Here is a 227,347-nt window from a genome sequence, read left to right as displayed (position 1 = left end):
GCTCTGGCGCCGTCCCGGCCAGCGCACGGGCGAAGGCGGCGACCGGCCGGACCCGCAGCCCCGCACCGACCGCGCGGCCGAGGCCGGGAACGGCGTGCAGCAGACGCAGCAGCCGGGGCAGTCCGCCCAGCGCGTAGTGCGTGCGCGGACGCGCGCGTCGGCGGTAATGGCGGTGCAGGAACTCGGATTTGTACGTCGCCATGTCGACCTGGACCGGGCAGTCGCTGGCGCAGCCCTTGCAGGAGAGACAGAGATCCAACGCGCCCAGGACCTCGCGCGAGCGCCAGCCTGTGGTGACCGGTCCGTCCTTGGTCGTGAGACCGCGCAGCAGCTCGGCGAGGAGCCGGGCGCGGCCTCGCGTGGAGTGTCGCTCGTCGCGGGTGGCCGCGTAGCTCGGACACATCACCCCGGCCGGATCGTCCGCGACGCAGGCGCCGACGCCGACGCAGCGTCGCGCGCCGTCGGCCAGCGGCAGCTCGCGACGGAGAGCGGGCTGCCGCAGGTCGGCGTCGAGGGGACGGGGGTCGACGAGGTTGCCGGGGTTGAGCAGGCTCGTCGGGTCGAACAGCGCCTTGAAGCGCGCGAAGAGGTCGATCACCTCCGGCGGGTACATCCTGGGCAGCAGCTCGGCGCGGGCCTGGCCGTCGCCGTGCTCACCGGAGAGCGAGCCGCCGTGGCGGACGACCAGGTCGGCAGCGTCGGTGAGGAAGGCCCGGAACCGTCCCGGTCTCGCCTGCGTCGTCTGCTCGTCCAGCGGGAAGTCCAGGCGCAGGTGAACGCAGCCCTCGCCGAAGTGGCCGTAGGGCGTGCCGTGCAGGCCGTGCTGGGACATCAGCGCACGCAATTCGCGCAGGTAGCCGCCCAGCCGCTCCGGCGGCACTGCGGAATCCTCCCAGCCGGGCCACGCCTCCGTACCTCCTGGCGCGCGGGTCGCGGTCCCGGCGGCGGACTCGCGGACCCGCCACATCGCGCGTTGCTCGGCCAGGTCGGTGAGCACCACGACGCGGGCCCCCTGGCCGCGCGCAGCGCGGGCGAGCGCCTGGGCGTGGTCGCCCGCCTCGGCCTCCAGGAGCAGCCAGCCCGCTCCCCCGGGCAGCCGCTCCCGCGCGGCGGGGTCGCGGATCAGGTCCGCTCCCATCCCCTCCGCCGTCAGCGGGCGCAGCGGCAGCAGCTCGAGGACGGCGTCCGCAGCGGCGGTCTCGTCGGCGTAGCCCGCGACGACCAGCTCCCGCCGGCGCGGCAGCGGCGTTAGCGCGACGGTCGCGCCGAGCACCACGGCGCAAGTCCCCTCGGAGCCGGTGAGCACGCGGGCGAGGTCGAAGCCGCGCTCCGGGAGCAGCGCGTCCAGCGCGTAGCCGGAGCCTCGGCGCGGCAGTTGTGGGAACGCCTGGCGCAGCGTGGCCAGGTTCTCCTCGACGAGGGCGTGCAGCCCTCGGTAGAGCTCGCCCTCGCGCCCCGGCGCCCGTAGCAGCGCCGCGCGCTCCTCGGCGCTCCGTCGGCCTTCGGCGCTCGGTCGGCCCGCGACGGTGAGCTCGGTGCCGTCGGCGAGCAGCAGATCCAGGGAGCGCACGGCGTCGGATGTGCGCCCGAAGGCGACGGAGTGCGGCCCGCAGGAGTCGTTGCCGATCATCCCGCCGAGCGTGCAGCGGCTGTGCGTGGACGGATCGGGGCCGAAGACCAGCCCGTGCGGCGCGGCGGCGGCCTGCAACTCGTCCAGCACCGTCCCCGGGCGCACCCGCGCGGTCCGCGCGTCCGGGTCCATCGCGTCCGCCGCCAGTCCGCCGAGCCCGGCGCGGAAGTCCAGCACCAGCGCGCCCGGGCTGACGGCCTGTCCGCCGATGCTCGTCCCCGCGCCCCGCGCCAGTACCGGCACGCCGTACTCGCGCGCGATCGCGACGGCGGCCCGGACGTCGTCCAGCGAGGCGGGTTTGACGACCCCGAGCGGCACCTGACGGTAGTTCGACGCGTCGTAGGAGTAGACGGCGCGCTGGGCGGCGCCGAAGTCCACGTCGCCGCGCAGCGCGGTGCGCAGGGCGGCCTGCAGTGCGCGGTCGAGCGCTCGGGTGGTCACCCCGCCATTCTGGATCACCGGGAAGCGTCGGCTCGGACGCCGGGCCCGAATCACCCCGTGAAGGCCGCCGCCTGCCGAGCCGCGTCGACCGTGCACGGTGACAGCAGCGGTGCGGGCCAGGCGACCCGACTCCCGTCAGGGCTCCGAACGGCGAGAGCGCAGGCGCCCGGCACACCGAGGGCGAGGTACGGGTCGGGGGTCGGGCCGGAACGGTCGTCCGCGCCCGGCAGGCCGGCGCCTTCGGCGGTGAGCCCGGCGACCAGCTCCCCGGCAGTCAGCGCGTCCGCGGGGACGGCGGGCAGGGCCGGGCACGGAACCGCGACCGGGTCGCCGAGTTGCGGCGGCCGCCAGTCGAGCGTGTAGCAGCGGACGGCGCTGACCGTACTGCGGCCGTCGAACGCGCCCGTCGTCACCTGCCCGACCAGCCGGACCGTCAGCACCGCCTCGCCCGCGCCCGGATAGTCGGCCCGCAGCAGCATGCTGTCGACGACGTCCGCCGCCTCCGCGAAGCGTGCCTCCCCCGGCCTGCCGTCGGCGGGCAGCTGACGCAGCGCCATGGCCAGCAGCTGCGCCTTGCCGTCGGCGGCGCGCGCCGCGAGCGCCGGGGCGTTCGGCGCGGTCAGCCAGCCGAATGCCTGTCCGACGAGTGCGACGGCGGCGAAGCTGGCGAGGGTGATGGAGAGTCCGAGCAGCCGCCGCCACGTCACCCGGCGCAGGCCGAACCGCGGCGGCGCCACGGCCACCCCAGCGGTCGCTGCCCCCTCCATCGCCGTATCGCCGCCCCTGTCGCTCCCGGCACGCTTCTGTGTCGGTCCGGTGAAGAACCATTGTGGGGCCTGCGCACGAGGTTCGGGGCCGGGCAGGACGAAACTGTTGCAATGGTCCAGTCCTCTCTGAGCGGTCCGCAGCATGCGTCCGCGCGGACTGCGTTCGTCCGAATGAGCGAATTCCACGGGGCTGAACTTCACTCTTTCGCGTCGCCGGTCTGTCGTCACCGCCCCCGTGCGCACTCCTCGACTACGGTCGAGCAGGCCATGACCAGCCACGTTGCGCCCAGTCACGCCGCGCCCGCAAAGGCCGTGCCCGCCAGTCCGCTGACGATCAGTCCGACCCTCTCCCACCGGGTGCTCTCGCTCCTCGCCCTGCTCGGCCTGTTCCAGGGACTGCCCACCGCCCTGCGGAACGAGGCGGTCGCCCGCGTCTACCTCGCGGCAGGCTTCGGCGTGCTCTACGGCGCGCTGCTGGTGCTCGCCGTGCTGATCACCGTCGCCCGCGGTCCGGTGACGCTGCGACGCCTGGATCTCGCCGTGCTCGGGGCGGCCGTCTTCCGGCTCGGGCTGCTGCTCGCGTCCGGCACCAGCCGGGGCGCGCTGACGTACCACGACGACGAGGGTCCGCTGGTCACCATGGCCGCGCGCGCCTACGCCGCCGGCGGCCACGTCTACGGCGCGCACTTCACGAACACCGGCCACGTCTTCCACGTCAACATGACCCCCTTGATGGACGGCCGGATCGCCGACGTGCTCGGCTATCCGCCGCTCAGCGTGCTGCTGACCGCGCCGTTCACCCCCCACGGGCTGGTCCCGCTGCCGGCCTGGGTACCGGTGGCCGGGCTCTGGAGCCTGCTCGCGCTGGTCGTGGCGGCGGTGCTGATGTTCCGTCGGCTGCCGACGCCGCTGCGGCCCGCGGCGACGCTGCTCTTCTTCGGCATGGGCTGGATGTTCGACTACGCCCGCGACGGCTACCCGGTCTACCTGACCCTGCCCTTCCTCGTCGTCGTCCTCGCCGGCTGGAGCCGGATCGGGGCGGGTGGGCGACTCGGGCGCTCCGGCCTGATCTCGGCCTGCTGCCTCGGCGTCGCCGACTCCGCCCATCAGCTGGCTTGGTTCCTGACCGCCTTCCTGCTGCTCGGCGTGGTGCTGTTGCGCCGCGGCGAGCTCGGCGCCTGGCGTCCCGCCCTCACCGTGACCGCCCGCTACGCGGCCCTGGTCCTGGGCGTCTTCCTGCTGGTCGACCTGCCGCTGCTGGTGCGCGACGGCGGCGCCTGGCTGCCCGGCGTGCTGCGCGTGCTGACCCAGCACGCCTCGCCCCAGGGCCTCGGTCCGGTCGACATCAGCTACTACCTCACCCACGGCAGCGGTGCCCTCGGCCTCTACTCGGCGGCCGCGGGAGCCCTGTTCCTCGCCACGCTGGCGGCCTTCGCCCTCTACCCGGGCCGCCTCGCGCCGGCGATCGCGCTGCTGCCCTGGCCTGCTTTCTTCCTCTCGACGCGCTCGACCGAGACCTACTTCGTGCTGCTCGCGCCGCTCTGGCTGACCGCCCTGTGCTGCAACGACCGCGCCCTACTCGCCCAGGCCTGGCAGTGGCGTCCCGTCCTGCTGCGGAGCCGGCCGGTCCGGCTGGCTGCTCCGGCGCTGCTGGCCCTGCCCGCGCTGGTGCTGCTGCTGGTCGCGATCGCCACCCCGCCGCCGCTCCAGGTCGCCGCCCGGGCGAGCGCCCGGCACCCGGTCAGCGGCACGTCCGTCGCCGTCGGCGGAACCGCGAAGCCCGCCGACGGCGTGGACCGGATCACCGCTGTTCTGCGCAACACCACCGACCATGCGCTGACACCCGCCTTCGCGACGAGCAACAACGCCTGGCTGGACTTCAGCTGGCGGATCGCCTCGGGCCCGCGCGTCGTCCCCGCGCACGGAACGGCCGCGTACGTGCTGGTCCGCGTGGGCGCGCCGTTCGCACCGAACGGCTCGGGCCCGACCTACCTCCGCGTGCTGTCCGACGGCCCGATGACACTCACCAACGAACGCCTGACGATCCATTAGGACCGACCGGCTCAGCCGGCTCAGCTGTAGACCGACTGCCGTTCGGTGAGGGCCAGTTCGACGACCTCGACCAGCACCTCCTTGACGGAGTCCCGCTGCCGCGCGTCACAGAGCACGACAGGGACGTGCGCGCCGAGGTCCAGCGCGCTGCGCACCTGGTCCGCCGGGTAGCGGCGGGCGCCCTCGAAGCAGTTGACGGCGACCAGGAAGGGGATGCCGCGCCGCTCGAAGTAGTCGACCGAAGGGAAGCAGTCCTCCAGCCGCCGGGTGTCCGCCAGCACGACGGCCCCGAGCGCGCCCTGGGCCAGCTCGTCCCAGACGAACCAGAAGCGGTCCTGCCCCGGCGTGCCGAAGAGGTAGACGGCGAGGCCCGGACGGATGTCGATGCGGCCGAAGTCCATCGCCACCGTGGTCGTGCGCTTGGCCTCGACTCCGCCGGTGTCGTCGACCGGGCGGCCCGCCTCGCTCAGCCGCTCCTCGGTGCGGAGCGGCCGGATCTCACTCACCGTTCCGACGAGGGTGGTCTTGCCCGCGCCGAAGCCGCCCGCGACGAGGATCTTGATGGCGACGGGCGCGGCGTTGCCATGCGGCGCGGCAGGTTTCACGCGCCGCATCATAGGGCGCGCGGGCACGGCTCCATAAGGGCCGTCTCAGCAGCGTCACCGGCCGGCCGTGTCACCGGCCGGCTGTGTCACCCGGCCGCCGTCACGACCGTGCCGCCGTGCGCCGCCGCCAGCTGCTGGAAGCGGACCAGGCTCTGGGTGTAGGCGGCCGGAGTCACGTGCACCGGCCCCGTGTAGGGGTGCGTCATGTGCAGCACCATCCAGATGCCGAAGCCGACCACCGCCCCGACCAGCCCGAGCGCCACCGACTCGCGTTTGTGGAAGGTGAGCCCGGCGATCGGGGCGTAGAGCAGCACCAGCAGGCCGGTGCAGATCAGCGCCGGATACAGCGGCCACGGCATCGTCGCCGAGCTGTCGGCGAGCCGGATCTGCCGCGCGGTGTACACGCCGTTGATGTCGCTCAGCTCCTGCTCCCGCGCCGCCGATGCGGGTTCCGCCAGGACCTGCGCCCTGACGGTGTCCAGCCGCTGCCAGGAGACGGGGCTGGCCTGGCCCTTGGTCATGGTGGCCCACTCGGAGTCGATGACCGAGGTGACGTAGCCGCGCAGCAGTGGCCGGGTGTGCGCGTCGGCGTCCGTGTAGGCGGCGTTGAGCGCCCGCGACTCGTCGAGTGTGTGGCCGCGCGCGGTGTTGAGGTTGGCCCACGAGCCGGCGATCAGGAACGCGGCGATCAGCACGAAGGAGGAGAGCGAGGCGGAGCCGAGGAAACCCAGCGCGCCTCCCGAGAAGGTGCCCTCGCGCGAGCGGACCGTACGCCCGAACGAGGCGAGCACGAGCACCGCGAGCAGTGCGCCGACCACGGCGGCGGCGAGAAACCCCAGGCCCATCAACGTCCCCTTCCCAGCACGTGGTTGAAAGCGCCCGCCCCGGCGGCGACCAGAGCGGGAATCGTGATCGCGACGTAGACGAACGCCGCCTCGGGCGCGGCCGAGCCCGCCGGGACGGCGACCTCCGGCAGCGGCCGGGGCACGGCGGTGGCGGCATGGGTGTGGGCGACCGGGGTGGGCGTGGGCGGCACGACAACCACCTGCCGCATGACATGGTGCGGCGGCGGCGCGGGCGGCAGCGGCGGTCGCGGGTGGACGTGGGCGCAGCGCGGGGGCGCCGGGAAGTGCGGCGGCTGCGGCGGCGAGTGCGGCAGCCCCGGACGCGGCGGCGGTACGACGGGAACGGGCGGCGGCGGACAGATCCGTGGCTCCATGGGCCGAAGCTGCCCACCGGACACGGCTGGTACGGATCCCGGGCCTCGATTGACCCGACCGGGCTGCGGAACGCCGAACACCGGACCGGCGCTCGAATGCCCGTCAGGGGTCGGCGTGCCCGGCAGGGGTCGGCGTGCGCGTCAGAGCGCGCGCAGACCCAGGATGACCTCTCGGAGCACCGCCACGTCCGGCAGCTGCGCCGCCGGCACCGGGCGGGTGACGTGGATCAGTTCCGCCCCCAGCAGGTCGCCCAGCAGAATCCGGACGACCCCCAGCGGCAGATCCAGGTCCGCCGCCACCTCCGCCACGGACAGCGGACGGTGCCGCACCAGCTCCAGGATGGCCTCGTGCTCGGGGTCCTGGACGTCCTCGTCCACCATGGTCGGGTCCTGCGGCACGGCGCTGATCTGGGTGACCACGTCGAAGGGCTCGGGCCCGGTGTGCCGGGTGCGCCCACGGGTCAGCGTGTAAGGGCGCACCAGCTGCGCCAGTTCGGGGTCGTCGGCGTAGTCGTCCGCGCCGAAGTCCGCGTAGTCATCCGCAGCGTCGTCCGAGCTGTCCGTGCCGTCGAAGCCGCCGCTGCCCCCGTCCCCCCTCATCGGGCTCACCCCGCCGACGCCGACGCCCGCGGCTCGGTGCCGAGGTGCTCACCGACCCGCCGGACGAGCAACGCCATCTCGTAGGCGATCAGGCCCACGTCGGAGTCCGCCTCGCTGAGGACCGCCAGGCAGCTGCCGTCACCCGCGGCCGTGACGAAGAGGAAGGCCTGGTCGAGCTCGACCATGGTCTGCCGGACCTCGCCCACCTCGAAGTGGCGGCTGGCGCCCTTCGCCAGGCTGTGGAAACCCGAGGCGACGGCGGCCAGGTGCTCGGTGTCCTCGCGCGCCAGCTCCCCCGACGCGCCGGTGGCCAGCCCGTCCCCGGAGAGCACGACGGCGTGGCGGATGGCCGGCACGCGACGGACCATGTCGTCCAGGAGCCAGTTCAGGTCTCCGGAAGGCTTCGTCGTGGCTGTCATCGGGTGGTTCCCTCCGAAGTCGGATCATTTGTCGCCGCGTGCTGATCGTGCTGATCGTTCCGGTCGTGCCGGTGGTTCTGGTCGCGCTGTTCCTCGCGTCCGCGCGAGAGGCCGCGCTGGAACGAGGCGAAGGTGGCCCGCGCCTGCTCGGGCGTGCGCTCTGCGCGCTCCCCGCCGCCGGAGTCCGGCCCCGCCGACGCCGACGTGCCTTCCGCCGTCCGCCGCAGCTGCGGCGCCAGGTTCGCCTGCCGCACCCGCCTCGGCAACGCCGGAACCGCCACCTCGGAGGTGATCCCCCCGGGCAGCCGCTCGTCCGAGAACAGCGCGTCGGACAGCAGTTCCTCGGCCAGGACGTCGTCGTCCAGCACCTCCTGACGCGGAGACGGCGGCTGGGACACGGGCGACGACGCGGGCGCGGCCGGCAGTGCCCGCTGCGGGCGGCGGAGCGGGAGGCCGCCGCTGCTGAGGCCCTCGTCCGGCGTGTGCGGGCGCGGGCCGCCCTGCTGCGCGGCGTAGGCCGCCGCCTCGGCCGCGGCCTGCTCGGCGCGGTGCCGGCCGGTCGGGGGGCCGACCCGGACGACGTCCGTACGGCGGCGCTGCTGGAGGCCCGGGTCGCGCGGGATCCGGGTCAGCTGCGCGGGCGCGACATGCTCGCCGGACGCGTCCGCGTCGCCGGGTCGCGGCGGGGCGGGCGTGAGCAGCTCGCGCGGCAGCAGCACCACGGCCGTGGTGCCGCCGTAGGGCGAGCGGCGCAGCGAGACCCGGATCTGGTGGCGCGACGCCAGTCGGCTGACCACGAAGAGGCCGAGCCGGTCGGTGTCGCCGAGGTCGAAGTCGCCCCCGGTCGCGAGCCGGTCGTTGGCGGCGAAGAGCGCCTCGTCGCCCATGCCCAGGCCGCGGTCGTCGATCTCCAGCACGAAGCCGTTCGCGACCTCCTCGCCCTGGATCCTGACCTGCGTGTGCGGGGGCGAGAAGACCGTGGCGTTCTCGACGAGTTCGGCGAGCAGATGGACCAGGTCGGACACGGCCGCGCCGACCACGGCGACCGGCGGCATCCGGTGCACCCGGACCCGCGCGTAGTCCTCGATCTCGCCGACGCCCGCGCGGACCACGTCCAGGATCCGCACCGGCCGCCGCCAGGAACGGCCGGGCGCCGCGCCCGAGAGGATGATCAGGCCCTCTGCGTGGCGGCGCATGCGGGTGGTGAGGTGGTCGAGCTTGAAGAGGTCCTCCAGCTCGCCGGGCTCCTCCGCGCGGCGCTCCATCTCGTCGAGCAGCGAGAGCTGCCGGTGCAGCAGCGCCTGGCTGCGGCGGGCGAGGTTGACGAAGACCGCCGCGATGCCGCGACGCAGCTCCGCCTGCTCGACCGCGGCCTCGATGGCGGCCCGCTGCACGGCGTTGAACGCCCGGCCGAGCTGGGAGAGCTCGTCGTGCGTGGTTGCGTCACCGGATCCAGTGCCGCCGCCGGGCCAGATGAGCGGCGGGGCCTCCACCGCGACGTCGACCTTCTCGCCGTCGCGCAGCCTCTGCATCACGGTCGGCAGCCGTACCCCGGCGAGTTCGAAGGCGCCGTCCCGCAGGCCGACCAGCTCCCTGACCAGGCGCCGACCGATCCTGAGTGAGATGAAGACGGTGGCCAGGACCGCCAGCAGACCGCCGATGCCGGCGAAGGCGTCGTTCCGGATCACGCCGATCGCGTAGTCCTGGGCCTGCTGACCGGCCATGGTGGCGGCCTGCTGGTTGATCGAGCTGAGCTGGGCCAGCACCTGGTCCGCGGTCTCACGCCACTGCGGGTAGTCCATCCGGCCGGCCAGATCGGCCTCGCCGAGCCCGGAGGTGAGGCCCTCGAGCGTGTTCAGCTCGAAGTAGTAGGAGCCCTCGGTGAACGGGTGGTAGAGGGCGGCGATCGGCGCGGGCAGCTCGGAATAGTGGACCCGGAACAGCAGCTGCTCGGTCGCACCGGTCGCGAGCAGTTCCTGGAACTCGGCCTGGCTCAGCTTCCCCTGGTAGTGCGCGCCCTCCTGGAGCGCGTCCTCGCGTGAGATGTACTCGCGGGCCCGGACCAGTTCGATCAGGTTCTGCGCGTTGCGGGCCAGATCGCCGCCGGAGATGTCGCTGAGCTGCAGCCGGAAGGTGAAGAACGGGTCCTGGAGACTCGTGTACCAGATGTAGACGCTGTACCAGTCGGTGTAGCGCTGCTCGACGACGGCACGCTCGCCGTCGAGCCTGGTCAGCTGCCCCTGGACGTCCTGCAGCGTCGCCGTCTCGGCCGCATTCAGATCGCCGCGGTGCCCCGGATCCTTCGCACGCGCCTCGAACACCGCCGCTGCCGCGTCCGTCTTCGCCTCGACCGCGCGCAGCGGTGCGAGGTCCGCGGCGCTCGGCACGGTGCCGGGCTTCATCCTCGAGGCGGCGAAGGCCACGGCCACCCGGCGCTCGTCCTGCAGGGCCCGTGACAGAGTGTCGGCCGGCGTCCCGAACCAGCGGTACTCGGCACTGACCTGGACCAGGCCCCAGACCTGGCTGACCGACAGCGCGGACGTGTAGGCCCACAGGCCGGTCAGCGCGGTGAGCGGCACCAGGAGCAGCGCGGTGATCTTCGCGCGGATGGATCTGCGGCGGAAGCGCATGGATTCCTCTCAGGGCCCGGCAGAATCGCGGCGACTCTACTACTTGCAAGAGCGCCAGTTCGACTGTCGCCCGCACCATCACCCCCTCCTTTGCCCAGGGAGCTCGGACAAACCAGGCACATCAGCCAAATCACCTGTCACCACCAGCGGTTGGTGTACGGCGGGTGCGTCTGACGCGTGGAACTCCTGTGAAGGCGGCCGGGCGCTATGGCCGCGCAAGTTTCCGTCAGGTAACTTGCGATGTCCACGTGCCCCACCGCAGCGGCCGTGGTCTCCTCCGGCCCGGGGGGCGGAAGAGGGAGCCACGTGCGCGAATTCAGTGTTCCGGCCTTGGCCAGGTCTCCGCGTACCGAGGGGCTGGCCGAGTCCGTCTACCGCACCGCGGAATCCACGCCGGACCATCCGGTCCTGGCCCGGCGGACCGGCGGCGGGCTCGGCGGCGCGGGCACGTCCGAGTGGGTCGACGTATCGGCCGCGCGGTTCAGGGACGAGGTGCTGGCCCTCGCCAAGGGCCTGCTGCACCAGGGTGTCCGCTTCGGCGACCGGGTCGCGCTGATGTCGCGCACCCGCTACGAGTGGACCGTGCTGGACTACGCCCTCTGGTCCATCGGCGCGCAGCCCGTCCCCGTCTACCCGACCTCCTCCGCCGACCAGCTGCGCTGGATCCTCGCCGACTCGCAGGCCGTGGCCTGCGTCGTCGAGCACGAGGATCATGCGATGACCGTCGGATCCGTCTGCGACGGGCTGCCGCATCTGCGCATGATCTGGCAGCTCGACGCGGGCGCGCTCAAGCAACTCACCTACGCGGGCCGGTCCGTGGACGACGAGGTGATCCTGCGCCACCGCCAGGCCGTCGGCGCGGACACGGTGGCCACCCTCATCTACACCTCCGGCACCACCGGCCGCCCCAAGGGCTGCGTGCTCACGCACGGCAACTTCATGGCCGAGTCGGACAACCTGCTCGCCCGCTACGCATCCGTGTTCAGCAACAAGGCCGGCGAGCAGCCCTCCACCCTGCTCTTCCTGCCGCTCGCGCACGTCTTCGGCCGGATGATCCAGGTCGCCTCGCTGCGCGCCGGCGTCAGGCTCGGCCACGAACCGAGCCTGTCGCCCGGCGAACTGCTGCCCGCGCTCGCCTCCTTCCAGCCGACCTTTCTGCTCGCCGTCCCCTACATCTTCGAAAAGCTGGTGCAACGCGCCCGGCAGCGGGCCCAGGAGTCCGGCCGCGCAGCGGTGTTCGAGAAGGCCCACGCGGCCGCCGTCCGCTACGCGACCGCGCTGGAGCGGCACGCCTTCGACGAGGGTCCCGGCCCGTCGGCGGCGCTGCGGATGCAGCACCAGCTGTACGAGACCCTGGTCTACGGCAAGGTGCGCGCGGTGCTCGGCGGCCGCGTGCGCTACGCGATGTCGGGCGGTTCTGCGATGAGCCGCGAACAGGCGCTCTTCTTCCAGGGCGCTGGCGTCACCGTGATCGAGGGCTACGGGCTCACCGAGACCACCGCCGCCGCTACCGCCAACCCGCCGGACCGCCCCCGCTTCGGCACGGTCGGCCAGCCGATCCCGGGCACCAGCGTGCTGATCGCCGAGGACGGCGAGGTCTGGCTCTCCGGCGGCCAGGTCTTCCACGGCTACCACAACGACCATGAGGCGACGGCGAGTTCGCTGCGCGGCGGCTGGCTCGCCACCGGCGACCTCGGCCATCTGGACGCGCAGGGCTACCTGCGGATCACCGGCCGCAAGAAGGAGATCATCGTCACCAGCGGCGGCAAGAGCGTGGCACCCGTCCTCCTGGAGGACCGGGTCCGGATCCATCCGCTGGTGGCGCACTGCCTGCTCGTCGGGGACGACCGTCCGTTCATCGGCGCGCTGATCACCCTGGACGCGGAGGCCGTCGAGCACTGGCTCCGCCTCCACGGCCGCGCCCCGCTCACGGCGGAGGAGGCCGCGCGCGACCCGGAGATCCACACCGAACTGCAACGCGCGGTCCTCGGCGCCAACACCGCCGTCTCCCGCGCCGAGTCGATCCGCGCCTTCAGGATCCTGGCCACGGACTTCACCGAACAGGAGGGCCTGCTGACCCCCTCGCTCAAGCTCCGCCGCCGCGCGATCGCCCGCTACTGCGCAGCGGACATCGAGGCGCTCTACGCCACCGCGGACTCGTCCGTCTGACCGGAGACCTCTTCGTCGTAGACGACCTCGAGCTCGAAGCCCTGGCCGTCGAGGAGGTGGACGGCCGTGCCGGTGTCGACCCGCTGCCGCCAGCCCGCGGCGAGCGCGGCGCTGAGCACCGCCGGCTTCGGCCCGCGCAGCGCGAGGTGGTTGATGCCGGCCCGGAGCCGGTCGTGCCCTCCGGGCCGGAGTGCCGGCGACTGCTCGATCACCACATAGCTGCCGCCCCGCCGCCAGCTGCGGCCGTTCTCCCAGTGCTGGAACGGCTCGCAGCCGAGGGCGGTCAGCACCGGCCCCCACTCACGCTCGGCGAGGGCCAGGTCGTCCATCCACAGCTCGACGTGGTGGACGAGCGGCTCGTGCTGATCTGACGTCATGCACCCATTATCGGATCACTGACGGTCGCTGCCTTACGCGTTCGCGCTGAACACCGGGAGGTAGCCGCCGGACTGGCCGGAGGAGGTGGGGTGGTACGACTCGTATATCGGCCAGGTGGTGCTGTGGAGCCAGGAGTCGCCCGAGCAGATCTCGTGGCCGGAGAAGGCGTCGCGCACGTCGCCGAAGCTGTACCCGTACTTGGCGACCTCCTTGGCGGTCACCGTCGCCAGGTCGTCGGCCGCGCCGTTGATCGCCGTGCGGCTGGTGTCGCTTATGCCGAACCAGCAGCTGCCGGGCACCTCGTAGAGGTGCGGGTAGTCCAGCACCACGACGTGGGCGTTGGGTGCGTGCGACCGGATCGCCGAGTACACCGCGTCGAGCCGGGACGCCAGCTGGGTGTTGATGTAGTTCTCCGCCGTCGCGACGGCGCTCAGGCAGGCGCTGGTGCCCTGCAGCACGCAGGTCTGCATGGTCGGCGAGAAGCCCGCGTCGTTGCCGCCGATGGTGATGCTGACCTCGGTGGTGCCGCTGCTCAGCGCCGAGATCTGGTTGTTGAGCACGTCCGTCGTGGTCGCCCCGCTGCAGGCGACGAAGCCGAAGCTGGACGGCGCGTGCGCCTGCTGCCACAGGTAGGGGTAGGCGAGCGTGCTGCGGTAGCAGGACCCGCTGGAAGAGATGTAGCTGCCGCTGCCGACGCCGGAGGAGTAGGAGTCGCCCAGGGCGACGTACCCGCCGGAGGACGCCTGCGCGCCGGGGGCGACGGCGAGGGCGCCGGCGGCCAGCGCCGCGGTGGCGAAGGCGGTGGCGATGAGTCGTTTGAGCGCAGATCCGGGCATGCGCATGGAACCTCCACTGCTACGTGGTGGTGCACGACTGTGAGGTGGGGCACAGTTCGACGCGCGTCCACACTTGTGTACCAGCGAGTAACCCGACAGGGAAGTGTCCATGCCACCGATTGACACGAAAGACTGAAGATTCGTCAGATCGGCGGGCCCAGGCGTGGTGAGGGTGTGTCAGCCGAGGTAGGAGAAGCGGACGGTCCTGGTGGGGTTGTCCACGTTCGTGTCGATCAGCACGATCGACTGCCAGGTCCCGAGCGCCGGACGCCCGCCGACGACCGGCAGCGTCGCGTGCGGAGCCACCAACCCCGGCAGGACGTGGTCCCTGCCGTGACCGGGCGAGCCGTGGCGGTGCCGCCACCGGTCGTCCGCGGGCAGCAGCGTGCGCAGCGCGGCCAGCAGGTCGTCGTCGCTCCCCGCCCCCGTCTCGATCACAGCGACGCCGGCGGTGGCATGCGGCACGAACACGTTGAGCAGCCCGTCGGCGCCGGGCGCGACCTCGGCGAGGAAGCTCTCACAACGGTCCGTCAGATCGACGGCCGCCTCGCGGTGACCGGTGGTCAGCTGGATGGTGCGGGTGCTGAATGCCATGCGCCCATCATCGCCGACGCGTCAGCCGCGGCACGGCACGGCACACGCCCTACGAACCGAGCAGGCGACGCAGGTGTTCCTCGTCCTCGCCGCTGAGGCCGGAGACGAAGCGGGCCAGCACGGCCTCGCGGTCCTGCTCCTTCTCCAGCTCCGAACGCATCCGGCGGGCCGCCAGGCCCGGCGCGTCGCGCGCCTCGCGCGCGGGGGCGTAAGCGAAGGCCCGGCCGCTGCGCGTGCGCTCGACCATGCCCTTCTCGTGCAGACGGGACAGAATCGTGTTCACCGTCGTCCGCGCCAGGCCCCCACCGAGCGCACGCTGGATCTCCACCGGAGTCAGCGGCTCCGCCGCCCCCCACAGCACGGTCAGCACCCCGGACTCCAGCTCGCCCGGGTGGCGCCGATGCCCCGCCGCATCCATGCCGTCGCCGCCTCTCTCACCGACCACACGCTCTTACCGATCGCACGCGTCGTTGCCTTCGGAATCACAGGTTCCATCCACTACAGTGGCACGGAACGACTACACGTATGTAGACGATAACGAACCAGAGTCCACTATCGCAGGAGGATCAAGCCATGGCCCCGGACCCCTCGGCCGTGAACCAGCTCGCGGTGAACCTCCTCGATGCGAACTCACTGCTCGCCGCCTTCGGTGCGCTGGGCATCGCGGCCATCCTCTTCGCCGAGACCGGCCTGCTCGTCGGGTTCTTCCTACCCGGTGACTCGCTGCTCTTCACCGCCGGACTGCTCTGCACCACCAGCAAGAACGGCGTCCACCTGAATCTGGCCGCCGTCCTCGCCTGCGCCGTGGTCGGCGCCCTGGCCGGCGCACAGGTCGGCTACGTGATCGGCCAGAAGGGCGGAAAGACCCTCCTCGCCAAGAGCAAGAACAAGCACCTCCAGCAGGGCGCGGCCCGCGCGGAGGAGATCCTGGCGAAGTACGGCTACGCCAAGGCGATCGTGCTGGCCCGCTTCATCCCGGTCGTGCGCACCGTGCTGAACCCGATGGCGGGCGCGCTGAACGTGCCGGTCAAGGTCTTCACGCTGTGGCAGGTCGTCGGCGGACTGATCTGGTCCATCGGCGTGACGCTGGCCGGCTACGCGCTCGGCTCCAGCATCCCGAGCATCGACAAGTACCTGCTGCCGATCATCGCTCTCATCGTGGTCATCTCGGTCATCCCGATCGCCCTCGAACTGCTGCGCTCGCGTAAGCACAGCGCCTCCGCGGAGTAAGACACCTTGAACAACCTCGCGCAGAGCCAGTCGGCCCTCAGCCAACTGGCCATGAACGGCAAGTCGATCGACGGCGGCCTCTACACCTGGTTCACCCGCCAGGCACAGAGCGCCCCGCACTGGCTCGACAGCCTGATCTCGTTCTACGCCACCCTGGGCCTCGGCCTGGTCGCCCTGATGATGGTCTGGGGCTGGTGGCAGGCCCGTCAGGCGCGCAGTGCCACCGCGATGGCGACCGCCCTGGCGGTCCCGGTGGCGGTGGTCGTGGCCTATGTGGTCAACGACCTCTTCAAGACCATCTTCACCGAGGCCAGGCCCTGCCAGTCGATCGCGGGCACGGTGACCGTGGACCCCTGCCCCGGCGTGGGCGACTGGTCCTTCCCGAGCAACCACGCCACGATCGCCGCGGCTGCGGCGGCCGCGCTGTGGGTGGTCAACCGGACGATGGGGATCATCGCCGCGGCGCTGGCCCTGCTGATGGCCTTCGCCCGCGTCTGGGTCGGCGCCCACTACCCGCACGACGTGGTCGTCGGCCTGCTGGTCGGCGTGGCCGTGGCGCTGCCGGTGATGCTGCTGGCCCGCCGCTACGCGCCACCCCTGGTGGTCCGGCTCCAGAGCGGCGTACTGCGCCCGCTGCTGACGGCCGGCTGAGCAGAGTCCTGAGCAAGAGAGGGTCCGTACTCCCCGGGTGGGTGGGTACGGACCCTTTCGACATGCTTTCGACGTACTCAGAGGTTGACGGCCGCGCCGGGCGCGAGACGGGTGTAGGCGGTGTTCGGCGCGATCTCGCCCAGCGCGAAGCCGACGCTGCCGAGGCCGATCTCGCTGAGCCCGGCGTCGTGCAGCGCGTACGCCCGCTTCGCGCTCACGGCGTTGGTGTAGTCGACCACCTCGGCCAGCTTGGACCACGGCGCGTGGACGGGCAGCAGCAGCGTCTCGACCGGCTGGTCGGGGACCGTCAGCGCGTCGCCGGGGTGGAAGATCCCGTCGACCAGGAAGCCGACATTGGGGACCGCCGGCCAGTCCGGGTGGACCACGGCGTGCCATTCGCCGTGCGCCTGCACCTCAAAACCGGCGGCGGTGAACGCGTCACCCTCGCCGACGACCTGCACCCGGCCCGCGCCGAGCCCGTCGAGCTGGGCGGCGACCGCGCCGTTGGTCCAGATCCGCAGCCCCGGGTTGGCCTCGGCGGCGCCGCGGAGTGCGGCCTCGTCGAAGTGGTCCTGGTGCTCGTGGGTGATCAGTACGGCGTCCGCTCCGTCCATCGCGGTCGGGTCGCTGTAGCTGCCGGGGTCCAGGACGAGGATCTGCCCGTCCCGCTCCAGACGGACGCAGGCATGGTCGAACTTGGTCAGTCGCATGGCATTCCTTCTCTACTGCGCGCTCGCTCGTTCACTCAGTCGATCTTGCGAGCCTAGCGCGGAGCCCCTCACAGGGCGGCCTCACCCCGCTCCCGCGTCCGAATCCGGACGACCTGCTCGACCGGCGTGACCCAAACCCTGCCGACGACGCCCGCAACAGCAATCACCTGCACCACGTCCGCCGCGTCCCGGTCCGCGGTCACCACGTCGAGCCGCACGGCCGGGTGCAGCTCCACCCTGCGGCGCGCGCCCCGGTAGACCTCGTACCCGGCCCGCCGGAGACCCCGGGCGAACACCGAGGTGACGGTGACGCCCGGGATCCCCAGAGTGCGCAGCGCCTCGTGGACCTGCTCGAAGCCGGCCACCGGGAGCACGGCGCTGATCAGTTTCACGGCTCTGCTCCGCCTCAGGGCTCGGCTGCCGGCTCGGCCACCTGTTCCTTGGCGGGCGCGGCGGCCGACGCCGCCACCGACACCGCTCCGATCGCCGCCAGGCCCTCCTCGCTGGGGTACGCCTCCTCGTCGTGCACCGCGAGGTCGCCGATCTCCAGCACCTCGTCGGGTGCCCGGAGTTTGACGAAGAGCCCGATCGCCTTGAGGATCACGAAGGTCATCAGCGCGTCCCAGACGATGATGGTCCCGGCCGCGCCCAACTGCAGCAGCAACTGCTTGGCATGGCCGTTGAAGAGACCGGCGACGGACGAGACGCTGCCGTCCTTGTTGTAGTAGACGGCCATCGCCGGATCGGCGAAGAGCCCGACGAGCAGCCCGCCCACCAGTCCCGCCACGCCGTGCGTGTGCACGACGCCGAGGGCGTCGTCGACCTTGCGCATGAACTTCAGCTTGCTGAGCTTGTTCCAGGAGAGCCAGACGATCGCCGAGGCGATGAGACCGATCAGGATCGCACCGACGCCGGTGACGAAGCCGGCCGCCGGGGTGATCGCGACCAGACCGACGATCATGCCGTTCACCGAGCCCAGGAAGGTGGGCTTGCGCTGCGGGCCGAAGGACATGTCCAGCAGCAGCCAGGTGAGCAGCGCGACGGCGGTGGCCAGGTTGGTGTTCAGCACAGCGGCGGCGGCGTTCTGCCCGCCGAAGTACATGTCCCCGCCGTTGAACCCGTTCCACCCGAGCCAGAGGATCCCCGCGCCGCACGCCACCATCGGCAGATTGTTCGGCACCGCCTTAGCCCGGTCCCTCGCCAGCCTCGGCCCGATCACGGCCGCAGCGACGAACCCGGAGGTGCCGGCGGCGAGGTGGATGACGTAACCGCCGGAGTAGTCCAACGCTCCGGCCTGCGCCCACCAGCCGCCGCCCCAGAGCAGAAAGGCGTTGACCGAATAGACGATGCCGGACCAGAGCGGCACGAAGAGCAGCCATGCCTTGAAGTTGATCCGCCCGATCACACTGCCGAGGAAGAGCAGCGGCGTGATCGCGGCGAAGGCGAACTGGAAATAGGCGAGCGTCGACTGCGGGAACTTGAAGTCCGGCATGGCACCGGTCCCGCTGACGAGTGGGATGTTCGCCTTTCCGATCTCCGATCCGGCGCCGGTGATCGGTCCCGGCTTTCCGACGGCGGAGTGCAGAATGCCGGGGCCGAGATGGAGTGGCTCACCGAAACTCATCTTGAACTCGTAGAGCACCCAGGCCACCAGCACGATGGAGAACGCGCTGAACGCCATGAGCATGGTGTTCACAGCCCACTTGCGCTGCACCAGCCCCGCGTAAAGGATCGCAATACCGGGGATGCTCATCAGACCGACGAGCGTGGCGGCCACCAACTGCCACGTGTTGTCGCCCGGACTGAGCCAACTGGGATAGGGAATCACGTCGAGGTGCCTCCCATCGGGATCGACTGCACGCGGCAGTCCGCGCGCATCCAACCGGAAGGTGAGCCTGTGGCGTTGCCCTGACGTTTCGTCAGCATTTCGGCACGGAAAAAACTCATCCGCCCTGGTAGACGGGTTGGCTACCAGGGCCCGACTCCTCAGTGCCGGCCGGGGGCGCGGCGGGTCCTGTTGTGGTGGATCCACAGCCGGAAGGCCATGACGAGGAGCACAGTTATCGGCACGAACGCGACCGTGGCGAGCGTCAGCACGACGGCGGGCGACCGGTGCAGCAAACGCGGCATGTTGTCGAGGAGGAACGCGAGGCAGAACAGGCCCATGAAGGCGGCGACTCGCCGGGATCGAACACGATCAGATCGGCTCGGCCGACAGGCGAGCCAGCCGGCGATCCCCATCAGCGCGACGTAGAGCCAGACCAGAGCCCACTCCATCGTGTTCATGCTCATACGGTGCGGGCTCCCTTTGGTGGACGTTCCGGGCGAGTATGACAGCTCCTTCTCGCAGGTCATCGGTCCGATCAGTCGGCGTCTTCTTGCGGTCATACCGCCGCTTCCAAAGCCCCCGCACAGCCGGGCGACAGCTCAGAGCCGCAGTTCAGCGTTCGATCGGGGTCCACCATTGGACGCGGCGGCGGCCGACCCCCGTCCGTTCGGTGCGCTGGACGCGTTCGACGCGGCTGCGCTTTACCGTGCGGAAGCGTCGGGCGCGGCCGCGGGCCAGGTCCGCGGCGCCGATGAGGCCGGCGGTGTTGCCGAGGCGGGCGCCGACGACGACGGCCTCCGGGCGGAAGCCGCGGCCAGTGAGGTTGCGGCGGTAGGCCTCGCGGGCGGGGCCGAGCAGGAGTTCGCCTGCCGCGGATACCCCGCCGCCGATGACGAAGCGGCCAGGGTCCAGCGCGGCGGCGAGGTTGGCCAGGCCGTGGCCGAGCCACTGGCCGATCTCCTGGAGGAGTTCGATCGCGCAGGGGTCGCCGTCCTGGGCGGCCTCCGTCACCAACGGGCCCGTGATCGCGGAGACATCACCGTCCACGCGGTCCAACAGCGGCTGGGCGACCGGCGATTCGGCCGCCGCGAGCTCCCGTGCCTCTCGCACCAGCGCGTTCCCCGACGAGTACTGCTCCCAGCAGCCCCGGTTGCCGCACGGGCAGCGGTGTCCGCCCGGAACGACCGTCATGTGGCCGAACTCCCCCGCCATCCCGTACCGGCCCCGCTCCAGTCGCCCACCCCGCACGATCGCGCCGCCGATGCCGGTGCCGAGGTTCACCATCACCAGGTGCTCCTCCCCCGCGCCCGCGCCGAAGCGCCATTCCGCCCAGGCCGCCGCGTTGGCGTCGTTCTCGACGACGACCGGCAGCCGCAGCCGGTCGCTCAGAGCCTCCTGCAGCGGCTCGTTGCGCCAGCTCAGGTGCGGCGCGAAGAGCACGCGGGCGCGCTGGGCGTCCACGAAACCGGCCGCGCCGATGCCCACCGCGTGCACGTCGTGGCGGTCGGCGAGCGCGAGCACCAGCTCGGTGATGACGTCCTCGACGACCTTCGGGCTCTTGCTGCGGTCCGGCGTCTCCGTGCGGATCTGCTCCAGGATGCGGCCCTCGCCGTCCACCACGCCCGCCGCGATCTTCGTGCCGCCGATGTCGATACCGACGGTCGGCAGGCGCAGCGCCGTCCTGCGGACGTACTCGGCGTACTCGTTGCTCAACTGACGTCCATTCCTGTCGTGCCGGTCCCGTCGTTGTTGCCACGCGTCGCCGGGCGGTCCAGCTCGTGACGGAGCTCGGCCAGCTCCTCGCCGCCCGCCATCCTGCCCCGCTTGAGCAGCAGAAAGCGATTCCCGACGAGATACGCGTGGTGCGGGTTGTGCGTGATCAGCACGACGCCCAGCCCTGCGTCACGCGCGGCGACGACGTACGTGAGCACCACCCCGGACTGCTTGACGCCGAGCGCCGCCGTCGGCTCGTCCAGGACCAGCACCCGCGCGCCGAAGTGCACCGCCCGCGCGATGGCGACACACTGCCGCTGGCCACCCGAGAGCGTGCCGATGGGCTGGTCCACGCCGGCCGGCTCGATACCCATCCGGGCCGGCTCCTCACGCGCCGTCTCGCGCATCCCCGCGTGGGTGACCATCGCGAAGGTCCAGCGCGGCGTGGTGACCGCTGTCCCGCCCGCCCCCGACGCGTCGGCGGCGGCGCGCTGCTCGGCGCGCAGACCGCCGGTCGCGCTGCAGGCGGCGGCGCCGAACAGGAGCAGCACCGCGAGCAGCGTACGGAGTGGCATGGTCCCAGTCTGCGGGCGCGCCGGGCGCGGTGCCGCACCCGTTCACCCAGGTGGGTGGCGGCCCGTCAGGTCGAGATTCAGCTCAGGGTTCAGCTCAGTTCCAGCGCGAGGAAGAAGTCCACCCGGTCCTCGAGCTTGGACAGGTCACGGCCGGTCAGCTCCTCGATCCGGCCGATCCGGTAGCGCAAGGTGTTGACGTGCACGTGGAGCGCCGCGGCGCAGCGGGTCCAGGAGCCGTCGTAGCGCAGGAACGCCTCCAGCGTGCGGACCAGATCCGCCTGGTGCTCGAGGTCGTAGCCGATGACGCGGTCCAGCAGCCGCGAGCGGAACGCGCGGCGGACCTCGTCCGGCACGGCCGCCAGCAGCAGCACGTGCGACGCCAGCTCCTCCGGCCCGGCGACGCAGATGCGGCCCACGCGCGCCGCGGCGATCCTGCGTGCGTGCCGGGCCTCCTCCAGCGCGCCGCGCAGTCCGCCGACACCGACGGCGGGCGCGCTGACGCCGATCGTCAGCCGGCCCTCGGGACCGAGGCCCGCGTCGAGCGGCGCGAAGAGATCGACGAGCACGTCGGCGGCGGTACGGCCCTCGACGGGTTCCGGCAGCAGCACGACCGCGCCGAGCCCGCCGCCGCCGACCAGCGCGCGGTCGTCCAGGCCGGTCACCGCCTCCACCACGGCCTCGCGGGCGTTGCCCTCGGCCAGTCCGTGGCTCTCGACCGAGACGACGACCCAGCTGGTCGGGAGCGGATGGTCGGTCAGCGTGCCGTCGGTGAGCGTCATCGCGTGTGCGGCTTCGAGCGCGCGCAGCAGCTCGTCGGGCGCGGCGTCGCGCTGGAGCAGCGCGATCATCTCGTCGGCGAGGCGGGCCCGCAGTGTCCGACTCTCGTCGCGGCGCAGGCGCTCCGCGGAGACCAGGCGGGCGAGGTTCTCGGCGAGCTGCTGCCGCTTGGCGGTCCAGTCGGTGACGTCGCCCTCGATGGCGAGGATCCACTGCGCGAGCGCGGCGCCGCCCGCGACCGGCAGCAGCGAAAACTGGCGGTCCCCGACGCGCGCCCGGCTGGACGGCGTGCTGCGTCTGCGCTGGGCGTCGAGGTGCGCGCGGGCGAGCGCCTCGCGCTCGCCAGGGTCGAGCCGGGCGGCGGGCCCGGCGACGACGCGGCCGGTGGGCGTGAGCACCCAGCAGTCGAGGTCGACGTCCCCGCCGAGCAGTTCCAGCACGGCGTCCAGCCCGGCGCCGCCCGCGGCGGAGACGAGCATGCGGTGGCGGTCGACGAGCGCGGAGAGGTCGGCGGCGCGGTCTGCGGAGACCTGTCGGACGACGTACTCGGTGACGGACCCGAACGCGACGTCCTCACCGACGGCGAAGAGCGGCAGGCGGTGCCGTTCGCAGGCGTCGACGAGATCCTGCGGCACCGGCCCGACCTCGGCCTCCCCGGCGGCGAGCCCTGCGGCGCCGCCGGCGGCGAGGAAGCGGACGAACCGCTCGGAGTCCTCCGGCTCGTACCGCCAGAGCATGCCGGTGAGCACGAGCTCACCCCCGTGGAGGTACCGGCTCGGATCGCGCAGGTCCGTCGTCATCACGCCGGTGACCACGCGGTCCAGCTCGCCACGTCCGGCGAGGAGCCGCAGGGGCGGTGCGGTGGGAGCGAGCAGCGCGCCGATCCGCACGTCGGGTACCTCCGGAAAGTCGGCAAACGGGATGTTTTCCGCTGCACGGTACCCGACGGAGCGTGACGCGCGTCGAATCGACGTCTCCGCCGAGACAGCCAGTTGCACTACCCCAGGGGCGCGGGGAACTGCGCGACAAACCACCCAGGGCGCGGGGCCACCGAACGAGCAGGGCCATCCGCACAGGGTGGTTGCTCACGCAGTTCCCCGCGCCCGTAGGTAGTGCAACTAGCTCATCTGCCTAGCCCTGAAGTCCGCGGCGGGCCAGAAGGGGCTGAATCTCCGGGGCACGGCCGCGGAACGCGGCGAACGCGCCCATGGGGTCCACGCTGCCGCCCCGGCTCAACAGCTCGCGGCGGAAGATCTCACCGCTCTCGCGGATCGACTTGCCCTCCTTGAACCACTCCACAGTGTCCGCGTCCAGCACCTCGGACCAGATGTAGCCGTAGTACCCCGCCGCATAGCCGCCGGCGAAGACGTGCGCGAAGTAGCCCGTCCGGTAGCGCGGCGGGATCGCGTCGACCGCCAGCCCGAACCGGGCCAGCGCCGCCGCCTCGAACGCCTCCGCGTCGCCCGCGCCCTCGCCGTGCGGCGTGGTGTGCCAGGCCCAGTCCAGCAGCGCGGCGGCCAGATACTCGACCGTGCGGAAGCCCTCGCCGAAGTTCTGCGCCTCGCGCATCCGCGCGACCAGTTCGAGCGGCATCGGCTCGCCCGTCTCGACGTGGCGGGCGTAGTTGGCCAGCACCTCCGGCCAGTCCGCCCACATCTCGTTGACCTGGGAGGGGTACTCGACGAAGTCGCGCGGCACCTCCGTGCCCGCGAGCGAGGGGTACCGTACGTCCGAGAAGAGGCCGTGCAGCGCGTGACCGAACTCGTGGAAGAGCGTGTTCACCTCGTCCCAGGTCATCAGGGCCGGCTCGCCCGCCGGCGGCTTCGCGACGTTCAGGTTGTTGACCACCACCGGGCGGTGCCCGAGCAACCGCGACTGCTGGACCAGCTCGTTCATCCACGCGCCTCCGCGCTTGGACTCGCGGGCGAAGAAGTCCCCGACGAAGAGCCCGATCGGGCTGCCGTCGCCCTCGTTGACCTCGAAGACGCGCGCGTCCGGGTGGTAGGCCACCAGGTCCGCCCGCTCGGTGAAGGTGATCCCGTAAACCAGCTCGGCGGCGTGGAACACGCCCCGCTTCAGCACCGACTCCAGCTCCAGGTACGGGCGCATCGCCGAGCCGTCGATGTCGAAGCGCTCCTTGCGGACCCGCTCCGAGTAGAACTGCCAGTCCGACGCGGCGATCGCCGCCGCACCCGCCGACTCGGCCAGCGCCGCGCCCTCGCGCTCCGCATTCGCGACCGCCGGGGCGACCAGGCGGCCCAGCATGGACTCGACGGCCTCGGTGGTCTTCGCGGTCTGGTCGGCGACCTCCCAGGCCGCGTGCGAGTCGAAGCCCAGCAGCGCGGCCCGCTCCGCCCGCAGCGTGGCCATCTTCACCGCGAGCGGGCCGTTCGTGTCGATGCCCCGGGCCAGCGAGGCCTCCAGCAGCCGGGCGCGCAGCCCGGGGTCGGTGAGGGCGGCCAGCTCGGTCTGGTTGGAGAAGTTCTTCAGACTGAGCACGTACTTGCCGTCGTGCCCGAGCGCCTTGGCGTTCTCCGCCGCCGCGGCGATCTCGTCCTCGGGCAGCCCGGCCAGCTGCTCCGCCGAGTCCAGCACGAGGGCCGCCGCCCGGGTGTCGGCGAAGAGGTTCTGCTCGAAACTGGTACCGAGGACGGCGAGCTCGGAGTTGAGCTCCCGCAGCCGCGCCTTGCCGGGCTCGTCCAGCTGCGCGCCGCCGCGCACGAAGCGGGCGCGGTGGTGGTCGACCAGGCGCACGGCCTCCGCGTCGAGGCCGAGCTCACCCGCGCGTGCGTGGACGGCGTCGATCCTGGCGAAGAGGGCCGGGTCGAGCTGGATCGCGTCGGTGTGCGCGGCGAGGCGCGGGCTGATCTCGGCATCCAGCTCGCGCAGCGCCGCGCTGGAGTCGGAGGAGGTCTTGTTGAAGAACACCAGAGACACACGACGCAGCAGCGCACCACTGCACTCCAGCGCGACGAGCGTGTTCTCGAAGTCGGCAGGAGCCGGGTCGGCCGTGATCGCGGCGACCTCGGCGAGCTGCTCGGCCATGCCCGCCTCGAAAGCGGGCAGGTAGTGGGCCTCCTCGATCGCCGCGAAGGGCGGCAGCTCGTAAGGAAGCGTGCTGGGCTGCAGGAAGGGGTTCGGCGAGAGCTGAGTCACAGCGCAAGACACTACGCCCAGGGGTGTCAGCCCTGCCTACCCATTTCGCGGAACGCGGAGGAGCACAGCGCGGGTGGAGAACACCCCGGAAAAGTCAACCAGAGGTCCCGACCCGTTCGCCATCCGTTGGAGAAAAGTACAGCCCTATGGGTGGCGTCGCGTCCGCACCTTCATGTCATCAGTGACTGACGGCACAAGGCGTGGGACTTGTGTACTGCTCACACCTCTCCCACGAAGAACGACGACTGAAGGAGTCACCCGCATGGAGTTCCTGCGGCCCGCCAACTGGGACGAGGCACTCGCGGCGATGGCTGAGAACCCGTCCGCACTGCCGATCTCCGGTGGCACCGATGTGATGGTCGAGCTCAACTTCGACCGCCACCGCCCTGCCGCCCTCTTGGACCTGAACCGGATCAGCGAGCTGACCGAGTGGGAGTCCGGCACGTACGAGGGCCAGGAGGGCGAGGTGATCCGCCTGGGCGCCGCCGTGCCCTACACCCGGATCGGCAACGAGCTGAGCGTCCAGCTCCCGGGTCTCGCCATCGCCGGCAACACGGTGGGCTCCCCGCAGATCCGCAACCGCGGCAGCGTCGGCGGCAACCTCGGCGGCGCGTCGCCGGCCGGTGACGCCCACCCCGCGCTGCTCGCCGCCGGCCGTGACGTCTTCGTCGAGGCAGCGTCGGTGCGCGGCACCCGCCTGATCCCCATCGACGAGTTCTACGTCGGGGTCAAGCGCAACAGCCTGGAGCCCGACGAGCTGATCCGCGCCGTGCGGATCCCGGTGGCCGACGGCCCGCAGCAGTTCTCGAAGATCGGCACCCGCAACGCGATGGTCATCGCGGTCTGCGCCTTCGGCTTCGCACTGCACCCCAAGAACGGCACGGTCGGCACCGGCATCGGCTCCGCCGCGCCGACACCGCGCCGCGCCGCGGAAGCCGAAGAGTTCCTGGCCGGCGAGCTGGCCGAGCGCGGGCTGTGGCAGTCCGGTGGCCTGATCGGCCCCGCCGCCATCCAGCGCTTCGGTGAGCTGGTCTCCGCCGCCTCCTCCCCGATCGACGACGTCCGCGGGTCCGCCGCCTACCGCCGCCACGCGCTGGCGGTCATGGCACGCCGCACGCTGACCTGGGCCTGGAACGAGTACGCGCAGTCCCTGAGGAGCGCAGCATGAGGGTGACCTTCAACGCCAACGGCCGCGAGGTCGAGGCGGACGACGTCTGGGAGGGCGAGAGCCTCCTGTTCATGCTCCGCGAGCGTCTGGGCCTGCCGGGTTCCAAGAACGCCTGCGAGCAGGGCGAGTGCGGCAGCTGCACGGTCTACCTCGACGGCGCCCCGGTCTGTTCCTGTCTGGTCGCGGCCGGCCAGGTGCAGGGCCGTGAGGTCCGCACCGTCGAGGGTCTGGCCGACCCGGAGACCGGCCTGGACGACGTCCAGCAGGCCTTCGTCGACGCCGGCGCCGTCCAGTGCGGCTTCTGCACTCCGGGGCTGCTCGTGCAGACGCACGACCTGCTGGAGCGCAACGTGCAGCCGAGCGACAACGACATCCGCGAGGCCCTCTCGGGCAACCTGTGCCGCTGCACGGGCTACGAGACGATCATGGACGCGGTCCGCCTCGCCTCCGCCCGCAAGTGTTCGAGGTCGGAGGTGACCCAGTGACCACCCGCGCCCCCCGCGTCGAGAAGAACCTCCAGGGCATCACCACCGCCCACCCGGACGGCATCGGCGGCTCGCCGCTGCGCCCGGACGGCATCCTCAAGGTCCGCGGCGAGTTCGCCTACTCCTCGGACATGTGGCACGAGGACATGCTCTGGGGCATGGCGCTGCGCTCGCCGCACGCCCACGCGCGCATCCTCTCCGTGGACACCTCCCAGGCGATCAAGCACCCCGGCGTCTACGCGGTGATGACCCACGAGGACATCCCCGGCGCCAAGTTCTACGGCCTGGAGATCCAGGACCAGCCGGCGCTCGCCATGGACAAGATCCGCTACCACGGCGAGGCTGTCGCCATCGTGGCCGCGGACCACCCGGAGACCGCCCGCCGCGCCCTCGCCAAGATCAAGGTCGAGTACGAGGTGCTCCCGACGATCACCACCGAGGAGCAGTGCCTCGACCCGGAGACCTACGGGTACGTGCACGAGCCCTCTGAATACAAGGGCCACGCCTCCGGCAACGTCGTCCACTCGCAGAAGGTGATCTCCGGCCTCGGCGTCACCGACGAGGTGCGCGCGATGGCCGACGTCGTCGTCAAGGGCGACTACGTGGTCGGCATGCAGGACCAGGCCTTCCTCGGCCCGGAGTCCGGTCTGGCCGTGCCCGCCGAGGACGGCGGCATCGACCTCTACATCGCGACCCAGTGGCTGCACGTGGACCGTGAGCAGATCGCCCCGGTGCTCGGCCTGCCCGAGAACAAGGTGCGGCTCACCCTCGCGGGTGTCGGCGGCGCGTTCGGCGGCCGCGAGGACCTGTCGATGCAGCTGCACGCCTGCCTGCTGGCGCAGCGCACCGGCAAGCCTGTCAAGATCGTGTACTCCCGCGAGGAGTCCTTCTTCGGGCACGTGCACCGCCACCCGGCCAAGATGACCTACGAGCACGGCGCGACCCGCGACGGCAAGCTGGTCTACTGCGAGGCCAGGATCGTGCTGGACGGCGGCGCCTACGCCTCCGCCTCACCCGCCGTCGTCGGCAACGCGGCCTCGCTCGGAATCGGCCCCTACGAGGTGCCGAACGTCAACATGTTCGCGATAGCGCTCTACTCCAACAACCCGTCCTGCGGCGCGATGCGCGGCTTCGGCGCGGTCCAGGCCTGCTTCGCCTACGAGGCGCAGATGGACAAGCTGGCCGCCGAGCTGGGCATGGACCCGGTGGAGTTGCGTCAGCTCAACGCGGTCTCGCAGGGCTCGATCATGCCGACCGGCCAGGAGATCGACTCCCCGGCCCCGGTGGCGGACCTGCTGCGCCGCGTCAAGGCGTTGCCCCTTCCGCAGCCGCTGGACACCACGCACCTGGACATTCGCGAGATCCCGGGCGCGCTGTCCAACACCTCGCACGGCGAGGGCATCGTGCGCGGCGTCGGCTACGCGGTCGGCATCAAGAACGTCGGCTTCTCCGAGGGCTTCGACGACTACTCGACCGCCCGGGTCCGCCTGGAGGTCATCGGCGGCGAGGCGGTCGCGATGGTGCACACGGCCATGGCCGAGGTCGGCCAGGGCGGCGTCACCGTCCACGGCCAGATCGCCCGCACCGAGCTGGGCGTCGAGCGGGTCACCATCCACCCGGCCAACACCGAGGTGGGCTCGGCTGGTTCGACCTCCGCCTCGCGCCAGACCTACATGACCGGCGGCGCGGTGAAGCTGGCCGCCGAGGCGGTCCGCAACGAGCTGCTGGCGCTGGGCCGCAAGCGCTACGGCTGGACCAACACCGATCTCTCGCTCGTCGGCGGCAAGGTGGTCTCCGCCTCGGCCGGCGTGCTGGTCTCCCTCGTGGACCTGCTCGGCGACACCGTCATCGACTTGACCCGCGAGCACCACCACCGCCCGACCGTCCCCTTCGACAAGGAGACCGGGCAGGGCTTCGGCCACGTCCAGTACACCTTCTGCGCCCACCGCGCCGTGGTGGACGTGGACGTGGAGCTGGGCCTGGTCAAGGTGGTCGAGCTGGCAGCGGCGCAGGACGTCGGCAAGGCGCTGAACCCGCTCTCGGTGATCGGCCAGATCCAGGGCGGTTCGACGCAGGGCCTCGGCCTGGCCGTCATGGAGGAGATCGTCGTCAAGGACGGCAAGGTCAGGAACCCTTCCTTCACCGACTACCTGATCCCCACCATCCTGGACACTCCGCCGCAGCCGGTGGAGATCCTGGAACTCGCCGACGAGCACGCCCCGTACGGGCTGCGCGGCGTCGGCGAGGCCCCCACTCTCTCGTCCACCCCGGCGGTCGTGGCAGCGATCCGCCAGGCCACGGGGCTCGCGCTGAACCGGGTTCCGGTACGGCCCGAGCACCTGACCGGGACCGCCGAGAGCTGACGAGGGCTCACAGACCGCCCCGGGGTGAGGCACACCATGTCAGGTCTTCCCGCGCCCCACCCCGGGGCTGCACCAAACGCACCAACGCACCAACAGCACGACAAGTAAAGAAAGTTCACGATGTACCCCGCACCAGCCAGTACGCCGCCTTCGCCGAGGCGCGCGCACAACGGCAGCAGCACCCGCAAAGAAGCGCGCCGCACCGTCCCCAGTTTCCCCGCCTAGAGGGTCACCAAGGCCGGCCGCTCCACCCCAACCCCCTTCGAAACTTGGGAGTGGAACCGTGACCCAGATCTCCACGGAACCCAGTGTCACCCCTCCCGGCGGCCCCACCCTGCCGCCGGAGCTGAAGCCGAAGAACGCCCTCGACGGCTTCTTCAAGATCTCCGCCAGAGGGTCCACCCTCGCCGGCGAGGTCCGCGGTGGTCTGACCACCTTCATGGCCATGGCCTACATCCTGTTGCTGAACCCGATCATCCTGTCGGTCGCGGACGTCAACGGGAACCATCTCAGCCATGCCCAGGTCACCACCGCCACCGCGCTCGCCGCGGCCGTGACGACCATCCTCCTCGGCGTCGTCGGCAACGCGCCGCTCGCCGCGGCCGCCGGACTGAGCGTGTCCAACACGCTCGCCGCGGTGATGGTCCCGCATATCACCTGGCCACAGGCGATGGGCCTCTGCGTGATCTATGGGGTGGCCATCGTGCTGCTCGTCGTGACCGGTCTTCGTGAGAAGATCATGAACGGCATACCGATGGCCCTCAAGCACGCCATCACCATCGGTATCGGCCTCTTCATCGCACTCATCGGCCTGGTCAATGCGGGCTTCGTCTCGCGCTACCCGGACGCCGCGCACACCGACACCCCGCTCCAGCTCGGCATCAACAACAACCTTCAGGGCTGGCCGGTCCTGGTCTTCTCGATCACGCTGCTGACGATCTTCATCCTGCAGACCCGCAAGGTCCCCGGGGCGATCCTGATCGGCATCATCGTCGGCACCGTGCTGTCGATGATCCTCAACGCGGTCCTGACCATTCCGGCCGACGTCTGGGGCCTGTCCGCGCCCAAGTGGCCCGGTAACCCGGTCGCCTCACCGGACTTCGGTCTCTTCGGCCACGTGGACCTCTTCGGCGCCTTCGGCAGCCGCGGAATGGGCGCGCTGAGCGCCGGCTTCGCGGTCTTCGCGCTGGTGCTGGCGGGCTTCTTCGATGCGATGGCGACCATCATCGGCATCGGCACCGAGGCCGGCCTGGCCGACGAGCAGGGCCGGATGCCCGGTCTGTCCAAGGCGCTGTTCGTGGACGGCGCCGGCGGCGCGATCGGCGGCCTGACCGGCGCGTCCGGCCAGACCGTCTTCATCGAGTCGGCCACCGGCGTCGGCGAGGGCGCCCGCACCGGGTTCTCCTCGGTCGTCACCGGCCTGGTCTTTGTCGCGATGCTCTTCTTCACCCCGCTGGCCGGCATGGTGCCCGGCCAGGTCGCGGCGGCGGCACTGGTCGTCATCGGCTCGATGATGCTGGCCCAGGCCCGCCACATCGAGTGGGCGGACCGCGAGGTGGCCATCCCGGCCTTCCTCACCATCGCCCTGATGCCTTTCACCTACTCGATCACCGCCGGTGTCGGCGCGGGCGTCATCGCCTACTGTGCCATCAAGGCCGGACGTGGCCGCTGGCGTGAGCCGGGCGTGCTGATGTGGGGACTGACCGCGGTCTTCCTCGTCTACTTCGCCCTGCACCCGATCAAGGAATGGCTCGGCATCCACTGAGCCGTCCGGCCGGGGCGGCCGTCCTTCGCGACGGTCGCCCCGGCCCCACCGCTATGTGCGATTCGTAAGGAGCGCCCCGGTGCAGGACATCGCCGAGCAACTGAGCAGCTGGCACAGTGCGGGCCGTTCCTTTGCCGTGGCCACCGTCGTCTCGGTGTCCGGGAGCGCTCCGCGTGACCCGGGCGCCGCGTTGGCCGTGGACGCGGACGGCGAGGCCGTGGGCTCCGTCTCCGGCGGCTGCGTGGAGGGCGCGGTCTACGAGCTGTGCCAGGAAGCGCTCGAATCCGGCGAGCCGGTGCTGCAGCGCTTCGGCTACAGCGACGAGGACGCCTTCGCGGTCGGCCTGACCTGTGGCGGGATCATCGACGTCTTCGTGCAGCCGGTCACCCCCGGCGCCTGTGACGGGATGGACGCGGGCCTCGCCTACGTCCGGTCCGGGACGCCGGTGGCGCTGGTCCGCTGCATCAGCGGCCCGGCCCAACTGCTCGGCGCGACGCTCGCCGTCACCGCCGACGCCCACCATGGAACGCTGAACACCGCGGCGGGCCTCGAAGATTCGGTGGTGCTGCAGGCCCGCGCGATGCTGGACGCCGGCCGCACCGGGCAGCTGACGCTGGCGCTCGACGGCCATGCTTGCGACCCCAACTCGTCGAACGCCGCGGTCTTCTTCGTCGAGTCCTCGGTGCCGGCCCCGCGCATGATCGTCTTCGGGGCGATCGACTTCGCCGGCGCCGTGGCCAGGATCGGCAAGTTCCTCGGCTACGACGTCACCGTCTGCGACGCCCGCCCGGTCTTCGCGACCGAGCGCCGTTTCCCCGAGGCCGACCGGGTCGTCGTCGACTGGCCGCACCGCTACCTCGACGCCGAGGCCGAGGCAGGGCGGCTCGACTCGCGTACCGCGCTGTGCGTGCTGACGCACGACGCCAAGTTCGACGTGCCGCTGCTGGAGCGCGCGCTGCGGATGCCGCTGGGCTTCGTCGGCGCGATGGGCTCCAAGCTCACCCATCTGGAGCGGCTGGACCGGCTGCGCGAAATCGGCCTCACCGAGGTCGAGTTGCGTCGGCTCCGCTCCCCCATCGGCCTCGACCTCGGCGCGCGCACCCCGGAGGAGACCGCCGTGGCGGTCGCCGCCGAGATCGTCGCCCACCGCCGCGGCGGCGGCTGCCTGCCCCTCAGCGCCCACGACGGACCGATCCACCACGACGTGCACAGCGCGACGGCGGAGGAGCCGCGCCGAATTGCGTGAGCGCTCAGGCCCTCAGCCTGCCTGGCAGCTGTCCGGAGCCGGTCCGCTGCCGCCTCCCGCCCTGACGGCGCGAATCCAGGCGTGAATGTCCGGGCCCGCCGCCCTCTGCTGGTCGCCCGCATCGAGACACCGTCCCACCAGGCCATCTGTCACGCCCTCTTGTGCGGGCACCGACAACGGTGCAAGGTCCCACCCGTACCACCCAGTCAAGATCGACGGGAGGCGAGCGTATGCGCATCGCGGGCGTGCTCGGAACAGCGGCCCTGCTGTGTGCTGCCCTGCTCGGCACGGGAACAGCCCATGCCGACGGAGGGCAGATCGAGACCAGCTACCAGAACCCGGTCACCGCACTGCCGCCGGTGAGTCAACCGGCGACACCGCACTGCACGGTGACCGCCATGCAGAACGACTTCGGCAACACCATCTCCTCCCCCGCCTGGAACGGCACGGTGACGCCACCGGCCGACTGCCCGGGGCCGTGGAACAAGGTCGTGCTCAACTGGTCGGGCAGCGTGCAGGGCCGGCAGTACGACCGGCTGGCCGGCGTGTGGATCGGCGGAGCCGAGGTGCTGCGCACCAGCACGCCGGAGCCGACGCAGGCGGGGATCAGCTGGAGCCTGGAGAAGGACGTCAGCGCCTTCATCCCGCTGCTGCGCACGCCGCAACCGATCGCGGTCTCGCTCGGCAACGTCGTCAACAGCACCTACACCGGCGTCTACCACATGAAGCTGACGCTCACCTACTACCAGGCCGACCGCCACTACCCGGCGGCGCACACCGCCGACGCGGTCCTCCCGCTCTCCGCGTCGACCACGGACGCGGGTTGGACCTACCTCAACCCCGGCCAGTCCTCCTCGAAGACGGTCACCCTCCCGCGCAACCTCACCGGCGTGCAGATGGAGCTCTACGCCCGCGGCGGCGGCTGCGACGAGCAGTGGTTCACCTCGGTGCCGGACGACCTGGCCGCGAAGTATCCCAACTACCTCTGCGGCGGCGGCCCCTACCGCGAGGTGCAGGTCTCGGTGGACGGACGTCCGGCAGGGCTGGCGCAGCCGTATCCGGTCGTCTATTCGGGCGGCATCGTGCCGACCCTGTGGCGGCCGATCCCGGCGGTGGACCAGTTCGTCACGCAGGCCTACGGGATCGACCTGACGCCCTTCGCGGGCCTGCTCGTCGACGGCAAGCCGCATACCCTCACGGTGACCCCCTACGGCGCGGCGGACGGCTGGATCGTCGACAGCACCCTCTTCCTGACGACGGATCACCATGCCACCCAGACCAGTGGCGCACTGACGAAGGACACCCTCTCGCTCTCCCCGGCCGTCACCACGACGGAGACGGCGGGCGCGGGCGACACCACCGACGTCAGCGTCAGCGCGCAGCGCGACTGGACGACCTCCGGCTACCTGGACACCTCCGCCGGCCGCATCCGCACCACGGTCGAACAGCACGCCCGCTACCTCAACACGGACGCGGTCTCCGCGGCCGGGCAGCGCCAGGTCATGTCCCAGCAGGAATCGGGAGCAACGACGGTCACCACCGGCCGTGAGCACGGCCCCACGACGGCGACCAAGCACGAGTGGTCCTACCCGATCACCGTCGACTCGGACGTTCCCCTCTACACGGACGGCAACAACTACTCCCTGGCGGCCACCGTCCACCAGGTCCGTGTCCTGACGGACAGCGTCCGCCACGGCGACTCCCCCTGGCGGCAGACGGACTTCACCAACGACTCCGTCCACTCCACCGCCGTCCTCGCCCGGACCAACGGCGTCGTGACGGCCGCCGACGGCACCGCCTCCGAACACTGGCTCGGCACCACCGACACCGGCGCCTGCTACGACCACACGATCCACGCGGCGCACGGCTATGTGACGTCAGACCAGATCGGCTTCTGCGACTGACCCGTGGTGCGGCGCCCCGAACTCCCGGGCGCCGCACCCCTCTCACGCCTCGGAGTCCAGAGGCACCCATGCCTGGACGGCATCGAAGGACTCGAGGGAAGCCACCACACCCTCAAGTTTCATCGGCCCGGGCCCCAAACCGCTGGCGTTCTCCAACTGTGCGTACATCGCCCCAACGTTGATCATCGCGTCCGTGTCACCGCTCTCCGCGGCCTCGGTCCACAGAGCGGCGGCGATGTCGAATCGGCGTGCGGCGCGGGCCGTCATGAAGACCAGACCTCGACGTCTGTCGTCCGCGAGGGTCACGGCCTCGTTCCAGACGTGGTCAGGAATGGTCGAGAGGGGCAGCGGCTCAGACCGTGAGGGCCAGCAGCACCGGCGCCGCCTTCGCGGCGAGGGTCTCGGCCGCGTCCTTGAGGCGGTAGGCCTCCTCGACCGGGAGGGAGAGCGCCAGGCAGCCGACCGCGCTGCCCGCGGTGACCGGGACGGCCGCGCAGACCGTGCCGATGGCGTACTCCTGGAGATCCAGCATCGGGACGGTGGTCGGGTGGCGGTCGAGGCGCTGGAGGAGCATGCCGGTGTCGATGCTCGTGCGCGAGGTGAAGCGCGCCGCCGGGTGGCGGGAGAGATGGTCGCGGCGGCCGTCGTGGTCGAGCTGGGCGAGCAGGCACTTTCCGATCGCGCTCGCGTGGCCGGTGGCGCGGAAGTCGACCCATTCGTGGACGCTCGGCGTCATCGGGCCGTCCACCACGGCCTGGACCGCCACCTCGCCGTCGGTGTAGCGGCTGAAGTAGACCGCAGCGCCCAGCTCGTCGCGCAGCGAGGCCAGCTTGGCGACCAGTCGCGACTGCACCAGCTGCTCGCGGTTGCCCTGACCGAGCATCGCCAGCGCGCCGCCGAGGACATACGCGCCGTCGTCGAGGCGCTCCAGGTAGCCCTCGCGGACCAGCGAGCGCAGCAGGCGCCGCGCGTGCTCGACGGAGAGCTGTACTTCCTCGGCCAGCTCGTCGGCGCTCGCGCCGAAACCCCTGCGGTCGACGGCCTCGAGCAGCCGCAGGGCACGTTCCACCGAGCTCCGGTGAGTGGGGTTCTGCGCAGCCATGCTCACCAGACTAGCCGTCAGCGGGCCTGGTGAGCATGGGTTGTGCGGTGTTCGAAGACTGTTCAGCCAGAACCCCGCGGCGGAGCTACTCCGGCTGCACGGCCAGCTTGAGCATGCAGAACACCGCTCCCCACGGGTCCTGGACCGCCGCCATCCGGCCCGGCGGAATATCCATCGGCGGGACGACGACGGTTGCCCCGCGCTTGACGGCGGCGTCCACGGTGGAGTCGGTGTCGTCGACGCAGAACCAGGTCATCCAGTGCGGGGGGACCTCGGGCGGGAAGTTGCTTCCCATGTCCTGCAGGCCGCCGACCGTCTTGCCGCCGACTTCGAGGCCGAAGTAGCCGGCCATCTGCTCCATCGGCACGGCCTTGATGTCCATCGCGGCCTCGTAGAACGCAGCGGCGGCCGGCACGTCACGGGTGTTGCACTCGTTCCAGCACAGCGACCCGGGCTCGTTGACGGCCACGGCGCCGAAGAAGTCCTTGTGCCCCCAGACCCCGAAGACCGCGCCGGTCGGGTCGGCCGCGACCAGCATCCGGCCGAGCGTGCCGACGTCCATCGGGGGGAACATGAGCGTGCCGTGGGCGGCGGTGATCTTCGCAGCGGTCGCGTCGGCGTCGTCGCTGGCCAGATACGTCGTCCACACGTGTGGCGGTGCGGGCTGGCCCTCCATGGCCATGGCGGGGCCGATGCCGCAGACGGGGCGGCCGCCCAGCTCCATCACCGCGTAACCGCCGAACTCGGCGGGGCCGGGCTCGCCCGCCCAACCGAATACGTCCTTGTAGAAGTCGAGTGCGGCCTGCTGGTCCTTGGCCATCAGGTCGACCCAACAGGGTGTGCCAGGTGCATAGGGTGCGCTAGTCGTGGACATGCTTCTCCTCCGGAAGCGACAATCCCCCCTCCGCGCACACTCTTCTACCAACGCGGCCACGCCGCCACCGGAACGGTGACGGCGTGGGCGGAGGGTGACGGAGAAGCAGTACGGCTCAGCTCTCGTCGGCGTTACGGACGGCCTTGACCGCGGCCTCGAGCCGACGGCCGTAGTCGCTGTCCGCCGCGTGGAAGAACGGCAGGACGCGCTCGACGACGTCGTCGCGGGTGACCGAGCCGATGGAGCCGGCCAGGTTGGCGATGAGGCGGTCCTTCTCGCCGTCCGACATCAGTCGGTAGAGCTCGCCGGCCTGGAAGAAGTCGTCGTCCTTGGCGTGGGCGGGCGCGACGTGGTTGCCGGTCCAGCCGGAGACCGCGGTCGGCGCGGCCAGCGCGGCGTCCGTCTGACGCGGGCCGTCGTACGAGTTGGGCTCGTAGTTCTTGGCCCGGCCGGCCGGGTTGACGGCGCCGAGGCCGTCGCGGCCGTAGTTGTTCGCCACGGTGGCCTTCGGCGCGTTGATCGCCAGCTGGGTGTGGTTCACGCCCAGGCGGTAGCGGTGCGCGTCGGCGTAGGCGAAGAGGCGGCCCTGGAGCATCTTGTCCGGGGACGGGCCGATGCCGGGCACGAAGTTGTTCGGCGAGAACGCGGCCTGCTCGACCTCGGCGAAGACGCTCGTAGGGTTGCGGTTGAGCACCAGGCGGCCGACGCGCTGCAGCGGGTAGTCGCTGTGCGGCCAGACCTTGGTCAGGTCGAACGGGTTGAAGCGGTACTCCGACGCCTCGGCGACCGGCATCAGCTGGACGTAGACGGTCCAGGTCGGGAAGATCCCGCGCTCGATGGCCTGGTGCAGGTCACGCTGGTGGCTGTCCGGGTCCTGGCCCGCGACGGCGGCGGCCTGCTCGGCGTCCAGGCAGCGGATGCCCTGGTTCGTCTTGAAGTGGTACTTCACCCAGTAGGCGGCGCCGTCCTCGGCGACCCACTGGTAGGTGTGCGAGCCGTAGCCGTTCATGTGACGGTAGGAGGCCGGGATGCCGCGGTCGCCGAAGAGCCAGGTGATCTGGTGCAGCGACTCGGGCGAGTAGGACCAGTAGTCCCAGACGTTGTCCGCCTCGCCCATGCCCGTGTAGGGGTCACGCTTCTGCGAGTGGATGAAGTCGGGGAACTTGATCGGGTCCTTGATGAAGAACACCGGGGTGTTGTTGCCGACGAGGTCGTAGTTGCCCTCTTCGGTGTAGAACTTCAGCGCGAAGCCGCGCGGGTCACGCACCGCGTCGGCCGCGCCGAGGTTGCCCGCGACGGTGGAGAACCGCAGGAAGACGTCGGTGCGCTTGCCGACCGTGCCGAGGAAGGCCGCCCGGGTGAACGGGGTGACGTCGTCGGTGACCTCGAAGTAGCCGTGCGCGCCGGAGCCGCGGGCGTGCACGATGCGCTCCGGGAGGCGCTCGCGGTTGAAGCGGGCCAGCTTCTCGATCAGCTGCTGGTCCTGGATCAGCACGGGCCCGCCGATGCCGGCCTGGGCGGAGTTCTGGTTGTCGGCGACCGGGGCGCCGGACTCGGTGGTCAGGATTTTCGACATGGAGGTACTCCGGATCGGCTCAGACGTCTGTCTTCGCGGGTGAAGTGATGGAGAAGTAGGGGGTGGTTCGGCGGCTAAGGGGGGGCACCTCCCGGCCGGAGGCTAACGGGGGCACCTCCCGGCCGGAGGCTGGGGGCGGGCCGTCGTCAATGGTGGAGAGATGGTGGAGAGATGGTTCGGCGGCTGCTGGAAGGGCCGTCGTCAAACTCCCAGCAGCCGCCAGATCGCGGCCCGGCGGCGGGAGGTCTCCGCGCCGTCGGGGGTGTCGGCCGGCGTCAGCGCGGCCTCGGCGGAGCGCACGGCTCCGGCGTCGGCCAGCGGGCGCGCGGCGGTGAGGGCCTGCGCCTCGGGGGCGGTCAGACCGGACTCGGCGAGCGCTTGCTCGGCCTCGGCGGCCGGCAGCAGGTTCAGCCAGCGCAGCGCGTGCGCGGCGCGGCCGGCCTCGGTGAGGCGGCCGGTCAGGCGGAGCCTGGCGATGCCGCCGTCGGGGAAGACGTCCAGGCGGGCGGCGGTCACGGCCGCGCGCGGCTCGACGCGGACGCGGTGGCGGGTGTCGGGCTGGAGCCGCGTGCGCGGCAGCAGCTCGATCCACTCGCCGGTCGCGGCGTCGCGGCCGGAGACGGCGGCCCAGCCGGGGCAGTTGGCGACAAAGTGGGTGGTGTCGATCTCGACGCCCAGCACCTCGCCCTCGCCGACCAGGTCGAGCTCGACCCAGTCGTTGCCCTTGTCGCGACGGCGGCGGGTCTCCCAGCCCTCGCCCATGACGGCCGCGCGGCCGAGCGAGTTGAGGTTGTGCGGGGAGGAGAAGTAGCGGTCCGACGCGCCGGTGGCGACGCCGCCGAACTCCTGGGCGGCCAGGTCGAAGGTCAGCCCGGCCAGGTCGCGCGGGTCGGTGACGACCTCGCCGTGGACGCGCAGGCGGGCGACGCCGCCGTCGGGCCAGATGTTGAGGCGGACGTGCGTGAAGCGCTGCTCGGCGGCGACCTCGAACTCGTGCGCGGTGTCGCCCTTGAGCGCGGTGCGCGGCACGATCTCGGTCCACTCGGCGACGGCGACCTCTGCCGGGGAGGGCGTGCCCGGGATGGACGCGGCCTCGACGGAGCCGGACTCCGGGTAGTTGCCGGTGAAGTGCGCGGTGTCGACGATCACGCCGCGGATCACGCCGGGGACGCCCAGTCGGACGACGGCCCAGTCGTGGTCGTCGTCGGTCGGGTGCGGCTCGAACGCGTCCACGCCACGGCGGCGGCGGGTCTCCCAGCCGTCCATGATCTGGCCCTTGTGGCCGAAGGTGTGCGGGCGGAACTCGGCGGGCTTTGCGACGAGGAGGTTCTCCTTCTCCGCGAACAGCTCGTCGTTGGTGTCGATCACGCCTGCGCCCAGCGACCGGGCCGCGAGGTTGACCAACTCGGTGAAGGCGGCGGGCTTCTGTGCGTCGGTCATGCTTCTCCTCGGGTCAGCAGGCGGCCGTTCGGGACAGCGTTCGCGTTGGTCACGTCCACCGGCTCGCCACGGAGCCAGGTGGTGCGCACGACGCCGGTCAGCGAGCGGCCTGCGTAAGGGGTCACGGGGTTGCGGTGGTGCAGCCCGGCCGGGTCGACGGTGAAGTCGGCGTCCGGGTCGAAGGCCACCAGGTCGGCGTCCATGCCGGGCGCGATGGCGCCCTTCGTGGTGAGGCCGACGAGCGCGGCGGGGCCTGCGGACATCCAGCGGACGACGTCGGCGAGGCTGTGACCGCGGCGACGCGCCTCGGTCCAGATCGCCGGCAGGCCCAGCTGGAGCGAGGCGATGCCGCCCCAGGCGGCGGCGAAGTCGCCGTCGCCGCCGAGGCGCGGCAGGTGCTTGAGTTCGGGCGTGGAGGGCGAGTGGTCCGAGACGATCCCGGCGAACTCGCCTGCGGCGAGCGCCTCCCAGAGCAGGTCACGGTTGGACTCGCTGCGGATCGGCGGACAGCACTTGAAGGCGGTGTCGCCGGCCGGGATCTGCTCGGCGGCGAGAGTGAGGTAGTGCGGGCAGGTCTCCGCCGTGACCTGGACGCCGTCCGCGCGGGCGGCGCGCAGAAGCGGCAGGACGGCCGCGGAGGAGACGTGCAGGATGTGGACGCGGGCGCCGGTGCGCTTGGCTGCCTGCAGCAGCCCGGTCACGGCGACGGCCTCGGCGTCGTCGGGGCGGGAGGCGAGGAAGTCCGCGTAGGCCGGGCCCGGCGTGTGCGGGGCGGCGTCGAGGATCCGCGGGTCCTCGGCGTGGATGATCGCGAGCGCCCCGATCCGCGCCTGCTCGGCGAGCGCGAGCTCGAGCTGTTCGGCGTTCAGGTGCGGGAACTCATCGACCCCGGAGGGGGCGAGGAAGCTCTTGAACCCGAACACGCCGGCGGCGTGGACGCCGGCCAGGTCGGCGGTGTTGTCGGGGACGGCACCGCCCCACAGGCCGGTGTCGATGTAGAGCTGGCCTTCGGCGACCTTCCGCTTGGCCTCGAGGTTCGCGACCGTGGTCGTCGGCGGGATCGAGTTCAGCGGCATGTCGATGATCGTGGTCACCCCGCCGGCGGCGGCGGCGCGGGTCGCGGTGACGAAACCCTCCCACTCCGTGCGGCCGGGCTCGTTGACGTGCACGTGGCTGTCGACGAGACCCGGCAGGAGCGCGAGCTCACCGAGATCGACGATCTGGCCCTCGGTCGCCTCGCCGTAGCCCAGGACCTCCGTGATCCGCCCCTCGCTCACGACCACGTCGGCGGCGCGCTCACCGTCCGGAAGGACGGCGTTTCGGGAACGGAAAACCTTGGTCAACTTGGGCCTCCTGATTGGGTTAACGAGAGCCTAGGCGCGCCTTCAACAAAACGTCAACGGTTTGTTTCAACGAGTTGTTGAAGGCCTTCAGGGATGCACTCTCAGGTCAATCTACGATCCGGGGGCGCGGGGAACTGCGCGAGAAACCACCCTGTGCGGATGGCCCTGTTCGGTGAGGACCATCCGCATGCCGGTGGCTTGTCGCGCAGTTCCCCGCGCCCCTGGATAGTGCAACTTCCCCGTCTGCCCAACGGCAGTCTCAGCCCGCGCCGAAGAGCGAAGCGATGAGCCGCTCCCCAGCCAGCTCCGCCAGTTCCCCGGCGCGGGTGAGACTGTCTCCGCCGGGGCCGGCCAGCTCGGAGAGCGAGAGCGCGGCGACGAACCCTGCGGCACGCCACTGCGTCTCGGACAGCTCCAGCAGGCCGGCCACGGCTGCCACCGGGACTCCCGCCCCGGTCGCCGCCTCGGCGACCCCGGCGGGCGCCTTGCCGTGCAGGGTCTGCACGTCCAGGCAGCCTTCGCCGGTCACGACCAGGCGGGCTCCCCGCACCGCCTGGTCGAAGCCCAGCAGATCGAGCAGAAGCGCGATCCCGGGCCGTAGAGAGGCCCCCAAGAGGGCCAGCGCGCCGAAGCCGAGGCCGCCCGCCGCGCCCGCGCCGGGCGCGTCGCGGAGGTCGGTGCCGGTCAGCTTGGCGACATGGTCGGCCCAGTGGGCCAGTGCCGCGTCGAGCTCGGCGACGTCGTCCGGCGTCGCGCCCTTCTGCGGTCCGTAGACCGCGGGCGCGCCGCGCTCCCCCAGCAGGGGGTTGTCGACGTCGCTCGCGACGACGAACTCGACGCCGGACAGGGTGTCCGCGAGCGGACCTGGGTCCACCGCGTCGAGGCGGGCCAGCGCCGCTCCCCCGGGCGGCAACTCCTCGCCGTCGACGTCCAGCAGCCGCACGCCCAGCGCCTGGGCCAGGCCCGCGCCGCCGTCCGTGCAGGCGACGCCGCCGAGGCCGAGCACGATCCTCGTGCAGCCCAGGTCGAGCGCCCGGCGGATCAGCTGGCCGGTGCCGTAGCTGCCCGCCGTCAGCGGCGCCTTGACGCCGCCCGGCAGCAGTTGCAGGCCGCTGGCCTGGGCCGCCTCGATCACCGCGGTCTCCCCCCTGACCGCGAACACCGCCTCGACCTGCTCGCCGGTGGGCCCGTCCACGCGGGTCGGCACGGCGTCGAAGCCCGCCGCGACGGCCGCGAGCACCGTCCCCTCCCCGCCGTCGGCGACGGGAAGCGTCCGCACCTCGACACCTGGCAGCGCGCGGCGCACGCCGGCGGCGATCCGCTCGGCCGCCTCGGACGCGGTGAGGCTGCCCTTGAACTTGTCGGGCGCGATCACCACATGGCCCTGGTTCTGCAGCATCGACAGCCTCACCTTCGACTTCGTACTCATTGAAGAATGCCTCCCGACGGCGAGGGCACGACCGGATGTCCCCACATTTATGGGGGCGCCGCCGGGAGGAGACTATGCGCCCTGCGGGCGCGGTTGCGGGGGGCCAGGGAGGAGCAGCGGGCGCCTGCGGCCGACTCGCGGGCAGGCACCCGCCATGTTCACTCCGCCGGAACAGCTCCCCCGCGCGGAGCGCCTAGCCGCCGAGCACCGCAGTCGGCGCGTCGCCGGGAGCCGTGGCGAGCTCTTCGAACTCGTTGACCCCGTCGATCTGGACGCCCATGGAGACGTTGGTGATCCGCTCCAGGATGATCTCGACGATCACCGGGACCTTGAACTCGGCCGCGAGCTTCTTCGCCTGCTCCAGCGCGTTGCCGATCTCGCCGGGCTCGAAGACGCGGATCGCCTTGCAGCCCAGGCCCTCGGCGACCTTGACGTGGTCCACGCCGTAGCCGTTGAGCTCGGGGGCGTTGACGTTGTCGAAGGACAGCTGGACGCAGTAGTCCATGTCGAAGCCGCGCTGCGCCTGACGGATCAGGCCCAGGTACGCGTTGTTCACCACGACGTGGACGTAGGGGATGTTGAACTGCGCGCCGACGGCCAGCTCTTCGATCATGAACTGGAAGTCGTAGTCGCCCGAGAGCGCGACCACGGTCTCGTCCGGCACCGCGGTGGCGACACCGAGCGCAGCGGGGACGGTCCAGCCCAGCGGGCCCGCCTGGCCGGCGTTGATCCAGTGCCGGTCCTTGTAGACGTGCAGCAGCTGCGCGGCCTGGATCTGTGAGAGGCCGATGGTGGTGACGTAGCGGACGTCGCGCCCGAACGCCTTGTTCATCTCCTCGTACACGCGCTGCGGCTTGACCGGCACGTTGTCGAAGTGCGTCTTGCGCAGCATCGTCGCCTTGCGCTCCTGGCAGCTCGCGGCCCAGGCACTGTAGTCCTTGAGCAGCTGCGCGGCCTTGCGCTCGCGGGCGACCTCGACGAACAGCTCCAGCGCGGCCTTGGCGTCCGACACGATGCCGAAGTCGGGAGCGAAGACGCGACCGATCTGGGTCGGCTCGATGTCCACGTGGACGATCTTCTTGCCGGCCGTGTAGATCGAGGTGTCGTTGCCGGTGTGGCGGTTGGCCCACCGGTTGCCGATGCCGATGACGAAGTCGGACTCCAGCATCGTCGCGTTGCCGTAGCGGTGCGAGGTCTGCAGGCCGACCATGCCCGCGGTGAGCGGGTGGTCGTCCGGGATGGTGCCCCAGCCCATCAGGGTCGGGACCACCGGGACGCCGGTCAGCTCGGCGAACTCGACCAGCAGGTCGGCGGCGTCGGCGTTGATGATGCCGCCACCGGCGACGATCAGCGGACGCTCGCTCGCCTGGAGCAGGTCCAGCGCCTTCTCGACCTGACGACGGGTCGCGGCCGGCTTGTAGACCGGCAGGGGCTCGTAGGTGTCGATGTCGAACTCGATCTCGGCCATCTGGACGTCGATCGGCAGGTCGATCAGAACCGGGCCGGGACGACCGGAACGCATCAGGTGGAAGGCCTGCTGGAACACGCCGGGCACCTGGGCCGGCTCCAGCACGGTGACGGCCATCTTCGTCAGCGGCTTCGCGATGGACGCGATGTCGACCGCCTGGAAGTCCTCCTTGTGCAGCTTGGCCACGGGGGCCTGGCCGGTGATGCAGAGGATCGGGATCGAGTCGGCCTGGGCCGAGTAGAGACCGGTGATCATGTCGGTCCCGGCGGGGCCCGAGGTCCCGATGCAGACACCGATGTTGCCGGCCTTGGCCCGGGTGTAACCCTCGGCCATGTGGGACGCGCCCTCGACGTGGCGGGCCAGCGTGTGGTGCAGGCCGCCACGGCTGCGCATGGCCGCGTAGAACGGGTTGATCGCCGCACCGGGGAGTCCGAACATGTTCGTGACACCCTCGAGCTTGAGGATCTCGACGGCGGCTTCGGCGGCGGTCATGCGTGCCATGTCAGTTGACCTTTCCGGACAGGCGCTCCAGGTTGCGCAGCAGGGCGGAGTGGTCCAGCCCGCCGTCGCCGGCGTTGCGCATGGCGGTGATGAAGTCGGCGACGAGCGCCGCGGTGGGCAGCGGGACCTCGACGGCGCGGGCCGCGGAGAGCAGGTTGCCCATGTCCTTGTGGTGCAGGTCGAGGCGGAAGCCCGGCGCGAAGTCGCGCTTGAGGAAGTTGTTCTTCTTCCGGGTCAGCACCGTCGAGCCGGCCAGGCCGCCGTTGAGCACGTCGAGCGCGACCTCCAGGTCCACGCCGGACTTCTCGAGGAAGACGACGGCCTCGGCGCACGCCTGGATGTTCACGGCGACGATGAGCTGGTTGGCGACCTTGACGGTCTGGCCGGAGCCGGACGGGCCGACCAGCGCGACGGTGGTGCCGAGCGCCTTGAGGATCGGCTCGGCCTCGTCGAAGTCGGCGCGCTTGCCACCGACCATGATCGAGAGCACGCCCTCGATCGCGCCGGCCTCGCCACCGGAGACGGGGGCGTCCAGCGAACGCAGACCCTTCTCCTCGGCGGCGGCGGCGACACGCTGCGAGATCTGCGGGGTCACGCTGCTCATGTCGACGAGCAGGGCGCCGGCGGCGGCGTTCTCCAGAACACCGTCCTCACCGAAGTACACGGCCTCGACCTGCGGGTCGGCGGGGACCATCGTGATGACGATCTCGGCGTCCTTGACGGCCTCCGCGATCGAGCCGGCACCCTTGCCGCCGTCGGCGATGAGCCGGTCGATCGGCGCCTGCACCAGGTTGTAACCGGTGACGGTGTGGCCGGCCTTGACGAGGTTGGCGGCCATCGGGCTGCCCATGATGCCGAGGCCGATGAAGGCAATCCGGCGCGAAGTGGTGCTCATGGAGTTCTCCTCCGAGGGAACGTTTTGGGCAAAGGTGGGGTTGCACCCTCAGGGGCGCGAGGAACTGCGCGAGCAACCAGGCAGCACGGCTGGCGCCCAGCGAGCAGTCACCCCCGCCCCGGGTGGTGAATTAAAGGGCGCTGCTACGGAGCTCGCGCGGCAGCCACTCGAAGCTGTCGACGCTGGCAACCCCGGCCACGGCCTTGTACTCCAGACCGATGTAGCCTTCGTAGCCAACGGCATCCAGCTGCGCCAGAAGCGCAGGGAAGTCCAGCTCGCCGCTGCCGGGGAAGTTCCTGGCCGGCGCGTCCGCGATCTGCACGTGACCGATCCGGTCCGCGTACTCGGCGATCACCGCGGGCAGGTCCTCGCCATTGCGGGCCAGGTGGTAGAGGTCGCAGAGGAACTTCGTGTTCCCGAGGCCAGTGGCCGCGTTCACCGCGTCCACCACCGCCACCGCGTCCTTCGAGCTGAGCAGCCCGTACTGCGGCGCCTCCGGCGCGTTCAGTGCCTCGACCAGAAGCACCGCGCCGATCCCGTTGGCGGCCTGCGCGGCCAGCGCCAAGTTCTCAAGAGCGAGTTCGTCCTGCTCGGCCACCGGTACGTCGTCCACCCGATTGCCGTACAGCGCGTTCAGCGCCCTGCAGCCGAGGGAGTCGGCCAGGCCGACCGCCACCGCGATGTTGTCGCGGAACCGCTGCGAGTCAGCGGGACGCGAGAGAAGGCCCTTGTCGCCGCCTGCCATGTTGCCGGCGTCGAAGTTGAGGCCGGTCAGCTGGACGCCCGCGTCCACGAACGCCTGGCGCAGCGCGTCGAGCTCGGCCTGCGGCGGGGTGGGACCGTCCAGGGTCCACCACAGCTCGGCGGCGTCGAAGCCCGCCGCCTTCGCGGCAGCGGGGCGCTCCACCAGCGGCAGCTCGGTGAAGAGGATCGAGAGGTTGACGGTCCAGCGCTGGTTCAGCCAGCTCTGCTCAGCGGCGGTCATGCCATCACCAGTTCCACGAGTTCCGCTGATTCCACTATGCGGAAGATGTTTTCTGCTTGATGAAACTATGCCACGACGCTTCAACAGTTTGTCAAGGGGAGGGTTCCCAAGTCGCGTTTCACGGTTACGCTTCGGGCGTGCGATTGAAGGTGGAGTTCACGACCGAGCCGTTCGAACTGGACGGCTTCCCTGAACATGCGAAGACAGCCAGGCGTGTGGTCGACGAGGCTGGGCTCAGCGTCGACGTCGGGCCGTTCGGCACCAGCGCCGAGGGCACGGCCGAGCAGACGCTCGCAGCGATCGACCGCCTGGTGCGGGAGACCTTGGCCCACGGGGCCACCCGGATCTCCCTCCAGGTGAGCGTGGTGGGTGAGGACGGCGAGCCGATCGCCGATCGGGAGGGGGCGGGATGAGCGAGGAACAGCACCCGTTGGCGATAGCCATCAAGCCGCTGCTCGACGCCGTCGGCGCGAGCGCGGTCGGCCTGGGGCAGACCCGGCCGGACGACGTCGTGCTCGAATGGGAGGGCGCGCCGGCCGTGGCCGTGCGGCTGCCCGGCCTGGAGAGCGCGCTCGACCGGCTGCTGGCCGACGTGAAGCGTCAGTTCGGCGGCGGCGAGCTCACCGAGCTGGACCGGGCCGGCAAGCAGCGCGTCGTCGCCCTACTGGAGGAACGCGGCGCGTTCACCGTCCGGCACGGGGTCGAGACAGTGGCGGCGGCGCTCGGCGTCAGCCGGTTCACCGTGTACAACTACCTCAACCGCCAGCAGGCGGCCGGAAAGCAGGACCAACCGTCCTGACCGGGCCTTCGGGTACAGCCCCGAGCAACGCAGTGCCGATCAACGCAGTGCCGATCAACGACGCGAACAGGTTTTCTTCAACAAACTGTTGACGATCAGGGGTGGCGGCTCCTACGTTTCTCGTGGCAACCACTTTTGGAGGTCACGAGTGACCCAACCCGCCACCCCGGCAACCACCTCGCTCGACCGCGTCAACGCGGCCAAGGACGGGGAGCTGGACGCGCTCCTCCTGGAGATCTGCTCCAGCTCCACCTGGGCGAAGCTGGTCAGGCTCGCCCGCCCCTTCCGCGACGAGGCCGCCTTCCACAGCGCCAACACCAACGCGATGGCCGCCCTGGGCGCCTCCGATCTCCTCGACGCCATGGCCGGCCACGCCCGGATCGGCACGCCCAAGCCGGGCGACGCCACGTCCGAGCGCGAGCAGGCCGGTGTCGCGGGCGCCCAGCAGGAGCTGCTGGACGCGCTCGCCGCCGCGAACGCCTCCTACGAGGAGAAGTTCGGCCACGTCTTCCTGATCTGCGCCACCGGCCGCACCGCGGAGACCATGTTCGCCGCGATCGGCGAGCGCTACCCCAACGACGCCGCCACCGAGCGGGAGATCGTGCGGGGCGAGCTCGGCAAGATCAACGACATCCGCATCGACCGTCTGCTGAACGAGGGCTGACGGTCCCGCACGTCGCCGGTCCACAGGGGCCGGCACCGCTCCACACCGCGAGGACGACATGACCTCCATCTCCACCCACGTGCTGGACACCAGCCTCGGGAAGCCCGCCCAGGGCCTCCCGGTCGAGCTGGCCCAGCAGGTCGCCGGCGAGTGGAAGGCCCTCGGGGCCTCCACCACCGACGCCGACGGCCGCTGCAAGGACCTGCCGGTCCCGGACCTCGCCTCCGGCACCGTGCTGCGGCTCCGCTTCACCACCGGCGGAGCGTTCTTCCCCGAGGTCTCCATCGTCTTCGACGTCGACCCGGCCCAAGCCCACTACCACGTACCCCTGCTGCTCAACCCGTTCGGGTACTCCGTCTACCGAGGGAGCTAAGACCATGGCCCACGTGCTCGGCCAGAACCAGTACGGCAAGGCGGAGAACCGCGTCGTACGGATCACCCGCAACGGCAACCGCCACGAGATCCGGGACCTGAACGTCTCCGTCGCCCTCTCCGGCGACCTGGACGACGTCCACCTCACCGGCTCGAACGCGAACTGCCTGCCCACGGACACGACGAAGAACACCGTGTTCGCGTACGCCAAGAAGTTCGGCATCCAGTCGCCCGAGAACTTCGGCATACTCCTCGCCCGCCACTTCGTGGACGACAACGCGCCGATCCACCGCGCCCGGATCCGCGTCGAGGAGTACGTCTGGGACCGCATCGCGATCCCCGACAACAACGCCCGCTTCATCGGCAGCGAGCAGATCGGCCACTCCTTTGTGCGCCGCGGCACCGAGGTGCGCACGTCCGAGATCGTCTACGACGGCACCGGCTTCCAGATCATCTCGGGCCTGAAGGACCTGACCGTGATGAACTCCACCAACTCGGAGTTCTGGGGCTACATCAAGGACGAGTACACCACCCTCAAGGAGGCGTACGACCGGATCCTCGCCACCCAGGTCACCGCGCGCTGGAAGTTCGGCTTCACCGGCGTCGACAACGAGCCCGAGCCCAACTGGGACCGCTCTTACCAGCAGGTCCGCAAGAACCTGCTCGAGGCCTTCGCCGAGACCTACTCGTACTCCCTGCAGCAGACCCTCTACGCGATGGGCACCCGCGTGCTCAACAACCGCGCCGAGGTGGACGAGGTCCGCCTGGAGATGCCGAACAAGCACCACTTCCTGGTGGATCTGGAGCCGTTCGGTATGGAGAACAACAACGAGGTCTACTACGCTGCGGACAGGATGTACGGCCTGATCGAGGGAACCGTGCACCGCGAGGGTGTCACCCCCGTCATTCCGGTGGCCTGACGCATAACCTCGAGGCAGTACCCCAGGGATTCTCCCGCCGTCCCGCCCTGGGCAGCAGCACCCGACGGCGGTACCCCTGACAAGGGCGAGAGCGCAGCGGCAGCAACATCAGCAAGACGGCCACCGCTGCGCCTCCCGAACCGCCTTCGAGGAGAACGAGATGACCGACCCCAGCGACCGCGTGGTCGAAAGAATCGTCATCGAGAACGCCGCGATCGCCACCGTGGACGCGCTGGACACCGAGTACAAGCGCGGCCACGTCGTGATCGCCGGCAACGTCATCGAGTCCGTCGGCGAGGGCCCCGCCCCCGCGTGGCTCGACAACGTCGTACGCCGGATCAACGCCGAGGGCCACCTGATCACCCCCGGCCTGGTCAACACGCACCACCACTTCTACCAGTGGATCACCCGTGGCCTGGCCCAGAACAGCATCCTGTTCGACTGGCTGGTCGCGCTCTACCCGACCTGGGCGCGGATCGACGACCAGCTCGTCCACGCCGCCTCCCAGGGCAGCGCCGCCGCGCTGCTCAAGTCCGGGTGTACGACGGCGTCGGACCATCACTACGTCTTCCCGAAGGGCGGCGGCGACATCCTGGGCGCCTCCATCGAGGCCGTCTCCGAGCTCGGACTGCGCTTCACCGCGCTGCGCGGCTCGATGTCCCGGGGCCAGAGCGACGGCGGCCTGCCGCCGGACCACGCGGTGGAGAAGACCGAGGACATCCTGATCGCCTCCGAGGCGGCCGTGGACACGTGGCACGACGCCTCCTTCGGCTCCATGCTGCACGTCGCGATCGCGCCCTGTTCGCCGTTCTCGGTGACCACGGACCTGATGCGTGAGGCCGCCGAGCTGGCCCGCCGCAAAGGCGTCCGGCTGCACACCCACGGCTCGGAGACGGCCGAGGAGGAGCAGTTCTGCAAGGAGCTGTTCGGCATGGGCCCGACCGACTACTTCGAGTCGGTCGGCTGGCTCGGCGAGGACGTGTGGATGGCGCACTGCGTCCACATGAACGACTCCGACATCAGGAAGTTCGCGGAGACCGGAACCGGCGTCGCCCACTGCCCCTCCTCCAACGCCCGCCTCGCGGCCGGCATCGCCCGTGTGCCCGACATGCTCGCCGCCGGCGTCCCGGTCGGCCTCGGCGTGGACGGCACCGCCTCCAACGAGTCCGGCGAGCTCGGCACCGAGCTGCGCAACGCACTGCTCATCAACCGCCTGCACGGCCGCCCGGACGCCCTGACCGGCCGCCAGGCGCTGCGCCTCGGCACCATGGGCGGCGCGCGGGTGCTGGGCCGTCAGGCCGAGATCGGCTCGGTGGAGGTCGGCAAGCTGGCCGACCTGGCGCTGTGGAAGATCGACGGCATCATGCACTCGTCGATCGCCGACCCGGTCGCGGCCCTCACCATGGGCGCGCTGCCGCCGCTGTCGCTGCTGCTGGTCAACGGCCGCGCGGTGGTCGAGAACGGCACCCTCACCACGGTGAACGAGGACCGCATCGCCAAGGCCTGCGCCGACGCGGCCAAGGAGCTCGCCTCACGAGGCTGAGCCGACCACATAGACCAACCAAGTTGGTAAAGACTCCGGGCACGCGCTGGGACGGTGTGCTGCCCGGACTTCCCGGCGCGCCCGCGTGCCGGGAAGCCGAGCCCCGGACCCACGGCGAGGGTCCGGGGCTTCGGCATGCCCGCGTCCATGTCCGCGTTCATGCCATTCCTGTGTCGTTTCTGACGCCCGGCGCCGCGGGGCCGCCTGGACGCGCCTAACCTGCCGGTGCCAGAAGCCTGGCTGCTCGTGTCGATTCGGATTCGCCAACCGGAGGTTCCGTGAGGTCACGCCGCTTCGCCCTGCTCGCCGTCCCCGCCCTGCTCGCCTTCGCCCTGACCGCGCCACCGAGCGCCTCGGCCGCCGCGAACCCGCCTGATCCCGGCATCGGCATCGTCCCGCAGGGCCTGCAGAGCGACAGCGCGTTCTCGTCGTCGGGGAGCGCGCACCACGTCACCGACATCCTGGCCACCTCCGCCGCCGGCGCGGTCAGCTGCTACCGGCCGGAGGTCCCCTACGCCGCGAACTACGGGCCGAACGACGGCTACAGCGGCGAGTCCGCCTGCCCGGGCGCGACGACCGGCGAGGACACCGGCGCGGCCGGACCGTACGCCACCCAGCTGGGCAGCAACCCCGGATTCCCGGCCGTCTCGTCGATGCTGGTCAAGGACCACTCCGAGTCGGACATCCGGGTCGACCCGACCAACCCGAAGCATCTGATCGGTTCGTCGAAGTGGGTGGCCAGTCCCGAGGGCTACAACCACCTGCTCGGCTTCTACGAGTCCTTCGACGGCGGGAAGAGCTGGCCGGTCAGCGGCCACATCCCCGGCTACGAGGGCTGGACGGACAACACCGACCCGGTCGGCGCCTTCGACGGATACGGCAACTACTACGAGCTGATCCTGCCGTACCAGTTCACCTACAAGGCCGACGGCAGCCACGACTACTCCATCGGCACCTCGCAGGAGGCCAACCCGGCCGTGCCGGCCGAGGTGATCAGCGTGGCGGTACGCCCGCACGGCTCGACCACGGCCGCCCAGTGGATCAGCACGCGCAGCGGCCACCCCGACTACGTCGCCACCTACGACAGCATCGGCAACGGCCCGGACAAGCAGTGGATCACCATCGACGACAACCCGGCGAGCCCGCACTACAACCGCATCTACGCGATGTGGGTGGACTTCCACAACATCACCCCGGTGCCCTACGTCTCCTACGCCGACGCCCGCCCGGACGGCACCCACACCGGCTGGTCGGCGCCTGAGGCCCTGCCGGAGCCGCCGAGCACCCCGACCGGCGCCACCTACCTGCTGCCGCACGTGACACCGGACGGCTCGGTGTACACCACGGTCACCAACTTCGACCCGGCCCACCGGTACGCCAACGCCACCGTCTTCGTCGACGGCTCGACAAACGGCGGCGCGAGCTGGTCGACCACCGGCATCGCCGTGAACGGCATCACCCCGCCGCCCGGCACCTACGCCAACACGACCTTCCGCGACGGCATCGAGAACACCTTCACCACCGGACCGGTCGCGGTGAACGGCCACTACCCGCTCTACGTCGCCTACGAGGACTACAGCACGGGCTTCGGCAACGTGCTGCTCACCGCCTCCTACGACGGCGGCGCGAGCTGGTCCTCCCCGATCCAGGTCAACGACAACGCCACGCCCGTCGACGAGTTCCAGCCCAACCTCACCGCGGCGCCGAGTGGCACGGTCAGCGTCGCCTTCTACGACCGCCGTCTGAGCTGCGCTACCGCCGGCACCGCCGAGGCCGCCGCTGCCGGGCTGGCACTGGACCGGTCGAACCCCGCCTACGGCGGCGTCCTGCCCCCGTACGGCGCGGCCAACTACTGCGTGGACACCGCGATCCAGTTCTACAACCCGTCCCTCACCCCGATCGGCGGCAACATCCGGCTGTCCGCCCACGCCTTCGACCCCCAGCTCAACTCGCCGAGCGAGTCGGCGACCGGCAACCCGACGTTCCTCGGCGACTACTTCGGCAACACGGCCGCCGGGCAGGTCGACTACACGACCTCTGTCACCACCTACGACGACGGCAGCAACCCCGCCAACCGCCAGCAGCAGCTGGTGACGACCGTGGCCGTGCCGTAGCCAGCGGGCATACCGACGGGTATGTTGTGCACAAGATACCCGTCGGTAGGTTGTAGTCGTAGGCAGGGAGCAGCGCGGATGAGGGCGATCCAGATCACGGAGTTCGGCGGACCTGAGGTCCTGCAGCTGGCAGAGGTGCCCGAGCCGGTGGCGCAACCGGGCCAGCTGCTGATCGAGGTGGACGGCGCGGGCGTGAACTACGCCGACACCCACGCGGTCGAGGACTCCTACCTCTCGAGCAGCTCCCTGCCGATGATCCCGGGCGGTGAGGTCGTCGGCCGGGCCTCGGACGGGCGACGGGTCGTCGCACTGACGGCGACCGGCGGCTACGCCGAGCGCGCCTGCGCCTGGGCGCCGATGGCGACCGAGGTACCGGACGAGGTCTCCGACGCGGCGGCCCTGGCGCTGGTCATCCAGGGCCTCACGGCCTGGAACCTGCTGCGGACCTCGGCGCGCCTTGCGCCGGGCGAGTCGGTCGTCGTCCACGCGGCAGCGGGCGGGACGGGGTCATTGGCCGTGCAGTTGGCGCGCCGCTTCGGCGCGGGCCGGGTGATCGCGACGGCGTCGACGAAGGAGAAGCGCGAGCTGGCGCTCTCCCTCGGCGCGGACGAGGCCGTGGACGCGGACCCGGAGGGCCTCAAGGACCGCCTGGTCGAGGCGAACGGCGGCAAGAAGGTCGACATCGTCCTGGAGATGACCGGCGGCCCGGTCTTCGACGCCTCCCTCGCGGCGCTCGCCCCCTTCGGTCGCCTGGTCACTTACGGCCTCGCCTCCCGCGCGGAGCCGAAGCCGCTGACCGCCGGCGCGCTGATGGGCCACTCGCGCGCGGTCGTCGGCTTCTGGCTGATGCACGCCCTGGGCCGCCCCGAGCTGCACGCCCAGCCCATGGCCGAGCTGCTGAACCTGGTCGCGAGCGGGGACCTCGTGCCCCAGCTCGGCGGCACATATCCCTTGGCAGACGCGCGAGTTGTGCACGAGGCACTGCGCTCGCGGGCCACGACTGGGAAGCTGGTGCTCGACCCCCGGAGGTGAACCGTGTCCAAACGCACCCGTAAGCGTGCGTGGCGTAGGCGCAAGGCGAACCACGGCAAGCGACCCAACTGCAGGTAGGCGCGCGCCGCCCTCGGGCGGCGCGCGATCGCTTGCGCTTGTTACTCGGGCGACGTACTTTTTACTCATGCCAGTAAAAGGCGAAAGGCGCTCCGTCACCGCCAATGCGCGGCGGGCGCAGATTCTGAGCGCGACGATCGAGACGATCGCCGAGCTCGGCTACGGACAGGCGTCGTTCGCGCGGATCGCCGAGCGGGCGGGGCTGAGCAGTACGCGGCTGATCTCGTACCACTTCGCGGGCAAGGACGAGCTGATCCAGGCCTTGATCGCCGATGTGTACGCGGAGATGGCCGCGTTCATGGGCGAGCGGATGGCCGGCTGCACGGATGCGCGCAGCGCGCTGTCCACCTACATCCGCTCGGTCGTGGCCTTCATCGCCGCCCACCCGATGCAGATGCAGGCGCTGATGTCCGTCTTCCTCGACTACCGCAGCGAGGACGGCGGGCGCAGCTACGACGCAGGGTCGGAGCGTGACGTGCTGGGCCACGTGCAGGAGGTCCTGCGGGCCGGGCAGCGGAGTGGTGAGTTCCGTCGGTTCGACACCTTCGTGATGGCGGCGACGATCCAACGCTCGATCGACGGGCTGCCGTTCCTGCTGCGCACCGCGCCGGAGCTCGATCTCGAGGCCTACGCCGAGGAGTTGGCCGAGCTCTTCGACCGGGCGACCCGGAGCGAAGGATGAGCGCCCCCGAGACGACGCCACGCCGGACCCGCGTGCTGCGGTTGCTGCGCGTACTGGCCGAGTTCGTCGTGCCGACGGCCCTCTTCTACGGGCTGCGCGCCTTCGGCCTGAGCATCTACCTCACGCTGATCATCGCGTCCGTGCTGCCCGCGACGGTGGGCGTGCTGCGACTCGTGCGCTCGCGCAAGGTCGACGGGCTGGCGTTGTACCTGCTCGTCATCATGGTGCTGAGTACGGGCGTCTCGCTGATCGGCGGCAGTCCGCGGTTTCTGCTCAGTCGAGAGGCCTGGCTGACCGGGGTGACCGGGGCATGGTTCATCGGCTCGGTGTGGACGGCCCGCCCGCTGGCCTTCCACTACACCCGCCCGATGCTGGAGCACCGGACCGGATGGACCAGCATCCCCGGCGACTGGGACGCGCTGTGGGAGCGGCTGCCCAGGTTCCGTCGCATCTGGCGTGTCGGCAGCGTGCTGTGGGGCGTCGCGCTGCTGGCCGACTCGGCGGTGCGCGTGCTCATGGCCTACACGCTGCCCGTCGACGCCGTCCCGGCTCTCGGCAGTGCGCTGTATCTGGCGACCTCACTGGTGCTGATCGTGATCACCAACATCTACTACGCCGTCTCCGGCCTGTACGACGGCCGCTCCCGCCTGTACGCGCCGTTGGCAGCGGCAAGCGACTAAGCGGCGCCTCGCGAAGGACCTCCCCAGGTTTCGCGAGACGCCGCTGCTTCGGACCGGGTTACAACAGCACTACAGCAGCGCGTAACCCGGAAGCGTGAGGAAGTCGGCGAAGTCGTCCGCCAGCGCGACCTGCTCGAAGAGGCGCGCCGCGTCACTCCAGCGGCCGGCGTCGAACGCCGCCTCGCCCAGCTCGGCCCGGAGCTCCGCCAGCTCGGTGGAGACCAGCTCGCGGACCAGCTCGGCGGTGACCTTCTCGCCCGAGTCGGCCAGCACCACGCCGTTGTTGATCCACTGCCAGACCTGCGAGCGCGAGATCTCGGCCGTGGCGGCGTCCTCCATCATGTTGAAGATGGCGACGGCGCCGAGCCCGCGCAGCCACGCCTCGATGTAGCGGACGCCCACCTGGACCGCGTTGTGCAGGCCCACGCGGGTGCAGCTGCCACCGGCCGCCGCGATGTCGAGCAGCTGCGCCGCGGTGACCTCGCCGACCGGGACGACCTGCTTCTGGTTCGGCGCGTCCCCCAGAACCGCGTCGAACGCCGCCCGGCAGACCGGGACCAGGTCGGGGTGGGCGACCCAGGAGCCGTCGAAGCCGTTGGCGGCCTCGCGGTCCTTGTCGGTCTGCACCTTCTCCAGCGCGGCGGCGTTGACCGCGGCGTCGCGGCGGGAGGGGATGAAGGCGGCCATGCCGCCGATCGCGTGGGCACCGCGCCGGTGGCACGTCTGCACCAGAAGCTGGGTGTACGCGCGCATGAACGGCGAGGTCATGCCCACGCTGTTGCGGTCCGGCAGGATGAAGTGGTCGCCGGCGTCGCGGAAGTTCTTGACGATGGAGAAGAGGTAGTCCCAGCGGCCCGCGTTGAGGCCGGCGGCGTGCTCGCGCAGCTCGTAGAGGATCTCCTCCATCTCGAACGCGGCGGGGATCGTCTCGATCAGCACGGTCGCCCGGATGGTGCCGCGCGGGATGCCGAGGGCCTCCTGCGCGTGGACGAAGACCTCGTTCCAGAGGCGCGCCTCGAGGTGGCTCTCGGTCTTCGGCAGGTAGAAGTACGGGCCGGAGTTGGGGTCCTGCTCGCCGCGGGCCAGCAGGCGGGCGGCGTTGCGGAAGAAGTACAGGCCGAAGTCGAACAACGCGCCGGCGACCGGCTCGCGGTCGACGAGGAGGTGCGCCTCCTCCAGGTGCCAGCCGCGCGGGCGGACCACGATGGTGGCCAGTTCGGCGTCGGGCTTGAGGGCGTACGCCTTGCCCTCGGGGCTGGTGAAGTCGATCCTGCGCTCGAGCGCGTCGGTGAGGTTCAGCTGGCCGTCGACCGCGTTGTGCCAGGTGGGCGAGGTCGCGTCCTCGAAGTCCGCGAGCCAGATCTTGGCACCGGAGTTGAGCGCGTTGATCGCCATCTTGCGATCGGTCGGGCCGGTGATCTCGACGCGGCGGTCGTTCAGCGCGCGGGGCGCGGGGGCGACCTGCCAGTCGGCGGCGCGGACCTCGGCGGTCTCGGGGAGGAAGTCCAGCGTCCCGGTCTGTGCGATCCGGGCGCGACGCTCCTTGCGCAGCGCGAGCAGCTCGCGGCGGCGCGGGTTGAAACGGCGATGCAGGTCGGCCACGAAGGCCAGGGCGGCGGGGGTGAGCACCTCGTCGCCGCGTTCCACCTCCGGACCGACGACCTCGACCCCGGTAAGGGGAGGTTCGCTCACGGTTTCCTGTACTGCACCCATGTACCCGGGCTCCTCGTCAGACTCAGAAGATGTGGATGATCGAAAGCGCCCTGTGTGGTGCGCTTCGCTTCTGTAAGGTGGAGGCTAGTTTCCGCGATACAGAAATTCAACACTTTGTTGAGTTTGCTTGCCGCCCCCTGCCAGGAAGGCTGTTGTGGTGACCTCATCCATCCCGCTGGACACTGCGTCCGCGGGCACCGACCGCACCGGCGGTGTCCAGTCGGTCGAGCGCGCCTTCCAGTTGCTCGAGGTCCTCGCCGAGGCGGGCGGGGTCAGCACGCTGAGCGATCTGGCCACCGCGTCCGGCCTGCCCATGCCGACCATCCACCGCCTGGTCCGCACGCTGGTCCAGCAGGGTTATGTCCGTCAGGACACGGCTCGACGCTACACCTTGGGCCCCCGCCTGATCCGTCTCGGCGAGACGGCGGGTCGCCTGCTGGGCAGCTGGGCGCGGCCGTTCCTGGGCGAGCTGATGGAGACGACGGGCGAGACGGCGAACCTCGCCGTCCTGGAGGCCGGCGAGGTCGTCTACGTCGGGCAGGTGCCGTCACGCCACTCGATGCGGATGTTCACCGAGGTCGGACGCCGGGTGCAACCGCACTGCACGGCCGTGGGCAAGGTGCTGCTCGCCCAGCTGCCGCGGGCGGAGGCGCTCTCGGTGCTCGGCAACGGCCCGCTGCCGGCGCACACGGTCCACACGGTGACCTCGTCGGACGCGCTGCTCACGCAGTTCGAGGAGGCACGGGCGAGCGGTTACGCGGTGGACGACCAGGAGCAGGAGATCGGCGTCCGCTGCATCGCCGTCGTCGTCCCCGGCGCGCCGACGCCGACGGCGCTCTCCATCTCCGGGCCCGAGGCGCGGGTGCGAGCGCTGGAGTCGCGCGTGGGCGCGCGGGCGCTGATCCCGGAGATGCAGGAGATCGCTACGCGACTTGGTACGGCGCTGGCTTCCAGCGGCTGAGGGAAGTTGCACTCCGCTAGGGGCGCGAGGAACCGCGCGAGTAACCACCCTGTGCGGATGGCCCTGCGCGTTCGGTGTTCCACCTAGCCGGGTGGCTTGTCGCGCAGTTCCCCGCGCCCCTGATGGTGCAACTGGCTGAGCGCAGCGAACTGTTCGGGGGTGTCGACGTCGTTCGGGGTTGCCACGTCGCCGCACTCCACCAGGCGCAACTCCCCCGCGTGGGTGCGCAAGAGGGCTCGCGCGCCCGCGTCGCCGACCGCGCCCGCCCGTGCCTCGGCGAGGTACCGCGCGCCGATCCACACCGGGTGCCCCCGCTCCCCCGCGTAGCTCGCCGCAGCCAGGTCCGCGCCGGACTTGAGGACTCTGGCGACCGCCTCCGGCGTCACGCCGGGTGTGTCGACGAGCCCGACAAGCACCCCGTCCGCGTCCACGTCGGTCAGGCCCAGCCGGAGCGACGAGCCCATCCCCGACGCCCAGTCCTCGTTGACCAGGACCTCCGCGTCCCCCAGCTCCGCCGTGCGCAGAACCTCCGCCGCCGCAGCGCCCAGCACGACCCGCACCCGCGCGCAGCCGCCCGCCCGCAGGACGCCCAGCGCGTGCTCGATCATCGGCCGACCGCGATACGGCAGCAGCGCCTTCGGACGGTTGCCCAGGCGACGGCCGCCACCCGCCGCCAGAAGGAGTCCCAGGGGTTCCATGGCCCTAGCATGACGAAGAACCCGAGACCACCGCCCTGTAGGAACACACAAGGCGCCCACCGGACCGCCCTGCGTTCACCGGGCCTTCACCCGCTGGACCCGCGCCCCCTGGGCCAGTTCTACTGGCCCGATGCCGCGCACTGCCCACCCCGCCCCGCTGCTGGACCGCTTCGGCCGCGTCCACACCGATCTGCGGGTCTCCCTGACCGACCGCTGCAACCTGCGCTGCACCTACTGCATGCCGGCCGAGGGACTGGACTGGCTGCCCAAGCCCGACCTGCTCACCGACGAGGAACTGCTGCGCCTCGCCCGGATCGCGACCACCCGCCTCGGTATCCGTTCGCTTCGGCTGACCGGCGGCGAGCCGCTGCTGCGGCGCGGGCTGCCGGAGCTGATCGCCGGCTTCGGTGGGCTGCCGGACGCGCCCGAGCTGTCGCTGACCACCAACGGCATCGGCCTGGCCCGTCAGGCCGACGCCCTGCGCGCGGCGGGCCTGCACCGGGTCAACGTCAGCCTGGACACGCTGCGGCCGGAACGCTTCCGCGAGCTGACCCGCAGGGACCGGCTCGCGGACGTGCTGGACGGTCTCGCCGCCGCCAAGCGCGCCGGGCTCGCGCCGGTCAAGGTCAACGCCGTGCCGGTGCGCGGCGTCAACGACGACGAGCTGGTCGACCTCGCCGCCTGGGCGGTCGAGCACGGATACCTGCTGCGTTTCATCGAGTCGATGCCGCTCGATGCCCAGGGCGCCTGGGACCGCGAGCGGATGGTGACCGCCGACGAGATCCTCGCCGCGCTCGGCCGCGTCTTCACCCTGGAGCCGGTGCCGCGCGCCGACGCCGGGCGGGACGCCAACGCGCCGGCGGAGCAGTGGCGGATCGGGGGCACGGACGCCGTCGTCGGCGTCATCGCCAGCGTGACGCGGCCCTTCTGCGGCGGCTGCGACCGGGTCCGGCTCACCGCCGACGGGCAGCTGCGCAACTGCCTCTTCGCCACCCAGGAGTCAGACCTGCGCGCGCTGCTGCGCGGCGGCGCGGACGACGACGAGATCGAGGCCGCTTGGCGCTCCTGCATCGCCGGCAAGGGCCCCGGCCATGCGATCAACAGCGCGGACTTCCGCCGCCCTGAGCGGCCGATGTCCGCCATCGGCGGCTGATCGCCCCCTGACACGCGGCCGGGCGGCGTGGTCCAAAACTGGCGTTGATTCGCATTCCGCTTGTCGGAAGGATCAGGGACCATGGAACCCGGAGCGCGCCGCGTGCGTAGTCTCAGGAGACGGCACCCCGCGAGCCGGTTGCCGACGTTCGCGAACACCGGCGCCCCACCACACCGGAGCCCCCGAAAGAAGTGGACGGTCCCTCATGCCAGGTTCACCCAAGCCCGTCCGCTGCCCCTCCTGCCGCCGGGAGCACGCGTATGAGCCGCCGGTGTTCCCGTGCCCGTGCGGAGCGGCGCTGAAGATCCCGCTGCTGCAGGGCGGGGTCCCGGTGCAGGTGCGGTTCCGGTCCTGGGAGGACTCCTGGCTCAGCATGCGCTGCCCCTCCTGTGGGCGCTCCGAGCAGTGGCCGCAGCCCGAGTTCACCTGTGGCTGCGGCGCGACGGTGCGGCTGCCGGTGGACACGGCGCGACGGCCGCAGCCGGTCGGCGGGCAGCTGCCGCCGGTGGCACCGGTCCAGCCGGTGCGGCCCGCGCAGCCCGGCGTCTCGCCGGTGCAGTCCGGGCAGCCGGGTCAGCCTCCGCGCGCGCTCGCGCGCAAGCCCTTCCTGCCGCACCCCGTGCGGACATCGGAGGACGCGGTGCTGGCCGCCGCGCGCTATCTGGAGTGGCTCGGGTACGGCGAGTTGGAGGTCTCCGACTCGCAGGACCGCGAGGGCGTCTGCCTGCTGGGGCCGACGATCGTCGCGCAGGTCGACACCTGGACCGAGCTGGCCGACCTGCGGGCGGTGGAGTGCCTGTGGCTGAACACCCTCCACGGTGACGAACTGCTTCCGGCGATGTTCACTCTCGCGGGTTATTCGCTCGAAGCCCGCAACCGGGCCGATCAGTTGCTGGTGGCGCTCTTCGAGCTCGATCTGACGGGCATGCCGCAGGCGGTGAACACCGCCGCCAGGGAGCTGGTGCGCAACTCCTCGCGTCCATGATCTGGCGCGCCCCGCCGCCCGCGTGTTGAATGACCGTCACCGAGGGCGACCAATGGCGGCCGACGACGGTTGCAGTGAGGGGCGGTGGCGTGTCCTTGTCCGAGCGGACAGCGGAGCAGCCGGCGGCAGGGGGAAGGACGGGCTCCGGATGGGGCCCGGGGATGGACGAACAGGTCTGGCTGCTGCGTTCGCGCGGCTGCTGGCAACCGGCCGCCGCGCTCCTCGGCGCCGGACCGGACGCCGCCCTGGAGCGCGCCGAGCTCCTGATCGAGGCGGCGTTCTTCACCGGGCGCGGCTGGGACGAGGCGGAGTCCGCGCTGCGCGTGGCGGAGGCCCTGGCCGCGGGCAACCGGCAGCGTGCGGCCGCGTCCTGCGCCCGCGGCTATCTCGCCTACGGCGCAACGGTGATGAAGGTTCACGACCGCCTGGACGAGGCCCAGGCGGCACTCGGCCGCGCGTCCGCGCTGCTGCCGCCGGACGATCCGGCGCGGCCGCTGCTCGACTTCCGCCGCGGGCTGATCGCCCACGCGCTGATGGCCGACGCGACCGCCGCGCGCGCCGCCTACCGCCGCGCCCACGCGGGCGCGGAGCAGCAGCAGGACGCGCACCTGCTCTCCTACACGTGGCGGCACCTGGCGTCCATCGCCCAGGAGGACGGCAACCTGGCCGGCGCGCGGCACGGCTACGCCGAGTCCCTGCGGCTGCGCGAGCAGACCGGCTTCGCCATCGGCATCGCCCCGGCGCTGGTCGCGCTGGCGGAGGTCTCCCCGGCGGCGGAGGCCGCGCAGTTGCGCGCGGAGGCGCGACGGCTGGTGCGGGCGTTCCAGGGCACGCCGTTCTGGCTCGACCTCGATTGACGACTCGGCTGATTTTCACTCAATAGCATGAGCTGATACGGCAGTTGCCAATCATCACCCGTCCTGGTGTATCCGTCCCAAAACCACACGATCGTCTCTCCTGCTCCGCGAGGATGGTTCCGCCTCGGGCGCCTGCCGGGGTGAGAGCGGGAGGAGACGGGCGACGATGAGAATGAGCGACAGCACACTGGGGTGGGTCCTGGCCCTCACGGCGCTGGTGCTGGTGACGGCGGTCCTGCTGGTCGTGCTGCGCGCACGGCTGGGCCGCGTGCGGGCCGGCGACAGCTGGGAGCGCAGCGAGGAGCGCCGACGGCGCAAGGAGACCGTCTACGGCTCCGCCTCCTATCTGCTGCTCTTCTGCTGCGCGGCGGTGGCAGGCGCGCTGTCCTTCCACGGCCTCGTCGGCTTCGGCGTGCAGAACCTCGGGCTCTCCGGCGGCTGGGAGTTCCTGGTGCCCTTCGGGCTGGACGGCGCCGCGATGTTCTGTTCTGTCCTCGCCGTGCGCGAGGCCAGCCACGGCGACGCGGCGCTGGGCTCGCGCAGCCTGGTCTGGGCCTTCGCGGCGGCCTCGGCCTGGTTCAACTGGGTCCACGCCCCGCGTGGCATCGACCACCACGGCGCCCCGCAGTTCTTCGCGGGCATGTCGCTCTCGGCGGCGGTCCTCTTCGACCGCGCGCTCAAGCAGACCCGCAAGGCGGCGCTGCGCGAGCAGGGTCTCGTGCCGCGGCCGCTGCCGCAGATCCGTGTCGTGCGCTGGCTGCGCGCTCCGCGGGAGACGTATGCGGCGTGGTCGCTGATGCTGCTGGAGAACGTCCGCAGCCTGGACGAGGCGGTGGACGAGGTCCGCGAGGACAAACGCGCGCGCCTGCGCGAGCGGGACACCCACCCCCAACCCCTCCGCGCACTGAGCGGCACCCGCCGCGTCCCCCAACTCCCCCGCCCGACGGCCACCGCCAGGGACGCGAGCCCCGGGGAGCCTGCGATAGGGCCCGAAGCGGACCGCGTCTACGACCTCACGGCGGAGGACGACACGGTGAAACTCCCCCGCGCGAGCGCGTGGGACTCGCTTGAACAGAAACTGAAGGACCTCGAAAAGCTCTACGGCTGACCTCAGGGGGTGCGAGGCTCTTCTTGATCAACTGCGTGCGCGAGCAACTACCCTGAGCGGATGGCGCAGAGCGGCGAGTGTCTCGGCACGGGAGAACTGCGCACCCACGAGACGTCCTCCGCCGTCGTGGTCGACTTCCGCACCGACCCGCCGAGCCGGGACTCGGCGGCGGCGCCCAACTGACGGTCTGGTCGGTCCGGCTGGCGGCACCGCTCGGCGACCGCTCACTGCTCGACGCCGGCGACGGCGACGGCGACGGCGACGGCGACGGCGACGGCGACGGCACGAGCGTCGGCGGCGTCACGGTGCCATACTTCCGCGCCGCCGACCTGGGCTGCCGCGCGATGGGCAAGCACCCCGCCTGCCAGAGCATTCCCGATCTCCAAGACACCTTTCGTCAGCGATCACGACGTGGCGACCACCAAGGCTCCTGCAGCGCGCGAGCGCGTATGCCGCTCTGAGGCGGCTCTAAGGTCTGCCGATGGGTGTCCGAAGGCGAGGTTGGTCTGCTGGTCGTCGGTGCGGGGCCCATCCCGCACCGCTTCCGATTCGTGCTGGAACCCAAGGAGAACGATGCGTCGCAGAACCCGCATCGCGGCCGCCACCGCCGCGGTCGCCCTGCTCACCGGCGGCACTGTGGCCGCCGCGGAGGCAGCCACCTCGCCGAGCCCCTCCCCCACCGCCTCCAGCTCCGCGTCCGCGTCTGCCTCGGTGCCCGGTGACGCCGCGGCCAAGAAGGCCAAGGCGGCGCAGCAGGAGCTCAACTTCGACCAGTTGGCCGCCAAGCTGCGGGTGACCCCGGCCCAGCTCGACCGGGCGCTCGCCGACGCCAAGCAGTCCATGGGCACCCGCGGTCTGACCAAGCCGGACGCCGTCGTCTACGCCCTGGTGGCCAAGGACCTCGGCATCAGTGAGGGCCAGGCCCGCGCGCTGGTCGAGCACGTCTTCGGCGGCGACCAGGTCGGCAAGCAGGGCCCTGGGGGCAAGCTGCCCGGGGTCAAGCCCGGCGCGCCGGACCCGCAGATCGTCGCGGCACTGGCGAAGGTCCTCGGCGTCAGCGACGCGAAGGCCGCCGCGGTCCTGGACCAGCTCGATGCGGTCTGGCGCACCTCTGGCCGGGCGGAGTCGACCGACCCCGCGTTCCGCGCCATCGCCGCCTCCCTGGGGTTGACACCCGACCGCCTCGCGCAGGACCTGGTGCAGATGAAGGAGTCGCTGCGCGCCTCCATGCCGTCGCCGTCCGGCTCACTGTCCCCGTCGGACGCGCCGTCGGACGCGCCGTCCGGCGCTCCGTCCGGGAAGGGCTGAGCATGCCCGGACCCGGCCGGACGACCCGAGCGGACCGGCCGGGTCCGGTCACGCAGAATGGTCTGATGCAGATCCTGGTGGTGGACGACGACGAGGCCGTGCGCCGCTCACTCGGCCACGCGCTGCGCCGCGACGGCTTCGACGTCGCCGAGGCGGCCGACGGCGCGGCAGCCCTCGCCGGCGTGGCCGAGCAGCGCCCCGCCGCGATCGTGCTGGACGTGATGATGCCCGAGCCCAACGGTCTGGAGGTCTGCCGGATCCTGCGCGAACGCGGGGACGAGACCCCGATCCTGATGCTGACCGCCCGCGATCTGGTCACCGACCGGGTCGCCGGGCTGGACGCGGGTGCCGACGACTACCTGGTCAAGCCGTTCGCCCTGGACGAGCTGCGCGCCCGGCTCCGGGCGCTGCTGCGGCGCAGCGCGCAGGCGCGCGAGGTGCTGCGCTACGCCGATCTTGAGCTGGACGCGGCCCAGTGCCAGGTTCGACGCGCCGGCCGCCTCGTGTCGCTGACCCGCACCGAGTACGCGCTGCTGGAGCTCTTCCTGCGCAATCCGCGCCGGGTGCTGGGCCGCAGCGCGATCTTCGAGGCGGTCTGGGGCTACGACTTCGGCCCGGGCTCGAACGCGCTCTGGGTCTACATCAGCTACCTCCGCTCGAAGCTGGAGGCCGAGGGCGAGCCCCGGCTGATCCAGACCGTGCGCGGGCTCGGCTACGTGCTGCGCGAGGAGCCGTGAACCGGTGAGTCTGCGCAATCGCGTCGCGCTGGCCGGCGGACTGGTCGTCCTGGCCGCGCTGCTGCTGGCCTCGCTCGTCCTCTACCCCACCGCCGACCGTGACCTGCACGACCAGCTGGACAGTTCGCTGGTCTCCACGGCGAGCACCTCTCCGCAGTTCAGCAAGGCCCTGAAGCAGAAGATCGCGGATTCCGGCGGCAGCCTGCCCTTCACCAGCGTGCTGGACATCGGCGGCACGCTGGTGCAGTTCCTGCCTGCTCCCGTGGCGGCCGGCAAGGCCGAGCTGGCCGGTGTCAGCGACCGGGACGTCGAGGTCGCGGCCGGGAACTCACCGGCCTACTTCAGCACCGTCGACTACCAGGGGAGCAGCTACCGCCTCTACACCTCTCTCTTCGACGGCCATGGCGGCACCCTGGTCCGCGTGGCGCGGCCGCTCTCGGACACCACGGCCCCGCTGCGGCGGCTCCAACTCCTGCTGGTCGCCTTGGTGACCGGCGGCGCGCTGACGGCGGCCTTCGCGGCGCGACTGCTGGCCGGACGGCTGCTCCGCCCGGTCAGCCGGCTGACCGAGACCGTGGAACACGTCACCGTCACCCAGGACCTGACCGCCCGGATGGACGATGCGCTCACCGGCGCGGGCGGCCGGGACGAGATCGGTCGGCTGGCCCGGTCCTTCTCCGCGATGATGGGCTCGCTCAACGGTTCCGTCAGCGCCCAACGCCAGCTCGTCGCGGACGCGTCGCACGAGCTGCGCACACCGCTGACCTCGCTCACCACCAATCTGGAGCTCCTGGCCGAGCCCGACGGGCTCGCCGACCCGCAGGCTCCCGAGCTGGTCCGCGCCGCGCTCGAACAGAGCGGCGAACTGAAGCGGCTGGTCAACGACCTGGTCGACCTCGCCCGCTACGGCCAGACCGAGACGCACGCCGAGGAGGTCCGGCTGGACCTCCTCGCCCAGGAGGTCGTCGACCGGGCCGCGCGCCGCAACCCCGGCCTCCGCCTCGCCGCACGGCTCCCCGACGACCCCGAGTCATGCCTGGTCCTGGCCGACGCCGAGGCCCTGGCCCGGGCACTGTCCAACCTGGTCGACAACGCCGCCAAATGGAGCCCCGACGCCGGCGCGGTGCACGTCACCGTCGACCCGGCCCCCGAGGAACGACTGATCCGCTGCACCGTCACCGACGAGGGCCCCGGCATCGCCGACACGGACCAACCCTTCGTCTTCGACCGCTTCTACCGCGCGACAGCGGCCCGCTCCAAGCCCGGCTCGGGACTCGGACTGTCCATCGTGCGACAGATCGCGGAGACACACGGCGGGACGGTGATCGCACTCCCCTCCAAGCGAGGCGCCAGACTGGAGTTGACCTTGCCACTCCTTTTGCCAGGCAGCTGAATTGACGCGGCGCTGCGCGGGTCTGACCCAGTTACAACGGCGGCCGTCCACCGGATCCTGCTGGGCGGCTCGAAGTCGTGAACACTGCGTCGGCGCCGTGGGCAGCAACAGCACCACCTTTCAAGGGGACCCGCAGTGCCGACCAGCACGAGAGCCGCAGCTAGGCGGGCCTGAGGTCCTCGGGGCCCGGGCCTTCCGATACCAATTCCGCCCACATCCGCTTGCCGCTGCCGTTCGGGTCGACGCCCCACGCGTCGCTCAGCGCTTCGACCAGCATCAGGCCGCGGCCCGAGGACGCCTGCTCGCCAGGCGTCCTGCGCTTGGGCCACTGGTCGGACTCGTCCTCGACCTCGATGCGGAGCCGCGCCTGCCCCGACTCCGCGTCGCGGAACAGGCGGGCCGTCAGCATCGCGTCGCGGTCGGTGTGGACCAGCGCGTTCGTGACCAGCTCGGAGGCCAGCAGCTCCACCGTGTCCGTCAGGTCGCCCACGCCCCAGCGGCGCACCGCGTCGCGCAGCTCGGCGCGGACCTCGGCGATGCGCGCGAGGTCGGCCTGGCCGATCCTGCGGCGCAGTTGCTCCCGCGGGCGGGTGTCCGCCGGGCCTTCCCAGCGGAGCAGCAGCAGGGCGATGTCGTCGTCGCGTTCGTGGCCGTCCGCCCCCGCGCGCGCGACGCGGTCGGCGAGGGCGCCCAGATCCGCGCTCTGACCGGCCGCGAAGACCCGGCGGAGCCGTTCCATGCCCTCGTCGAGATCCACCCGGCGGGTCTCCACCAGGCCGTCCGTGCAGAGCAGCAGGATCTCACCGGGGTCGAGGCTGAACCGGCTGACCGGGTAGCCCTGATCCGGGTCGACGCCCAGCGGCAGGCCGCCGTCGATGTGCTGGACGGTCGCGCTGCCGTCCGCGCGGCGCACCAGCGGGTCCAGATGGCCGGCCCGGACGGCGTAGACCACCCCGTAGTCGGCGTTGACCTCGGCGTACAGGCAGGTCGCGAAGTGGCCGGTGTCCAGGTCCGCGAGGAAGCGGGACGCCCGGGTCATCACCGCGGCCGGTGGGTGACCCTCCGCCGCGTAGGCGCGCAGCGCGATTCTGAGCTGGCCCATGACGCCGGCCGCGTGGACGTCGTGGCCCTGGACGTCACCGATGACCACGCCGACGTGGCCGCTCGGCAGCGGTACGACGTCGTACCAGTCGCCGCCGATCTGGAGTCCGGTGCCGGCCGGCAGGTAGCGGGCGGCGGTCTCGAAGCCTGCCACGGCCGGGACCCGGCGCGGCAACAGCACCCGCTGCAGGCCCGCGGCCAGCTCGTGTTCGGCGTCGTGCAGACGCGCCCGGGCCAGCGACTGGCCGACCATGCCGCCGAGTGTGCTCAGCAGCGTGCGCTCCTCGTAGTCGAGCGCGCGGTTCTCGTCGAAGCTGACCAGGCAGACCCCGATCGGGCGTCCGCTGGCGACCAGTGGCAGGAAGGCCCAGGCGTGCCGGGGGTGGCCGTTGACCGGCGGCCAGGCCACCGGGAAGCGCTGCCGGTACTCCTCCTGGCTGGCGAGGAAGACCGGCGTGCGGGTCCGTAGCGCGAGCGCCGCCGGGTGGTCGGCGTCGAGCGGGACGTGGTCGTGCGGCGGGCGGGACTCGCCGTCGTAGCCGGAGGCGGCCAGGATCTGGATCCGGCCGTTCTCCAGCACGGCCAGCACCAGCCCGTCCGGGGGGATGCCGGGCAGCGGCAGCTCGGTGAAGACGCGGGCGACGTCGGCCGTGGTGACGGCCTCGGACAGGGCCTTCGCGGCCTCGCGGATGAAGAGCGTCCGCTCCTCGCGCACGGTCGCGGCCTGGTCGGCGCGACGGCGCTTGTGCAGCTCGACGGTGGCGTCCCAGACGAAGCCGACCATGCGTGCGGGCTTGCCGCGCTCGTCGGCCAGCACCCGGCCGCGAAAACGGACGGCGTGCATCTCGCCGCTGGGGAAGACGGTGCGGTAGTAGGCACCGCACTGGCCGAGTTCGGCGACGGCGCGTTCGACCCGGCGCCGCACGACGGGGGCGTCCTCCGGGTGGAGCAGCGCCAGGAACTGCTCGGCGGTGATCGACGGCTGCTCCTCGACGGCCCCGGCGCCCGCACCGATGGAGCCGCCGGTCGCGGCGGCGAGCTGTTCGAGTCCGACGATCACCAGGGCACGCTCGTCGCAGACCAGGCGGTCGGATCGGATGTCCCAGTCCCAGGAGCCGATGCCGTTGGCCGCCATCGCCGGTTCCAGCCAGTCAGGGGCCTGGCTCTGCTGCGGCGGGCGGTGCGCGGGTTGCGGGAGCCGCGGCGGCTGCGGCCTTGGCGCCATCGTTCTCCTGCCCTGCGTGTGGTGCGCAGTCGTGCCGTGCCCGCTCGTTCTCCCTGGTGGGAGCGGGGGGCGGGCATTGTGGGGTGTATATCCGGACTTCATCCTGTCGGATGAAGTGCCTGGCGGCAATGGAGGCTCGCCCTTCCGTTCCGTCGCGGAGGGTCACCAAAAGATTGCCTGCTGGTCACGGAACCATCACGACCCCAGGAACGTCGGGACCTTCGAGACGTCGAAACGGCGGTCTCAGGGCGGCGGAGGGGAAGAAAATCCAGTGAAGGTTCTGATCACCGGCGGGGCGGGGTTCATCGGCAGCACGGTCGCATCCGCCTGCGTCGACGCGGGGATCGTCCCGGTCGTACTGGACAGCCTGGTCACCGGCCGCCGGGAGTTCGCCGACGGGCGGCCGTTCTACGAGGGCGACATCGCCGACGGCGCGCTCATCGATCGAATCTTCGAGGAACATCCGGATATCAGCGCGGCGATCCACTGCGCCGCGCTGATCGTTGTGCCCGATTCGGTGGCCCAGCCGCTGCACTACTACCGCGAGAACGTGGCCAAGACCGTCGCCCTGGTCGAGCACCTGCAGCGGAAGGGCTGCGAGCGGCTGCTCTTCAGCTCCTCGGCGTCCATCTACGCCCCCGGCGAGGACTTCTCGGTCGACGAGGAGTCCTCGCTCGACCCGCTCTCGCCCTACGCGCGCACCAAGATGGTCACCGAGCTGATCTTCAAGGACACGGCGGAGGCCAGCTGCCTGCGCGTGCTCTCGCTGCGCTACTTCAACCCGATCGGCGCCGACCCGCAGCTGCGCAGCGGCCTGCAGGTGGCGCTGCCCTCGCACGCGCTCGGCAAGCTGATCGAGGCACGGGCCGGCGGCGCGCCGTTCCGGATCACCGGCACCGACTGGCCGACCAGGGACGGCAGCGGCATCCGCGACTACATCCACGTCTGGGACCTCGCCCAGGCCCACGTCGCCGCGCTCCAGCGCTTCGACGCGGTGCTGCCTCTGGACGGCCCCCGCTCGTACGAGGTGATCAATCTCGGCACCGGACAGGGAACGACGGTCCGCGAGCTGGTCGCGGCGTTCGAGGTGGTCACCGGCGCCCCGCTGCCGATCGAGGAGGCTCCCGCTCGCCCGGGTGACAACGCGGGTGCGTTCAGCCGTACGGAGAAGGCGGAGCGGCTGCTGGGCTGGCGGCCTGAGCTCTCCCTTGAGCAGGGCATCGCGGACACGCTGACGTGGTTCGACCGGCGCGCGGCGGTGCTTGGGCTGTAGCCGCGGAGGTCCCGACGAGCACCCGTCCGGCTGGTCCGGGCAGGTGCTCGCGTGCGTTCGAGGACGGTCGGGGCTGGACAGGCGGGCCCGCGCGGGGTTCAATGCGAGGGAAGTTTGAACGGCGTTCTAAACCCGTTCTGGACCCTCATCCGAACCACTGGCGAGGCACCGTGCGATTGAGTCCGACTGAGCGGGACCGGCTGCTGTTGTTCACGGCGGCAGAGTTGGCGCGCGCCCGGCGTGCGCGTGGCGTGCGGCTGAATGTGCCGGAGGCGACGGCGCTGATCGCGGACACCGTGTGCGAGGCAGCGCGTGACGGTGCGCGGTTGGCGGACGCGATCGCGGCCGGGCGCAGCGTGCTCTCGGCCGATGAGGTGTTGCCGGGTGTGGTGGATGTGGTGACCTCGTTGCAGGTGGAGGCGGTGTTCGACGACGGGACGCGGCTGTGCGTGATCGACGACCCGTTCCGGGGGGCGGGTTCGCTCGGCGCGGAGGCTCCGGGCGCGGCGTTGCCGGGCGCGGGCGAGGGGTATGAGGCGGCCGAGCCGGCGGTGGTGCTGCCGGTGCGGAACACGGCGCCGGTGCCGGTGACGGTGACGTCGCATTTCCACTTCTTCGAGGCCAACCCGCGGCTCGCGTTCGACCGCGCGGCGGCCTTCGGGATGCGGCTCGCGGTCCCGGCCGGCTCCTCGGTCCGCTTCGACGCGGGCGCGGTGGTCGAGGTCGGCCTGCTACCGATCGGCGGCGAGCGGATCGCGATCGGCTTCGCCGGCCTGGTCGACGGCCCCCTCGACGCCCCCGGCGCCCGCGAGCAGGCCCTGGCCAAGGCCCGCGCCTGTGGCTACCTGACCAGCTTCGATGCACCCCGGACCGATACGTCCGAGGCCAACTCCACCGAGGCCGGGGAGGCCGGAGCATGAGCGGCAGCATCTTCGACGCGGCGGGCTGCCACGGCCGCCCGGGTCCCGTCGTCCCGGCGGGCTCGATCGACCCGCACGACTACATCGCCGTCCACGGCCCCCGCGCCGGCGACCGGATCCGCCTCGGCGACAGCGGGCTGATCGTCCGCGTCGAAGCCGACTCCCAGCACCCCGGCGAAGAATTCCTGGCCGGCTTCGGCAAAACCGCCCGCGACGGCATCCACCTCAAAGCCGCCGCCGTCCGCGACACCTGCGACGTCGTCATCTCCAACGTACTGGTCATCGACGCCGTCCAGGGCATCCGCAAAACCAGCATCGGCATCCGCGAGGGCCGCATCCACGCCATCGGCCGCGCCGGCAACCCCGACACCCTCAACGGCGTCCAGGTCGTCGTCGGCACCGGCACCACCATCGTCTCCGGCGAAGGCCTCATCGCCACCGCCGGCGCCATCGACACCCACGTCCACCTCCTCTCCCCCCGCATCATGGAAGCGTCCCTGGCCTCCGGCGTCACCACCATCATCGGCCAGGAATTCGGCCCCGTCTGGGGCGTCGGCGTCAACTCCCCCTGGGCACTACGCCACGCCTTCAACGCCTTCGACGCCTGGCCCGTCAACATCGGCTTCCTCGCCCGCGGCTCCTCCTCCGACCCCGCCCCCCTCATCGAAGCCCTCGCCGAAGGCGGCGCGAGCGGCTTCAAAGTCCACGAAGACATGGGCGCCCACACCCGCGCCCTGGACACCGCCCTACGCGTCGCCGAAGACCACGACGTCCAGGTCGCCCTCCACACCGACGGCCTCAACGAATGCCTCTCCGTCCAAGACACCCTCGCCGTCCTCGACGGACGCACCATCCACGCCTTCCACATCGAAGGCTGCGGCGGCGGACACGTCCCCAACGTCCTCAAAATGGCCGGCGTCCCCAACGTCATCGGCTCCTCCACCAACCCCACCCTCCCCTTCGGCCGCGACGCACTCGGCGAACACTTCGGCATGATCGTCTCCGCCCACGACCTCAAGGTCGACCTCCCCGGCGACGCCGCCATGGCCCGCGACCGCATCCGCGCCGGCACCATGGGCGCCGAAGACGTCCTGCACGACCTCGGCGTCATCGGCATCACCTCCTCCGACGCCCAGGGCATGGGCCGCGCCGGCGAAACCGTCCGCCGCACCCTCGCCATGGCCGGGAAGATGAAACACGAACTCGGACCCCTCGACGGCGAAGGCTCCTTCGGCACCACCACCTCCGGCGACGACAACGAACGCGTCCTGCGCTACATCGCCAAACTCACCATCAACCCGGCCATCGCCCACGGACTCGCCCACGAGATCGGCTCCATCGAGGCCGGCAAACTCGCCGACATCGTCCTGTGGCGACCCGACCACTTCGGCGCCAAACCACAACTCGTCCTGAAGTCCGGCTTCCCCGCCTACGGCGTCACCGGCGACCCCAACGCCTCCACCGACCGCTGCGAACCCCTCATCCTCGGCCCCCAGTTCGGCTCCTTCGGCACCACCGCCGCCGACATCTCCGTCGCCTTCGTCGCGAACGCCGCCGTCCACAACGGCGACCAACTCCCCACCCGCCGCCGCCGCGTCCCCGTCCGCCACACCCGCGGCATCGGCCCCGCCGATCTGCTGCGCAACCACCGCCTCGGCTCCGTCGACGTCAACCCCACCACCGGCCTCGTCACCCTCGACGGAGACCCCCTGCACTCCCACCCCGCCGACTCGGTCTCCCTCAGCCGCCTCTACTTCCTCTAGGAGCACGACCCTCATGACGTTCATGTCCGACCCGTCCCAGCAGCCCGCCGCCCAGTCCCCTGCTGCCCTCGGCTACGCCATGCCCGCCGAGTGGGCCCCGCACGACCGCACCTGGATGGCCTTCCCCACCTCCAACGAGACCTTCGCCGGCGACGAGCTCCACCTGGCCCGCCAGGCCTGGGCCAACGTCGCCAACACGATCGTGCGCTACGAGCCGGTGACGCTGGTCGTCAACACCGGTGAGGCCGAGGCCGCGCGCGGCTACGTCGCCGCCGAGGTCGAGATCGTCGAGCGGCCGCTGGACGACGCGTGGATGCGCGACATCGGCCCGACCTTCCTAACCGACGGCAAGGGCGGCCTGGCCGCCGCCGACTGGATCTTCAACGGCTGGGGCGCCCAGGAGTGGGCCAGCTGGGAGGACGACCAGCACATCGCCGAGCATGTGGCCGAACTGACGGGCGTGCCGCGCTTCGCGTCGCGCCTGATCAACGAGGGCGGCGGCATCCACGTCGACGGCGAGGGCACGGTGCTGCTGACCGACACCGTCCAGCTGGGCGAGGGCCGCAACAGCGACTGGACCCGCGAGCAGGTCGAGGCGGAGATCCACGCCTTCCTCGGCACCACCAAGGCGATCTGGGTCCCGCGCGGCCTGACCCGCGACTACCAGCGCTTCGGCACCCGCGGCCACATCGACATCGTCGCGGCCTTCCTCAAGCCCGGCACGGTCGTGGTCCACAGCCAGCCGGACCCGGCGCACCCGGACCACGAGGTCACCAAGGAGATCGCCGCCCTGCTGCGCGCCTCCACCGACGCGCAGGGCCGTGCCCTGGAGGTCATCGAACTCCAGGCCCCGACCGTGCTGTTCGAGGAGGACGGCGAGCCGGTCGACTACTCCTACATCAACCACTACCTCTGCAACGGCGCCGTCGTCCTCTGCGCCTTCGACGACCCGCGCGACCAGCAGGCGGCCGAGGTCTTCGCCCGGGTCTTCCCCGAGCGCAAGGTCGAGCTCGTGGACGCCCGCGAGATCTTCGCGAACGGCGGCGGCATCCACTGCATCACCCAGCAGCAGCCCCGGGTCTGATCCTCGCGCCGCGGCGGATCGCGGCGAGGCCGCGTAGGCAGGCCGGTCAGCCGGTGGCGCCGGCCGACGGAAAGAGCGTGTCCGTCATGCCGGACGCGGCAGCGGTCGGCATGGCGCTCGGAACCCAGCTCGGCATGACGCTGGGTATGGCCGTCGAGATGTCGCTGGGCATGATCGTCGGAAAGGCGGAGGCGTTGGTCGGGAAGCCGCTCGGGAGTTCCTGGCCGATGACGGACTTCGTCGCCTCGCCGACCAGCTTCTGCAGCGTCACGGCGTCGATCCCCGCGCAGGCGGTGGGGGTCGGAGCCGGGGCAGCGGTCTTCCCTGCGTCGAAGGCGGCCTTGAACTCCTGGACGAGGACGGCCTCACAGGAGCTGGTGCTCGCCGCGCTCGGGGCGTGGGTGCCGTTCGCGCCGCCGCCGGAGGAACAGGCGGAGAGGGCGATGACCGCGGCGGTCGCGGCCGCTGCGGCCGCGGCGGTGACGATGGTGGTGCGCATGGGGTCCCCCGGGTGGTCTTGATGCGTGTGCGCCTGACACCGTAGTGGATCGCTTGAACGACGTTCGTTCGAAAGACGAGAGGGGCTGACCGCACGTGCCCAGAGCGTCCGCCCGCAGGCCGGCCAGGCCGCGCGAGGAGGTCTTCGCCGCGGCGATGGCGGCGATCGCCGCCCAGGGCCTGGCCGGGCTGACCATGGCCGGGCTGGGCAAGGAGCTCGGCATGAGCGGGGGCCATCTCCTCTACTACTTCGGCAGCAAGGACCAACTGCTGCTGGAGACGCTGCGCTGGAGCGAGGCCCAACTGGGCGAGCGCCGCGGCGAGGTCCTGCGCGGGGGCGCCTCGGCGGCCGAACGGCTGCACGCGTTCGCGGCGCTCTACCTGCCGACCGGGGCGGGCGATCCGCGCTGGACGCTCTGGGTCGAGGTGTGGGGTCGCTCACAGGCGAGCGAGGAGATCCGGGCAGGTCAGGTCGAGATCGAGGCCGTCTGGCGGGCCGACCTGGTCGCCCTGCTGCGCGAGGGCATCGCGGCCGGGGAGTTCAGGGCGATCGAGCCGGAGCGGTTCGCGGTCCTGCTGGGCGCGCTGCTGGACGGGTTCGGCACACCCATCGTGGTAGGGCTGCCCGGAGCGAACCGGGATACCGCACTGGGGCATGTGCAGGGGTTTCTGCGGGAATCACTGCTTGTGCTGTGACCCGCGCCATTTCCTCGGTCAACACCGGATCGTCGGTGCCCGAACCTGGCACCCGCACACGTGGACGGATTTCGGCCACGTCGCATAGCATCAGCCGCCAGCCGCGCGTCCAGGAGCGCGGACCCAGCCAAGGGGATCTCCGGTGCTCTGCCCGTCCTGTTCCGCCGCCTCGATAGACGCCTACGGACGCTGTCCGAACTGCGGCTTCCAGGCCGGTCCGTCCGCCCAGCCGTACGCCGCCTACTACCAGCAGCCGATGCTCGTCACGCCAACGGCGCCGGCCGGCGTCGGCGTCGCGGCGCAGGTACTGATCGCGATCAGCGGCCTCTTCTCCCTCATCGCGTTCGGCCTCAACTTCTGGCTCTTCGGCGTCGCCAAGAACGCCTACGAGAACGGCTACAACGTCGACACGGCGAACGCGGCGAGCGGCGCCGTCGGGATCATGAGCGGCCTCGCGCTCCTGCTGAACCTCGCGACCGGCATCGTCTTCATCGTGTGGTTCGCCAAGTCCGCCAAGCTGTCGGGGATCCTCGCGCCCGGGCAGCAGTCGCTCTCCTCGGGCTGGGCGATCGGCGGCTGGTTCATCCCGCTGGCCTTCCTGGTGCTCCCCCGCCTGGTCGCCGGCGGCATCTGGCGCGCCGCGCGTCCGCTGGAGCCGTACCCGACCGGACAGCGGCCGCGCACCTACCTGGTGACCTGGTGGTGGCTGACCTTCTGCGTCGGTCAGTTGTTCATCGGCTCCCACAGCAACCCCGGGCCCCAGGGCGCGGCCGCGCCGTCGGTGGCGTACCTGGTCGGCCAGTACGGCTTCTCCGGGCTGGTGGACCTGAGCTGGGTCGCCGCGTCGGTGCTGGGCGTCATCATGATCCGCAAGGTGACCTCGATGCAGCAGGTCCGGATCCTCCAGGGCCCCGGCATCGGCCACCCCTACGCGGGCCCGGTCCAGGTGCAGACCCCGTACGCGGCGTACGTCGACCCGACCGCGCAGTACCCGGGCATGCAGTATCCGGGCGTCGCGTACAACCCGGCACCGCAGCCGCACCCGCCGACGATGCCGATGCCGATGCCGATGGCAACTTCGCCGGAGGCGCAGCAGCAGCCCGTGCCGCAGCAGTACGCGCCCAGCATCCCGCCGCAGGCAGCGGCCCCGGCCGACGCGACGCCGGAGGCGACGGTGCGCCCGACCGTGCCGATGCAGGCGACCGCGCCGACGGCAGAGACCGGCGCCGAGGCCGCAACGGTCGTGGCGCCGCAGGACGCGGTGCCCGAGGACAGCGCGACCGTCGTCTTCGAGAAGCGCGAGGGCTGAGCCGGTCCCCGGCTTCAGCCGGGAGAGCCGTCAATCCTCCCAGATCGCCGCGGCCGTGCGGTCCGCCGAGTGACCCTGCGCGCGGGCCTGGACCTGGCGCAGGAAGTCCACGCCGCTCGGCGCGTGCGGCAGGGACCAGTGCTCCGCCAGGAGCGCGGCGACGGCCGGCTCGCTGCGCAGCGGCGCGGCCAGGCCCTCGGAGCAGAGCAGCAGCACGTCACCCGGCTCCGGCACGACGGCACGGAACCTGAACCGGTCCGCCCCGGACGGACCCGGCTCGGGATCCCCTGCGAGACGGCGGCCGGCGTAGGCGTCGTACCAGGCGTCGTCGCCGAGCAGCAGCAGCGAGCCGGATCCGGTGCCGAATCCGGCGCGGAGCCGGTTGGTCGGATCGAGCGGCGCGATCAGCGCGTGCAGGGACCCGTCCGCGCCCAGTTCGCGCGTCGCGCGGGCGGTGAGGCGTTGCAAGCCGTAGCGCAATCGTTCCTGCGCGCCCTCACGGAGATCCGCGAGCAGCCCCGCGCGGCTGCGGCCGACGGCGGCGGCGAGCATGCGGGCCGCCGGTTCCACGTCCGTCCCTGCCGGTCCGGTGGCGATGACGACGACGAGCAGCCCGTCCCCTCCGTCGCCGAAGCGCGCCACGAGCAGCCGGTCGGACCGAGGCAACCCCAGCGCGCGGGCCTGTTCGCCACGCGCGCTCGCTGCGCGCAGGGTCATGCTCCCGTGGCGGGCGAGGTCGAGCGCGGTGTCGGGCACCAGCGCGCCCAGCGCCTCCGGATCGGCTTCGGGCAGCGCGTCCGGCTCGGGCAGCGGGGCCCCGGCCTGCGGCCTGCTCCGCCCCCACCGGGCCGACGCCCCGTCGGACAGCGTGGGCGGCGGCACGTGCGGCGGCGGCACGAGCGGCTCGCTGACCAGCGTCGGAGTCTGCGCCTCGGGATCGTCGCCCGCCCGGGACGCTCCCGCGTCGGCCGCCTCGGACACACCGGGCGTCGCCGTCCCGCCTTCGCCGCGCGTGGGCACGTCGCCGCCACTCGGCTCGGTCGCGAGCTGAGGATCAGGCGGAGGGAGCGAAGGCTGAGGTTCGGACCGGGACTGCGGCTCCGGGTTGATCCCGGGCTCGGGCTTGGCCAGATCGATCGTTCGCGCGTCGGCGGGCCCGACCGGCCCGCCGGGTTCGGCCGGTGCCGTGGTGGCCTCTCCCTGTGCCGGCGCCTGCGCCTCCGCGCCGGCCAGGTCGGCCGCGCCTGGGCGGAACTCGGTGCGCGGGGCGATCACGCGCGGGTCCACAGAGATGCGGGGCGGCCGCGCGGGCCGTGGCGGGATCAGCAGCTGCTGCGGCAACGGCGGGGTCTGTGGGATCGGCGGGGTGTCCGGTGGCGGCGGGAGGGACGGTTCGAGCGGCTGCGCGGCCAGCGGCACCGCATCCGTCGGGGCGGCATCGGGGGTCGGCGCAGGCTCGCCGATCGCGCCCAGCGCCGAGGCGAACCAGTCGTCGACCGTCCCCGCGCGCGGCGCCTGCGCCGCCTCCGTTCCGCCCGGCCCGTAGACGGCATCCCACCACGCGTCCTCCGGCTGCTGCGCGGTCGGGCTCGGCACGCCCTGGTCGCGTCGGTCGCTCATGCTCCTGCCGCCTCCGTCCGGTGCCTCCGGGATCGACGCCATTGTCCATGCGCGGGGGGCGATCCAAGCGCGGAACCGGCGAATCAGAACACGTCCGGAGCAACCGAACGAAGGTATCCAGACAATCGCGCCAATTCACTGGCATCCCGTTCGACTACCCCCGATCGCCCCGAGCGGGCATGATGATCACGTCGCGGGCCCGCACCGCCCCGTCCGCGACCCCAGCCGCAGCAGGGAGGAGGTGTCCGCCGGATGCTGGAGTTCGTCGGTCTGAACGAGCGCTCCGAGCTCGTGTACCGGTCCCTGCTCTCTCTCGGCGCCGCCACGCCCGCCGTGCTCGGCGAGCGGCTCTCGCTGCCCGTGCCGCTCATCCGTCACGCGCTCGCCGGGCTGGAAGCCGCGGGCCTCGCGGCCGCCTCCGCGTCGCTCGCCGACCACTACGTCGCCGCGCCGCCGGGCGTCGCGCTCGCTCCGGCGCTCTCCCAGCGCCGCCACGAGTTGCACGAGGCCGAGCGTGCCGTCGAAGCACTGGCCGAGGAGTACCGCCGCAACGGCGCAGCCGTGTCGGGCGTGGCGGATCTGGTCGAGGTCGTCACCGGCGTCTCGGCAGTGCGGCACCGCTTCGAGCAGATACAGCTGGGCACCGAGGAGGAGTTGCTGGCCTTGGTCACCGACGCCCCCGTCGCCGTCCGGGCGGAGGAGAACGACGCGGAGGACATCGTCGTCGCGCGCGGCGTCATCCATCGCACGGTGCTCTCGCGGGCGAGTCTGGCGGAGAGCCAGGTCGTCGCCCAGCTGGCGCTCGCGCTCGGACGCGGACAGCAGGTCCGGGTCGCGGACAGCGTGCCGACGAAGCTGATCATCGCGGACCGGACTCTGGCCATGGTCCCGTTGCGCCGGCTGGCGTCCCCGGGCGAGCCTGCCGCGCTGCTGGTGCGTGCGCCGGGCCTGCTGGAGGCGCTGATCGGCCTGTTCGAGCAGTGCTGGCGGCTGGCCTTCCCGGTCCGCTTCTCCTCGGACGGGGGCCTTCCCGTCGAGGAGCTCGCTGACCAGCCGGACCACGTCGACCTGCAGATCGTCTCGCTGCTGCTCGCCGGGCTGACCGATGCCAGCGTGGCGAAGCAGCTGGATCTCGGGCTGCGTACGGTGCAACGGCGGGTGCAGCGACTGATGGTGCTGACCGGGGTGACGACCAGAATGCAGTTGGGCTGGCACGCCTACGAGAAGGGCTGGGTCGCCCGTTAGGCTTCTCGGCATGCCAGAACCTGTCGATCATGCCGCTGCCGGCGACCGCGTCGATCATGCCGACCCGGAAGGCCCGGCAGGTCCGGTGGGTCCGGTGGACCCGGCACAGGTCCAGCGCCTCACCGACGCCGTGACGCGGCTGCGCCGGGCGCTGCGCAGCAGCATCCGCACGGACTACCCGTGGGAGTCACTGCCCATGGCGCAGGTCGAGTTGCTGCAGACGCTGGCCGCCGGACCGTTGCGGGTGGGTGAGTTGGCGGCGCGTCAACGGCTGGCGCCCAACACCGTCAGTGGCCTCGTCAGCCGGATGCTGGAGTCGGGCTTCGTCGACCGGCAGGCCGACCCCGGCGACCGCAGGACCGCGCGCATCGCTCTGACGGAGGCCGGCCACCGGCAGCTGGCGGACTGGCAGCGCGCGCACGAGCGCAGGATCGCCTCCGCTCTCGACGCGCTCACGCCGGACGACAGCGCCGCCGTGTTCGGCGCGCTGGGCGCGCTGGAACGTCTGGCGACGGCCCTCGGCGAGGACGACGGCCGAGCCTGAGGCCGCGGTCCCGCCGTCCCGCAGCTCGGGCGGGCCCGCAGCGCCCTCCGCGTGCGCCGCTCCCTCCGCGCCTTCAGCGTTCGAGGTCGAGCAGGGTCTGCTTGGCCTCCAGCCCCGCCGCGAAGCCGGTCAGCGAACCGTCGCTGCCGACGACGCGATGGCAGGGCCGAATGATCAGCAGCGGATTGGCTCCGACCGCTCCGGCCACCGCCCGCACCGAGGTCGGCGGCAGGCCCGCCGCTGCGGTCAGTTCCTTGTAGGTGACGGTCGCGCCGAAGGGGATGTCGTCCAGCGCGCGCCAGACCCGCTGCCGGAACTCGGTGCCCGGCGGCGCGAGCGGGAAGTCGAACTCCTTGCGCTCTCCCGCGAAGTACTCGCGCAGCTGCGCCACCACGTCGGCGAGGCCGTCCGGGTCCGGGGTCCAGGAAGCATCGGGCTGGACCGGCTTGCCCTTCTGGGTGGGGGCGTAGAGGGAGGTCACCCGGCCGTCCTCGTCTGCGGTGAGCTGCAGCAGGCCCAGCGGGGAGTCCATCGTCGTGAATCGCGTCATCGCGCGCCCACCTCCGTCTTCTTGCTCATCTTTGTCTGCGTCTCGAATTCGGTTGCCGCCGCCCAGAGATGGTGGACCGCGTAGGAGCGCCACGGCCGCCACCCGTCGCTGTCCACGGCCTCCGGCGCGCCAGCGGCCCGGAGGCCGTGACGGACGCCGATGTCCGTCGGCAGGTAGGCATCCGGGTCCGCGAGTGCGCGCATCCGGACGTAGCTGACGGTCCACGGGCCGATCCCCGGCAGGGCGAGCAGTTGCGCGCCCGCCTCGTCGCGGTCCACCCCCGGGTCGAGCCGCACGCTGCCGTCGGCCAGGGCCGCGCAGAGCCCGCGCACAGCCCGCCGCCTGGCGGCGGGCATCGCGAGGTCGGCGTCGTCGGCCTCGGCCAGCGCGGCCGCGCTCGGGAAGAGGTGCGTCAGCCCGCCGCTCGGCTCGGGGAGCGGCGTCCCGTAGCGCGCGGCGAGCCGGCCGACGAGGGTGCGCGCGGCGGCGACGGTGACCTGCTGACCGAGCACCGCGCGGACCGCGAGCTCGTGCGGGTCGACGTGGCCGGGCGAGCGCAGGCCGGGCCGCTTGGCGGCCAGCGGGCCGAGGTAAGGGTCCGCGCTGAGGACTTCGGTCACCGCCTCGGGATCGGCGTCCAGGTCGAAGAGCGCGCGCAGCCGCTGCACGCCGGTCGTCAGGTCCCGCAGGTCGCCGAGCCGGAGCCGGGCGTCCAGCCAACCCTGCGGCGCACCGGGTTCGTCGACCTCCGCGACGGCGGGGCCGCCGGGCAGCGCGAGCGTGCGGCGGTACGTTCGGACGTGCTTCCGTGGGTCCGTCGTGACCTCCTCGACGCCGGGGACGGCGCGGATCTCGAGGAAGTCGAAGAGTGCTGCGGCGTCAAAGGGCTGACGGTGCGCCAGCCGTAGCGGGATACTGCCGTGCACGACGGGGCGGCGGCCGCGCCGGTCCCGCAGCTCCATCGGAGTCAGCGCGTAGACCGCGCGGATGGTGTCGTTGAACTGGCGGACGCTGGAGAATCCGGCCGCGAAGGCGACCTCCGTCACGCTGAGGTCCGTCGTCTGCAGCAGCAGCCGCGCGGTCTGCGCACGCTGTGACCGGGCGATGGCGAGCGGCCCGGCGCCGAGCTCGGCGTGCAGCTCGCGACTGAGGTGCCGCTCGCTGTAGCCCAGCCGGGCGGCCAGCCCGGCGACGCCTTCGCGGTCGACCACGCCGTCGCTGATCAACCGCATGGCGCGGCCGACGAGGTCGGCCCTGATGTTCCATTCGGGCGAGCCGGGGGCGACGTCCGGTCGACAGCGGCGGCAGGCCCGGTAGCCGGCGCCCTGGGCGGCGGCCGCGGTGGGGTAGAAGGTGATGTTCTCGCGTTTCGGGGTTCGGGCCGGGCAGCTGGGTCGGCAGTAGATGCCGGTCGTGCGCACGGCGGTGTAGAACACGCCGTCGTGGCGAGCGTCCTTGCTGCTCACGGCCCGGTAGCAGGCGTCCTCTTGCATCATCACGCCTACCAGTCTGCGGCATCGCGGGGCGGCTCACTGGCGGGAATCGGACATGGCAATGGCGGAGCGATTGTGGCGGAATCTTCACGGCAGGCGTCGTTCACGCCACTCGATCATGCATGCTGCCGGCCGAAAGAATGAGGTCATCGCCCCGGGGAACGGGTCGCGACCAGGCTCTCGACCGAAAGAAGCGACGACGATGACCAGCGCCATCCTGAGCGTTCCCGCCGCCGACCCGGCCACCGCCGCCGCCCACTACGCCGCCCGCCTCTCCTTCGAGGCCGACGTCTCCGACGTCCACGCGGACCTCGCCGCAGGCGTCAGAGGCGTCGTGGTCGTCGACTCCCGCAGCGACGCAGCCTGGGCCCAGGGCCACCTCCCCGGCGCGATCCACATCCCGACAGCCCGCATCGCCGAACTGGCGCCGACCCTGATCGACCCCTCGGTCACCGTCGTCACCTACTGCTGGGGCCCCGGCTGCAACGGCGCCACCCGCGCCGCCCTCGCCTTCGCCCGCCTCGGCTACTCCGTCAAGGAGATGATCGGCGGCTTCGAGTACTGGGTCCGCGAGGGCTTCGCGGTGGATTCGGACCAGGGCAACTGGTCCCGTCCGGTCGACGACCTGACGGCCCCCAAGTCCGGCATCTCCTGCGCCTGCTGATAGTCGAAGCGCACCGACCCCCGCCTTGCCTGAGGGGGTCCTGCCACCCTGCTCGGTGCCGGGTCTGCGGACTGGTAGCGTCCCCCTCTTGGCTGGCCGTGCGGGCACCGCGCGACGATGCGGACCCGAGCGGCCTGCCGCCTGACCACGTCCCGGGTTACTTGTAGGCGACCGACACCGTCGTGAAGCCGAGCGAGCGCAGCAGGCCCTGGAGCATCAGCGTCGTGTTCTGTTGCGCGCGTGTGGTCAGGCCGCTGGCAGCTGCTGCGGCCTGGATACGGCCGACGGCGACGACGTTCAGCATCTGCTGGTCGTTCGGGTTGCCCGAGAAGAACTGGCCGATGCGGTCGAGCAGGCCGCGTTCCTGGGCGACGATGTAGGAGTGCTTCACGTCCAGTGCGGCAGGGGCGAGTTGGCCATGCGGGAGGGTCAGGGTCGCCGTGCGGCGGTCCGGGGAGACCGAGACCGTGGCCTTGGAGAGGTCGACGTACGAGTCGACGGTGCCCGCCGCGACGTAGAGGGTGCGGCTGCCCAGGATCACGGACGGCATGAAGGTCGCCTCCTTGTCGATGTCGACGACCACTTGGAAGTTGCCCGCCGCCGCGTCGTAGCGGCTCATGTCCTGGACCGACTGGAGCACCGCCGGGCCGCTGCGGTCGGTCGTGCGCTCGCCGAAGGGATTGGGCAGCCCCGGAAGCCAGTTGAAGTGGCCCGCGGCCACGAACAGCGCCGTGATCAGCGCGAAGGTGATCGGGACGCTCACGTACCAGGGCACTCGGCGGCGGACGTTCGCGTTCGCGTTCACAGTCTCCTCCTGTGCGGTCCGGGGACGCGGGAACGCGCCCCCGGACTGCTCTTACCCGCGCCGACGGCCGTCAGCGGGTGCGGAGTCGACGAATCAGCAACAACTGCAACAGCCTTGTCACGAGAGCCGTCTGGCGGCCCGTGCGGTGCCGCCGCGTGCCTTCCAGATGCGGCGGAGTTCCGCGCGGACGCGGGCGTCCGCGCGGGCGGCCATACGCTGGTTCTCGCGCTGGAGCTTGCGGTAGCTGTCGAGGCGACGGTAGGTCAGCGTGCCGCCCTCCAGCGCCTGCCGCACCGCGCAGCCGGGCTCGCTCTCGTGGCTGCAGTCGGCGAAACGGCACTCCCCCGCGAGCTGTTCGATCTCGGCGAAGACCTGTTCCAGGCCCTCCTCCGCGGCCATCACGCCGACGCCGCGCAGCCCAGGCGTGTCGATGAGCACGCCGCGCCCGCCGGGGAGTGGCAGCAGTTCGCGGGTTGTCGTGGTGTGTCGGCCCTTGCCGTCGACCCCGATCGAGCGGACGTTCATCGCCTCCGCGCCGACGAGTGCGTTGAACAGCGTGGATTTGCCGACGCCGGACTGGCCCAGCAGCACCGTGCTGCCGCCGAGCCCTGCGGCCAGCCCCTCCAGGCCGGCGCCCGTCGTCGCGCTGACCGCGTGGACCGGCACGCCGGGCGCGACGCGTTCGACGTCTTCGCGGATCTGCCCGGCGTCGGGAGCAAGGTCGGCCTTGGTGAGCACGACCAGCGGGGCGGCCCCGCTCTCCCAGGCCAGGGCGAGAAAGCGCTCGATGCGGCCGAGGTCCGGCTCCACCGCGAGCGAGGCCGCGATGAGGACGGTGTCGACGTTGGCGGCGAGCACCTGTCCCTCCGAGCGCCGCGAGGCGCCGGATCGGATCACGGCGGTGCGGCGTGGGAGCAGCGCGCGCACGTGGGCGCCGGTCGCACCGGAGCCGTGGGCGAGGACCGCCCAGTCGCCGGTGCAGATGATGCGGACGGGGTCACGGGGGGTGACGAGCGCGGTGTCCGCGCGGACGACTCCCTCGGCAGTGACCACGTCGCAGAGCCCGCGGTCGACGCGCGCGACCCGGCCCGGCACGAGGCCGTCCTGGGCGTGCGGTGCGAAGGCGAGCTCCCAGGCCGCGTCCCAGCCGTAGGGGGTGAGCGGATCGGGAGGAGGAGAGGGGTCAGTTGAAGAGTGGAGCAGGGAAGACAAGAGAAGCCCTTCGAGGGGTGGAAGAGACGGTCTGATGCGCGAAGACGGTCTTCAACTTCCTCACCTCCTGGGCCACCCGTGTCGGTTCACGGCTGGGAATGACGGTAGTGGGGTCGGCGGGCGCGGCGCCATCGAGTTTCCGGCGGTTCGGCCGGCGGTTCGGCCGGCCGTTCAGCCGGCGGTTCAGCCCGGCGGTTCGGCCTGGCGCTCAGCGCCGGGCTGAACCGCCGTCGTCTCCCTCGTGACGCTCGCGGTCCTCGAAGGGTGAGGGGTAGCGCCGGCGGCGTCTGCCCTTGGACTGCATGCGGCCGCGCAGGTCCTCCGGGGGCAGGAAGTCCGCCCAGCGCTCGGGGTACTCAGCGGGGGCCTCGGGGTCGCCCTCGTGCTCGGGGCGGGGCGGGTTCGCGGCGCGGTTGCGGGTGGCGGTGCGGCGGGCCTCGGCGCGCCGTATCACCTCCAGGGCCGCTTCCTCACGGTGCTTCTCGTTCGCCGCGCGGGCCTGCGCGGTCTCGCGGGTCGGCCACATCCGGTCGATCGCCGCGTTCATGGCGGCGCCGATCAGGACCGCCAGGGCGGTGACGCCGATCCAGAGCAGGACCGCGACCGGCGCGGCGAGCGAGCTGTACACGGTCGGCCCCTCGACCGAGTGCACCAGGTAGAGCCGCAGGAAGATGCTGCACACGAAGAAGACGAGCAGCGCGACTATCGCGCCGGGCACGTCCTCCTTCCACGCCGTCCGGACCGGTACCGCCACGTGGTAGAGCGTGGTCATGAACAGAACCGAGAGCAGGATCGCACCCGGCCAGTACAGGGCGTGGACCAGGTCGCCGATGGCAGGGAACCAGTGCACGAGTGTGTCCGGGCCCGCGATCACCAGCGGGCCGATCACCGTCCCCGCCACCAGCGCGACGATGTAGAGGCCGAGCGAGAGCAGTCGGGTGTGCACGATGCCGCGCTGGTCCTCGAGCCCGTACATGATCGTGACGCTGTCGACGAAGACGTACAGGGCCCGCGACCCGGACCACAGGGCCAGCACGAAGCCGATCGAGATGAGGTCCGGGCGCCCACCGCTGAAGACGCTCTTGAGCAGCGGCGTCACGGTCTGGTGCACCGAGGAGGGGGTGAGGAAGGTCCCCGCCGCGCGGAGGATGTCCGCCTCCAGCTTGTTGATCACCCCCTGGCTCAGGTAGCCGAGCGTGCCGGCCACGCAGAGCAGCAGCGGCGGGACGGACATGAGCGTGAAGAAGGCCACCTCGGCGGCCAGACCGGTGACCCGGTACTCGACGCAGGTGTTGGTGGTGTCCTTGATCAGCTTCCAGGCGATGGCACGATAGGAGCGGTCACCGCGTCGCCTCGACGCGCGTCGACTGTTCCTGGCCCGATGCCGGGCCTTGGGTGAGGATTCGCCTGCTGGTTGCACGAGGCCAACCTATCGGCCCAGGCCCGTCCCTCCGGAGCCGCGCCGTCCGCGTCGGAAGCGGCGGATGTCACACCGGTTCCGGGCGCCGCACCCGCGGACGGCGACGCGCCGGCGAGCGTCGCCCCGGGGCCGGTTCGCGGCCGGTTCGCGGCCGGAGGACGCCCACATGGCGTCGGGTCCATATCGTGGACTCCTTCGTCTCGGAGAATGGGAGAAACGCCCCTCTCCGGACGGGTGGGCCCTTCGGGCAGGCGGAAGGGTCGGTGAAATCCCATCCTTCGGGACAATTTTGTCCAGATAGCGGATGGTGGTGGACGCAAGAAAGTTCGGCGTGCGACTCTTCTGCCATGTCTGGTGCCGGAACTGCCTTGGTCGGTCGACTTCACGTCGACCTCGGCCGCATGTCCAGCGCCATCTGTCCGGTGATCTGATTCCCCCTGCCGCACCGCCGACAGCAACCCCGACGTCCCGCCCGCCGCCGCGCGGATCACGTCGGCCCCGGCCAGGTCACCGCCGCGCCGCACGCACCCCGTGCAGGTCGTCGCCGCAGTGCCGAACCGGGAGACGCCACAGCTCAGGCCCCGATCCACTGCCCGAAGGACGCACACCATGACCGCCACCCCCGCATCGACGCCATCGCCGAAGCGCAAGGCGACTCGCCATCGCGGCGAGGGCCAGTGGGCCGTCGGGCACTTCACGCCGCTCAACCCCAACGAGCAGTTCAAGCGCGACGACGACGGTCTCAATGTGCGGACACGGATCGAGACGATCTACGCGCACCGCGGCTTCGACTCGATCGACCCGTCCGACCTGCGCGGCCGGATGCGCTGGTGGGGGCTCTACACCCAGCGAAAGCCCGGGATCGACGGCGGCAAGACGGCCATCCTGGAGCCGCACGAGCTCGACGACGAGTACTTCATGCTGCGCGTCCGCATCGACGGTGGCCGGCTGACCGTCGCGCAGCTGCGCGCGATCGCCGAGGTCTCGCAGACCTACGCCCGCGGCACCGCCGACCTCACCGACCGGCAGAACATCCAGTACCACTGGATCCGGATCGAGGACATGCCCGCGATCTGGCAGAAGCTGGAGGGCGTCGGCCTGTCGACGACCGAGGCGTGCGGTGACACCCCCCGCGTCATCCTCGGCTCGCCGGTCGCCGGGATCGCCGCCGACGAGATCATCGACGGCACGCCGGCGCTGGAGGAGATCCACCGCCGCGTCATCGGCAACCCGGACTTCTCCAACCTGCCGCGCAAGTTCAAGTCCGCGATCTCCGGCTCGCCACTGCTGGACGTGGCGCACGAGATCAACGACATCGCCTTCGTCGGCGTGAACCACCCCGAGCACGGGCCCGGCTTCGACCTCTGGGTCGGCGGTGGCCTCTCCACCAACCCGCGGCTCGGCGAGCGGCTGGGCGCGTGGGTGCCGCTGGAGGAAGTCGCGGACGTCTACATCGGCGTCATCTCGATCTTCCGCGACTACGGCTACCGCCGCCTGCGCAACCGCGCCCGGCTCAAGTTCCTGCTGGCCGACTGGGGCGCCGAGAAGTTCCGTCAGGTGCTGGAGGACGAATACCTGCAGCGCAAGCTGGTCGACGGCCCGGCCCCGGCCGAGCCGGTCGAGCGCTGGCGCGACCACGTCGGCGTGCACCGGCAGCAGGACGGCAACTTCTACGTCGGCTTCGCCCCGCGCGTCGGGCGCGTGGACGGCTCGCTGCTCACGAAGGTCGCCGAGCTGGCCGCCGCCCACGGCTCGGACCGGCTGCGCACCACCGCCGAACAGAAGATGATCGTGCTGGACGTGACCGAGGACCAGGTCGACTCCCTGGTCGCCGGGCTGGAGGCGCTGGACCTGCGGGTGACCCCGTCCCCGTTCCGCCGCGGCACGATGGCCTGCACCGGCATCGAGTTCTGCAAGCTCGCGATCGTCGAGACCAAGGAGCGCGGCCGCACCCTGATCGACGAGATGGAGGCGCGGCTGCCCGAGTTCGACGAGCCGCTGACCATCAACATCAACGGCTGCCCCAACGCCTGCGCCCGGATCCAGGTCGCCGACATCGGCCTCAAGGGCCAGCTCGTCTCCGACGAGAACGGCAACCAGGTCGAGGGCTTCCAGGTGCACCTGGGCGGCGCGCTGGGCCTGGAGGCCGGTTTCGGCCGCAAGGTCCGCGGCCTGAAGGTCACCAAGGACGGCCTGCCCGACTACGTCGAGCGGGTGCTGCGCCGCTACCTGGCGGACCGTCAGGAGGGCGAGCGCTTCGCCCAGTGGACGGCCCGCGCCGACGAGGAGGCCCTCTCGTGAGCGAGCGAGCGGCCCCTTTCTACTGCCCCTACTGCGGGGACGAGGACCTGCGCCCGAGCGAGACCGGCGGGCACGGGGCCTGGGAATGCGCCTCCTGCCGACGCGCGTTCGCAGTGAAGTTCCTCGGCCTGCTTTCGGCCCCGTCAATACCGCCTGGGGGTAGCACCAATGACCACCAAGAGTGACGCCCTGTCCGACGCGGAGACCCAGTCCCGTTACACGCCCGAGCAGTTGGAGGCCCTGGCCACCACTGCCGGACGTGACCTGGAAAACGCCTCCGCCGAGGAGATCATGCGCTGGGCCGCCGAGACCTTCGGCCGCCGCTTCGCCGTGACCTCCTCCATGGAGGACGCCGTCGTCGCGCACCTGGCCTCGACCGCGCTTCCGGGCGTGGACGTGATCTTCCTGGACACGGGCTACCACTTCGCCGAGACGATCGGCACGCGCGACGCGGTGGCGGCCACCATGCCCGTCAACGTGCTCACGTTGACGCCGCGTCAGACCGTCGCGGAGCAGGACGCCGAGTACGGGCCGAAGCTCCACGACCGGGACCCCGACCTGTGCTGCGCGCTGCGCAAGGTCGAGCCGCTCAACCGCGGCCTGGCCGGCTACGACGCGTGGGCGACCGGCCTGCGCCGTGACGAGTCCCCGACCCGGGCCAACACCCCGGTCGTCTCCTGGGACCCGAAGCGGCAGAAGGTCAAGGTCGCCCCGATCGCCCGCTGGACCCAGGAGGACGTGGACGCCTATGTCGCCAAGAACGGGATCCTGCTGAACCCGCTGCTCTGGGACGGCTACGCGTCCATCGGCTGCTCGCCCGAGTCCTGCACCCGCCGGGTGCTGGAGGGCGAGGACGCCCGCTCCGGCCGCTGGGCCGGCGCCGGCAAGACCGAGTGCGGCATCCACCTCTGAGCCTCTCCCCAACCGCCCCTTCTCCCACTGGAGCAGACCTTCATGACCACCACTGTTGACGCACCGGCAGCCGGCACGGCAGCCGCCGTGCAGGGCTGCGGCGCCACCGTGTGGCTGACCGGCCTGCCCAGCGCTGGCAAGACCACCATCGCCACGGCGCTGGCCGAGCGGCTGCGCGCCGAGGGCCATCGGGTGGAGATCCTGGACGGTGACGAGATCCGCGAGTTCCTCTCGCGCGGTCTCAGCTTCACCCGGCAGGACCGTGACACCAACATCCAGCGGATCGGCTTCGTCGCCGAGCTGCTGGCCTCGAACGGCGTCAAGGTGCTCGCCCCGGTGATCGCGCCGTACGCGGACTCCCGCGCCGCCGTCGCCTCCCGCCACGGGCAGCAGGGCACCGCGTACCTGGAGGTGCATGTCGCGACGCCGGTGGAGGTCTGCTCCGAGCGGGACGTCAAGGGCCTGTACGCGAAGCAGGCTGCGGGCGAGATCTCCGGGCTGACCGGCGTGGACGACCCGTACGAGGCCCCGGCCTCCCCCGACCTGCGCATCGAGGCGCACACCCAGACGGTGGACGAGTCCGCCGCCGCCCTGCACGCTCTGCTGACCGAGAGGGGACTGGCGTGACCACCGCAATCGATCTTCCTGCCGCTTCGGCCCAGGACAATCCCTACACGCTGTCGCACCTGGACGCGTTGGAGGCCGAGTCGGTCCACATCTTCCGGGAGGTGGCCGGGGAGTTCGAGAACCCGGTGATTCTCTTCTCGGGCGGCAAGGACTCGATCGTGATGCTGCACCTGGCGCTGAAGGCGTTCGCGCCGGCGTCGGTGCCGTTCGCGCTGCTGCACGTGGACACCGGGCACAACTTCCCCGAGGTCATCGAGTACCGCGACCGCACGGTCGCCGAGCACGGGCTGCGGCTGCACGTCGCCTCGGTGCAGGAGTTCATCGACAACGGCCGGCTGCGCGAGCGCCCCGACGGGACCCGCAACCCGCTGCAGACCGTGCCGCTGCTGGACGCGATCGAGACGGGCCGCTTCGACGCCGTCTTCGGCGGCGGTCGCCGCGACGAGGAGAAGGCCCGCGCGAAGGAGCGGGTCTTCTCGCTGCGTGACGAGTTCGGCGCCTGGGACCCGCGTCGCCAGCGCCCCGAGCTGTGGTCGCTCTACAACGGCCGGCACGCACCGGGCGAGCACGTGCGCGTCTTCCCGCTGTCCAACTGGACCGAGCTGGACGTGTGGCAGTACATCGAGCGGGAGAAGATCGAGCTCCCGGAGATCTACTACGCCCACGAGCGGGACGTGTTCCAGCGCTCCGGCATGTGGCTGACCGCGGGCGAGTGGGGCGGCCCGAAGGAGGGCGAGACGGTCGAGCGCCGCTTGGTGCGCTACCGCACGGTCGGCGACATGTCCTGCACCGGGGCCGTCGACTCCGACGCGGTGACCATCGAGCACGTCATCGCCGAGATCGCCGCCAGCCGCTTGACCGAGCGTGGCGCCACCCGCGCGGACGACAAGATGTCCGAGGCCGCCATGGAAGACCGCAAGCGCGAGGGGTACTTCTAAATGACCAGCACCATCACCGAGCAGGGCGGGGCGACCTCGCTGCTGCGCTTCGCCACCGCGGGTTCCGTCGACGACGGCAAGTCGACGCTGGTCGGGCGGCTGCTGCACGACTCCAAGTCCGTGCTGGCCGACCAGTTGGAGGCCGTCGAGCACGCCTCGCGCAAGCGCGGCCAGGAGACGCCGGATCTGGCGCTGCTGACCGACGGGCTGCGGGCCGAGCGCGAGCAGGGCATCACCATCGACGTGGCGTACCGCTACTTCGCCACGCCCCGGCGGCGGTTCATTCTGGCCGACACCCCCGGACACGTGCAGTACACCCGCAACATGGTCACCGGCGCGTCCACCGCCGAGCTCGCGGTGGTGCTGGTCGACGCCCGCAACGGCGTGGTCGAGCAGACCCGCCGGCACGCGGCCGTGGCCGCGCTGCTGCGGGTGCCGCACCTGGTGCTGGCGGTCAACAAGATGGACCTGGTCGAGTACGCGGAGCCCGTCTTCGCTGCGATCGCCGCGGAGTTCAGCGCGTACGCCGCTTCGCTGGGCGTGCCGGACGTGGCCGCGATCCCGATCTCGGCGCTGGCCGGCGACAACGTCGTCGAGCCGAGCGCCAACATGGACTGGTACGGCGGCCCTACCCTGCTGGAGCACCTGGAGACCGTGCCGGTCGGCACCGACCCGAGCGACCAGCCGGCCCGGTTCCCAGTCCAGTACGTGATCCGCCCGCAGTCGGCCGAGCACCCGGACTACCGCGGCTACGCGGGCCAGTTGGCCTCCGGTGTGCTGCGCACGGGCGACACCGTCACCGTGCTGCCCGCCGGGATCACCACCACGGTGGCCGGGATCGACGTGCTGGGCCAGGAGAGCGACATCGCCTGGGCGCCGCAGTCGGTGACGGTGCGGCTGGCCGAGGACATCGACATCTCGCGCGGTGACCTGATCGCGGCCGGGCCCGCCCCGGAGGCCACGCAGGACGTCGTCGCGACCGTGGCGCACCTGAACGAGCGTCCGCTGCGCGTCGGCGACAAGGTACTGCTCAAGCACACGACGCGGACGGTGCGGGCGATCGTCAAGGACATCCCCTACGCGATCGCCGTCGACACCCTGGAGCAGGTCGAGCGTCCGGGCAGCCTGAACGTCAACGACCTGGGCCGGGTGGTGCTGCGCACCGCCGAGCCCATCGCGCTGGACGACTACCGCAGCAACCGCCGCACCGGCTCGTTCCTGCTCATCGACCAGGCGGACGGCACCACCCTCACGGCCGGCATGGCCGGAGAGGCGTTCTGATCCGATGAAGGGGTCTACCACGATGGGCGGCGAGGCTTTCTCGCTCATGGCGAAGGAAGGCGGGCGCGTCGGCAGCGGCGCGCTCGGGGCGGGACGCGGAGCCATCGGCCCGTGTCGCCCGATGGGTCGCTGACCCGGGGCCCTGGCCCCGCGTCGTTCGCAGCTCAGCCCGACCGCTTTTCGCCACCCATCACTGTGAGGACACCCTTCATGTCGCAGCCTTCCGATTCGCACCGTTCGCGCCGACTCGTGCCGACCAGACGCGCCGCGCTGGCCGCCGTCGCCGCCGTGACCGCCGCCGGGCTGCTGAGCGCCTGCGGCTACGGCTCGAAGGCTGCCACCACCGCCTCCTCTGACAACAGCACCGCCACCGCCGCAGGACCCGCCCTGTCGGCGAGCACCGTGCACATCGGCTACTTCGCCAACCTCACCCACGCGACGCCGCTGATCGGCATCGCCGACGGCAAGTTCGCCGCAGCGCTGGGTGGCACGAAGATCCAGACGCAGATCTTCAACGCCGGTCCGAGCGAGATCGAGGCGCTCAACTCCGGCGCGATCGACATCGCCTGGATCGGCCCCTCCCCCGCGATCAACGGCTACGTCAAGTCGAAGGGCGCGGCGCTGAAGATCATCTCCGGCGCGACCTCGGGCGGCGCGGAGCTGGTCGTCAACCCGGCCGTCATCAAGAGCGAGGCCGACCTCAAGGGCAAGAAGATCGCCACCCCGCAGGCCGGCAACACCCAGGACGTTGCGCTGCTCAACTACCTCGCGGGCAAGGGCCTCAAGGTCGACCCCAAGACCGGCGCCGGCGACGTCTCGGTGATCCGCACCGACAACGCCGTCACCCCCTCCGCCTACGCCTCCGGCCAGATCGACGCCGCCTGGGTGCCCGAGCCCACTGCGTCCAAGCTGGTCGCGGAGGGAGCAAAGGTACTGGTCGACGAGAAGTCGCTGTGGCCCGGTGGCAAGTTCGTCTCGACCAACGTCGTCGTCTCGCAGGCCTTCCTGAAGGCTCACCCGGACGTGGTGAAGGCGGTGCTGAAGGCCTCCGTCGACACCAACGCCTGGATCACCGCCAACCCCGCTCAGGCCAAGAAGGACGCCAATGCCGCGCTGAAGGCGCTCAGCGGCAAGGCACTGAGCGACAAGGTCCTGAACTCGGCCTGGAGCGAGCTCTCCGTCACCGACGACCCGCTGGCCTCGACCCTGCAGAGCGAGGCCCAGCACGCCGTGACGGCGGGCTTCATCAAGCAGCCCGACCTCGCCGGCATCTACGACCTCACCCTGCTCAACCAGATCCTCGCCGCCGAGGGCAAGCCCGCCGTCTCCGCCGCCGGGCTCGGCGCGCAGTAGCGACGGCAGGACCCCCATGACTCCGGGAGCCGCTCCGATCCGCGTCGATGCCCGATCCATTCGGAACGGAGCGGCCTCCGGCCACTCAGCACCAGCCCCACACCAGACAGACCGCAGCCCGAACCAGGAGGTGACCGCATGACCACCCTGCTGACCGAGAGCTCCACCATGGTCGAGACCGCTGTCCGGCTGGACCACGTCACCAAGTCCTTCGGCCGCAGCGCAGCGGCCCATGTCGTCCTGGACGACATCAGCCTGAACGTCGCCCCGGGCGAGTTCGTCTGCCTGCTCGGCGCCTCCGGCTGCGGCAAGTCGACCCTGCTGAACCTCGTGGCCGGGCTGGACCAGCCGACCACCGGCACCATCGACGTCCCCGGCGGACACGCCGCGCTGATGTTCCAGGAGCACGCGCTCTTCCCCTGGCTCACCGCCGGGCAGAACATCGAACTCGCCCTGCGGCTGCGCCGCGTCCCGCGCGGCGAGCGCCGCGCCGAGGCGCAGCGCCTGCTGGAGCTGGTCCGCCTCGGCGGCGCCCACGGCAAGCGCGTCCACGAACTCTCCGGCGGCATGCGCCAGCGCGTCGCGATGGCCCGCGCGCTCGCGCAGGACGCCAAGGTGCTGCTGATGGACGAGCCCTTCGCCGCGCTCGACGCGATCACGCGTGACGTGCTGCACGAGGAGCTCATCCAGATCTGGAACGAGACCGGCGTCTCCGTTCTCTTCGTCACCCACAACGTGCGCGAGGCGGTGCGGCTGGCACAGCGCGTCGTGCTGCTCTCCTCCCGCCCCGGGCGGATCGCCCAGGAGTGGACCATCGACCTGCCCCAGCCCCGCCGGATCGAGTCCTCGGGCGTGGCCGACCTCGCGGTGGAGATCACCGACCAGCTCCGAGGGGAGATCCGCCGCCATGTCCAGCACTGATCTGATCAAGACCGCCGCTGTGCTCACCGACCCCTCGTCCGCCACGGACGTCGCGTCCGTCGGGGCCGGACTGGACGCGCTGGAGACCGAGACCGTCGAGCGCACGCCCCTCCGGCAGGTGCTGACCGGCAAGGTGCTGCCGCCGCTCATCGCGATCGCGCTGGTGCTGCTGGTCTGGGAGCTCGCCTTCCTGGCCCACCTCAAGCGCGCGGACCTGCTGCCCAGCCCCCTGGACGTGTGGAACAGCCTGCACGACCAGTGGCTGCAGGGGACCATCGGCTCGACCATCTGGACCTCCCTCTCCCGGGGTGTGCTGGGATTCCTGATCTCCGTCGTCATCGGCACGCCGATCGGCCTGGTCGTCGCCAAGGTCAAGCCCGTCCGCGCCGCGATCGGGCCGATCCTGTCCGGACTGCAGTCCATCCCGTCCGTCGCCTGGGTACCCGCCGCGGTGATCTGGTTCGGGCTCAGCAACGCCACCATCTACGCCGTCGTCCTGCTCGGCGCCGTACCCTCCATCGCCAACGGCCTCGTCGCCGGCGTCGACCAAGTGCAGCCGATCTACCTCCGCGCCGGGCGCACCCTCGGCGCCACCGGCCTGCGCGGCATCTGGCACGTCCTGCTGCCGGCCGCGCTGCCCGGCTACATCGCCGGACTCAAGCAGGGCTGGGCCTTCTCCTGGCGCTCACTCATGGCCGCCGAACTCATCGCCAGCTCCCCCGCGCTCGGCCTGGGCCTGGGCGCGCAGCTCGAGTTCTCCCGCGAGAACCTCGACATGAGCGGTGTCCTCGCCACCATCATTCTCATCCTCGTCGTCGGAATCGGCATCGAACTGCTCATCTTCAACCCGATCGAGCGACGCGTGCTGCGTTCCCGCGGCCTGCTGACGGCCCGTCGGTAGCCGGGCGGCCCGCGATGACCAGACTCCTCCTCCTCGCCCACGGCAGCCGCGACCCGCGGCACGCCGCGACCATGACCGAGCTCACCGCCCTGACCCGCGCCCAGCGCCCGGGTCTGGACGTGCGCGTCGGCTATCTCGACCACTGCGCGCCGCGGATCCCGCGTGCGCTGGAGCAGTTGGCCGAGGAGGGCGAGGGGCCCGTCGTCGCCGTACCGATGCTGCTCGCGCGCGCCTACCACGCCAAGACCGACATCCCCGGTGTGCTGCGCGAGGCGGCGGCCCGACTGCCCCGGCTGACCGTCCATCAGGCGGAGGTGCTCGGCCCCTCCCCGCTGCTGCTGCGCGCGCTGGAGCGACGCCTGGCCGAGGTCGGCGTCCGCCCCTCCCCCGACACGGGCGTCGTCCTCGCCTCGGCGGGCTCCTCCGATCCCGTCGCGAACGCGGCGGTCCGCGCGACCGCCGCCGCGTGGCAGCGTGCGGCGGGCTGGGGCGGCGTCGCCGTGGCACACGCCTCCGCCGCGCCCCCGACTCTGGCCGACGCCGCGGCCACCCTGCGTGCCCAGGGCCTGCGCCGCCTCGCCGTCGCCCCCTACCTGCTCGCCCCCGGCCTGCTGCCCGACCGCATCGCAGCGCAGGCCGCGACGGCAGGCATCTCCACCGTCGCGGCCCCACTCGGCGCGTCCCCCGACCTCGCCGAGTTGCTACTGCAACGCTACGACGAGGCACTGACAATCGAGCGGGCTCCGCTGGCCGTCGGCGCCTGAGCGAAGAGGCGTGGCCTGATGATGGGCCTCGGCGTACACCTGGCGGTCGAGCGCTGATCCGTCAGACGGTGATCCAGTAGCGGCGCTTGAGCCCGTGCTGCGCGCTGCCGCGCACGTCCTCCAGCACGCCGCCGTTCCGCTCGATGCTGCGGGCGGAGGCGGTGTTGGCGTCGTCGCAGGTGACCAGCACCCGGTCCAGCCCGATCGCCCGCGCCTGCGGCAGCACCGCGCCCAGCGCCCAGCTCGCGAGCCCGCGACGCCGGGCGGACGGCCGGACGCTGTAGCCGATGTGGCCGCCGACGTCGAAGAGGAAGTCGTTGACGTAGTGACGCAGGTCGATCGCGCCGAGGTAGGTGTCGTCGGCGACGATCCACCAGTGCGTGGCGTGCACGCGGCCCTCGCCGACCGGCCGCGAGCGGTCCGCCTGGAGCAGGAGGCGGTCGACCCACTCCGCGAAGCCCTCGGGGCTGCCCAGATCCACGCCGTCGGCCAGCCGCAGCCCGGTGCCGTCCTGGTGCGCCCCTGCGGCCCACTCGTCGCGGGCCTCGAGCCAGGACGCGCGCAGACGGACGGTGGGCAAGATCAGCTCGGGCGACATGGCATCGACCCTAACATCGCCCGCACAACGCAGGAGGGGCCGCAGCCCTGCCCGGCTGCGGCCCCTCCTGCTGCTCAGTGACTCAGCGTCGGCTGGAGTCCACCTGCTCGCCGACGGCATCGCCGTCGTCCTCGGCACGCTTCACGGCCGAGGAGGCCACGACGCGGCTGCTCGTCGCCTTCTTCCGGTCGGCGTGACCGGGCCACCAGGCGGCGTGCCCGACGAGCGCGGTCAGCGCCGGCGTGAAGAACATCGCCATCACGAAGGCGGCGATCGCGATGCCGATACTGATGGAGAAGCCCATCTCCGCGAAGAGCGAGTTCCCTGCCAGCATCATCGAGGCGAAGGTGCCGGCGAGGATCGCGCCTGCGGCGGCGACCGTCGGGCCCGCATGACGCAGTGCCTGTGCGGCCGCCTCGCGTGGCTCGCGGCCCTCGCGTGCCTCTTCCCGCAGTCGGGAGATCATCAGGATGTTGTAGTCCGTCCCGATGGCGACGACGAAGAGGTAGATGAAGACCGGCAGCATGAACATCAGGCCGCTCTGGTGCGCCATGTGCTGGAAGACCAGCACCGTCGAACCGAGCGTCGCGGCGAAGCCGAGTCCGACCGAGGCCATCAGGTACAACGGCGCCACGACGCTGCGCAGCATCAGGGCCAGAATCAGCATGATCAGCACTGCCGCCGTCGGGAAGACCACCGTGTAGTCGCGGTTGATCGCCTTCTGGATGTCGGCGTAGATCGCGCTCATGCCGCCCACCATCGCCTTGGTCCCCGCCGGGGTGTTGGCATGGACCACGTCACGCAACTGCGCGACGCTGTCGAGGGCCGCGCTGCTCTGCGGGTCGTTGCTGAGGATGACGCTGATGTCGGCCGTGTCACCGTTGGCGCTGTACCTCGCCGGGGACACCTGGGCGACGCCCGAGACGCGGAGCTTCTGCGCCAGCGCGTCGACCGCGCTGTGGTCCAGCGCGCTGGAGCCGGTGACGAAGACCTCGGTCGGCGTGGCGGCGCCCGCGCTGTACTCCTTGGTGATGGTGTCCTGGACGACCATCGACTCCTTGGTCTTGGGCATGGAGCCGGATGCGAAGTCGAAGCTCGCCTTGTAGCTGGTGGCCACCAGGGCCAGGGCGACCATCAGCACGCCCGAGATGACGGCCACCAGGGCCGGGCGGCGCTTGACCGTGTTGCCGACCGCGGCGAAGCGGGTGGACTTGGGCTCGACCTGCCACTTCTTGGACGGCCAGAAGAGCACGCGCGGCGGGATCCAGGAGAAGACCGCGGGCACCAGGGTCAGGCCCGCGACCAGGGTGACGCCGACGGAGATCGCCAGAGCCGGGCCCATCTGCTTGAGGAAGGAGATGGACGACAGGCACAGGGCAAGGAAGGCGATGATCACGGTGCCGGCGGCGGAGGCGATGGCCTCGCCGACGCGGCCGACCGCGTGGGTCATGGCTTCCTTGTGATCGTCACCGGCCCGCAGTCGCTCTCGGTACCGGAACATCAGGAAGAGGATGTAGTCCGTTCCGACGCCGAAGAGCACCACGATGAGGATGCCCGTCACCGACGAGTTGGACTGCAGGTTGAGCGCCTTGGTCACGTCGGCGATCAGCCCGTTGGCCGCCGTCAGCACCACGCCGATGAGCACGATCGGCAGGATCGCCATCAGCGGCGAGCGGAAGATCAGGGCCATCGCGAGGATGATGATCCCGAAGGTGCCGAGGCTGATGATCGCCTGCCCGGTCTTCGACGCGTCCTGCTGGTCGAGGACCTGGGCGGCCGAACCGCCGACCTTGGCGTCCAGGCTGGTGCCCTTGACCAGCTGCGTGACGTCGGCGCGCAGGGCCTTGGCCGCGTCCGCCATCTTCTGCTGGTCGGAGGTCTTGGTACCGAGGTTGACCGCGCCCATGCCGTACTTGCCGTCATGGGAGTAGGGACCGGTGTAGACGCCCTGCATGAGCGGGACGCTCTTCGCGGACAGCGCCTTGTTGACGGAGTCGATCTCCGCCTTGTCGGCCGTGGTCAGCGCCTGCCCGTCCGTGCGCTGGTAGAGGATCTCCGCGCCCGGCGTGAACTTCTGCGGGAAGGCCGACTGCTGGAGCTCCATCGCCTGTATGGACTCGTAGCTCTTCGGCAGGAAGCTGCTCTCGTCGCTGCTGGACTGAAGCGTGGGCGCTGTCATCGCGATCGCGACGGCGGCGACCAGCCACGCGATCACTGTCCAGAACGGGTGTCGGACGACTGTGCGTCCGATGCGGTGAAACATGTCGATTGCCCCTCCACGGCATGGATCACCGCCGCCCCGGGTGAGGACGTGGGCAGGGCGATCTGGCCCCCCGACTAGCCGGGCGGCAGGTAAGTGTCCTGTGAGGCATCCTAGGAAAGTCACTAGCCGAGCGGCAAGTCGGGTCCAAAGTCCCGAGCCCGCTCACGGCGTGCTTAAGTCTGCCGAGATCATCCTGCCTGGCCACAAGGCCGGTCGCCTCGTCCCCCGGGTGGATCCGCCTCCGCCTCAGGGTGGAGATCCGCCCCCGAACCATCCCCCAGTCCCGCCGGTCCCGCGCGGCGCTCTCAGCGCAGCGGCCACGCGCCGTCGACCACGGCCGCAGGGTCCTTCGCACGGCGGAGCCACTCCTGGAGGCCGGCCGCCCACGTCGCGTGCCAGCCCGCCTGCCGGTCGTGCAGCTGCTGCGGCGTCGCCTTGCCCACCTCGGCCGGGTAGCGCTCGCCCAGCGCGAGCGCTACCCGGACCGCCGCGAGGGCGTCGGCTCCCGCCTTGTGCGCGTCGACCAGTTCGATCCCGTACAGCGCGCAGGCGTTCTCCAGCGAGCGCGAGCCCTTGCGGTACTTGTCCACCGCGCGGTCCACCACCAGCGGGTCCACCACCGGGCCGACCGGCACTCCGCCCAGCTGGCGCTCCAGCGAGGGCAGCTCGTGCCGGCGCAGCTCCGCCGCGAGGAGGCTCAGATCGAACGGCGCGTTGTAGACGACCACCGGCACGCCCTCGCGCCAGTACGAGACGAGCGCCGCCGCGACCTCCGCGACGACCTCCTCCGCCGGCCGTCCCTCCGCGACCGCGCGCCGCGTGGTGATGCCGTGCACCGCCGTGGCGTCCGCGGGAATCGGGACGCCGGGATCCGCCAGCCACTCCCTCACCCGGACCGGTTCGCCGCCCTTCGCCTCCACCAGGGCCGCGGAGACGATCCGCGACTCACCCGGCTCGGTACCGGTGGTCTCCAAGTCGAAGCCGACCAAGGTGTCGTGCAACCAGCTCATCAGGCGCGTCCTCTCGTCCCGTTGGCGACCATCATCCCGCCCGGCACTGACAGGCCCCGATGGGGGTCGGCGATGGACCCTCAGGACACCGGCCGGGAGTCGGCCCAGACGCCCTCGAACTCGTCCTGGTAGACCTGGAACAGCCCCGGCTCGAGTGGCCGCGCCGAACTCAGCGGGGCGCCCGAGCCGCCGCGCAGCACCAGCACCGGGGACTCCATCCCGCGCGAGCGGCGCAGGTAGGGCTGGACCACGGCCAGCCCGTCGGGGCCGTCGCCGTCGACCAGGTAGGCGGAGACGCGCGGCAGTTCGTCGTAGACGCGGATCTCGAACGCGCCCGCGTCGCGCAGTCGGGAGCGGACCCGGCGGACGTGCATGATGTTCGTCTCGACCGACTTGCCCAGCTCGCCACGGCCGAGCCCGAGTTCGCGCTCACGGCGGCGAAGAGCGCTGCTGGCCGGGTTGAGGAAGAGGAGCCGGATCCGGCAGCCGGAGTCGGCCAGGGCGATCAGCCGACGACCGGTGAAGTTCTGGCAGAGCATGCTCAGGCCGATGCCGATCGCGTCCAGTCGGCGGGCGCCGGCCAGCAGGTCCTCGACCGGGAGGTCGCGTTGGAGCCTGACCCGGTCCGGGTGGACGCCGATGACATCCGCGTAGCGGTCGCCGATCAGCTCCTCGACCGCGTCGACGGGCGCGCGCAGCCCCGACCCGCCGCTGCCGCCGGGACGGCTGGACTGGCCTCCGTCGAGCAGGAGCAGCAGCCGCGCCGCCGCGCGCTCGGCCTGCGCGAGCACGTTCTCGGAGAGGGTCCTGTTGCGCGAGACGACGTGGCGGGCCACCTCGAGCTCGTCGAGCGCGACCTCGATGTCGCGGCGGTCGGCCAGGAAGGGCTCGAAGCAGGGCCAGTGCTGGACCATCAGTTCCCGCAGCTGCGGCAGGGTGAGGAAGACCACGAGCGCGTCGTCGTCCGGGTCGAGCAGGTAGCCCTTGCGGCGGCTGACCTCGCGGACGGCCCCGGCGCGCTGCACCCACTCCTCGCCTGCGGGGCCGGCTGCGGCGATGACCCAGTCGTCGCCGTGGGCGGGCTCGTAGACGGGCCGCAGCACCTCGGCGACCACGGACCGCAGCCGCTGCTCGACCAGGTTCAGCCAGACGTAGGCGCGACCTGCGCGGCCGACGCGGAGTCTGGCCTCCTCCCAGGCGGCGGCGGGCCAGGCCAGCGAGGGCTCCAGTGGTCCTGGCTGATGCGGAACGGTCCGGCCCAGGCCGGTGCGGGAGCCCCGATCCAGAGCAGTTGGGGCGTCGCCCCGTGCCGCGCTCCCCGGGGAACCCCCGTCGGGGACCACCATTCCGGAGCTCACCGTCCCTATCCCGCGTCATCACGCCTCGCCTGCCCGGCCGTTGGGGGCGTGCGCCGGAGCGACGCGCCCTGTCGGCCGCGCCCACACGGTACCGCGCCGGGCGGCCTGATGCGGGCCGTCCGGGCGAGCCCGGACGATCAAGAGTACTTCGATTCCGGATTCCCGCGCAGCCGTTCGAGCCGCACGGACCGGCCTGACCCGACTCGGACAGAGGCGCGTGTCGTCCGAACACCGTCCGGACACGAACGAGCCAAGCGCGGGACACAGACACTCGTTCGGGCGAAGAACCGGCAATTCAGTCATGGGAACCGGTGTGCTACGCGACGATGCAGACGGACATGACGAAGTGTCGGGCCGGGCATCACCCCTTGGGGGTCTCCCCCGGGCGCGCCACCCCCGCCCGCACCGAAGGATTGGTTGAGGACCATGCAAGTCTGGCCGGGCCAGCCGTACCCCCTGGGCGCCACCTACGACGGCGCGGGGACCAACTTCGCCGTCTTCTCCGAGGCGGCGGAGCGGATCGAGTTGTGCCTGCTCGGCGACGACGGGTCGGAGACCTCGGTCGAGCTGCGCGAGACGGACGCCTTCGTCCGGCACGCCTACCTGCCCGGCATCCAGCCGGGCCAGCGCTACGGCTTCCGCGTGCACGGGCCGCACGACCCGTCCAGGGGCCTGCGCTGCAACAGCGCCAAGCTGCTGATCGACCCGTACGCCAAGGCCATGAGCGGCCGGATCGACTGGCACGAGTCCGTCTACGGTTACCCCTTCGGCGCCCCCGAGCGCCGCAACGACCTCGACTCGGCCCCGCACACAATGGCCTCCGTCGTCGTCAATCCGTACTTCGACTGGGGCAACGACCGTCCGCCGCGCACGGACTACCACCGCACGGTCATCTACGAGGCCCACGTCAAGGGCCTGACCCGGCTGCACCCCGGCATCCCCGAGGACATCCGGGGCACCTACGCCGGCATCGCGCACCCGGCCGTGATCGAGCACCTGGTCAAGCTCGGCGTCACCGCGATCGAGCTGATGCCGGTGCACCAGTACGTCGACGACCACCGACTCAGCGACATGGGCCTGGCCAACTACTGGGGCTACAACACCATCGGCTTCTTCGCCCCGCACGGGGCGTACTCCTCCCTCGGCGACCGCGGCCAGCAGGTGCAGGATTTCAAGTCGATGGTCAAGTCGCTGCACGCGGCCGGCATCGAGGTGATCCTCGACGTCGTCTACAACCACACCGCCGAGGGCAACCACCTCGGCCCCACCCTCGCCTTCCGCGGCCTGGACAACCCCTCCTACTACCGCCTCGCCGAGGACCGCCGGTACTACGAGGACACCACCGGCACCGGCAACAGCCTGCTGATGCGCAGCCCGCACGTGCTCCAGCTGATCATGGATTCGCTGCGCTACTGGGTCACCGAGATGCACGTCGACGGGTTCCGCTTCGATCTGGCCGCGACGCTCGCCCGTCAGTTCCACGAGGTCGACCGGCTCTCCTCCTTCTTCGACCTGGTCCAGCAGGATCCGGTCGTCTCCCAGGCCAAGCTCATCGCCGAGCCCTGGGATCTGGGCGAGGGCGGCTACCAGGTCGGGAACTTCCCTCCGTTGTGGACGGAGTGGAACGGCCGCTACCGCGACACCGTGCGCGACCTGTGGCGCGGCGAGAACGCCACGCTGGCCGAGTTCGGCTCCCGGCTCACCGGCTCCTCCGACCTCTACCAGGACGACGGCCGCCGCCCGATCGCCAGCATCAACTTCGTCACCTGCCACGACGGCTTCACGCTGCGCGATCTGGTCTCCTACAACCAGAAGCACAACGCCGCCAACGGCGAGGACAACCGCGACGGCGAGAGCTTCAACCGCTCCTGGAACTGCGGCGTCGAGGGCGAGACGGACGACCCGGCCGTGCTCGGCCTGCGCTCGCGTCAGCAGCGCAACTTCGTCGCCACCCTGCTGCTCTCCCAGGGCGTTCCGATGCTGGCCCACGGCGACGAGTTCGGGCGCACCCAGGGCGGCAACAACAACGCCTACTGCCAGGACAACGAGGTCTCCTGGGTCCGCTGGCCCCGGCTCGACGAGGAGAGCCCGGCGGGCCAACTGCTGGAGTTCACCCGGCACATGGTCTGGCTCCGCCGCGACCACCCGGTCTTCCGGCGCCGCCGCTTCTTCCACGGCCGCGCGGTCTCCGGCACGCACGACGAGCTCACCGACATCGCCTGGTTCACCAACGAGGGCGAGGAGATGGCCGCGCGGGACTGGCGCGCCTCGTTCGCCAAGTCGCTCACCGTCTTCCTCAACGGCAACGCCATCTCCGAGCCGGACCGCCGCGGCGGCCCGATCACGGACGACTCCTTCCTGCTGCTCTTCAACGCCGACGCGCAGCCGCTGGAGTTCGTGGTCCCGGTCAACCACGGCCACGAGTGGCAGGTCGTGGTCGACACCTCGCTGCCGTGGACGATCGCCCCGGGCACCGGCGCCAAGGTCAGGGCCGGGGAGAAGTTGCGACTGGTCGACCGGTCGATGATGGTGCTGCAGCGTCCCGCCTGAGCCACTGCGGGCGGCAGCGGCGGGCCCTCGCGCACAGGTTCGACCGATTGCCCCGCCCGGGTCGTGCGCGGCCCCGGCGTGGGGTAGGCGTGGGGGTATGACACCTGCCGAGCACCGGGCCCCGACGGCCAGCTACCGGCTCCAGCTCCAGCCCGGTTTCGGCTTCGCCCAGGCGGCCGACGCAGTCCCCTACCTGGCCGGCCTGGGGGTGTCGCACCTGCACCTCTCGCCCGTCCTGCAGGCGGTGCCCGGCTCCCGGCACGGGTACGACGTCGTCGACCACGCGCGGGTCAGCGCCGAGCTCGGCGGCGAGGCCGGGCTGCGGTCGCTGGCGGCGCGCGCCCGCGAGCACGGTCTCGGCCTGCTCGCGGACATCGTGCCCAACCACATGGCGGTGCCCACGCCGCTGCACCTGAACCAGGCCCTGTGGCGGGTGCTGCGCGAGGGTCCGCAGTCACGCTGGGCGGACTGGTTCGACATCGACTGGGCCGCGCAGGACGGCCGCGTGCTGCTGCCGGTGCTCGGCGACCGGCTCGGCGCGGTGCTGGTGGCGGGCGGCTTCAGCCTCGGGCGGGTGCACGGCCCGGACGGCGAGGAGCCCGTGCTCCGCCACGGCCCGCAGGTGCTGCCGCTGCGTCCGGGCACCGAATCGCTGCCGCTGCCCGAGCTGCTGCGCCGCCAGTGGTACCGGCCCGCCTGGTGGCGGCTGGCCCGGACCGAGCTCAACTACCGGCGCTTCTTCACCGTCAACGAGCTGATAGCCGTCCGCGTCGAGCTCCCCGAGGTTTTCGACGCGACGCACGCCCTGCTGATACGCCTGCACGGCGAGGGTGTGCTGGACGGCTTCCGGGTGGACCACCCCGACGGGCTCGCCGATCCGCGCGGCTATCTGCGCCGGCTACGCGAAGCCACGGGCGGTGCGCACGTCGTCGTGGAGAAGATCCTCACCGGCGCGGAGACCCTCCCCGATGACTGGCCGTGCGCCGGGACGACGGGTTACGACGCCCTGCGGCACATCGACGGCGTGCTGACGGACGGTGCGGGCGTGGTCCGCGCCCTGCGCCCGCCCGCCGAGGTCGCCTCGGGCGCCGCGCAGCGCGGCCGCACCGAGCTGGTGCGCCCCCAGGGCGAGCTCGACGCCGAGGTGAGGCGGCTGGTGCGCGAGGTCGAGGCAGCCCGCGGCGACGAGGTGGCGCTCAGCGACCACCCGGCTTGGGCGGTGCGCGCGGCGCTGGCCGGCCTGCTGGCGGGCTTCCCCCGCTACCGCCCCTACCCCGTGCCCGGCGAGCCGCTCCCCGCCCGGGACGCCGAGGCGCTGCGGGCGCAAGCCGACGACGCGCTCGTCGCCGCGCCCTTCGCCGCGACGGCCGGTCTGGTCCGCACGCTGCTGCTGGCCCCCGACTCCCCGCCCTCGCTGCGCGCGCGCTTCGCCCAGACGGCGGCCGCCGTGGCCGCGAAGGGCGTCGAGGACACCGCCTACTACCGGCACCACCCGTTGCTCTCCCTCAACGAGGTCGGCGGCGACCCGGCCCACCCCGGTCTGACCCCGGACGCATTCCACGCCTACTGCGCCCACCTCGCCCGCGACTGGCCGACGACGATGACCGCGCTCTCCACCCACGACACCAAGCGCAGCGCCGACGCCCGCGCCCGGCTCGCCGTCCTGGCTGAGCTGCCCGAGGAGTGGCTGGCCGAGCGCGCCGCCTGGTCCGCGCTGGCTCCGGGCGGTGGCCTGCCGCAGGACCGCGACGCCGAGGACCTGATCTGGCAGACCGCGCTGGCCGCCTGGCCGATCGACGCCGAGCGGCTGACGGCCGTGGCGCTGAAGTCCGTCCGCGAGGCGAAGCTGCACACCGACTGGTCCGACCCCGACCCTTCGTTCGAGCGCGCGGTCGCCGTCCTGTCCCGCTCCGCGCCCGAGACACCGGCGCTGGCGGACCGGATCGCGGCCTTCGTCCGGCGGATCGCCCCCTACGAGCGCGTCAACACGCTGAGCGCGACCCTGCTGCACCTGACCATGCCGGGCGCGCCCGACCTCTACCAGGGCAGCGAGTTCCCGCTCCACACGCTCGTCGACCCGGACAACCGCGGCATCGTCAGCTTCCCTGCGGCCCCGGATCCCCAGGGCCCCGCCGCCGAGAAGGCCACCCTCACCCGCGTGGCGCTGCACCTGCGCGCCGCCCTCGAACCCAAGGAGTCCTACACCCCCTGGGCCACCCCCTCCCCGCATGCCCTCGCCTTCCTGCGCGGTGACGCCTTGCTGACGGTCGTCACCCGTCTCCCGCTCGGCCTGGAACGCGCGGGCGGCTGGGGCGAGCACGAGCTCGCCCTCCCCGACGGCACCTGGACGGAAGCCCTCACCTCCCGCACCGGCCTCCACGGCTCGGTCCCCCTCGCGGACCTGCTGAGCACCCTCCCCGTGGCGCTGCTGACCCGGGCGGGGTGAGAAGGGCGGGCCGAGAGGGGCGGGCTGAGAAGGCGGCTCGCGTCGCGACCCGTGCGGTGGAAGTCGGCGTGGCACAGGCGTGCACCGGGTGCCCGGCCGGGTAGAAGGGACCGTATGCCGACGCCCGCACCCACCCGCCGCCCGCACCGCTTCTCGCTCTGGGCGCCGGATGCCGCCACCGTCGAGGTCGAGGTGGACGGCAGCGTCCACGCGATGCGGCCCGACGCGGCACGGAGTGGCTGGTGGGAGGCGGGCGTGCCCGCCGACCCGAGCGCGACGCGGTACGGCTTCCGGCTGGACGGCGGCCCGACGCTGTCCGATCCGCGTTCGCCGCGCCAACCGGACGGACCGGACGGCCTCTCGCAGCTGGTCGACCACGCCGCCTTCCCCTGGCAGGCCCACTGGCCCGGCCGGGGCCTCACCGGCGCCGTTCTCTACGAGCTGCACATCGGCACCTTCACCGCCGAGGGCACCTTCGACGCCGCGATCACCCGGCTTCCGCACCTGGCCGCGCTGGGCGTGACCCACGTCGAGCTGATGCCGGTCTGCTCCTTTCCCGGCCGTCGGGGGTGGGGGTACGACGGCGTGGCGCCCTGGGCCGTTCACGAGCCCTACGGCGGACCTGACGGGCTGAAGCGCTTCGTGGACGCGGCTCACGGCCACGGGCTCGGCGTCGTGCTGGACGTCGTGCACAACCACCTGGGCCCGTCCGGCAACCACTTGCCGCGCTTCGGCCCCTACTTCACCGACCGGCACCAGACCCCGTGGGGCGCGGCGGTCAATCTGGACGCGCCGGGCTCGGACGAGGTGCGCGCCTACCTGATCGCCTGCGCGCTGGCCTGGCTGCGCGACTACCGCATCGACGGACTGCGGCTCGACGCCGTGCACGCGCTGGTCGACACCCGTGCGCTGCCGTTCCTGGAGCAACTCGCCGCCGCCGTCGACTCACTGGCCCAGCGCAGCGGCCGCCCGCTCTTCCTCGTCGGCGAGTCCGACCTGAACGACCCCCGCCTGATCACGCCGCGCGAGGCGGGCGGCACCGGCCTCGCCGCCCAGTGGAGCGACGACTTCCACCACGCCCTGCACGCCGCGCTGACCGGCGAAGGCCAGGGCTACTACGCCGACTTCGCCGTCCGCCCGCTCGCCGCGCTCGCGAAGACGCTGACCGGTGGCTTCTTCCACGACGGCAGCTGGTCCAGCTTCCGCGGCCGCTCGCACGGCCGCCCGCTCGACACCCTGCGCACGCCCCTGCACCGCTTGCTCGGCTACGCGCAGACCCACGACCAGATCGGCAACCGCGCCCAGGGCGACCGGCTCGCCACCACGCTCCCGCTCGAACTGCTGGCCGCCGGGGCGGCCCTGGTGCTGCTCTCACCCTTCACGCCGATGCTGTTCATGGGTGAGGAGTGGGGCGCGTCCACGCCCTGGCAGTACTTCACCGACCATCAGGACCCCGAGCTGGCCCGCGCCGTGCGGGAGGGCCGCCGCCGCGAGTTCGCCGAGCACGGCTGGAAACCGGAGGAGATCCCCGATCCGCAGGCCGAATCGACCTTCGCCGCCTCCCGTCTGGACTGGTCCGAGCCCGAACGCGGCCACCACGCCACCCTGCTGGACTGGCACCGCCGCCTGCTCCGGCTGCGCTCGCTCGCCTCGGGACCGGCCGAGGTCCGCTTCGACGAGGACGAGGGCTGGCTGACGATGCGGCGCGGCGAGCTGGCGGTGGGCGTGAACCTCTCCGGGCAGCCCCGTGAACTACCGCTGCCGCCGGGCACCGTCCTCGCGGAGTTCGCGCCCTCGACGGTGGTCGTCCGGACGTAGCGGCCGGCTCCGGAGCGCGGAAGGGCTGTCCGGCCCACGGCCGGACAGCCCTTCCGAGATCTTCAGCAGCCTTTGAGAGTCGGCGCGTTGACGGCCAAGCTTTGGCTCAGGCCTTGCCGACCGCCGAGGCCCAGTCGAGGTTCACGCCCATCTGGGCGTACATGTCCGTGTACCCGACGAAGCAGTCGAACTTCTCGATCTTGCCGTCGTGCAGATACCAGAAGTCGGCGGTCGGCGCGTCGATCTTCGCGCCGTTCGGCTTGACGGTGCCCGCCGGCGTCTGCAGCGGCCCCTCGAACGTGCCCTGGATCGACAGCTCGAGGCTGACCACGTCGCCGTTCACGGTGATGCTCTTAAGATCACGGTGGACGTCGGGGAAGATGGCGGCCATGCCGGTCAGCACGTCACCGAGTGCCTGGCCCTGGTAGGTCTTGCCGGCGACCTTGTCGTTGAAGACGCCGTCCTTGGCGAAGCTGTTGATGAACGCGTTGACGTCCAGGCTGTGGCCCTCCGCCACGTGGTACGCGTTCAGGACGACTGCGAGATTGGCTATCTCATGCGCGGTCAGGTGGCGGTTCGTGAGCGGCAGCGCCGACAGTTCGCGGGGACTGAGGCCCGCGTGGACCTCCGAGCTGCTGCCGACGGTGTGGACCTGCGCGCTGCTGGCGACGGGGCTTGCGGCGTGCGACGGCGCCGCGGCAATGGCGAGACCACTCAGGCTCGCGACGGCGGCCGTGGTGACGATCGTCTTCCATCCGAGGGACTTCATGTCGTGCTCCTCCACGTTGGTTCTCGGGATCTGACGATCCGTCGAAGGGGTTTTCAAACGCTCGCTTGACTGTAGGAGCGGCGGCGCAAACCTGTCAAGCGAGTGTTTGATTTATATGTTGCGGAGATCAATTGCCCAGCGGGCGGCAGGCTCCTTGACAGGAAAATCAATCAGCTGTTTGAATACTGTCCATGGCGACAGAACGCACAGATCAACGCCGCGAGGCCGGCCAGCGGACGCGGGACAGCCTGCTGACCGCCACGGTGGAGTTGCTCGCGCAACGTGGCCAGGAGGGTGTGACCCTCCGTGAGATCACCGACCAGGCCGGCGCCAACGTCTCCGCGGTGAGCTACCACTTCGGGTCGCTGAAGACGCTGTGCGATTCGGCGATCGAGCACGCGCTGGAGGAGTATCTGGACGCGCAGATCAACGCGGTCGCTTCGCTGGACGCCACGTCGGGCATCGAGGATCTGGCCGCGGCGTTCACCAGGCCGATGATGCGCGCTCTGGCGACCGGCGGACGGGATCTCGCGGTCATGCGGACGGTAGCGCGAGTCGGGATCGACCCACCCGAGGGCTGGGATCGGCTGGCTGCGAAGTTCCAGCAGTCCCGGCAGGACATTGTCCGGAAGCTCTCGGCGAACCTTCCCGGAGTCGGCGAACAGGAGTTGGAGTTCCGCGTCCGGTGCGCGGCCGGCCTGCTGAACTGGCTCGCATTGGCGCCCATCGGCGCCGAACTGGCCGCCAAGCCCCCTGAGCAGATCGAGCGATGGCTGGTCCCCGTGTTGGCCGGGGCGTTCCGCGGCTCCCCGAACATCGGCTGACCTGGGCCGATACCGCCGGCCCTGAAGCCACTAGACCGTGCGGTGGTCGACCAGCTTCTGCCACACCTCGCGGACCTGCGGCTCCAGCCGGTCCAGCGGTCCGTCGTTGTCGATGACGAGGTCGGCGACGGCGAGCCGGTCCGCCCGGCTCGCCTGCGCGGCCATCCGGGCGCGCGCGTCCTGCTCGGTCATGCCGCGCAGCTCGACGAGCCGCCGGACCCGGGTCTCGTCGGCGGCGTCCACGACGACGACCAGGTCGTAGAAGGGCGCGAGCCCGTTCTCGGCGAGCAGCGGCACGTCGTGGACGACGACGGCGTCGGGGCCGGCGGCCGCCTCCAGCTCGGCGGAGCGGCGACCGACGAGCGGGTGCACGATCGCGTTGAGCGCGGCCAGCCGCGCGGGGTCGGCGAAGACGACGGCGCCCAGGCGCGGCCGGTCCAGCGAGCCGTCGGCAGCCAGGACCTCAGGACCGAACTCGGCGACGACGGCCGCGAGGCCGGGCGTGCCGGGCGCGACGACCTCCCGTGCGATCAGGTCCGCGTCGACGACCACCGCGCCCAGCGCGGCGAGCCGCCGGGAGACCTCGCTCTTGCCCGCGCCGATGCCGCCCGTGAGTCCAACCTTCACCATGCGCAGCAACCTATCGGGAAGCGACCCACGGACCAACCCGCCGACTGACCTGCCGACCAGCGCAGCAGCAGCTCGATGGCGTCAGCGCTTGAGCAGTGCCACCGGCACGCCCGGCCGCTCGTGGTCCGCCGCGCGCGGCGACGGCAGCGCGCCGACGGGGTCGGGCAGCGGGGGCAGGTTCGCGTGCTCCTTGAAGCCGAAGCGGGCGTAGAGGCGGCGCAGCGGCGCCGGGGCCCACCAGTTGCCCTTGCCGAAGAGCGACATGGTGGCCGGCACCAGCAGCATCCGCACCAGCGTCGCGTCCACCAGCACCGCGACGGCCAGGGCGAGGCCGATCTCCTTGATGTCGAGCATGCGCCCGGTCGAGAAGCCCAGGAACACGATCACCATCAGTGCCGCCGCCGAGGTGATGATCCGGCCACTGCGCTGCACGCCCAGCTCCACCGCGCGGCTGCAGTCGTATCCCTCGTCGTGGAGTTCCTTGATCCGGGAGAGCAGGAAGACCTCGTAGTCCATGGAGAGCCCGAACGAGAAGACGAAGACCAGGACCGGGATCCACGCCTCCAGACCGCCGGTCGGCGTGAAGCCGAGCAGGCCGCTGAACCAGCCGTCCTGGAAGACCAGCGTCATCACGCCCAGCGCCGCCCCCAACGAGAGCAGGTTCATCACCAGCGCCTTGATCGGCACGACCACCGAGCCGGTCATCAGGAAGAGCAGCAGGAAGGTCGCCACCACGATCAGGCCGAGCGCCCAGGGCCCGCGGGTCTGGATCTCGTGCTCGAAGTCGACGACACTCGCCGCGTTGCCGGTCACGTAGGTCGTCAGGCCCGCCCGGTCCGCCCGCAGCTCGCCCACGACGTGCTGCGCGCTCGCGCCCTGCGCGGTGCCGTCCACGCGCACCCCGACGGCCGACCAGGCCGAGGCGCCGCTGCCACCGGACTCGGTGACCTGGGCCGAGCGCACGTCCGGCAGCGTCGCCACCTTCTCCGCGTAGGCCTGGGCGACGGCCTTGTCGCTCTTGACGAAAACCGTGACGTCCGGCTCCGCCAGCTGCGGGTAGTCGGCCGTGATCACGTCGGCGACCTCACGGCTGCTGAAGCTGCTCGGCAGCACCTGGGTGCTCAGGCTCTGCGCGTGCGCGCCGAAGAACGGCGCCGCGCAGGCGACCAGCAGCGCAGCGGCGCCCAGGGCGACCGGCAGGGCCTTGCGCTGCACCTTCCGCACCACCCATGCGAAGCGGCCGTTGTCGCGCACCCCGTGCTTCGGCGGTTTGATCCGCTTGCCGGCGAAGCCCAGCAGGGCCGGGACCAGGGTCAGACCGGAGAGCACGGTGATCACGACGACGCTGACCCCGGCCGCCGCCACGGCCCGGAAGATCGGGCTGGTCAGCACGAAGAGGCCGGAGAGCGCGACGGCGACAGTGAGCGCCGAGAAGGCGATGGTCCGGCCGGCGGTGGCGCTGGTGCGCTCCACGGCCGCCTCGATGGTCGCGCCCTTGCTGCGTTCCTCGCGGAAGCGGTTGACCATGAGCAGCGCGTAGTCGATCGAGAGGCCGAGCCCGAGCACGGTCGTGATGGGCAGCACGCTGGTGTCCATCGGCATGATCTGGCTGAAGCCGAAGAGTGCCAGCAGCGCGCCGGCGACCGAGCCGACCGCGCCCAGCAGCGGCAGTCCTGCCGCGATGAAGCCGCCGAAGATCAGCACCATCACCGCGAGCGTGACCGGCAGCGCGATCATCTCGCCGCTCTCGGTGTCCGATTTGGTCTGCTGCTGCACCTGCTGCTGCAGTACCTGGTTGCCGCCGAGCTTGACGGTGGCGCCGCTGTCTGCGGCGATCCGGTCCAGCCGGGCGCTGGCGCTGTCCAGGGCCTTGGCATTGCTCAGCTGGACGCTCAGCACTTGCGAGGTGCCGTCGGTTGCCCGGGTGTCGGTCACGGACGCGACGCCGGGCTGCGCCTTGAGGTCCCGCTCGGCCGCGGCGACGGCGGTCTTGACCTTCGCGTCGTCCGGGGACTTTCCGCCGATCAGGGCCTGGAGCGCATCGCTACTGGTCCCGGCCTGGGAGAGCAGTGCGCTGCCCGTGGCCGATTCGGAGCCCGCCGCCTTCGCGGAGGGGGCGGCGGCGCTGAACACCTTGGTGCCGAAGACGAGTCCCAGCACGATAAGCCCGGCCCAGGCCAGCGCGACCCAGCGCCGGTGACGGAAGCTGAACCTGCCGAGCGCTGCGAAAGGACCGCTGCAGCGCGTGGAGTTCTGATGCATGGGGAGGCCTTGCTTCCGTTCAGGGCAACTCTGTCCACGGTGACCGAGTTGTCCCATGATCGGTAGAGGCATCCGATATGGGTTACGCCATAGTCGTCTGCTCCGAATAAGCGCAGGACAGAAAAGAACCCCCGCCCGGTGACCCGGACGGGGGTTCTCAGAGGTGCTACTCAGCGATCAGAGCCTCAGCTCTGGCCACCCGCGAGCTTCTCGCGCAGGGCGGCGAGGGCCTCGTCGGTCGCCAGGGCGCCCGAGGTCTCGTCGCTGCTGGAGGAGTACGAGCCACCGGAGACCGACGCGCCGCCGGTCTCGACAGCCGCGCCCTCGCCGGCGGCCGCAGCCTCGGCGTCGGCCTCGCGGCTCTTGATGACCTGCGCCTGGTGCTGCTCGAAGCGCGTCTGCGCCTCGGCGTACTGGCGCTCCCACTCCTCGCGCTGCTTCTCGTAACCGGGCAGCCAGTCGTTGGCCTCCGGGTCGAAGCCCTCGGGGTAGATGTAGTTGCCCTGGTCGTCGTAGGACGCAGCCATGCCGTACAGGGTCGGGTCGAACTCGACCGAGGCCGGGTCGGCACCGAAGGACTCGTTGGCCTGCTTCAGCGAGAGGCTGATGCGACGACGCTCGAGGTCGATGTCGATGACCTTGACGAAGATCTCGTCGCCGACCTGGACGACCTGCTCCGGGATCTCGACGTGGCGCTCGGCCAGCTCGGAGATGTGGACCAGGCCCTCGATCCCCTCGTCCACGCGGACGAACGCACCGAACGGAACCAGCTTGGTGACCTTACCCGGGACGACCTGACCGATCTGGTGGGTCCGGGCGAACTGCTGCCACGGGTCCTCCTGGGTCGCCTTCAGCGACAGGGAGACACGCTCGCGGTCCATGTCGACGTCGAGAACCTCGACGGTGACCTCCTGGCCGACCTCGACAACCTCAGAGGGGTGGTCGATGTGCTTCCAGGACAGCTCGGAGACGTGCACCAGGCCGTCGACGCCACCCAGGTCCACGAAGGCACCGAAGTTGACGATCGAGGAGACGACGCCGGAGCGCACCTGGCCCTTCTGCAGGGTGGTGAGGAAGGTCTGACGGACCTCGCTCTGGGTCTGCTCCAGCCAGGCACGGCGGGACAGGACCACGTTGTTGCGGTTCTTGTCCAGCTCGATGATCTTGGCCTCGAGCTCCTTGCCGACGTACGGCTGGAGGTCGCGGACACGACGCATCTCGACGAGCGAGGCGGGGAGGAAGCCACGGAGGCCGATGTCGAGGATGAGACCACCCTTGACGACCTCGATGACGGTACCGGTGACGATGCCGTCCTCGTCCTTGATCTTCTCGATCGTGCCCCAGGCGCGCTCGTACTGGGCGCGCTTCTTGGACAGGATCAGACGACCCTCCTTGTCCTCCTTCTGGAGAACAAGGGCTTCGATCATGTCACCGACGGCGACGACCTCGTGCGGGTCGACGTCGTGCTTGATGGACAGCTCGCGGGACGGGATGACGCCCTCGGTCTTGTAACCGATGTCGAGGAGCACCTCGTCACGGTCAACCTTCACGATGGTGCCTTCGACGATGTCACCATCGTTGAAGTACTTGATGGTCTCGTCGATCGCGGCGAGGAAGGCCTCGGCGTCGCCGATGTCGTTGACCGCAACCTGGGGAGTGGTGGGGGCCTCGGTGCTGCTCGTCATTAGGAAAGGGGCTCCGGTACGGACATGAAGTCGTAGGTACTACCGCGCCGGGGACCCGTGATCGCTCCACCAAGGACACCCACAGAGAACACGAATACCGTGAACTCAAAACTGTGGAGTCTTCAACAGATGCGAGCGCGACCTGCTCCGTCCGAGGCGCGCAGGCCCGCAGCGCAACTTGTAGCATACGGGGACAGCCGTGCACGGTCAATGCGGATGCCGCACTGCGGGAGAGGCCCGGACGGAGTGATATCTATCGCTCGTACGGGACAATTCGCAAGACCCTGCGGCTACCACGCTTGCTACGGCGCCAAGGCTACGCTATCGACGACATGATCGATGACACTCCCCCGAGCAGCCACGCTGGTAGCGATGCGGGTAGCCACGCAGGCAGCCACGCCCCCGAGTCCGCTGATGACGACGCCGAAGCGGTCCGCCGGGCCTCCGGCACAGCCGAGAGCAGCCGCGCCAACCGTGGCTGGTGGGACCGGAACGCCGACGAGTACCAGGACGAGCACGGCTCCTTCCTCGGCGACGCCCGGTTCACCTGGTGCCCCGAGGGCCTGGACGAGGCCGACGCCCGACTGCTCGGCGATCCGGCCGCGCTGAGCGGACGCCGGGTGCTGGAGATCGGCGCCGGCGCGGCCCAGTGCTCGCGCTGGCTGGCCGCCCAGGGCGCCCTCCCGGTCGCACTCGACCTCTCGTTCCGTCAGCTCCAGCACTCGCTCAGGATCGACCAGCAGCTCGACCTCACTCCGGTGCCGCTGGTCCAGGCAGACGCGACGGTGCTGCCCTTCGCCGACGGCAGCTTCGACCTGGCCTGCTCCGCCTACGGCGCGGTGCCGTTCGCGGCGGACACCGCGCGGCTGATGCGCGAGGTGCACCGGGTGCTACGTCCCGGCGGGCGCTGGGTCTTCTCGGTGACCCACCCGATCCGCTGGGCCTTCCCCGACGAGCCGGGCCCGGAGGGGCTGACGGCGCTCGCCTCCTACTTCGACCGCACGCCCTACGTCGAGGAGGACGAGACGGGCGCGGCCGTCTACGTCGAGCACCACCGCACCCTTGGCGACCGGGTCCGGGAGCTGACGCTGGCGGGCTTCCGCCTGATCGACCTGGTCGAGCCGGAGTGGCCGGAGGGCCTGACGTCAGAGTGGGGCGGCTGGAGTCCCCTGCGCGGCCGTCACATCCCCGGCACGGCGATCTTCGTCAGCGTCCGCGAGCGGGACTGACTCCGCGGTCAGGACCTCCGCACGGCGCCGGCCCCGGCCCTCCGCCACGAACGCCAGGCCGAGCAGGCCGACCCCGAACAGCGGCAGGCCCCACGGCAGATAGGTGCTGAGCATGAGCACGAGCGTGCGCTGACTCTTGACCAGGGCGAGGGCGCTGGCCCGGTAGTCGGGGCGGATCTTCACCTCCCCCGAGAAGATGGTGACCGGTGCCATGCCCGAGGCGGCCGGGAAGCGCAGCTGCTCGTTGTGCGCTTCCTCGCCGTTGATCGGGGCGCCGGTGACCGGGTCGACCCAGAACTTGCGCACCGTCGTGTACCAGCGCTGGTATCCGAGCGCGTCGATCTGGACCGGGGTGATCGCGACGTTGTCCGGCATCGCCTTGGGGAACGGCACCCGGGTCCATGGGATCGTCTGTTCGAAGTAGTAGACCGTCAGCCCGTCCAGCTGCTGCGTCCCCTTGTAGTGAATCGGCGCAGACGCGCGCGTCTGCGGGTCGAAGTACTGGTAGTCCCGTGGCTGGGTGTCGAAGGGGAACTTGTACTCGACGCCGATCCGGCTGAGCGCCTCGCCGTCCACGCTCTCGCCGCAGCAGTGCACCGGCTCCTGGGAGCGCGCGTCGAAGACGTAGACCTCGGGGATCGCGGAGAGCCGCTTGCCGTCGTTGCCGAGCACGTAGGAGAGGCCGTCCCAGACGACGACGTCGCGGCCGCTGCGCCGCTTCTCCGCCTCGGCGGCGGCCGCGTCGCCCTTGAGCGTCTGCACGATGGTGACGTGCTGGTGCGGTACGCCGGCCATCCGGCTGTAGTCGATCAGGGTCGCGTCCTTGGCCTCCAGGACGACGGCCTGGTACTGGTTGTCCGGCACGGCGACGACGCGCGGGTAGACCCAGACCCGCAGCATCACCCCGAAGACCGCGAAGAAGGCCGCCAGCGCGACGAGGACCAGGCTGAGACGGTGGCGCATCGCTGTTCCGCTCCTCACGAACTCACGAACTCAGGAACTACGGCCGGGCGGGGGCGCTGGTCAGCAGGGGCTTGGCCGAGGTCGGTCCGTTCTGGCCGGCCAGCGGCACAGCCACCAGGGCCAGCACCACGGCCAGCACGGCCCCCGCGACCGCCGCTATCAGCACACGCACGTCGGACAGCTCCCCTCGGCGCCGGAGCTCGACGACCTTGGGAGTCCGGGCAGAAGCGCACCGTAGCGCCGCACGCCGCAAATGAGAACAGGTTCTACCGGGACCGGACTCCGGTCCGGGTCGGCTCCGCGGCACGTTCCCGAACCTGCAGCGCCAGCCACAGCTCGGCGCGGTCAGCCGTGGAGGCCAGCGAACGGCCCGTCAGCTCCTCGATCTGGGCCAGCCGGTAGCGGACCGTGTTGCGGTGGACGAACAGCTGCTCTGCCGTGGCCTGCACCGATCCGTCCGTCTCCAGGTAGCGCTGCAGCGTCCCGATCAGATCGGCCCGGTGCTGCGCGTCGAAGCCCGCCAGCGGCTGCAGCATCCGTTCACCGAACTGCCGGATCGCCGGATCGGCCTGATCGAGCAGCAGGTCCAGCAGCCGGGGCCCGCCGACCGCAGGCCCGCCCGCATCCGAGGGGCGCGCGAGAGACGCGCGCGCCTCGGCGTAGCTGCCACGCAACCCCCGCACCCCCGTCCCCGGTCCACCGACGCCGACCGTCGCACCCGGCCCGAGCAGCGGATCGCGGCTCAGCGCCTGCCGCAGGACGTCGGCGGCGGCCGACGCGTCCCCGGCCGGGACGAGCAGCAGCAGCGCACCCTCCACCACCGCGCTCGTCACCGACGGCGGTCCGTCCGAAGGCACGCCTCCGCTTCGTCCGGCGCCGGGCTCCCCCGGCATGCTCACCGGCCGCGACGGGTGCCAGAACAGTCGGCCCAGCAGTGGCGCGCGTTCGGGCCGCGCCGGGCCCGCCCAGCGGCCGAGCAGGACCTGCTGCGGGCGGTGCAGCTCCACCTCGTAGCAGCCGAGCATTCGCTCGGCCGCACCCTCGTCGAGGCCGCCCGACAGCACCTCCGTGAGCACCCGGCCCAGCAGCGCTCGGCGGCCCGCCAGATAGGAGAGCCGCCGGGCCAGCTCCAGCCCGGCCAGGCGGGCGGCGTACGGCAGTAGTTCGCCGCGCGGGGTCTCCGCCGCCACCAGCGCCGCGAGCTCGACCCCCTCGACCTGGACCGGATACCGGTGGGCGATGTCCCTGGGCCGCCGGCCGACCAGCTCCGCGCCGTCCGGGGTCAGCAGCGCGGCCTGGGCGCCGATCTGCCGCTCCAGCGTGCGCAGCAGTCGCTCCAGTGAATCCCCGGCCAGGACGGCGGCCGTCAACTGGTCACGGGCTTCGACCAGGCGCCGCTGCTCGCCGTGCCGCTCGGCTGCCAGCCGCTCCGCGACCAGGCGGACCAGCGCGATGAACGGCGTCTCGTACGAGACCTCGAGCACCGGCAGGCCGAGCCGCAGCGCCCGTGCCAGCAGCGCTCGAGGCACCTGGGTGTGACTGAGGCCCGTACCGAAGCCGATCCCGCTCGCGCCGCGCTCCGCGAGCCGGGTCACGAAAGCTTCCTGCGCGGCCGTCGCCCGCAACCGGAGCCCGGTCGTCAGCACCAGCTCGCCGCCGTCCAACCACGGTGCCGGGTCCGCCAGTTCCGTCGGGGCGACCCAACTCACGGGGCTGTCCAGGCCGAGCTCACCGGTGCGGGCGCGCAGCGCCAGGCCGCTCTCGGCGAGGAGGTCGCGCAGACGCACGGGCATGCAAGCGACTGTATGCGCGCACAAAAGGAGGCCGGAATACCGTGCAGCCGTCCATGGCCCAATCGTGATCGCATTGCCTAACTTCCTGGTCCATGACGGACAGCAGCTCCCTCCCCATACCGAGCGCGGTCTCGCTGCGCGCGGTGGTCAAGAACTTCGGTCCGGTGCGTGCCGTCGACGGCGTCGATCTGGACATCAGGCCGGGCGAGTTCTTCTCGATGCTGGGCCCCTCCGGCTCGGGGAAGACCACGGTGCTGCGCATGATCGCGGGCTTCGAGGAGCCGAGCGGCGGCCAAGTGCTGCTCTCCGGCCAGGACGTGACGCGCCTCGCGCCCTTCGACCGTGAGGTGAACACCGTCTTCCAGGACTACGCGCTCTTCCCGCATCTGTCAGTGCGTCAGAACGTGGAGTACGGGCTCAAGGTGAAGCGGGTCCCGAAGCCGGACCGGGCCCGGCGAGCCGAGGACGCGCTGGCGATGGTCAGGCTCGACTCCTTCGCCGACCGGCGGCCCGCCGAACTCTCCGGCGGCCAGCGCCAGCGGGTGGCGCTGGCCCGCGCACTGGTGAACCGGCCCCCGGTCCTGCTGCTGGACGAGCCGCTGGGCGCGCTCGACCTCAAGCTGCGCCTGGAGATGCAGATCGAGCTGAAGCAGATTCAGCGCGAGGCGGGCATCACCTTCGTCTTCGTCACCCACGACCAGGACGAGGCGCTCACCATGAGCGACCGGATCGCCGTCTTCAACGCGGGCCGGATCGAGCAGGTCGGCACCCCGGCCGAGGTCTACGAGCACCCGACCACACCCTTCGTGGCGGGCTTCGTGGGCACCTCCAACCTGATCACCGGCGCGGCGGCCGAGCAGGTCTTCGGCGCAGCGGGCAACTACGCGGTACGCCCGGAGAAGATCAGGATCGCGCATCCTGACGACCCGGCCGGTCCGGACGAGGTCTCGGCGAACGGCCACATCTCCGAGGTGGTCTACGCGGGCGCACAGACCCGCTTCCTGGTCGACCTCGACGCCGGCGGCCGGCTCGTCGCGCTGCGCCAGAACGCGGAGGAGAGCAGCGAGGACGTCGCCCGCCACCGCGGCTCGGCCGTGGTCCTGGCCTGGCGGCGCGCACACACCATCACCCTTGCCCAGCCGGCGAACTGACGAGAGTCCGCTCCACCCGCACCGCCCGAACCCTCAGAAGGAGAGCACCCGCCATGCGCACCCTCCGTCGTCCCGTCGCGGCCCTGGCCGCGACAGCGGCCCTGCTGCTGGCCGCCGCCTGTTCGGCGTCCACCTCGGGATCGTCCACCACCCCCACCGGATTCACCCCGCCCAAGATCCCCATGCAGACCTCGCTCGGCAAGGGCGAGGGCACCGTCAACATCGTCGCCTGGGCCGGTTACGTCGAGTACGGCCAGGACAGCAAGACCGTCGACTGGGTTACCCCGTTCACCCAGCAGACCGGCTGCAAGGTGAACCTCAAGGTGGCCGGGACCTCGGACGAGATGGTCGCGTTGATGAAGACCGGCCAGTACGACACCGTCTCGGCCTCCGGCGACGCCACCCTGCGGCTGATCGCCGGCGGGGACGTCGCACCGGTCAACACCACGCTGGTGCCGAACTACGCGAGCATCTACCCGGGCCTGAAGAACCAGCCGTGGAACTCGGTGGCCGGCACGTCCTACGGGATCCCGCACGGCCGCGGCGCCAACCTGCTGATGTACAACAAGACCAAGGTCTCTCCCGCGCCGACGAGTTGGGGCGCGGTCTTCGACCCGAGCTCTCCCTACGCGGGTCACATCACCGCCTACGACGACCCGATCTACATCGCCGACGCGGCGCTCTACCTGATGAAGACCCAGCCGTCGCTGGGCATCAAGAATCCCTACGCGCTCACCGCCGACCAACTGGCGAAGGTCGTCGCACTGCTCAAGGCGCAGAAGAAGAACATCAACTCCTACTGGAGCGACTACACCAAGGAGCAGGCAGCCTTCGACTCCGGCGACTTCTGGCTCGGCACCACCTGGGAGGTCATAGCGCAGGCCGTCGCCGCCGACGGCAAGGTCAAGACCGACGCGATCCTGCCCAGCGAGGGCTCGACCGGCTGGTCCGACACCTGGATGGTGTCCGCGCACGCGCAGCACCCCAACTGCGCCTACCAGTGGATGAACTACATCGTCTCGCCGTCCGCCAACGCCCAGGTCGCCGAGTACTTCGGCGAGGCCCCGGCCAACTCGCTGGCCTGCGCGCAGATCAAGGACAACCCGCACTTCTGCGCCGACTACCACGCGGACGACGAGTCCTGGTGGAAGAACGTCTACTACTGGAACACGCCCACCAAGAGCTGCGTCGACGGCAGCGGCCGCAACGACTGCACGGACTACGCCCAGTGGGTCACCGCCTGGAACGAGATCAAGAGCTGATGGTCTCCTCCCCTGTGCGCAGGCTGGCCGGGGCGCTCCACCGGCGCCCCGGTCTGCGCCTGGCCGGTCTGCTGTCCGCGCCGATGGCCTGGCTGCTGGTGGCGTACCTCGGCTCATTGACGGTGCTGCTGCTCTCGGCCTTCTGGACCACCAACGAGTTCACCTCGCAGATCGAGTACGTCTGGAACACGGACAACTTCGCGCAGGTCCTCACCGATCCGGTCTACCGCACGGTCGCACTGCGCACCTTGGGCATCGCCGCCGGGGTGACCGTGATCGACGCGCTGCTGGCGTTGCCGATGGCCCTCTACATGGCCCGTGTCGCCCGACCGGGCAGCCGCAGGCTGCTGCTGGTCGCGGTGACGGCCCCGCTGTGGGCCGGGTACCTGGTCAAGGCCTATGCCTGGTGGGTGATGCTCAGCCACGGCGGTGTCCTGGACTGGGCCGGCGGCTCGCCGGGCTTCGGGGTGCCCGCGGTGGTGATCGTGCTGGCCTACCTGTGGCTGCCGTACATGGTGCTGCCGCTCTACGGCGCGCTGGAGCAACTTCCCGGCAGCCTGTTGGAGGCGTCCGCCGATCTGGGCGGCCGGCCGTGGCGCACGGTCCGCTCGGTGATCCTGCCGCTGGTGAAGCCGGCGCTGATCGCGGGCTCGGTCTTCACCTTCTCGCTGAGCCTCGGCGACTACCTCACCGTGCAGATCGTCGGCGGCACGACGCAGATGCTGGGGAACGTGATCGCGTCCGACGTGACGCTCAACCTGCCGATGGCAGCGGCGGTTTCGTGCATTCCGGTACTGCTGATCGTCGGCTACCTCCTCACCGTCCGCCGGACCGGCGCGCTGGAGAACCTGTAGTCATGCGGCCAGTTGCACTCCCCCAGGGGCGCGGGGAACTGCGCGAGCAACCACCCTGTGCGGATGGCCCTGCTCGCTCGGATCAGTACGTACCTGGGTGGCTTGTCGCGCGGTTCCTCGCGCCCCTTACGTAGTTGCAAAGGACCGTCTGATGCATCTGACCCGTGGTTCGAGAGTCGCCCTGCGCCTCGCCATGGCCCTCGGCCTGGCCGTGCTCTACGTGCCGCTGCTCGTCGTGCTGCTCAACTCGTTCAACGCCTCGCGATCCTTCGCCTGGCCCCCGACCGGCTTCAGCCTGCGCTGGTGGTCGGCCGCCTGGCAGGAGGCCGGGCTTCGCTCGGCCCTGTGGACCTCGGTGCGGGCCGGGCTGGGGGCGACCGCGATCGCCCTCCTACTCGGCACGATGGCCGCTTTCGCGGCGACGCGCTACCGCTTCTTCGGGCGGCAGGCCGTGTCCTTCCTGCTGATCCTGCCGATCGCGCTGCCCGGTATCGTCACCGGCATCGCGCTGAACGCGGCCTTCCGGACCGTGCTGACCCCGCTCGGGATCGGCTTCGGGCTCTTCACGGTGATCGTCGGCCACGCGACCTTCTGCATCGTCGTCGTCTTCAACAACGTGTCGGCGCGGCTGCGGCGGCTGCCCGCCAGCGGCGAGGACGCGTCCGGGGACCTCGGCGCGCACACCTTCCAGACCTTCTGGTACGTGACGCTGCCCGCCGTGCGCGGCGCGCTGTTCGCGGGAGCGCTGCTCGCGTTCGCGCTGTCCTTCGACGAGATCGTGGTCACGACCTTCACCGCCGGTCCCGGCACCCAGACGCTGCCGCTGTGGATCTTCGACAATCTGGCCCGGCCCAATCAGGGCCCGGTCGTGGACGTGGTGGCCTCCGCGCTCATCCTCCTTGCGGCGCTGCCCGTCTATCTGGCGCACCGGATGAGCACGGAGGCCTGACGGCCCGGGGCCGTCAGTGACCCGCGTCCTCCCAGTTCGCGCCCGCGCCGACCGAGACGTCGAGTGGCGCGCGCAGCGGGTACGCGCCCGCCATCTCACGGCGGACCAGCTCCTCGACCCGCGCGCGCTCGCCGGGCGCGATCTCCAGCACGATTTCGTCGTGGACCTGGAGCAGCATCCGCGAGGTGAGCCCCGCCTCGCGCAGCGCCGCGTCGACCTTGAGCATGGCGATCTTGACGATGTCGGCGGCCGAGCCCTGGATCGGCGCGTTCAGGGCCATCCGCTCGGCCATCTCGCGGCGCTGGCGGTTGTCGCTGGTGAGGTCCGGCAGGTAACGGCGGCGGCCGAGCAGGGTCTCGGTGTAGCCGGTGCCTCGGGCCTCCTCGACGACGCGCTGGAGGTAGTCGCGGACGCCGCCGAAGCGCTCGAAGTAGGTGTCCATCAGGCGGCGCGCCTCGGCCGCCTCGATGCCCAGCTGCTGCGAGAGCCCGAAGGCCGACAGACCGTAGGCGAGGCCGTAGGACATCGCCTTGACCTTGCGCCGCATCTCCGCGTCGACCGCGCCGGGCTCGACGCCGAAGACGTAGGAGCCGACCGTGGTGTGCAGGTCCTCGCCGGAGGCGAAGGCGGCCAACAGGCCCTCGTCCTCGGAGAGATGGGCCATGACCCGGAGCTCGATCTGGCTGTAGTCGGCGGTCAGCAGCGTCTCGAAGCCCTCGCCGACGACGAAGGCGCGGCGGATCATCCGGCCCTCCTCGGTGCGGACCGGGATGTTCTGCAGGTTCGGGTCGGTCGAGGAGAGCCGCCCCGTCGCGGCCACCATCTGATTGAAGGTGGTGTGGATCCGGCTGTCTGCCGCGACCGTCTTGATCAGGCCCTCGACCGTCGACCGCAGCCTGGTCTGGTCCCTGTGGCGCAGCAGGATGACCGGCAGCTCGTGCTCGGTCTGGCCGGAGAGCCAGGTCAGCGCGTCGGCGTCGGTGGTGAAGCCCGTCTTGATCTTCTTGGTCTTGGGCAGGCCGAGCTCGTTGAAGAGGATCTCCTGGAGCTGCTTGGGCGAGCCGAGGTTGAACTCGTGGCCGACCGCGTGGTGGGCCTCCTTGACCGCCTGCTGGACGGCCGCGCCGAACTGGATCTCCAGCTGGCCCAGCCACTCGCGGTCGGCGGCGATGCCGGTGCGCTCCATCCGGGCCAGCAGCTCGGCGATGGGCAGCTCCAACTCCCGCATCAGGCCCAGCGCGTTCTCCTTGGCGAGCCGGGCCTCCAGCACCTCGGCCAGATCGAGCACCGTGCGCGCCTGGACCATCAGCAGCTCGGCGGCGGCCGCGGCCTCGTCCTCCTCGGAGGCCTCGTCGCCGAAGGCCAGCTGGCCCGCGTCGGCGGCCGCGGCGGAGCCGAGCGTACGGCCCAGGTACTCCTCGGCCAGCACGTCGAGGCCGAAGGTGCGACGACCCGGCTTCTCCAGGTAGGCGGCGAGCGCGCTGTCGCCCTCGATGCCGGCGACCTGCCAGCCGTGCTCGGCGAAGGCGCGCTGGACCTGCTTGGCGATGTGCAGCGCCTTGGGACGGGAGGCGTCCGCGAGCCAGGCTGCGAGCGCCTGCTCGTCGGCCTCGGCGAGGGCGGTCGGGTCGAACCAGGCGGCCGGGCCTTCGACGACGGCCAGCGCGACGGCCTTGACGTGGCCCTCGCCCAGCGCCCAGCGGTAGTCGGCGGCGAGGCCGACGCGGGCCTCGGCGGCGTGCTCGGCGAGCCAGGCGGCGAGCGCGCCCTCCTCGGTCAGCAGCCTGCCGTGGATGTCGATGCCGGGCCCTGACGCGGCGGCGACCGCCTCGGCGCCGGCGGCGCCCAGGCCCGGGTCGACGGCGAAGAGGCGGTCGCGCAGTTGCTGGTTGCGGAACTCCAACGTGTCGAGCAGCAGGGTCGTGGCCGGGACGTCGTAGGGCTGGCGGCCGAGCTCGCCGAGGCCGAGCGGCAGCTCGACCTCGCGGATCAGCTCGGTGAGCTCGCGGTTGCGCTTGACGTCCTCCAGGCCGGCCCGGAGCTTCTCGCCGATCTTGCCCTTGACCTCCTCGGCGTGGGCGACCAGCTCGGCGAAGGAGCCGTACTGGTTGATCCACTTCGCCGCCGTCTTCTCACCGACGCCGGGGATGCCGGGGAGGTTGTCCGACGGGTCTCCGCGCAGGGCGGCGAGATCCGGGTACTGGGCGGGGGTGACGCCGTACTTCTCGAAGACCTTGTCGGGGGTGTAGCGGGTGAACTCGGAGACGCCCTTGGTCGGGTAGAGGACGGTGACGTGCTCGTTCACCAGCTGGAGCGAGTCGCGGTCACCGGTGAGGATCAGCACCTCGAAGCCTTCGGCCGCGGCGGCCGTGGCAAGGGTCGCGATGATGTCGTCGGCCTCGTACTCGGGCGAGCGCAAGTGCGGCACGTGCATCGCGTCGAGCAGCTCGGAGACCAGCTCGACCTGGCCGCGGAAGCCCTCGGGCGAGGCGGAGCGGGTGGCCTTGTAGTCCGGGTAGATCGCCGCTCGGAAGGTCTTGCGCGAGACGTCGAAGGCGACCGCGAGGTGGGTCGGCTGCTCGTCGCGCAGGATGTTGGCCAGCATCGAGGTGAAGCCATACACCGCGTTGGTCGGCTGGCCGGTGGCGGTGCTGAAGTTCTCCTCCGGGAGGGCGTAGAAGGCGCGGTAGGCCATCGAGTGCCCGTCCATCAGCAGCAGCCGCCCCCGCGTGCCGCCGGTCGTGCCCGCCGAACCAACCGCCGCCGCCGTACTGCCTGCCATCGCCTGCCACCCACCGCTCTGCCGACTGCTCTGCTTCTGCCTTGTGTGCTGACGAAATCCTATGGCCCGGCGCCGACAGATCGGGTCGCCGCGGGCGCGCGCCGCGATCCCCCGCCGGGAGCGGGCGAGGTGGGCGTCGTACGATCGCAGCGGATCACGCACGACAACGGCGTCAGGAGCAGCATGTCCGACTTGTCCGAGCAGACCGGCCAGAGCACCGAGCCCGGCCCCGAGCTGAAAGTCCCCCAGGACGTGCTCGACCACTTCGCGAGGCTCGGCGTGAACGCTGAGACCTTCTCCGGCGGCCACCTCGGCGAGCGGCTCGGCATCCGGGTCGTCGAGGCCTCCCCGGAGCGGGTGGTCGGCACCATGCCGGTCGAGGGCAACCAGCAGCCCTACGGCCTGCTGCACGGCGGCGCGTCGGCCGCGCTCGCGGAGACGATCGGCTCGGTCGGCGCGATGCTGCACGCCGGGCCCGGCCGTTACGCGGTCGGCGTGGACCTGAACGCGACACACCACCGCTCGGCGACCTCCGGTCTGGTGACCGGCGTGGCCACCGCCGTGTTCCGCGGCCGCACCGCGGCGACGTACGAGATCGCCATCACGGACGATCAGGGCCGCCGGATCACCAGCTGCCGCCTGACCTGCATGCTGCGCGACCTCTGACACTCCGCACCAGCGCGCAGTTCCCCCGGCCTCCGGCCGGGGGAACCCTGGCGCGGTACATCGCAGAGCACAGCGCCCCTGGCCGGAGGCCGGGGGGTCGCCTGGATCGGCCTCGTACAGAACATTGCCCGGGCGCTTCGGCAACGCCGCGAAGTGCCGCACCCGACTCCCCCCGGGGCGAAGGCCGAGGAAGCCCGGCACGCTGCACCGCGGCGTCGCCGGCCGAGGGCCGTGAGAGCCTGGCGCTGTGCAGCGCAGAGCGCCCCAGGCCGGAGGTCGACGGCGCTCTGAGGCAGGCCCTCGGGGCCTCCGGCGCCGTCCGTGCGTTTGACCCGGTCTCCTGCCGGGCAGCAAGCGTCCGTCCCACACTGCGGGATGGGCTCGAGGGGGCGCGATGGCGCGAGGCAGCCGAGGCGGGGCCGGGGACCAGTCCCCGGCGGACCGGCCGCGTATCGGCGCGGTCAGCGAGCCCGAACTGGTCTGGGGCGACGAGGCGAGCGCCCGCGTCTCCCAGCTCAGTGAGTCCGGCGGCAGCCGGCTGGAGCGGCACGTCGGCGACTGGTGGAGCCGGCAGAGCCGACCGCGCAGGATCGCCCTCTACCTCACACCCCCGGCCGCCCTCGCACTCACGCTCTACCTCGTCGCCCCCCAGCCCGGCTCCCCCGAGGCGACGCCCTGGCCCGCCCTGCACTCCACGGTCACCTATCAGGGCAGCGTGACCCCGCACGTGCTGCCCCCGCTCAGGACCGTCTTCGTCGTCGCCGTGACGGACCACGACGTCGTTCCGGTGACGATCACTCAGATCGCGCAGTCCTACCGTGGCTTGACGCTCCGTTCCGACCCACCGCTACCCGTTTCGGTGCAACCGGGACAAGTCGTCCTGATTCAACTGGTCACCACGGTCGTGGACTGCGCCCAGGTCCCGGTGAACGACCAACTGCCCTTCGTGGACGTCACCTTCCGTAACATCCGCGCAATACAGACGGAAAGCGAAATACTCGGCGACCGATACACCGCCGATTTGCATCGCGCAATGAGCGCCGCCTGCCGACGAACTTGAAGTCTCAAATCTTCCTCAGCTCATAACAACCGCATCACATAGCGACGCAAACGCTCCCCGAGGTGCACAGTGGAGCCCTAAAGTCACCGCCAGTCACCGCGCCATCGGTACGACAGGTCGGGGCCTGCGCGCGGTTCGACCCTCGCAACAGAGGAAGGACTCACGTGCGCAACCGTTCCCTGCTCGCGCTGACCGCCATCGCGGCCACCGGCACGCTCACCCTCACCGCTTGCGGCTCCCGCGCCACCACCACCGGTGGAACCAACAACGTCACGGTCACCATCGGCGTCGACGCCCCGCTGACCGGCTCTCTTTCCGCGCTGGGTCTCGGCATTCAGAACTCGGTCGACCTGGCCGTCAAGAACGCCAACAAGGCCAACGAGGTCCCTGGCATCACGTTCAAGGCCGAGCCGCTGGACGACAAGAAGTCGCCGCAGCAGGGCCAGCAGAACGCCACGACCCTCGTTGCCGACGCCAGCGTGATCGGCGTGGTCGGCCCGCTGAACTCCAGCGTCGCCGCCTCGATGCAGAAGGTCTTCAACGACGCCAACCTCGTCGAGGTCTCGCCCGCCAACACCGGCGTGGCGCTGACCCAGGGCCCGGACTGGGCCAAGGGCGTCAAGGCCCGCCCGTTCAAGTCGTACTTCCGCACCGCCACCACGGACGCCATCCAGGGCCCGTTCGCGGCCAGCTACGCGTTCAACGACCTGAAGAAGAAGAAGGTCTACCTGGTCGACAACCAGCTCGCCTACGGCGTGGGCCTGGTCGCGACCTTCAAGGACGAGTTCACCAAGCTCGGCGGCACCATCGCGGGCCAGGACCACGTCGTCGACGGCGCCAGCGACTACTCGTCCACGGTGGCGAAGATCAAGGCGTCCGGCGCCGACTTCGTCTACTTCGGCGGCGAGTACCCGGACTCCGGCCCCCTCACCAAGCAGCTGAAGGACGCCAACGACCCCATCCCGCTGGGCGGCGGCGACGGCATGTTCGACCCGAAGTACATTGACCTGGCCCAGGGCAAGGCCGAGGGTGACTTCGCCACCTCCGTCGGCGCTCCCGTCGAGAGCCTGGACTCCGCCAAGAAGTTCATCTCCGACTACAACGCGGGCGGCTACTCCGCGCCGTACGCGGCGTACGGCGGCTACTCCTACGACAGCGCCTGGGCGATCATCGAGGCCGTCAAGGCCGTGGCCGCCGCCAACGGCGGCAAGCTGCCCAGCAACCCGCGTGCGGCCGTCGAGGCCGCCATGGCCAACGTCAACTTCTCCGGCGTGACCGGCACGGTCTCCTTCGACCAGTACGGCGACGCCACCAACAAGCAGCTGACGGTCTACGGCGTCAAGGGCGGCAAGTGGGTCGCCATCAAGAGCGGCTCCTTCACCGGCTGACGCTCCGCACCAATCCCCGCCGCGCGGGGGCGCGCAACCGCAGCGCCCCCGCGCGGTTTCATACCCGCCGACCCCGCGGGACCCCGTTTTCCCAGCGAACGACTCGAACACTCGGAGGCCTGCGGTGCACGAACTGCCGCAAAACCTGGCCAACGGCCTACTCCTGGGCGCGACGTACGGACTGATAGCCGTCGGCTACACGATGGTCTACGGCATCGTCCAGCTCATCAACTTCGCCCACGGCGAGATCTTCATGACCGGCGCCTTCGGAGCGCTGACCGTGTGGACGAACCTCGGCACCGGCGTCTCCCTGTGGGTCGCCCTGCCTCTCATGCTCGTCGGCGGCATCATCTGCTCGACCGTGATCGCGGTCGTCGCCGAACGATTCGCCTACCGGCCGCTGCGCAACGCCCCCCGCCTCGCGCCACTGATCACCGCGATCGGCCTCTCGATCGTGCTGCAGCAGCTGGTCTGGGCCTACTACCCGGGCGCCACCTCCGCGCTGATCTTCCCCTCGCTGCCCGGCCATGCCGTGCAGGTCGGCTCGGTGCTGGTCCAGCCCGCCGATTTCTTCGTGGTCGCCGCCGCCCTGGTCTCCATGCTCTTTCTGGCCTGGTTCGTGAACCGGACCAGGACCGGCCGCGCCATGCAGGCCACCGCGCAGGATCCGGACACCGCCAAGCTCATGGGCATCGACACCGACCGGGTGATCGTCATCGCCTTCGCCCTCGGCGCGACCTTCGCCGCCGTCGCCGGCGTCGCACACGGCCTCCGCTACGGGCAGATCGACCCGTTCATCGGCTTCCTCAACGGTCTGTACGCCTTCACCGCCGCAGTCGTCGGCGGCATCGGCAACATCTACGGCGCCATGCTCGGCGGCATCGTCATCGGCCTGGTCCAGTCGCTGGCCGGCATCTACGTCAAGGACATCCCCGGCATGGGCCAGTTCAGCAGCGGCACCTGGGCCGGTGTGTGGACCTTCGTCGTACTCATCCTGGTGCTCATGTTCAGACCACAGGGTCTGCTGGGCGAACGCGTCGCGGACAGGGCGTGACAGCATGACCGATCTCCAGCTCACCGACGCGGCCGAGTCCGGCCGCCCGACGGACGCCCCGCGTCCGCTGCTCCCGATGTCCGCCGGCGCGGCACGCGCCCTCACCGCCTTCGGCGGCGTCCTGACCGCCGGCTCGGCGTTCCTCGCCTGGACCTACAGCTCCCGCTTCCCCGACAACCTGACGGTCAACGGCTACCCGGCCGGCCTGCAGTGGGTCACCTTCGCCGCGGGCCTGCTCACGACGCTCTTCGCGATCGCAGCGTTCCGCCCGAACGGGATGCGCTGGCTCTCCCCCTCCGGGGACGCCGACGCAGCCGCCTTCGTCCTCGCCCTCGGCGCGTTCTGCACCACCTGGTACACGCTGCTGACCATCAGCTTCGAGCTGGGCGGACTGGCCAACCTCACCACCGGCGGCATGATCGCCGGCGGGGCGGCGCTGCTGACCCTGGTCGGCGGCCTCTCCCTGCGACGTGGCACGGTCAGCGGGTCCTCTCTCAGCAAGACCCTGGCGCTGAAGGTGATCGCGGCCGCGGCCGGCCTCGGCGTGCTCGGCGTGATCGCGATCCCGGTCGGCACCGGCCTGGACGGACTGCTCTGGATCGTCGCCGGCCTGGTCCTGCTGGCCCTGCTGCTCATGGTCATCGCCCGCTACGTCGGTCAGGCCGTGACGCCGCGCCCGCTGCGCCAACTGCCCGGCGCGGTCGAGATCCTGCTGATCGTCGCCATCCTGGCGGTTGGCCTGCTCGTCTTCATGTACGGCATCGACACCTCCTCCGGCGAACTGTTCATGGGCTTCATGATCATGTTCTGCTTCGCGCTCTGGGGCGTCCACTACACGGGGCTCCTGGCGCGGATGGGGGATCTCTTCGCCCGCCAGCGGGCCGCGCTCGCGGTCGGCGCGTTCGTCGCCGCCGCCGTCTTCCCGCTGACCCAGACCAGCGACGTCAACGCAACCATCGGCGTCAACCTGCTGATCTTCGGCACCACCGCGCTCGGCCTCAACGTGGTCGTCGGCCTCGCCGGTCTGCTGGACCTCGGCTACGTCGCCTTCCTCGGCGTCGGCGCGTACACCGCCGCTCTGGTCTCCGGCGCGGCCACCTCGGCGCTCCACGTCCAGTTTCCCTTCTGGGCGGCCGCGCTGACCGGCGCGGCAGTCTCCGGGGTCTTCGGTGTCATCCTCGGCGCGCCGACCCTGCGAGTGCGCGGTGACTACCTGGCCATCGTCACCCTCGGCTTCGGTGAAATCTTCCGCATCGTCGTCGGCAACCTGGACGGCGTCTCCGGCCCCAACCTCACCGGTGGGCCGAACGGCATCGTCAACATCCCCGACCTCAACATCTTCGGATTCGACTTCGGCGCCTCCCACTCGCTTCTCGGGATCAACTTGGGCCGGTTCTCGAACTACTTCGAACTGATGCTGCTGGTCACCGCGCTGGTGGTGCTGATCTTCAGCCGAGCGAGCGACTCCCGGATCGGCCGCGCCTGGATCGCCATCCGCGAGGACGAGATCGCCGCCTCCGCGATGGGCATCAACGGCTTCCGGTTCAAGCTGCTCGCCTTCGCCCTCGGGGCGACCCTGGCCGGCCTCGCCGGCACGGTGATGGCACACGTCACCCTGAGCGTGGTGCCCGACCCGTTCCAGTTTGCCGGATCGGTACCGCCCAACTCGGCCTTCCTGCTGGCCGCCGTGGTCATCGGCGGCATGGGCACCGTGCCCGGGCCGTTCGTCGGCGCGATGCTCTTCTACGTGCTCCAGTCCAAGCTGGCGTTCCTGCAGAGCCACCAGCTGCTCGTCTTCGGCGCCGCCCTGATCCTCTTCATGCGCTTCCGCCCGGAGGGCATCATCGCCAGCAAGCGCCGGCAGCTGGAGTTCCACGAGGCCGAGACCGAGACCGCTGCCGCCGCCCACCTCAGCACCGCAGGGGCGTGACCGAGATGACCGACACCCTCACCACCACGGCCGGCACCCCGCTGCTGGAAGCCCAAAGCGTCGTGATGCGCTTCGGCGGCCTCACCGCCGTCGGCGGCGTCGACCTCACCGTCAACACCGGCGAGATCATCGGCCTGATCGGCCCCAACGGAGCCGGGAAGACCACCTTCTTCAACTGCCTGACCGGCCTCTACGTGCCGACCGAGGGCAAGGTGACCTACCAGGGCAAGGTGCTGCCGCCGACCCCGCACAAAGTCACCCAGTCCGGCATGGCCCGGACCTTCCAGAACATCCGTCTCTTCCACAACATGACGGTGCTCGAGAACGTCCTGGTCGGTCGGCACACGCGGATGAAGGAGGGCCTGATCTCGGCCCTTCTGCGCGGCCCCGGCTACCGCCGAGCCGAGACGGAATCCCGCGAAAAGGCCCTGGAGCTACTGGAGTTCGTCGGCCTGGGGGCCAAGCGCGACTGGCTCGCACGCAACCTCCCCTACGGCGAGCAGCGCAAGCTGGAGATCGCCCGGGCCCTGGCCAGCGACCCCGGGCTGCTGCTCCTGGACGAGCCGACGGCCGGCATGAACCCGCAGGAGACCCGCGCCACCGAGGACTTGGTGTTCGCGATCCGCGACCGCGGCGTCGCGGTGCTCGTCATCGAGCACGACATGCGCTTCATCTTCAACCTCTGCGACCGGGTGGCCGTGCTGGTCCAGGGTCAGAAGCTGGTCGAGGGAGACGCGCAGACCGTGCAGAGCGACGAGCGGGTCATCGCGGCCTACCTCGGCACGCCCTACGAGGGCGACAGCACCACCGGCACCAGCACCGAGGAGTCCCAGTGACCGCGCTGCTCGAGGTCAAGGACCTCCGCGTCGCCTACGGCAAGATCGAGGCCGTCAAGGGCATCTCCTTCTCGATCGAGGCCGGCCAGGTCGTCTCGCTGATCGGCACCAACGGAGCCGGCAAGAGCACGACGCTGCGCACCATCTCGGGACTGCTCAAGCCGGTGTCCGGGGAGATCCTCTTCGCCGGACAGCGGATCGACGGACTGGCCGCGAACAAGATCGTCAGTCTGGGTCTGGCCCACTCACCGGAGGGTCGGCGCATCTTCGCTCGGATGACGATCGAAGAGAATCTGCTCCTCGGCGCCTTCCTGCGGAAGGACCAGGCCGGCGTCACGGCGGACGTGGAGCGCGCCTACGAGCGCTTCCCGATCCTCGGCGAGCGGCGGAAGCAGGCGGCGGGCACGCTGTCCGGCGGTGAGCAGCAGATGCTGGCGATGGGCCGCGCGCTCATGTCCCAGCCGAAGCTGCTGATGCTGGACGAGCCGAGCATGGGCCTGTCGCCGATCATGATGCAGAAGATCATGGCCACCATCACCGAACTGCGCGACCAGGGGACGACGATCCTCCTGGTCGAGCAGAACGCCCAGGCCGCGCTGTCCCTGGCGGACCAGGGGCACGTGATGGAGGTCGGCCGCATCTCCCTCTCCGGGACCGGCGAGGCACTGCTCCACGACGAGTCCGTGCGGAAGGCGTACCTCGGCGAGGACTGAGCACCAACGGAAGAGAGGAGGGCGGGACCGCGATGCGGTCCCGCCCTCCACTTCTTCTGTCCTACCGGCTACTCCACAGGCTTCTTCTTGGCGTCCTGCGCGGCGCCTTCCTCGATGACAGCCTCGGCGACGGCCTTCATCGTCATCCGGCGGTCCATCGAGGTCTTCTGGATCCACCGGAACGCGGCCGGCTCGGAGAGCCCGAACTTGGTCTGCAGCACACTCTTGGCGCGGTCGACGAGCTTGCGGGTGTCCAGACGCTGGTTGAGGTCCTCGACCTCCAGCTCCAGCGCGCGGATCTCGCTGTAGCGGGAGACGGCCATCTCGATAGCGGGAACGAGGTCGCCCTTGTTGAACGGCTTGACGATGTAGGCCATCGCACCGGCGTCCCTGGCCCGGTCCACGAGCTCGCGCTGCGAGAACGCGGTCAGCATCAGCGTCGGCGCGATGTGCGCCTCGTGGATCTGCTCGGCGGCGGAGAGTCCGTCCAGCACGGGCATCTTCACGTCCAGGATCACCAGATCCGGCCGCAGCTCCTGCGCGAGCTTGACGGCCGTCTCGCCATCCCCGGCCTCACCGACGACGGTGTAGCCCTCCTCCTCAAGCATCTCCTTGAGATCGAGGCGGATCAGTGCCTCGTCCTCCGCGATGACGACACGGGTCGTCGTCGGCGGGACGTGCGGGTCCTGCTGCTCGTCGGCGACGGTCACGATGCTCCTCTTAATGACGCGGGTGCGTGCACGAGCCTACCCGGACACGGTATGTTAGGTGTGCAGCGGGGGAGGCATAGCCTTCGATCCGTAGGCCCCGGTAGCCCAATTGGCAGCAGGCGATGGATTCAAAACCCATACAGTGTCGGTTCGAGTCCGACCCGGGGCACTTCTCCTTCGATTCCAAGGTCACAACCTCTGGTTCGACATTCGCTCGAATGAGCGAAATTCCCACGGAATAGCCCTGCCGCCGAGTGCGCCGCGCATAGGCCTGGCGACATGTACAGCCTGGGTATCCGCAAGCAAGCGCTCGCACTTCTCCAGTCCGGCCTGACACTCAGCGAAGCGAGTCGTCGCACCGGCGTCTCGCGTTCGACTCTCCGACAGTGGCACAGCGAGCCGACATCCCCGGCACGAGCGGCCTGCCCGCGCGACACCGAACTCGGCGCGCCATACGCCTACTTGCTCGGCCTCTATCTCGGCGACGGGTGTATCAGCCGGTCCCGCCGCGGGGTCCACGTCATGCGGATCGCCTGCGCGAACGCCTGGCCCGGACTGATCGACGCCTGCGAGGAGGCGCTGCGCACGGTCATGCCGACCAGCAGCGTCTGCCGGGTCGCCTGCCCGGGATGCACGAGCGTGGTCAGCTACAGCAAGCACTGGCCATGCCTCTTCCCCCAGGCCGGCCCCGGGCCCAAGCACACACGATCCATCCGACTGGACGACTGGCAGTCGATCCTCGTCAAGCAGCACCCATGGCCGTTGATCCGGGGCCTCATCCACTCCGACGGCTGCCGATTCACCAACTGGACTGAGCGCGCCGGGCGGCGCTACGAGTACCCGCGCTACGTCTTCACGAACAAGTCCGACGACATCCGCGGGATCTTCACGGACGCTCTCGATCGGGTCGGCGTCGAATGGAAAGTGACAAGGCGGGGGAGCACCCCTTACAACACTTCGATCGCCCGTCGGGCGTCCGTTGCGCTGATGGATGAGCACGCCGGGGCGAAGCACTGACGATTCTCAAGTGAGGGCAGCGATGACCTTGAGAATCCAAGGTCTACACGCGTCACATCGTGAATATTCTTCACTCATCTGAGCAATGCTCAAATCTTCCTCAGCTACTCAGCGCATCCATTCATGGCCTCCGAGCTGCACAGACGACCAGCCAGTAGGCATCTATTCAGTAACGAGACCTATGCATGGGATAAATACGTCGCTTAACTTTGGGCAACTCTCAAGCAACTGCTCCCCACCCTCGAGAGGCCCTGCATGAGTACCAGCACCAAACTGTCCGCATCCCCGTCGGGCGGTCGAACGCTCAAGCGCGAGGTCGGACTGATCGGCCTGATGTGGGCTTCGGTCGGTTCGATTATCGGATCCGGCTGGCTCTACGGAGCCCAGAAGGCCGTGGTCGTCGCCGGTCCGGCGGCGATCATTTCGTGGATCGTCGGCGCCATCGCCATCGTGCTGCTGGCGCTGGTCCACGCCGAGCTCGGCGGAATGTTCCCCGTCGCGGGTGGCACCGCTCGGTATCCGCACTACGCCTTCGGCGGCTTCGCCGGGATGTCCTTCGGTTGGTTCGCCTGGCTCCAGGCCGCGACTGTCGCGCCGATCGAGGTCGAGGCGATGATCGGTTACGCCGGGTACTTCTCCTGGGCCAAGGGCTTCATGAACGCCGACGGCACCCTCACTGCCTCCGGCTTCTGCGTGGCCGTGGTGCTGATGGCTGTCTTCGTCGCCGTCAACTTCCTCGGCGTCAAGGCGCTCGCGCACACCAACACCGCCGCCACGTGGTGGAAGATCTTCGTGCCGCTGGTCGCGATCTTCGTGATCTCGGCGTCGCACTTCCACAGCGGCAACTTCACCTCTCACGGTTTCGCGCCATTCGGAGCGAAGGGCGTCCTCGCCGCGATCAGCACGTCCGGGATCATCTTCGCGCTCCTCGGGTTCGAGCAGGCCATTCAGCTCGCCGGCGAGAGCCGCAACCCCAAGAAGGACATCCCGCGCGCGGTCCTGGGCTCGGTCGCGATCGGCGCCGCCATCTACATCCTGCTGCAGATCTCCTTCATCGGAGCCCTGCCGGGCAGCAGCTTCGCCCACGGCTGGGCCAACCTCGCCTACAAGGGCATCGAGGGTCCCTGGGCCGGTCTTGCTTCTCTCGTGGGTCTCGGGTGGCTGGCCTTCGTTCTTCGCCTGGATGCGATCATCTCCCCTGCGGGCACCGGCCTGATCTACACCACGTCCACGTCTCGCATCTCCTTCGGCCTGGCCCGGAACGGCTACGCGCCGGACGGATACGGGAAGCTGAACGACAAGGGCGTGCCGTGGGTCGGCATGATCACCTCGTTCGTCATGGGCGTCATCTGCTTCCTGCCGTTCCCCAGCTGGCAGACCCTGGTCAGCTTCATCACCTCGGCGTCCGTGCTCATGTACGCCGGCGCCCCGCTGGCCTACGGAGCACTGCGCAAGCAGCTGCCCAACTGGGAGCGCCCCTACAAGCTGCCCTTCGGCCAGGTCATCTCGCCGATCTCCTTCGTCGTCGCGAGCCTGATCGTCTACTGGTCCGGCTGGGACACCCTCTGGCGCCTCGGCGTCGCCGTTCTCCTGGGCTACCTGGTGCTGGCCATCTCCGCCTGGGACAACGCGGTGAAGGGAAAGGCGAACACACCCCGCCCGGACTGGAAGGCCTCCTACTGGCTGCCCGTCTACCTGATCGGCCTGGGGATCATCTCCTGGCAGGGCGGCTTCGGCCAGGGCTCGCAGAACCACATCGGCCTGTGGTGGGACATCGCGATCATCACGGTCTTCTCGATCGCCATCTACTACTGGGCGATCGCTACCTCGCTCAAGACCGCTGAGATCGAGCGGAACATCGAAGAGGTCGAGGTCGTCGACGAGGGCGGTCACTGACCCCCGCCGCTTCAGCGGAAAAGCCGAGCCCGGCCGGAGCAGTGTCGCTCCGGCCGGGCTCTTCCGCGCTCGGGGTTCAGCGCTTCGTCGGCACCGGCAGGTCGTCCTGGCCGACGTGGTGGACGCGGACCAGGTTCGTGGAGCCGGCGAGGCCGGGAGGGGAACCGGCGGTGATGACGACGATGTCGCCGACCTCGCAGCGGCCGATGGCCAGCAACGCGGCGTCGACCTGTTCGATCATCTCGTCCGTGGTCTCCACGAACGGGCCGAGGAACGTTTCGACGCCCCAGCTCAGCGAGAGCTGGCTGCGTACGGCGGGCTCGTAGGTGAAGGCCAGCACCGGGATCGGCGAGCGGTAGCGGGACAGCCGCTTCGCGGTGTCGCCGGACTGGGTGAAGGCGACCAGGTAGCGGGCGTGCAGGAAGTCGCCGATCTCGGCCGCCGCGCGAGCGACGGCGCCGCCCTGGGTGCGGGGCTTGCTGGACTCGGTCAGCGGCGGCAGGCCCGCCGCGATGATCTCCTCCTCTGCCGCGCAGATGATCCGGCTCATGGTGCGGACCGTCTCCACCGGGTACTTGCCGACGCTGGTCTCGCCCGAGAGCATCACCGCGTCCGCACCGTCCAGGACGGCGTTGGCGACGTCCGAGGCCTCGGCGCGGGTCGGGCGGGAGGCGTTGATCATCGAGTCGAGCATCTGCGTCGCGACGATGACCGGCTTCGCGTTGCGTCGGCAGAGTTTGATGGCCTGCTTCTGCACGAGCGGGACCTGCTCCAGCGGCATCTCGACGCCGAGGTCGCCGCGGGCGACCATCACGGCGTCGAAGGCGTCGACGATCCCTTCGAGGTTGGCGACGGCCTGCGGCTTCTCCACCTTGGCGATGACCGGGACGAAACGTCCCTCCTCGCTCATGATGCGGTGGACGTCCTTGATGTCGTCCGCGCTGCGGACGAAGGAGAGCGCGATCAGGTCGGCGCCGATGCGGAGGCCCCAGCGCAGGTCGGCGACGTCTTTGTCGCTGAGCGCGGGGACGGAGACGGCCACACCGGGAAGGTTGAGGCCCTTGTGGTCGGAGACCATGCCGCCCTCGACGACCGTGCAGTGCACGTTCTGGCCTTCGACGGCGGTGACTTCGAGGCAGACCCGGCCGTCGTCGACGAGGATCCGCTCGCCGGGGGTGACGTCGCCGCAGAGGCCCTTGTACGTGGTGCCGCAGCGGTTGCGGTCGCCGTCGACGTCGGCGGTGGTGATGGTGAAGGCGTCGCCGCGCTCGAGGAGCACGGGGCCTTCGGCGAAGGTTTCGAGGCGGATCTTGGGGCCCTGCAGGTCGACCAGGATGCCGACGCTGCGGCCGGTCTCGTCCGCGGCTTTGCGGACGCGACGGTAGCGGTCCTCGTGCTCGGCGTAGCTGCCGTGACTGAGGTTGAAGCGGGCCACGTCCATTCCGGCGACGACCAGGGTCTTGATCTGGTCGTAGCTGTCGGAGGCGGGGCCTAGCGTACAGACGATTTTTGCTCGGCGCATGTTACGAGCGTAGGTCCTACTGATTGGTAGCTTCGCGGCCCCGACTGGGCGTCAGATGTCTTTTGTCCGACCCCGCGTTGAACTTTCCGAAACGTACGCACGGATGAACCGAAAGGGAACAGTTCCTTTCCGCACACCACTCCCCCTATCGAACGTGTATCGACGCTGCCTAGCATCGGCGCAATGGAACAGGTGGGGCGAAAGGCGGCCTTGACGGCCGCAGCGGCAGTCGCGCTGGCGGGCGTCGCGGCGTGGGAGCTATCGGGGGGCGCGCAGGGCGCGCCGCACGCTCCAAGTGGGGTCGTCGCGCCTGCCGAGTACCCCTCGCTCCGGCACACAACTGTTCAGGTCTCCCCCGGCACCTGCGGGACGGGCTGGACCGCGCCGACCGCCGGACTGCAGGTCTTCGACGTGACGGATGTGGGCCGCTCCCCCGCCGACGTCTACCTGATCCGGCCCGCCACCGGCGCGGTGGTCGGCGAGATCGAGGGCCTTTCGCCGAACCGGTCCCGTCCGATGCTGGTGGACCTCGCGCCCGGCACCTACACCTTCCGCTGCCTGCAGCAGGACACCGACGCGGCGACCGGTCCTGCCGTGACGGTCAAGGGGAACAGCGGAGACCCGGGCACGCCCGCCGTCGTGCCGGTCACCCAGCAGGACCTGATCCCGGCGACGCTCGCCTACCAGCGTTGGGTCTCCGCCCAACTGCCGGGCCTGGTCACGGCCGCCGACGCGCTGCACAGCGCCGTCGCCGCCGGCGACCTCGCCACTGCCCGACAGCGTTGGCTGGCCGCGCACCTCGCGTACGAGCGCCTCGGCGCGGCCTACGGGGCCTTCGGTGACGTCGAGGCCGAGATCAACGGCCCCCGGCAGCACGACACCGGTTTCCACGCCCTGGAGTTCGGGCTCTGGCACGCCGGCTCCACCACGGGGCTGGAGCCCGTCGCAGCCAAGCTGCTGAGCGACGTCCAGGGGCTGCGGTCGGCCTGGCCGAAGGTGCAGTTGGACCCGCTGGTGCTCGGCGTGCGCGCGCACGAGATCGTCGAGAACGCGATCGAGTTCGAGCTCAGCGGCCGCACCGACTACGGCAGCGGCTCCAACCTCGCGACGGTGCAGGCGAATCTGGACGGCACGGCGGAGGTGCTGTCGCTCGTCCGCCCGCTGCTGACGACGCGCGTGGTCCTGCCTCGCATCGACGCGGCGCTGACCGCTGCGCAGACCGAGCTCCGTTCGCTGGGCGGCACACGGCTGGACGCGCTCACCCAGACGCAGCGCGAGCAGCTGAACGCGGCCTTCGGAGACCTGGTGGAACAGCTCGCGCCGGTGGCGGCCGTGCTGGATGTACGGAGGACGTCATGAGTGCGGAGCTGAGGCGCAGCGGAGGATGGGGGTCCGCGGAGCGAGCGACGAGCGAGGCGGACACGCGCCCGCAGAGGAGCCGAGGCGGAGCACGACCCGAGGGCGTCGCCGGCGCGGTGGGCAGGCGATCGGTGCTGGCGGGCGCGCTGGCGGCGGGGACGGTGGCCACGGTCAGCGGGGCGGTGCCGTCGTTGCCGGCGGCGCGCGGGGAGCGGACGTCGGCCGCTGCGGAACCCGCCCGGGGCTTCCACGGGGTGCACCAGGCGGGCATCCTCACGCCCAAGCGCCGCTGCGCCGCGTTCGTCGCCTTCGACGTGACCGCCGCCGACCATGCCGGGCTCGCCGAGCTGTTCGGCACCCTCACCGAGCGGCTGCGCTTCCTCGCGACCGGCGGCAGCACCGGCGGCGTGCCGGACCCGCTCGGGATCTCCGCGCCGCCTGCCGACTCCGGCGTGCTCGGCCCGGCCCTGCCCGCCGACGCGCTCACCGTGCTCCTCGCCGTGGGCTCCTCGCTCTTCGACGGACGCTTCGGGCTGGCCGCCCGCAAGCCGCTGCGGCTGTCGACCATGCCGGCCTTCCCCGACGACGACCTCGACCCTGCGCTCTGCCACGGCGACCTGCTGCTGCAACTGGAGGCGGACGACACCGACGTGCTCGCCCACGCGCTGCGCGACCTGGCCCGGCACACCCGAGGCGGGATGCAGGTGCGCTGGCGGATCGACGGCTTCTCCTCGCCGCCGCGCCCGGTCGGCACGCCGCGCAACCTGCTGGGCTTCCGTGACGGGACGGCCAACCCGGACACCGGCGACGAGCGGCTGATGGACCGGCTGGTCTGGGTCGGTCCGGGCCAGGGCGAGCCGGCCTGGGCAGCGGGCGGCTCGTATCTCGCCGTGCGGCTGATCCGGATGCTGGTGGAGTTCTGGGACCGGGTGGGGATCATCGAGCAGGAGCGGATGTTCGGTCGGCAGAAGGCCTCCGGCGCGCCACTGGACGGTCAGCGCGAGTCGGACGCCCCGGACTTCGGCGCCGATCCGACCGGCGACGTGATCCCGATGGACTCGCACATCCGGATGGCCAACCCGCGTACAGCCCAGACCGACGACCAGCGGCTGCTGCGCCGCGGCTTCAACTACGACCGGGGCACGGACCCGAACGGCAACCTCGACATGGGCCTGGTCTTCTGCGCGTACCAGCAGGACCTCGCGCGGCAGTTCGCCACCGTGCAGAAGCGGCTCGCGGGTGAGCCCCTGGTCGACTACATCCGGCCCTTCGGCGGCGGCTACTTCTTCGCGCTGCCCGGCGTGCGGAACACGAACCACCGTTTCGGGAACGGACTTCTGTTCTGACATCCGGCCCGGATTCCCGGATGATCTACGCGCGCAGACGCTAGGCTTCCCCCGCCGTTTACGGGACCGTCACCCAACCGCTCCGGGCATGTACGCCGTGGCGCGAATGATGCGGTCCGCAGCTGATGTGAGTTCAGTCCCAGTGGAGGGGAAACGGGATGACCGGGAAGACCGGCAGTACGAAGACCGCGGGTCGCGGCAGGCGTTGGGCCGCGCTGGCGGGAGCGGCCGCGCTGACCGTCGCCGCGGGCACCGCTCCGGCCTGGGCGGCGTCGGGGGCGCAGCACGGCGAGGGCCACGGCAAGGTGCACACCAGCACGCCGATCAAGCACCTGGTGGTGATCTTCCAGGAGAACGTGTCCTTCGACCACTACTTCGGCACCTACCCGAAGGCCGCGAACACCGACGGCACCCCCTTCACCGCGGCGAAGAACACGCCCAAGTCGGTGAACAACCTGGCCAACTCCGGTCTGCTGACCACCAACCCGAACCTCTACGCGCCGCAGCGGCTCACCGGCAAGCAGGCGATGACCTGCGACCAGAACCACGGCTACACCGCCGAGCAGTACGCTGCCAACGGCGGCGCGATGGACAAGTTCGTCCAGTACACCTCCAAGGACACCTGCTCGGGCGGCCTGTACGGCGCGCCCGGCCTGGCCATGGACTACTACGACGGCAACACCGTCACCGCCATGTGGAACTACGCCCAGCACTACACGCTGAGCGACAACTCCTTCAGCGACGGCTACGGCCCGTCCACCCCGGGCGCGCTGAACCTGATCTCGGGTCAGACGCACGGCGTGGTCTCGGTCTCCGGCACCGGCAGCACCGAGAACCCGGTGCAGACCACCACGCCGGACCCGTACACCGTGCACTCGCCGAACGCCCAGGGCGTCGGCACCGTCGTCGGCGACCCCGACCCGGCCTACGACGACTGCTCGGACAACAACCACGCCTCCCCCTACGCGCTGGCCGAGATGCAGGGCAAGAACGTCGGCGACCTGCTCAACGCCAGGAACGTGACGTGGGGCTGGTTCCAGGGCGGCTTCCGCCCGACCACCGCTTACAACGGCACCAGCGGCTACGCGGTCTGCGGCGCGAAGCACACCAACCTGGGCGGCGCGTCGGTCTCCGACTACAGCCCGCACCACAACCCGTTCGAGTACTACAAGTCGACCTCCAACCCGCACCACCTCGCCCCGGCGAGCACCGCGGAGATCGGCAACAACGGGCAGGCGAACCACCAGTACGACCTGACCGACTTCGACGCGACGTTGTCGGCCGGCAACCTGCCGGCGGTGAGCTTCCTCAAGGCGGGCTCCTACCAGGACGGCCACGCGGGCTACTCCGACCCGATCGACGAGCAGAACTTCCTGGTCAAGGAGATCAACGCGCTGCAGTCCTCGCCGGAGTGGTCCTCCACGGCGGTCGTCATCGCCTACGACGACTCGGACGGCTGGTACGACCACGTCTACCACGCGCCGACCAACGGCTCCACGGACACCGCGGCGGCCTCCGCCACCACGACGGTCGACTCCCCCGCCTGCCAGTCCGGCCCGGCCGCGGCCGGCGGCTACGCCGACCGCTGCGGTGTCGGCCCGCGTCAGCCGCTGCTGGTGATCTCGCCCTACGCGCGGACCAACCACATCTCGCACACCTTCACCACCCAGGCCTCGATCACCCGCTTCATCGAGGACAACTGGAAGCTGGGCCGGGTCGGCGACAGCTCCTTCGACGCGAAGGCCGGTCACCTCTCCTACGCGTTCGACTTCCGTCACCCGAACAACGTGCGGGTGCTGCTGAACACGGACGGCTCGGTCGGTTCGGTCACGCCGATCGGAAACGGTGACAACGGCGACACCCCGATGGCGATCCAGGCCTCTCCGGCGGGGGCGTCCGCGTCCTCGGACGGCGGCTCGACGATGCTGTCGGTCAGCCTGGGCGCGGCGGCGGTCGCCGCTCTCGGCACCGGCTGGGCGGTCTCCCGCCGGGCCCGGCGCAAGGTCGCCGCGTAGCGGCGTAGCACCAGGGCGGTCCCGATACGGCCTCGGTCGTATCGGGACCGTTCGACGAGGAACCACAGCTGCGGCCGATGCGTCGAAGAGACATGCGCCTCACCAGAGCCCTCACCCTCGCCGCCGTCGTGCTGACGACATCCGCCGGCTGTGCGAGCAGTACGTCGAGCCCACCGTTCGCGAGCAGCTCCGTGTCGGCCTCCGCGCGGCCGCAGGTCTCGACCAATCCCGACTCGTTCACGGTCCGCGCGGGCAAGCTCATCGCCGGCTGGGACGGCTCCCCGACCGAGCAGTCCTGGGACTTCGGCTACGTCCCACTGAGCGACACGGTGCGGCTACCGGCCGGCGCCTTCCACTCCGGTGCGGACAAGGCCGCGTACTACGCGGGCCAGTTCCGTCTCACTGTCCCGCTGCCCAAGGGGCCCGCGCAGCAGACCGTGCGCTTCGACAAGGGCAATCCCCGGACGCTCCCAGGACTCACACCGGATGCCGCGCTGCGCACCGAGAGTGTCGGCCGCTGCCCGACGACGAGCTGTCCCACCTACCTCACCGTGACCGGTGCCAAGCCCACCACGGAGCGGGTGCTGACGAACCGGGGTGAGGCGACCGTGCCTGCGTGGTCCTTCCGGATCTCGGGATACCAGGGCGAGTTCGTCTTCGCCGCAGTGAAGTCCGACCCGTTCCCCGACCTCACGCCCGGCGGCACGCCCGGGCCCCCGCCTCAGCTCAACGGCTACCAGGGTGCGGGGCTCAAGTCGGTCTCCGCCGATGGGCGGACGCTGACTCTGGGTGTGGAGGTGGGCTGCGGGGGTGCGATGCCGTCCGGCCTCGTCCAGGAGAGCAAGAGCGTCGTCGTCATCGGCTCGAAGCTCCCGCCGAAGCCGAGCCCCGGCGTCAACTGCGTGGACGGCCTGACGTTCGGGTCCGTCACCGTACACCTGTCCGAGGCCCTGGGCGCCCGGACCGTCATCGACGTCGGGACCGGGCTTCCGCGGGCGGCCAGCACCCCTCCGACGGCCCGCTGAGGCCGGGCCGGTGAAACGCACAACGGCACCGGCCCCCCGAACTTGGTCGGGGACAGGGGGCAGGTGCCGTCTGGTGCGCCGCGTGCGATCCGGCGCCATTGCAGGCCACGCGGGTTCTACTGGCCCGTCGGAACGTCAGCTCACAGCGTCACACCGTGAGCGGGCGGTCCGTCGGGCGGATCGGGGCGGGCAGCGTCGAGGCGCGGCCCGAGAGGTAGGAGTCGACCGCCTTGGCCGCGGAGCGGCCCTCGGCGATCGCCCAGACGATCAGCGACTGGCCGCGGCCCGCGTCACCGGCCACGAAGACGCCATCGACATTGGTGGCGAAACGGCTGTCGCGCGCGACGTTGCCACGCGGGTCGAGCTCCACACCGAGCTGTTCGACCAGACCGTTCTTCACGTCCGTCCCGGTGAAGCCCATGGCCAGCGTGACCAGCTGCGCCGGGATGGCCCGCTCGGTGCCGGGGACCGGCTCGACACGACCCTCGGTGAAGACTACCTCGACCAGGTGCAGCTGCTGAACCTGGCCGTCCTCGTCGCCGCTGAAGTGGGTGGTGTTCACGGAGTAGATCCGCTCGCCGCCCTCCTCGTGCGCGGAGGTGACCTTGTAGACCATGGGCATGGTCGGCCACGGCTGCCCGGTCGGGCGGTCCTCGCCCGGCTGCGGCATGATCTCCAGCTGGGTCACCGAGGCCGCGCCCTGGCGGTGCGCGGTGCCGACGCAGTCGGCTCCGGTGTCGCCGCCGCCGATGACGACGACGTGCTTGCCGGCGGCGCTGATCGGAGAGTCGACGTAGTCGCCCTCCTGCACCTTGTTGGCCAGCGGCAGGTACTCCATGGCCTGGTAGACGCCGGTCAGCTCGCGACCGGGCACGTTCAGGTCACGGGCGGTGGTGGCGCCGGCCGCGACGACGACCGCGTCGAAGCGGTGGCGCAGGTCACGACCGGTCAGGTCGACGCCGATCTCGACACCGGTACGGAACCGGGTGCCCTCCGCGCGCATCTGCTCGACGCGGCGGTTGACGTGGCGCTTCTCCATCTTGAACTCGGGGATGCCGTAGCGCAGCAGGCCGCCGATGCGGTCGGCGCGCTCGTACACCACCACCGTGTGCCCGGCCCGGGTCAGCTGCTGGGCGGCGGCCAGACCGGCGGGTCCGGAGCCGACGACGGCGACGGTCTTGCCGGAGAGGCGGTCCGGGATCTGCGGCGTCACGTCGCCGTTGTCCCAGGCCTTGTCGATGATGGTGACCTCGACGTTCTTGATGGTCACCGCGTCCTGGTTGATGCCGAGCACGCAGGCCGACTCGCAGGGGGCCGGGCAGAGGCGACCGGTGAACTCCGGGAAGTTGTTGGTCGCGTGCAGGCGCTCGGTGGCGCCCTTCCAGTCGTCGCGGAAGGCCAGGTCGTTCCACTCGGGGATCAGGTTCCCGAGCGGGCAGCCGTTGTGGCAGAACGGGATGCCGCAGTCCATGCAGCGACCGGCCTGCTTGCTGATGATGGGGAGCAGGCTGCGCTCGACGTAGACCTCGTTCCAGTCCCGGACGCGCTCGGCGACGGGACGGCGCTCGGCCAGCTGCTTCGGGGTGGTGAGGAAGCCCTTCGGGTCAGCCATGTGCCGCCTCCATCATCTTGCGGGTGGTCTCGGACTCGGAGAGCCCGTCTCGCTCGGCGGCGTCCTTGGCGGCGAGCACTGCCTTGTAGTCGGTGGGCATGATCTTGGAGAAGCGGGACACGCCGCCGCCCCAGTCGGCGAGAAGCTCGGCCGCCACCGTGGAGCCGGTCTCCTCGTAGTGCTGCTGCACGGTGTCGCGCAGCCACTCGCGGTCCTTCGCGTCGGGCGCCTCGATGCCGACCATGCCGCCGTTGACGTTGGCGGGTCGCAGGTCGAGAACGTACGCGATGCCGCCGGACATGCCGGCCGCGAGGTTGCGGCCGGTCTCACCGAGGATCACGACGCGCCCGCCGGTCATGTACTCCAGGCCGTGGTCGCCCACGCCCTCCACCACGAGGGTGGCGCCGGAGTTGCGGACGGCGAAGCGCTCACCGGCCTTGCCGCGCAGGTGGATCCGGCCTTGGGTGGCGCCGTAGCCGATGGTGTTGCCGGCGATGACGTGGTTCTGCGCGTCGGCGCCGATGGCGGAGGCGTTCCGCGCCGGGCGCACGATCACGACGCCGCCGGAGAGGCCCTTGCCGACGTAGTCGTTGGCGTCGCCCTCCAGGCGCAGCGTGATACCGCGCGGCAGGAACGCGCCGAAGGACTGGCCGGCGGAGCCGGTGAGGGTCACGTCGATGGTGCCCTCAGGCAGGCCCTCGCCGCGGTAACGCTTGGTCACCTCGTGGCCGAGCATGGTGCCGACCGTGCGGTTGACGTTGCGGACCGGCAGCTGGATCTTGACGGACTCGCCGTGCTCCAGGGCGTCGTGGGCCAGCTCGATGAGCTGGTTGTCCAGCGCCTTGTCCAGGCCGTGGTCCTGCTCGGTGGTCTGGTAGAGCGAGGAGCCCGTGTCCGGGACGTGCAGCAGCGGGGCGATGTCGAGGCCGGAGGCCTTCCAGTGGTCGATCGCCTCGGAGGCGTCGATCAGCTCGGCGTGGCCGACGGCCTCCTGGATGGTGCGGAAGCCCAGCTCCGCGAGGATCTCGCGGACCTCCTCGGCGATGAACTCGAAGAAGTTCACCACGAATTCGGGCTTGCCGCTGAACCGCTCGCGCAGCACCGGGTTCTGGGTGGCGACGCCGACCGGGCAGGTGTCCAGGTGGCAGACGCGCATCATGATGCAGCCGGAGACCACCAGCGGGGCGGTGGCGAAGCCGAACTCCTCCGCGCCGAGCAGTGCGGCGATGACGACGTCACGGCCGGTCTTCAGCTGGCCGTCGGTCTGCACGACGATGCGGTCGCGCAGGCCGTTGAGCAGCAGCGTCTGCTGGGTCTCGGCCAGGCCGAGCTCCCAGGGGCCACCGGCGTGCTTGAGGCTGGTCAGCGGCGAGGCGCCGGTGCCGCCGTCGTGGCCGGAGACCAGCACGACGTCCGCGTGGGCCTTGCTGACGCCCGCCGCGACCGTGCCGACGCCGACCTCGGAGACCAGCTTCACGTGGATGCGGGCCGCCGGGTTGGCGTTCTTGAGGTCGTGGATGAGCTGGGCGAGGTCCTCGATGGAGTAGATGTCGTGGTGCGGCGGCGGGGAGATCAGGCCGACACCGGGGGTGCTGTGCCGGGTCTGGGCCACCCACGGGTAGACCTTGTGGCCGGGCAGCTGGCCGCCCTCGCCGGGCTTGGCGCCCTGGGCCATCTTGATCTGGATGTCGTCCGCGTTGACCAGGTACTCGCTGGTGACGCCGAAGCGGCCGGAGGCGACCTGCTTGATCGCGGAGCGGCGCTCCGGGTCGTAGAGGCGGCGCGGGTCCTCGCCGCCCTCACCGGTGTTGGACTTGGCGCCCAGCCGGTTCATGGCGATGGCGAGGGTCTCGTGGGCCTCGAGCGAGATCGAGCCGTAGGACATCGCGCCGGTGGAGAAGCGCTTGACGATCTCGCTGACCGACTCGACCTCCTCGATCGGGATCGGTCCGCGGCCACTGCCGCCGTCGGCGAACTTGAACAACCCGCGAAGCGTCATCAGGCGCTCGGACTGCTCGTTCACGCGCGAGGTGTACTGCTTGAAGATGTCGTAGCGCTTGGTGCGGGTGGCGTGCTGGAGGCGGAACACCGTGTCCGGGTCGAACAGGTGCGGCTCGCCCTCACGACGCCACTGGTACTCGCCGCCGATCTCCAGGCGGCGGTGCGCCGGGGAGATGCCGGAGACCGGGTACGCCTGGGCGTGCCGGGCGGCGGTCTCCTTGGCGACCTCGTCCAGGCCGATGCCGCCGAGCTTGGTGGTGGTGCCCGAGAAGTAGGCGTCCACCAGGTCCTGGCTGAGGCCGATGGCCTCGAAGACCTGCGCGCCACGGTAGGAGGCGACGGTGGAGATGCCCATCTTGGACATCACCTTGAGCACGCCCTTGCCGAGCGCCTTGATCAGGTTGCGGATCGCCTTCTCCGGCTCGATGCCGCTGATGAAGGTTCCCTGGGCGACCAGGTCCTCGACGGACTCCATGGCCAGGTAGGGGTTGACCGCGCCGGCGCCGTAGCCGATCAGCAGCGCGACGTGGTGCACCTCGCGCACGTCGCCGGCCTCGACGACCAGACCGACCTTGGTCCGCTGCTTGGTGCGGATCAGGTGGTGGTGCACCGCTGCGGTGAGCAGCAGCGAGGGGATCGGCGCGTGCTCGGCGTCCGAGTGGCGGTCGGAGAGCACGATCAGGCGGGCGCCGTCGGCGATCGCCGCGTCGGCCTCGGCCGCTATCTCAACGAGCCGGCCGGCGAGGGCCGCGCCGCCGCCGGAGACCTTGTAGAGGCCGGAGAGCGTGACCGCCTTCAGGCCCGGCAGGTCGCCGTCCGCGTTGATGTGGATCAGCTTGGCCAGCTCGTCGTTGTCGATGACCGGGAAGGGCACGACGACGGAGCGGCAGGAGGCCGCCTCTGCCTGGAGCAGGTTGCCCTCGGGGCCGAGGTTGGAGCCGAGCGAGGTGACGAGCTCCTCGCGGATGGCGTCCAGCGGCGGGTTGGTGACCTGCGCGAACAGCTGGGTGAAGTAGTCGAAGAGCAGCCGCGGCTTGGCGGAGAGCGCGGCGATGGGCGAGTCGGTGCCCATCGAGCCGAGCGCCTCGCCGCCGGTCTTGGCCATCGGAGCGAGCAGGACCCGCAGCTCCTCCTCGGTGTAGCCGAAGGTCTGCTGACGACGCGTCACCGAGGCGTGGGTGTGTGCGATGTGCTCGCGCTCGGGCAGCGCGTCGAGCTTGATCGAGCCCGCGTGCAGCCAGTCGGCGTAGGGGTTCTCGGCGGCGAGCGCCGACTTGATCTCCTCGTCGTCGACGATGCGGCCCGCGGCGGTGTCCACCAGGAACATCTTGCCGGGCTGCAGGCGGCCCTTGCGGACGACCTGCTCCTGCGGGATGTCCAGGACGCCGACCTCGGAGGCGAGCACGACCAGGCCGTCGACGGTGACCCAGTACCGGGCCGGGCGAAGGCCGTTGCGGTCGAGCACAGCGCCGATCTGGGTGCCGTCGGTGAAGGTGACGCAGGCCGGGCCGTCCCAGGGCTCCATCAGGTTGGAGTGGAACTGGTAGAAGGCGCGGCGGGCCGGCTCCATGGTGGCGTGGTTCTCCCACGCCTCCGGGATCATCATCAGCACGGAGTGCGGCAGCGAACGGCCACCGAGGTGGAGCAGCTCCAGGACCTCGTCGAAGGAGGCAGTGTCGGAGTGGTCCGGGGTGCAGACCGGGAAGATCCGGTCCAGGTCGCCGGGGATCAGGTCCGTGGCGATCTGCGACTCGCGGGCCGTCATCCAGTTGCGGTTGCCCTTGACGGTGTTGATCTCGCCGTTGTGGGCGACGAACCGGTAGGGGTGCGCGAGCGGCCAGCTCGGGAAGGTGTTGGTCGAGAAGCGGGAGTGGACCAGACAGAGCGTCGAGGCGAAGCTGCGGTCTGAAAGGTCGGGGAAGAACGGCTCCAACTGCCCGGTGGTGAGCATGCCCTTGTAGACGATCGTCCGGGCGGAGAGGGAGGGGAAGTACACCCCGCCCTCGCGCTCGGCGCGCTTGCGCAGAACGAAGGCGACCCGGTCCAGCTCGAGGCCGGTCCTGCCGCCCTCGGCGTCGGTGACGAAGAGCTGGCGGAAACGCGGCATGACCGAGCGGGCGGTCGTGCCGAGCAGGTCCGGGGTGACCGGGACGTCACGCCAGCCGAGGACGGTCAGGCCCTCGGCTGCGGCGATCGCCTCGACGGTGGCGACGGCGGCCGCGTCGGCGGCGTCGTCGTCCGGCAGGAAGGCGATGCCGACGGCGTAGTGGCCCTGAGCCGGAAGCTCGAAGCCGGCCTCGGCGGCCTTGGTGCTGAGGAACGCGTGCGGGATCTGGGTCAGGATGCCGGCGCCGTCGCCGGAGTCCGGCTCGGAGCCGGTGGCCCCGCGGTGCTCCAGGTTGCGAAGGACTGTGAGGCCCTGCTCCACGATGCGGTGCTCGGCGACTCCGCTCAGTGAGGCGACGAAGCCGACGCCACAGGCGTCGTGCTCGTTGCTCGGGTCGTACAGGCCCTGCTTGGCGGGCCGCGCGTCCGCCAAGGCCGCGTAGGGGCGGGGGGCGGGGTGCGAAGACGCAGGCAGCATCGGCTCTCCCGTCGTCGTGGTTGGCATGGAGTCAATTCACATGCGCATACGGGACGACGCTGGCCCTTTGCGATTGCGTGTCGTGCAGGTTACATGATGCCGGAGATTCCACTTAGTGGATTTTTCAGTCCACCATGTGGACCGGCCAGCGGCTCAGGCCATGGATGAGGGCCTTGGAGGGGACATCCCGTCACGTCTCGAATCCAGGGTCACGGGTATTCGGACGTCCTCGCAAGTCTGCCCGATCGCTGCGCTCGCGAAACAGAGCATTCACGCGATTGCTGTGTGTGAGTAACACCACGTGAAGCCCCACCAGGGGCGCGGGGAACTGACCGAGGTCAGGCGATGTGTCCGCCGATGAGCTGGCCGAGCAGGAAGGTCACGCCCGCTGCCGCCGCGCCGAGGGTCAGCTGGCGCAGGCCGCTGAACCACCAGCTGCGCGCCGTCACCTTGCTCACGACCGCACCGCAGAGGAACAGCCCGAGGACGGAGAGGATCACCGCCGGGATCAGCGACGTCGCGCCCAGCAGATACGGCAGCAGCGGCAGCAGCGCGCCCAGCGCGAACGCCGTGAAGGAGGAGACCGCAGCCACCAACGGCGACGGCAGGTCGTGCGGGTCGATGCCCATCTCCTCGCGGGCGTGGACCTCCAGCGCCCGCTCAGGGTCCGCGGTGAGCTGCTGCGCCACCTCGAAGGCGAGCCGGGGCTCGACGCCGCGGTTGACGTAGACCTGAGCCAGCTCGGCCAGCTCCTCCCGCGGGTTGCGCTTCAGCTCCAGCCGCTCGATCTCAAGCTCCGCCTGGACCAGCTCTCGCTGCGAGGCGACCGAGGTGTACTCGCCGGCGGCCATCGAGCAGGCGCCGGCCGCGAGGCCGGCCAGGCCGGTCAGCACCACGACGCCGTGGCTCGCGCTGCCGCCGACGACGCCGGACATGAGCGCGAAGTTCGAGACGAGGCCGTCCATGGCCCCGAAGACCGCCGGGCGGAGCCAGCCACCATTCACGTCGCGGTGGTCGTGCTTGTAGGCCTCGGCGGTCTCGGCTATGTCCTGGGCGCTCATCGTCGTCGTTGTCACGTCAGGAAACTAACGCTCCTGGAGCCTCATTTCCAGCAAGCCAGTACTGCCTTACCACCGCCCTGACCTGCGAAGTTAGGCGATCCTTGCCTAACCGAACGGCAGCCCTAACCTGACGGCAGCAGCGCGGCGATCAGTTGGGCGGTGAGCCAGCGCTCGTAGTCCGACGGCGCCCAGCCCCGGCTCTCCACCAGGGCGAGGTAGGTCCGTTCGCTCGCCAGGGTCCAGACGATGTCGGCGGCACGGTCGATGGAGAGGTCGGCACGGAGGCGGCCGTCCTGGCGCAGCGATTCGGCCAGGCGCCACTGGTCCTGGTAGCGGTGTTCGGCCGTGTCGCGCACGAGCTGCCTGATCTCGGCGTCGGAGCCTGCCGCGTCGGCCAGGACGGCGAAGACGGGTGCCTCCCGGCCGCAGATCTCCGTGTGCAGGCGCGTGAACAGTGCGAGCCGCAGCTCGGGGTCGCCTTCCTGGACAATCTCCAGCCAGCGCGAGCTGGCGGCGAGCGGGACTTGCTCCTGGCGGCCGCTCACGGCAAGGTCCAAGAGCTTCGTGAGGATGTCCCGCTTTGCCCGGGTGCTGGCGTACACCGTCTGCACGGCGACCCCCGCGTGCTCCGCGATCGCGTTCATGGTCGTGGCGGTGTAGCCGTCGCGCACGAACAGCTCCTGCGCCGCCGCCAGGATGCGGCGCTGGGTGTCGGCGGCCTGCCGACGACGATTCGACGCGTCATAGCGACGAGCCTTGCCCTCATCGACCATGTCGTGAGAGTATCACTATATCGAATAGATGAACACTCTATCAAATAGAGCTGAGATCCTGGGAGGTCACCATGCCCGCTCAGACTCCCGCCGAGCTGCACAGGATGTTCCAGCAGGCGGTCAACGACGGCGCCGTCGACGCGCTCGTCGCCCTGTACGAACCCGAACCCGCCTTCGCCACCAGGGCCGGTGACCCGGCCGTCGGCGGCACCGCGCTGCGCGCGCACCTGGCCGGACTGCTGGCCGCACGGCCTCACTTCGACAGGGTCGCCACGACCAAGGTCTTCGAGACCGGCGACATCGCACTGACCTGCTCCGACTGGTCAGCCACCGCGACGGACGCGCACGGCGCCACGGTCGCCATGAGCGGCCGAGGTACCGAGGTCGCCCGGCGGCAGCCGGACGGGACCTGGCTGCTGGTCATCGACAACCCGTGGGGAACCCGATGACCGATGCCGGCGCGGCCGTCGACGTGGTCCGCCGCTACATCGACCGCGTCAACGCACATGACTGGGACGCGGTCGCCACCCTCACCGCCGAGCCGCTCAGCACGGCGGTGCGCGATGGCCTGTGGCGGGCCAACCCGGATCTGCGCATCGACGTGGACTGGCTCGCCGCGCACGGCGACCGGGTCTCCATGTGGTGCTACGGCTTCGGAACTCACACCGGAACCTGGGTGCTGCCCGCCTCCACGGGCCACTTCGCCGGTCGCGCCCTGACGCCGACCGGACGGCCGTGGCGCGCGGCCTGTGCGGTGACGTACCGCATCGCCGACGGACGCATCGTGGACGTGTGGGGGATCTGGGACTGGCTCGACCTGCTCGGTCAACTCGGAGTGGTGACCGTCGGAGCTGCGCCCTAGGACGTCTGCCGCACCCTCGCGGCGGCAGCCGTCTCCCACAACCGCCCGTCGCCCATCTCCAGGACCCGGTCCGCCGCCAAGAGTTGGGCCTTGTCGTGGGTGACCATCACCGTCGCCGTGCCGTGCTCGCGGGTGACCGCGGCCAGCAGGCCGACGATCTGCTCGCCGCGCTCGTGGTCGAGCGCGGAAGTCGGCTCGTCGACCAGCAGCACCGCCGGATCGGCGAACAGTGCACGGGCGATATTGACGCGCTGGCGCTCGCCGCCGGAGAGCTCGTGCGGGCGGCGGTGCTGCTTGCCGTCCGTGAGGCCGACGGAGGCGAGCAGGGCCTCGGCGCGGGCCAGCGCCGTCTTCGGCTTCTCGCCGCGCAGGTGGGCCACCGCCTGCAGTTGCTCTACGGCCGTCAGCGAAGCCAACAGGTTCGACTGCTGGAAGACGATGCCGACCTTGTCCCGGCGCAGCGCGGTGCGCTGCCGGTCGTTCAGTGCCGCCGCTTCCTCGCCCGCGATGACGACCTGACCGCTGTCTGGGGTGAGCAGCGTCGCGGCGACCGCGAGCAGGCTGGACTTGCCGGAGCCGGAGGGGCCGACCACAGCGATGAACTCTCCCGCGCCGACCGTCAGCGAGACCTGGTCCAGGGCGGTGAGACGGCGGTCGCCGTCGGGGTAGGTGAGGATGATGTCGTTCAGGACGAGGGTCATCGGTTGGCTCCCAGCGCGGTCAGCGGGTCGACAGAGGTGATCCGGCGCACGGCGAGGGCCGCGCCGAAGAGGCCCAGCAGGACCATGACGACGACGGGGACGGCCACCGTGGCCGCGCCGAGGGTGAAGGGCATGCCCGTGCCGCCGAGCAGCGCGCCGCCCGCGAAACCGATCGCCGCCCCGGTGAGCGTGCCGCCGAGCAGCATGGCCAGGGCCTGCGCGAGCGCGTCACGGACCAAGTAGGCGCTGGAGGCGCCGACGGCCTTCAGCACCGCGATGTCGCCCTTGCGCTGCACCGTCCACACCGTGAAGAAGGCGCCGACCACCAGGGCGCTGACGGCGAACAGGAAGCCCTGGATCATCTGCAGGCTGCCCTGCTCGGCCGAGAAGCCGTCGATACCGGCCAGGGACGCGCCGCGCGTGACCGTGTCGGTGTTCTGGGCGCGGTCGAGCGCCGTGGTGTCCGCGCTGCCCGGGTCGACCGCGAGGGCGTTCGGCTGCGCGGCGCCCGTCACCTGCTGCCAGGTGGCCTCGGGAGTCCACACGCTCGGGGCATGTCCGTAGGAGCGGTCGGCGGTGATGCCGGAGACGGTGAGCGTCTGCGCGCCGACGGTGACCTTGTCGCCGGGCTTGAGGCCGTTGGCGTCGGCGACCTTCTGACTCACCGCGACCTGGTCGCCTTGCGGTGCCGAACCGGACTCCAGCGGGGGTATCAGGCCCGAGGGGGCGCCCAACACGCTGACCGATGTCGCCCCCGCACCGCCCGTGAACCTGGACATGGCCACCCCGAACGGCTGCACCGAGCCGATCCCCGGCGCCGACTCCCAGGCCTGCTGCTGGGCCGCGCTGATGCCGCTGTTGCTGAACGACACCTGCGGCGTCGCGCCGTGCGGCGCGCCAAAGACGATGTCGGTGGCCGGCAGCTTGGCGATGGCGGAGGAGGCGTCGGAGGCGAGCCCGCCGGTGAGACCGTAGAGGAAGACCACCAGCGTGGTGATGAGCGTGACGACCGCGCCCATCAGGGCGAAGCGCCCCTTGGCGAAGCGGATGTCACGCAGGGCGACGAACACGGAGCGGCCTCCTGGAGCACGGGTCGTGCGGTTGGGCTGACGTTCCCCACTCTCGCGAGAATCGGCCCGCCTTCCATCAGGGAGAAGGTCGGTCTCGAATCAATCGAATGGTTGATGCCGCAGCCCGCCCCGGCGTCGGTGGCGGGACGTAGGGTCGATGCCGTGACCAGCACCTCCCCCACCGAGAGCGACCCGGCGAGCTCCCCCGCGCTCCGGCTGATGCGGGTCGCCCTGCCGGCGATGTTCTATGTGCTGCTGATCATCGGTTCGATCGGCGTCGGGGCCCCGGCCTGGACGATGGGCGCGGCCCTGGGGCTGGCCTACGCGGCCGGCGGGCGCTTCGCGCGTCCTGACACACCCCGCTGGGCCACCCTGGCCTGGCTCGGCCTGGTCACCGCGCTCTGGGTGGGGCTCGCCTTCCTCGCTCCTTCGGCGGGGTACGTCGCCTTCCCGCTCTACTTCCTCTACCTCCACCTGCTGCCGCCGCGCTGGGCGCTCCCCTGGGTGGCGCTGCTCACCGCGGTGGTGGTCGCCGGGCAGTCCACCACCGTCGGGGGTCTGACCGCCGCGAAGGTGATAGGGCCGTGCGCGGGCGCCGCCGTGGCGGTGCTGACCGCCTACGGCTACGCCGGCCTGTACCGCGAGAGCCGGCGCCGCCAGGCGCTGATCGACGATCTGATGCGCACCAGGGACGAGTTGGCCGCCTCGCAGCGCGAGGCGGGCATGCTCGCCGAGCGTCAGCGCCTGGCCAGGGAGATCCACGACACGCTGGCCCAGGGCCTGTCCAGCATCGTGCTGCTGGCCCGCACCGCGGAGTCCGCGTTGCCGCCGGATGCCGAGGTGGCGGGCGAGCGGGTGCGCGAGATCGGTGCGACGGCGAGCGCGAACCTCGCCGAGGCACGCCGCTTCGTCGCCGCGCTGACACCGCCCTCGCTGCAGGACGCTTCCCTGTCGGACGCACTGCGCCGGGTCTCCGCGGGCTACGGCCCGGTGCCCGCGGTCGCCTTCCATCTCGACGGCGAGCCCTACCCGCTTCCGGTCGAGGCCGAGGTCGCGCTGCTGCGACTGACGCAGGAGGCGCTGGCCAACGTGCGGCGGCATGCCCACGCCGCCCGCGCCGCCGTCACCCTCTGCTACCTGGACGACCAGGTGACCCTGGACGTCTTCGACGACGGCGTCGGTTTCGACTCCGAAGCCGCACCGAGCGCCGACGCCGAGCGCCCTCGCTTCGGCCTGCACGGCATGCGCGAACGCATCGCAGGTCTCGGCGGCAGCCTCACCATCGAGTCCGCCCCCGGCGAGGGCACCGCCGTCGCTGCCGCGATCCCGCTCACGGCGCTGGACGCGCCGACGCCCGCGCCCGTCCGGCCGGAACCAGTCCCGCACGCGACCGAGGCGCCGTACGCCCCCACCGACGCCCCGCCACCGTCCCCGGCCCGCACCGCCATTGAGCAGCCGCTGTGATCACCGTCCTGCTTGTCGACGACCACCCGGTCGTGCGACGCGGGTTGCGCGCCCTGCTGGAGGAGCTGCCCGAGGTGGAGCTGGTCGGCGAGGCCGGTGACGGGGCCGAGGCGCTCGCGCTCCTGGAGCGCCTCGAGGCTGAGGGCCGACCGCGTCCCGACGTCGTGCTGATGGATCTGCAGATGGGCTCCGGCATGCACGGGGTCGAAGCGACCCGTCGGATCACCGCTCTGCCGCAGCCGCCCGCCGTGCTGATCCTGACGACGTACAGCACGGACGCCGACATCCTCTCCGCCGTCGAGGCGGGAGCGACGGGATATCTGCTCAAGGACGCCCCGCCCGAGGAGTTGGCCGCCGCCGTCCGCGCCGCGGCCAAGGGCGAGACGGTGCTCGCGCCGCCGGTCGCCGCCCGGCTGCTCGGCCGGGTCCGGGCCGGGCGGCCGATGCTGTCGCCGCGCGAGACGGAGATCCTGGAGCTGGTCGCCGAGGGGCTGGCCAACCGTCAGATCTCCAAGCGGCTCTTCATCAGCGAGGCCACCGTCAAGACGCACCTCGTGCACGTCTACGACAAGTTGGGCGTCGACAGCCGCACCGCCGCGATCGCCGCCGCACTGCAGGCGGGGCTGATCCGGCCCAGGTAGTCCTGGGCCGGATCAGCCCCGGATCAGCCCCGCGCGAACGTCAGTACTCAGGAGCCGCTGGGGCTCGGGGCCGGGCTGTTGTGCGCGGTCGGCGAGGCAAGCGCCTCGGCGCTCGCCGAGGGGATGCTCGCGGGCTGCTTGCCCTTGTTCGCCGCGTCGACCCACTTGATCAGGTTCGCCGGGGAGATCTGCTCGTTGTTGTAGGTCGGGTAGGCCGAGGTGCCGTTCAGCAGCACGGTCGGGGTCGAGGTGTAGCCGGACTTGTCGAAGTCGGACTGCACGGCGGTGACCCAGTTGCCGAAGCTGTTGTCGTTGACGCAGGACTCGAAGGTCGGCGTGTCCAGGCCCGGCACCTGCTTGGCCAGGCCGATCAGCACGGTCTTGTTCGCCCAGGCGTCGTCCGTCTCCTGCGGCTGGTTGGCGTAGAGAACGTCGTGGTAGTCGTGGAAGAGTCCCGCGTTCTGTGCGCAGGCGAGGGCGTTCGCGCCGTTCTTGGAGCCCTTGCCGCCGTCGTGGCGGTCGATGAACGACGCGATGTGGTACTGGACCTGGATCTTGCCCTGGCCCAGCAACTGGTTGACGGTGGTCTTCATGCCCGACTCGAAGCTCTCACAGGCCGGGCAGCGCGGGTCCTCGTAGATCGTCAGCGTGGACGGGGCGTTGCTCGCACCGACCGGGATGAGCAGCTTGTTGTTGCCGACCGCGCCCGCGGGGGCGTCCTTGGCCGCGTCGTATCCGCTGGAGCGGTTGCTCTGGATCAGGATGCCGACCACCACGGCCACCACGATCACCGCCAGTGCCACACCGATGGCCGCCAGTTGGCGCACCTTTCGGGCCTTCGCGTCCTGCTTCGCCCGCTCCTCCAGCATCTTGGCGCGGGCGCTGCGCTTGCCGTCGTCGTTCTTCTGACTCATCAGGCTCATCTGTTCATTTCCGACTGTGCGGACCGATGGGGGGCTACGGGGACTGCTTACGGAGACGACGGGGCAGGGAGCGGGTTCAGCCAGTTGTCGAGCGACAGCCGGCTCCTGGGTCGCCAGGCCAACCAGCCCGCCAGCAACAGGAATGCGCAGTCGCGCAGGATCTCCTGCCAGTAGGCGGTCCGGGAGGCGGCCACCGCCCCGCCGCCGCCGAAGCAACCGCAGTCGATCGAGATCCCCCGGGCCCAGACCGAGGCGATGGCGCCGATGTAGACGAGCAGCATGAGGCCCGAGACGATCGCCGCGATCCGCGTGCCGAGACCGACCAGCAGCAGCAGCGCGAGCGCGATCTCCAGGAAGGGCATGCCGTAGCCGATCGGCTTGACCAGCGCCTCCGGCAGGATCCGGTAGACGCGGACCGCCTGCGCCGCCGCCTCAGGATCGGAGACCTTGGCCAGGCCCGCCCAGGCCCAGACGACCGCCAGCGCAAGCCGCACAGCCGTGCTGATCCAGGCGGTGATCACCGGTGCTCGTCTCCCTGCTGCGGCAGATCCGTCATCAATACGGACTAATCCTGCCTTATGCTGCTGAACTGGCATGCGTCATTCTCCGCGATTCGCCGCATTCTGCACGAAACTCTGGAGCGCGCTCGGGCTCTCCAGGAGTTCGGGCCGGGTGCCGAGGTCGACCTCACTGCCGTTCAGCAGCATCGAGGGAGTGCCGTGGTGCACCCCTGCGGTGTCGTAGAGGTGCTGCGCCGCGTCGACCCAGGGCCTCCAGTAGAGCGTGCGGACCTCTGCGTCGAAGGCGGGTGAGCGCAGGCCCGGTACGCGGGAGGCGAGGCCGAGCAGCCGCTGGGGCGTGAACCCGTCCACCTCCTCGGGCCCCTGATTGGCCAGCAGCAACGCATGGAGCAGCGGAAATCCGCCGTGCGCGAGCGCGGCGCGGGCGGCGTTCGTCGCGAACAGCGCGCCCGGACCGGGCAGGCGTTCGTCGAGTGATGATTCGATGAGGTAGTGGACGAGCACGGCGTGGCGCGCGATCAGCGCGCGCAGCGTCGGGCCCTGCCGGGCCTCGAAGCGGGCCGTCTCGGAACAGCGGTAGTCCTCGAAGAGGGCGAGCTGGACCGGCGCGTCGGCGTAGCCGACGTCGATGGCGACTCCGTCGTCGTCCAGCCGCGCGGGGAGCGCGAGCGCGGCGGCCCGGTCGGGCACGTCGTAGAAGACCGGGCCGGGCAGGGGCTTCGGCTTCGCCGGGGCGGGCTTGGGATTCGACTGCGACGGCTTCGGCCGGGGATGGTGGGCCGTCGCATGGTGCCCGCTGTGGTGGTGATGGGCCCGCTGGGCGTCGGCCGCAGCGATGGCCTGGTTGAGCGTGGACTCCGTCGCCATCGCCGCGGTGAGCGCGACGGCGGCGACAGCGGCCCTGACCACCCTGGCGCGATGGGGACTTGGCACGGGGGCTCCTCGGCGTCACGACGACACGGACGTGGCGCGGCTGCGCACGCCACCTGCCGGATCATGAACGAGGACGACCGGCACATGACAGCCCGCCACGCGCCCGGTCACCGAAACGAGTGAGGCTTCATCGCACCGGAACGAACAGAAGAGGGGCGCGAGCCGAAGCCCGCGCCCCTCTTCCCCACACCTGCCTACCGCTTGCGGACGCCCTGCGCGAGCTCCGCCGCCAGCTCACGCACGGCCGCGTAGCCGGCCTGCTCCGACGGCGCGTCAAGGATGCGCTGCACGAAGGCCGATCCGACGATCACCCCGTCCGCGAAGGCCGCGACCTCCGCCGCCTGCTCGGCGTTGGAGACGCCGAGGCCGACGCAGACCGGCAGATCGGTCGTGGCGCGGGTCCTGGCCACGAGGTCCTCGGCCAACGAACCCACCTGCGCGCGGGTACCGGTGACCCCCATGACCGCCGCCGCGTAGACGAAGCCCGTGCCCTTGGCGGTGATCAGGGCCAGCCGCTGGTCCTGGCTGGACGGCGCGACGACGAAGACCGTCGCCAGCCCGTTGGCCTCAGCAGCTGCCAGCCACTCCTCGGACTCCTCGACCGGCAGGTCCGGCAGGATGCAGCCCGCTCCGCCCGCCGCCGCAAGGTCCGCGGCGAAGCGCGCCTGGCCGTAGTGGTCGACCGGGTTCCAGTACGTCATGACCAGCACCGGGACGGTCGGGTTGGCGGTCGTCACCTCGCGCACCGTCGCCAGCACGTCCTTGGTACGGATGCCGGCGCGCAGCGCGATGTCGTCCGCGGTCTGGATCGTCGGGCCGTCGAGCACCGGGTCGCTGTGCGGCAGGCCGATCTCGACGACGTCCGCGCCGCCGTCGATCACGGCCTGCACGGCCTGCGCCGCGCCCGCGATCGAAGGGAAGCCGGCCGGCAGGTAGCTGATCAGCGCGGCGCGATTCTCGGCCTTGGCGGCGGCGAGGGTCTCGGTCAGCGATGCGTTCGTCACTTGGTACCCCCGGTGGCGCTGTTGTCGTCGAGCAGACCGAAGTACTCGGCGGCGGTGTGCATGTCCTTGTCCCCGCGGCCGGAGAGGTTGACCAGGATCACCGCGTCCGGGCCCAGCTCGCGGCCCAGCTCCAGCGCGCCCGCGAGCGCGTGGGAGCTCTCGATCGCCGGGATGATGCCCTCGGTGCGGGAGAGCAGCAGCAGCGCGGCCATCGCGTCGGCGTCCGTGCACGGCCGGTACTCGGCGCGCCCGACGTCCTTGAGGAAGGCGTGCTCCGGGCCGACGCCCGGGTAGTCCAGTCCGGCGGAGATCGAGTGCGACTCGATCGTCTGGCCGTCCTCGTCCTGCAGCACGTAGGTGCGCGAACCGTGCAGCACGCCCGGGTCGCCCTTGGTGAGCGTGGCGGCGTGCCTGGGCGTCTCGACGCCCTCGCCGGCCGCCTCGATCCCGATCAGGCGCACGGCCGCGTCCGGGATGAAGTCGTAGAACGCGCCGATCGCGTTCGATCCGCCGCCGACGCAGGCCACGACCGCGTCGGGCAGCCGGCCGACCCGCTCCTGCACCTGGACCCTGGCCTCCTGGCCGATGACCCGGTGGAAGTCACGGACCATCATCGGGAAGGGGTGCGGCCCGGCGACGGTACCGAAGAGGTAGTGCGTGGAGTCGACGTTCGCGACCCAGTCACGGAACGCCTCGTTGATGGCGTCCTTGAGTGTGCGGCTGCCCGACTTCACCGGTACGACCTCGGCGCCGAGCATGCGCATCCGAGCGACGTTCAGCGCCTGACGCTGGGTGTCGACCTCGCCCATGTAGATCGTGCAGTCCATGCCGAAGAGCGCCGCGGCGGTCGCGGTGGCGACGCCGTGCTGGCCGGCGCCGGTCTCGGCGATCAGGCGGTTCTTGCCCATCCGCTTGGTGAGCAGCGCCTGGCCCAGCACGTTGTTGATCTTGTGCGAGCCGGTGTGGTTCAGGTCCTCGCGCTTGAGCAGGATGCGAGCGCCGCCGGCCTCCGCGGAGAAGCGGTGAACGTCGGTGAGCGGGCTGGGACGGCCGGTGTAGTCCTTCAGCAGGGCGGCGAGCTCGGCGGCGAAGGCGGGGTCGGCCTTGGCCTTCTCGTACTCGTCGGCGACCTGTTCGACGGCGGCGACCAGCGCCTCCGGGATGAAGCGTCCGCCGTACGCGCCGAAATAACCGCGCGCGTCGGGGAAGGATGTCACGTCGGACATGGGTGTTCCCTTGGGGATGTGAGCTGACGTGGGCAGGATGCACGGAGCCACGCGCTCACGCTGAGGAGGCTCAGCGCCGCGCGGTGACTCGCGTCCCCCGCTGCCATCGGCGGCCCGGCACCTGGCCCGGCTCCGCGCCGATGACGTAGCGCACGCGGCGCCCCAAGACCCGCCGGGCGGGCGCACGGCAGCCGCGCGGCTTGCAGCCGCGCTGGAGGCCGGCGTAGCCGGGCTGCTTGATGGTCTCGGGACTCACACGAGTGATCCTAGCGTTAGATGCACACTGCTGCGGGCGCGGGGAACTGCTTACAGACGGGTCAGTTGCAACACCTCAGGGGCGCGGGGAACTGCGCGACAAGCCACCCTGTGCGGATGGTCCTCAACGCGCAGGGCCATCCGCACCGGGTGGTTTCTCGCGCAGTTCCCTGCGCCCCTACAGGTGAGTGCGACTACCTCGCGTGCGAAGAGTTACCGTCCGTGCCGGAGGGCGGGGTGCGCGCCCGCGGCGACGAGGTCGGCGACGGCGGACTTGGGGTCCTTGCCGGTGACCAGGGATTCGCCGACCAGGACCGCGTCCGCGCCCGCGTTCGCGTAGGCGATGAGGTCGTGGGGGCCGCGGACGCCGGACTCGGCGACGCTGACGATCCCGGACGGGATCGCCTGCGCCACGTTGGCGAACGTGTTGCGGTCGACCTCGAGGGTCTTGAGGTTCCGCGCGTTCACACCGATGATCCGCGCCCCCGCGTCGACCGCGCGGGCGATCTCCTCCTCGTCGTGGACCTCCACCAGCGGGGTCAGTCCGATCGACTCGGCGCGCTCGATGAGCGAGATCAGCGCGGGCTGGTCCAGCGCGGCCACGATCAGCAGGGCCAGGTCGGCGCCGTACGCGCGGGCCTCCCACAGCTGATAGGCGGTGACGATGAAGTCCTTGCGCAGCACCGGGGTGTCCACCGCCGCGCGGACGGCCTTGAGGTCGGCCAGGGAGCCGCCGAAGCGCCGCTCCTCGGTCAGCACGGAGATCGCCGCCGCGCCGCCCGCCGCGTAGTCCGCCGCCAGCGCGGCCGGGTCCGCGATCGCGGCCAGCGCGCCCTTGGACGGGCTGGAACGCTTGACCTCGCAGATGACCGCGACGCCCTCGCCGCCGAGTGCGGCCACGCCGTCCTTCGCCTCGGGGGCCTTCGCTGCCAGCTCCTTGAGCTCGTCCAGCGATACCCGCGACTGACGCTCGGCGAGGTCCTCTCGGACTCCGGCGATGATCTCGTCGAGCACGCTCACTCGGGGGCCCCCATTCGTCGGGTCGGACTGCTCCGGCTTGCCTCGGCCTCCGACATACGTCGGATTCCAGTGTTCGATGACCTGGCTCGATGGTATCCGTCCGACTACACAGACCCCGCATCGAGAGCTGCCCGGTCTCGCTGGCCGGACAGGTCGCCGCTGCTCACGGCGCGAGAAACGCGCCGGTGGGAAGGTTGCGCAGGATGGTGAAGGCGACCACGACGGCGAGGACGAGGAAGATCCCCGGACGGCCCAACCGCACCCCGGGACGCGGCAGTCCGCGCGCGGCGCGGACCGCACCGAGCGCCCAGAAGCCCGCCAGGAACGCGCAGCCGGCGACGCCGAGTGAGTTGTCGTGCAGGGCCCCGGCCAGGTCTCCGCGGGTGAGCGCGTGGACGGCGCGCAGGCCGCCGCAGGCGGGGCACCACCAGCCGGTCAGCCGCAGGAACGGGCAGACCGGATAGTGGCCGGGCCGGTTCGGGTCGACGGCGCCGACGTACGCCGTGGCAACGGCGGTCGCGCCGAGCAGCGCCAGGGGCGCGGCGAGCCCCCGTCCGCGCGATCGGGACGCAGGGACGGAGGCAGGAGCGGTCATGCCCCGATTCTCATCCGAGCACGGCGACGGATCCGGCAGGGACACAGCCGCCGTCGAGAAAATCGAACTCGGACTCAAGTGAACTCGGTCCGGAGTGAACTCAGACCGAGGCGCCCGAGGTCACCGTCTCCTTGGTGACGGAAACCGGGTGCGCGGCCGGCTTCTTGCCGAAGCCCGCGGCGGACATCAGCTTGCCGACGACGGCGCCGGCGGCCGAGAGGACCAGGCCGACGGCGACGAGGACGGGGCTGGGCATGACCATCGCCACGCCAGCCAGCATGAAGCCGAGGAAGGAAACCGTGACGCCGGTCCAGGCGGCGGTGGTGTGTCCGTGGGCGTTAGCCGACATTACTGCTCCTAGTTCTAGGCCTCCCCCGCGCGGGAGAGCTCATCTGGTCCATTGTCCCGTATTGCCGAGGTCAACTCGCAGTGGGGTCCTCGCCCCGGTCCAGAGCCTTCCAAAGATCTGCCGGTGTCTGCGTCACCGCAGGCCGTGCGGCGCGCCGTGGACCCGCCTTCTCCGCGCCACCGGTCGGTGCGTCGTAGCGGGCGGACATGCCCGGCCAGGCGCGTCCCTTCACGACCGTCAGCAGCCCGGCTGCCGCCAGCAGCACGCCGCCGAGGGCGGCCAGCCAGGGCCAGGCGGAGTGCGTCACCGCGCCCGCGTGCATGTCGGCCAGGCCGACCGAGCGAGCAGCCTTCTCGTCCAGCGCGCGGCTGCCCGAGCCGAGCGCCGCCGCCATGGCCGCGTAGGCCGCGCCCGCGCCCGCCAGCGCGACGAGCGCGCCGAGCAGCGCGCGCGCCTTGCCGCGCACCGCGAAGACCGCGACGACCGAAGCGAGACCGACCAGCGCCATCGCGCCCGGCAGCGCGGTGACCTGGCTGCCGCTCGCGCTGAGCGACCTGGTCACGCCCTGCGCCTGGACCTGGCCGCTGACCCAGCTCTGTCCGGCCGCGACCAGCAGCAGGGCCGCGCCCAGCACCGAGAGAAGCAGGGTCGCCGCCAGGCTGCGGCGGTCCGCCTTCGTCCGGGACGCGGCAGGCTGCGCGACGGCGGGCTCTTCAGCGGCAGCAGGCTCAGCGGCAGCGCGCTCGGCGGCAGCGCGCTCGGCGGCAGCGGGCTCGGCGACGGGCTGTTCGGGGTTCACCGTTCCAGTGTGCCCTGCGGCGCCGCCCCGGCCGGACGCAGGGTCGCCGCCGAGGCGATCGCGCGCAGCACGGCCGCGGCCTTGTTGCGGCACTCGGTGTCCTCGCTCTCCGGGTCCGAGTCCGCGACGACGCCCGCGCCCGCCTGCACGTAGGCGCGGCCGTCGCGGATCAGCGCGGTGCGGATGGCGATCGCGGTGTCGGAGTCGCCGGCGAAGTCGAAGTAGCCGACGCAGCCCCCGTAGAGGCCACGCCTGGTCGGCTCCAGCTCCTCGATGATCTGCATGGCGCGCGGCTTGGGCGCTCCGGAGAGCGTGCCGGCCGGGAAGCAGGCGGTCAGCACGTCGAAGGCGGTGCGGTCGGCGGCGACCTTGCCGGTCACCGTCGAGACGATGTGCATGACGTGGCTGTAGCGCTCGACCGTCATGAAGTCGACGACCTCGACGCTGCCCGGGGCGCAGACCCGGCCCAGGTCGTTGCGGCCGAGGTCGACGAGCATCAGGTGCTCGGCGCGCTCCTTCGGGTCGGCCAGCAGTTCGGCGGCGAGGTCGGCGTCCTGCTCCGGCGTCGCGCCGCGCGGCCTGGTCCCGGCGATCGGGTGCACCATCGCCTCGCCGTCCTCGACCTTGACCAGCGCCTCGGGGCTGGAGCCGACCACGTCGAAGGGCTTCCCCTCCGGGCCCGAGGCGGCGAAGCGGAAGAGATACATGTACGGGCTGGGGTTGGTCGTGCGCAGAACGCGATAGACGTCGAGGGCGGAGGCCGGGCAGTCGACCTCGAAGCGCTGCGAGGGCACGACCTGGAAGGCCTCGCCCGCGCGGATCTTCTCCTTCACGGCCTCGACGGCCGCGCGGTAGGGCGCGCCGCCGAAGGGCGAGACGGCGTCGACGGCCGCGACCGGGGAGAGCGTGGCCGCGCCCGCCTCGGTCGGCTCGGCGAGGTCGGCGGTCATCGCGTCGAGGCGGGCCACCGCGTCGGCGTAGGCGGCGTCGACGCCGGTGGGCCGGTCGTCGCGGTTCACGGCATTGGCGATCAGCAGGACGGAGCCGTCGGTGTGGTCCAGCACGGCGAGGTCGTCGGCGAAGAGCATGGTCAGCTCGGGCAGGCCGAGGTCGTCCGGGGCCAGCGTGGGCAGTTTCTCCAGGCGGCGGACGATGTCGTAGCCGAGGTAGCCGACCAGCCCGCCGGTGAACGGCGGCAGCTCCCCGCCGCGATGCAGGTCGCGCGGCCCGCGCAGCGCCTCGATCGTGGCGCGCAGCACCTGGAGCGGGTCGCCCTCGGTCGGCACGCCGACGGGCGGCGTGCCGATCCAGCAGGCGTTGCCGTCCGCGTCGACGGTCAGCGAGGCGCTGCTGCGGACGCCGACGAAGGAGTAGCGCGACCAGTGGCGGCCCTGTTCGGCGCTCTCCAGCAGGAAGGTGTTCGGCCGCTCCCCCGCGAGCTTGCGGTAGACGCCGACGGGCGTGTCCCCGTCGGCGAGCAGGCGCCTGGTCACCGGGATCACCCGGCGGTCCACGGCGAGCTTCCGGAAGGTGTCGAGGTCGGGGGTGACGCTACCGCTGGTCATGCCCCGGAAGCGTACCGGCTCAGGAGCCTGTGATCAGGAGCTGTCCGGCGTCGAAGCAGGTGCGGTCGCCGGTGTGGCAGGCGGCGCCGACCTGGTCGACCTTGACCAGCACGGTGTCGCCGTCGCAGTCGAGGGCGACGGACTTGACGAGCTGCAGGTGGCCGGAGGTGTCGCCCTTGACCCAGTACTCGGCGCGGCTGCGGCTCCAGTAGGTGCAGCGGCCGGTGGTGAGGGTGCGGTGCAGGGCCTCGTCGTCCATCCAGCCCATCATCAGCACCTCGCCCGTGTCGTACTGCTGGGCGATGGCGGGGACGAGCCCGTGCGCGTCGCGCTTGAGTCGCGCCGCGACGGCGGGATCGAGGGCGGTGGTGTTCGGGAGGGCAGGAGAGCTGGACATGGCACCTATTGTGCCAAGCATGCGCGCCGGCCGACTCGTCTCGATCATCCTGCTGCTCCAGAACAGCGGGCGGCTGACCGCAGCCCAGCTCGCGGAGGAGCTGGAGGTCTCGGTCCGGACGATCTACCGCGACGTCGAGTCCCTGCACGGCGCGGGCATCCCGCTGTACGGGGACGCCGGGCACCGCGGCGGCTACCGGCTGCTCGACGGCTATCGGACCCGGCTGACCGGGCTCCACCCGGGCGAGGCGGAGGCGTTGTTCCTCTCCGGCCTGCCGGGGCCGGCGGCGGAGTTGGGACTGGGGTCGGTGCTGGCGGCCGCGCAACGGAAGGTACGGGCGGCGCTGCCGGCCGCGCTGGCGGAACAGGCCGGCCGAGTACAGGAGCGGTTCCACCTGGACGCGGCGGGCTGGTACGCGGAGCGCGACGAGACGCCGTTCCTGGCGGAGGTCGCCGACGCGGTGTGGAACTCGCGCGTCCTGCGGGTGCGTTACCGCCGCTGGAAGGAGCCGACCGATGTCGAGCGGCGCTGGGAGCCGTACGGGCTGGTACTGAAGGCGGGCCGCTGGTACGTCGTGGCGGGGCCGGGTCCTTACGCGTTCCGGGTGGACCAGATCCTCGCACTCGAAGCCGGCGAGGAGTCCTTCACGCCGCCGACGGATTTCGACCTGGCCGGGTGGTGGCAGCTCTATCAGGCGGACTTCCACGGCCGCCTCCACCGGGCGGACGCGACGGTCCGGCTGGCGCCGGCCGCGGTCCCGCGCGTCACGGGCTCGGCGGCACGGGCCCTCGCCGAGACGGGCACGCTCGAGCCGGACGGCTGGACCCGCGCGGTCCTGCCGATCGAATCCGTCGAACACGCCTGCCGCGAGTACCTGGCGTTCGGCCCGGACCTTGAAGTCCTGGACCCACCGGAGCTCCGCGCGATGCTGGCGACGACGATCCGAGCCATGTTGGCCCACTACGAGTCAGAACTATAGGAACGAAGGGTAGTTGCCATCACCTCACCTAGGTCGGAGCCGATGCTCGCGTTGGGTGTGTCGCGTCCGACCGGTCCGTGCGCCCGGCCGGGGCGAGTGGCGCGGTGTCCGTGGGGCTTGGTAGGTTCCGGCGCGCCGTGCGCATGCGGAGGGGTTCTGTATGCGCGAGAGATCTGGCCTTGGGGTGGGCATGCGGGCAACTTCGGGAGACAACAAGGCAGTCGGTGGTGCACGACGGCGCAGAGGGATCGGCGCGCTGGTGGCGGGGCTTTCGTGGTGGCAGGCCGTGCTGGTGCTGGCGCCGCTGCCGCTGATCGGAATGGGCGGCGCGGTCGGCGGCTTCGTCGGTGGCACGGCGGCGGCGGCGAACGGGGCGTTGGCCCGGCGCACCCAGTTCGGTGCGGGGATCACCGCGCTGGCGATGAGCACCGTGAGCCTGTTCGCCTACGGCCTCTACTTCATTCTCGCCGGCGCGCTCCTGTCGGTGTTCACCTCCTCCCAGCAGACCTCGGCACCTCTCGGCGGCCCGATCGTGGCCACAACGGCGGCCTCCCCCGCGCCCTACCGGACGCCACCGCCCGTCCCACAGTGGAAGGCCGTGCCTGCAGGCGTCGTCGCGAACCAGCCGAGCGTCATCAACGCCACAGGAGCCGCGCTGACCTGGTCCGCGTACGTGAACACCACCGGCGACGCCCCTTACGACGTAGCGCGGTACGAGGTCTACCGGAGCACGCCCAACCAGGACCTCGCCCAGTCGCCCGGCGAGCTGGTGGGCACCGTCCGCAGCGACAGGACCAGCTTCGTCGACACCGGCGCACCCGCCCGGACCGGCCCGCACGACGGGATCTACAACTACCTCATCGGCGTGCGGACCAGAGCGGGAAAGCTCATTCAGGGCCCGCCCCTGCTCGTGCAACTCCCCATGCCGGGCCGAACAGAGCTCGCGATCCAGGCTGCCGCGGCCGATACGATCGCCTCCGGACAGCCGAACGCCGTCGCGAACACGGTGCTGGCCCAACGCTCCTCGAAGCAGCTGGAAATCGGCCCCGACGAGGACCTCGGTCTCGGCATCACCCGCCTGGTCTTCGGCTTCGGCCCGCTCGCCGCGCTGCCCAGGGGCGCGGCCGTGGTCGAGGCGCACCTGAGCGTGTGGCGCACCAGCGGCGGGAACTATCCGGATCAGTGCACCTTGTACACGTTGAGCCGTTCCTTCACCGGCGCCCACGTGACGTGGAACAGGGCCTCGGCCGGAACCACGTGGGCCCGTCCGGGAGGTGACTACACGGCCCCCAGCGGGCGCGTGTCGGCGTTCGATCCGAGCAACGGGCGCAGCGACTTCGACGCGACTGCGGCCGTGCGCGACTGGATTCGCGACCCGGGATCCGAGCACGGGCTGCTGCTGAAGGCCGACACGGAGTCGGTTCGGACGGCCCCGCTTCTCAACGGGTTCTACGTGTCCATCGGCGGCTCGTACCCGGCGTACCCGGCGTCGGAATCCCCGGAGCTGTACCTCACCTACACGGGTGCCTCGCCGACCGTGGCGGCAACGGCGACGACGTCGCCGTGACCCGCGCTCGGCGGGACGGTGACGGCGGAGAGCGTCGTCAGGGCCGCGGGTCGGGACGGGGCGCGAGGACACAGAACTCATGGCCATCCGGGTCCACCAGGCACGTCCACGGGACGTCGCCCTGGCCGAGGTCGAGGTCGGTGGCGCCAAGGGCTCGCAACCGGGCCACCTCCGCCGACTTGTCGTCACCGGGGTAGGGCAGCAGGTCGAGATGGACGCGGTCCGGAACGGTCTTCACGGCGGGCCTGCGAATGAACTCCAGGTACGGGCCGACTCCCTGGGCGGAGCGGAACGTCGCGTAGTCGTCGGTCGCCTCGTGCAGGGTCCAGTCCAGCGTTTCGCCCCAGAACCGCGCCATCTCCCGCGGATCCACGCAGTCGACCACCACCGCGGCGATCGGCCCGGTGTCCCGATAGACCTCCCGAGGCTCCAACACGCAGAACTCATTGCCCTCGGGGTCGGCCAGCACCGTCCACGGCACGTCGCCCTGGCCCACGTCCGCGGGCCTCGCGCCGAGAGCTTGCAGGCGCGCGACCAACTCAGCCTGGTGGGCCGCAGAGGTCGTGGCGAGATCGAGATGCACACGGTTCTTCGTGACCGTCTTGGGCTCCGGGACGGCAACGACATCGACGCAGACGGCCGCCGGGTCCGGCCACACGAAGCCGCCGCCGGGTTCGACATTGGTCACGCCGGGGCCCTCGCTGGAAACGCTCCAGCCGAGCGCCCCCGCCCAGAACCGGCCGATCGCCGAGTCGTCGAGGGCCTTGATGTTCACCTGAACCGGTCGCAGTGGCATACCGGGGATCCTACGAGCATTCAGGCGGGTGCAGGTGACCGGGCAGGGTCAGGTCTCGCACCGCAGCCGGCACGTGGGTGGAGTCGGTGCGCTGGGCGGTGCGCTCGCGGACCAGTCCTGTTGAACGTGGTCTGTCGCGTGCGCGTCGCAGCGGGCATGCTGGGGCGCATGGGGATCGGTGGGGGGTTGCGGAAGCTGCGGGAGTCGCGGATCGCGCTTGCGGCGACGTTGATCGGCGTGATCGCGGCAGTCGTGCTGGTGTTGGTGCTCGCCCTGCAGGAGAAACCGCCGAAGGCGGTCGCGAAGACCGCGCCCTCGCCCACGGCTTCGACCACGCCGACGCCCAAGCCCAGCCCCACGCCCACCCTGCCGAACACCTTCGCCTACATCTCGCTGCAACCCGGCGACTGTTTCGACTCCCCCGCGTTCACCCGCAGTCTGAAGGTGCTGACCAAGCGCGCCTGCACCGATCCGCACGACGCCGAAGTGGTCCAGCTGGCCACCCTGCCGGACGGGCTCGCCGACTACGCCGCCGTCGTGCACCAGTCCCTGACTCTCTGTCAGCCGCTGGACGCCGCCGCTTACCGCAAGCAGAGCATCAAGAAGCTTCAGTACTACGAGCTCTACCCGAGCTTCGCGGACTACCAGCACGGCGGCCGACACACCGTCACCTGCGCACTGTCCGGCGGTAGTTATCTGGGATCGCAGAAGCTGCTCGCGCCGCTGGCGCGCTAGCGGCGCGCGCTCGCGGCAATTTGGTCTAGTCCTCTTGACGCGGACCCGCCCACGCTGTTTGGTATCTACCAACGCCAGGCCTGAGCGGAACAACACGCCCCCACATCCCCCACGCCCGACGGGCATCCCGGAAGGGATCACTGTCATGCACGTGGCACGATTTGCCGCCTCCGCCTGCGCACTCGCGCTCGCGACCGCCGGCGCGGTCGGCACGCTGGCCCCCACCAGCAGCGCCGCAGCGACCAGCGTCTACTCCGTCGCCCCCTACGTCGACATGTCGAACGGTCAGGAAGGCCTGCTCGACACCGCCATCACCGGACATCAACTCAAGGCCTACACCGCCGCCTTCGTCCTCGGAGAGGGCTGCAACCAGATCTGGGGCGACACGCTCCCCATCGGCGCCGACTCCTACACCGACCCGGAGATCGCCAAGGCCAAGGCCGAGGGCGCCTCGGTCATCATCTCCTCCGGCGGCGCGAGCGGCGAGGCGCTCGCCTGGACCTGCTCCACGCAGAGCAGCATCGACGCCGGCTACCAGGCCATCATCAACGACTACGGCGTCACCCAGCTCGACTTCGACATCGAGGGCGCGGCCATCGCGGACACCGCCGCGGCGGCGCGCCAGATGCAGGCGATGAAGGACCTCAAGGCGAGCAACCCCAACCTGCGGTTCTCCATGACGATGCCGGTGCTGACCAGCGGTCTCACCAACGACGGTGTGAACGTCCTCAAGGCCGCCAAGAACGCCGGCATCAGGATCGACGTGGTCAACATCATGACCATGGACTACTACGCGGGCACCGGCACCGAGATGGGCCAGGGCGCGGTCTCCGCCGCGCAGGCCACGCTCGCGCAGATGCAGTCCGTCGACCCCGGCTACACCTATGCCAACCTCGGCATCACCCCGATGATCGGTAAGAACGACGACGGCTCGACCTTCACCCTGGCCGACGCCCACACTGTCGAGAGCTTCGCCGCTCAGAACAGCGTGGGCCGACTCGCGTTCTGGTCCGTCGACCGGGACCAGCCGTGCAGCGGCAGCGCGAACTCGCTGTCGACCTGCAGCGAGATCAGCCAGAACAGCCTCGCCTTCACGGACGCGTTCGTCCCGTACGAGGGCAGCTCGGGCGGCGGGGGTGGGGGCGGTGGCGGCACCAGCGACTTCTCGTTGACGGTGTCACCGGGCTCCGCCTCCGTCGCGCAGGGCGGCTCCGCCACCGCGACCGTCTCCACGGGCGTCACCGCCGGCAGCGCCGAGAGCGTCAGCCTCTCCGCCTCCGGCGCGCCCTCCGGGGTCAGCGTCTCGTTCAGTCCTGCCTCGGTGAACTCCGGCAGCAGTTCCACGCTGACCGCGACCGTCGGTTCCGCCGTCGCGGCGGGCACCTACCCGATCACCGTCACCGGAGCCGCGACCACCGGCAGCCACACCGCCACCTACTCCCTCACCGTCACCACCAGCGGCGGCGGGGGCGGGGGCGGCGGCGGCTCGCTCACCAACGCCGGATTCGAGACCGGCAGCCTCGCCCCCTGGACCTGCCAGTCCGGCAGCTCCGTGGTCAGCAGCCCGGTCCACTCCGGCAGCCACGCCCTCCAGGTCACGCCCAGCTCCAGCACCACCGGCGAGTGCGACCAGACGGTCACCCTCGCCCCCAACCACAGCTACACCCTGACCGGCTGGGTCCAGGGCCCCTACGCCTACATCGGCGTCAGCGGCGGAGCCAGCGCCAGCACCTGGTCCAGCAGCAGCAGTTGGAACCAGCTGACGGTGAGCTTCAGCACCGGCAGCAGCGGCACCGTCACCGTCTTCGTCCACGGCTGGTACGCACAGGCCAACGTCTACGCGGACGACTTCACCCTCAGTTAGGCAGGCACCGCGTCACGTCCGCGGCGCTCCACCCACCTGGGTGGAGCGCCGCCGGCGTCGTATCGGAGGATCAGCCCTTCGGTCCGGCCTGCTGGACCACCTCGAAGGACCACAGCGTCGATCCGGACGCGGCCGGCTTCGGCGCGCCGCCGCCCTCCCCGCCAGCGGCGCCGCCGCCCCCGTGCGCGGCCTGCATCGAGCCGGACATCCACGCCTGGAAGTCCTCCTCACTGCGCCAGCGCGTGTAGACCAGGTACTGGTCGGTTCCCTCCAGGGGGCGCAGCAGCTCGAACCACTCGAAGCCGTCGGAGTTCTCCACCGCGCCGGCCCGCGCGGCGAAGCGCTTCTCCAGGGTCTCGGCCATCTCCGAGGAAACGGTGAGTGCGTTGATCTTGACGATGCTCATGAACCCATCCTGCCAGCCCCGGCCTTGTGTCCCTGCCGGGCACCGCGCCGTACGCTTGGCCGCATGTCGAATCTGGGACGCCGTGAGCGCCTGCTGCTGGCGGATCTGCTGGAGAGCGTCGGCCCCGAGGCGCCGACGCTGTGCGAGGGCTGGACGACCGCGGATCTCGCCGCGCACGTCGTCGTGCGCGAGCGCCGGCCGGACGCGGCCGGCGGGATTCTGTTGAAGCCGCTCGCCGCGCGGCTCGCACGGGTTCAGGCCGAGTATGTCACCAAGCCCTACTCGGAGCTGGTCGAGGCGATCAAGGTGGGGCCGCCCGCCTACTCGCCGTTCCGGCTGCCGGGCGCGGAGGACGCGGGGAACACCGTCGAGTTCTTCGTCCACGGCGAGGACGTGCGGCGCGCCCAGCAGGACTGGTCACCCAGGGTCCTGGACCAGGAGTTGAGCGAGGCGCTGTGGAAGCGGCTGGCCGCGATGGCCAGGATCAACGGCCGGCGTTCGCCGGTCGGCCTGGTGCTGCGCCGCCCGGACGGCCAGACGGCGGTGGCCCGCAAGGGCACGCCGGTGGTGACGGTCACCGGGCAGCCGGGCGAACTGCTGCTGTTCGCCATGGGCCGGCAGGCCCACGCGACAGTGGAGTTCGAAGGGCCCGAGGACGCGATCGCGCAGGTCATGGCGGTGAAGTTCGGCCTCTGAGGGCGATCTCGAGCTCGAAGCGGGCATCGGCGTCCCCGAGCGCAGGGCCGAAGAGGCGCTGCAGCTGGTGCAGCCGCTGACGCGCCGTCTGCGGATGGATGCCGAGGCAGGCGGCCACGTCGGGTGCGCTGCCGCGGTTGGTCTGGAGCCAGGCGAGCAGCGTCTCGCCGAGGCGGTGTCGCTGTTTCGGCGTCAGGCCCTCCAACGCGCGCAGGCGGCGGGCGGAGATCAGCCGGACCAGGACCGGGTCGGCGAGGAGCAGCAGGTCCGCCAGGCGGCGCTCGCAGTCGACGGGCTCCTTCCAGCCCTCGGGATGCCTGGCCTCCAGTCGGGCGCGCAGGGCGCGGGCCCAGCGCAGCGAGTCGCCCGCCTGCTCCGGCGGCACGACGGGACCGACGACGGCCCGGCGCTGCTCCAGCAGTGCACGGACCTGGCCGTCGCGCAGGTAGAGCGAGGGCTCGGGCACGATCATGAAAGGCTCGGGGCCGTCGAGTTCGGCGAGGACCAGATCGGGCAGGCCACGTCTTCGCGGCTCGGTGGGACGGGGTGGGCCCGGCGGCGGTTCGTCCGGCGCGAGCGCGACGGCGCACAGGTCCCATGGCAGCGGCCAGTCGGCGAGCGTGGCGGCGGCCTCCAGGTCGGGGCGGCGCGCGCCGCGTTCGAGCAGCCCGATCAGCTGTGAGCGGGAGCGGCCGAGCGTGCCGGCCTTGTCGGCCTGCGCCCGGACGTAGCCCTGAACGGAGGCGGCGGCGAGCTCGTCGATGTGCGCGAAGATCGCCTCGGCGAGCACGACGAGCTGCTCGGTGCCCAGTCCCACCCGGCGGGCGGCCCGTGCGTAGCGGCGCCAGGCGACGCGCGCGCCGAGCCGGTAGGCGGCCTGCAGCGCGTCGAGGCTGCGGCCCTCGGCGAGTTCGCCACGACCGAGCGCGCGGTAGACGCGCAGGCGTGCGGGATTCTCGGGCCGGGCGCCCTCGATGAGGTCGGTGAATTCTGCGAGTGCGGTCTCCACGCCGTGCTGAATTCCGGCGCCGAACTTACCTGCGAGCGGCCGCGAGAATTCGGGCACCTGGCGCCTGATCTCCCCGATGATCTCCGCCGCGATAGTCGGCTGCTCCTTGCGCAGTTCTGTCGCCAGCGACCTGGGCAGCGCGCTCCATGGCCCACTCAAGCCCGCCACCTCCTAGGTTACCGGCCAGTATGGAGCGATGTTACCGACGGGTCAACGAAGACGCGGCGACCGATACAGCGTGACCAGTCCGATCATCGGTCAGGGCCGTGCGCCGTCTGGCAGAGTGTCGGCATGATCGATTCGAAGCCGAAGGCCGTCCTGCTCCGCTATCTCCAAGCCGCCCGTGACGCCATGGTGTGGAAGCTCGACGGGCTCTCCGAGTACGACATGCGACGCCCGATGACGCCGACAGGCACCAACCTGCTGGGGCTGGTCAAGCACCTCGCGGGCGTGGAACTGGGCTACTTCGGCGAAGTCTTCGCCCGCCCGTTCTGGGAGGGTCCGGTGCCGTCCGCCTTCACGGCCGACGCCGAGCCGAACGAGGACCTGTGGGCCACCGCCGACGAGTCGCGCGAACAGATCGTCGGCCTCTACCAGCAGGCCTGGAAGCACGCGGACGCCACGATCGAGGCCCTCGATCTCGACGCCCGCGGCGAGGTGTGGTGGTGGTCGGAGGAGCGGCGCGAGGTGACGCTGCACCAGATCCTCGTGCACGTGACCGCCGAGACCCAGCGGCACGCCGGCCACGCCGACATCCTCAGGGAGCTCCTCGACGGAGCGGCCGGCATCCGTCGTGGCAACGACAACATGCCCGAGGGCGACGCGTCGTGGTGGGAGGACTACCGCGACCGCGTGGAGCGGGCCGCCCGCGAGGCCGGCGGCCGCGAACTCGCGTGACCGTCCGTCAGAGCCGGACCGGGTGGCCCGACTCGCGCAGGGACTCCTTCACTTCGGCGATCGTCAGGTCGCCGAAGTGAAAGACGCTCGCCGCCAGGACCGCGTCCGCGCCGGCGGAGACGGCGGGGGCGAAGTCGGCGAGCTTGCCCGCGCCGCCGCTGGCGATGACGGGGACGGTGACCGACTTGCGGACGGCGGTGATCAGCTCCAGGTCGTAGCCGTCCTTGGTGCCGTCCGCGTCCATGGAGTTGAGCAGGATCTCGCCCGCGCCGAGCTCCGCCGCGCGCTCGGCCCACTCCACCGCGTCGATGCCGGTGCCGGTGCGACCGCCATGCGTGGTGACCTCGAAGCCGGAGGCAGTCTCGGTGCCCTCCTGCGTGCGGCGCGCGTCGACGGAGAGGACGAGCACCTGGCGGCCGAAGCGCTGGGCGATCTCGCGGATCAGCTCGGGACGGGCGATGGCTGCGGTGTTGACGCCCACCTTGTCCGCGCCCGCGCGCAGCAGCTTGTCCACGTCGTCGACCGTGCGCACGCCGCCGCCGACCGTCAGCGGGATGAAGACCTGCTCGGCGGTCCGCCGCACGATGTCGTAGGTCGTCTCCCGGTCGCCCGACGAGGCGGTGATGTCCAGGAAGGTCAGTTCGTCTGCGCCCTGGGCGTCGTAGAGCTTGGCCAGCTCGACCGGGTCGCCCGCGTCGCGCAGGTTCTGGAAGTTGACGCCCTTCACCACCCGCCCGGCGTCGACGTCCAGGCAGGGGATCACGCGGACCGCGAGGGTCATGTCGGGAGCTCCAAATTCTTCTTGTACGCGTCCACCTCGACCTCGACCGACATCCGCGAGTCGACCAGGGCGCTGATGACGACCATCGTGCAGGCGGGACGGACCTCGCCGAGGATGTCCCGGTGGGCCCGGCCCACCTCGTCCGTGTCACGCGCGTGCGTGACGTAGAGCCGGGTGCGGACGATGTCCGCGCGGGAGAGACCGAAACGGGAGATCGCGTCCAGCGCGACGCCGAAGGCGGCGACGGTCTGGTCGTAGGGGGAACCCTCGAACCGGACCGAGCCGTCGTCCCAGGCGGTGCAGCCGGAGACGAAGACGAAGTCCCCTATCGCGACGGCACGTGCGAATCCGTACTGGTCCTCCCAGGGGGAGTACCCGCCCACGTGCCGCCGATCCTGCGTCATCCCGTGACCTCCGTCGGTGGGTCTCCCGCTCAGGACACTGCCGCCAGCGCCTCTTCGAGCGTGAACGCCTGCGCGTAGAGGGCCTTGCCCACAATCGCACCCTCCACACCCTGGGGCACCAGCGTCGCGATGTCACGCAGATCCTGCAGCGAGGACACGCCGCCCGAGGCGACGACCGCCCGGTCGGTCGCGGCGCAGACGTTGCGCAGCAGTTCGAGGTTGGGACCCGTGAGCGTGCCGTCCTTGTCGACGTCGGTGACGACGTAGCGGGCGCAGCCCTCGGTGTCGAGGCGGGCCAGCGCCTCGTAGAGGTCGCCGCCCTCGCTGGTCCAGCCCCGGCCGCGCAGCGTGGTGCCGACCACGTCGAGGCCGACGGCGATGCGATCGCCGAACTCGGCGATGACCTTGGCGACCCACTCCGGGGACTCCAGCGCGGCGGTGCCGAGGTTGACCCGGGCGCAGCCGGTGGCGAGCGCCGCGCGCAGCGACTGGTCGTCGCGGATGCCGCCGGAGAGCTCGACCTTGACGTCGAGTCGGCCGGTGACCTCGGCCAGCAGCGCGCGGTTGTCGCCGGTGCCGAAGGCGGCGTCGAGGTCGACCAGGTGGATCCACTCGGCCCCGGCCTGCTGCCAGGCGAGCGCGGCGGCCAGGGGCTCGCCGTAGGAGGTCTCCGAGCCGGACGCGCCCTTGACCAGGCGCACGGCCTGGCCGTCGCGGACGTCGACGGCGGGCAGAAGCGTCAGCCGATCAGTGCTCACAGCGTGTCGATCCAGTTCTTGAGGAGGGCGGCGCCGGCGTCGCCGGACTTCTCGGGGTGGAACTGCGTGGCGGAGAGCGGTCCGTTCTCCACGGCCGCGACGAAGGGCTCGCCGTGCTCGGCCCAGGTGACCTTCGGCGGGCGCAACTGCTCGATCGGCGGCAGCTCCCAGTGACGGACCGCGTAGGAGTGCACGAAGTAGTACCGCGCGTCCTCGGGCAGGCCGGCGAAGAGGACCGTGCCCTCGGCGGGCTTGACGGTGTTCCAACCCATGTGCGGCACGACCGGGGCGCGGAGCGGCTCGACCGTGCCGGGCCACTCGTCGCAGCCCTCGGTCTCGACGCCGTGCTCGACGCCGTGGGCGAAGAGGATCTGCATCCCGACGCAGATGCCCAGCACCGGGCGGCCGCCGGCCAGGCGGCGGCCGATCAGCCGGTCGCCCTTGACGGCCTTCAGGCCCTCCATGCAGGCGGCGAAGGCCCCGACGCCGGGGACCAACAGGCCGTCCGCGTCGAGGGCCAGCTGGAAGTCGGAGGTGATGACGGCCTCCGCGCCGACGCGCTCGAGAGCGCGCTGCGCGGAGCGGACGTTGCCGGAGCCGTAGTCGAGGACGACCACGCTCTTGGCGGTCATGGCGTACGTCCCTTCCGGGTCAGAACGGGTCAGATGCGCAGGAGGCCTGCGGCGAGGCACATCGCGGAACAGATCGCGAGCAGCACGACCACGCCCTTGGGAAGCTTCTGCTTCCAGAAGGAGTAGGCGCCGCCGCCCAGGAAGAGTCCGAGGAAAATCAGCAGAAAGGCAATCGTGCTCACAGCGCGCCCTTGGTCGAGGGAATGATCCCCGCGGCGCGCGGGTCCAGCTCGCTGGCGTACCGCAGCGCCCGGGCGAGTGCCTTGAACTGGCACTCGACAATGTGGTGGGCATTGCGTCCATACGGTACGTGGACGTGGAGAGCGATCTGCGCCTGGGCCACGAAGGACTCCAGGATGTGCCGGGTCATGGTGGTGTCGTAGGAGCCGATCATCGGCGCCATGCCCTCGGGCTCGGTGTGCACCAGGTAGGGGCGGCCGGAGAGGTCGACGGTCACCTGGGCGAGCGATTCGTCCAGCGGGACGGACGCGTCGGCGAAGCGGCGAATGCCGACCTTGTCGCCCAGCGCCTGCCGGAAGGCCGCGCCCAGCGCCAGCGAGGTGTCCTCGATGGTGTGGTGGGTGTCGATGTGCAGGTCGCCGTCGGTCTTGATGGTGAGGTCGAAGAAGCCGTGGCGGCCGAGCTGGTCGAGCATGTGGTCGTAGAAGCCGACGCCGGTGGAGATATCGGTCTTGCCGGTTCCGTCGAGGTCTATCTCGACCTTGACGGAGGTCTCCTTGGTGGTGCGCTCGACGCGGCCGATGCGGTGCTGGTCGCTGCGGGACATGTACTCAGGACTCCTTGAGGGCATTGCGGACGGCGTCGAGGAAGGCGTCGTTCTCGGCGGGGGTGCCTGCCGTGACCCGGAGCCGGCCGGGCACGCCGTTGTCGCGTACCAGCACGCCCTGGGCCAGGATCGACTGCCAGACCGCCTGGGTGTCCTCGAAGCGGCCGAACTGGACGAAGTTGGCGTCGGAGTCGGTGACCTCGAGGCCCATCGCGCGCAGCTCGGTGACGATGCGGTCCCGTTCGGCCTTGAGCCGGTCGACGTAGCCGAGCAGGACGTCGGTGAACTCCAGCGCGGCCAGCGCCGTCGCTTGGGTCACCGCGGAGAGGTGGTACGGCAGCCGGACCAGCTGCACGGCGTCGACGACGGCGGGCGCGGCGACCAGGTAGCCGAGGCGCAGGCCGGCCGCGCCGAAGGCCTTGGACATGGTCCGGGTGACGACCAGCAGCGGGCGGCCGTCCAGCAGCTCCAGCAGCGAGGGCCGGTGCGAGAACTCGACGTAGGCCTCGTCGACGATGACCAGCATCGGCTTGACCGCCTGCGCGGCGTCGTAGAGCCGCTCGACGGTCTCGCGGGCGACGGCCGTCCCGGTGGGGTTGTTCGGCGAGCAGATGAAGAGCACGTCCGGACGCTCGGCGGCGAGCGTCGCCTCGGCGGCCTCGACGTCGATCGTGAAGTCCGCGTTCCGCGGGCCTTCGATCCAGCCGGTGCCGGTGCCACGCGAGATCAGGTCGTGCATCTGGTACGTCGGCGAGAAGCCGAGCGCGGTGCGGCCGGGGCCGCCGAAGGTCTGGAGCAGCTGCTGGATGACCTCGTTGGAGCCGTTGGCGGCCCAGACCTGCTGCATGCTGACGGTCTGTCCGGTGGAGCGGGACAGGTATGCCGCCAGCGCGGTGCGCAGCTCGACCGCGTCTCGGTCGGGGTAGCGGTTCAGGTTCCGCGCCGCCTCCGAGACCCGCTCGCCGATCCTGGCGACGAGCTCCTCGGGCAGTTGGTACGGGTTCTCGTTGGTGTTCAGCAGCACCGGCACGTCGAGCTGCGGCGCGCCGTACGGCGACTTGCCCTTGAGCTCGTCGCGGATGGGAAGGTCGTCGATCTTCAGGTCATCAGTCACTGGTTGGGCACCGTCCAGTCGAAGCGGGCCCGGATCGCGTCTCCGTGGCCCGGAAGGTCCTCTGCGTTGGCGAGCGTGACCACATGGCCGGCCACGTCGGCCAGCGCGTCGCGGTCGTAGGCCACCACATGGATGCCGCGCAGGAAGGACTGGACGGAGAGTCCGGAGGAGTGGCAGGCGCAGCCGCCGGTCGGCAGGACGTGGTTGGAACCGGCCGCGTAGTCGCCCAGCGAGACGGGCGCCCAGGGGCCGACGAAGACCGCACCCGCGTTGATCACGCGTGCGGCGACCGCCTCGGCGTCGGCGGTCTGGATCTCCAGGTGCTCGGCCGCGTAGGCGTTGACGATCTCCAGGCCCTGTTCGAGGTCGCGCACCAGCACGATGCCGGACTGCCGTCCGGCCAGCGCCGTGGTGATCCGCTCGCTGTGCTTGGTCGCGGCGACCTGCTGCGGCAGCTCACGCTCGACGGCCTCGGCCAGCTCGACCGAGTCGGTGACCAGGACGGCGGCGGCCATCGGGTCGTGCTCGGCCTGGCTGATCATGTCGGCGGCGACGTGGCGCGGGTCGGCGCTCGCGTCGGCGAGGATCGCGATCTCGGTCGGTCCGGCCTCGGCGTCGATGCCGATCCGGCCCTTGAGCAAGCGCTTGGCTGCGGCGACCCAGATGTTGCCGGGGCCGGTCACCAGGTTGACGGGACGGCACTCTCCCGCACCAAAGGCGAACATCGCCACGGCCTGCGCGCCGCCGACCGCGTAGACCTCGTCGACGCCGAGCAGCGCGCACGCGGCCAGGATGGTCGGGTGCGGAAGGCCCCCGAACTCTTTCTGCGGCGGCGAGGTCACCGCGAGCGAGGCGACTCCGGCCTCCTGCGCGGGCACGACGTTCATGACGACCGACGAGGGGTAGACGGCCAGACCGCCGGGCACGTACAGGCCCACCCGCTCGACCGGGACCCAGCGCTCGGTGACCGTGCCGCCGGGGACGACCTGGGTGATGTGATCGGTGCGGCGCTGCGCGCGGTGGACCAGGCGGGCGCGGCGGATCGACTCCTCCAGCGCGGCCCGGACGGCGGGGTCCAGCATCTCCAGGGCGCCGGTGATGGCAGCCTTGGGAACCCGGATGTCGGTCAGTCGAACCCCGTCGAAACGCTCCGTGATCTCGATCAGCGCCTCGACGCCACGATGGTGCACGTCCTCGCAGATCGGCCGCACCTTCTCAAGGGCGGCCTCGACGTCGAGCTCGGCGCGCGGCAGGACGCTACGCGGGTCGTCGATGGAGCTGCGGAGGTCGATTCGAGAAATCACGTTGTCAAGTCTAGTGAGCGGGAGAAAAGGACGTGCTCCCATATCACTCTCTGATACGCGTCCTGAGACAGCCGGTGACTCGTTCGGCCGCGCCGGGCTCGCCGAACGGTGTCGCGAGGGGCAGCGTGAGAGTCGTCTCCGGCCGGTTCGGCGGAGCACCCGAACGCCCGTACCGGCGAGCTGCCCCGAGCGCGACCCGGTACGGGCACCGGCATGCTCCGGCAGCCCGTAATCTTGCGCACGTGACGGAACGGCTCCCCCTCTTCCCGCTGGGCACAGTGCTCTATCCCGGGCTGGTACTCCCCCTGCACGTCTTCGAGGAGCGCTACCGGCGGCTGATGGCCGATCTGACGGCCGGGCCGGAGCCGCACCGCTTCGGCGTCGTCGCGATCCGCGACGGCCGCGAGGTCGCGCCGACCGGATCGGAGTCGGCCTCCGCGGCGCTGGCCGGGCTCGGCCCGGACCCGAACCGGGCCCTGTTCGACATGGGCTGCGTCGCCGAGATCGCCCAGCTCCAGGCGCACCCCGACGGGCGGTACGAGCTGCTGGCCACCGGCACGACCCGGTTCCGGATCCTCTCGATCGACGCGAGCGGCCCGTATCTGACAGCCGAGGTCGAGCGGGTGGAGGAGCAGGCCGGGCCCGAGGCGCAGGTGCTGGCGGCCGGGGTCGAGCGCGTCTTCCGCACCTACCAGAAGCGGCTGGCGGGGGCCCAGGAGAGCACCGTCGCCGGGGTCCAGGAGCTGCCGGACGACCCGAACATCCTCTCCTACCTCGTCGCGGCGGCGTCCGTGCTGGACACCCACGACAAGCAGCGCCTGCTCGCCGCCGAGTCCGCGAGCGACCGGCTCCGGGCGGAGCTGCGGCTGCTGCGCCGCGAGGCCGCGGTGCTGGCCAAGCTCCCCTCCCTCCCGGCCGTCGAGCTGACCCGCCAGGCCTCCAACCCGAACTGATCGAACTGACGGAACTGACGGAAGCGAACGGGACGTAGCGCGATGGCCAAGAAGACCAAGGGCGGTCAGGGCACGCCCGCGACCGTGGCGCTGGACCGGGCGGGCGTCCCCCACACCGTCCACGCCTACGCGCACGACCCGGCCGCCGCCTCCTACGGCGGCGAGGCGGCCGAGGCGCTCGGCATCGCGCCCGAGCGGGTCTTCAAGACGCTGGTCGCCGAAGTGGACGGCGCGCTCGTGGTCGGCGTCGTGCCGGTGGCCGGGCAGCTGGACCTCAAGGCACTGGCCGCCGCCGTCGGCGGCAAGCGGGCCGCGATGGCCGACCCGGCCGCGGCCGAGCGCAGCAGCGGCTACGTCCGCGGCGGCATCTCGCCGCTCGGCCAGCGCAAGGCGCTGCGCACCGTGCTGGACGCGACCGCGCTGGAGCACTCGACGGTCTTCGTCTCGGCGGGCCGCCGAGGGCTGGAGGTCGAGCTCGCCCCGCAGGCGCTCGCGGACCTCATCGGGGCGGCCTTCGCCCTGATCGGCCGGACCTGACCGCGCTCGGTTCAGCGCGTGCGGGTCAGGTGACGTTGACCTGCGCCGCCTGGCTCACGGTCGGCGCCGACCAGAACTGGCCCTCGTAGTACCAGGCGTACGTGCCCGTCGTGGACGCCTTCACCTCGGTGCTCATCGAACCGTGGCTGTCCGTCCTGGTGCTCGCCACCGTCTGCCAGGGAGAGCCGTCCGCCGGCCGGAAGCGGAGCTCCACGACCTGGCCGGGGTTGTACGCCCAGAGCCTGGCTCCCCAGTCCGGCTTCGTGAGCTGGCCCTCGATCTGCATCGACTCGCCCGGCTTGGCGATCGGCAGCACGCCGCTGATCACCGCGGCGGCGGCCTTCTTGATCGAGAAGTCGCCTGCGGTGTCCGACTCGAAACGGTCACCGTCGTTGGCGTTGGCCGTCGCCTGGACGTGCCACGCTCCTGCCATGTTGTCGAAGATCTGGCGCTGGTTCACGTCGACCGTGACGGACCCCGTGCACACCGAGATCTTCTTGGTCTTCACCTGGCATGTCGTCGCGGTCGGCCGGAGCACGCCGTAGTTGCTGCCCCAGATGCCGACGTGGTCGACCGACTTGATCCCCGAGTTGTCCTCCGCCGTCACCGCGAACGTGAAGGTCGTCCGGTCGGTGGGGCCGAGGACGACCGGCTTCCCCCCGTTGACCTCGACCGAGAGGATCCTGGTGTCGCCGCTCGACTGGCGTTGGCCGATCGAGGGCAGCACGATCCCGCCCACCGCGAGCACCCCCGACACCAGCAGGAGCACGGACCTTCTGCGCATCTTCCTCATCCAAACCGCTCGACCGGTACCCATTGTCCCCGAACGGCCGACGAAGCGGGCCACCCTGTCGACATCGCCCGCCGCGAGCGGCGTAGGCTCTACGGCGGCCGGGACTACCCCAGCGTCCGCGGCCTGGCGAGGGAGCACGTGAACACGGTGGCAGCAGCAGGGACGGCGCAGGTCGCCGCCGGGGCCACGGTCTGCTGCTCGGTGCGGGACGTGGTGAAGACGTACCGGGTCGGGCGCGGCGCGGCGGCCGCCGAGGTTCGCGCGAACGCCGGCATCTCCCTGGACATCCGCCGCGGCGAGGTCTTCGGTCTGCTGGGCCCGAACGGCGCCGGCAAGTCGACCCTGGTCCGCCAGCTGACCGGCCTGCTTCGACCGGACGCCGGCAGTATCCAGATCCTCGGCCACGACATCGTCCGCCACCCCGACCGCGCCGCCCGGCTGCTCGCCTACCTGGGCCAGGAGTCCACCGCGCTGGACGAACTCACCGTCCACCTCGCCATCGAGACCACCGCCCGGCTGCGCGGCCTGAACAGCGCCGCCGCCCGGCAGACCACCGCCGACGTCATCGACGAACTCGCCCTGGGCCCGATCGCGCAGCGCCCGCTGGCCAAGCTCTCCGGCGGCCAACGCCGGCTCGCCTGCTTCGGCGCGGCGCTGGCGGGCTCGCGACCGCTGCTGGTGCTGGACGAACCGACGACCGGCATGGACCCGATCGCCCGCCGCGCCGTCTGGTCGGCCGTCGACCGCCGCCGCAGCGCGCAGGGCACGACGGTGCTGCTGGTCACCCACAACGTCGTCGAGGCCGAGACCGTGCTGGACCGCGTCGCCGTCGTGGACGAGGGCCGGGTGATCGCCTGCGACACCCCTGGCGGCCTGAAGGCGATGGTCGACGGCGACGTCCGCCTCGACCTGGTCTGGCGCGAGGAGGCCCCTGCGGCGCTGCCCCTGGTCGCGGCACTGGCGAAGCGGGCCTCCGTCAACGGCCGCCGCTGGACGGTGCGCGCGACACCGGACGAGGCACGCGAGCTCGTCGCAGAGGTGACCACCGGGCCCGCCTTCGCCGCGCTGGACGACTTCTCGCTCAGCACGCCCAGCCTGGAGGACGTCTACCTGCTGCTCGGCGGCCGACACGAGGGGTTCGAGAAGTGAGCTCGGCAGTTGCCTTCGAGGAAGCACAGCCGCTGGCCCCGCGCGCAGCGCTCCTCCCGGCGCTGGGCGCCGTCTACCGGGCCCAGCTCTCCCGGGCCCGGGTGGCCAGGATCCCGCTGATGTTCGTGGCGACCTTCCAGTCGCTCGGCATCCTGATCATGATGCGGGGCGTCGTCGGCGCCCACGACACCGAGGCGGCACGCGACGTCGTCGCCGGATCGAGCGTTCTGGTCGTGGCCTTCGTGGCGCTGAATCTGCTGGCGCAGTACTTCGGCAGGCTGCGGGCGACCGGCGGCCTGGACCACTACGCGACGCTGCCGGTGCCTGCGGCCTCGGTGGTGCTGGGCACCGCGGCGGCGTACGCGTCGTTCACGGTCCCCGGGACGGTAGTGACGGCGGTGGTCGGCTGCGCGATGTTCCAGCTGCCGTGGGTCCACGTGTGGATCGTCCTGGCGGTGATCCCGCTCGCGGGCGCGGCGCTGGCCGGCGTCGGCGCGGCCTGCGGGCTGCTGGCGCCCCGGCAGGAGATCGCGACGCTGCTGGGGCAGCTCGGCATGTCGGCTGCGCTGCTGCTCGGCGTCCTGCCGGCGAGCCACATGCCGCAGGCGGTCCGCTGGCTGCGCGACCTGCTGCCCTCCACCTACGGCGTCGAGGCCTTCGCCCGCACGTTCGCCGCGCGACCGGACTGGGGGGCCGTCGTGGCGGACCTCGCCGTCTGCGGCGCGGTCGGCGGCCTCAGCCTCGGCCTCTCTACCTGGGCCTACCGCAAGGCCGCGACCCGGGCGTAGTGGTCAGTCCCTTCGCGCGTGGGCCGGACGGACGTGCGACCATGTCCCGGTGACCGCACCCAACGCCCCTGAGGGCCCCCGGCCGCAGCCCGACCCGCTGCCGTTCCCTGCCGACGCCGTCCCCGAGTGGGCCCCGCCCGCCGACCGGCGGGACCGCGCGCGGGAGATCCGGCGGGAGCTCGTCATCGGCGCGGCCCTGGTCCTCGGCTCGGCCCTTGCCGGGCTCCTCTTCGGCCTGCTGTGGCATGCGCTGGCTCCCCGGGTGCCGCTCTACTCCGACGGCTCCGCGGTCTACCTTCGCGACCCCGAGGGCGAACAGCAGATCGCCGCGGACGGCGTCTTCGCACTGATCGGCGCGTGCTTCGGCGTGGCGGCGGCGATCCTGACCTACCTGCTCTGCCGTAAGCGCGGCGGCACGGGCCTCGGCGTCCCCATCGGCCTGACGCTCGGCGGCCTCGCGGCGGGCTGGGTCGCCTTGCAGCTCGGCATCCACCTGGGCCAGCAGGACATCATCAAACTGGCCCAGTCCGTCCCGAAGGGCACCACGTTCTCCCGCCCGCTCCAGCTTGACGCGAAGACCGCGATGGTGGGCTGGCCGATGGCCGCGCTGCTGGCCCTGCTCGCTGCTACGGCTCTGTTTACGCCGAAGGACCCGTTGCACTCTCAGGGGCGCGAGGAACTGCGCGACAAGCCACCCGCGTAGGTAGCAGGCCGAACGCGCAGGGCCATCCGCATGTCGGTGGTTTCTCGCGCAGTTCCCCGCGCCCCTGGAGGTGCCACTGACCTCGCTGCCGATCAGCAGGTCCCCGCGCCCCTAGGACTCCCCAGGTCGGCCCACCGGGGCCAGCCGCTCGGCGAGGAAGTCGAGGGCGCCCTGGTCGTCGTCCGGGCCGCCCGCCTCGTGGCCGTTGTAGCGCCAGACGGCGATGTCCTTCGGTCCCGCGTAGGCGTGGTACGCGCCGAAGACGGTGGATGGCGGCACGATCGCGTCCATCAACGCGGCCGAAAAGCGGGCCGGGGCCGTGGCCCTGCGGGCGAAGTTGACCCCGTCGACATAGGAGAGCGTCCGGAGCACGGTCTCCTCCTGGTCGCGGTGGACCGCCAGGTAGTCCGCGATCTCGCGGAACGGGGCGCTGTCGGTGACCACCACGGCCCGGGGGAAGTCGCAGAGGAACGGAACGTGCGCGACCAGTGCGGCAAGGTCGGGGACCAGGGCGGCGACGGCGAGCGCCGTGCCGCCGCCCTGGCTCTGGCCGAGCACGGCCACCCGGGCGTGGTCGACGCAGTCCACTTGGCGGACGGCGTCCACGGCCCGGACCGCGTCGGTGAACAGCCGACGGTAGTAGTAGGTGCGCGGCGACCCGATGCCTCGGGTCATCACGCCGGGGACCTGCGGGCCGGCGGGGCCGGAGTCCGGGGTGGCGCCCCGGCTCCAGCCCGAGCCCTGCCCGCGCGTGTCCATCTGGAGGTGGGCGTACCCGGCGGACGCCCAGAGCAGGTTCTCCAGCCCGTGCCCGCGGCCGCCGCCGTAGCCGACGTACTGGACGACGGCCGGGAGCGGTCCGGTCACCGCGCGCGGCAGGCGCAACCAGGCCTTGACCGGCTCCCCGACGAAGCCGGGGAAGGTGACGTCGAAGGTGTCGACGGTGATCAGTCCGGTGTGGACCGGCGTCAGCCGGACCTCGGTTCCGAGCCCGCGCGCCTCGGTGAGCGTCTCCTTCCAGAAGGCGTCGAAGTCGTCCGGTTCGGTCTGGCTGCTGCGGTAACGCCGTAGCTCGGCCTCGGGCAGGTCGGTGTACACGGGCGGCCTCTCGTTGCCTCAGCGACGCTCGACGATGACGGCGGGGTGCAGCCGACGGGTGTGGTCGACCTCCCGGATCCGGCCGGTCAGGCGCAGCGGGACCGTCAGCCGGTGGTCGGTGCTGCTGGCGGAGATCCGCAGCTCCAGTTCGCCCGGTTCGACGATGCGCCGACCCTCGCGTCCGGTGAAGGAGGCCAGGTCGGCGGGCAGCTCCAGGGAGACCCGGCAGCGCTCCCCCGCGTCGAGCGGGACGCGCCGGTAGCCGACGAGCCGCTGCACCGGCTGGACCACGGAGGCCACCGGATCGTGCAGGTAGAACTGCACGACCTCGGACCCGGGGCGGTCGCCGGTGTTGCGCAGCTCGAAGCCGACCAGGAAGCTGCCGTCGGTACCGGTCTCCGCCACGCTGACGTCGAGCGCCGACCACTCGAAGTCCGTGTAGCCGAGCCCGTGTCCGAAACCGTAGGCGGGGCTGGTACGGGTGCTGGAGACATCGCTGTCCTGCGCCAGCCGGGCGGCCAGGTAGGTGGAGGGCTGGACGCCCTTGTGCCGCGGCACGCTGACGGGCAGCCGTCCGGACGGGTTGACCCGCCCGCTGAGCACACCGGCGATGGCCTCGGTGCCCGCCTCGCCGGGGAAGAAGGACTGGACGATCGCCGCCGCCTCGCTCTGGGCACGACCCAGCGCGTACGGGCGTCCCGCGAGCATGACGAGCACCACGGGCGTGCCCGCGTCCAGCAGCGCGTGGAGCAACTGCTCCTGTACTCCGGGGAGTTGCAGCGATTCGACATCGCAGCCCTCACCGCTGGTGCCGCGGCCGAACAGGCCGGCCCGGTCCCCCAGGGCCAGCACCACGACATCGGCGTCGCCGGCCGCCGCGACCGCCTCGGCGAAGCCGGCCGTGCTGTCGCCGTCGACCGTGGCGCCGGCCGCCGAGACGATCTCGGCCCCGGGGAACTCGGCCGTCAGAGTCTCGCGCAGCGTGGGCAGTTCGATACCGATCGGCACCTCGGGGTGCTGCCCGCCGACGTGCACGGGGAAGGCGTAGCAACCCAGCACGGCCGTCGGCGTCTCTGCGTTCGGGCCGATCAGCGCGATCCGGGCGGGTCGACGAAGGGGCAGCGTACCGTCGTTGCGGAGCAGCACGACGGCCTGCTCCGCCAGCTCGCGTGCCAGCCGCCGGTTGGCCGGGGGGTCCAGGTCGACGCTCCCGCGCAGCGCGTCCGGTGCCTCGGGCGCGTTCGGATCGGCGCCGGAGAGGGCCGACGGAATCGGGTCCCAGTGGGGGTCGAGCAGACCGAGCTGTGCCTTCTGGACCAGGATCCGGCGCAGGGCGCGATCGATCAGCTCCTCGGGGACGGCACCGGCTTCGACCGCGTCGAGCAGTGGTCGGCCGAAGGTCTTGACGGTCGGCAGCTCGATGTCGACGCCGCTGGCCAGGGCGAGCCCGGCGGCCTCTCCCCAGCTTCCGGCGACGCCGTGCAGCAGCTTGAGGAAGGCGATGCCGAAGTAGTCCGCGACGACCGTGCCGTCGAAGCCCCAGGTCTTCCGGAGCAGACCGGTGAGCAGCTCCTCGTCGGCGGCGGAGGGAATGCCGTCGGTGTCGGTGTAGGCGTGCATGACCGAGCGCGGCCTCCCCTCTCGCACAGCCATTTCGAACGGCGGCAGGATGACGTCGGCGCGCTCGCGCCCGCCCATGGCGACCGGCGCGAGGTTGCGTCCGGCGCGCGAGGCGGAGTACCCGGCGAAGTGCTTGAGCGTGGCGACGATCCCGGCGGACTCCAGGCCCTGCACGTAGGCGGTGGCGATGGTGCCGACCAGGTACGGGTCCTCGCCGATGGTCTCTTCGACGCGCCCCCAGCGGGCGTCGCGGACGACGTCGAGCACCGGGGCGAGGCCCTGGTGGATCCCGACAGCGCGCATGTCGGCGCCGATCGCGGCGGCCATGGCACGCACCAGTTCGGGGTTGAAGGCGGCACCCCAGGACAGCGGGACGGGGTAGGCGGTGGCGCCCCAGGCGGCGAAGCCGGCCAGGCACTCCTCGTGGGCGAGCGCGGGTATGCCGAACCGGTTGGCGGCGGCGATGCGCTGCTGGGAGCGAGCCAGCGAGAGAGCGCCGACGGCGGCGTCCACCGGAACAGTGCCGAAGGGCCGGGTCAGCTGGCCCAGGCCGTGCGGCAGCAGCTCGTCCAGGTCCGGCGGTTCCTCCATCTCGTGCTGGTGCGGGGCGACCTCGCCGCCCTCGTCGGAGGCGCCCACCCAGACGCCGACCAGCTGCGCGGTCTTCTCGCGCAGGGTCATCGCCGCGATCAGGGCGTCCGCCCGCGTGCCGGGGTCGAGGGAGGCGTCCCGCCACATGGGGATGGCGACTTCGGTCCCGAGGGCGGGGTTCATGTTGCCGGTCACTTTCCTCCGACCCCCATGAGCCCCTGGACCAGGGCGCGGCGGGCGAACAGGTAGACGATGAAGATGGGGAGCATGGACAGCACCACGGCGCTCAGCAGTCCGGGGACGTTGACGCCGTGTTCGGACTGGAAGTTGTACAGACCGATGGTGATCACCTTGGTCGAGTCCGACTGCGTGAGGATCAGCGGGAAGAGGAAGCCGTTCCAGGCCTGGAGGGCCGAGAAGACGACGATGGAGGAGAGCCCGCCCTTCGACAGTGGCAGGACCAGTTGCAGGAAGACCCGCCACGGGGAGGCCCCGTCCATCGCCATCGCCTCGTAGAGGTCGGGGGTGATGTCGCGCATCGCACCGGTCAGCACGAGGGTGCACACCGGCAGCGAGAACGCGGCGGTCGGCAGGATGACGCCGATCAGGTGGTCGTACAGTCCGGCCTGGCTGATCACGTAGAACATCGGGACGATCACCGCCTGCGCGGGGACCGCCAGTCCGAGCAGGAAGACCCGGAACACGACGGTGATCGTCCGGCCCTGGGCGCGCACGATGGCGTAGGCGAGCGGCGGCACCACCAGCAGCACGATGCCGACGACGCTGACGGTGACGATCAGGGTGTTGAGGAAGTCCTGGCCGAACCCGTTGGAGAAGGCATTGAGGTAGTTGCTCAGGGTCAGCTGCGAGGGAAAGCTCAGCGGGCCCTGGGTGGAGTAGTTGGAGGTGGTGCGGAAGGTCGCGATCAGCAGCACGTAGAGCGGCAGGCCGACCAGGAGGAGCCAGATCAGGGAGCCCAGTCCGGCAACGTAGTTAGGGCGTTGGGCGTTGGGGCGTTGGGCGTTGGGACGCTGCCGCATCAGATTCCCTCCGCCGTGCTGCGCATCTTGTCGTAGCCGGAGAGCCGGACCACGGCCAGCGAGATGAGGGTGGCGACGACGACGAGCACCAGCGCGATGGCCGAGCCGGCGCCGAAGTCGAACTCCTTGAAGCCCTGTTGGTACATGTAGTAGGCGCTGACGGTGGTGTCCGTGCCGGGTCCGCCCTGGGTGAGGATCAGCACCGTGTCGAAGGTGGTCAGGCCGCCGACCACCATGAGGATCATCGACGTGATCATGGTGTTGCGCAGCTGCGGCAGGGTGATGTGGAAGAACTGCCGTACCGTGCCGGCCCCGTCGATCGCCGCGGCCTGGTAGAGCACCTGTGGCACGGCCCGGGCGCCGCCCTGGTAGAGCAGCGCGTGCAGAGGGGTGAACTGCCACATCCCGACGAAGGTCAGCACCGCGATCGAGCCGGCCTGGCTGCCGAGCAGGTTGCCGTTGCCGAACAGCCAGGGAAGCTGTCCCGGGATGCCGAAGTTGGGGTCGAGCAGGGCGCGCCACAGCACCGAGACTGCGGTTGCCGAGAGCAGCAGGGGGACGAAGAAGATCGCGGACAGCACGGCCCGGTTGCGCTGGTGCCCGGCCGCCCAGACGCCCAGCAGGATGCTGACGGGCGTCTGCGTCACGACCCCGAGGGCGGTGAGCAGCAGCGTGAGCCAGATGCTCTGGGTCATCACCGGGTCGTTGATCAGCTTGGTCCAGTTCGCCAGGCCGTTGAAGTGCGGCGAGGAGATGCCGTCCCAGCTGGTGAAGGACAGCACCGCGACCAGCACCAGCGGGAGGATGGCGAACAACAGGAAGAAGACGGTCGCAGGTACCGCCCAGGCGAAGCCCGGCCGAGTCACCCCGACGCCGGCCCGGCGCGCCTTGAGGCGGCCGGACACGGCTGCGAAGGAGAGTGTGGTCATCGGTCCGATACTCAGGAGTTGGACAGCGACTGCATCGCCTGGATGAAGCCGTTGGCGTCGATCTTGCCGTCGAAGAACTCCTGGACGGCCGTGTGGATCGGCGTGGTCGCCGCCGGCGGATAGGCCTGGTCCCAGGAGAGCTGGAACGAGGGCGCCGCCTTGACCAGGTTGAACTGGAACTGGGAGTAGTCCGGGCTGGCCGAGGTGGACAGGAAGTTGGCCGTGTTGGTGGTGGTCGGCAGGTTGCCGATGCCCAGCTGCGCCTTCACGAACTCGTCCGAGTACATGAGCTTGAGGAAGGCCGCGACGGCGTCCGGGTGCTGGGTCTTCTTCAGCACGGAGTAGAAGTTGTTGGTGTTGCCAACGACGTCGCTCGGGTCGCCCTTGCCGCCGCTGATGGTCGGGAACGCGCTGTAGCCGAGGTCGTTCTTGGCGAAGTCGGGGTTGCCGGACTGCTGGGTGGAGTACTCCCAGGAGCCCATCAGCTCGAAGGCGGCCTTGCCCTTGGCCAGCAGTGCCGGTGAGCCGCCGTCGGTGAACTTCACCGAGTCGAAGTTGCTGCCGAACGCACCGGCGTCGATCAGCTGCTTGAGCATGCCGAGGGCCTTCTGGCTGTCGGCACTGGCCCAGACGCTCTTGTCACCGCTGAGCGCCTTCTGGAACAGGCCCGGTCCGGCGACGCGGTCGAAGACGTACTCGAACCACATGAGGGTGGGCCACTGGTCGGCGCCGCCGAGCGCGATCGGGGTGAGGCCCTTGGCCTTGAGCGCCTTGACGTCGTTGACCAGGTCGTCCCAGGTCTGCGGGACGCTCAGGCCGGCGGCCGCGAGGACCTTCTTGTTGTCGAAGAGCAGCACCGGCTGGGTGCCGCGCATCGGGACGCCGTAGGACTTGCCGTTGATCACCGCCGTGTTGAACACGGACGGGAGGAAGTTGGACTTCAGACCCGGGTCCTTGGCGATCATGTCGTCCAGCGAGAGCAGCAGGTCGTCCTTTACGTAGGGCGCGATGCTGCCGCCGCCCCAGTTGAAGAAGATGTCCGGGGCCTGCGGGGTGTTGATGATCGTGTTGAGCTTGGACTGGTAGTCGGCGCCGGGGATGGTGTCGAGCACCGCCTTGACCTTCGAGGTCTTGTTGAACGTGTCGACGATCTGCTTCTCGACCGTGTTGCCGGCGTCGCCGTAGACGAGGACGTGGATCGTCCCCGAGTCGGCGTTGGAGGCCGAGCCCCCGCCGCCGCTGGACCCGCAGGCCGCCGTCAGCCCGAGGACGAGCGCAGTGGTTGCAGCGATCGCGGCGAATCTGTTGCGGGACGCACCGGGGCGAACGGGGGAAAGCTGAGATTCCATGGCCTGCCAACCCATCGATTGTTTCGAGAAGATTGCCGAATGTCGTGGGAAACCTAGGCGTCGCACCGGCGACCGTCAAGGGGCTGGGAGGTATCGATTCCGTCGAGCGCCAGAGGCCGAGGACCAGCTAGCATCCGTGCCGTACAGTCGTCACAACGACGGACTTCGCCCACCAGGGCAGCGCAGGAGGGGCTCGTGACTAGAGCTGCGACACTCGCCGAAATCGCTCGCGAGGCGGGGGTTTCCACGCCGACTGTTTCGAAAGTCCTCAACGGACGAGCGGACGTCGCGCCCGCCACCCGGGAACGGGTGGAGGAACTGCTCCACCAACACGGCTACCAGCGCCGGCGCAGTAGCACGCCCTCCAGCCCGCTGCTCGAACTGGTCTTCCACGAGCTCGAGAGCGCCTGGGCGATGGAGGTCATCCGCGGCGTCGAGAACGTGGTCCGCGAAGAGGGGCTCAGCGTTGTCCTGTCCGAGTCCTCCGGACGGCTGAGCCTGGGGCAGTCCTGGATGGACGGGGTGCTCGCCCGGCGTCCCACCGGCGTGGTCCTCGTGCTGTCCGGGCTGGACCGGGCCCAGCAGGCGCAGTTGACCAGCCGCGACATCCCCTTCGTGGTCATGGACCCGGCCGGCGACCCGGGGCAGGAGGTCCCCGCCGTGGGCACCACCAACTGGCAGGGCGGCCTGGCCGCCACCCGCCACCTGCTCGACCTCGGCCACCGACGCATCGGCATGGTCGCGGGCCCGCGCCGGATGATGTGCAGCCGGGCCCGGATCGACGGATACCGCGCGGCCCTGGACATGGCCGGGATCGCCGTCGACCCGGACCTGATCCGCGAAGGGGACTTCCACCACGAGACCGGACACAAGGTGGGCCTCGAACTACTCCGCCTCCCGGAACGGCCCACCGCGGTCTTCGCAGGCAACGACCTGCAGGCGCTCGGACTCTACGAGGCAGCAAGGGAGTTGGGGCTGCGCATCCCGGAGGACCTGAGCGTCGTGGGTTTCGACGACCTCCCAGTGGCGCGCTGGGTCGGCCCGCCGCTCACCACGGTGCGGCAACCGCTCACGGAGATGGCCGAGGTCGCCGCGCGCATGGTGATCGACCTCGCCCGCGGCAACCAGCCCAGCACGCTCCGGGTGGATCTGGCCACCACCCTGGTGGAGCGCAGCAGCACCGCCCCGCCCCTGGCTTCCACCCGCCCCTGAAGTCCTTTCCTGCGTTCCTGCGTTCCTGCGCTCCCTGCGCGTTCCTGCGGTTTCCTGCGCCGACTGTTGACGGACCGCCAGCCCGGCCCTAGGGTCACCGCTGGAATTCGGCAGCATTTCCGAAACTTTCAACACCCCGCCCTTCAATACCCCATCTCAAGAGCCGCCGACTGCTCCGCTTTGGCATGCCCATGTTGATTCGCGAGCCGTGCGCTGTCCGAGTTCCGCACCACCGCACGTCCACCTTCACCACCCGTCAAGGAAAGGACCGCACCGGTGTCACTCCGGACAGGAACACTCACCCACCCCAGGCGCGCACAGCGGGCGCTGTACGCCACCGCGGCCGCCATCGCGGCCGGCACACTGCTGCTGGCCGGTCAGGCCGGCGCCACCGGCACGGGCCTGAAGACCCTCGCCGAGGCCAAGGGCATCTACTTCGGCACGGCCCTCACGCAGTCCAACCTCTCCAACTCCGCCCTGACCGCCGTCGCGAGCGGCCAGTTCGACATGGTCACCCCCGGCAACGAGATGAAGTGGGACACCACCGAGCCCTCCAACGGGACCTACAACTTCTCCCCCGGCGACCAGATCGTGTCCTACGCGCAGGCCAACGGCATGCGCGTGCGCGGCCACAACCTGGTCTGGCACAGCCAGCTCCCTTCCTGGGTCAGCAGCCTGCCGACCACCCAGGTCCAGGCGGCCATGGAGAGCCACATCACCACCGAGGCGACCCACTACAAGGGCAAGGTCTACTCCTGGGACGTGGTCAACGAGCCCTTCAACGACGACGGCACACTGCGCCAGGACGCCTTCTACGCCGCGATGGGCAACGGCTACATCGCCGACGCGCTCAAGACCGCGCACGCGGCCGACCCGAACGCCAAGCTCTACCTGAACGACTACAACATCGAGGGCCAGAACGCGAAGAGCGACGCCATGTACAACCTGGTCAAGTCACTGAAGGCGGCGGGAGTTCCCATCGACGGGATCGGCCTCGAGAGCCACTTCGTCCTGGGGCAGGTCCCGTCCACGATGAAGGCCAACATGCAACGGTTCACCGCACTCGGGGTGAACGTCGCGGTCACCGAGCTGGACGACCGGATCCAACTCCCGGCCTCCAGCGCCAACCTCGCCCAACAGGCCACCGACTTCACCACCGTGGTCGACGACTGCCTCGCGGTGAGCGGCTGCGTGGGCGTCTCCCAGTGGGGCGTGGGTGACGCGGACTCCTGGATCCCGGGGTTCTTCTCCGGCTACGGCGCGGCCACCATGTACGACGCGAACTACCAGCCCAAGCCGGCCTACAACGCCGTGGTGACAGCCCTCGGCGGGTCGACCTCCAGCCCGTCCGCGTCCGTGTCGGCCTCCGCCTCGGCGTCTCCCTCGGCGTCTCCCTCGCCCTCGCCGAGCGTCACCGGCGTGGCAAGCTCCTGCAAGGTCGCGGACGTGGTCAACGCCTGGAACACCGGCCTGACCGAGAACATCACCATCACCAACACCGGCAGCGGCACCGTCAACGGCTGGACTCTGGGCTTCACCCTGTCGGCCGGACAGACCATCACCTCCGCCTGGAGCGCGACGATCACGCCCACCAGCGGTCAGGTCACGGCCACCAACCTGAGCTACAACGGCACCCTCACCCCGGGCGCCGCCACCACAATCGGCTTCCAGGCCAACCACACCGGCGACGCCGCAGCCCCTGCCTCCTTCACCCTCAACGGCAAGACCTGCAGCGCGGGCTGACAGGAACTCCACAGAACGGTCCGCCGGCCAGGGTCGGCGGACCGTGTCGCTACGCGACCCAGGCGCCGGCGCCGAGCAAGCCCTTGATGTCGCTCGCGAAGCCGTTCTCCGCGTCCACCAGGAAGCCGAGCTCGAACAGCACGCTCCTGGTGTGGCCCTCCATCAGCAGGCGGACCGGAACGTCCCCCGGGTGGGCCTTCAGGGCACGCTTCAACTCCGCCACCAGCTGGGCGTTGATCTTCCGCTCGTGGATCGTCAGTTGGATCGGCGGCTTGCCGCCGTGCTCCGCTGCCGAGATGTCCAGCATCTGCATCTCCGAGCCGAAGATGCTCAGCGCTCCGTCGCGCTCGTTCAGGCGGCCCTTGATCGCGACGACGTTGTCCTCGACCAGCATCTCGCTGAGCAGCATGTACGTCTTCGGGAAGCAGAGCACCTCCACCGAGCCGTCACGGTCGGCCAGCGTGATCAGCGCCCACGCGTTGCCCGCCTTGTTGATGCGGCGGTCCACCGACGTGATCAGTCCGGAGAGCTTGACCTCGCCCTCCGTGCGCCCCGAGCCCAGCAGCTCCGCGATCGAGGTGTCGCGGTTGCGCGCGAGAATGTGCTCGGCGCCGTCCAGCGGGTGGCTGGAGACGTACAGGCCCAGCATCTCCCGCTCCGTCGACAGCAGATGCTTGCGCGGCCACTCCTTCTCGTCGACCGTGAAGTCCAGGCCGATCGTCGGGTTGTCGCTGCCGTCGTCGATCGCGCCGAAGAGGTCGTCCTGGCCGATCGCCGCCTGCTTCTTGAGGCCGATCACCGCGTCGATCGCGTTCTCCGCGACCGCGACAAGGCCGCGCCGGGTGTGGTCCAGCGAGTCGAACGCGCCCGCCTTGATCAGTGAGTCGACCGCTCGCTTGTTGCAGACCGGCAGCTCGACCTTGTCCAGGAAGTCCGCGAAGGAGGTGAACTTGCCCTTCGTCTTTCGTGTGGCCACCAGCGAGTCGATGACGTTCTCACCGACGTTGCGGATCGCCTTCAGCCCGAACCGGACGTCTTCCCCGACAGCGGTGAAGTCCGTCACCGACTCGTTGATGTCCGGCGAGAGCACCCGGATCCCCTGGGCCCGCGCGTCGGCCAGGTAGATCGCCATCTTGTCCTTGTCGTCGCCGACCGACGTCAGCAGCGCGGCCATGTACTCGGCCGGGAAGTTGGCCTTGAGGTACGCGGTCCAGTAGGAGACCAGCCCGTACGCGGCGGAGTGCGACTTGTTGAAGGCGTAGCCGGCGAACGGGACCAGCACGTCCCAGACCGCCTGGATCGCCTCGTCCGAGTAGCCGCGCTCCTTGCAGCCCGCGTGGAAGGGGACGAACTCCTTCTCCAGGACCTCCTTCTTCTTCTTACCCATCGCTCGACGGAGCAGGTCGGCCTGTCCGAGGCTGTAGCCGGCCAGCACCTGCGCGGCTCGCTGCACCTGCTCCTGATAGACGATCAGGCCGTAGGTGGGGCCGAGGACGTCCTTGAGCGGCTCCGCCAGCTCCGGGTGGATCGGGGTGATCTCCTGCTGGGCGTTCTTGCGCAGCGCGTAGTTGGTGTGCGAGTTCATGCCCATCGGGCCCGGCCGGTACAGCGCCGAGACGGCGGAGATGTCGGCGAACTCGGTGGGCTTCATCAGCCGCAGCAGCGCGCGCATGGGGCCACCGTCCAGCTGGAACACGCCCAGCGTGTCACCGCGCTGGAGCAGCTGGAAGGTGACCGGGTCGTCCAGCGGGATCTCGTCGCAGTCGACGTCGACGCCGCGGTTGGCCTTGATGACCTTGATGCAGTGGTCGATGATGCCCAGGTTCCGTAGACCCAGGAAGTCCATCTTGATCAGGCCCATGGCTTCGCACGACGGGTAGTCGAAGCCGGTGATGATCGTGCCGTCCTTGTCCCGCATGTGCAGCGGGATCAGGTCCAGCAGCGGCACCGAGGAGAGGATGACCGCCGCGGCGTGCACGCCGGTGCCGCGGATCAGGCCCTCGATGCCCAGGCCCGTGTCGATGATCTTCTTGACGTCGGGTTCGTTCTCGTAGAGAGCGCGGATCTCGGTGCCCTCGCTGTACCGCGCGTGCTCGCGGTTGAAGAGGTCCTTCAGCGGGACGCCCTTGCCCATCACGTCCGGCGGCATCGCCTTGGTGATCTTGTCGCCCATGGCGAAGGGGTAGCCGAGGATGCGCGAGGAGTCCTTGACGGCGGCCTTGGCCTTGATCGTGCCGAAGGTGTTGACCTGCGCGGTGTAGGCGGCGCCGTACTTCTCGCTGACGTAGCGGACCATCTGGTCGCGCTGGCGGTCGTCGAAGTCGATGTCGACGTCCGGCGGGTTGATGCGCTCGGGGTTGAGGAATCGCTCGAACAGCAGGTCGTGCTCGATCGGGTCGAGCTGGGTGATGCCGGTCAGGTAGGCGATCATCGAACCGGCCGCGGAGCCACGGCCGGGGCCGACCGGGATGCCGTTGTCGCGGGCGTACTGGCAGATGTCCGCGACCACGAGGAAGTAGCTGGAGAAGCCCATCGGGTCGATGACGGACATCTCGAGCTCGATCCGGTCCAGGATCTCCTGGCTCGGGTCGTCGCCGAAGCGGCGCTGCAGGCCCTCGCCGATCTTCTTGCGCAGGTAGGAGACCTGGTTCTCGCCCTCGGGGACGTCGAACTGCGGCATCCGGTCGACGTAGTCGAAGACTTCGTCGTAGGGCTCGATCATCGACTCGACGAGCAGCGTGTTGTCGCAGGCCTCCGGCAGCTCCCGGAAGAGCTCGCGCATCTCCTCGGAGGTCTTGAGGTAGTAGCCGGAGCCGTTGAACTTGAAGCGGTTCGGGTCGTCCTTGTTCTTGCCGACGCCGATGCAGAGCAGGTTGTCGTGCGCGTCGGCCTGGTCGGCGGTGACGTAGTGGGAGTCGTTGGTGGCCAGCAGCGGGATCCTCAGATCCTTGGCCAGCCGCAGCAGGTCCTCGCGGACATCGCGCTCGATGCCGAGCCCATGGTCCATCAGCTCGAGGAAGTAGTTGTCCCTGCCGAAGATGTCCTGGTAGGCAGAGGCAGCCTTCACCGCCTCCTCGTACTGGCCGAGCCGCAGGCGGGTCTGCACCTCGCCGGAGGGGCAGCCGGTCGTGGCGATGATGCCCTCGGCGTGCTGGGAGATCAGCTCGCGGTCCATCCGGGGCTTCATGTAGTAGCCCTCGAGGGAGGCCAGCGAGGAGAGCCGGAACAGGTTGCGCAGTCCCCCGGCGTTCTTGGCCCACATGGTCATGTGGGTGTAGCGGCCACCGCCGGAGACGTCCTTGCCACCCTCGCCGCTGGCGTCGCCGCCGGCCATCCGGCCGCCCTGCTGGCCCCAGAAGGTCTGCTTCTTGTGCATGCGGCTGCCGGGCGCGACGTAGGCCTCGATCCCGATGATCGGCTTGACCGGGTGCTTCTTGGCGATCTGGAAGAACTCGTACGCCCCGAACATGTTGCCGTGGTCCGACATGGCGATGGCGGGCATGCCCTGCCGCTCGACCTCGGCGAACATCTTGCCGTTCTTCGCGGCCCCGTCCAGCATCGAGAACTCAGTGTGAACATGCAGGTGAACGAAGCTGTCAGCCACGGCGAACGGGACTCCTCACAAGGGCGGCGACGGGGGTGAGGGATTAACACTAGCGCGCCAGGACGCGTGCTATGAGGCACCACCCCAAGGTTCTCCGGGCTACTGTGAGGGGATTCCGGAAACCGACAAAACGGGCAGGCCAACCGATCATGTCCTGGAAGCTGATCAGCCAGCTCATCGCCGTCGGGCTGACCATCGGCGCGACCCTGCTCGTCGGCTGGATCGTCGACAAAGCTCTCCAGCGCATCGCCGCCCGCAAGCCGGAGTCCGCCTTCTGGCCGCTGCTGCGGCGCTGCCGGATCCCCCTTCAGTTCGTCGTCTGCATCGCACTGCTGCTGGCCAACGCGCCGCTCAGCAATCTCTTCGACAATCACGCCGACGGCGTCCGGCACGGGCTGCTGCTCGCCCTGATGGCCTCCATCGGCTGGCTGGTCAACCGGGTGCTGGCAGCCGTGCTCTCCGCCGCCTTCGCCCGCTACCAGCGCGTCAGCGACGACCCCGCCCGCGTGCAACGGGTGCGCACCCAGGTCAGCATGCTGCGGCGGGCGACCGGCGCGCTGGTGGCCCTGATCACGGTGGCGTCGATGCTGCTGACCTATCAGGGCATGCGTACCTTCGGCGCGTCGCTGCTGGCCTCGGCCGGCCTGATCACCGTCGTCGCCGGGATCGCGGCGCAGAGCACGCTGGGGAACTTCTTCTCCGGGCTGGTGATCGCCTTCGGCGACCTGGTCCGGATCGGCGACACGGTGGTGGTCGAGCAGCAGCAGGGCACGGTCGAGGAGATCACCCTCGCCTACCTGGTGATCCGGCTCTGGGACCAGCGCCGGCTGGTCGTGCCGGTCTCCTACTTCGTCAGCCGCCCGTTCGAGAACTGGACGCGGGCGGACCCGCGCACCACCGGCTGGGTCCTGCTCCACCTCGACCACACCACGCCCGTGGCCGAGCTGCGGGAGGAGTTCCACCGCCTGCTGTTCTCCAGCAAGGAGTGGGACGGCCGGGACTGGGCCCTGGTGGTCTTCGACACCACCCCGTCCACGATCGTCGTCCGCGCGACGATGACCACGCGGAACAACGATGACGCCTACGCCCTCAAGTGCGCCGTTCGCGAGGGCCTGCTGGCCTGGCTTCGCGACCACCACCCCGGCGCGCTGCCCCGCGTGCGGACGGGCGGCTGAGGGGACGGTCGCGGCAGGGCTCAGCGTTCGCTGCGGAGGTCCAGCTGGCGGATGACGCGGTCGACGAGCTCCGGGTCGGCGCCCGGCTCCATCCGGGCGACCTGCATCTCCTCGCGCGAGGCGGCGAGCATCTCGGACTCGACCCGGCGGAAGGTCTTGAAGACCTTGATCCGCTTCTTCCACTCCTCGCGCTGCTGCTCGTCGTAGATGTCGGGACGGGTGCGGGCCAGCCGGTCTGTCTGACGCTGCTTGAGGCGGTCGACCAGCTCCTCCGGCAGCTCCTCGTCGGCGGCCAGTTGCTTGAGCCGCAACAGCCCGGCGCGGGACGCCCGGTACCAGAGCCGGCGCTCCTCGTGGTCCTCCGCGTCCTGGTCGCGGCCCAGGCCGAGCCAGCGGACCACGAGCGGCAGGGTCATGCCCTGGAAGAGCAAGGTGAAGATGACCACCGAGAAGGCGATGAAGACGAGCTCGTTGCGCATCGGGAACGCCCCACCGCCGTGCACGGTGAACGGAATGGCGAGCGCCAGCGCGACCGAGGCCACCCCGCGCATGCCGGACCACCAGAGCGTGACCGACTCGCGCCAGCCCAGCGGCGCCGCGTCCTCGCGGCGGCCCAGGCGCGCGTCCAACCGGGCGGTGAGCCAGGCGCCAGGCAGCAGCCAGAGGAAGCGGATCCCGACGACCACGACGATGACCAGCGCCGCGTCGCCGAGCATCGACGGCCAGCCGCTGCCGACCTCGCGCAGCACGCTGGACCACTCCAGGCCGATCAGTCCGAAGGCCATCCCGGAGATCAGCAGCTCGACCACGTCCCAGAAGGCCGAGCCGACCAGCCGGAAGGCGACGTCGTCGGCACCGACCGCCTGGTCGTTGATCCAGAGCGAGCAGACCAGCACGGCCAGCACACCGGAGCCGTGTAGCTCCTCGGCCAGCACGTAGGCGGCGAAGGGGACCAGCAGGCTCAGTGCGACCTGAAGGGTCGCGTCGGTAAGCAGCCCGATGACCTTGCCGCTGAGCCAGCCGATGCCCACGCCGAAGACGACGGCGAGCACCGCCGAGAGCACCAGCCGCCAGACGGCCTCCAGGGTCGAGAACTCCCCCGAGACGACGGCCTCGACCGCCAGCCCGTAGATGACGAGCGCGGTGACGTCGTTGAAGAGTCCCTCGGTCTCGAGGATGCCCATCAGCCGACGCGGCAGCCCGACGCTGGCCGCCACGGCTCCGGCCGCGATCGGGTCGGGCGGGGAGATCAGCGCGCCGAGCGCGACGGCGGCGGCGACCGGCATCGCAGGGGTGATCCAGTGCATCGCGGCCGCGACGGCCACCGTGGTGACCACGACGAGGGCGACCGCGAGCAGCAGGATGACGCGGTAGTTCTGCCGGAAGTAGCGCGCGGTGGAGCGCTGCGCCGCCGCGTAGATGAGCGGTGGCAGCACCAACGGCAGGATCAGGTCCGGTTGCAGGTTGATGTTCGGCACGAACGGCAACAGGGCCAGCACGAAACCGATGACGGTCATCAGCACCGGCTGCGGGATTCGGATCCACTCGGCGAGCGGGGTGGTGACGATGGCGCAGAGAAAGACCGTGAAAAGGAGGATCAGCTGCGTCACATGGTCAGTTTGCCAGACGTTTCGTCATACTCCGGTGCGGAATGCCCGCGTCGGGATATTCCTCGCCAAAAGCGACATATCCCAGCTTCTCGTAGAAGCGGAGTGCCTGGGTCTGCGCGTGCAGCTCCAGTTCCACGCCGCCACGCTCTCGCCCGGCGTCCTCGATGGCGCGGACCAGCTCGGCGCCGAGGCCGGTGCCCCGAGCACGCTTGCTGACGGCCAGTCGGCCCAGCAGCACGACGCCTTCGCGGCCGCCGGTCTCGGCGAGCGCCTGCGGGCCGTGGATCAGCCGACCGGTGCCGAGCGGCGTGCCGTCGGCATCGCGAGCCAGCACATGGACGGACGTGGCGTCCAGCTCGTCGTACTCGAGCTCCGGCGGGACGCCCTGCTCCTCGACGAAGACCTCGTGCCGGATCGCCCGCACGTCGGCCATGTCGGCCTCGGTGGCGACAACGATGCTGACCGTGGACTCAACTTTCGGCACTGATGATCTCCAGGGCGCGGGCCAGGTCGGCCGGGTACTCGCTGCGGAACTCGACCCACTCCCCCGTGCCCGGGTGCTCGAAGCCGAGCGAGACGGCGTGCAGCCACTGCCGGGTCAGCCCGAGGCGCTTGGCGAGCGTCGGGTCGGCGCCGTAGGTGAGGTCGCCGACGCAGGGGTGGCGCAGCGCGGACATGTGCACCCGGATCTGGTGGGTGCGGCCGGTCTCCAGCTTGATGTCCAGCAGCGAGGCGGCACGGTAGGCCTCGATGAGGTCGTAGTGGGTCACCGAGGGCTTGCCGCTGGCGACGACGGCCCACTTCCAGTCGCTGCTGGGGTGGCGGTCGATCGGTGCGTCCACGGTGCCGGAGAGCGGGTCCGGGTGGCCCTGGACCAGCGCGTTGTAGCGCTTCTCCGGAACCCGGTCGCGGAACTGCTGCTTGAGCGAGGTGTAGGCGCGCTCGGACTTGGCGACGACCATCAGGCCCGAGGTGCCGACGTCCAGGCGGTGCACGACGCCCTGGCGCTCGGCCGCGCCGGAGGTGGAGATCCGGTAGCCGGCGCCGGCCAGGCCGCCGATCACGGTCGGTCCGGTCCAGCCGGGGCTGGGGTGCGCGGCGACGCCGACCGGCTTGTCGACCAGGACGAAGTCGTCGTCGTCGTAGACGATCTTCATGTTGTCGATCTTCTCGGCCACGATCTGCACCGGCGCCGGCGGCGCGGGGATCTCGACCTCGAGCCAGGCTCCCGCCATCACGCGCTCGGACTTGCCGACCACGGAGCCGTCCACGGTCACCTTCCCGTCCGCGGCGAGCTCGGCCGCCTTGGTCCGGGAGAAGCCGAACATGCGGGCGATCGCGGCGTCGACACGCTCACCCTCGAGGCCGTCGGGCACGGGCAGGGCGCGGATCTGGGGAACGGTGCTCACTGTTACGAGTATGCCGGACCGGGGGCACTGGTCAGGACTGCTCGGCGCTGCTCGACACTGCTCCAGCCGGGCCTCGAAATCACCCGGTCAGTCACCCGTTATCTGATTTTGACACGGCTGTGCACGTCACAGCCGGTTCGGGAGTGAGAGGATGCGGCTCAATTCAGGGGAGACCGGACCGCATAACGCTGTGCAGTTCGGAAACTCAGGTTCGCACGTTCCCGCAGGAGGATGACCCTCATGGCCCGTTCCCTCTCGCAGCGCCTGCTCGTCGCCGGCTCCGTCGCCGCGGCCGGGTCGCTGCTGCTGACCGGCTGTGGCAGCTCCAAGATCGGCGGCAACTCCGGCGCCGCCCCCAACGCCTCGCAGTCCGTCAACGCCGAGGGCGCGGACTCCGCTCTGGTCGCCATGGTCCCGGCCGCGCTCAAGTCCAAGGGCACCGTCGTCATCGCCACCGACTCGACGTACGCGCCGTCCGAGTTCAAGGACGCCAGCGGCAACATCGTCGGCATGGACGTCGACCTGGGCAACGCGATCATGAAGAAGCTCGGGCTCAAGGCCACCTGGCAGAGCGCCGACTTCAGCAGCATCCTGGTCGGCATCACCGCCAAGAAGTACGACCTGAGCCTGTCCTCCTTCACGGACACCAAGGCCCGCGAGAAGCAGGTCGACATGGTGCAGTACTACAACGCGGGCGAGGCCATCGCGACGCTGGCCGGCAACCCGCAGAAGCTCAGCGGCAACGCGGCCGACCTGTGCGGGATCAAGGTCTCGGTGCAGACCGGCACCACGGAGGCCGACGAGATCAAGAACGTGATCAACCCCGCCTGCAAGAAGGCCGGCAAGCCGGAGATCCCGAACAACGGCGACCAGTTCAACGCGCAGACCGACGCCACCTCGGCGCTGATCGCCAAGCGCGACCAGGCGATGATGGCCGACTCCCCGGTCATCGACTACGCCGTGAAGCAGAGCAACGGCCAGCTGATCAAGATCGGCCAGAACTACAACACCGCCCCCTACGGCATCGCGCTGCCCAAGGGCGACGGCCAACTGGCCCAGGCGGTCCAGGGCGCGATCAAGGACATCATCGCCGACGGCACTTACGGCCAGATCCTGGCCAAGTGGGGCGTCGAGTCCGGCGCGCTCAGCGCGGACAAGGTCCAGATCAACGCCGCTGCCAGCTGACCACTTCCTGCGCTCCCCACGTAAGGCATAGAGAATCGTGACGATTCCTCAAGACGACGCGCCCCCTCCCCGGGGGCGCCCGGAGGAGATCCGGGCCGTCGCGGTCCGGCACCCCGGCCGGTGGGTCGCCGTCGCCGTGATCGCGGTGCTGGCGGCCATGTTCGCCCACCTGTTGTTCACCAGCAGCGTCCTGCACTGGGACGTGGTCGGCCAGATCTTCACCTATCCGACGGTCATCACCGGCCTCGGCCGGACGATCCTGCTGACGGTGCTGGCCATGGTGATCGGCATCTTCGGCGGCATCCTGCTCGCCGTGATGCGGCTGTCCGGCAATCCGGTGCTGTCGGGGGTCTCCTGGATCTACATCTGGGTCTTCCGCGGGACCCCCGTCCTGGTCCAGCTGTATGTCTGGAACTTCCTGGGCGCGCTCGTGCCCACGATCGGCATCGGCATCCCGTTCGGGCCGACCTTCGTGTCGTGGAACTACAACGACCTGATCGGCCTGTTCACCGCCGCGGTGCTGGCGCTGGGGCTGAACGAGGCCGCGTACTTCGCCGAGATCGTCCGTGCCGGCATCCAGTCCGTCGACGAGGGCCAGAGCGAGGCGGCGTCCTCGCTGGGCCTCAACCGCGGGCAGACGCTGCGCCGGATCGTGCTGCCGCAGGCCATGCGGGTCATCATCCCGCCGGCCGGCAACGAGACGATCTCGATGCTGAAGACCACGTCGCTGGTCTCCGCCATCGCTCTGGAGGACCTGACCCGCGCGGGTCAGGACATCGCCTCGCGGACCTTCTACGAGATCCCGGCGCTGGTCGCGATCAGCCTCTGGTACCTGCTGATCACGTCGATCCTCTCGGTCGGGCAGTTCTACATCGAGCGGTACTACTCTCGAGGCACCAACCGGGTCCTGCCGCCCACGCCCTGGCACAAGATCCGGACGAACCTGTTCAGCGTCAAGCGCGTGGGAGGCACGGCATGACCGTTCCTACGGCCTACGAGCCCATGGTGCGCGCCGAGCAGGTGCACAAGTCCTACGGGCTGGTCGAGGTGCTCAAGGGCATCGACCTCCAGGTGCAGCAGGGGCAGGTGTTCTGCCTGGTCGGGCCGTCCGGCTCGGGCAAGTCGACCTTCCTGCGCTGCATCAACCACCTGGAGAAGATCAACGCCGGGCGGCTCTACGTGGACGGCGAGCTCGTCGGCTACAAGGAGAAGGGCGGCAAGCTCCACGAGCTGCCCGACCGCGAGGTGGCGCTCAAGCGGCGCGACATCGGCATGGTCTTCCAGCGCTTCAACCTGTTCCCGCACAAGACCGCGCTGGAGAACATCACCGAGGCCCCGATCCAGGTCAAGGGCGTCAGCAAGGCGGACGCACGCGAGCAGGCGCACGCGCTGCTGGCCCGGGTCGGCCTGGCGGACAAGGCCGGCAACTACCCGTCCCAGCTCTCCGGTGGCCAGCAGCAGCGCGTGGCGATCGCCCGCGCGCTGGCCATGGAGCCCAAGCTGATGCTCTTCGACGAGCCGACCTCGGCGCTCGACCCGGAGCTGGTCGGCGACGTCCTGGACGTCATGCGGCAGCTGGCCGAGGACGGGATGACCATGATCGTGGTCACCCACGAGATGGGCTTCGCCCGTGAGGTCGGCGACGCGCTGGTCTTCATGGACGACGGCATGGTGGTCGAGTCCGGTCACCCGCGCGAGGTGCTGACCAACCCGCAGCACGAGCGGACCAGGGCGTTCCTGTCCAAGGTCCTGTGAGACACGAAAGCGGCGTCCGGCTGAGCCGGACGCCGCTTTCGCATGCGTGCTACTTGTCGCGCTGGACGCTGCCGTCCGGGTTGGTGCCCAGGAAGGACAGCAGCACGACCAGGATGCCGCCGCAGACGATGGCCGAGTCGGCCAGGTTGAAGACGGCGAAGTGCTTGACCGAGATGAAGTCCACGACCTCGCCCCGGAAGGTGCCCGGCGAGCGGAAGATCCGGTCGGTGAGGTTGCCGAAGGCGCCGCCCAGCAGCAGGCCGAGCGCGATCGCCCAGGGCAGGCTGTAGAGCTTGCGGGCCAACCGGCTGATGACGACGATGACCGTCGCCGCGATCAGCGTGAAGACGATCGTCATCGCGGCGCCCATGCCGAAGGCCGCACCGGGGTTCCGGATGACCGCGAGTTGCACCCAGTCGCCGGCCACCTGAATGGCGTCCTTGTGCTCCAGATCGGCCACGACCAGCAGCTTGCTGCCCAGGTCGAGCAGGTAGGCCAGCAGCGCGACGCTGAGCAGGACGCCGATCCGGCGCCTTCTGCGCACGGGAGCGGCCTCCTCGGTTGCTTCTGCCGCGGCGGTCTCGGTGGACGCGGCGGCCTCGGTGGACGCAGCGGCTTCGAGCGCCTCGGCCTCGGCGTTGTGGTGACCGTGGGTACTGATGATGCGCTCCGCGTGACCGTGTCGGGTGGGGCTTTCGCCGTCGAGGGTACGGCACGCGTAGGCCCCGGCGCGGCCTGGGGCGACACCGGAACCACGCGAATCAGCTCGGACCGAACGGTCTCAGTATCGGCGTTCCTGCTTCTGCTTGCAGTCCACGCAGAGCGTGGCGCGCGGGAAGGCCTGGACCCTGGCCTTGCCGATCGGCTTGCTGCAGGACTCGCAGAGCCCGAAGCCGGTGCTGGCGATGCGCAGCAGCGCTCGCTCGGTCTGGGCCAGCATGTCGCGCGCGTTCGCTGCCAGCGACAGCTCGTGCTCGCGCGAGATGTTCTTGGTGCCCGCGTCCACCTGGTCGTCGCCAGCGCCGTCGCCGGAGTCCCGCATCAGGCCGGTGACGGCGTCCTCGGACACCTGGATCTCGGTGCGGAGTTCCGCCGCCTCCGAAGTCAGCTCCGTCTGAAGCTCACGGACCTCCTCCGCGGTCCACGGATCCTCTCCCTGGCGGACCGGAAGCGAGGCCGGGTCCATGCGCGCTCCCGTGGCCTGGTGCGTACGGGTGGCGGCCGTGGTCTTGTTACGCGTCACGATGCTCTCCCCCGGGTCGCCCACGGACACTCCGGTGCGGCGTGTCTCGCCTGCCCCGCTCCTTGCCTTGTCCGCCATTCCTCGACCCCTTTTCGTGCATGACTGGCCGGCTCTGCTCGGTGCCGGAACGATAATGCGTGGCGAATGCCATCACAACGGGACATACCGGAGTGTGCCCCTCCACTCGCCTACCTGCACCAGCGCTCTCGCCGCTGTACACCTATGAAGACGACTGGACGAAGGAAGTTGTGCCCAGAACGTGACGCGATAATCGCCATCCGTGTTCGTTACCGGCGCGTCACCATGTCAGGGGCGCGTCGGAGGCGCGCGTGAATGCGCGCGAAATCGCGGTCGCGATCCCTATAGACTGCTACCCAGCAAGGCGTGGATGGGGACGAGTACCGCCGCACGCAGCCACGAGAGACCCGGGGACGGTGGAAGCCCGGGGGTGTGCGCAGCGGGAAGATCACCCCGGAGCCGCCGGAGGAAAGGCCAGGTTGCGCCGTTGGTGGTGCACCGGGCCGAGTAGAACCGGCCGCTGCCCCAATGAGGGGGCCGTACGTGCCTGGACGTCAGGCACGGTCTGTACGGCCAAGGAGGGTGGTACCGCGGGACGCGATCGCGTCTCGTCCCTCCGTCGGAGACCGCACGTCCCGCCGGAGGAAGCATGTCTGCGCAGTACCGCGCCGTACCCGCCCAAGTCGACCTGCCCGCGCTCGAGCACCAGATCCTCTCCTTCTGGCAGGACAACAAGATCTTCCAGCGCAGCCTGGAGCAGTCGGAGGGCCGCCCCGAGTGGGTCTTCTACGAGGGCCCGCCCACCGCCAACGGCATGCCCGGCGCGCACCACATCGAGGCCCGCGTCTTCAAGGACCTCTTCCCGCGCTACCGGACCATGAAGGGCTACCACGTCGCCCGCAAGGCCGGCTGGGACTGCCACGGCCTGCCGGTCGAGCTCGCCGTCGAGAAGGAGCTCGGCTTCTCCGGCAAGCAGGACATCGAGACCTACGGGATCGCCGAGTTCAACGCGAAGTGCCGCGAGTCCGTCACCCGGCACACCGACGCCTTCACCCGGCTCACCCAGCGCATGGGCTACTGGGTCGACCTCGGCGACGCCTACCGCACCATGGACCCGGACTACATCCAGTCCGTGTGGTGGTCGCTGAAGGAGATCTTCGACAAGGGCCTGCTGGTCCAGGACTTCCGCGTGGCCCCCTGGTGCCCCCGCTGCGGCACCGGCCTCTCCGACCACGAGCTGGCCCAGGGCTACGAGACGGTCGTCGACCCCTCGGTCTTCGTCCGCTTCCCGCTGACCGGCGGCCCGCTGGCCGGCCAGGCCGCGCTGCTGGTCTGGACGACGACCCCGTGGACGCTGGTCTCCAACGTCGCGGTCGCCGCCCACCCCGAGGTGACCTACGTCGTCGCCACGGACGGCACCGAGCAGGTCGTCGTCGCCGAGCCGCTGCTGGAGAAGGCGCTGGGCGAGGGCTGGACCGCGACCGGTCAGCGCTTCACCGGCGCCGAGATGGAGCGCTGGACCTACCAGCGCCCGTTCGAGCTGGTCGAGGTCGAGGCCGTCGAAGGCGGCACGCACTACGTCGTCAACGCCGAGTACGTCACGACCGAGGACGGCACCGGACTGGTCCACCAGGCGCCCGCCTTCGGCGCCGACGACCTGGCGACCTGCCGCACCTACGGCCTGCCGATGGTCAACCCGGTGCGCGCCGACGGCACCTTCGAGGAGAGCGTGCCGCTGGTCGGCGGCGTCTTCTTCAAGAAGGCCGACGAGGCGCTGACCGCCGACCTCAAGGACCGCGGGCTGCTCTTCCGCCACGTCCCCTACGAGCACAGCTACCCGCACTGCTGGCGCTGCCACACCGCGCTGCTCTACTACGCGCAGCCGTCCTGGTACGTGCGCACGACGGCCGTCAAGGACGCCATGCTGCGCGAGAACGAGCGCACCAACTGGCACCCGGAGACGGTCAAGTACGGCCGCTTCGGCGACTGGCTCAACAACAACATCGACTGGGCGCTCAGCCGCAACCGCTACTGGGGCACGCCGCTGCCGATCTGGCGCTGCGAGGACGACCACCTCACCTGCGTCGGCTCGCTGGCCGAGCTCTCGGAGCTCACGGGGACCGACCAGAGCGGCCTCGACCCGCACCGGCCCTTCATCGACGACGTCACCTTCGCCTGCCCGAACTGCCAGAAGCAGGCGGTGCGCGTGCCCGAGGTCATCGACGCCTGGTACGACTCGGGCTCGATGCCGTTCGCGCAGTACGGCTACCCGCTGCGCAACAAGGAGCTGTTCGAGAAGCGCTACCCGGCGCAGTTCATCTCTGAGGCGATCGACCAGACGCGCGGCTGGTTCTACACGCTGATGGCGGTCGGCACGCTGGTCTTCGACAAGTCCTCGTACGAGAACGTCGTCTGCCTGGGCCACATCCTGGCCGAGGACGGCCGCAAGATGTCGAAGCACCTGGGCAACATGCTCGAACCGATCGAGCTGATGGACACCAACGGCGCGGACGCGGTGCGCTGGTTCATGGCCGCCGGCGGCTCGCCCTGGTCCGCGCGGCGCGTGGGCCACGGCACGATCCAGGAGGTCGTCCGCAAGACGCTGCTGACCTACTGGAACACCGTCGCCTTCCAGGCTCTCTACGCGCGGACGGCGGGTTGGGCGCCTTCGGCCGCCGACCCCACGCCGAGCGAGCGCCCGGCGCTGGACAAGTGGGTGCTGAGCGAGCTGAACGCGCTGGTGCGCGACGTGGACGCGGCGCTGGAGGCGTACGACACCCAGCGGGCCGGCAAGCTGCTCTCCGGTTTCGTCGACGACCTGAGCAACTGGTACGTCCGTCGTGGCCGCCGCCGCTTCTGGCAGGGCGAGCCCGCGGCTCTGGCGACGCTGCACGAGGCGCTGGAGACAGTCACCCGGCTGATGGCGCCGCTGGTCCCGTTCATCACGGAACGGGTCTGGCAGGACCTGGTCGTCCCGGTGGTCCCGGACGCCCCCGAGTCGGTGCACCTGGCGAGCTGGCCCGTCGCGGACGAGACGCTGATCGACCCCGCGCTGTCGCGCCAGATGGCGCTGGTCCGCCGCCTGGTCGAGCTGGGCCGCGCGACGCGCGCCGACTCGGGCGTCAAGACACGGCAGCCGCTGTCGCGGGCGCTGGTCTCGGCGCAGGGCTTCGAGGAGCTGTCGGCCGAGCTGATCGCTCAGGTCGCGGAAGAACTGAACGTCACGGCGCTGGAGTCGCTGGCGGCGGTGGGCGGTTCGCTGGTGGACACGACGGCGAAGGCGAACTTCCGCGCCTTGGGCAAGCGTCTGGGCAAGCAGGTCCAGGACGCCGCGAAGATCATCGCGGCGGCGGACGCGGCGGCGATGGCCGAGGAGTTGCGCGCCCACGGCCGCACGCTTACAGCCACGTTCGAGGACTCCGGCTTCACGCCGGACGAGGTGATCATCACCGAGACCCCGCGCGAGGGCTGGGCCGTGGCCAACGAGTCCGGCGCGACCGTCGCTCTCGACCTCCACATCACCCCCGAACTGCGGCTCGCGGGCATCGCCCGCGACGCCATCCGCCAGGTCCAGGAGGCCCGCAAGAACTCCGGCCTGGAGGTCTCCGACCGCATCGCGCTCCGCTATGTGGCCTCGTCGGCCGACACGTCGGAGGCACTGGCGGCTCATGGCGCGCCCCTCGCGGACGAGGTCCTGGCAACGGACTTCGCCCCGGGCGAGCCGGACTGGGAGGAGGCCTCCCCGTTCACGGACGAGACGCTGGGCCTCACGTTCTGGCTGCGCAAGGCCTGACGACGTGACGGACATTCAGGTTCTCCGCGCGGCGGACCGCGTGGCGAGTCCCTGGAAGAACGGCGGCGGCGTGACCCGCGAGGTCGCGTCGTCGCCGTCCGGCGGCGGCACCTCGGATTTCGACTGGCGCATCTCACTGGCGGACGTCGCGTCCGGGGGCCCGTTCTCGTCCTTCCCGGGCGTCGATCGCGTGATCACGGTCGTGGAGGGCGAGGGCATGGCTCTCACCGTCGACGGCGTGGAAACGGTCATCGCGGAGCGGTACCGACCCTTCGCCTTCTCCGGCGACGCGACGACGGACTGCCGTCTGCTGGGCGGGGCGTTGGTGGACTTCAACGTCATGACCCGCAGGGGCGTCGTAGACGCGAGGGTCGACTTCGTCGCCGAGAGCACAACTGTCTCCGACACCACCCTGGTGATCGTCTTCGAAGGCCAGGCAACGTTGAACGACGTCGTCCTCGGCCCGCTCGACGCCGCCCTCGTGACCGACGGCACCGTCGCCTGTGACGTCCAAGGCTGTGCAGGCGTCGTCACCATTTCCTAGCCCAGGGGCGCGGGGCTCTGCTTGATTCACTGCGTGCGCGAGCAACCACCCTGTGCGGATGGCCCTGCACGTTCGGGGACACACCTCTCAGGGTGGCTTGTCGCGCACGCAGTGAATCAAGCAGAGCCCCGCGCCCCCGGAGGTGCAACCTGGCCCCGGTCATGACCTGTCGCGCCCACGCGCCGGAGGCGCAAATCAGCAGAGCCCCGCGCCCCTGATGGTGCAACCTGGCCCCCTGCAAAACGAAACGCCCCCTTCACCGGTTTCCCAGTGTCGGGGGCGTTCCGTTCAGGTCGGGAAGAACTTAGTTCTCGTCGTCCTGGTCGATCAGGAACCCGCGCATCGGCTGCGGAGCCTGCTGCAGCGGGGGCTGCGGGCGGACCGCCGCCATCGGCTGCGTCATCGCCGCCGGAGGCGTCGGCTGGCCGGCGCCGGAGGGCGCGAAGCCGTTGCCGCCGAAGGACTGCTGCTGCTGGCCGCCGCCGAACGACTGCTGACCGCCGAAGGTCTGGCCGCCGCCGAAGGACGGGCCGCCCGAGCTCATCGGGGACGCGCCCACCGGGCTCATCTGCGGCTGCTGGGACAGGGGCGCAGCCGGGGGGAGCGAGGCGGTGGCGGGCTGACGCGGCGGGGCCAGGCTGTCGTCCGCCTGGGACTCCAGCTGACGCAGCTGCGTCTCCAGGTAGGACTTGAGCCGCGTGCGGTACTCACGCTCGAACGCACGCAGGTCCTCGACCTTGCGCTCCAGCGTGGCACGCGCGGACTCCAGCGAGCCCATCGCGACGCGGTGCTTCTCCTGGGCGTCCCGCTCCAGCGCGTCCGCCTTGGCACGGGCGTCACGCTCAAGGCCCTCGGCGCGGCTGCGGGCCTCGCCGACGATCTTGTTTGCCTCGGAACGGGCCTCCGCGATCGCCTGGTCGGCGGTCTGCTGGGCCAGGGCGAGCACGCGGGCGGCCGAGTCGTTGTTCGGCTGCTGCGGCTGCATCATCTGCGGCTGCTGCTGCATGGGGGCGAGGCCGCCGCCGAAGGTCTGGCCGCCCATCGGGCCGCCCATCTGCGGAGCCTGCTGGAGCTGCGGAGCACCGTGCATCTGCGGGCCGCCCGGGAGCGCCGGCTGGCCGCCGGGCAGCTGCGGCGGGCCGGGGTGGCCCATCTGCTGCATGTGCGGCGGCATGCCCTGCTGCGGGACCGGCGGGCCGGATATGGCAGCGGGCACCGGCGGACCGGGGCGCTGCTGCTGGTGCTGGTCCTGCGGCGGCAGCTCCTTGCGCATGTTCTGTTGATTCTGCGCAGCCTGCTGGTTCTGCGCGGCGGCACGCGTCGCTGCGGCCAGCTTGGCGCGCAGGTCCTCGTTCTCGCGCAGGAGTCGGGTCAGCTCTCCTTCGACCTCGTCGAGGAAGGCATCGACCTCGTCCTCGTCATAGCCTTCGCGGAGGCGGACGGTCGTGAACTGCTTGTTCCGAACGTCCTCGGGGGTCAATGCCATTTCTTCACCTCAACGTGATCGTCGGACAGCCGGGCATCTGCGTCGGTCACAGCGCCCCCACGACCTGGATCAAAATCAACACAATAATGATCAGCAGCATGAAGGCCAGATCGAGAGCCATGCCCCCGATCCGTACCGGATGGATCCACCGACGCAGCAGCTTCAGCGGCGGATCCGTGACGGTGTAGATGCTTTCGAGCAGGACGACCATGGCCCGTCCCGGCTGCCAGTCGCGGGCGAAGAACTGGACCCAGTCCATCACCATGCGTGCCAGCAGCAGGATGAAGAAACACATCAGCACGATGTACAGCACCTGCCATACAACGCTCACCGTGTCTCCCCTCGCCCTTCACTTCTGTCAGCTCTGGTTGAAGAACCCGCCCTCGGCGATCCGTGCCTTGTCCTCCGCCGTTACATCGACGTTAGCAGGAGACAGCAGGAACACCTTCTGCGTCACGCGCTCGATGCTGCCGTGAAGCCCGAAGACGAGTCCAGCCGCGAAGTCTACGAGTCGTTTGGCATCCGTGTCGTCCATCTCCGTGAGATTCATGATCACAGGGGTGCTGTCACGGAAGTGTTCCCCGATGGTACGGGCCTCGTTGTAGGTCCGCGGGTGCAGCGTCGTGATGCGGTAAGGCTCCCGGTCGGAGCCGGTCTTGGACGTGATCACCGGGGCGCTCTTCTCCACGAGACGTCGTTCGGGTGTGATGGACGCCACTGGCGCGATCCGCGGTTCGGGAGCGCGCATGGGGGCGACGACGGCCGAGGCGGCCACCGGCGCGGCGACCGGAGCCGCTGCAGGGCGGGGCACCTCCTCGGTGCGTCCGGTCCTCATCGGCTCGGGCTCGGGGCCGTAGTCCTCGTCGTCAGGGTCGTAGCCCTGGGCGTCGTAACCATCGTCCTCCACGAGACCGAGGTAGACCGCCATCTTGCGCATCGCGCCGGCCATACTCCTGTCCTCCGCTCTGTGGTGGATCGGCCCGGGGAGGTTCTACGATCCACGGTCTGCCCCCGCTGGCCACATGGCACAGCCTGGGGAGATTCCTGATTGTCCGGATTTGTTCTCCGGTCTGATCTTCTAACCGGTGACGTTACCGGAGCGCTTGCCGCGCACCCAGCACCGCCGTACCGACGCGCACGTGTGTCGCACCGGCAGCAATGGCCTCTTCCAAGTCTCCTGACATCCCGGCAGAGACCATCGTGGCAGCCGGATGCGTCTCCCGTACACGGGATGCGATTTCCGCGAGACGCCCGAACGCGCGGCGCGGGTCGCCCGCGAACGGACCGACCAGCGGGGCCACCGCCATCACTCCGTCAAGTCGCAAGCCAGGTGCGGCTGCTACAGCCTCCGCAAGGGCGCCGACCTCGCTCGGGGCGGCGCCGCCGCGGTGCGCGGCGTCGGGGGTTTCCGACTCCAGCCCGACCTGGATCAGGCAGCCCAGTTCGGATCGTCCTGATTTGACCACTTCCGCCGAGAGCGCGGAGACGAGCCGGAGCCGGTCCACCGAATGCACTCGGTCGGCGTAGCGCAGAACCGAACGGACTTTGTTGGTCTGCAATTGCCCGACGAAATGCCATTCGAGGGGCAGATCGCGACATTCCTCCGCTTTCGGCGCAGCGTCCTGGTCGCGGTTCTCCGCGACGTCTCGGACGCCGAGTTCGGCGAGGAGTCGGGTGTCGGAGGCCGGGTAGGTCTTGGTCACGACGACGAGCTTGACCTCGTCGCGGGGACGCGCGGCCACCAGGCAGGCGGCGTCGATGCGCGCCTCCACCGAGGCGAGATTGGAGCGGAGTTCGGCGAGACGCTCCGAAAATGTCAGTTTTGTCACTTTTCGTCGCCTCCCAGCCAGATGTAACTCGCCAGCCGACCGGTGCGCGGCGCGCGGCGATAGGAGAAGTGGTCCTCGGATTCGAGAGTGCAGACGTGAGGCTCCTCCTCACGCACCGTCACCTCCTGCCGGGTCAGCTGCGCGCGGACCCCGGCGGGGATGTCGAGAGCGGGGGTGCCCCAGCGAGTCTCGGCGTACGCCTCCGGCGTCCCGGCGGCGACCTCGGCGCGGAGCGCCTCCGGCACCTCATAGCACCGACCGCAGACACTCGGCCCGACGACGGCGCGGATCCGGGTCGCCCCGAGCTCGCGCATCAGCGCGACGACGGTGTCCGCGACACCCTTGGCGAGGCCGGGCCTCCCGACGTGCGCTGCGCCGATGACGCGAGCGTCGACATCTGCAAGGAGGATGGGCGTGCAGTCCGCGGTGAGAACGGCGAGGGCGAGACCCGGCACGCGGGTGGCGACGGCGTCGACGGCCGGGGCCTCACCGTCTGCCTGCCTGCCGCTCGCGACGAAGCCTTCGGCGCCGTGGACCTGGTTCATCCAGACCACGTCAGCGGGGTCGATTCCCAGCGACTGCGCGGCGAGCCGCCGATTCTCCCGAACGGAGACCGGGTCGTCCCCTACCGCGCCGCCGAGATTCAGTTCCCCGAAGGGCTCGATGCTGACCCCACCCCACCTGTCGGTGAAGGCGGCCCGCACGCCATTTCCAAGATCAATCCGCTGGCCGATCATGCGATCACCTTATGACACCACGGAGCCACGACAGGGGCGCGAGGAACTGCGCGACAAGCCACTGAAGTGGTGTGTCCCCGAACATTCAGGGCCATCCGCACCGGGTGGTTGTTCGCGCAGTTCCCCGCGCCCCTGGAGGTTGCAACTACTACTTGAGGAAATCCGGGACGTCCAGCTCCTCGGCCGCCGAGTCGACGTACGGCGGGCGCGGGGGGGCCTGCTGGGGGACCGGGGGGAGGGTCGGCTCCGGCGTGGGGCGCGGGGTGTCCTCCGCGCGGGGGACGGAACCCAGCGTGTGGACGCTGCGGCCGGCGGCCGTGGAGCCCGTCGCGCGGGGGAACTCCGGGGCCGACGCCGGGCGGTCCGTGCTGGAACGGACGACCGGCTCGCGGACGATCGGGGTCGGCTGGCCGCCGTCGAAGCCCGCCGCGATGACCGTGACCCGGACCTCGTCGCCGAGGGCGTCGTCGATGACCGCGCCGAAGATGATGTTCGCCTCGGGGTGCGCCGCCTCGCTGACCAGCTGGGCCGACTCGTTGATCTCGAAGAGACCGAGGTCGGAGCCGCCCGAGATCGAGAGCAGCACGCCGCGCGCGCCGTCGATCGAGGCCTCCAGCAGCGGCGAGGAGATCGCCATGATCGCCGCCGCCTTCGCGCGGTCCTCACCGCGGGCCGAGCCGATACCCATCAGCGCCGAACCCGCGCCGCTCATGACCGACTTGACGTCGGCGAAGTCGAGGTTGATCAGACCCGGGGTGGTGATCAGGTCGGTGATGCCCTGGACACCGGAGAGCAGCACCTGGTCGGCCGAGCGGAACGCGTCCAGCACGCTCACCTGGCGGTCCGAGATGGACAGCAGGCGGTCGTTCGGGATCACGATCAGCGTGTCGACCTCCTCGCGCAGCTGCGCGATGCCGTCCTCCGCCTGGTTCGCGCGGCGTCGGCCCTCGAAGGTGAAGGGGCGGGTCACCACACCGATCGTCAGCGCGCCCAGCGTGCGGGCGATGTTGGCCACCACGGGCGCGCCGCCGGTGCCGGTGCCGCCGCCCTCGCCGGCCGTCACGAAGACCATGTCGGCCCCCTTGAGGACCTCCTCGATCTCCTCGCGGTGGTCCTCGGCGGCCTTCCGGCCGACCTCGGGGTTGGCGCCGGCGCCAAGCCCACGGGTGAGTTCGCGTCCGACGTCGAGCTTCACGTCCGCGTCGCTCATCAGCAGAGCCTGCGCATCGGTGTTGATCGCGATGAACTCGACGCCCTTGAGACCGACCTCGATCATCCGGTTGATGGCGTTCACGCCGCCGCCGCCGATGCCGACGACCTTGATGACTGCGAGGTAGTTCTGGGGTGCTGCCACGTCGAAGGCCTCTCGCCTCGGATCTGTCTTCTCATACCGAAGGGGCGGTGCTTCCGACGCTCCCGACCCGAACCCTAAACATGAGGTTTAGAGTTAATGCTATGTCACTGCTGCATTATCCAGTGTCACTAGGACACTAGGTCTCCAGGCATGTCGGTTCAATGGACACGCCGAGCAAGCAGTTTTTTCTTGTGAGCCTATGTGATCAAAGGTCCGTGCTGTTACCCGGGGGTCAACAAGACTCAGGGGTATGCCGACACCCCGTCAAGACCGCAGGCTCACGACCGCAGTGCGGGATCCGTCGGTGCGCTCACGTCGTATCCCTTCGCGTCCCGTTTCATCAGTGCGCTGAGCACCACGGCTTTGCGGGCGCTCTGATCGGGACTGCCCCAGTAGACGGTCGCTCCCGAGCTCAAGGTCAGCTCGATGTCGTCGTACGAATGAACGACAACCGCGGTCGTCCGGTGCGCTATCGGCGCGGGCAGCACCTTGGCCACCTCGACCGCGCCAGCGACGAGAAGCTGCTCGGGAAATTCCGGAACTTCGCTCTTTCCCGCTGCGGAGAGCGCGAGTTGGACCACCGGCACGCCGACCGGCGGCTTCGGCTGCGTCGCGAAGCGGACCCCGGAGGCGTCCTCCAGCGTGTACGACCCGTCGTCGCCGCGTACCGCCGCGACGGGCGTCCGCTCGGTGACGGTGATCCGCACCGCGTGCGGCCACGAGGTGCTGACGTCCGCGTGGTCGACGCGCGGCAGCGCCTTCTCCACGCGTGCCTCGATGCCGCCGGTGTCCAGCCGCTCCAGCGGACCGCCCAGCGGGACCTGGGCGGCCGCGAGCACCTGAGCCTTGGTCAGCGCCTTCGTGCCGCTGACGCTGACCGTGCGCACGTCGAAGACCGAGGAGAAGGAGACCAGCCAGACCCCGCTGCCCAGCAGTACGGCCAGCAGCGCGCAGAGCACCACCACACCGCGCCGCGACAGCTTCACCCTGGGCCGGGGCGGACGCTCCTCCTCGAGCGCCGCCTCCGTCTCCTCCTCGACCCCGACGTACTCAGCCACGACGGCGGCTGCTCCCCCGGTGCGCGTCGATCGCCTCGTAGACCATCTGCGCGAGCAACTGGTCCGCGTCACGGCGGCCGAACTCGGCCGCCGCGTGGCTCATCTGCCACAGGCGCTGCGGGTCCGTCAGCACCGGCAGCAGCTGCGCGAACACCCAGTCCGGGGTCAGCTCGGCGTCGTCGACCAGCAGGCCGCCGCCCGCGCGGACGACGGGCTGGGCGTTGAGGCGCTGCTCGCCGTTGCCGATCGGCAGCGGCACGAAGGCTCCGGGGAGGCCGACGGCGGCCAGCTCGGCCACGGTCATCGCGCCGGCCCGGCAGAGCATCAGGTCGGCGGCGGAGTAGGCCAGGTCCATCCGGTCGATGTACGGGACGGCGCGGTAGGGCGGCATGCCGGGCAGGTCGTCGGTGTGCGGCAGCTCGTTCTTGGGCCCGACGGCGTGCAGGATCTGCACGCCGTACTGCTGCAGTCGCGGGGCGACGGTCTGGATCGTCTCGTTCAGCCGCCGCGCGCCCTGGGAGCCGCCGGAGACCAGCAGGGTGGGCAGGTTCTGCTCCAGCCCGAAGTACTGCCGCGCCTGCGGCCGCGCCAGGCCGCGGTCCAGCGTCGCGATGGTGTTCCGCAGCGGGATGCCGATGTAGCGGGCGTCGCGGAACTTGCTGTCCGGCGTGGCCACGGCGACGAAGTCGGTGTAGCGCGAGCCGATCTTGTTGGCGACGCCAGGGCGGGCGTTGGCCTCGTGGATCACGATCGGCACGCCGCTGCGCTTGGCGGCGAAGTACGCCGACATCGCCACGTAGCCGCCGAAGCCGACGACGGCGTCGGCCTTGGTCCGCTCCAGGACCTCCTGCACGGCCTTGACGGTGTTGCGCAGCCGTCCCGGCAGCGTGATGAGGTCACCGGAGGGCTTGCGCGGCAGCGCGACCTTCGGGATCAGCGCGAGCTCGTAGCCCCGCTCGGGGACCAGCCGCGTCTCCAGGCCCTGTGCGGTGCCCAGAGCGGTGATGCCGACCGTGGGGTCGTTGCGCCGCAGCGCGTCAGCCAACGCGAGTGCGGGCTCGATATGCCCGGCGGTGCCACCGCCGGCGAGTACGACATGCACCGAAATTCACCGCTCCTTGTGGGGCAGCCGGAGGAACCGGCGCCGCGCCTTCTTGTTTCCCTTACGCCTGCTCCGCGCGGCGAAAGCCGCCTTCGCGGCCGGCTCGCTGCGTGCGAAGCAGAGCAGCATGCCGACTGCGAACATGGTCGGCAGCAGCGCGGACCCGCCATAGGAGAACATCGGGAGGGGGACGCCCGCGATGGGCAGAAGTCCCAGCACCGCACCAATGTTGATCGTGGCCTGGGCCATGATCCAGGTGGTGGCGCCTCCCGCTGCGTACCTGATGAACGGCTCCTTCGTGCGAACGGCCACGCGGATACCCGCATACCCTAGTGCCGCGAAGAGAACGAGGACGGACACGGTCCCCGCCAGACCCAACTCCTCACCCGTGACGGCGAAGATGAAGTCCGTGTGGGGCTCGGGAAGTTGACCCCATTTCTCGACGCTGCCACCGAGTCCGGCGCCGAAGAGGCCGCCCGAGGCGAGTGCCCAGATGCCGTGAACGGCCTGGAAACAGGAGCCGTCCTTGGCGACGTGGGTGGCCCCGATGCAGGAGAGTCGGTTGAGCCGGTGCGGCACGGTGATGATGAGCGCGGCGCTGGCCAGCAGCGCGAGCAGCGCGGACGCGGTGAAGAGGCGCGTGGGCGCGCCGGCCAGCCAGAGCAGGCCGAAGAGCAGCGCGCAGATGATCATCGCGGTGCCCATGTCGCCGCCGGCGAGCACGAGCGCGAGCAGCAGCAGGCCCATCGGGACGAGCGGAATCAGCAGGTGCTTCCACTCGCCGAGAGTCTTCATCTGCTGTTTGCGCGCGAGCAGGTCTGCCGCCCAGAGAACGAGGGCGAGCTTGGCGAACTCGGAGGGCTGGATCTGGAAGAAGCCGCCGAGCCGGATCCAGTTCCTGTTGCCGTTCACGGCGACGCCGATGCCGGGCACCATGACGGCGCAGAGGAGGGCGATGACGCCGAGGAGAAGCGGGTAGGCGAGGGCGCGGTGGGCTTTGGCGGGCAGACGTACGGCGAGGTAGAGCAGACCGGCTCCGATGACGATGGAGATCAGCTGCTTCTTGAAGTAGTAGTCGAACGGCAGCCCGTCGAGCCTGGCCTGGATCTGGGACGCGGAGAAGACCATCACGAGCCCGAGCACGAGGATCAGCGCGGCGGACCCGAGGATCAGGTAATACGGCGTCAACGGCCGCTCCAGCCCCCGCTGGAACCTCTCCCACGCGCCGCGCGCTGCGCCGAAGCGGGTGCTGGACCGGAAGGTCGCGACGTTCGCCTGCGGCACTTCGGTGGTCCTCTCCCCTGCGTAACGCCTGTCGGCGAGAGACCTTACCGGGTCAAAGTGCGACAGAGCTGCAGGCAGGTGGGCGAGTTGCAACATCCCAGGGGGCGCGGGGAACTGCGCGAGAAACCACCCTATGCGGATAGCCCTGCACGTTGAGGACCATCCGCACGCCGGTGGTTTCTCGCGCAGTTCCCCGCGCCCCTAGATTCCCTGGTAGGCAAGCTCTCCCTACAGCGCGTGCACCGCGGCAGCGAACATGTCGCCGCGTTCGCCGTAGTTGGTGAACATGTCCATCGAGGCGCAGGCGGGAGCCAGGAGGACCGTGTCGCCCGGTTCGGCGAAGCCGGAGGCCGCGTTGACGACCGCCTCCATCGCGTCCGCGCCCGCCACACCGTCCGGGAGCTCGAACACAGGGACGTGCGGGGCGTGCTTCTCCAGGGCCTGCCGGATGACCGCGCGGTCCGCGCCCATGAGGACGGCGGCACGCAGACGCGGGGTCGCGGTGGCCACGAGGTCGTCCATCTCCGCGCCCTTGGCCAGGCCGCCGGCGATCCAGACCACCGATTCGTACGCCGCGAGCGAGGCCGCCGCCGCATGCGGGTTCGTGGCCTTGGAGTCGTCCACGTAGGCCACGCCGTCCAGCTCCGCCACGAAGGCGATCCGGTGCGCGTCGGGCCTGAAGGCCCGCAGGCCGTCCCGCACGGCGCGGGGCTCGACGCCGTAGGCGCGAGCCAGCGCCGCCGCCGCCAGCGCGTCAGCGATGTTGTGCGGGGCGCTCGGCTGGACGTCCTCGACCGAGGCCAGTTCCGCCGCCGCGTGCCGGCGGTCGGGGATGAAGGCGCGGTCGACCAGCAGGCCGTCCACCACGCCCAACTGGGCCAGCGCGGGCGCGCCCAGCGTGAAGCCGACGGCGCGGCAGCCCTCCTCCACGTCCGCCTCGCGGACCAGCGCCTCCGTCGCCTCGTCGGCGACGTTGTAGACGCAGGCGACGACGTTGCCCTCGTAGATCCGGCCCTTGTCGGCCGCGTAGGCCTCCATCGAGCCGTGCCAGTCCAGGTGGTCGGGGGCCACGTTGAGGACCACCGCCGAGTACGGGCGCAGGCTCGGCGCCCAGTGCAGCTGGTAGCTGGAGAGCTCCACCGCCAGCACGTCGTACGGCTCGTCCGCCAGCACCGCGTCCAGGACCGAGACGCCCACGTTGCCCACGGCCGCCGTGCGCTTACCGGCCGCCGTCAGGATCGAGGCGAGCATCCGGACCGTCGTCGTCTTGCCGTTGGTGCCGGTGATCGCCAGCCAGGGCGCGGGCTCGCCCGTCTCCGGGAGCGGGCGGCGCAGGCGCCAGGCGAGTTCGACGTCGCCCCAGACCGGGATCTCGAGCTTCTCCGCCGCCTGGAAGAGCGGGGAGTACGGGGGCCAGCCGGGCGCGGTCACGATGAGCTCGGTGTCGTCCGGCAGCGAGTCGCCGTCGCCCAGGCGAACCGTGACGCCCAGCTCCCGCAGCTCCTCGGCCTGCGCCTGCTGACGCGGGCCGTCGCCGCCGTCGACGACGGTGACCACCGCGCCGAGGCCGTGCAGCACCTTCGCCGCAGGGACGCCGGAGACGCCCAGGCCGGCCACCGTGACGTGCAGCCTTTCCCAGTTCATGGGGTTCCCCCAGTTCGTGGCCCCACCGCTCATCAGGACGTGACCCAGCCAGCGTAGAAGAGGCCGAGGCCGACTGCGACGCACAGGCCCTGGATGATCCAGAACCGGACCACGATCAGGACCTCCGACCAGCCCTTCAACTCGAAGTGGTGCTGGAGTGGCGCCATTTTGAAGACGCGCTTTCCGGTCATCCGGAACGAGCTGACCTGGATGATCACGGAGAGGGTGATCAGCACGAAGAGGCCGCCCAGGATGGCGAGCAGCATCTCGGTGTGCGAGCAGATCGCGAGGCCGGCGAGCGCGCCGCCGAGTGCCAGCGAGCCGGTGTCACCCATGAAGATCTTCGCGGGCGAGGTGTTCCACCACAGGAAGCCGAAGCAGGCGCCCATCAGGCCGGCCGCGACCACCGCCAGGTCCAGCGGGTCGCGGACCTCGTAGCACTGGGCGCCCGCGGTCGCCATCGAGCCACAGGTCTGGCCGTACTCCCAGATGCCGATGAAGACGTAGGCGCCGAAGACCATCACCGAGGCGCCGGTGGCCAGGCCGTCCAGACCGTCGGTGAGGTTCACGCCGTTGGACATGGCCAGGATCATGAAGATCGCCCAGAGGGCGAACAGCACCGGGCCCAGCGACCAGCCGAAGTCGGTCACGAAGGAGAGCTTGGTCGACGCGGGCGTCGTCCCCGAGTGGTCCGGGAAGCGCAGCGCGCCGATCGCGAAGACGATGCCGACGATCAGCTGCCCGGCCATCTTGGCCTTGGCCCGCAGACCCAGCGAACGCTGCTTGACGATCTTGATGTAGTCGTCGAGGAAGCCGACCAGGCCCATCCCGGCGAAGAGGAAGAGCACCAGCAGCCCGGAGACCGTGACCTCGGTCCCCATGATCACGTGCGTCAGCCCGTAGGCGACCAGCGTCGCCAGGATGAAGGCGATGCCGCCCATCGTGGGCGTGCCGCGCTTGCTGTGGTGGGCCTGCGGGCCGTCGTCGCGGATCATCTGGCCGTAGCCGTGGCGGGCCAGGATCCGGATCAGGACCGGGGTGCCGACCAGCGAAAGGAAGAGTCCGATCGCGGCGGCGAAGAGAATCGCCTTCATCAGTGGCTCGCCTCCCCCGCCGACATCTGCCCGGCGAGCGGCTCTGCCAGCAGCGCGGCGGCGACCTTCTCCAGGCCCACCGAACGGGACGCCTTCACCAGGACCACGTCCCCCGGTCGGACCTGCTCACGGAGCAGCTCGATCGCGCTATCCGCGTCGGGCACCAGCACCGATTCCTCACCCCACGAACCTTCGTTCCTCGCGCCCAGCTCCATGCAGGCCGCCTCCCGGCCACCCACCGCCACCAGCTGCGCGATGTTCAGCCGGACCGCGAGTCGGCCCACGGCATCGTGCTCGGCGAAGGACTCCTCGCCGAGTTCCCGCATCTCCCCCAGGACCGCCCAGGTGCGGCGTCCCTCGGGGCCCCTCCCGCCGATCGCGGCGAGCGCGCGCAGCGCGGCCCGCATCGAGTCGGGGTTGGCGTTGTAGGCGTCGTTGATCACGGTGACGCCGTCCGCACGCTCCGTCAGTTCCATCCGCCACTTGGACAGGCTGCCCGCCTCGCCCAGCCCGGCGGCGATCTCCGCGACACCCAGCCCGCACTCCGCGGCGACCGCGGCGGCAGCCAAGGCATTGCTGACGTGGTGCTCACCGTAGAGCTTCAGGGCCACGGGTGCGGAACCGGCGGGTGTGCTCAAGGTGAACGAGGCCCGCCCGGCGGCGTCGAGCCGCACGTCGTCGGCGCGCACGTCGGCGTCCTCGGCCTCGCCGTAGAGCACGACGCGGGCGGCGGTCCGCGCGGCCATCGCCCGCACCAGCGGGTCGTCGCCGTTGAGCACGGCGACTCCCTCGGTGGGGAGCGACTCGACCAGCTCGCCCTTGGCCTCGGCGATGCCCTCGCGGCTGCCGAACTCGCCGAGGTGCGCCGTGCCGACGTTGATGACCAGGCCGATCCTGGGCCGGGTGACCGCGCACAGCTCGGCGATGTGGCCCTTGCCGCGCGCGCCCATCTCCAGCACCAGGAACTCGGTGTCCTGCCGCGCCTTCATGGCGGTCAGCGGGAAGCCGATCTCGTTGTTGAAGGAGCCCTCGGTGTAGACCGTGCTGCCCCTGGCGCCGAGCAACTGGGCGATCAGGTCCTTGGTGCTGGTCTTGCCGGTGGATCCGGTCAGCGCGACGACGGTGGTGTCCGTCAGCCGCTCGGTGACCGCGTGGGCCAGCCTGGCCATGGCGTCCAGGACGTCGTCCACGACGACGGCCGGCACGCCGACCGGGCGGTTCGCCAGCACGGCGGCCGCGCCGGACTCGGTGACCGCGCGCGCGGCGAAATCGTGGCCGTCGACGCGCTCGCCGGCCACGGCGACGAAGAGCGCGCCGGGCTCGACCTGGCGCGAGTCGTGCACCACCGGGCCGGTGACCCGGAGTGTGGGGTCCGGCGTGTCGGCGAGCGTCCCTCCGGTGGCCTCGGCCACCTCCGCGAGGGTCAGGGGGATCACGTTGGTTCTACTCCTCGATGTCCCTGGTGGCGGTCTCTACGGTGGGTGCGTCGGCAGCGGCGTCGGCCATGGCCTCGCGCAGCACGACGCGGTCGTCGAAGGGGCGGACCTCGCCCTTGGCGTACTGGCCGACCTCGTGGCCCTTGCCGGCCACCAGGATCGAGTCCCCCGCGTGCGCACGGGCCACGGCGGCCGCGATCGCGCGGGCCCGGTCGGGCTCGACGAGCACGGCGGCGCGCTCGGCCTCCGGCACCTCGACGGCCCCGGCGAGCATCGCGGCGAGGATCGCCAGCGGGTCCTCGGAGCGCGGGTTGTCGCTGGTCAGCACGGCGGTGTCGGCGTAGCGGGCGGCGATGGCGCCCATCGGGCCGCGCTTGAACGGGTCCCGGTCGCCGCCGCAGCCGACGACGACGTGGACCTGTCCCTTGGTCACCTCGCGCAGCGAGCGCAGCGCGCCCTGCAGGGCGTCCGGCTTGTGCGCGTAGTCGACCACGGCGAGGTAGGGCTGCCCGGCGTCGACCTGCTCCATCCGCCCCGGCACGCCGGGCACGGCGGCGACCCCGGCGACGGCCGCCTCCAGCGGCAGTCCGGCGGTGACGGCGGCGGCGATGGCGGCGAGCGCGTTCGCGACGTTGAAGGGGCCCGGCAACGGCGAGGACGCGTCGGCGGCCTGGCCGTCGGGGCCGACCACCCGGAAGTGCGAGCCCGCGTGCCCGAGCTGGACCTGCTCGGCGCGCCAGTCGGCGGCCGGGTCGCCCTCGGCGGAGTAGGTGACGACCGGCACCTCGGCCTCGCCGGCCAGCCGGCGGCCCCAGCGGTCGTCGATGTTGACGACGCCCACGCGGGAGCGGCGCCGCGTGAACAGCGCGGCCTTGGCCCGGTAGTAGTCGTCCATGTCGGGGTGGAAGTCGAGGTGTTCCGGCGTCAGGTTGTTGAAGACCGCGACGTCGAAGACCACGCCGTCGACCCGGCCGAAGACCAGGGCATGGCTGGAGACCTCCATGGCGACCGCGTCCGCGCCCGCCTCGCGCATCATCGCGAGGACCGCGTGCAGATCGGTGGCCTCGGGGGTGGTCCGCTCGCTCTTGATCCGCTGCTCGCCGACGCGCATCTCGACCGTGCCGAGCACGCCCGGCGTGCGGCCGGCGCCGCGCAGCGCGCCCTCGATCAGGTAGACGGTGGTGGTCTTGCCGCTGGTGCCGGTGACGCCGATGGTCAGCAGTTGCTCGGCGGCGCGGCCGTAGATCACGGCCGCCAGCTCGCCGATCCTGGCGCGCGGCTGGGCGACGACGAGCAGCGGCACGCCGCAGTCTGCGGCGCGCTCGGCGCCCGCCTCGTCGGTCAGCAGCGCGACGGCTCCCGCGGCGACGGCCTGGGCGGCGAAGTCCGCGCCGTGGGCGTTGGCGCCGGGCAGCGCGGCGTAGAGGTCGCCCGGCCGGACGGCGCGTGAGTCGTGGGTGATCCCGGTGACTGTCCCGGCCGAGACGTCATCGCTCAGCCCGAGCTGCGCCACGACCTGGGCGAGCGAAAGCCCGGCGGTGGTGCGGGGGCGGAGCGGGGACTGATCACGATGGGGCACGGCGGTGAGGTTACCCGTACCGGTGCTCTCGGGGCCAAGCGGGGAGTTCGTCACCATGTTCATGCCGCCGTCCGTACCGTTCATCAGGCTGTCGCCGTCCTTACCAGTCCCTGTGCTGTCACCGCTCGCCCGCCCGTCACCAGTTCACCGGCAGGTTCGCCGCGGCCGCGCCGGTGGGAGGAGTCTGCAGACTCTTCAGCGCGAACTCCATCACCTGCTTGAAGACCGGCCCGCACAGCTGTCCGCCGAAGTGCGCGCCGACGGGCTTCTGGATCACGCAGGAGACGGTGATCCTGGGCTTGTCGGCAGGCGCGAAGCCGATGAAGGAGGCGGTGTAGCCGCTGTAGCCGTTCGCGGTCGCCCGGTTCGCCGTACCGGTCTTTCCGGCCACCAGGTAGCCGGAGATCTGCGCGCTGGTGCCGGTTCCCTGCTCGCTGCCGACGACCGACTGCAGCATCTCCGCGAGCGACGTGGCGGTCTGCTGGCTCACCACGCGTGTGCTGCTGGGCGCGGGCGTCGGTGTGTACCGGCCGTCGGGGCCGGTCGTGCCCTCGACCAGCGTGGGCGCGACGCGGACGCCGCCGTTGGCGATGGTCGAGTAGACGGAGGTGGTCTGCAGCGCGTTGACGGCCAGGCCCTGGCCGAAGGGGATGGTGTACTGCTGCGAGCCGTTCCACTTGTCGGGGGTGGGCAGGATCCCGCGCGTCTCCCCGGGGAAGCCGAGCCCGGAGGGCTGGCCGATGCCGAACTTGGTCAGGTAGTCGTAGAGGACCTGGTTCGCCTGCTGCTGGGTGCTGCCCAGGTGCTCGGCGGCGAGGATGGTGCCGATGTTGGACGACTGGGCGAGCACGCCGTTGAGGGTGAGCTGCTCGGTGCCGTGGGCGACGTCGTCGTGGAAGACCCGGTCGGAGCGGGGCAGCGAGCCGGGGACCGTGACGTGCGTCTGCGGGGTCGCCACGTTCTGCTGCAGCACGGCCGCCATGGTCATCAGCTTGCTGACGGAGCCCGGCTCGTAGGCGTCGCTGAGGGCGGGGTTGCCGATGGCCTTCGGGTCGGCGTGGGCGAGGTCGTTGGGGTCGAAGCCGGGGGCCGAGGCCATGGCGAGGACCTTGCCGTTGGTCACGTCCTGCACGATGACGTAGCCGCCGAGGGCCTGGCTCTTGGCGACCTCGTCGGAGATGGCCTTCTGGGCGTCCCACTGGATGTCGCTGTTCAGCGTCAGCCGCAGGCTGGAACCGGGCACGGGCGCCTGCTCGTGCTGGCCGCCGGCCGTGGGCACCTCGCGGCCGTTGGCCTGGGCGTAGACCTGCTGGCCGTCCGTGCCCTTGAGCAGCTTCTCGTACTGCTGCTCGAGCCCGCCGGAGCCGACGCCCTCGGCGTTGACGAAGCCGAGCACGTTGGCGGCGAGGCCGCCGTCGGGGTAGACGCGCTTGTCGTGACGGGTGTGGAAGATCGACGCGAGCGGATTGGCGCAGGCGGAGTCGACGCGGCCGGAGTCGCCGGCCTTCTGGGCGAGCAGGTTCTCGGTGAGGCAGTGGCCCTTGCCCGCGTTGGCGCCGAGCTTGGCGCTGAGGGCGGTGATCTGGTTCCAGGTCTGCGGGGTCTGCTGGCGTACCAGCAGGCGGTACATGTCCTTGGAGCTTTTCGCCGTGAGGGCGGTGGCGAGGGCCTGCTGGTCCATGCCCAGGATCGGCGCGAGCAGCGTGGCGGCCTGGGCGGGGCCGTCGGTGGTGTGCAGCTGCTCGGGGGTGAGCATGGTGGGGTCGGCGGTGATGTCGTAGGCGGTGACGGTGGTCGCGAGGACGTTCCCCGCGGCGTCCGTGATCGCGCCGCGCTGCGCGGCGAGGGGGGTGGTGACGTAGCGGTTCGCAGTCGCTTCGTCGGCGAGCGCGGTGGAGTCGAGGAACTGCAGCTGTACCAGCCGCCCGAAGAACAGCGCGAAAACAGTCCCCAGCGCGATGACCATCACCCGTAGCCGCTTCCGCGGCTCCCCCAACCGCAGCCCGGCTCCCCCACCGCCGGGCCGCTTCGGCCCCCTGGGCCGCGGGAGCGCCTCCGCGCGAGACGCCGACCGCACGGACACACCGCCGCGCGCGGACCCCGCCGCACGAACCCGCCCGTCGCGCACGGACCGCGCTGCACCCCGCCCTGCGCCCTCCCCCCGCCCGGCACGCGGCTGACCGCCGGAACGGGGCCCCGGAGCGCCGTCCCGCGCGGAGCGCGAAGCGCCACGCCCAGCCGAATCCGCCGAACCCCGACCCTCCCCGCGCGGAGCGCGGGATTGCGCACCGGAGCGCGATCCGCCCGCAGGGCCGCCGTAGCCGTCCGCGCCCTCCCCCCGCGC

General features: G+C 70.9%; 202 protein-coding genes, 1 tRNA gene and 2 pseudogenes (1 of these 205 cut by a window edge). 95 read left to right on the top strand and 110 right to left on the bottom strand.

Going from position 1 to position 227,347, the window contains the following annotated elements; translation table 11 throughout:
• On the bottom strand, positions 1 to 2,071 hold the 5' portion of the coding sequence (locus ABIA32_RS18785; protein WP_370096562.1) for an FAD-binding and (Fe-S)-binding domain-containing protein. The gene continues 818 nt to the left of window position 1, outside the view; 2,071 of the gene's 2,889 nt are visible here — the first part of the coding sequence; the start codon lies at positions 2,069 to 2,071; its stop codon lies off the left edge, out of view.
• A 50-nt stretch (positions 2,072 to 2,121) separates the two neighbouring features.
• Positions 2,122 to 2,808, bottom strand: a complete 687-nt coding sequence (locus ABIA32_RS18780) for a hypothetical protein (protein WP_370096560.1) — start codon at positions 2,806 to 2,808, stop codon at positions 2,122 to 2,124.
• A gap of 297 nt (positions 2,809 to 3,105) precedes the next feature.
• On the opposite strand from ABIA32_RS18780, the gene ABIA32_RS18775 reads away from it, so the two are divergent.
• Positions 3,106 to 4,890: a hypothetical protein gene (locus ABIA32_RS18775; protein ID WP_370096558.1), complete on the top strand. Its 1,785-nt coding sequence runs from the start codon at positions 3,106 to 3,108 to the stop codon at positions 4,888 to 4,890.
• A gap of 20 nt (positions 4,891 to 4,910) precedes the next feature.
• Here the strand turns inward: ABIA32_RS18775 and ABIA32_RS18770 are convergent, their stop codons facing one another.
• The 6 genes from ABIA32_RS18770 to ABIA32_RS18745 all read right to left on the bottom strand — a co-directional run bounded on the left by ABIA32_RS18770 (position 4,911) and on the right by ABIA32_RS18745 (position 10,363).
• Entirely contained in the window at positions 4,911 to 5,504 is a 594-nt protein-coding gene (locus tag ABIA32_RS18770) for an ATP/GTP-binding protein (RefSeq protein ID WP_370096600.1), read from the bottom strand.
• Between the two features lie 77 nt (positions 5,505 to 5,581).
• Positions 5,582 to 6,340 carry a hypothetical protein gene (locus ABIA32_RS18765; protein ID WP_370096556.1) on the bottom strand — a complete coding sequence of 253 codons (759 nt, stop codon included), beginning with the start codon at positions 6,338 to 6,340 and terminating at the stop codon, positions 5,582 to 5,584.
• Positions 6,340 to 6,714, bottom strand: coding sequence for a hypothetical protein (locus ABIA32_RS18760; protein WP_370096554.1), 375 nt, complete (start codon positions 6,712 to 6,714; stop codon positions 6,340 to 6,342). The genes ABIA32_RS18765 and ABIA32_RS18760 overlap by 1 nt, the downstream gene beginning before the upstream one ends.
• Before the next feature lie 141 nt (positions 6,715 to 6,855).
• Positions 6,856 to 7,314, bottom strand: coding sequence for a DUF742 domain-containing protein (locus tag ABIA32_RS18755; RefSeq protein WP_370096552.1), 459 nt, complete (start codon positions 7,312 to 7,314; stop codon positions 6,856 to 6,858).
• A 5-nt stretch (positions 7,315 to 7,319) separates the two neighbouring features.
• The gene (locus tag ABIA32_RS18750; RefSeq protein ID WP_370096550.1) at positions 7,320 to 7,733 is read right to left on the bottom strand and encodes a roadblock/LC7 domain-containing protein; all 414 of its coding nucleotides are present in this window, start codon (positions 7,731 to 7,733) and stop codon (positions 7,320 to 7,322) included.
• Positions 7,730 to 10,363: a nitrate- and nitrite sensing domain-containing protein gene (locus ABIA32_RS18745; RefSeq protein ID WP_370096548.1), complete on the bottom strand. Its 2,634-nt coding sequence runs from the start codon at positions 10,361 to 10,363 to the stop codon at positions 7,730 to 7,732. Before ABIA32_RS18745 ends, ABIA32_RS18750 begins: the two co-directional genes overlap by 4 nt.
• Positions 10,364 to 10,669: 306 nt before the next feature.
• Between ABIA32_RS18745 and ABIA32_RS18740 the strand changes: the two genes are divergently transcribed.
• The gene (locus tag ABIA32_RS18740; RefSeq protein WP_370096546.1) at positions 10,670 to 12,532 is read left to right on the top strand and encodes a long-chain fatty acid--CoA ligase; all 1,863 of its coding nucleotides are present in this window, start codon (positions 10,670 to 10,672) and stop codon (positions 12,530 to 12,532) included.
• On the opposite strand, the gene ABIA32_RS18735 is transcribed toward ABIA32_RS18740, so the two are convergent.
• The 4 genes from ABIA32_RS18735 to ABIA32_RS18720 all read right to left on the bottom strand — a co-directional run bounded on the left by ABIA32_RS18735 (position 12,505) and on the right by ABIA32_RS18720 (position 14,758).
• Positions 12,505 to 12,909, bottom strand: coding sequence for a glyoxalase (locus ABIA32_RS18735; RefSeq protein WP_370096544.1), 405 nt, complete (start codon positions 12,907 to 12,909; stop codon positions 12,505 to 12,507). The two genes, ABIA32_RS18740 and ABIA32_RS18735, sit on opposite strands and share 28 nt — an antisense overlap.
• 33 nt (positions 12,910 to 12,942) lie before the next feature.
• On the bottom strand, positions 12,943 to 13,746 hold the full coding sequence (locus ABIA32_RS18730) for an SGNH/GDSL hydrolase family protein (RefSeq protein WP_370096542.1): 804 nt from the start codon (positions 13,744 to 13,746) through the stop codon (positions 12,943 to 12,945).
• A gap of 177 nt (positions 13,747 to 13,923) precedes the next feature.
• Positions 13,924 to 14,340 carry a YjbQ family protein gene (locus ABIA32_RS18725; RefSeq protein WP_370096540.1) on the bottom strand — a complete coding sequence of 139 codons (417 nt, stop codon included), beginning with the start codon at positions 14,338 to 14,340 and terminating at the stop codon, positions 13,924 to 13,926.
• Between the two features lie 49 nt (positions 14,341 to 14,389).
• The gene (locus ABIA32_RS18720) at positions 14,390 to 14,758 is read right to left on the bottom strand and encodes a BlaI/MecI/CopY family transcriptional regulator (RefSeq protein ID WP_370096538.1); all 369 of its coding nucleotides are present in this window, start codon (positions 14,756 to 14,758) and stop codon (positions 14,390 to 14,392) included.
• A 155-nt stretch (positions 14,759 to 14,913) separates the two neighbouring features.
• Here ABIA32_RS18720 and ABIA32_RS18715 point away from each other — a divergent pair, with 155 nt between their 5' ends.
• Both ABIA32_RS18715 and ABIA32_RS18710 read left to right on the top strand, forming a co-directional pair.
• On the top strand, positions 14,914 to 15,570 hold the full coding sequence (locus tag ABIA32_RS18715) for a DedA family protein (RefSeq protein WP_370096536.1): 657 nt from the start codon (positions 14,914 to 14,916) through the stop codon (positions 15,568 to 15,570).
• Positions 15,571 to 15,576: 6 nt separating this feature from the next.
• On the top strand, positions 15,577 to 16,221 hold the full coding sequence (locus tag ABIA32_RS18710; RefSeq protein ID WP_370096534.1) for a phosphatase PAP2 family protein: 645 nt from the start codon (positions 15,577 to 15,579) through the stop codon (positions 16,219 to 16,221).
• Positions 16,222 to 16,298: 77 nt separating this feature from the next.
• Here the strand turns inward: ABIA32_RS18710 and ABIA32_RS18705 are convergent, their stop codons facing one another.
• The 8 genes and pseudogenes from ABIA32_RS18705 to ABIA32_RS18670 all read right to left on the bottom strand — a co-directional run bounded on the left by ABIA32_RS18705 (position 16,299) and on the right by ABIA32_RS18670 (position 24,980).
• On the bottom strand, positions 16,299 to 16,931 hold the full coding sequence (locus ABIA32_RS18705; protein ID WP_370096532.1) for an MBL fold metallo-hydrolase: 633 nt from the start codon (positions 16,929 to 16,931) through the stop codon (positions 16,299 to 16,301).
• A gap of 68 nt (positions 16,932 to 16,999) precedes the next feature.
• The gene (locus tag ABIA32_RS18700) at positions 17,000 to 17,323 is read right to left on the bottom strand and encodes a P-II family nitrogen regulator (protein WP_370096530.1); all 324 of its coding nucleotides are present in this window, start codon (positions 17,321 to 17,323) and stop codon (positions 17,000 to 17,002) included.
• A gap of 14 nt (positions 17,324 to 17,337) precedes the next feature.
• The gene (locus tag ABIA32_RS18695; RefSeq protein WP_370096528.1) at positions 17,338 to 18,759 is read right to left on the bottom strand and encodes an ammonium transporter; all 1,422 of its coding nucleotides are present in this window, start codon (positions 18,757 to 18,759) and stop codon (positions 17,338 to 17,340) included.
• A 158-nt stretch (positions 18,760 to 18,917) separates the two neighbouring features.
• Positions 18,918 to 19,223, bottom strand: coding sequence for a hypothetical protein (locus ABIA32_RS18690; RefSeq protein ID WP_370096526.1), 306 nt, complete (start codon positions 19,221 to 19,223; stop codon positions 18,918 to 18,920).
• Positions 19,224 to 19,371: 148 nt separating this feature from the next.
• Positions 19,372 to 20,472: an ROK family glucokinase gene (locus tag ABIA32_RS18685; protein ID WP_370096524.1), complete on the bottom strand. Its 1,101-nt coding sequence runs from the start codon at positions 20,470 to 20,472 to the stop codon at positions 19,372 to 19,374.
• Positions 20,469 to 20,933, bottom strand: a pseudogene (locus tag ABIA32_RS18680) (ATP-binding cassette domain-containing protein); the annotation flags it as partial. The pseudogene ABIA32_RS18680 and the gene ABIA32_RS18685, both read right to left, overlap by 4 nt.
• Positions 20,934 to 21,136: 203 nt before the next feature.
• Positions 21,137 to 22,714, bottom strand: a complete 1,578-nt coding sequence (locus ABIA32_RS18675; protein ID WP_370096523.1) for a PucR family transcriptional regulator — start codon at positions 22,712 to 22,714, stop codon at positions 21,137 to 21,139.
• A gap of 241 nt (positions 22,715 to 22,955) precedes the next feature.
• Entirely contained in the window at positions 22,956 to 24,980 is a 2,025-nt protein-coding gene (locus tag ABIA32_RS18670; protein ID WP_370096521.1) for a M3 family metallopeptidase, read from the bottom strand.
• A gap of 262 nt (positions 24,981 to 25,242) precedes the next feature.
• On the opposite strand from ABIA32_RS18670, the gene ABIA32_RS18665 reads away from it, so the two are divergent.
• The 6 genes from ABIA32_RS18665 (at position 25,243) to ABIA32_RS18640 (ending at position 33,911) form a co-directional block, all read left to right on the top strand.
• Positions 25,243 to 26,148 carry a xanthine dehydrogenase family protein subunit M gene (locus ABIA32_RS18665; protein ID WP_370096519.1) on the top strand — a complete coding sequence of 302 codons (906 nt, stop codon included), beginning with the start codon at positions 25,243 to 25,245 and terminating at the stop codon, positions 26,146 to 26,148.
• Positions 26,145 to 26,633: a (2Fe-2S)-binding protein gene (locus ABIA32_RS18660; protein WP_370096517.1), complete on the top strand. Its 489-nt coding sequence runs from the start codon at positions 26,145 to 26,147 to the stop codon at positions 26,631 to 26,633. Before ABIA32_RS18665 ends, ABIA32_RS18660 begins: the two co-directional genes overlap by 4 nt.
• Before the next feature lie 38 nt (positions 26,634 to 26,671).
• Positions 26,672 to 28,996, top strand: a complete 2,325-nt coding sequence (gene pucD / locus ABIA32_RS18655; protein ID WP_370096598.1) for a xanthine dehydrogenase subunit D — start codon at positions 26,672 to 26,674, stop codon at positions 28,994 to 28,996.
• A gap of 283 nt (positions 28,997 to 29,279) precedes the next feature.
• The gene (locus ABIA32_RS18650) at positions 29,280 to 30,761 is read left to right on the top strand and encodes an NCS2 family permease (RefSeq protein ID WP_370096515.1); all 1,482 of its coding nucleotides are present in this window, start codon (positions 29,280 to 29,282) and stop codon (positions 30,759 to 30,761) included.
• Positions 30,762 to 30,840: 79 nt separating this feature from the next.
• Positions 30,841 to 32,007, top strand: coding sequence for an XdhC family protein (locus ABIA32_RS18645; protein WP_370096513.1), 1,167 nt, complete (start codon positions 30,841 to 30,843; stop codon positions 32,005 to 32,007).
• Between the two features lie 230 nt (positions 32,008 to 32,237).
• Positions 32,238 to 33,911: a peptide-N4-asparagine amidase gene (locus ABIA32_RS18640; RefSeq protein WP_370096511.1), complete on the top strand. Its 1,674-nt coding sequence runs from the start codon at positions 32,238 to 32,240 to the stop codon at positions 33,909 to 33,911.
• 42 nt (positions 33,912 to 33,953) lie between these two features.
• Here the strand turns inward: ABIA32_RS18640 and ABIA32_RS18635 are convergent, their stop codons facing one another.
• The 10 genes and pseudogenes from ABIA32_RS18635 to ABIA32_RS18590 all read right to left on the bottom strand — a co-directional run bounded on the left by ABIA32_RS18635 (position 33,954) and on the right by ABIA32_RS18590 (position 45,524).
• A complete protein-coding gene (locus ABIA32_RS18635) occupies positions 33,954 to 34,217 on the bottom strand; it encodes a hypothetical protein (RefSeq protein ID WP_370096509.1) in 264 nt (87 codons plus the stop codon).
• Between the two features lie 46 nt (positions 34,218 to 34,263).
• Positions 34,264 to 35,013, bottom strand: coding sequence for an IclR family transcriptional regulator (locus ABIA32_RS18630; RefSeq protein WP_370096507.1), 750 nt, complete (start codon positions 35,011 to 35,013; stop codon positions 34,264 to 34,266).
• Between the two features lie 85 nt (positions 35,014 to 35,098).
• The gene (locus tag ABIA32_RS18625) at positions 35,099 to 35,887 is read right to left on the bottom strand and encodes a VOC family protein (protein WP_370096505.1); all 789 of its coding nucleotides are present in this window, start codon (positions 35,885 to 35,887) and stop codon (positions 35,099 to 35,101) included.
• Between the two features lie 115 nt (positions 35,888 to 36,002).
• Positions 36,003 to 37,463 (bottom strand): catalase, encoded by a 1,461-nt coding sequence (locus ABIA32_RS18620; RefSeq protein WP_370096503.1) that lies wholly within the window; start codon positions 37,461 to 37,463, stop codon positions 36,003 to 36,005.
• A gap of 414 nt (positions 37,464 to 37,877) precedes the next feature.
• Positions 37,878 to 38,903 (bottom strand): annotated as a pseudogene (alc, locus tag ABIA32_RS18615) (allantoicase); the annotation flags it as partial.
• Positions 38,900 to 40,246 carry an allantoinase AllB gene (gene allB, locus ABIA32_RS18610; protein ID WP_370096501.1) on the bottom strand — a complete coding sequence of 449 codons (1,347 nt, stop codon included), beginning with the start codon at positions 40,244 to 40,246 and terminating at the stop codon, positions 38,900 to 38,902. The pseudogene alc and the gene allB, both read right to left, overlap by 4 nt.
• Before the next feature lie 259 nt (positions 40,247 to 40,505).
• Positions 40,506 to 41,675, bottom strand: a complete 1,170-nt coding sequence (locus ABIA32_RS18605) for a glycerate kinase (RefSeq protein WP_370096499.1) — start codon at positions 41,673 to 41,675, stop codon at positions 40,506 to 40,508.
• A gap of 193 nt (positions 41,676 to 41,868) precedes the next feature.
• The gene (gcl, locus tag ABIA32_RS18600) at positions 41,869 to 43,644 is read right to left on the bottom strand and encodes a glyoxylate carboligase (RefSeq protein WP_370096497.1); all 1,776 of its coding nucleotides are present in this window, start codon (positions 43,642 to 43,644) and stop codon (positions 41,869 to 41,871) included.
• A gap of 1 nt (position 43,645) precedes the next feature.
• Positions 43,646 to 44,539, bottom strand: a complete 894-nt coding sequence (locus ABIA32_RS18595) for a 2-hydroxy-3-oxopropionate reductase (protein WP_370096495.1) — start codon at positions 44,537 to 44,539, stop codon at positions 43,646 to 43,648.
• Between the two features lie 130 nt (positions 44,540 to 44,669).
• Positions 44,670 to 45,524, bottom strand: a complete 855-nt coding sequence (locus tag ABIA32_RS18590) for a TIM barrel protein (protein WP_370096493.1) — start codon at positions 45,522 to 45,524, stop codon at positions 44,670 to 44,672.
• Positions 45,525 to 45,661: 137 nt separating this feature from the next.
• Between ABIA32_RS18590 and ABIA32_RS18585 the strand changes: the two genes are divergently transcribed.
• The 11 genes from ABIA32_RS18585 (at position 45,662) to ABIA32_RS18535 (ending at position 54,408) form a co-directional block, all read left to right on the top strand.
• A complete protein-coding gene (locus tag ABIA32_RS18585; RefSeq protein ID WP_370096491.1) occupies positions 45,662 to 45,937 on the top strand; it encodes a thiamine-binding protein in 276 nt (91 codons plus the stop codon).
• The gene (locus ABIA32_RS18580) at positions 45,934 to 46,323 is read left to right on the top strand and encodes a helix-turn-helix domain-containing protein (RefSeq protein ID WP_370096489.1); all 390 of its coding nucleotides are present in this window, start codon (positions 45,934 to 45,936) and stop codon (positions 46,321 to 46,323) included. Before ABIA32_RS18585 ends, ABIA32_RS18580 begins: the two co-directional genes overlap by 4 nt.
• 148 nt (positions 46,324 to 46,471) lie before the next feature.
• A complete protein-coding gene (uraD, locus tag ABIA32_RS18575; protein WP_370096487.1) occupies positions 46,472 to 46,987 on the top strand; it encodes a 2-oxo-4-hydroxy-4-carboxy-5-ureidoimidazoline decarboxylase in 516 nt (171 codons plus the stop codon).
• 58 nt (positions 46,988 to 47,045) lie between these two features.
• Positions 47,046 to 47,360: a hydroxyisourate hydrolase gene (gene uraH / locus ABIA32_RS18570; protein WP_370096485.1), complete on the top strand. Its 315-nt coding sequence runs from the start codon at positions 47,046 to 47,048 to the stop codon at positions 47,358 to 47,360.
• 4 nt (positions 47,361 to 47,364) lie between these two features.
• The gene (gene pucL, locus ABIA32_RS18565) at positions 47,365 to 48,279 is read left to right on the top strand and encodes a factor-independent urate hydroxylase (RefSeq protein ID WP_370096483.1); all 915 of its coding nucleotides are present in this window, start codon (positions 47,365 to 47,367) and stop codon (positions 48,277 to 48,279) included.
• A gap of 160 nt (positions 48,280 to 48,439) precedes the next feature.
• Entirely contained in the window at positions 48,440 to 49,822 is a 1,383-nt protein-coding gene (locus ABIA32_RS18560) for an 8-oxoguanine deaminase (protein WP_370096481.1), read from the top strand.
• Between the two features lie 278 nt (positions 49,823 to 50,100).
• Positions 50,101 to 51,936 (top strand): sialidase family protein, encoded by a 1,836-nt coding sequence (locus ABIA32_RS18555; protein ID WP_370096479.1) that lies wholly within the window; start codon positions 50,101 to 50,103, stop codon positions 51,934 to 51,936.
• 78 nt (positions 51,937 to 52,014) lie between these two features.
• The gene (locus ABIA32_RS18550; protein WP_370096477.1) at positions 52,015 to 52,968 is read left to right on the top strand and encodes a zinc-binding alcohol dehydrogenase family protein; all 954 of its coding nucleotides are present in this window, start codon (positions 52,015 to 52,017) and stop codon (positions 52,966 to 52,968) included.
• A gap of 3 nt (positions 52,969 to 52,971) precedes the next feature.
• Positions 52,972 to 53,046: a 50S ribosomal protein bL37 gene (locus ABIA32_RS18545; RefSeq protein WP_370096596.1), complete on the top strand. Its 75-nt coding sequence runs from the start codon at positions 52,972 to 52,974 to the stop codon at positions 53,044 to 53,046.
• Positions 53,047 to 53,113: 67 nt separating this feature from the next.
• Positions 53,114 to 53,728 carry a TetR/AcrR family transcriptional regulator gene (locus tag ABIA32_RS18540; protein WP_370096475.1) on the top strand — a complete coding sequence of 205 codons (615 nt, stop codon included), beginning with the start codon at positions 53,114 to 53,116 and terminating at the stop codon, positions 53,726 to 53,728.
• Positions 53,725 to 54,408 carry a VC0807 family protein gene (locus ABIA32_RS18535; RefSeq protein ID WP_370096473.1) on the top strand — a complete coding sequence of 228 codons (684 nt, stop codon included), beginning with the start codon at positions 53,725 to 53,727 and terminating at the stop codon, positions 54,406 to 54,408. The genes ABIA32_RS18540 and ABIA32_RS18535 overlap by 4 nt, the downstream gene beginning before the upstream one ends.
• Before the next feature lie 69 nt (positions 54,409 to 54,477).
• On the opposite strand, the gene aceB is transcribed toward ABIA32_RS18535, so the two are convergent.
• Positions 54,478 to 56,121 (bottom strand): malate synthase A, encoded by a 1,644-nt coding sequence (gene aceB / locus ABIA32_RS18530; RefSeq protein WP_370096471.1) that lies wholly within the window; start codon positions 56,119 to 56,121, stop codon positions 54,478 to 54,480.
• A gap of 157 nt (positions 56,122 to 56,278) precedes the next feature.
• On the opposite strand from aceB, the gene ABIA32_RS18525 reads away from it, so the two are divergent.
• Entirely contained in the window at positions 56,279 to 57,082 is an 804-nt protein-coding gene (locus ABIA32_RS18525; RefSeq protein WP_370096469.1) for an IclR family transcriptional regulator, read from the top strand.
• 83 nt (positions 57,083 to 57,165) lie between these two features.
• On the opposite strand, the gene ABIA32_RS18520 is transcribed toward ABIA32_RS18525, so the two are convergent.
• On the bottom strand, positions 57,166 to 57,780 hold the full coding sequence (locus tag ABIA32_RS18520; protein WP_370096467.1) for an NTP transferase domain-containing protein: 615 nt from the start codon (positions 57,778 to 57,780) through the stop codon (positions 57,166 to 57,168).
• A gap of 130 nt (positions 57,781 to 57,910) precedes the next feature.
• On the opposite strand from ABIA32_RS18520, the gene moaA reads away from it, so the two are divergent.
• The 5 genes from moaA to ABIA32_RS18495 all read left to right on the top strand — a co-directional run bounded on the left by moaA (position 57,911) and on the right by ABIA32_RS18495 (position 62,066).
• Positions 57,911 to 58,933 carry a GTP 3',8-cyclase MoaA gene (moaA, locus tag ABIA32_RS18515; protein ID WP_370096465.1) on the top strand — a complete coding sequence of 341 codons (1,023 nt, stop codon included), beginning with the start codon at positions 57,911 to 57,913 and terminating at the stop codon, positions 58,931 to 58,933.
• 205 nt (positions 58,934 to 59,138) lie between these two features.
• Positions 59,139 to 59,918, top strand: a complete 780-nt coding sequence (locus ABIA32_RS18510; protein WP_370096463.1) for a hypothetical protein — start codon at positions 59,139 to 59,141, stop codon at positions 59,916 to 59,918.
• A 161-nt stretch (positions 59,919 to 60,079) separates the two neighbouring features.
• On the top strand, positions 60,080 to 60,775 hold the full coding sequence (locus ABIA32_RS18505; RefSeq protein ID WP_370096461.1) for a hypothetical protein: 696 nt from the start codon (positions 60,080 to 60,082) through the stop codon (positions 60,773 to 60,775).
• Between the two features lie 166 nt (positions 60,776 to 60,941).
• Positions 60,942 to 61,883 (top strand): DUF2637 domain-containing protein, encoded by a 942-nt coding sequence (locus ABIA32_RS18500; RefSeq protein ID WP_370096459.1) that lies wholly within the window; start codon positions 60,942 to 60,944, stop codon positions 61,881 to 61,883.
• A 60-nt stretch (positions 61,884 to 61,943) separates the two neighbouring features.
• The gene (locus tag ABIA32_RS18495) at positions 61,944 to 62,066 is read left to right on the top strand and encodes a hypothetical protein (protein ID WP_370096458.1); all 123 of its coding nucleotides are present in this window, start codon (positions 61,944 to 61,946) and stop codon (positions 62,064 to 62,066) included.
• Between the two features lie 41 nt (positions 62,067 to 62,107).
• Here the strand turns inward: ABIA32_RS18495 and ABIA32_RS18490 are convergent, their stop codons facing one another.
• Positions 62,108 to 62,269 carry a hypothetical protein gene (locus ABIA32_RS18490; protein WP_370096456.1) on the bottom strand — a complete coding sequence of 54 codons (162 nt, stop codon included), beginning with the start codon at positions 62,267 to 62,269 and terminating at the stop codon, positions 62,108 to 62,110.
• Positions 62,270 to 62,456: 187 nt separating this feature from the next.
• Here ABIA32_RS18490 and ABIA32_RS18485 point away from each other — a divergent pair, with 187 nt between their 5' ends.
• The 3 genes from ABIA32_RS18485 (at position 62,457) to ABIA32_RS18475 (ending at position 65,321) form a co-directional block, all read left to right on the top strand.
• Entirely contained in the window at positions 62,457 to 63,191 is a 735-nt protein-coding gene (locus tag ABIA32_RS18485) for a hypothetical protein (RefSeq protein WP_370096454.1), read from the top strand.
• A 65-nt stretch (positions 63,192 to 63,256) separates the two neighbouring features.
• Positions 63,257 to 63,928: a response regulator transcription factor gene (locus tag ABIA32_RS18480; RefSeq protein ID WP_370096452.1), complete on the top strand. Its 672-nt coding sequence runs from the start codon at positions 63,257 to 63,259 to the stop codon at positions 63,926 to 63,928.
• Positions 63,929 to 63,932: 4 nt separating this feature from the next.
• A complete protein-coding gene (locus tag ABIA32_RS18475; protein ID WP_370096450.1) occupies positions 63,933 to 65,321 on the top strand; it encodes a sensor histidine kinase in 1,389 nt (462 codons plus the stop codon).
• Positions 65,322 to 65,481: 160 nt separating this feature from the next.
• On the opposite strand, the gene ABIA32_RS18470 is transcribed toward ABIA32_RS18475, so the two are convergent.
• Positions 65,482 to 67,647, bottom strand: a complete 2,166-nt coding sequence (locus tag ABIA32_RS18470) for a SpoIIE family protein phosphatase (protein WP_370096448.1) — start codon at positions 67,645 to 67,647, stop codon at positions 65,482 to 65,484.
• Between the two features lie 271 nt (positions 67,648 to 67,918).
• Between ABIA32_RS18470 and galE the strand changes: the two genes are divergently transcribed.
• The 4 genes from galE to ABIA32_RS18450 all read left to right on the top strand — a co-directional run bounded on the left by galE (position 67,919) and on the right by ABIA32_RS18450 (position 72,687).
• Complete coding sequence (gene galE, locus ABIA32_RS18465; RefSeq protein ID WP_370096446.1) at positions 67,919 to 68,920, top strand: UDP-glucose 4-epimerase GalE; 1,002 nt, start codon at positions 67,919 to 67,921, stop codon at positions 68,918 to 68,920.
• A 170-nt stretch (positions 68,921 to 69,090) separates the two neighbouring features.
• Entirely contained in the window at positions 69,091 to 69,840 is a 750-nt protein-coding gene (ureA, locus tag ABIA32_RS18460) for an urease subunit gamma (protein WP_370096444.1), read from the top strand.
• Positions 69,837 to 71,603, top strand: coding sequence for an urease subunit alpha (locus tag ABIA32_RS18455; protein WP_370096442.1), 1,767 nt, complete (start codon positions 69,837 to 69,839; stop codon positions 71,601 to 71,603). Before ureA ends, ABIA32_RS18455 begins: the two co-directional genes overlap by 4 nt.
• Before the next feature lie 13 nt (positions 71,604 to 71,616).
• Positions 71,617 to 72,687, top strand: a complete 1,071-nt coding sequence (locus tag ABIA32_RS18450; protein WP_370096440.1) for an agmatine/peptidylarginine deiminase — start codon at positions 71,617 to 71,619, stop codon at positions 72,685 to 72,687.
• A 46-nt stretch (positions 72,688 to 72,733) separates the two neighbouring features.
• Here ABIA32_RS18450 and ABIA32_RS18445 read toward each other — a convergent pair whose 3' ends face one another.
• Complete coding sequence (locus ABIA32_RS18445) at positions 72,734 to 73,186, bottom strand: hypothetical protein (RefSeq protein WP_370096438.1); 453 nt, start codon at positions 73,184 to 73,186, stop codon at positions 72,734 to 72,736.
• 95 nt (positions 73,187 to 73,281) lie between these two features.
• Between ABIA32_RS18445 and ABIA32_RS18440 the strand changes: the two genes are divergently transcribed.
• Together ABIA32_RS18440 and ABIA32_RS18435 are read left to right on the top strand one after the other, a co-directional pair.
• Positions 73,282 to 73,881 (top strand): TetR family transcriptional regulator C-terminal domain-containing protein, encoded by a 600-nt coding sequence (locus tag ABIA32_RS18440; protein WP_370096436.1) that lies wholly within the window; start codon positions 73,282 to 73,284, stop codon positions 73,879 to 73,881.
• A 142-nt stretch (positions 73,882 to 74,023) separates the two neighbouring features.
• On the top strand, positions 74,024 to 75,190 hold the full coding sequence (locus ABIA32_RS18435) for a DUF4328 domain-containing protein (RefSeq protein ID WP_370096434.1): 1,167 nt from the start codon (positions 74,024 to 74,026) through the stop codon (positions 75,188 to 75,190).
• 30 nt (positions 75,191 to 75,220) lie between these two features.
• Here ABIA32_RS18435 and ABIA32_RS18430 read toward each other — a convergent pair whose 3' ends face one another.
• Positions 75,221 to 76,810 carry a hypothetical protein gene (locus ABIA32_RS18430; RefSeq protein WP_370096432.1) on the bottom strand — a complete coding sequence of 530 codons (1,590 nt, stop codon included), beginning with the start codon at positions 76,808 to 76,810 and terminating at the stop codon, positions 75,221 to 75,223.
• A 252-nt stretch (positions 76,811 to 77,062) separates the two neighbouring features.
• Between ABIA32_RS18430 and ABIA32_RS18425 the strand changes: the two genes are divergently transcribed.
• Positions 77,063 to 78,055, top strand: a complete 993-nt coding sequence (locus ABIA32_RS18425; protein WP_370096430.1) for a helix-turn-helix transcriptional regulator — start codon at positions 77,063 to 77,065, stop codon at positions 78,053 to 78,055.
• Positions 78,056 to 78,065: 10 nt separating this feature from the next.
• Positions 78,066 to 78,599 carry a MarR family winged helix-turn-helix transcriptional regulator gene (locus tag ABIA32_RS18420; RefSeq protein ID WP_370096428.1) on the top strand — a complete coding sequence of 178 codons (534 nt, stop codon included), beginning with the start codon at positions 78,066 to 78,068 and terminating at the stop codon, positions 78,597 to 78,599.
• 73 nt (positions 78,600 to 78,672) lie between these two features.
• Here ABIA32_RS18420 and ABIA32_RS18415 read toward each other — a convergent pair whose 3' ends face one another.
• Together ABIA32_RS18415 and ABIA32_RS18410 are read right to left on the bottom strand one after the other, a co-directional pair.
• Positions 78,673 to 79,149, bottom strand: coding sequence for a methylated-DNA--[protein]-cysteine S-methyltransferase (locus ABIA32_RS18415; RefSeq protein WP_370096426.1), 477 nt, complete (start codon positions 79,147 to 79,149; stop codon positions 78,673 to 78,675).
• A complete protein-coding gene (locus tag ABIA32_RS18410) occupies positions 79,146 to 80,645 on the bottom strand; it encodes an AlkA N-terminal domain-containing protein (RefSeq protein WP_370096594.1) in 1,500 nt (499 codons plus the stop codon). The genes ABIA32_RS18415 and ABIA32_RS18410 overlap by 4 nt, the downstream gene beginning before the upstream one ends.
• 199 nt (positions 80,646 to 80,844) lie before the next feature.
• On the opposite strand from ABIA32_RS18410, the gene ABIA32_RS18405 reads away from it, so the two are divergent.
• Positions 80,845 to 81,306, top strand: coding sequence for a rhodanese-like domain-containing protein (locus tag ABIA32_RS18405; protein ID WP_370096424.1), 462 nt, complete (start codon positions 80,845 to 80,847; stop codon positions 81,304 to 81,306).
• A gap of 157 nt (positions 81,307 to 81,463) precedes the next feature.
• Here ABIA32_RS18405 and ABIA32_RS18400 read toward each other — a convergent pair whose 3' ends face one another.
• From ABIA32_RS18400 to ABIA32_RS18390, 3 genes are all read right to left on the bottom strand, one after another.
• A complete protein-coding gene (locus tag ABIA32_RS18400; protein ID WP_370096422.1) occupies positions 81,464 to 82,111 on the bottom strand; it encodes a DUF4230 domain-containing protein in 648 nt (215 codons plus the stop codon).
• Positions 82,112 to 82,228: 117 nt separating this feature from the next.
• Entirely contained in the window at positions 82,229 to 83,323 is a 1,095-nt protein-coding gene (rsgA, locus tag ABIA32_RS18395; RefSeq protein WP_370096420.1) for a ribosome small subunit-dependent GTPase A, read from the bottom strand.
• Between the two features lie 208 nt (positions 83,324 to 83,531).
• Positions 83,532 to 84,743 carry a YihY/virulence factor BrkB family protein gene (locus ABIA32_RS18390; RefSeq protein WP_370096418.1) on the bottom strand — a complete coding sequence of 404 codons (1,212 nt, stop codon included), beginning with the start codon at positions 84,741 to 84,743 and terminating at the stop codon, positions 83,532 to 83,534.
• Positions 84,744 to 85,352: 609 nt separating this feature from the next.
• Here ABIA32_RS18390 and ABIA32_RS18385 point away from each other — a divergent pair.
• The 10 genes from ABIA32_RS18385 (at position 85,353) to ABIA32_RS18340 (ending at position 94,741) form a co-directional block, all read left to right on the top strand.
• Complete coding sequence (locus tag ABIA32_RS18385; protein WP_370096416.1) at positions 85,353 to 87,044, top strand: nitrite/sulfite reductase; 1,692 nt, start codon at positions 85,353 to 85,355, stop codon at positions 87,042 to 87,044.
• Positions 87,041 to 87,229 carry a hypothetical protein gene (locus ABIA32_RS18380; protein ID WP_370096415.1) on the top strand — a complete coding sequence of 63 codons (189 nt, stop codon included), beginning with the start codon at positions 87,041 to 87,043 and terminating at the stop codon, positions 87,227 to 87,229. The genes ABIA32_RS18385 and ABIA32_RS18380 overlap by 4 nt, the downstream gene beginning before the upstream one ends.
• Positions 87,213 to 87,956 carry a phosphoadenylyl-sulfate reductase gene (locus tag ABIA32_RS18375; RefSeq protein ID WP_370096413.1) on the top strand — a complete coding sequence of 248 codons (744 nt, stop codon included), beginning with the start codon at positions 87,213 to 87,215 and terminating at the stop codon, positions 87,954 to 87,956. Before ABIA32_RS18380 ends, ABIA32_RS18375 begins: the two co-directional genes overlap by 17 nt.
• Positions 87,957 to 87,998: 42 nt before the next feature.
• Positions 87,999 to 88,583: an adenylyl-sulfate kinase gene (cysC, locus tag ABIA32_RS18370; RefSeq protein ID WP_370096411.1), complete on the top strand. Its 585-nt coding sequence runs from the start codon at positions 87,999 to 88,001 to the stop codon at positions 88,581 to 88,583.
• Positions 88,580 to 89,521: a sulfate adenylyltransferase subunit CysD gene (gene cysD, locus ABIA32_RS18365; RefSeq protein WP_370096409.1), complete on the top strand. Its 942-nt coding sequence runs from the start codon at positions 88,580 to 88,582 to the stop codon at positions 89,519 to 89,521. The genes cysC and cysD overlap by 4 nt, the downstream gene beginning before the upstream one ends.
• Entirely contained in the window at positions 89,522 to 90,802 is a 1,281-nt protein-coding gene (locus ABIA32_RS18360) for a sulfate adenylyltransferase subunit 1 (RefSeq protein ID WP_370096408.1), read from the top strand.
• A 210-nt stretch (positions 90,803 to 91,012) separates the two neighbouring features.
• Positions 91,013 to 92,155 (top strand): aliphatic sulfonate ABC transporter substrate-binding protein, encoded by a 1,143-nt coding sequence (locus ABIA32_RS18355; protein WP_370096406.1) that lies wholly within the window; start codon positions 91,013 to 91,015, stop codon positions 92,153 to 92,155.
• 138 nt (positions 92,156 to 92,293) lie between these two features.
• Positions 92,294 to 93,076, top strand: coding sequence for an ABC transporter ATP-binding protein (locus tag ABIA32_RS18350; RefSeq protein WP_370096404.1), 783 nt, complete (start codon positions 92,294 to 92,296; stop codon positions 93,074 to 93,076).
• Positions 93,063 to 93,977, top strand: a complete 915-nt coding sequence (locus tag ABIA32_RS18345; protein WP_370096402.1) for an ABC transporter permease — start codon at positions 93,063 to 93,065, stop codon at positions 93,975 to 93,977. Before ABIA32_RS18350 ends, ABIA32_RS18345 begins: the two co-directional genes overlap by 14 nt.
• Before the next feature lie 14 nt (positions 93,978 to 93,991).
• Positions 93,992 to 94,741 carry a sirohydrochlorin chelatase gene (locus tag ABIA32_RS18340; RefSeq protein WP_370096400.1) on the top strand — a complete coding sequence of 250 codons (750 nt, stop codon included), beginning with the start codon at positions 93,992 to 93,994 and terminating at the stop codon, positions 94,739 to 94,741.
• 61 nt (positions 94,742 to 94,802) lie between these two features.
• Here the strand turns inward: ABIA32_RS18340 and ABIA32_RS18335 are convergent, their stop codons facing one another.
• The 4 genes from ABIA32_RS18335 to ABIA32_RS18320 all read right to left on the bottom strand — a co-directional run bounded on the left by ABIA32_RS18335 (position 94,803) and on the right by ABIA32_RS18320 (position 99,958).
• Positions 94,803 to 95,339 carry a GNAT family N-acetyltransferase gene (locus tag ABIA32_RS18335; RefSeq protein WP_370096398.1) on the bottom strand — a complete coding sequence of 179 codons (537 nt, stop codon included), beginning with the start codon at positions 95,337 to 95,339 and terminating at the stop codon, positions 94,803 to 94,805.
• Positions 95,340 to 95,421: 82 nt separating this feature from the next.
• The gene (locus tag ABIA32_RS18330) at positions 95,422 to 97,602 is read right to left on the bottom strand and encodes an MMPL family transporter (RefSeq protein WP_370096396.1); all 2,181 of its coding nucleotides are present in this window, start codon (positions 97,600 to 97,602) and stop codon (positions 95,422 to 95,424) included.
• A 305-nt stretch (positions 97,603 to 97,907) separates the two neighbouring features.
• Entirely contained in the window at positions 97,908 to 98,612 is a 705-nt protein-coding gene (locus tag ABIA32_RS18325; protein ID WP_370096394.1) for an exonuclease domain-containing protein, read from the bottom strand.
• A gap of 80 nt (positions 98,613 to 98,692) precedes the next feature.
• Positions 98,693 to 99,958, bottom strand: coding sequence for an SAV2148 family HEPN domain-containing protein (locus ABIA32_RS18320; protein WP_370096592.1), 1,266 nt, complete (start codon positions 99,956 to 99,958; stop codon positions 98,693 to 98,695).
• Positions 99,959 to 100,396: 438 nt separating this feature from the next.
• On the opposite strand from ABIA32_RS18320, the gene glgX reads away from it, so the two are divergent.
• The 3 genes from glgX (at position 100,397) to treZ (ending at position 106,784) form a co-directional block, all read left to right on the top strand.
• On the top strand, positions 100,397 to 102,520 hold the full coding sequence (gene glgX, locus ABIA32_RS18315) for a glycogen debranching protein GlgX (protein WP_370096392.1): 2,124 nt from the start codon (positions 100,397 to 100,399) through the stop codon (positions 102,518 to 102,520).
• Positions 102,521 to 102,617: 97 nt separating this feature from the next.
• The gene (gene treY / locus ABIA32_RS18310; RefSeq protein WP_370096390.1) at positions 102,618 to 104,966 is read left to right on the top strand and encodes a malto-oligosyltrehalose synthase; all 2,349 of its coding nucleotides are present in this window, start codon (positions 102,618 to 102,620) and stop codon (positions 104,964 to 104,966) included.
• A 114-nt stretch (positions 104,967 to 105,080) separates the two neighbouring features.
• On the top strand, positions 105,081 to 106,784 hold the full coding sequence (gene treZ, locus ABIA32_RS18305) for a malto-oligosyltrehalose trehalohydrolase (protein ID WP_370096388.1): 1,704 nt from the start codon (positions 105,081 to 105,083) through the stop codon (positions 106,782 to 106,784).
• 106 nt (positions 106,785 to 106,890) lie between these two features.
• On the opposite strand, the gene ABIA32_RS18300 is transcribed toward treZ, so the two are convergent.
• On the bottom strand, positions 106,891 to 107,553 hold the full coding sequence (locus ABIA32_RS18300) for a nuclear transport factor 2 family protein (RefSeq protein ID WP_370096386.1): 663 nt from the start codon (positions 107,551 to 107,553) through the stop codon (positions 106,891 to 106,893).
• 191 nt (positions 107,554 to 107,744) lie between these two features.
• Here ABIA32_RS18300 and ABIA32_RS18295 point away from each other — a divergent pair, with 191 nt between their 5' ends.
• Positions 107,745 to 108,377, top strand: coding sequence for a TetR/AcrR family transcriptional regulator (locus tag ABIA32_RS18295; protein WP_370096384.1), 633 nt, complete (start codon positions 107,745 to 107,747; stop codon positions 108,375 to 108,377).
• Positions 108,378 to 108,407: 30 nt separating this feature from the next.
• Here the strand turns inward: ABIA32_RS18295 and coaE are convergent, their stop codons facing one another.
• The 3 genes from coaE to rpsA all read right to left on the bottom strand — a co-directional run bounded on the left by coaE (position 108,408) and on the right by rpsA (position 112,954).
• Positions 108,408 to 109,007, bottom strand: coding sequence for a dephospho-CoA kinase (gene coaE, locus ABIA32_RS18290; protein ID WP_370096382.1), 600 nt, complete (start codon positions 109,005 to 109,007; stop codon positions 108,408 to 108,410).
• 81 nt (positions 109,008 to 109,088) lie between these two features.
• Positions 109,089 to 111,269: an MMPL family transporter gene (locus ABIA32_RS18285; protein ID WP_370096380.1), complete on the bottom strand. Its 2,181-nt coding sequence runs from the start codon at positions 111,267 to 111,269 to the stop codon at positions 109,089 to 109,091.
• A gap of 185 nt (positions 111,270 to 111,454) precedes the next feature.
• Positions 111,455 to 112,954: a 30S ribosomal protein S1 gene (gene rpsA, locus ABIA32_RS18280; protein ID WP_370096378.1), complete on the bottom strand. Its 1,500-nt coding sequence runs from the start codon at positions 112,952 to 112,954 to the stop codon at positions 111,455 to 111,457.
• A 332-nt stretch (positions 112,955 to 113,286) separates the two neighbouring features.
• On the opposite strand from rpsA, the gene ABIA32_RS18275 reads away from it, so the two are divergent.
• Complete coding sequence (locus ABIA32_RS18275; RefSeq protein WP_370096376.1) at positions 113,287 to 114,183, top strand: methyltransferase domain-containing protein; 897 nt, start codon at positions 113,287 to 113,289, stop codon at positions 114,181 to 114,183.
• Here the strand turns inward: ABIA32_RS18275 and ABIA32_RS18270 are convergent.
• The 3 genes from ABIA32_RS18270 to ABIA32_RS18260 form a co-directional block, all read right to left on the bottom strand.
• Positions 114,100 to 115,146: a DUF3068 domain-containing protein gene (locus tag ABIA32_RS18270; protein ID WP_370096375.1), complete on the bottom strand. Its 1,047-nt coding sequence runs from the start codon at positions 115,144 to 115,146 to the stop codon at positions 114,100 to 114,102. The genes ABIA32_RS18275 and ABIA32_RS18270 overlap by 84 nt on opposite strands.
• A gap of 37 nt (positions 115,147 to 115,183) precedes the next feature.
• Positions 115,184 to 115,318 (bottom strand): SPW_0924 family protein, encoded by a 135-nt coding sequence (locus tag ABIA32_RS18265; protein WP_370096373.1) that lies wholly within the window; start codon positions 115,316 to 115,318, stop codon positions 115,184 to 115,186.
• A gap of 94 nt (positions 115,319 to 115,412) precedes the next feature.
• Positions 115,413 to 116,939: a PucR family transcriptional regulator gene (locus ABIA32_RS18260; RefSeq protein WP_370096372.1), complete on the bottom strand. Its 1,527-nt coding sequence runs from the start codon at positions 116,937 to 116,939 to the stop codon at positions 115,413 to 115,415.
• 92 nt (positions 116,940 to 117,031) lie between these two features.
• Here ABIA32_RS18260 and ABIA32_RS18255 point away from each other — a divergent pair, with 92 nt between their 5' ends.
• The 4 genes from ABIA32_RS18255 (at position 117,032) to ABIA32_RS18240 (ending at position 121,155) form a co-directional block, all read left to right on the top strand.
• Positions 117,032 to 118,090: an ABC transporter ATP-binding protein gene (locus tag ABIA32_RS18255; protein WP_370096370.1), complete on the top strand. Its 1,059-nt coding sequence runs from the start codon at positions 117,032 to 117,034 to the stop codon at positions 118,088 to 118,090.
• A gap of 53 nt (positions 118,091 to 118,143) precedes the next feature.
• Positions 118,144 to 119,352 carry an ABC transporter substrate-binding protein gene (locus ABIA32_RS18250; protein WP_370096368.1) on the top strand — a complete coding sequence of 403 codons (1,209 nt, stop codon included), beginning with the start codon at positions 118,144 to 118,146 and terminating at the stop codon, positions 119,350 to 119,352.
• Positions 119,352 to 120,206, top strand: coding sequence for an ABC transporter permease (locus ABIA32_RS18245; protein WP_370096367.1), 855 nt, complete (start codon positions 119,352 to 119,354; stop codon positions 120,204 to 120,206). The genes ABIA32_RS18250 and ABIA32_RS18245 overlap by 1 nt, the downstream gene beginning before the upstream one ends.
• Positions 120,207 to 120,357: 151 nt before the next feature.
• On the top strand, positions 120,358 to 121,155 hold the full coding sequence (locus tag ABIA32_RS18240) for an ABC transporter permease (protein ID WP_370096366.1): 798 nt from the start codon (positions 120,358 to 120,360) through the stop codon (positions 121,153 to 121,155).
• Positions 121,156 to 121,168: 13 nt separating this feature from the next.
• On the opposite strand, the gene polA is transcribed toward ABIA32_RS18240, so the two are convergent.
• Positions 121,169 to 123,937 (bottom strand): DNA polymerase I, encoded by a 2,769-nt coding sequence (gene polA / locus ABIA32_RS18235; protein WP_370096364.1) that lies wholly within the window; start codon positions 123,935 to 123,937, stop codon positions 121,169 to 121,171.
• A gap of 183 nt (positions 123,938 to 124,120) precedes the next feature.
• Here polA and ABIA32_RS18230 point away from each other — a divergent pair, with 183 nt between their 5' ends.
• The 7 genes from ABIA32_RS18230 (at position 124,121) to ABIA32_RS18200 (ending at position 131,584) form a co-directional block, all read left to right on the top strand.
• Positions 124,121 to 124,603 carry a PaaI family thioesterase gene (locus ABIA32_RS18230; RefSeq protein ID WP_370096362.1) on the top strand — a complete coding sequence of 161 codons (483 nt, stop codon included), beginning with the start codon at positions 124,121 to 124,123 and terminating at the stop codon, positions 124,601 to 124,603.
• Positions 124,604 to 124,997: 394 nt separating this feature from the next.
• A complete protein-coding gene (locus ABIA32_RS18225) occupies positions 124,998 to 125,663 on the top strand; it encodes a Tat pathway signal sequence domain protein (protein WP_370096360.1) in 666 nt (221 codons plus the stop codon).
• A gap of 164 nt (positions 125,664 to 125,827) precedes the next feature.
• Positions 125,828 to 127,051 carry a branched-chain amino acid ABC transporter substrate-binding protein gene (locus tag ABIA32_RS18220; protein WP_370096358.1) on the top strand — a complete coding sequence of 408 codons (1,224 nt, stop codon included), beginning with the start codon at positions 125,828 to 125,830 and terminating at the stop codon, positions 127,049 to 127,051.
• Between the two features lie 124 nt (positions 127,052 to 127,175).
• Positions 127,176 to 128,105, top strand: coding sequence for a branched-chain amino acid ABC transporter permease (locus tag ABIA32_RS18215; protein ID WP_370096356.1), 930 nt, complete (start codon positions 127,176 to 127,178; stop codon positions 128,103 to 128,105).
• 4 nt (positions 128,106 to 128,109) lie between these two features.
• Positions 128,110 to 130,035, top strand: a complete 1,926-nt coding sequence (locus ABIA32_RS18210) for a branched-chain amino acid ABC transporter permease (RefSeq protein WP_370096354.1) — start codon at positions 128,110 to 128,112, stop codon at positions 130,033 to 130,035.
• A 5-nt stretch (positions 130,036 to 130,040) separates the two neighbouring features.
• Positions 130,041 to 130,871: an ABC transporter ATP-binding protein gene (locus ABIA32_RS18205; protein ID WP_370096590.1), complete on the top strand. Its 831-nt coding sequence runs from the start codon at positions 130,041 to 130,043 to the stop codon at positions 130,869 to 130,871.
• Entirely contained in the window at positions 130,868 to 131,584 is a 717-nt protein-coding gene (locus tag ABIA32_RS18200) for an ABC transporter ATP-binding protein (protein ID WP_370096352.1), read from the top strand. Before ABIA32_RS18205 ends, ABIA32_RS18200 begins: the two co-directional genes overlap by 4 nt.
• A gap of 68 nt (positions 131,585 to 131,652) precedes the next feature.
• Here the strand turns inward: ABIA32_RS18200 and ABIA32_RS18195 are convergent, their stop codons facing one another.
• The gene (locus ABIA32_RS18195) at positions 131,653 to 132,294 is read right to left on the bottom strand and encodes an ANTAR domain-containing response regulator (protein WP_370096350.1); all 642 of its coding nucleotides are present in this window, start codon (positions 132,292 to 132,294) and stop codon (positions 131,653 to 131,655) included.
• 94 nt (positions 132,295 to 132,388) lie between these two features.
• On the opposite strand from ABIA32_RS18195, the gene ABIA32_RS18190 reads away from it, so the two are divergent.
• The 3 genes from ABIA32_RS18190 (at position 132,389) to ABIA32_RS18180 (ending at position 135,207) form a co-directional block, all read left to right on the top strand.
• Positions 132,389 to 132,463, top strand: a tRNA-Leu gene (locus tag ABIA32_RS18190).
• A gap of 110 nt (positions 132,464 to 132,573) precedes the next feature.
• Positions 132,574 to 133,311 carry a helix-turn-helix domain-containing protein gene (locus ABIA32_RS18185; RefSeq protein WP_370096348.1) on the top strand — a complete coding sequence of 246 codons (738 nt, stop codon included), beginning with the start codon at positions 132,574 to 132,576 and terminating at the stop codon, positions 133,309 to 133,311.
• 255 nt (positions 133,312 to 133,566) lie between these two features.
• The gene (locus ABIA32_RS18180) at positions 133,567 to 135,207 is read left to right on the top strand and encodes an APC family permease (RefSeq protein ID WP_370096346.1); all 1,641 of its coding nucleotides are present in this window, start codon (positions 133,567 to 133,569) and stop codon (positions 135,205 to 135,207) included.
• Between the two features lie 76 nt (positions 135,208 to 135,283).
• Here the strand turns inward: ABIA32_RS18180 and pyk are convergent, their stop codons facing one another.
• Positions 135,284 to 136,729, bottom strand: a complete 1,446-nt coding sequence (pyk, locus tag ABIA32_RS18175) for a pyruvate kinase (protein WP_370096344.1) — start codon at positions 136,727 to 136,729, stop codon at positions 135,284 to 135,286.
• 183 nt (positions 136,730 to 136,912) lie between these two features.
• On the opposite strand from pyk, the gene ABIA32_RS18170 reads away from it, so the two are divergent.
• The 4 genes from ABIA32_RS18170 to ABIA32_RS18155 all read left to right on the top strand — a co-directional run bounded on the left by ABIA32_RS18170 (position 136,913) and on the right by ABIA32_RS18155 (position 142,474).
• Positions 136,913 to 138,088, top strand: coding sequence for an EfeM/EfeO family lipoprotein (locus ABIA32_RS18170; RefSeq protein WP_370096342.1), 1,176 nt, complete (start codon positions 136,913 to 136,915; stop codon positions 138,086 to 138,088).
• Between the two features lie 116 nt (positions 138,089 to 138,204).
• A complete protein-coding gene (gene efeB / locus ABIA32_RS18165) occupies positions 138,205 to 139,434 on the top strand; it encodes an iron uptake transporter deferrochelatase/peroxidase subunit (RefSeq protein WP_370096340.1) in 1,230 nt (409 codons plus the stop codon).
• Positions 139,435 to 139,592: 158 nt separating this feature from the next.
• Positions 139,593 to 141,449, top strand: coding sequence for a phospholipase C (locus ABIA32_RS18160; protein ID WP_370096338.1), 1,857 nt, complete (start codon positions 139,593 to 139,595; stop codon positions 141,447 to 141,449).
• 92 nt (positions 141,450 to 141,541) lie between these two features.
• A complete protein-coding gene (locus ABIA32_RS18155; protein ID WP_370096336.1) occupies positions 141,542 to 142,474 on the top strand; it encodes a hypothetical protein in 933 nt (310 codons plus the stop codon).
• Between the two features lie 148 nt (positions 142,475 to 142,622).
• On the opposite strand, the gene ABIA32_RS18150 is transcribed toward ABIA32_RS18155, so the two are convergent.
• The 4 genes from ABIA32_RS18150 to ABIA32_RS18135 form a co-directional block, all read right to left on the bottom strand.
• Complete coding sequence (locus ABIA32_RS18150; protein WP_370096334.1) at positions 142,623 to 144,086, bottom strand: glutamate synthase subunit beta; 1,464 nt, start codon at positions 144,084 to 144,086, stop codon at positions 142,623 to 142,625.
• Positions 144,079 to 148,671 carry a glutamate synthase large subunit gene (gltB, locus tag ABIA32_RS18145; RefSeq protein WP_370096588.1) on the bottom strand — a complete coding sequence of 1,531 codons (4,593 nt, stop codon included), beginning with the start codon at positions 148,669 to 148,671 and terminating at the stop codon, positions 144,079 to 144,081. Before gltB ends, ABIA32_RS18150 begins: the two co-directional genes overlap by 8 nt.
• 338 nt (positions 148,672 to 149,009) lie before the next feature.
• Positions 149,010 to 149,732 carry a VIT1/CCC1 transporter family protein gene (locus ABIA32_RS18140; protein ID WP_370096586.1) on the bottom strand — a complete coding sequence of 241 codons (723 nt, stop codon included), beginning with the start codon at positions 149,730 to 149,732 and terminating at the stop codon, positions 149,010 to 149,012.
• A 122-nt stretch (positions 149,733 to 149,854) separates the two neighbouring features.
• Entirely contained in the window at positions 149,855 to 150,505 is a 651-nt protein-coding gene (locus tag ABIA32_RS18135; protein WP_370096332.1) for a TetR/AcrR family transcriptional regulator, read from the bottom strand.
• Positions 150,506 to 150,576: 71 nt separating this feature from the next.
• On the opposite strand from ABIA32_RS18135, the gene ABIA32_RS18130 reads away from it, so the two are divergent.
• Both ABIA32_RS18130 and ABIA32_RS18125 read left to right on the top strand, forming a co-directional pair.
• Complete coding sequence (locus tag ABIA32_RS18130; protein ID WP_370096330.1) at positions 150,577 to 150,954, top strand: nuclear transport factor 2 family protein; 378 nt, start codon at positions 150,577 to 150,579, stop codon at positions 150,952 to 150,954.
• Complete coding sequence (locus ABIA32_RS18125) at positions 150,951 to 151,367, top strand: ester cyclase (protein ID WP_370096328.1); 417 nt, start codon at positions 150,951 to 150,953, stop codon at positions 151,365 to 151,367. Before ABIA32_RS18130 ends, ABIA32_RS18125 begins: the two co-directional genes overlap by 4 nt.
• On the opposite strand, the gene ABIA32_RS18120 is transcribed toward ABIA32_RS18125, so the two are convergent.
• Entirely contained in the window at positions 151,364 to 152,068 is a 705-nt protein-coding gene (locus tag ABIA32_RS18120) for an ABC transporter ATP-binding protein (RefSeq protein WP_370096326.1), read from the bottom strand. The two genes, ABIA32_RS18125 and ABIA32_RS18120, sit on opposite strands and share 4 nt — an antisense overlap.
• Positions 152,065 to 153,138, bottom strand: a complete 1,074-nt coding sequence (locus ABIA32_RS18115) for an ABC transporter permease (RefSeq protein ID WP_370096324.1) — start codon at positions 153,136 to 153,138, stop codon at positions 152,065 to 152,067. Before ABIA32_RS18115 ends, ABIA32_RS18120 begins: the two co-directional genes overlap by 4 nt.
• A 162-nt stretch (positions 153,139 to 153,300) precedes the next feature.
• Here ABIA32_RS18115 and ABIA32_RS18110 point away from each other — a divergent pair, with 162 nt between their 5' ends.
• Together ABIA32_RS18110 and ABIA32_RS18105 are read left to right on the top strand one after the other, a co-directional pair.
• Positions 153,301 to 154,602, top strand: a complete 1,302-nt coding sequence (locus ABIA32_RS18110; RefSeq protein WP_370096322.1) for a histidine kinase — start codon at positions 153,301 to 153,303, stop codon at positions 154,600 to 154,602.
• Positions 154,599 to 155,243 carry a response regulator gene (locus ABIA32_RS18105; protein WP_370096320.1) on the top strand — a complete coding sequence of 215 codons (645 nt, stop codon included), beginning with the start codon at positions 154,599 to 154,601 and terminating at the stop codon, positions 155,241 to 155,243. The genes ABIA32_RS18110 and ABIA32_RS18105 overlap by 4 nt, the downstream gene beginning before the upstream one ends.
• Before the next feature lie 47 nt (positions 155,244 to 155,290).
• Here the strand turns inward: ABIA32_RS18105 and ABIA32_RS18100 are convergent, their stop codons facing one another.
• The 12 genes from ABIA32_RS18100 to hisI form a co-directional block, all read right to left on the bottom strand.
• Entirely contained in the window at positions 155,291 to 156,157 is an 867-nt protein-coding gene (locus tag ABIA32_RS18100; protein WP_370096318.1) for a DsbA family protein, read from the bottom strand.
• 56 nt (positions 156,158 to 156,213) lie between these two features.
• Positions 156,214 to 156,687: a MauE/DoxX family redox-associated membrane protein gene (locus ABIA32_RS18095; protein WP_370096316.1), complete on the bottom strand. Its 474-nt coding sequence runs from the start codon at positions 156,685 to 156,687 to the stop codon at positions 156,214 to 156,216.
• Positions 156,688 to 156,765: 78 nt separating this feature from the next.
• A complete protein-coding gene (locus tag ABIA32_RS18090; protein WP_370096314.1) occupies positions 156,766 to 157,620 on the bottom strand; it encodes a DsbA family protein in 855 nt (284 codons plus the stop codon).
• 194 nt (positions 157,621 to 157,814) lie between these two features.
• The gene (gene trpA, locus ABIA32_RS18085; RefSeq protein WP_370096312.1) at positions 157,815 to 158,624 is read right to left on the bottom strand and encodes a tryptophan synthase subunit alpha; all 810 of its coding nucleotides are present in this window, start codon (positions 158,622 to 158,624) and stop codon (positions 157,815 to 157,817) included.
• Complete coding sequence (gene trpB, locus ABIA32_RS18080; protein ID WP_370096310.1) at positions 158,621 to 159,850, bottom strand: tryptophan synthase subunit beta; 1,230 nt, start codon at positions 159,848 to 159,850, stop codon at positions 158,621 to 158,623. The genes trpA and trpB overlap by 4 nt, the downstream gene beginning before the upstream one ends.
• Positions 159,851 to 159,920: 70 nt before the next feature.
• Positions 159,921 to 160,106 (bottom strand): tryptophan biosynthesis modulator TrpM, encoded by a 186-nt coding sequence (gene trpM, locus ABIA32_RS18075; protein ID WP_370096308.1) that lies wholly within the window; start codon positions 160,104 to 160,106, stop codon positions 159,921 to 159,923.
• A gap of 212 nt (positions 160,107 to 160,318) precedes the next feature.
• Positions 160,319 to 161,125 (bottom strand): indole-3-glycerol phosphate synthase TrpC, encoded by an 807-nt coding sequence (trpC, locus tag ABIA32_RS18070; RefSeq protein ID WP_370096306.1) that lies wholly within the window; start codon positions 161,123 to 161,125, stop codon positions 160,319 to 160,321.
• 163 nt (positions 161,126 to 161,288) lie between these two features.
• A complete protein-coding gene (locus ABIA32_RS18065) occupies positions 161,289 to 161,720 on the bottom strand; it encodes a DUF2752 domain-containing protein (RefSeq protein WP_370096304.1) in 432 nt (143 codons plus the stop codon).
• A 100-nt stretch (positions 161,721 to 161,820) separates the two neighbouring features.
• Complete coding sequence (locus ABIA32_RS18060; protein ID WP_370096303.1) at positions 161,821 to 162,069, bottom strand: HGxxPAAW family protein; 249 nt, start codon at positions 162,067 to 162,069, stop codon at positions 161,821 to 161,823.
• A gap of 70 nt (positions 162,070 to 162,139) precedes the next feature.
• Complete coding sequence (locus ABIA32_RS18055; protein ID WP_370096301.1) at positions 162,140 to 162,868, bottom strand: TIGR02234 family membrane protein; 729 nt, start codon at positions 162,866 to 162,868, stop codon at positions 162,140 to 162,142.
• Positions 162,865 to 164,433: an anthranilate synthase component I gene (locus tag ABIA32_RS18050; protein ID WP_370096299.1), complete on the bottom strand. Its 1,569-nt coding sequence runs from the start codon at positions 164,431 to 164,433 to the stop codon at positions 162,865 to 162,867. The genes ABIA32_RS18055 and ABIA32_RS18050 overlap by 4 nt, the downstream gene beginning before the upstream one ends.
• A gap of 19 nt (positions 164,434 to 164,452) precedes the next feature.
• Positions 164,453 to 164,830, bottom strand: a complete 378-nt coding sequence (hisI, locus tag ABIA32_RS18045) for a phosphoribosyl-AMP cyclohydrolase (RefSeq protein WP_370096297.1) — start codon at positions 164,828 to 164,830, stop codon at positions 164,453 to 164,455.
• Between the two features lie 19 nt (positions 164,831 to 164,849).
• Here hisI and ABIA32_RS18040 point away from each other — a divergent pair, with 19 nt between their 5' ends.
• Together ABIA32_RS18040 and ABIA32_RS18035 are read left to right on the top strand one after the other, a co-directional pair.
• Complete coding sequence (locus tag ABIA32_RS18040; RefSeq protein ID WP_370096296.1) at positions 164,850 to 165,809, top strand: helix-turn-helix transcriptional regulator; 960 nt, start codon at positions 164,850 to 164,852, stop codon at positions 165,807 to 165,809.
• A 259-nt stretch (positions 165,810 to 166,068) separates the two neighbouring features.
• The gene (locus ABIA32_RS18035; RefSeq protein WP_370096294.1) at positions 166,069 to 167,376 is read left to right on the top strand and encodes a DNRLRE domain-containing protein; all 1,308 of its coding nucleotides are present in this window, start codon (positions 166,069 to 166,071) and stop codon (positions 167,374 to 167,376) included.
• 37 nt (positions 167,377 to 167,413) lie between these two features.
• Here ABIA32_RS18035 and ABIA32_RS18030 read toward each other — a convergent pair whose 3' ends face one another.
• Positions 167,414 to 168,172: a VOC family protein gene (locus ABIA32_RS18030; protein WP_370096292.1), complete on the bottom strand. Its 759-nt coding sequence runs from the start codon at positions 168,170 to 168,172 to the stop codon at positions 167,414 to 167,416.
• Positions 168,173 to 168,340: 168 nt separating this feature from the next.
• On the opposite strand from ABIA32_RS18030, the gene ABIA32_RS18025 reads away from it, so the two are divergent.
• Positions 168,341 to 168,907: a hypothetical protein gene (locus ABIA32_RS18025; protein WP_370096290.1), complete on the top strand. Its 567-nt coding sequence runs from the start codon at positions 168,341 to 168,343 to the stop codon at positions 168,905 to 168,907.
• 145 nt (positions 168,908 to 169,052) lie between these two features.
• Positions 169,053 to 170,771, top strand: coding sequence for a carbohydrate binding domain-containing protein (locus ABIA32_RS18020; protein WP_370096288.1), 1,719 nt, complete (start codon positions 169,053 to 169,055; stop codon positions 170,769 to 170,771).
• A gap of 70 nt (positions 170,772 to 170,841) precedes the next feature.
• Here the strand turns inward: ABIA32_RS18020 and ABIA32_RS18015 are convergent, their stop codons facing one another.
• A complete protein-coding gene (locus ABIA32_RS18015; protein WP_370096286.1) occupies positions 170,842 to 171,177 on the bottom strand; it encodes an antibiotic biosynthesis monooxygenase in 336 nt (111 codons plus the stop codon).
• A gap of 63 nt (positions 171,178 to 171,240) precedes the next feature.
• Between ABIA32_RS18015 and ABIA32_RS18010 the strand changes: the two genes are divergently transcribed.
• Positions 171,241 to 171,873 (top strand): TIGR03085 family metal-binding protein, encoded by a 633-nt coding sequence (locus ABIA32_RS18010; protein ID WP_370096284.1) that lies wholly within the window; start codon positions 171,241 to 171,243, stop codon positions 171,871 to 171,873.
• Here the strand turns inward: ABIA32_RS18010 and ABIA32_RS18005 are convergent.
• Positions 171,848 to 173,050, bottom strand: a complete 1,203-nt coding sequence (locus tag ABIA32_RS18005) for a helix-turn-helix domain-containing protein (RefSeq protein WP_370096282.1) — start codon at positions 173,048 to 173,050, stop codon at positions 171,848 to 171,850. The genes ABIA32_RS18010 and ABIA32_RS18005 overlap by 26 nt on opposite strands.
• A 123-nt stretch (positions 173,051 to 173,173) precedes the next feature.
• Here ABIA32_RS18005 and ABIA32_RS18000 point away from each other — a divergent pair, with 123 nt between their 5' ends.
• Positions 173,174 to 173,779, top strand: coding sequence for a DinB family protein (locus ABIA32_RS18000; RefSeq protein ID WP_370096281.1), 606 nt, complete (start codon positions 173,174 to 173,176; stop codon positions 173,777 to 173,779).
• 7 nt (positions 173,780 to 173,786) lie between these two features.
• Here ABIA32_RS18000 and hisF read toward each other — a convergent pair whose 3' ends face one another.
• From hisF to hisD, 8 genes are read right to left on the bottom strand one after another with little or no spacing between them, the layout of a single operon-like run.
• Positions 173,787 to 174,560, bottom strand: coding sequence for an imidazole glycerol phosphate synthase subunit HisF (hisF, locus tag ABIA32_RS17995; protein ID WP_370096280.1), 774 nt, complete (start codon positions 174,558 to 174,560; stop codon positions 173,787 to 173,789).
• Positions 174,557 to 174,964, bottom strand: a complete 408-nt coding sequence (locus tag ABIA32_RS17990; RefSeq protein WP_370096279.1) for a RidA family protein — start codon at positions 174,962 to 174,964, stop codon at positions 174,557 to 174,559. Before ABIA32_RS17990 ends, hisF begins: the two co-directional genes overlap by 4 nt.
• Positions 174,965 to 174,993: 29 nt before the next feature.
• A complete protein-coding gene (gene priA, locus ABIA32_RS17985; protein ID WP_370096277.1) occupies positions 174,994 to 175,722 on the bottom strand; it encodes a bifunctional 1-(5-phosphoribosyl)-5-((5-phosphoribosylamino)methylideneamino)imidazole-4-carboxamide isomerase/phosphoribosylanthranilate isomerase PriA in 729 nt (242 codons plus the stop codon).
• Positions 175,719 to 176,354: an imidazole glycerol phosphate synthase subunit HisH gene (gene hisH / locus ABIA32_RS17980; RefSeq protein ID WP_370096275.1), complete on the bottom strand. Its 636-nt coding sequence runs from the start codon at positions 176,352 to 176,354 to the stop codon at positions 175,719 to 175,721. The genes priA and hisH overlap by 4 nt, the downstream gene beginning before the upstream one ends.
• 29 nt (positions 176,355 to 176,383) lie before the next feature.
• Positions 176,384 to 176,536: a hypothetical protein gene (locus ABIA32_RS17975; RefSeq protein WP_370096273.1), complete on the bottom strand. Its 153-nt coding sequence runs from the start codon at positions 176,534 to 176,536 to the stop codon at positions 176,384 to 176,386.
• Positions 176,533 to 177,141, bottom strand: coding sequence for an imidazoleglycerol-phosphate dehydratase HisB (hisB, locus tag ABIA32_RS17970; protein ID WP_370096271.1), 609 nt, complete (start codon positions 177,139 to 177,141; stop codon positions 176,533 to 176,535). The genes ABIA32_RS17975 and hisB overlap by 4 nt, the downstream gene beginning before the upstream one ends.
• A 4-nt stretch (positions 177,142 to 177,145) precedes the next feature.
• Positions 177,146 to 178,255 (bottom strand): histidinol-phosphate transaminase, encoded by a 1,110-nt coding sequence (locus tag ABIA32_RS17965; RefSeq protein ID WP_370096269.1) that lies wholly within the window; start codon positions 178,253 to 178,255, stop codon positions 177,146 to 177,148.
• Entirely contained in the window at positions 178,252 to 179,559 is a 1,308-nt protein-coding gene (gene hisD / locus ABIA32_RS17960) for a histidinol dehydrogenase (protein WP_370096267.1), read from the bottom strand. Before hisD ends, ABIA32_RS17965 begins: the two co-directional genes overlap by 4 nt.
• 242 nt (positions 179,560 to 179,801) lie before the next feature.
• Between hisD and ABIA32_RS17955 the strand changes: the two genes are divergently transcribed.
• Both ABIA32_RS17955 and ybaK read left to right on the top strand, forming a co-directional pair.
• Positions 179,802 to 180,512: an LON peptidase substrate-binding domain-containing protein gene (locus ABIA32_RS17955; protein ID WP_370096265.1), complete on the top strand. Its 711-nt coding sequence runs from the start codon at positions 179,802 to 179,804 to the stop codon at positions 180,510 to 180,512.
• Positions 180,513 to 180,554: 42 nt separating this feature from the next.
• On the top strand, positions 180,555 to 181,049 hold the full coding sequence (gene ybaK / locus ABIA32_RS17950) for a Cys-tRNA(Pro) deacylase (protein WP_370096263.1): 495 nt from the start codon (positions 180,555 to 180,557) through the stop codon (positions 181,047 to 181,049).
• Between the two features lie 25 nt (positions 181,050 to 181,074).
• Here ybaK and ABIA32_RS17945 read toward each other — a convergent pair whose 3' ends face one another.
• Complete coding sequence (locus ABIA32_RS17945) at positions 181,075 to 181,833, bottom strand: hypothetical protein (protein WP_370096261.1); 759 nt, start codon at positions 181,831 to 181,833, stop codon at positions 181,075 to 181,077.
• A gap of 156 nt (positions 181,834 to 181,989) precedes the next feature.
• Between ABIA32_RS17945 and ABIA32_RS17940 the strand changes: the two genes are divergently transcribed.
• The 3 genes from ABIA32_RS17940 to ABIA32_RS17930 are packed head-to-tail and all read left to right on the top strand — an operon-like array spanning position 181,990 to position 184,482.
• Positions 181,990 to 182,991 (top strand): ABC transporter ATP-binding protein, encoded by a 1,002-nt coding sequence (locus ABIA32_RS17940; RefSeq protein WP_370096259.1) that lies wholly within the window; start codon positions 181,990 to 181,992, stop codon positions 182,989 to 182,991.
• Complete coding sequence (locus tag ABIA32_RS17935) at positions 182,988 to 183,779, top strand: ABC transporter permease (RefSeq protein ID WP_370096257.1); 792 nt, start codon at positions 182,988 to 182,990, stop codon at positions 183,777 to 183,779. The genes ABIA32_RS17940 and ABIA32_RS17935 overlap by 4 nt, the downstream gene beginning before the upstream one ends.
• A gap of 49 nt (positions 183,780 to 183,828) precedes the next feature.
• Positions 183,829 to 184,482, top strand: coding sequence for a hypothetical protein (locus ABIA32_RS17930; RefSeq protein ID WP_370096255.1), 654 nt, complete (start codon positions 183,829 to 183,831; stop codon positions 184,480 to 184,482).
• A 111-nt stretch (positions 184,483 to 184,593) separates the two neighbouring features.
• Here the strand turns inward: ABIA32_RS17930 and ABIA32_RS17925 are convergent, their stop codons facing one another.
• The 5 genes from ABIA32_RS17925 to ABIA32_RS17905 are packed head-to-tail and all read right to left on the bottom strand — an operon-like array spanning position 184,594 to position 191,109.
• Positions 184,594 to 185,580, bottom strand: a complete 987-nt coding sequence (locus ABIA32_RS17925; protein WP_370096253.1) for an acetylxylan esterase — start codon at positions 185,578 to 185,580, stop codon at positions 184,594 to 184,596.
• 18 nt (positions 185,581 to 185,598) lie between these two features.
• Positions 185,599 to 187,938: a beta-glucosidase gene (locus ABIA32_RS17920; RefSeq protein ID WP_370096584.1), complete on the bottom strand. Its 2,340-nt coding sequence runs from the start codon at positions 187,936 to 187,938 to the stop codon at positions 185,599 to 185,601.
• 44 nt (positions 187,939 to 187,982) lie between these two features.
• On the bottom strand, positions 187,983 to 188,831 hold the full coding sequence (locus ABIA32_RS17915) for a carbohydrate ABC transporter permease (RefSeq protein ID WP_370096251.1): 849 nt from the start codon (positions 188,829 to 188,831) through the stop codon (positions 187,983 to 187,985).
• Positions 188,831 to 189,760 (bottom strand): carbohydrate ABC transporter permease, encoded by a 930-nt coding sequence (locus ABIA32_RS17910; RefSeq protein WP_370096249.1) that lies wholly within the window; start codon positions 189,758 to 189,760, stop codon positions 188,831 to 188,833. The genes ABIA32_RS17915 and ABIA32_RS17910 overlap by 1 nt, the downstream gene beginning before the upstream one ends.
• Positions 189,761 to 189,771: 11 nt before the next feature.
• Positions 189,772 to 191,109 carry an ABC transporter substrate-binding protein gene (locus ABIA32_RS17905; protein ID WP_370096247.1) on the bottom strand — a complete coding sequence of 446 codons (1,338 nt, stop codon included), beginning with the start codon at positions 191,107 to 191,109 and terminating at the stop codon, positions 189,772 to 189,774.
• Positions 191,110 to 191,304: 195 nt separating this feature from the next.
• On the opposite strand from ABIA32_RS17905, the gene ABIA32_RS17900 reads away from it, so the two are divergent.
• Complete coding sequence (locus ABIA32_RS17900; RefSeq protein ID WP_370096245.1) at positions 191,305 to 192,321, top strand: LacI family DNA-binding transcriptional regulator; 1,017 nt, start codon at positions 191,305 to 191,307, stop codon at positions 192,319 to 192,321.
• Between the two features lie 276 nt (positions 192,322 to 192,597).
• Positions 192,598 to 194,064 (top strand): endo-1,4-beta-xylanase, encoded by a 1,467-nt coding sequence (locus tag ABIA32_RS17895; RefSeq protein ID WP_370096243.1) that lies wholly within the window; start codon positions 192,598 to 192,600, stop codon positions 194,062 to 194,064.
• A 49-nt stretch (positions 194,065 to 194,113) separates the two neighbouring features.
• Here the strand turns inward: ABIA32_RS17895 and dnaE are convergent, their stop codons facing one another.
• Positions 194,114 to 197,668 (bottom strand): DNA polymerase III subunit alpha, encoded by a 3,555-nt coding sequence (gene dnaE / locus ABIA32_RS17890; RefSeq protein WP_370096241.1) that lies wholly within the window; start codon positions 197,666 to 197,668, stop codon positions 194,114 to 194,116.
• A gap of 149 nt (positions 197,669 to 197,817) precedes the next feature.
• On the opposite strand from dnaE, the gene ABIA32_RS17885 reads away from it, so the two are divergent.
• Entirely contained in the window at positions 197,818 to 198,843 is a 1,026-nt protein-coding gene (locus tag ABIA32_RS17885) for a mechanosensitive ion channel family protein (protein ID WP_370096239.1), read from the top strand.
• Between the two features lie 20 nt (positions 198,844 to 198,863).
• On the opposite strand, the gene ABIA32_RS17880 is transcribed toward ABIA32_RS17885, so the two are convergent.
• Genes ABIA32_RS17880 through ABIA32_RS17870 form a run of 3 tightly spaced genes read right to left on the bottom strand, consistent with a single transcriptional unit; the run spans position 198,864 to position 201,862 of the window.
• A complete protein-coding gene (locus ABIA32_RS17880; protein WP_370096237.1) occupies positions 198,864 to 200,453 on the bottom strand; it encodes a Na+/H+ antiporter in 1,590 nt (529 codons plus the stop codon).
• A gap of 4 nt (positions 200,454 to 200,457) precedes the next feature.
• Positions 200,458 to 200,886: a GNAT family N-acetyltransferase gene (locus ABIA32_RS17875; RefSeq protein ID WP_370096582.1), complete on the bottom strand. Its 429-nt coding sequence runs from the start codon at positions 200,884 to 200,886 to the stop codon at positions 200,458 to 200,460.
• 37 nt (positions 200,887 to 200,923) lie between these two features.
• Entirely contained in the window at positions 200,924 to 201,862 is a 939-nt protein-coding gene (locus tag ABIA32_RS17870) for an RluA family pseudouridine synthase (RefSeq protein WP_370096235.1), read from the bottom strand.
• Positions 201,863 to 202,102: 240 nt separating this feature from the next.
• Here ABIA32_RS17870 and ABIA32_RS17865 point away from each other — a divergent pair, with 240 nt between their 5' ends.
• Genes ABIA32_RS17865 through ABIA32_RS17855 form a run of 3 tightly spaced genes read left to right on the top strand, consistent with a single transcriptional unit; the run spans position 202,103 to position 204,802 of the window.
• A complete protein-coding gene (locus ABIA32_RS17865; RefSeq protein WP_370096233.1) occupies positions 202,103 to 203,047 on the top strand; it encodes an ABC transporter substrate-binding protein in 945 nt (314 codons plus the stop codon).
• Between the two features lie 37 nt (positions 203,048 to 203,084).
• On the top strand, positions 203,085 to 204,026 hold the full coding sequence (locus ABIA32_RS17860; RefSeq protein ID WP_370096231.1) for an amino acid ABC transporter permease: 942 nt from the start codon (positions 203,085 to 203,087) through the stop codon (positions 204,024 to 204,026).
• Positions 204,023 to 204,802 (top strand): amino acid ABC transporter ATP-binding protein, encoded by a 780-nt coding sequence (locus tag ABIA32_RS17855; protein WP_370096229.1) that lies wholly within the window; start codon positions 204,023 to 204,025, stop codon positions 204,800 to 204,802. The genes ABIA32_RS17860 and ABIA32_RS17855 overlap by 4 nt, the downstream gene beginning before the upstream one ends.
• A gap of 49 nt (positions 204,803 to 204,851) precedes the next feature.
• Here the strand turns inward: ABIA32_RS17855 and lspA are convergent, their stop codons facing one another.
• Both lspA and ABIA32_RS17845 read right to left on the bottom strand, forming a co-directional pair.
• Positions 204,852 to 205,466 (bottom strand): signal peptidase II, encoded by a 615-nt coding sequence (lspA, locus tag ABIA32_RS17850; protein ID WP_370096580.1) that lies wholly within the window; start codon positions 205,464 to 205,466, stop codon positions 204,852 to 204,854.
• A gap of 117 nt (positions 205,467 to 205,583) precedes the next feature.
• Positions 205,584 to 206,045, bottom strand: coding sequence for a TraR/DksA family transcriptional regulator (locus tag ABIA32_RS17845; protein WP_370096227.1), 462 nt, complete (start codon positions 206,043 to 206,045; stop codon positions 205,584 to 205,586).
• A 667-nt stretch (positions 206,046 to 206,712) separates the two neighbouring features.
• Here ABIA32_RS17845 and ileS point away from each other — a divergent pair.
• Both ileS and ABIA32_RS17835 read left to right on the top strand, forming a co-directional pair.
• A complete protein-coding gene (gene ileS, locus ABIA32_RS17840; RefSeq protein ID WP_370096225.1) occupies positions 206,713 to 209,856 on the top strand; it encodes an isoleucine--tRNA ligase in 3,144 nt (1,047 codons plus the stop codon).
• Positions 209,857 to 209,860: 4 nt separating this feature from the next.
• A complete protein-coding gene (locus ABIA32_RS17835; RefSeq protein WP_370096223.1) occupies positions 209,861 to 210,400 on the top strand; it encodes a HutD family protein in 540 nt (179 codons plus the stop codon).
• A 304-nt stretch (positions 210,401 to 210,704) separates the two neighbouring features.
• Here ABIA32_RS17835 and ABIA32_RS17830 read toward each other — a convergent pair whose 3' ends face one another.
• The 14 genes from ABIA32_RS17830 to ABIA32_RS17765 all read right to left on the bottom strand — a co-directional run bounded on the left by ABIA32_RS17830 (position 210,705) and on the right by ABIA32_RS17765 (position 226,999).
• Positions 210,705 to 211,886 carry a DivIVA domain-containing protein gene (locus ABIA32_RS17830; RefSeq protein WP_370096221.1) on the bottom strand — a complete coding sequence of 394 codons (1,182 nt, stop codon included), beginning with the start codon at positions 211,884 to 211,886 and terminating at the stop codon, positions 210,705 to 210,707.
• Between the two features lie 46 nt (positions 211,887 to 211,932).
• Positions 211,933 to 212,217 carry a YggT family protein gene (locus ABIA32_RS17825; RefSeq protein WP_370096219.1) on the bottom strand — a complete coding sequence of 95 codons (285 nt, stop codon included), beginning with the start codon at positions 212,215 to 212,217 and terminating at the stop codon, positions 211,933 to 211,935.
• Positions 212,218 to 212,244: 27 nt separating this feature from the next.
• Positions 212,245 to 212,835, bottom strand: coding sequence for a cell division protein SepF (locus ABIA32_RS17820; protein ID WP_370096217.1), 591 nt, complete (start codon positions 212,833 to 212,835; stop codon positions 212,245 to 212,247).
• 142 nt (positions 212,836 to 212,977) lie between these two features.
• Positions 212,978 to 213,715 (bottom strand): YggS family pyridoxal phosphate-dependent enzyme, encoded by a 738-nt coding sequence (locus tag ABIA32_RS17815; protein ID WP_370096215.1) that lies wholly within the window; start codon positions 213,713 to 213,715, stop codon positions 212,978 to 212,980.
• Complete coding sequence (locus tag ABIA32_RS17810) at positions 213,712 to 214,452, bottom strand: polyphenol oxidase family protein (protein ID WP_370096213.1); 741 nt, start codon at positions 214,450 to 214,452, stop codon at positions 213,712 to 213,714. The genes ABIA32_RS17815 and ABIA32_RS17810 overlap by 4 nt, the downstream gene beginning before the upstream one ends.
• A 148-nt stretch (positions 214,453 to 214,600) precedes the next feature.
• Positions 214,601 to 215,806, bottom strand: coding sequence for a cell division protein FtsZ (gene ftsZ, locus ABIA32_RS17805; protein WP_370096212.1), 1,206 nt, complete (start codon positions 215,804 to 215,806; stop codon positions 214,601 to 214,603).
• Positions 215,807 to 216,084: 278 nt separating this feature from the next.
• On the bottom strand, positions 216,085 to 216,864 hold the full coding sequence (locus ABIA32_RS17800; protein WP_370096210.1) for a cell division protein FtsQ/DivIB: 780 nt from the start codon (positions 216,862 to 216,864) through the stop codon (positions 216,085 to 216,087).
• Positions 216,857 to 217,966: an undecaprenyldiphospho-muramoylpentapeptide beta-N-acetylglucosaminyltransferase gene (gene murG, locus ABIA32_RS17795; protein WP_370096208.1), complete on the bottom strand. Its 1,110-nt coding sequence runs from the start codon at positions 217,964 to 217,966 to the stop codon at positions 216,857 to 216,859. Before murG ends, ABIA32_RS17800 begins: the two co-directional genes overlap by 8 nt.
• 6 nt (positions 217,967 to 217,972) lie before the next feature.
• On the bottom strand, positions 217,973 to 219,346 hold the full coding sequence (gene ftsW / locus ABIA32_RS17790) for a putative lipid II flippase FtsW (RefSeq protein WP_370096206.1): 1,374 nt from the start codon (positions 219,344 to 219,346) through the stop codon (positions 217,973 to 217,975).
• A 132-nt stretch (positions 219,347 to 219,478) separates the two neighbouring features.
• Complete coding sequence (gene murD, locus ABIA32_RS17785) at positions 219,479 to 220,894, bottom strand: UDP-N-acetylmuramoyl-L-alanine--D-glutamate ligase (RefSeq protein ID WP_370096204.1); 1,416 nt, start codon at positions 220,892 to 220,894, stop codon at positions 219,479 to 219,481.
• A 32-nt stretch (positions 220,895 to 220,926) separates the two neighbouring features.
• Positions 220,927 to 221,988: a phospho-N-acetylmuramoyl-pentapeptide-transferase gene (mraY, locus tag ABIA32_RS17780; protein WP_370096202.1), complete on the bottom strand. Its 1,062-nt coding sequence runs from the start codon at positions 221,986 to 221,988 to the stop codon at positions 220,927 to 220,929.
• Positions 221,988 to 223,424: a UDP-N-acetylmuramoyl-tripeptide--D-alanyl-D-alanine ligase gene (gene murF, locus ABIA32_RS17775; protein ID WP_370096200.1), complete on the bottom strand. Its 1,437-nt coding sequence runs from the start codon at positions 223,422 to 223,424 to the stop codon at positions 221,988 to 221,990. Before murF ends, mraY begins: the two co-directional genes overlap by 1 nt.
• Before the next feature lie 7 nt (positions 223,425 to 223,431).
• Positions 223,432 to 225,087 carry a UDP-N-acetylmuramoyl-L-alanyl-D-glutamate--2,6-diaminopimelate ligase gene (locus tag ABIA32_RS17770; RefSeq protein ID WP_370096198.1) on the bottom strand — a complete coding sequence of 552 codons (1,656 nt, stop codon included), beginning with the start codon at positions 225,085 to 225,087 and terminating at the stop codon, positions 223,432 to 223,434.
• A gap of 52 nt (positions 225,088 to 225,139) precedes the next feature.
• Positions 225,140 to 226,999 (bottom strand): peptidoglycan D,D-transpeptidase FtsI family protein, encoded by a 1,860-nt coding sequence (locus ABIA32_RS17765; protein WP_370096196.1) that lies wholly within the window; start codon positions 226,997 to 226,999, stop codon positions 225,140 to 225,142.
• Positions 227,000 to 227,347 lie beyond the last annotated feature (348 nt).

It is taken from the genome of Streptacidiphilus sp. MAP12-20 (genome assembly GCF_041262525.1).
GTDB lineage: Bacteria > Actinomycetota > Actinomycetes > Streptomycetales > Streptomycetaceae > Streptacidiphilus.
The sequence above is the reverse complement of the archived record's forward strand: the minus strand, read 5'-3'. Positions and strand labels throughout refer to the sequence as shown.

Excerpts from the sequence above, each read along its gene's own strand:
- coaE (WP_370096382.1), bottom strand. The coding sequence starts at position 109,007 with ATGGTGAAGGTTGGACTCACGGGCGGCATCGGCGCGGGCAAGAGCGAG.
- ABIA32_RS18130 (WP_370096330.1), top strand. The coding sequence starts at position 150,577 with ATGCCCGCTCAGACTCCCGCCGAGCTGCACAGGATGTTCCAGCAGGCG.
- polA (WP_370096364.1), bottom strand. The coding sequence starts at position 123,937 with ATGGCAGGCAGTACGGCGGCGGCGGTTGGTTCGGCGGGCACGACCGGC.
- ABIA32_RS18120 (WP_370096326.1), bottom strand. The coding sequence starts at position 152,068 with ATGACCCTCGTCCTGAACGACATCATCCTCACCTACCCCGACGGCGAC.
- murD (WP_370096204.1), bottom strand. The coding sequence starts at position 220,894 with ATGAACTGGGAAAGGCTGCACGTCACGGTGGCCGGCCTGGGCGTCTCC.
- rpsA (WP_370096378.1), bottom strand. The coding sequence starts at position 112,954 with ATGACGAGCAGCACCGAGGCCCCCACCACTCCCCAGGTTGCGGTCAAC.
- ABIA32_RS18595 (WP_370096495.1), bottom strand. The coding sequence starts at position 44,539 with ATGAGCACCACTTCGCGCCGGATTGCCTTCATCGGCCTCGGCATCATG.
- moaA (WP_370096465.1), top strand. The coding sequence starts at position 57,911 with ATGCCGCGCACTGCCCACCCCGCCCCGCTGCTGGACCGCTTCGGCCGC.
- ABIA32_RS18065 (WP_370096304.1), bottom strand. The coding sequence starts at position 161,720 with ATGACCGCTCCTGCCTCCGTCCCTGCGTCCCGATCGCGCGGACGGGGG.
- ABIA32_RS18410 (WP_370096594.1), bottom strand. The coding sequence starts at position 80,645 with ATGATGCAAGAGGACGCCTGCTACCGGGCCGTGAGCAGCAAGGACGCT.
- ABIA32_RS18415 (WP_370096426.1), bottom strand. The coding sequence starts at position 79,149 with ATGACGCGATTCACGACGATGGACTCCCCGCTGGGCCTGCTGCAGCTC.
- hisF (WP_370096280.1), bottom strand. The coding sequence starts at position 174,560 with ATGACCCTCGCGGTCCGCGTGATCCCCTGCCTGGACGTCGACGCCGGG.
- ABIA32_RS18040 (WP_370096296.1), top strand. The coding sequence starts at position 164,850 with ATGCGCGCCGGCCGACTCGTCTCGATCATCCTGCTGCTCCAGAACAGC.
- ABIA32_RS18010 (WP_370096284.1), top strand. The coding sequence starts at position 171,241 with ATGTCGAATCTGGGACGCCGTGAGCGCCTGCTGCTGGCGGATCTGCTG.
- ABIA32_RS18325 (WP_370096394.1), bottom strand. The coding sequence starts at position 98,612 with ATGAGCTGGTTGCACGACACCTTGGTCGGCTTCGACTTGGAGACCACC.
- ABIA32_RS18275 (WP_370096376.1), top strand. The coding sequence starts at position 113,287 with ATGATCGATGACACTCCCCCGAGCAGCCACGCTGGTAGCGATGCGGGT.
- ABIA32_RS18135 (WP_370096332.1), bottom strand. The coding sequence starts at position 150,505 with ATGGTCGATGAGGGCAAGGCTCGTCGCTATGACGCGTCGAATCGTCGT.
- ABIA32_RS18155 (WP_370096336.1), top strand. The coding sequence starts at position 141,542 with ATGCGCCTCACCAGAGCCCTCACCCTCGCCGCCGTCGTGCTGACGACA.
- cysC (WP_370096411.1), top strand. The coding sequence starts at position 87,999 with ATGACCACCACTGTTGACGCACCGGCAGCCGGCACGGCAGCCGCCGTG.
- ABIA32_RS18385 (WP_370096416.1), top strand. The coding sequence starts at position 85,353 with ATGACCGCCACCCCCGCATCGACGCCATCGCCGAAGCGCAAGGCGACT.
- ABIA32_RS18505 (WP_370096461.1), top strand. The coding sequence starts at position 60,080 with ATGGACGAACAGGTCTGGCTGCTGCGTTCGCGCGGCTGCTGGCAACCG.
- ABIA32_RS18125 (WP_370096328.1), top strand. The coding sequence starts at position 150,951 with ATGACCGATGCCGGCGCGGCCGTCGACGTGGTCCGCCGCTACATCGAC.
- ABIA32_RS18480 (WP_370096452.1), top strand. The coding sequence starts at position 63,257 with ATGCAGATCCTGGTGGTGGACGACGACGAGGCCGTGCGCCGCTCACTC.
- hisH (WP_370096275.1), bottom strand. The coding sequence starts at position 176,354 with ATGACCGCCAAGAGCGTGGTCGTCCTCGACTACGGCTCCGGCAACGTC.
- ABIA32_RS18100 (WP_370096318.1), bottom strand. The coding sequence starts at position 156,157 with ATGAGTCAGAAGAACGACGACGGCAAGCGCAGCGCCCGCGCCAAGATG.
- ABIA32_RS18205 (WP_370096590.1), top strand. The coding sequence starts at position 130,041 with ATGACCGACACCCTCACCACCACGGCCGGCACCCCGCTGCTGGAAGCC.
- ABIA32_RS18240 (WP_370096366.1), top strand. The coding sequence starts at position 120,358 with ATGCATCTGACCCGTGGTTCGAGAGTCGCCCTGCGCCTCGCCATGGCC.
- ABIA32_RS18050 (WP_370096299.1), bottom strand. The coding sequence starts at position 164,433 with ATGACCAGCGGTAGCGTCACCCCCGACCTCGACACCTTCCGGAAGCTC.
- ABIA32_RS18540 (WP_370096475.1), top strand. The coding sequence starts at position 53,114 with ATGCCAGTAAAAGGCGAAAGGCGCTCCGTCACCGCCAATGCGCGGCGG.
- ABIA32_RS18350 (WP_370096404.1), top strand. The coding sequence starts at position 92,294 with ATGACCACCCTGCTGACCGAGAGCTCCACCATGGTCGAGACCGCTGTC.
- ABIA32_RS18735 (WP_370096544.1), bottom strand. The coding sequence starts at position 12,909 with ATGACGTCAGATCAGCACGAGCCGCTCGTCCACCACGTCGAGCTGTGG.
- ABIA32_RS18535 (WP_370096473.1), top strand. The coding sequence starts at position 53,725 with ATGAGCGCCCCCGAGACGACGCCACGCCGGACCCGCGTGCTGCGGTTG.
- ABIA32_RS18300 (WP_370096386.1), bottom strand. The coding sequence starts at position 107,553 with ATGAAGTCCCTCGGATGGAAGACGATCGTCACCACGGCCGCCGTCGCG.
- ABIA32_RS18285 (WP_370096380.1), bottom strand. The coding sequence starts at position 111,269 with ATGCATCAGAACTCCACGCGCTGCAGCGGTCCTTTCGCAGCGCTCGGC.
- ABIA32_RS18245 (WP_370096367.1), top strand. The coding sequence starts at position 119,352 with ATGGTCTCCTCCCCTGTGCGCAGGCTGGCCGGGGCGCTCCACCGGCGC.
- ABIA32_RS18210 (WP_370096354.1), top strand. The coding sequence starts at position 128,110 with ATGACCGATCTCCAGCTCACCGACGCGGCCGAGTCCGGCCGCCCGACG.
- ABIA32_RS18295 (WP_370096384.1), top strand. The coding sequence starts at position 107,745 with ATGGCGACAGAACGCACAGATCAACGCCGCGAGGCCGGCCAGCGGACG.
- ABIA32_RS18620 (WP_370096503.1), bottom strand. The coding sequence starts at position 37,463 with ATGTCGAAAATCCTGACCACCGAGTCCGGCGCCCCGGTCGCCGACAAC.
- ABIA32_RS18420 (WP_370096428.1), top strand. The coding sequence starts at position 78,066 with ATGCCAGAACCTGTCGATCATGCCGCTGCCGGCGACCGCGTCGATCAT.
- ABIA32_RS18030 (WP_370096292.1), bottom strand. The coding sequence starts at position 168,172 with ATGCCACTGCGACCGGTTCAGGTGAACATCAAGGCCCTCGACGACTCG.
- ABIA32_RS17905 (WP_370096247.1), bottom strand. The coding sequence starts at position 191,109 with ATGGAATCTCAGCTTTCCCCCGTTCGCCCCGGTGCGTCCCGCAACAGA.
- ABIA32_RS18020 (WP_370096288.1), top strand. The coding sequence starts at position 169,053 with ATGCACGTGGCACGATTTGCCGCCTCCGCCTGCGCACTCGCGCTCGCG.
- ABIA32_RS18750 (WP_370096550.1), bottom strand. The coding sequence starts at position 7,733 with ATGACAGCCACGACGAAGCCTTCCGGAGACCTGAACTGGCTCCTGGAC.
- ABIA32_RS18445 (WP_370096438.1), bottom strand. The coding sequence starts at position 73,186 with ATGCGCACCACCATCGTCACCGCCGCGGCCGCAGCGGCCGCGACCGCC.
- ABIA32_RS18180 (WP_370096346.1), top strand. The coding sequence starts at position 133,567 with ATGAGTACCAGCACCAAACTGTCCGCATCCCCGTCGGGCGGTCGAACG.
- ABIA32_RS18375 (WP_370096413.1), top strand. The coding sequence starts at position 87,213 with ATGACCACCAAGAGTGACGCCCTGTCCGACGCGGAGACCCAGTCCCGT.
- ABIA32_RS18140 (WP_370096586.1), bottom strand. The coding sequence starts at position 149,732 with ATGAGCGCCCAGGACATAGCCGAGACCGCCGAGGCCTACAAGCACGAC.
- ABIA32_RS18250 (WP_370096368.1), top strand. The coding sequence starts at position 118,144 with ATGCGCACCCTCCGTCGTCCCGTCGCGGCCCTGGCCGCGACAGCGGCC.
- ABIA32_RS18335 (WP_370096398.1), bottom strand. The coding sequence starts at position 95,339 with ATGTCGCCCGAGCTGATCTTGCCCACCGTCCGTCTGCGCGCGTCCTGG.
- ABIA32_RS18340 (WP_370096400.1), top strand. The coding sequence starts at position 93,992 with ATGACCAGACTCCTCCTCCTCGCCCACGGCAGCCGCGACCCGCGGCAC.
- ABIA32_RS18000 (WP_370096281.1), top strand. The coding sequence starts at position 173,174 with ATGATCGATTCGAAGCCGAAGGCCGTCCTGCTCCGCTATCTCCAAGCC.
- ABIA32_RS18230 (WP_370096362.1), top strand. The coding sequence starts at position 124,121 with ATGTCCGACTTGTCCGAGCAGACCGGCCAGAGCACCGAGCCCGGCCCC.
- ABIA32_RS17920 (WP_370096584.1), bottom strand. The coding sequence starts at position 187,938 with ATGTGGCGGGACGCCTCCCTCGACCCCGGCACGCGGGCGGACGCCCTG.
- ABIA32_RS17830 (WP_370096221.1), bottom strand. The coding sequence starts at position 211,886 with ATGGCATTGACCCCCGAGGACGTTCGGAACAAGCAGTTCACGACCGTC.
- ABIA32_RS18185 (WP_370096348.1), top strand. The coding sequence starts at position 132,574 with ATGTACAGCCTGGGTATCCGCAAGCAAGCGCTCGCACTTCTCCAGTCC.
- ABIA32_RS18495 (WP_370096458.1), top strand. The coding sequence starts at position 61,944 with ATGGCGCAGAGCGGCGAGTGTCTCGGCACGGGAGAACTGCGCACCCAC.
- hisB (WP_370096271.1), bottom strand. The coding sequence starts at position 177,141 with ATGTCCCGCAGCGACCAGCACCGCATCGGCCGCGTCGAGCGCACCACC.
- uraH (WP_370096485.1), top strand. The coding sequence starts at position 47,046 with ATGACCTCCATCTCCACCCACGTGCTGGACACCAGCCTCGGGAAGCCC.
- ABIA32_RS18550 (WP_370096477.1), top strand. The coding sequence starts at position 52,015 with ATGAGGGCGATCCAGATCACGGAGTTCGGCGGACCTGAGGTCCTGCAG.
- ABIA32_RS18605 (WP_370096499.1), bottom strand. The coding sequence starts at position 41,675 with ATGAGTACGAAGTCGAAGGTGAGGCTGTCGATGCTGCAGAACCAGGGC.
- ABIA32_RS18170 (WP_370096342.1), top strand. The coding sequence starts at position 136,913 with ATGGAACAGGTGGGGCGAAAGGCGGCCTTGACGGCCGCAGCGGCAGTC.
- ABIA32_RS18060 (WP_370096303.1), bottom strand. The coding sequence starts at position 162,069 with ATGTCGGCTAACGCCCACGGACACACCACCGCCGCCTGGACCGGCGTC.
- ABIA32_RS18455 (WP_370096442.1), top strand. The coding sequence starts at position 69,837 with ATGAGCGGCAGCATCTTCGACGCGGCGGGCTGCCACGGCCGCCCGGGT.
- ABIA32_RS18765 (WP_370096556.1), bottom strand. The coding sequence starts at position 6,340 with ATGGGCCTGGGGTTTCTCGCCGCCGCCGTGGTCGGCGCACTGCTCGCG.
- gcl (WP_370096497.1), bottom strand. The coding sequence starts at position 43,644 with ATGGCACGCATGACCGCCGCCGAAGCCGCCGTCGAGATCCTCAAGCTC.
- ABIA32_RS18660 (WP_370096517.1), top strand. The coding sequence starts at position 26,145 with ATGAGGGTGACCTTCAACGCCAACGGCCGCGAGGTCGAGGCGGACGAC.
- ABIA32_RS18665 (WP_370096519.1), top strand. The coding sequence starts at position 25,243 with ATGGAGTTCCTGCGGCCCGCCAACTGGGACGAGGCACTCGCGGCGATG.
- ABIA32_RS18590 (WP_370096493.1), bottom strand. The coding sequence starts at position 45,524 with ATGACCGCCGCTGAGCAGAGCTGGCTGAACCAGCGCTGGACCGTCAAC.
- ABIA32_RS18425 (WP_370096430.1), top strand. The coding sequence starts at position 77,063 with ATGCTGGAGTTCGTCGGTCTGAACGAGCGCTCCGAGCTCGTGTACCGG.
- ABIA32_RS18485 (WP_370096454.1), top strand. The coding sequence starts at position 62,457 with ATGCGTCGCAGAACCCGCATCGCGGCCGCCACCGCCGCGGTCGCCCTG.
- ABIA32_RS18720 (WP_370096538.1), bottom strand. The coding sequence starts at position 14,758 with ATGGATGCGGCGGGGCATCGGCGCCACCCGGGCGAGCTGGAGTCCGGG.
- ABIA32_RS17875 (WP_370096582.1), bottom strand. The coding sequence starts at position 200,886 with ATGGCCGACGTGCGGGCGATCCGGCACGAGGTCTTCGTCGAGGAGCAG.
- ABIA32_RS18690 (WP_370096526.1), bottom strand. The coding sequence starts at position 19,223 with ATGAGCATGAACACGATGGAGTGGGCTCTGGTCTGGCTCTACGTCGCG.
- ABIA32_RS17990 (WP_370096279.1), bottom strand. The coding sequence starts at position 174,964 with ATGACGCAGGATCGGCGGCACGTGGGCGGGTACTCCCCCTGGGAGGAC.
- ABIA32_RS18625 (WP_370096505.1), bottom strand. The coding sequence starts at position 35,887 with ATGTCCACGACTAGCGCACCCTATGCACCTGGCACACCCTGTTGGGTC.
- ABIA32_RS18705 (WP_370096532.1), bottom strand. The coding sequence starts at position 16,931 with ATGCGACTGACCAAGTTCGACCATGCCTGCGTCCGTCTGGAGCGGGAC.
- ABIA32_RS17945 (WP_370096261.1), bottom strand. The coding sequence starts at position 181,833 with ATGCGCAGAAGGTCCGTGCTCCTGCTGGTGTCGGGGGTGCTCGCGGTG.
- ybaK (WP_370096263.1), top strand. The coding sequence starts at position 180,555 with ATGGCCAAGAAGACCAAGGGCGGTCAGGGCACGCCCGCGACCGTGGCG.
- ABIA32_RS18450 (WP_370096440.1), top strand. The coding sequence starts at position 71,617 with ATGACGTTCATGTCCGACCCGTCCCAGCAGCCCGCCGCCCAGTCCCCT.
- ABIA32_RS18715 (WP_370096536.1), top strand. The coding sequence starts at position 14,914 with ATGGCCCCGGACCCCTCGGCCGTGAACCAGCTCGCGGTGAACCTCCTC.
- ABIA32_RS18510 (WP_370096463.1), top strand. The coding sequence starts at position 59,139 with ATGCCAGGTTCACCCAAGCCCGTCCGCTGCCCCTCCTGCCGCCGGGAG.
- ABIA32_RS17865 (WP_370096233.1), top strand. The coding sequence starts at position 202,103 with ATGGCCCGTTCCCTCTCGCAGCGCCTGCTCGTCGCCGGCTCCGTCGCC.
- ABIA32_RS18320 (WP_370096592.1), bottom strand. The coding sequence starts at position 99,958 with ATGGTGGTCCCCGACGGGGGTTCCCCGGGGAGCGCGGCACGGGGCGAC.
- ABIA32_RS18260 (WP_370096372.1), bottom strand. The coding sequence starts at position 116,939 with ATGCCCGTGCGTCTGCGCGACCTCCTCGCCGAGAGCGGCCTGGCGCTG.
- ABIA32_RS17885 (WP_370096239.1), top strand. The coding sequence starts at position 197,818 with ATGTCCTGGAAGCTGATCAGCCAGCTCATCGCCGTCGGGCTGACCATC.
- ABIA32_RS18630 (WP_370096507.1), bottom strand. The coding sequence starts at position 35,013 with ATGGCTGCGCAGAACCCCACTCACCGGAGCTCGGTGGAACGTGCCCTG.
- ABIA32_RS18270 (WP_370096375.1), bottom strand. The coding sequence starts at position 115,146 with ATGCGCCACCGTCTCAGCCTGGTCCTCGTCGCGCTGGCGGCCTTCTTC.
- ABIA32_RS18470 (WP_370096448.1), bottom strand. The coding sequence starts at position 67,647 with ATGGCGCCAAGGCCGCAGCCGCCGCGGCTCCCGCAACCCGCGCACCGC.
- ABIA32_RS17770 (WP_370096198.1), bottom strand. The coding sequence starts at position 225,087 with ATGAACGGTACGGACGGCGGCATGAACATGGTGACGAACTCCCCGCTT.
- ABIA32_RS18745 (WP_370096548.1), bottom strand. The coding sequence starts at position 10,363 with ATGCGCTTCCGCCGCAGATCCATCCGCGCGAAGATCACCGCGCTGCTC.
- ABIA32_RS18560 (WP_370096481.1), top strand. The coding sequence starts at position 48,440 with ATGACCGACCCCAGCGACCGCGTGGTCGAAAGAATCGTCATCGAGAAC.
- ABIA32_RS18345 (WP_370096402.1), top strand. The coding sequence starts at position 93,063 with ATGTCCAGCACTGATCTGATCAAGACCGCCGCTGTGCTCACCGACCCC.
- ABIA32_RS18150 (WP_370096334.1), bottom strand. The coding sequence starts at position 144,086 with ATGGCTGACCCGAAGGGCTTCCTCACCACCCCGAAGCAGCTGGCCGAG.
- ABIA32_RS17810 (WP_370096213.1), bottom strand. The coding sequence starts at position 214,452 with ATGATCGGCCAGCGGATTGATCTTGGAAATGGCGTGCGGGCCGCCTTC.
- ABIA32_RS18330 (WP_370096396.1), bottom strand. The coding sequence starts at position 97,602 with ATGTTTCACCGCATCGGACGCACAGTCGTCCGACACCCGTTCTGGACA.
- ABIA32_RS18255 (WP_370096370.1), top strand. The coding sequence starts at position 117,032 with ATGACGGACAGCAGCTCCCTCCCCATACCGAGCGCGGTCTCGCTGCGC.
- ABIA32_RS18755 (WP_370096552.1), bottom strand. The coding sequence starts at position 7,314 with ATGAGGGGGGACGGGGGCAGCGGCGGCTTCGACGGCACGGACAGCTCG.
- ABIA32_RS18770 (WP_370096600.1), bottom strand. The coding sequence starts at position 5,504 with ATGCGGCGCGTGAAACCTGCCGCGCCGCATGGCAACGCCGCGCCCGTC.
- ABIA32_RS17820 (WP_370096217.1), bottom strand. The coding sequence starts at position 212,835 with ATGGCCGGCGCGATGCGCAAGATGGCGGTCTACCTCGGTCTCGTGGAG.
- ABIA32_RS18500 (WP_370096459.1), top strand. The coding sequence starts at position 60,942 with ATGAGAATGAGCGACAGCACACTGGGGTGGGTCCTGGCCCTCACGGCG.
- ABIA32_RS18760 (WP_370096554.1), bottom strand. The coding sequence starts at position 6,714 with ATGGAGCCACGGATCTGTCCGCCGCCGCCCGTTCCCGTCGTACCGCCG.
- gltB (WP_370096588.1), bottom strand. The coding sequence starts at position 148,671 with ATGCTGCCTGCGTCTTCGCACCCCGCCCCCCGCCCCTACGCGGCCTTG.
- ABIA32_RS18355 (WP_370096406.1), top strand. The coding sequence starts at position 91,013 with ATGTCGCAGCCTTCCGATTCGCACCGTTCGCGCCGACTCGTGCCGACC.
- aceB (WP_370096471.1), bottom strand. The coding sequence starts at position 56,121 with ATGGGTGCAGTACAGGAAACCGTGAGCGAACCTCCCCTTACCGGGGTC.
- ABIA32_RS17855 (WP_370096229.1), top strand. The coding sequence starts at position 204,023 with ATGACCGTTCCTACGGCCTACGAGCCCATGGTGCGCGCCGAGCAGGTG.
- ileS (WP_370096225.1), top strand. The coding sequence starts at position 206,713 with ATGTCTGCGCAGTACCGCGCCGTACCCGCCCAAGTCGACCTGCCCGCG.
- trpB (WP_370096310.1), bottom strand. The coding sequence starts at position 159,850 with ATGTCCGACGTGACATCCTTCCCCGACGCGCGCGGTTATTTCGGCGCG.
- glgX (WP_370096392.1), top strand. The coding sequence starts at position 100,397 with ATGCAAGTCTGGCCGGGCCAGCCGTACCCCCTGGGCGCCACCTACGAC.
- mraY (WP_370096202.1), bottom strand. The coding sequence starts at position 221,988 with ATGAAGGCGATTCTCTTCGCCGCCGCGATCGGACTCTTCCTTTCGCTG.
- ABIA32_RS18640 (WP_370096511.1), top strand. The coding sequence starts at position 32,238 with ATGCGCATCGCGGGCGTGCTCGGAACAGCGGCCCTGCTGTGTGCTGCC.
- ABIA32_RS18405 (WP_370096424.1), top strand. The coding sequence starts at position 80,845 with ATGACCAGCGCCATCCTGAGCGTTCCCGCCGCCGACCCGGCCACCGCC.
- hisI (WP_370096297.1), bottom strand. The coding sequence starts at position 164,830 with ATGTCCAGCTCTCCTGCCCTCCCGAACACCACCGCCCTCGATCCCGCC.
- ABIA32_RS18225 (WP_370096360.1), top strand. The coding sequence starts at position 124,998 with ATGGCGCGAGGCAGCCGAGGCGGGGCCGGGGACCAGTCCCCGGCGGAC.
- ABIA32_RS18430 (WP_370096432.1), bottom strand. The coding sequence starts at position 76,810 with ATGAGCGACCGACGCGACCAGGGCGTGCCGAGCCCGACCGCGCAGCAG.
- pucL (WP_370096483.1), top strand. The coding sequence starts at position 47,365 with ATGGCCCACGTGCTCGGCCAGAACCAGTACGGCAAGGCGGAGAACCGC.
- ABIA32_RS17910 (WP_370096249.1), bottom strand. The coding sequence starts at position 189,760 with ATGACCACACTCTCCTTCGCAGCCGTGTCCGGCCGCCTCAAGGCGCGC.
- ABIA32_RS18580 (WP_370096489.1), top strand. The coding sequence starts at position 45,934 with ATGAGCGAGGAACAGCACCCGTTGGCGATAGCCATCAAGCCGCTGCTC.
- ABIA32_RS17915 (WP_370096251.1), bottom strand. The coding sequence starts at position 188,831 with ATGCGGCAGCGTCCCAACGCCCAACGCCCCAACGCCCAACGCCCTAAC.
- ABIA32_RS18725 (WP_370096540.1), bottom strand. The coding sequence starts at position 14,340 with ATGGCATTCAGCACCCGCACCATCCAGCTGACCACCGGTCACCGCGAG.
- ABIA32_RS18015 (WP_370096286.1), bottom strand. The coding sequence starts at position 171,177 with ATGAGCATCGTCAAGATCAACGCACTCACCGTTTCCTCGGAGATGGCC.
- treY (WP_370096390.1), top strand. The coding sequence starts at position 102,618 with ATGACACCTGCCGAGCACCGGGCCCCGACGGCCAGCTACCGGCTCCAG.
- treZ (WP_370096388.1), top strand. The coding sequence starts at position 105,081 with ATGCCGACGCCCGCACCCACCCGCCGCCCGCACCGCTTCTCGCTCTGG.
- ABIA32_RS18360 (WP_370096408.1), top strand. The coding sequence starts at position 89,522 with ATGACCAGCACCATCACCGAGCAGGGCGGGGCGACCTCGCTGCTGCGC.
- pyk (WP_370096344.1), bottom strand. The coding sequence starts at position 136,729 with ATGCGCCGAGCAAAAATCGTCTGTACGCTAGGCCCCGCCTCCGACAGC.
- ABIA32_RS18775 (WP_370096558.1), top strand. The coding sequence starts at position 3,106 with ATGACCAGCCACGTTGCGCCCAGTCACGCCGCGCCCGCAAAGGCCGTG.
- ABIA32_RS18520 (WP_370096467.1), bottom strand. The coding sequence starts at position 57,780 with ATGGAACCCCTGGGACTCCTTCTGGCGGCGGGTGGCGGCCGTCGCCTG.
- ABIA32_RS18025 (WP_370096290.1), top strand. The coding sequence starts at position 168,341 with ATGGGGATCGGTGGGGGGTTGCGGAAGCTGCGGGAGTCGCGGATCGCG.
- ABIA32_RS18730 (WP_370096542.1), bottom strand. The coding sequence starts at position 13,746 with ATGCCCGGATCTGCGCTCAAACGACTCATCGCCACCGCCTTCGCCACC.
- ABIA32_RS18160 (WP_370096338.1), top strand. The coding sequence starts at position 139,593 with ATGACCGGGAAGACCGGCAGTACGAAGACCGCGGGTCGCGGCAGGCGT.
- ftsW (WP_370096206.1), bottom strand. The coding sequence starts at position 219,346 with ATGTTGCAACTCGCCCACCTGCCTGCAGCTCTGTCGCACTTTGACCCG.